This window comes from Consotaella aegiceratis (assembly GCF_036541425.1).
Lineage (GTDB): Bacteria > Pseudomonadota > Alphaproteobacteria > Rhizobiales > Rhizobiaceae > Consotaella > Consotaella aegiceratis.
This window is the reverse complement of record NZ_JAZHFT010000003.1, coordinates 1-230,077: the sequence shown is the minus strand read 5'-3', so window position 1 is coordinate 230,077 and position 230,077 is coordinate 1. Positions and strand designations below refer to the sequence as shown.

At 65.5% G+C, this 230,077-nt stretch carries 204 protein-coding genes, 1 tRNA gene, 1 other RNA gene and 4 pseudogenes; 95 read left to right on the top strand and 115 right to left on the bottom strand.

Annotation, left to right across the window (positions count from 1 at the left end; all coding sequences use genetic code 11):
• The first annotated feature begins 28 nt into the window (after positions 1–28).
• Positions 29–898: an aldo/keto reductase family oxidoreductase gene (locus SMD10_RS04180; RefSeq protein ID WP_331684391.1), complete on the top strand. Its 870-nt coding sequence runs from the start codon at positions 29–31 to the stop codon at positions 896–898.
• A 100-nt stretch (positions 899–998) separates the two neighbouring features.
• On the opposite strand, the gene SMD10_RS04175 is transcribed toward SMD10_RS04180, so the two are convergent.
• The 3 genes from SMD10_RS04175 to SMD10_RS04165 form a co-directional block, all read right to left on the bottom strand.
• Positions 999–2,522, bottom strand: coding sequence for an ABC-F family ATP-binding cassette domain-containing protein (locus SMD10_RS04175; protein WP_331684390.1), 1,524 nt, complete (start codon positions 2,520–2,522; stop codon positions 999–1,001).
• A 351-nt stretch (positions 2,523–2,873) separates the two neighbouring features.
• Positions 2,874–3,110, bottom strand: a complete 237-nt coding sequence (locus tag SMD10_RS04170; RefSeq protein ID WP_331684389.1) for a hypothetical protein — start codon at positions 3,108–3,110, stop codon at positions 2,874–2,876.
• Positions 3,111–3,390: 280 nt separating this feature from the next.
• Positions 3,391–3,603, bottom strand: coding sequence for a cold-shock protein (locus tag SMD10_RS04165; RefSeq protein WP_331684388.1), 213 nt, complete (start codon positions 3,601–3,603; stop codon positions 3,391–3,393).
• Between the two features lie 340 nt (positions 3,604–3,943).
• On the opposite strand from SMD10_RS04165, the gene SMD10_RS04160 reads away from it, so the two are divergent.
• Both SMD10_RS04160 and adhE read left to right on the top strand, forming a co-directional pair.
• Entirely contained in the window at positions 3,944–4,927 is a 984-nt protein-coding gene (locus tag SMD10_RS04160) for a threo-3-hydroxy-L-aspartate ammonia-lyase (RefSeq protein WP_331684387.1), read from the top strand.
• A gap of 258 nt (positions 4,928–5,185) precedes the next feature.
• Positions 5,186–7,873 carry a bifunctional acetaldehyde-CoA/alcohol dehydrogenase gene (gene adhE, locus SMD10_RS04155; protein ID WP_331684456.1) on the top strand — a complete coding sequence of 896 codons (2,688 nt, stop codon included), beginning with the start codon at positions 5,186–5,188 and terminating at the stop codon, positions 7,871–7,873.
• Between the two features lie 239 nt (positions 7,874–8,112).
• Here adhE and SMD10_RS04150 read toward each other — a convergent pair whose 3' ends face one another.
• The 3 genes from SMD10_RS04150 to SMD10_RS04140 form a co-directional block, all read right to left on the bottom strand.
• Complete coding sequence (locus SMD10_RS04150; RefSeq protein ID WP_331684386.1) at positions 8,113–10,062, bottom strand: methyl-accepting chemotaxis protein; 1,950 nt, start codon at positions 10,060–10,062, stop codon at positions 8,113–8,115.
• A 189-nt stretch (positions 10,063–10,251) separates the two neighbouring features.
• Positions 10,252–12,228, bottom strand: coding sequence for a methyl-accepting chemotaxis protein (locus tag SMD10_RS04145; protein WP_331684385.1), 1,977 nt, complete (start codon positions 12,226–12,228; stop codon positions 10,252–10,254).
• Positions 12,229–12,596: 368 nt separating this feature from the next.
• On the bottom strand, positions 12,597–12,815 hold the full coding sequence (locus tag SMD10_RS04140; protein WP_331684384.1) for a hypothetical protein: 219 nt from the start codon (positions 12,813–12,815) through the stop codon (positions 12,597–12,599).
• Between the two features lie 260 nt (positions 12,816–13,075).
• Between SMD10_RS04140 and SMD10_RS04135 the strand changes: the two genes are divergently transcribed.
• From SMD10_RS04135 to SMD10_RS04125, 3 genes are all read left to right on the top strand, one after another.
• Entirely contained in the window at positions 13,076–14,431 is a 1,356-nt protein-coding gene (locus tag SMD10_RS04135) for a pectate lyase family protein (protein WP_331684383.1), read from the top strand.
• Positions 14,432–14,577: 146 nt separating this feature from the next.
• On the top strand, positions 14,578–15,762 hold the full coding sequence (locus SMD10_RS04130) for a pectinesterase family protein (protein ID WP_331684382.1): 1,185 nt from the start codon (positions 14,578–14,580) through the stop codon (positions 15,760–15,762).
• 288 nt (positions 15,763–16,050) lie between these two features.
• Positions 16,051–16,950, top strand: coding sequence for a delta-class carbonic anhydrase (locus SMD10_RS04125; protein WP_331684381.1), 900 nt, complete (start codon positions 16,051–16,053; stop codon positions 16,948–16,950).
• A gap of 93 nt (positions 16,951–17,043) precedes the next feature.
• Here the strand turns inward: SMD10_RS04125 and SMD10_RS04120 are convergent, their stop codons facing one another.
• On the bottom strand, positions 17,044–17,862 hold the full coding sequence (locus SMD10_RS04120; RefSeq protein WP_331684380.1) for an alpha/beta fold hydrolase: 819 nt from the start codon (positions 17,860–17,862) through the stop codon (positions 17,044–17,046).
• Between the two features lie 193 nt (positions 17,863–18,055).
• Between SMD10_RS04120 and SMD10_RS04115 the strand changes: the two genes are divergently transcribed.
• Positions 18,056–19,723: an FAD-dependent monooxygenase gene (locus SMD10_RS04115; RefSeq protein WP_331684379.1), complete on the top strand. Its 1,668-nt coding sequence runs from the start codon at positions 18,056–18,058 to the stop codon at positions 19,721–19,723.
• 42 nt (positions 19,724–19,765) lie between these two features.
• On the opposite strand, the gene SMD10_RS04110 is transcribed toward SMD10_RS04115, so the two are convergent.
• Complete coding sequence (locus SMD10_RS04110; protein WP_432757175.1) at positions 19,766–20,554, bottom strand: SDR family oxidoreductase; 789 nt, start codon at positions 20,552–20,554, stop codon at positions 19,766–19,768.
• Between the two features lie 188 nt (positions 20,555–20,742).
• Here SMD10_RS04110 and SMD10_RS04105 point away from each other — a divergent pair, with 188 nt between their 5' ends.
• Positions 20,743–22,302, top strand: coding sequence for a putative bifunctional diguanylate cyclase/phosphodiesterase (locus SMD10_RS04105; protein WP_331684377.1), 1,560 nt, complete (start codon positions 20,743–20,745; stop codon positions 22,300–22,302).
• A gap of 327 nt (positions 22,303–22,629) precedes the next feature.
• Positions 22,630–24,396, top strand: a complete 1,767-nt coding sequence (locus SMD10_RS04100) for a glycoside hydrolase family 15 protein (protein ID WP_331684376.1) — start codon at positions 22,630–22,632, stop codon at positions 24,394–24,396.
• Between the two features lie 61 nt (positions 24,397–24,457).
• Here SMD10_RS04100 and SMD10_RS04095 read toward each other — a convergent pair whose 3' ends face one another.
• The 6 genes from SMD10_RS04095 to SMD10_RS04070 all read right to left on the bottom strand — a co-directional run bounded on the left by SMD10_RS04095 (position 24,458) and on the right by SMD10_RS04070 (position 38,699).
• Entirely contained in the window at positions 24,458–25,495 is a 1,038-nt protein-coding gene (locus SMD10_RS04095) for a zinc-dependent alcohol dehydrogenase family protein (RefSeq protein WP_331684375.1), read from the bottom strand.
• 301 nt (positions 25,496–25,796) lie between these two features.
• On the bottom strand, positions 25,797–27,866 hold the full coding sequence (gene pbpC, locus SMD10_RS04090) for a penicillin-binding protein 1C (protein WP_331684374.1): 2,070 nt from the start codon (positions 27,864–27,866) through the stop codon (positions 25,797–25,799).
• Positions 27,863–33,346, bottom strand: coding sequence for an MG2 domain-containing protein (locus tag SMD10_RS04085; RefSeq protein WP_331684373.1), 5,484 nt, complete (start codon positions 33,344–33,346; stop codon positions 27,863–27,865). The genes pbpC and SMD10_RS04085 overlap by 4 nt, the downstream gene beginning before the upstream one ends.
• A 91-nt stretch (positions 33,347–33,437) precedes the next feature.
• Positions 33,438–36,506 carry an efflux RND transporter permease subunit gene (locus tag SMD10_RS04080; protein ID WP_331684372.1) on the bottom strand — a complete coding sequence of 1,023 codons (3,069 nt, stop codon included), beginning with the start codon at positions 36,504–36,506 and terminating at the stop codon, positions 33,438–33,440.
• A gap of 4 nt (positions 36,507–36,510) precedes the next feature.
• The gene (locus tag SMD10_RS04075) at positions 36,511–37,590 is read right to left on the bottom strand and encodes an efflux RND transporter periplasmic adaptor subunit (protein ID WP_331684371.1); all 1,080 of its coding nucleotides are present in this window, start codon (positions 37,588–37,590) and stop codon (positions 36,511–36,513) included.
• Positions 37,590–38,699, bottom strand: coding sequence for an efflux RND transporter periplasmic adaptor subunit (locus SMD10_RS04070; RefSeq protein WP_331684370.1), 1,110 nt, complete (start codon positions 38,697–38,699; stop codon positions 37,590–37,592). The genes SMD10_RS04075 and SMD10_RS04070 overlap by 1 nt, the downstream gene beginning before the upstream one ends.
• Before the next feature lie 82 nt (positions 38,700–38,781).
• On the opposite strand from SMD10_RS04070, the gene SMD10_RS04065 reads away from it, so the two are divergent.
• Positions 38,782–39,234, top strand: a complete 453-nt coding sequence (locus SMD10_RS04065) for a MarR family winged helix-turn-helix transcriptional regulator (RefSeq protein ID WP_331684369.1) — start codon at positions 38,782–38,784, stop codon at positions 39,232–39,234.
• Between the two features lie 265 nt (positions 39,235–39,499).
• Positions 39,500–40,453: an ROK family protein gene (locus tag SMD10_RS04060; RefSeq protein ID WP_331684368.1), complete on the top strand. Its 954-nt coding sequence runs from the start codon at positions 39,500–39,502 to the stop codon at positions 40,451–40,453.
• Here the strand turns inward: SMD10_RS04060 and SMD10_RS04055 are convergent.
• Both SMD10_RS04055 and SMD10_RS04050 read right to left on the bottom strand, forming a co-directional pair.
• Entirely contained in the window at positions 40,450–41,865 is a 1,416-nt protein-coding gene (locus SMD10_RS04055; RefSeq protein ID WP_331684367.1) for a hypothetical protein, read from the bottom strand. The two genes, SMD10_RS04060 and SMD10_RS04055, sit on opposite strands and share 4 nt — an antisense overlap.
• A gap of 103 nt (positions 41,866–41,968) precedes the next feature.
• Complete coding sequence (locus tag SMD10_RS04050) at positions 41,969–42,256, bottom strand: helix-turn-helix domain-containing protein (RefSeq protein ID WP_331684455.1); 288 nt, start codon at positions 42,254–42,256, stop codon at positions 41,969–41,971.
• Here SMD10_RS04050 and SMD10_RS04045 point away from each other — a divergent pair.
• Positions 42,147–42,452 carry a hypothetical protein gene (locus SMD10_RS04045; RefSeq protein ID WP_331684465.1) on the top strand — a complete coding sequence of 102 codons (306 nt, stop codon included), beginning with the start codon at positions 42,147–42,149 and terminating at the stop codon, positions 42,450–42,452. The two genes, SMD10_RS04050 and SMD10_RS04045, sit on opposite strands and share 110 nt — an antisense overlap.
• 74 nt (positions 42,453–42,526) lie before the next feature.
• Here SMD10_RS04045 and SMD10_RS04040 read toward each other — a convergent pair whose 3' ends face one another.
• The 6 genes from SMD10_RS04040 to SMD10_RS04015 form a co-directional block, all read right to left on the bottom strand.
• Complete coding sequence (locus SMD10_RS04040) at positions 42,527–44,137, bottom strand: TRAP transporter large permease (protein ID WP_331684366.1); 1,611 nt, start codon at positions 44,135–44,137, stop codon at positions 42,527–42,529.
• 9 nt (positions 44,138–44,146) lie between these two features.
• The gene (locus SMD10_RS04035; protein WP_331684365.1) at positions 44,147–44,896 is read right to left on the bottom strand and encodes a TRAP transporter small permease; all 750 of its coding nucleotides are present in this window, start codon (positions 44,894–44,896) and stop codon (positions 44,147–44,149) included.
• A 161-nt stretch (positions 44,897–45,057) separates the two neighbouring features.
• Positions 45,058–46,065 (bottom strand): DctP family TRAP transporter solute-binding subunit, encoded by a 1,008-nt coding sequence (locus SMD10_RS04030; RefSeq protein ID WP_331684364.1) that lies wholly within the window; start codon positions 46,063–46,065, stop codon positions 45,058–45,060.
• 219 nt (positions 46,066–46,284) lie between these two features.
• Positions 46,285–47,643, bottom strand: coding sequence for a sigma-54-dependent transcriptional regulator (locus SMD10_RS04025; RefSeq protein ID WP_331684363.1), 1,359 nt, complete (start codon positions 47,641–47,643; stop codon positions 46,285–46,287).
• Complete coding sequence (locus SMD10_RS04020) at positions 47,640–49,388, bottom strand: sensor histidine kinase (protein WP_331684362.1); 1,749 nt, start codon at positions 49,386–49,388, stop codon at positions 47,640–47,642. Before SMD10_RS04020 ends, SMD10_RS04025 begins: the two co-directional genes overlap by 4 nt.
• Before the next feature lie 304 nt (positions 49,389–49,692).
• On the bottom strand, positions 49,693–50,247 hold the full coding sequence (locus SMD10_RS04015; protein ID WP_331684361.1) for a TlpA family protein disulfide reductase: 555 nt from the start codon (positions 50,245–50,247) through the stop codon (positions 49,693–49,695).
• 1 nt (position 50,248) lies between these two features.
• Here SMD10_RS04015 and SMD10_RS04010 point away from each other — a divergent pair, with 1 nt between their 5' ends.
• Positions 50,249–50,605, top strand: a complete 357-nt coding sequence (locus SMD10_RS04010) for a c-type cytochrome (RefSeq protein ID WP_331684360.1) — start codon at positions 50,249–50,251, stop codon at positions 50,603–50,605.
• Here the strand turns inward: SMD10_RS04010 and SMD10_RS04005 are convergent.
• The 7 genes from SMD10_RS04005 to SMD10_RS03975 all read right to left on the bottom strand — a co-directional run bounded on the left by SMD10_RS04005 (position 50,584) and on the right by SMD10_RS03975 (position 58,544).
• Positions 50,584–51,153, bottom strand: a complete 570-nt coding sequence (locus tag SMD10_RS04005) for a TlpA family protein disulfide reductase (protein WP_331684359.1) — start codon at positions 51,151–51,153, stop codon at positions 50,584–50,586. The genes SMD10_RS04010 and SMD10_RS04005 overlap by 22 nt on opposite strands.
• Entirely contained in the window at positions 51,150–51,875 is a 726-nt protein-coding gene (locus SMD10_RS04000; RefSeq protein WP_331684358.1) for an ABC transporter ATP-binding protein, read from the bottom strand. The genes SMD10_RS04005 and SMD10_RS04000 overlap by 4 nt, the downstream gene beginning before the upstream one ends.
• 2 nt (positions 51,876–51,877) lie before the next feature.
• Positions 51,878–53,068 carry an ABC transporter permease gene (locus SMD10_RS03995; RefSeq protein ID WP_331684357.1) on the bottom strand — a complete coding sequence of 397 codons (1,191 nt, stop codon included), beginning with the start codon at positions 53,066–53,068 and terminating at the stop codon, positions 51,878–51,880.
• Positions 53,058–54,377, bottom strand: coding sequence for an ABC transporter permease (locus tag SMD10_RS03990; protein ID WP_331684356.1), 1,320 nt, complete (start codon positions 54,375–54,377; stop codon positions 53,058–53,060). Before SMD10_RS03990 ends, SMD10_RS03995 begins: the two co-directional genes overlap by 11 nt.
• A gap of 3 nt (positions 54,378–54,380) precedes the next feature.
• Entirely contained in the window at positions 54,381–55,868 is a 1,488-nt protein-coding gene (locus tag SMD10_RS03985; RefSeq protein WP_331684355.1) for a Fe-S-containing protein, read from the bottom strand.
• 85 nt (positions 55,869–55,953) lie between these two features.
• Positions 55,954–56,478, bottom strand: a complete 525-nt coding sequence (locus SMD10_RS03980) for an iron transporter (protein WP_331684353.1) — start codon at positions 56,476–56,478, stop codon at positions 55,954–55,956.
• Between the two features lie 92 nt (positions 56,479–56,570).
• Positions 56,571–58,544 carry an FTR1 family iron permease gene (locus SMD10_RS03975; RefSeq protein ID WP_331684352.1) on the bottom strand — a complete coding sequence of 658 codons (1,974 nt, stop codon included), beginning with the start codon at positions 58,542–58,544 and terminating at the stop codon, positions 56,571–56,573.
• 405 nt (positions 58,545–58,949) lie between these two features.
• Between SMD10_RS03975 and hemG the strand changes: the two genes are divergently transcribed.
• Complete coding sequence (gene hemG / locus SMD10_RS03970; protein ID WP_331684351.1) at positions 58,950–59,498, top strand: menaquinone-dependent protoporphyrinogen IX dehydrogenase; 549 nt, start codon at positions 58,950–58,952, stop codon at positions 59,496–59,498.
• A 65-nt stretch (positions 59,499–59,563) separates the two neighbouring features.
• Here hemG and SMD10_RS03965 read toward each other — a convergent pair whose 3' ends face one another.
• The 14 genes from SMD10_RS03965 to SMD10_RS03900 form a co-directional block, all read right to left on the bottom strand.
• Entirely contained in the window at positions 59,564–60,475 is a 912-nt protein-coding gene (locus SMD10_RS03965) for a DUF7973 family transport facilitator (protein WP_331684350.1), read from the bottom strand.
• Between the two features lie 375 nt (positions 60,476–60,850).
• Complete coding sequence (gene glpK, locus SMD10_RS03960; RefSeq protein WP_331684349.1) at positions 60,851–62,341, bottom strand: glycerol kinase GlpK; 1,491 nt, start codon at positions 62,339–62,341, stop codon at positions 60,851–60,853.
• An 80-nt stretch (positions 62,342–62,421) separates the two neighbouring features.
• Positions 62,422–62,658, bottom strand: coding sequence for a DUF1413 domain-containing protein (locus tag SMD10_RS03955; RefSeq protein WP_331684348.1), 237 nt, complete (start codon positions 62,656–62,658; stop codon positions 62,422–62,424).
• 51 nt (positions 62,659–62,709) lie between these two features.
• Complete coding sequence (gene glpD / locus SMD10_RS03950; protein ID WP_331684347.1) at positions 62,710–64,218, bottom strand: glycerol-3-phosphate dehydrogenase; 1,509 nt, start codon at positions 64,216–64,218, stop codon at positions 62,710–62,712.
• A 77-nt stretch (positions 64,219–64,295) separates the two neighbouring features.
• The gene (locus SMD10_RS03945; protein ID WP_331684346.1) at positions 64,296–65,108 is read right to left on the bottom strand and encodes a DeoR/GlpR family DNA-binding transcription regulator; all 813 of its coding nucleotides are present in this window, start codon (positions 65,106–65,108) and stop codon (positions 64,296–64,298) included.
• A gap of 142 nt (positions 65,109–65,250) precedes the next feature.
• Positions 65,251–65,595, bottom strand: coding sequence for a hypothetical protein (locus SMD10_RS03940; protein ID WP_331684345.1), 345 nt, complete (start codon positions 65,593–65,595; stop codon positions 65,251–65,253).
• A gap of 146 nt (positions 65,596–65,741) precedes the next feature.
• Positions 65,742–65,990 (bottom strand): hypothetical protein, encoded by a 249-nt coding sequence (locus SMD10_RS03935; RefSeq protein ID WP_331684344.1) that lies wholly within the window; start codon positions 65,988–65,990, stop codon positions 65,742–65,744.
• 216 nt (positions 65,991–66,206) lie between these two features.
• A complete protein-coding gene (locus SMD10_RS03930) occupies positions 66,207–66,827 on the bottom strand; it encodes a 2,3-bisphosphoglycerate-dependent phosphoglycerate mutase (protein WP_331684343.1) in 621 nt (206 codons plus the stop codon).
• A gap of 67 nt (positions 66,828–66,894) precedes the next feature.
• Positions 66,895–67,710 carry a 4-hydroxy-tetrahydrodipicolinate reductase gene (gene dapB, locus SMD10_RS03925; protein ID WP_331684342.1) on the bottom strand — a complete coding sequence of 272 codons (816 nt, stop codon included), beginning with the start codon at positions 67,708–67,710 and terminating at the stop codon, positions 66,895–66,897.
• An 84-nt stretch (positions 67,711–67,794) separates the two neighbouring features.
• Complete coding sequence (locus SMD10_RS03920) at positions 67,795–69,609, bottom strand: ABC transporter ATP-binding protein (protein WP_331684341.1); 1,815 nt, start codon at positions 69,607–69,609, stop codon at positions 67,795–67,797.
• A gap of 75 nt (positions 69,610–69,684) precedes the next feature.
• On the bottom strand, positions 69,685–70,710 hold the full coding sequence (locus SMD10_RS03915) for a glucokinase (protein ID WP_331684340.1): 1,026 nt from the start codon (positions 70,708–70,710) through the stop codon (positions 69,685–69,687).
• A 79-nt stretch (positions 70,711–70,789) separates the two neighbouring features.
• Entirely contained in the window at positions 70,790–71,794 is a 1,005-nt protein-coding gene (mepA, locus tag SMD10_RS03910) for a penicillin-insensitive murein endopeptidase (RefSeq protein WP_331684339.1), read from the bottom strand.
• Positions 71,795–71,865: 71 nt separating this feature from the next.
• On the bottom strand, positions 71,866–72,360 hold the full coding sequence (locus tag SMD10_RS03905; protein ID WP_331684338.1) for a bacterioferritin: 495 nt from the start codon (positions 72,358–72,360) through the stop codon (positions 71,866–71,868).
• Positions 72,361–72,484: 124 nt separating this feature from the next.
• A complete protein-coding gene (locus SMD10_RS03900; protein WP_331684337.1) occupies positions 72,485–73,843 on the bottom strand; it encodes a cytochrome P450 in 1,359 nt (452 codons plus the stop codon).
• Positions 73,844–74,214: 371 nt separating this feature from the next.
• On the opposite strand from SMD10_RS03900, the gene SMD10_RS03895 reads away from it, so the two are divergent.
• Positions 74,215–75,045, top strand: coding sequence for an aldo/keto reductase (locus SMD10_RS03895; RefSeq protein WP_331684336.1), 831 nt, complete (start codon positions 74,215–74,217; stop codon positions 75,043–75,045).
• A gap of 39 nt (positions 75,046–75,084) precedes the next feature.
• Here the strand turns inward: SMD10_RS03895 and SMD10_RS03890 are convergent, their stop codons facing one another.
• Positions 75,085–76,587, bottom strand: a complete 1,503-nt coding sequence (locus SMD10_RS03890; RefSeq protein WP_331684335.1) for a UbiD family decarboxylase — start codon at positions 76,585–76,587, stop codon at positions 75,085–75,087.
• A 115-nt stretch (positions 76,588–76,702) separates the two neighbouring features.
• Between SMD10_RS03890 and ubiT the strand changes: the two genes are divergently transcribed.
• Genes ubiT through ubiV form a run of 3 tightly spaced genes read left to right on the top strand, consistent with a single transcriptional unit; the run spans position 76,703 to position 79,130 of the window.
• Complete coding sequence (ubiT, locus tag SMD10_RS03885; protein ID WP_331684334.1) at positions 76,703–77,242, top strand: ubiquinone anaerobic biosynthesis accessory factor UbiT; 540 nt, start codon at positions 76,703–76,705, stop codon at positions 77,240–77,242.
• Positions 77,239–78,228: a ubiquinone anaerobic biosynthesis protein UbiU gene (ubiU, locus tag SMD10_RS03880; protein ID WP_331684333.1), complete on the top strand. Its 990-nt coding sequence runs from the start codon at positions 77,239–77,241 to the stop codon at positions 78,226–78,228. Before ubiT ends, ubiU begins: the two co-directional genes overlap by 4 nt.
• 2 nt (positions 78,229–78,230) lie before the next feature.
• Positions 78,231–79,130, top strand: coding sequence for a ubiquinone anaerobic biosynthesis protein UbiV (gene ubiV / locus SMD10_RS03875; protein ID WP_331684332.1), 900 nt, complete (start codon positions 78,231–78,233; stop codon positions 79,128–79,130).
• Between the two features lie 142 nt (positions 79,131–79,272).
• On the opposite strand, the gene SMD10_RS03870 is transcribed toward ubiV, so the two are convergent.
• Positions 79,273–79,509: a hypothetical protein gene (locus tag SMD10_RS03870; RefSeq protein WP_331684331.1), complete on the bottom strand. Its 237-nt coding sequence runs from the start codon at positions 79,507–79,509 to the stop codon at positions 79,273–79,275.
• A gap of 86 nt (positions 79,510–79,595) precedes the next feature.
• Between SMD10_RS03870 and SMD10_RS03865 the strand changes: the two genes are divergently transcribed.
• The gene (locus SMD10_RS03865; RefSeq protein WP_331684330.1) at positions 79,596–79,910 is read left to right on the top strand and encodes a hypothetical protein; all 315 of its coding nucleotides are present in this window, start codon (positions 79,596–79,598) and stop codon (positions 79,908–79,910) included.
• On the opposite strand, the gene SMD10_RS03860 is transcribed toward SMD10_RS03865, so the two are convergent.
• The 3 genes from SMD10_RS03860 to SMD10_RS03850 form a co-directional block, all read right to left on the bottom strand.
• Positions 79,868–80,377, bottom strand: coding sequence for a GNAT family N-acetyltransferase (locus SMD10_RS03860; RefSeq protein ID WP_331684329.1), 510 nt, complete (start codon positions 80,375–80,377; stop codon positions 79,868–79,870). The two genes, SMD10_RS03865 and SMD10_RS03860, sit on opposite strands and share 43 nt — an antisense overlap.
• A gap of 109 nt (positions 80,378–80,486) precedes the next feature.
• Entirely contained in the window at positions 80,487–81,764 is a 1,278-nt protein-coding gene (locus SMD10_RS03855) for an ATP-binding protein (protein ID WP_331684328.1), read from the bottom strand.
• Complete coding sequence (locus SMD10_RS03850; RefSeq protein ID WP_331684327.1) at positions 81,764–82,495, bottom strand: response regulator transcription factor; 732 nt, start codon at positions 82,493–82,495, stop codon at positions 81,764–81,766. The genes SMD10_RS03855 and SMD10_RS03850 overlap by 1 nt, the downstream gene beginning before the upstream one ends.
• 231 nt (positions 82,496–82,726) lie before the next feature.
• On the opposite strand from SMD10_RS03850, the gene SMD10_RS03845 reads away from it, so the two are divergent.
• A complete protein-coding gene (locus tag SMD10_RS03845; protein WP_331684326.1) occupies positions 82,727–83,659 on the top strand; it encodes a hypothetical protein in 933 nt (310 codons plus the stop codon).
• A gap of 634 nt (positions 83,660–84,293) precedes the next feature.
• Here the strand turns inward: SMD10_RS03845 and SMD10_RS03840 are convergent.
• The 4 genes from SMD10_RS03840 to SMD10_RS03825 form a co-directional block, all read right to left on the bottom strand.
• Positions 84,294–84,509: a hypothetical protein gene (locus SMD10_RS03840; RefSeq protein WP_331684325.1), complete on the bottom strand. Its 216-nt coding sequence runs from the start codon at positions 84,507–84,509 to the stop codon at positions 84,294–84,296.
• A gap of 67 nt (positions 84,510–84,576) precedes the next feature.
• The gene (gene recR / locus SMD10_RS03835) at positions 84,577–85,182 is read right to left on the bottom strand and encodes a recombination mediator RecR (protein ID WP_331684324.1); all 606 of its coding nucleotides are present in this window, start codon (positions 85,180–85,182) and stop codon (positions 84,577–84,579) included.
• A 106-nt stretch (positions 85,183–85,288) separates the two neighbouring features.
• Positions 85,289–85,612, bottom strand: a complete 324-nt coding sequence (locus SMD10_RS03830; protein WP_331684323.1) for a YbaB/EbfC family nucleoid-associated protein — start codon at positions 85,610–85,612, stop codon at positions 85,289–85,291.
• A 218-nt stretch (positions 85,613–85,830) separates the two neighbouring features.
• Positions 85,831–87,711, bottom strand: a complete 1,881-nt coding sequence (locus SMD10_RS03825; protein ID WP_432757181.1) for a DNA polymerase III subunit gamma/tau — start codon at positions 87,709–87,711, stop codon at positions 85,831–85,833.
• A 253-nt stretch (positions 87,712–87,964) separates the two neighbouring features.
• Here SMD10_RS03825 and SMD10_RS03820 point away from each other — a divergent pair, with 253 nt between their 5' ends.
• Positions 87,965–88,567: a methyltransferase family protein gene (locus SMD10_RS03820; protein ID WP_331684321.1), complete on the top strand. Its 603-nt coding sequence runs from the start codon at positions 87,965–87,967 to the stop codon at positions 88,565–88,567.
• Positions 88,568–88,588: 21 nt separating this feature from the next.
• On the opposite strand, the gene SMD10_RS03815 is transcribed toward SMD10_RS03820, so the two are convergent.
• Together SMD10_RS03815 and ffs are read right to left on the bottom strand one after the other, a co-directional pair.
• Positions 88,589–89,104, bottom strand: coding sequence for a GNAT family N-acetyltransferase (locus SMD10_RS03815; protein WP_331684320.1), 516 nt, complete (start codon positions 89,102–89,104; stop codon positions 88,589–88,591).
• A 120-nt stretch (positions 89,105–89,224) separates the two neighbouring features.
• An RNA gene (ffs, locus tag SMD10_RS03810) (signal recognition particle sRNA small type) lies at positions 89,225–89,322 on the bottom strand.
• 139 nt (positions 89,323–89,461) lie between these two features.
• Between ffs and SMD10_RS03805 the strand changes: the two genes are divergently transcribed.
• Both SMD10_RS03805 and nudC read left to right on the top strand, forming a co-directional pair.
• Positions 89,462–89,875 carry an HIT family protein gene (locus SMD10_RS03805; protein ID WP_331684319.1) on the top strand — a complete coding sequence of 138 codons (414 nt, stop codon included), beginning with the start codon at positions 89,462–89,464 and terminating at the stop codon, positions 89,873–89,875.
• Positions 89,876–89,914: 39 nt separating this feature from the next.
• Positions 89,915–90,835, top strand: a complete 921-nt coding sequence (gene nudC, locus SMD10_RS03800; RefSeq protein WP_331684318.1) for an NAD(+) diphosphatase — start codon at positions 89,915–89,917, stop codon at positions 90,833–90,835.
• 293 nt (positions 90,836–91,128) lie between these two features.
• On the opposite strand, the gene SMD10_RS03795 is transcribed toward nudC, so the two are convergent.
• Positions 91,129–91,917 carry an alpha/beta fold hydrolase gene (locus tag SMD10_RS03795; protein WP_331684317.1) on the bottom strand — a complete coding sequence of 263 codons (789 nt, stop codon included), beginning with the start codon at positions 91,915–91,917 and terminating at the stop codon, positions 91,129–91,131.
• Positions 91,918–91,980: 63 nt separating this feature from the next.
• Here SMD10_RS03795 and SMD10_RS03790 point away from each other — a divergent pair, with 63 nt between their 5' ends.
• Positions 91,981–92,403, top strand: coding sequence for a MarR family winged helix-turn-helix transcriptional regulator (locus SMD10_RS03790; RefSeq protein WP_331684316.1), 423 nt, complete (start codon positions 91,981–91,983; stop codon positions 92,401–92,403).
• A gap of 324 nt (positions 92,404–92,727) precedes the next feature.
• On the opposite strand, the gene SMD10_RS03785 is transcribed toward SMD10_RS03790, so the two are convergent.
• Together SMD10_RS03785 and SMD10_RS03780 are read right to left on the bottom strand one after the other, a co-directional pair.
• Positions 92,728–93,714: a prephenate dehydratase gene (locus SMD10_RS03785; RefSeq protein ID WP_432757174.1), complete on the bottom strand. Its 987-nt coding sequence runs from the start codon at positions 93,712–93,714 to the stop codon at positions 92,728–92,730.
• On the bottom strand, positions 93,714–94,451 hold the full coding sequence (locus tag SMD10_RS03780; RefSeq protein ID WP_331684315.1) for a 3-deoxy-manno-octulosonate cytidylyltransferase: 738 nt from the start codon (positions 94,449–94,451) through the stop codon (positions 93,714–93,716). The genes SMD10_RS03785 and SMD10_RS03780 overlap by 1 nt, the downstream gene beginning before the upstream one ends.
• Positions 94,452–94,626: 175 nt before the next feature.
• Here SMD10_RS03780 and SMD10_RS03775 point away from each other — a divergent pair, with 175 nt between their 5' ends.
• The 10 genes from SMD10_RS03775 (at position 94,627) to gcvA (ending at position 107,582) form a co-directional block, all read left to right on the top strand.
• Positions 94,627–95,472, top strand: coding sequence for a c-type cytochrome (locus SMD10_RS03775; RefSeq protein WP_331684314.1), 846 nt, complete (start codon positions 94,627–94,629; stop codon positions 95,470–95,472).
• 280 nt (positions 95,473–95,752) lie between these two features.
• Entirely contained in the window at positions 95,753–97,666 is a 1,914-nt protein-coding gene (locus SMD10_RS03770) for an extracellular solute-binding protein (protein ID WP_331684313.1), read from the top strand.
• A complete protein-coding gene (locus tag SMD10_RS03765; RefSeq protein WP_331684312.1) occupies positions 97,663–99,525 on the top strand; it encodes an extracellular solute-binding protein in 1,863 nt (620 codons plus the stop codon). Before SMD10_RS03770 ends, SMD10_RS03765 begins: the two co-directional genes overlap by 4 nt.
• A 9-nt stretch (positions 99,526–99,534) precedes the next feature.
• Positions 99,535–100,680 (top strand): microcin C ABC transporter permease YejB, encoded by a 1,146-nt coding sequence (locus tag SMD10_RS03760; protein WP_331684311.1) that lies wholly within the window; start codon positions 99,535–99,537, stop codon positions 100,678–100,680.
• Positions 100,681–100,839: 159 nt separating this feature from the next.
• Positions 100,840–101,949: an ABC transporter permease gene (locus tag SMD10_RS03755; RefSeq protein ID WP_331684453.1), complete on the top strand. Its 1,110-nt coding sequence runs from the start codon at positions 100,840–100,842 to the stop codon at positions 101,947–101,949.
• A gap of 4 nt (positions 101,950–101,953) precedes the next feature.
• Positions 101,954–103,003 carry a cation diffusion facilitator family transporter gene (locus SMD10_RS03750; protein WP_331684310.1) on the top strand — a complete coding sequence of 350 codons (1,050 nt, stop codon included), beginning with the start codon at positions 101,954–101,956 and terminating at the stop codon, positions 103,001–103,003.
• Between the two features lie 11 nt (positions 103,004–103,014).
• Positions 103,015–104,667 (top strand): ABC transporter ATP-binding protein, encoded by a 1,653-nt coding sequence (locus tag SMD10_RS03745; RefSeq protein ID WP_331684309.1) that lies wholly within the window; start codon positions 103,015–103,017, stop codon positions 104,665–104,667.
• Positions 104,664–105,320, top strand: coding sequence for an NUDIX domain-containing protein (locus tag SMD10_RS03740; protein WP_331684308.1), 657 nt, complete (start codon positions 104,664–104,666; stop codon positions 105,318–105,320). Before SMD10_RS03745 ends, SMD10_RS03740 begins: the two co-directional genes overlap by 4 nt.
• On the top strand, positions 105,317–106,261 hold the full coding sequence (locus SMD10_RS03735; RefSeq protein ID WP_331684307.1) for a 2-hydroxyacid dehydrogenase: 945 nt from the start codon (positions 105,317–105,319) through the stop codon (positions 106,259–106,261). Before SMD10_RS03740 ends, SMD10_RS03735 begins: the two co-directional genes overlap by 4 nt.
• Positions 106,262–106,649: 388 nt before the next feature.
• Positions 106,650–107,582: a transcriptional regulator GcvA gene (gene gcvA, locus SMD10_RS03730; RefSeq protein WP_331684306.1), complete on the top strand. Its 933-nt coding sequence runs from the start codon at positions 106,650–106,652 to the stop codon at positions 107,580–107,582.
• On the opposite strand, the gene SMD10_RS03725 is transcribed toward gcvA, so the two are convergent.
• The 3 genes from SMD10_RS03725 to SMD10_RS03715 all read right to left on the bottom strand — a co-directional run bounded on the left by SMD10_RS03725 (position 107,563) and on the right by SMD10_RS03715 (position 110,312).
• Positions 107,563–108,426, bottom strand: coding sequence for a C40 family peptidase (locus SMD10_RS03725; RefSeq protein WP_331684305.1), 864 nt, complete (start codon positions 108,424–108,426; stop codon positions 107,563–107,565). The genes gcvA and SMD10_RS03725 overlap by 20 nt on opposite strands.
• Positions 108,423–108,773 carry a MarR family transcriptional regulator gene (locus SMD10_RS03720; protein WP_331684304.1) on the bottom strand — a complete coding sequence of 117 codons (351 nt, stop codon included), beginning with the start codon at positions 108,771–108,773 and terminating at the stop codon, positions 108,423–108,425. Before SMD10_RS03720 ends, SMD10_RS03725 begins: the two co-directional genes overlap by 4 nt.
• 141 nt (positions 108,774–108,914) lie before the next feature.
• The gene (locus SMD10_RS03715; protein WP_331684452.1) at positions 108,915–110,312 is read right to left on the bottom strand and encodes a leucyl aminopeptidase family protein; all 1,398 of its coding nucleotides are present in this window, start codon (positions 110,310–110,312) and stop codon (positions 108,915–108,917) included.
• Between the two features lie 127 nt (positions 110,313–110,439).
• On the opposite strand from SMD10_RS03715, the gene SMD10_RS03710 reads away from it, so the two are divergent.
• Entirely contained in the window at positions 110,440–111,255 is an 816-nt protein-coding gene (locus SMD10_RS03710; protein WP_331684303.1) for a tetratricopeptide repeat protein, read from the top strand.
• A gap of 40 nt (positions 111,256–111,295) precedes the next feature.
• Here SMD10_RS03710 and SMD10_RS03705 read toward each other — a convergent pair whose 3' ends face one another.
• Entirely contained in the window at positions 111,296–113,644 is a 2,349-nt protein-coding gene (locus SMD10_RS03705; protein WP_331684302.1) for a putative bifunctional diguanylate cyclase/phosphodiesterase, read from the bottom strand.
• Positions 113,645–113,778: 134 nt separating this feature from the next.
• Entirely contained in the window at positions 113,779–114,687 is a 909-nt protein-coding gene (locus tag SMD10_RS03700) for a crotonase/enoyl-CoA hydratase family protein (RefSeq protein ID WP_331684301.1), read from the bottom strand.
• 326 nt (positions 114,688–115,013) lie between these two features.
• Between SMD10_RS03700 and SMD10_RS03695 the strand changes: the two genes are divergently transcribed.
• The 3 genes from SMD10_RS03695 to SMD10_RS03685 are packed head-to-tail and all read left to right on the top strand — an operon-like array spanning position 115,014 to position 116,349.
• Complete coding sequence (locus tag SMD10_RS03695) at positions 115,014–115,346, top strand: ArsR/SmtB family transcription factor (protein ID WP_331684299.1); 333 nt, start codon at positions 115,014–115,016, stop codon at positions 115,344–115,346.
• The gene (locus tag SMD10_RS03690) at positions 115,343–115,702 is read left to right on the top strand and encodes an SRPBCC family protein (protein ID WP_331684298.1); all 360 of its coding nucleotides are present in this window, start codon (positions 115,343–115,345) and stop codon (positions 115,700–115,702) included. The genes SMD10_RS03695 and SMD10_RS03690 overlap by 4 nt, the downstream gene beginning before the upstream one ends.
• Before the next feature lie 41 nt (positions 115,703–115,743).
• Positions 115,744–116,349 (top strand): ATP-dependent Clp protease proteolytic subunit, encoded by a 606-nt coding sequence (locus SMD10_RS03685; protein WP_331684297.1) that lies wholly within the window; start codon positions 115,744–115,746, stop codon positions 116,347–116,349.
• Positions 116,350–116,388: 39 nt separating this feature from the next.
• Here the strand turns inward: SMD10_RS03685 and SMD10_RS03680 are convergent, their stop codons facing one another.
• From SMD10_RS03680 to SMD10_RS03645, 8 genes are all read right to left on the bottom strand, one after another.
• Positions 116,389–117,378, bottom strand: a complete 990-nt coding sequence (locus tag SMD10_RS03680; RefSeq protein WP_331684296.1) for a type II secretion system F family protein — start codon at positions 117,376–117,378, stop codon at positions 116,389–116,391.
• A gap of 30 nt (positions 117,379–117,408) precedes the next feature.
• Positions 117,409–118,422: a type II secretion system F family protein gene (locus SMD10_RS03675; RefSeq protein WP_331684295.1), complete on the bottom strand. Its 1,014-nt coding sequence runs from the start codon at positions 118,420–118,422 to the stop codon at positions 117,409–117,411.
• On the bottom strand, positions 118,419–119,906 hold the full coding sequence (locus SMD10_RS03670; RefSeq protein WP_432757180.1) for a TadA family conjugal transfer-associated ATPase: 1,488 nt from the start codon (positions 119,904–119,906) through the stop codon (positions 118,419–118,421). Before SMD10_RS03670 ends, SMD10_RS03675 begins: the two co-directional genes overlap by 4 nt.
• Before the next feature lie 6 nt (positions 119,907–119,912).
• The gene (locus SMD10_RS03665) at positions 119,913–121,223 is read right to left on the bottom strand and encodes a CpaE/TadZ family protein (RefSeq protein WP_331684294.1); all 1,311 of its coding nucleotides are present in this window, start codon (positions 121,221–121,223) and stop codon (positions 119,913–119,915) included.
• Positions 121,224–121,235: 12 nt separating this feature from the next.
• Positions 121,236–121,895: a CpaD family pilus assembly protein gene (locus tag SMD10_RS03660; RefSeq protein ID WP_432757179.1), complete on the bottom strand. Its 660-nt coding sequence runs from the start codon at positions 121,893–121,895 to the stop codon at positions 121,236–121,238.
• 89 nt (positions 121,896–121,984) lie between these two features.
• Complete coding sequence (locus tag SMD10_RS03655) at positions 121,985–123,547, bottom strand: type II and III secretion system protein family protein (RefSeq protein WP_331684292.1); 1,563 nt, start codon at positions 123,545–123,547, stop codon at positions 121,985–121,987.
• Positions 123,548–123,561: 14 nt separating this feature from the next.
• Positions 123,562–124,386, bottom strand: coding sequence for a Flp pilus assembly protein CpaB (gene cpaB / locus SMD10_RS03650; RefSeq protein ID WP_331684291.1), 825 nt, complete (start codon positions 124,384–124,386; stop codon positions 123,562–123,564).
• A 110-nt stretch (positions 124,387–124,496) separates the two neighbouring features.
• Complete coding sequence (locus SMD10_RS03645) at positions 124,497–125,009, bottom strand: A24 family peptidase (protein WP_331684290.1); 513 nt, start codon at positions 125,007–125,009, stop codon at positions 124,497–124,499.
• Between the two features lie 205 nt (positions 125,010–125,214).
• Here SMD10_RS03645 and SMD10_RS03640 point away from each other — a divergent pair, with 205 nt between their 5' ends.
• The 8 genes from SMD10_RS03640 to SMD10_RS03605 all read left to right on the top strand — a co-directional run bounded on the left by SMD10_RS03640 (position 125,215) and on the right by SMD10_RS03605 (position 131,283).
• Positions 125,215–125,694 (top strand): pilus assembly protein N-terminal domain-containing protein, encoded by a 480-nt coding sequence (locus SMD10_RS03640; RefSeq protein ID WP_331684289.1) that lies wholly within the window; start codon positions 125,215–125,217, stop codon positions 125,692–125,694.
• 93 nt (positions 125,695–125,787) lie between these two features.
• Positions 125,788–126,363 (top strand): TadE/TadG family type IV pilus assembly protein, encoded by a 576-nt coding sequence (locus tag SMD10_RS03635; RefSeq protein WP_331684288.1) that lies wholly within the window; start codon positions 125,788–125,790, stop codon positions 126,361–126,363.
• Positions 126,364–126,404: 41 nt separating this feature from the next.
• Complete coding sequence (locus SMD10_RS03630; protein WP_331684287.1) at positions 126,405–127,007, top strand: TadE/TadG family type IV pilus assembly protein; 603 nt, start codon at positions 126,405–126,407, stop codon at positions 127,005–127,007.
• 134 nt (positions 127,008–127,141) lie between these two features.
• On the top strand, positions 127,142–128,326 hold the full coding sequence (locus SMD10_RS03625; protein ID WP_331684286.1) for a phosphopentomutase: 1,185 nt from the start codon (positions 127,142–127,144) through the stop codon (positions 128,324–128,326).
• Between the two features lie 53 nt (positions 128,327–128,379).
• Positions 128,380–129,375, top strand: a complete 996-nt coding sequence (locus SMD10_RS03620; protein WP_432757178.1) for an adenosine deaminase — start codon at positions 128,380–128,382, stop codon at positions 129,373–129,375.
• Between the two features lie 135 nt (positions 129,376–129,510).
• Complete coding sequence (gene upp, locus SMD10_RS03615; RefSeq protein ID WP_331684285.1) at positions 129,511–130,140, top strand: uracil phosphoribosyltransferase; 630 nt, start codon at positions 129,511–129,513, stop codon at positions 130,138–130,140.
• A gap of 158 nt (positions 130,141–130,298) precedes the next feature.
• The gene (locus tag SMD10_RS03610) at positions 130,299–130,841 is read left to right on the top strand and encodes a retropepsin-like aspartic protease family protein (RefSeq protein ID WP_331684284.1); all 543 of its coding nucleotides are present in this window, start codon (positions 130,299–130,301) and stop codon (positions 130,839–130,841) included.
• 214 nt (positions 130,842–131,055) lie between these two features.
• Positions 131,056–131,283 carry a hypothetical protein gene (locus SMD10_RS03605; RefSeq protein ID WP_331684283.1) on the top strand — a complete coding sequence of 76 codons (228 nt, stop codon included), beginning with the start codon at positions 131,056–131,058 and terminating at the stop codon, positions 131,281–131,283.
• A gap of 155 nt (positions 131,284–131,438) precedes the next feature.
• Here SMD10_RS03605 and deoA read toward each other — a convergent pair whose 3' ends face one another.
• The 7 genes from deoA to SMD10_RS03570 all read right to left on the bottom strand — a co-directional run bounded on the left by deoA (position 131,439) and on the right by SMD10_RS03570 (position 138,122).
• Positions 131,439–132,755, bottom strand: a complete 1,317-nt coding sequence (gene deoA / locus SMD10_RS03600; RefSeq protein WP_331684282.1) for a thymidine phosphorylase — start codon at positions 132,753–132,755, stop codon at positions 131,439–131,441.
• A gap of 33 nt (positions 132,756–132,788) precedes the next feature.
• Entirely contained in the window at positions 132,789–133,583 is a 795-nt protein-coding gene (locus SMD10_RS03595; RefSeq protein ID WP_331684281.1) for a purine-nucleoside phosphorylase, read from the bottom strand.
• The gene (locus SMD10_RS03590) at positions 133,580–133,975 is read right to left on the bottom strand and encodes a cytidine deaminase (RefSeq protein WP_331684280.1); all 396 of its coding nucleotides are present in this window, start codon (positions 133,973–133,975) and stop codon (positions 133,580–133,582) included. The genes SMD10_RS03595 and SMD10_RS03590 overlap by 4 nt, the downstream gene beginning before the upstream one ends.
• 64 nt (positions 133,976–134,039) lie before the next feature.
• Positions 134,040–135,008 carry an ABC transporter permease gene (locus SMD10_RS03585; protein WP_331684279.1) on the bottom strand — a complete coding sequence of 323 codons (969 nt, stop codon included), beginning with the start codon at positions 135,006–135,008 and terminating at the stop codon, positions 134,040–134,042.
• Positions 135,008–136,144, bottom strand: coding sequence for an ABC transporter permease (locus tag SMD10_RS03580; protein WP_331684278.1), 1,137 nt, complete (start codon positions 136,142–136,144; stop codon positions 135,008–135,010). The genes SMD10_RS03585 and SMD10_RS03580 overlap by 1 nt, the downstream gene beginning before the upstream one ends.
• Positions 136,141–136,593, bottom strand: coding sequence for a VOC family protein (locus SMD10_RS03575; protein ID WP_331684277.1), 453 nt, complete (start codon positions 136,591–136,593; stop codon positions 136,141–136,143). Before SMD10_RS03575 ends, SMD10_RS03580 begins: the two co-directional genes overlap by 4 nt.
• The gene (locus SMD10_RS03570; protein WP_331684276.1) at positions 136,590–138,122 is read right to left on the bottom strand and encodes an ABC transporter ATP-binding protein; all 1,533 of its coding nucleotides are present in this window, start codon (positions 138,120–138,122) and stop codon (positions 136,590–136,592) included. The genes SMD10_RS03575 and SMD10_RS03570 overlap by 4 nt, the downstream gene beginning before the upstream one ends.
• 104 nt (positions 138,123–138,226) lie before the next feature.
• On the opposite strand from SMD10_RS03570, the gene SMD10_RS03565 reads away from it, so the two are divergent.
• Complete coding sequence (locus tag SMD10_RS03565) at positions 138,227–138,433, top strand: SlyX family protein (protein WP_331684275.1); 207 nt, start codon at positions 138,227–138,229, stop codon at positions 138,431–138,433.
• A gap of 62 nt (positions 138,434–138,495) precedes the next feature.
• Here the strand turns inward: SMD10_RS03565 and SMD10_RS03560 are convergent, their stop codons facing one another.
• From SMD10_RS03560 to SMD10_RS03550, 3 genes are all read right to left on the bottom strand, one after another.
• Positions 138,496–139,485: a BMP family lipoprotein gene (locus SMD10_RS03560; protein WP_331684274.1), complete on the bottom strand. Its 990-nt coding sequence runs from the start codon at positions 139,483–139,485 to the stop codon at positions 138,496–138,498.
• A gap of 141 nt (positions 139,486–139,626) precedes the next feature.
• Complete coding sequence (gene msrA, locus SMD10_RS03555; protein WP_331684449.1) at positions 139,627–140,292, bottom strand: peptide-methionine (S)-S-oxide reductase MsrA; 666 nt, start codon at positions 140,290–140,292, stop codon at positions 139,627–139,629.
• 129 nt (positions 140,293–140,421) lie between these two features.
• Positions 140,422–140,733 carry a hypothetical protein gene (locus SMD10_RS03550; protein WP_331684273.1) on the bottom strand — a complete coding sequence of 104 codons (312 nt, stop codon included), beginning with the start codon at positions 140,731–140,733 and terminating at the stop codon, positions 140,422–140,424.
• A gap of 439 nt (positions 140,734–141,172) precedes the next feature.
• On the opposite strand from SMD10_RS03550, the gene SMD10_RS03545 reads away from it, so the two are divergent.
• Positions 141,173–141,262: transfer RNA gene (locus SMD10_RS03545), tRNA-Ser, on the top strand.
• A gap of 45 nt (positions 141,263–141,307) precedes the next feature.
• Here SMD10_RS03545 and SMD10_RS03540 read toward each other — a convergent pair.
• Positions 141,308–142,002 (bottom strand): annotated as a pseudogene (locus SMD10_RS03540) (integrase core domain-containing protein); the annotation flags it as partial.
• A gap of 4 nt (positions 142,003–142,006) precedes the next feature.
• Here SMD10_RS03540 and SMD10_RS03535 point away from each other — a divergent pair.
• A pseudogene (locus SMD10_RS03535) lies at positions 142,007–142,231 on the top strand (carboxymuconolactone decarboxylase family protein); the annotation flags it as partial.
• Between the two features lie 85 nt (positions 142,232–142,316).
• On the opposite strand, the pseudogene SMD10_RS03530 reads toward SMD10_RS03535, so the two are convergent.
• Positions 142,317–142,736 (bottom strand): annotated as a pseudogene (locus SMD10_RS03530) (LysR substrate-binding domain-containing protein); the annotation flags it as partial.
• A gap of 258 nt (positions 142,737–142,994) precedes the next feature.
• Here SMD10_RS03530 and SMD10_RS03525 point away from each other — a divergent pair.
• A complete protein-coding gene (locus SMD10_RS03525; protein ID WP_331684272.1) occupies positions 142,995–143,363 on the top strand; it encodes a DUF1330 domain-containing protein in 369 nt (122 codons plus the stop codon).
• Positions 143,364–143,439: 76 nt separating this feature from the next.
• On the opposite strand, the gene recQ is transcribed toward SMD10_RS03525, so the two are convergent.
• Complete coding sequence (recQ, locus tag SMD10_RS03520) at positions 143,440–145,242, bottom strand: DNA helicase RecQ (protein ID WP_331684271.1); 1,803 nt, start codon at positions 145,240–145,242, stop codon at positions 143,440–143,442.
• 93 nt (positions 145,243–145,335) lie between these two features.
• Between recQ and SMD10_RS03515 the strand changes: the two genes are divergently transcribed.
• Positions 145,336–145,677: a hypothetical protein gene (locus SMD10_RS03515; RefSeq protein WP_331684270.1), complete on the top strand. Its 342-nt coding sequence runs from the start codon at positions 145,336–145,338 to the stop codon at positions 145,675–145,677.
• A 52-nt stretch (positions 145,678–145,729) separates the two neighbouring features.
• Here SMD10_RS03515 and SMD10_RS03510 read toward each other — a convergent pair whose 3' ends face one another.
• Both SMD10_RS03510 and SMD10_RS03505 read right to left on the bottom strand, forming a co-directional pair.
• On the bottom strand, positions 145,730–147,103 hold the full coding sequence (locus SMD10_RS03510) for an ATP-binding protein (RefSeq protein ID WP_331684269.1): 1,374 nt from the start codon (positions 147,101–147,103) through the stop codon (positions 145,730–145,732).
• Complete coding sequence (locus SMD10_RS03505; protein ID WP_331684268.1) at positions 147,103–147,822, bottom strand: response regulator; 720 nt, start codon at positions 147,820–147,822, stop codon at positions 147,103–147,105. Before SMD10_RS03505 ends, SMD10_RS03510 begins: the two co-directional genes overlap by 1 nt.
• Before the next feature lie 185 nt (positions 147,823–148,007).
• Between SMD10_RS03505 and SMD10_RS03500 the strand changes: the two genes are divergently transcribed.
• Positions 148,008–148,649 carry an EF-hand domain-containing protein gene (locus SMD10_RS03500; RefSeq protein WP_331684267.1) on the top strand — a complete coding sequence of 214 codons (642 nt, stop codon included), beginning with the start codon at positions 148,008–148,010 and terminating at the stop codon, positions 148,647–148,649.
• An 83-nt stretch (positions 148,650–148,732) separates the two neighbouring features.
• Positions 148,733–149,254 (top strand): DUF4405 domain-containing protein, encoded by a 522-nt coding sequence (locus SMD10_RS03495; RefSeq protein ID WP_331684266.1) that lies wholly within the window; start codon positions 148,733–148,735, stop codon positions 149,252–149,254.
• Between the two features lie 121 nt (positions 149,255–149,375).
• Here the strand turns inward: SMD10_RS03495 and SMD10_RS03490 are convergent, their stop codons facing one another.
• The 9 genes from SMD10_RS03490 to SMD10_RS03450 all read right to left on the bottom strand — a co-directional run bounded on the left by SMD10_RS03490 (position 149,376) and on the right by SMD10_RS03450 (position 157,138).
• The gene (locus SMD10_RS03490; RefSeq protein ID WP_331684265.1) at positions 149,376–150,677 is read right to left on the bottom strand and encodes a TRAP transporter large permease; all 1,302 of its coding nucleotides are present in this window, start codon (positions 150,675–150,677) and stop codon (positions 149,376–149,378) included.
• A complete protein-coding gene (locus SMD10_RS03485; protein WP_331684264.1) occupies positions 150,677–151,228 on the bottom strand; it encodes a TRAP transporter small permease in 552 nt (183 codons plus the stop codon). Before SMD10_RS03485 ends, SMD10_RS03490 begins: the two co-directional genes overlap by 1 nt.
• A gap of 64 nt (positions 151,229–151,292) precedes the next feature.
• Entirely contained in the window at positions 151,293–152,321 is a 1,029-nt protein-coding gene (gene dctP, locus SMD10_RS03480) for a TRAP transporter substrate-binding protein DctP (protein WP_331684263.1), read from the bottom strand.
• A gap of 173 nt (positions 152,322–152,494) precedes the next feature.
• Entirely contained in the window at positions 152,495–153,343 is an 849-nt protein-coding gene (locus SMD10_RS03475) for a fumarylacetoacetate hydrolase family protein (RefSeq protein ID WP_331684262.1), read from the bottom strand.
• A 67-nt stretch (positions 153,344–153,410) separates the two neighbouring features.
• Entirely contained in the window at positions 153,411–153,803 is a 393-nt protein-coding gene (locus SMD10_RS03470) for a nuclear transport factor 2 family protein (protein ID WP_331684261.1), read from the bottom strand.
• Between the two features lie 67 nt (positions 153,804–153,870).
• Positions 153,871–154,653, bottom strand: a complete 783-nt coding sequence (locus SMD10_RS03465) for an SDR family oxidoreductase (RefSeq protein WP_331684260.1) — start codon at positions 154,651–154,653, stop codon at positions 153,871–153,873.
• A gap of 60 nt (positions 154,654–154,713) precedes the next feature.
• On the bottom strand, positions 154,714–155,445 hold the full coding sequence (locus tag SMD10_RS03460) for a dienelactone hydrolase family protein (protein WP_331684258.1): 732 nt from the start codon (positions 155,443–155,445) through the stop codon (positions 154,714–154,716).
• A 146-nt stretch (positions 155,446–155,591) separates the two neighbouring features.
• On the bottom strand, positions 155,592–156,419 hold the full coding sequence (locus tag SMD10_RS03455; protein WP_331684257.1) for an IclR family transcriptional regulator: 828 nt from the start codon (positions 156,417–156,419) through the stop codon (positions 155,592–155,594).
• A complete protein-coding gene (locus tag SMD10_RS03450) occupies positions 156,416–157,138 on the bottom strand; it encodes a GntR family transcriptional regulator (RefSeq protein ID WP_331684256.1) in 723 nt (240 codons plus the stop codon). Before SMD10_RS03450 ends, SMD10_RS03455 begins: the two co-directional genes overlap by 4 nt.
• 184 nt (positions 157,139–157,322) lie before the next feature.
• Here SMD10_RS03450 and SMD10_RS03445 point away from each other — a divergent pair, with 184 nt between their 5' ends.
• Positions 157,323–158,555 (top strand): DUF3500 domain-containing protein, encoded by a 1,233-nt coding sequence (locus SMD10_RS03445; protein ID WP_331684255.1) that lies wholly within the window; start codon positions 157,323–157,325, stop codon positions 158,553–158,555.
• Positions 158,556–158,777: 222 nt separating this feature from the next.
• Here the strand turns inward: SMD10_RS03445 and hpaI are convergent, their stop codons facing one another.
• The 7 genes from hpaI to hpaD form a co-directional block, all read right to left on the bottom strand.
• Entirely contained in the window at positions 158,778–159,587 is an 810-nt protein-coding gene (gene hpaI, locus SMD10_RS03440) for a 4-hydroxy-2-oxoheptanedioate aldolase (protein ID WP_331684254.1), read from the bottom strand.
• A 7-nt stretch (positions 159,588–159,594) separates the two neighbouring features.
• Entirely contained in the window at positions 159,595–160,398 is an 804-nt protein-coding gene (gene hpaH / locus SMD10_RS03435; RefSeq protein ID WP_331684253.1) for a 2-oxo-hept-4-ene-1,7-dioate hydratase, read from the bottom strand.
• Positions 160,398–161,270, bottom strand: coding sequence for a fumarylacetoacetate hydrolase family protein (locus tag SMD10_RS03430; RefSeq protein ID WP_432757173.1), 873 nt, complete (start codon positions 161,268–161,270; stop codon positions 160,398–160,400). Before SMD10_RS03430 ends, hpaH begins: the two co-directional genes overlap by 1 nt.
• Positions 161,271–161,285: 15 nt before the next feature.
• Positions 161,286–162,740 (bottom strand): NADP-dependent succinate-semialdehyde dehydrogenase, encoded by a 1,455-nt coding sequence (gabD, locus tag SMD10_RS03425; protein WP_331684252.1) that lies wholly within the window; start codon positions 162,738–162,740, stop codon positions 161,286–161,288.
• A gap of 81 nt (positions 162,741–162,821) precedes the next feature.
• Complete coding sequence (locus SMD10_RS03420) at positions 162,822–163,865, bottom strand: amidohydrolase family protein (protein ID WP_331684251.1); 1,044 nt, start codon at positions 163,863–163,865, stop codon at positions 162,822–162,824.
• A gap of 105 nt (positions 163,866–163,970) precedes the next feature.
• Positions 163,971–165,272, bottom strand: a complete 1,302-nt coding sequence (locus SMD10_RS03415) for an FAD-dependent monooxygenase (protein ID WP_331684250.1) — start codon at positions 165,270–165,272, stop codon at positions 163,971–163,973.
• Positions 165,273–165,353: 81 nt separating this feature from the next.
• Positions 165,354–166,364, bottom strand: a complete 1,011-nt coding sequence (gene hpaD, locus SMD10_RS03410) for a 3,4-dihydroxyphenylacetate 2,3-dioxygenase (protein WP_331684249.1) — start codon at positions 166,362–166,364, stop codon at positions 165,354–165,356.
• 365 nt (positions 166,365–166,729) lie between these two features.
• Here hpaD and SMD10_RS03405 point away from each other — a divergent pair, with 365 nt between their 5' ends.
• Positions 166,730–167,116 (top strand): RidA family protein, encoded by a 387-nt coding sequence (locus SMD10_RS03405; protein WP_331684248.1) that lies wholly within the window; start codon positions 166,730–166,732, stop codon positions 167,114–167,116.
• Positions 167,117–167,196: 80 nt separating this feature from the next.
• Here the strand turns inward: SMD10_RS03405 and SMD10_RS03400 are convergent, their stop codons facing one another.
• Positions 167,197–167,676 (bottom strand): EF-hand domain-containing protein, encoded by a 480-nt coding sequence (locus tag SMD10_RS03400; protein WP_331684247.1) that lies wholly within the window; start codon positions 167,674–167,676, stop codon positions 167,197–167,199.
• Between the two features lie 392 nt (positions 167,677–168,068).
• Between SMD10_RS03400 and SMD10_RS03395 the strand changes: the two genes are divergently transcribed.
• Together SMD10_RS03395 and SMD10_RS03390 are read left to right on the top strand one after the other, a co-directional pair.
• Complete coding sequence (locus tag SMD10_RS03395; RefSeq protein ID WP_331684246.1) at positions 168,069–168,824, top strand: DUF2218 domain-containing protein; 756 nt, start codon at positions 168,069–168,071, stop codon at positions 168,822–168,824.
• A gap of 75 nt (positions 168,825–168,899) precedes the next feature.
• A complete protein-coding gene (locus tag SMD10_RS03390) occupies positions 168,900–169,466 on the top strand; it encodes an O-methyltransferase (protein WP_331684245.1) in 567 nt (188 codons plus the stop codon).
• A gap of 201 nt (positions 169,467–169,667) precedes the next feature.
• Here the strand turns inward: SMD10_RS03390 and SMD10_RS03385 are convergent, their stop codons facing one another.
• On the bottom strand, positions 169,668–170,291 hold the full coding sequence (locus SMD10_RS03385) for a GntR family transcriptional regulator (RefSeq protein WP_331684244.1): 624 nt from the start codon (positions 170,289–170,291) through the stop codon (positions 169,668–169,670).
• Between the two features lie 159 nt (positions 170,292–170,450).
• On the opposite strand from SMD10_RS03385, the gene SMD10_RS03380 reads away from it, so the two are divergent.
• From SMD10_RS03380 to SMD10_RS03315, 15 genes and pseudogenes are all read left to right on the top strand, one after another.
• Positions 170,451–171,308: an alpha/beta hydrolase gene (locus SMD10_RS03380; protein ID WP_432757172.1), complete on the top strand. Its 858-nt coding sequence runs from the start codon at positions 170,451–170,453 to the stop codon at positions 171,306–171,308.
• 15 nt (positions 171,309–171,323) lie between these two features.
• The gene (locus SMD10_RS03375) at positions 171,324–172,616 is read left to right on the top strand and encodes a M28 family peptidase (RefSeq protein ID WP_331684242.1); all 1,293 of its coding nucleotides are present in this window, start codon (positions 171,324–171,326) and stop codon (positions 172,614–172,616) included.
• Complete coding sequence (locus SMD10_RS03370; protein WP_331684241.1) at positions 172,613–173,068, top strand: hypothetical protein; 456 nt, start codon at positions 172,613–172,615, stop codon at positions 173,066–173,068. Before SMD10_RS03375 ends, SMD10_RS03370 begins: the two co-directional genes overlap by 4 nt.
• Before the next feature lie 38 nt (positions 173,069–173,106).
• A complete protein-coding gene (locus SMD10_RS03365) occupies positions 173,107–174,165 on the top strand; it encodes an oligopeptide/dipeptide ABC transporter ATP-binding protein (RefSeq protein ID WP_331684240.1) in 1,059 nt (352 codons plus the stop codon).
• The gene (locus SMD10_RS03360) at positions 174,162–175,187 is read left to right on the top strand and encodes an ABC transporter ATP-binding protein (RefSeq protein ID WP_331684238.1); all 1,026 of its coding nucleotides are present in this window, start codon (positions 174,162–174,164) and stop codon (positions 175,185–175,187) included. The genes SMD10_RS03365 and SMD10_RS03360 overlap by 4 nt, the downstream gene beginning before the upstream one ends.
• Positions 175,184–176,200: an ABC transporter permease gene (locus SMD10_RS03355; RefSeq protein WP_331684237.1), complete on the top strand. Its 1,017-nt coding sequence runs from the start codon at positions 175,184–175,186 to the stop codon at positions 176,198–176,200. The genes SMD10_RS03360 and SMD10_RS03355 overlap by 4 nt, the downstream gene beginning before the upstream one ends.
• Before the next feature lie 12 nt (positions 176,201–176,212).
• Entirely contained in the window at positions 176,213–177,118 is a 906-nt protein-coding gene (locus SMD10_RS03350; protein WP_331684236.1) for an ABC transporter permease, read from the top strand.
• A 358-nt stretch (positions 177,119–177,476) separates the two neighbouring features.
• Positions 177,477–178,787, top strand: coding sequence for a type 2 periplasmic-binding domain-containing protein (locus tag SMD10_RS03345; protein ID WP_331684235.1), 1,311 nt, complete (start codon positions 177,477–177,479; stop codon positions 178,785–178,787).
• A 93-nt stretch (positions 178,788–178,880) separates the two neighbouring features.
• Positions 178,881–180,191: a carbohydrate ABC transporter permease gene (locus SMD10_RS03340; protein ID WP_331684234.1), complete on the top strand. Its 1,311-nt coding sequence runs from the start codon at positions 178,881–178,883 to the stop codon at positions 180,189–180,191.
• 12 nt (positions 180,192–180,203) lie between these two features.
• A complete protein-coding gene (locus SMD10_RS03335; RefSeq protein WP_331684233.1) occupies positions 180,204–181,028 on the top strand; it encodes a carbohydrate ABC transporter permease in 825 nt (274 codons plus the stop codon).
• Positions 181,028–182,092 carry an ABC transporter ATP-binding protein gene (locus SMD10_RS03330; protein WP_331684232.1) on the top strand — a complete coding sequence of 355 codons (1,065 nt, stop codon included), beginning with the start codon at positions 181,028–181,030 and terminating at the stop codon, positions 182,090–182,092. The genes SMD10_RS03335 and SMD10_RS03330 overlap by 1 nt, the downstream gene beginning before the upstream one ends.
• Positions 182,089–182,805, top strand: a pseudogene (locus tag SMD10_RS25560) (glycerophosphodiester phosphodiesterase); the annotation flags it as partial. The gene SMD10_RS03330 and the pseudogene SMD10_RS25560, both read left to right, overlap by 4 nt.
• 21 nt (positions 182,806–182,826) lie before the next feature.
• On the top strand, positions 182,827–183,540 hold the full coding sequence (locus SMD10_RS25555; RefSeq protein WP_432757177.1) for a glycerophosphodiester phosphodiesterase: 714 nt from the start codon (positions 182,827–182,829) through the stop codon (positions 183,538–183,540).
• Positions 183,537–184,436 carry an inositol monophosphatase family protein gene (locus SMD10_RS03320; protein WP_331684230.1) on the top strand — a complete coding sequence of 300 codons (900 nt, stop codon included), beginning with the start codon at positions 183,537–183,539 and terminating at the stop codon, positions 184,434–184,436. The genes SMD10_RS25555 and SMD10_RS03320 overlap by 4 nt, the downstream gene beginning before the upstream one ends.
• Before the next feature lie 15 nt (positions 184,437–184,451).
• Positions 184,452–185,834 carry a sulfatase family protein gene (locus tag SMD10_RS03315; RefSeq protein WP_331684229.1) on the top strand — a complete coding sequence of 461 codons (1,383 nt, stop codon included), beginning with the start codon at positions 184,452–184,454 and terminating at the stop codon, positions 185,832–185,834.
• 43 nt (positions 185,835–185,877) lie between these two features.
• Here the strand turns inward: SMD10_RS03315 and SMD10_RS03310 are convergent, their stop codons facing one another.
• Positions 185,878–186,945 (bottom strand): LacI family DNA-binding transcriptional regulator, encoded by a 1,068-nt coding sequence (locus SMD10_RS03310; RefSeq protein WP_331684228.1) that lies wholly within the window; start codon positions 186,943–186,945, stop codon positions 185,878–185,880.
• 277 nt (positions 186,946–187,222) lie between these two features.
• On the opposite strand from SMD10_RS03310, the gene SMD10_RS03305 reads away from it, so the two are divergent.
• Positions 187,223–188,887 (top strand): Na/Pi cotransporter family protein, encoded by a 1,665-nt coding sequence (locus SMD10_RS03305; RefSeq protein ID WP_331684227.1) that lies wholly within the window; start codon positions 187,223–187,225, stop codon positions 188,885–188,887.
• Positions 188,888–189,025: 138 nt separating this feature from the next.
• On the opposite strand, the gene hemP is transcribed toward SMD10_RS03305, so the two are convergent.
• On the bottom strand, positions 189,026–189,226 hold the full coding sequence (gene hemP, locus SMD10_RS03300; RefSeq protein WP_331684226.1) for a hemin uptake protein HemP: 201 nt from the start codon (positions 189,224–189,226) through the stop codon (positions 189,026–189,028).
• Between the two features lie 293 nt (positions 189,227–189,519).
• Between hemP and SMD10_RS03295 the strand changes: the two genes are divergently transcribed.
• The 13 genes from SMD10_RS03295 (at position 189,520) to SMD10_RS03235 (ending at position 203,487) form a co-directional block, all read left to right on the top strand.
• Positions 189,520–191,703 (top strand): TonB-dependent hemoglobin/transferrin/lactoferrin family receptor, encoded by a 2,184-nt coding sequence (locus SMD10_RS03295; protein ID WP_331684225.1) that lies wholly within the window; start codon positions 189,520–189,522, stop codon positions 191,701–191,703.
• A gap of 113 nt (positions 191,704–191,816) precedes the next feature.
• Entirely contained in the window at positions 191,817–193,253 is a 1,437-nt protein-coding gene (gene hutW, locus SMD10_RS03290; RefSeq protein ID WP_331684224.1) for a heme anaerobic degradation radical SAM methyltransferase ChuW/HutW, read from the top strand.
• Positions 193,250–193,765: a heme utilization cystosolic carrier protein HutX gene (hutX, locus tag SMD10_RS03285; protein WP_331684223.1), complete on the top strand. Its 516-nt coding sequence runs from the start codon at positions 193,250–193,252 to the stop codon at positions 193,763–193,765. Before hutW ends, hutX begins: the two co-directional genes overlap by 4 nt.
• Before the next feature lie 41 nt (positions 193,766–193,806).
• Positions 193,807–194,739, top strand: coding sequence for a heme/hemin ABC transporter substrate-binding protein (locus tag SMD10_RS03280; protein WP_331684222.1), 933 nt, complete (start codon positions 193,807–193,809; stop codon positions 194,737–194,739).
• A gap of 2 nt (positions 194,740–194,741) precedes the next feature.
• Positions 194,742–195,851, top strand: a complete 1,110-nt coding sequence (locus SMD10_RS03275; protein WP_331684221.1) for a FecCD family ABC transporter permease — start codon at positions 194,742–194,744, stop codon at positions 195,849–195,851.
• A gap of 4 nt (positions 195,852–195,855) precedes the next feature.
• Positions 195,856–196,668, top strand: a complete 813-nt coding sequence (locus SMD10_RS03270) for a heme ABC transporter ATP-binding protein (protein WP_331684220.1) — start codon at positions 195,856–195,858, stop codon at positions 196,666–196,668.
• A gap of 119 nt (positions 196,669–196,787) precedes the next feature.
• Positions 196,788–197,333 (top strand): DsbA family protein, encoded by a 546-nt coding sequence (locus SMD10_RS03265; protein ID WP_331684219.1) that lies wholly within the window; start codon positions 196,788–196,790, stop codon positions 197,331–197,333.
• 52 nt (positions 197,334–197,385) lie between these two features.
• Positions 197,386–197,814, top strand: a complete 429-nt coding sequence (locus tag SMD10_RS03260; RefSeq protein WP_331684218.1) for a DUF5989 family protein — start codon at positions 197,386–197,388, stop codon at positions 197,812–197,814.
• Positions 197,815–197,829: 15 nt separating this feature from the next.
• Positions 197,830–198,765: an SGNH/GDSL hydrolase family protein gene (locus SMD10_RS03255; RefSeq protein WP_331684217.1), complete on the top strand. Its 936-nt coding sequence runs from the start codon at positions 197,830–197,832 to the stop codon at positions 198,763–198,765.
• The gene (locus SMD10_RS03250; protein WP_331684216.1) at positions 198,765–199,166 is read left to right on the top strand and encodes a hypothetical protein; all 402 of its coding nucleotides are present in this window, start codon (positions 198,765–198,767) and stop codon (positions 199,164–199,166) included. Before SMD10_RS03255 ends, SMD10_RS03250 begins: the two co-directional genes overlap by 1 nt.
• A 9-nt stretch (positions 199,167–199,175) precedes the next feature.
• Positions 199,176–200,945 (top strand): carbamoyltransferase family protein, encoded by a 1,770-nt coding sequence (locus SMD10_RS03245; protein ID WP_331684215.1) that lies wholly within the window; start codon positions 199,176–199,178, stop codon positions 200,943–200,945.
• A 57-nt stretch (positions 200,946–201,002) separates the two neighbouring features.
• On the top strand, positions 201,003–202,364 hold the full coding sequence (locus SMD10_RS03240) for an MBOAT family O-acyltransferase (protein ID WP_331684214.1): 1,362 nt from the start codon (positions 201,003–201,005) through the stop codon (positions 202,362–202,364).
• Positions 202,365–202,377: 13 nt separating this feature from the next.
• Positions 202,378–203,487 carry a hypothetical protein gene (locus SMD10_RS03235; protein ID WP_331684213.1) on the top strand — a complete coding sequence of 370 codons (1,110 nt, stop codon included), beginning with the start codon at positions 202,378–202,380 and terminating at the stop codon, positions 203,485–203,487.
• 55 nt (positions 203,488–203,542) lie between these two features.
• On the opposite strand, the gene SMD10_RS03230 is transcribed toward SMD10_RS03235, so the two are convergent.
• From SMD10_RS03230 to SMD10_RS03215, 4 genes are all read right to left on the bottom strand, one after another.
• Entirely contained in the window at positions 203,543–204,625 is a 1,083-nt protein-coding gene (locus tag SMD10_RS03230; RefSeq protein ID WP_331684212.1) for a quaternary amine ABC transporter ATP-binding protein, read from the bottom strand.
• A complete protein-coding gene (locus tag SMD10_RS03225) occupies positions 204,618–205,505 on the bottom strand; it encodes an ABC transporter permease (RefSeq protein WP_331684211.1) in 888 nt (295 codons plus the stop codon). The genes SMD10_RS03230 and SMD10_RS03225 overlap by 8 nt, the downstream gene beginning before the upstream one ends.
• Positions 205,506–205,690: 185 nt before the next feature.
• Positions 205,691–206,686 (bottom strand): ABC transporter substrate-binding protein, encoded by a 996-nt coding sequence (locus tag SMD10_RS03220; RefSeq protein ID WP_331684210.1) that lies wholly within the window; start codon positions 206,684–206,686, stop codon positions 205,691–205,693.
• 229 nt (positions 206,687–206,915) lie between these two features.
• The gene (locus tag SMD10_RS03215; protein ID WP_331684209.1) at positions 206,916–207,920 is read right to left on the bottom strand and encodes an ABC transporter substrate-binding protein; all 1,005 of its coding nucleotides are present in this window, start codon (positions 207,918–207,920) and stop codon (positions 206,916–206,918) included.
• A gap of 760 nt (positions 207,921–208,680) precedes the next feature.
• Here SMD10_RS03215 and SMD10_RS03210 point away from each other — a divergent pair.
• The 4 genes from SMD10_RS03210 to SMD10_RS03195 all read left to right on the top strand — a co-directional run bounded on the left by SMD10_RS03210 (position 208,681) and on the right by SMD10_RS03195 (position 215,544).
• A complete protein-coding gene (locus SMD10_RS03210; protein WP_331684208.1) occupies positions 208,681–210,621 on the top strand; it encodes a PrkA family serine protein kinase in 1,941 nt (646 codons plus the stop codon).
• Positions 210,622–210,963: 342 nt separating this feature from the next.
• Positions 210,964–212,265 carry a YeaH/YhbH family protein gene (locus SMD10_RS03205; protein WP_331684207.1) on the top strand — a complete coding sequence of 434 codons (1,302 nt, stop codon included), beginning with the start codon at positions 210,964–210,966 and terminating at the stop codon, positions 212,263–212,265.
• Positions 212,266–212,269: 4 nt separating this feature from the next.
• Positions 212,270–213,814 carry a SpoVR family protein gene (locus SMD10_RS03200; protein WP_331684206.1) on the top strand — a complete coding sequence of 515 codons (1,545 nt, stop codon included), beginning with the start codon at positions 212,270–212,272 and terminating at the stop codon, positions 213,812–213,814.
• A gap of 224 nt (positions 213,815–214,038) precedes the next feature.
• A complete protein-coding gene (locus SMD10_RS03195) occupies positions 214,039–215,544 on the top strand; it encodes a methyl-accepting chemotaxis protein (RefSeq protein WP_331684205.1) in 1,506 nt (501 codons plus the stop codon).
• Between the two features lie 9 nt (positions 215,545–215,553).
• On the opposite strand, the gene SMD10_RS03190 is transcribed toward SMD10_RS03195, so the two are convergent.
• From SMD10_RS03190 to SMD10_RS03180, 3 genes are all read right to left on the bottom strand, one after another.
• Positions 215,554–215,694 carry a hypothetical protein gene (locus SMD10_RS03190; RefSeq protein WP_331684204.1) on the bottom strand — a complete coding sequence of 47 codons (141 nt, stop codon included), beginning with the start codon at positions 215,692–215,694 and terminating at the stop codon, positions 215,554–215,556.
• Between the two features lie 56 nt (positions 215,695–215,750).
• On the bottom strand, positions 215,751–216,308 hold the full coding sequence (locus SMD10_RS03185; protein ID WP_331684203.1) for a DUF2585 family protein: 558 nt from the start codon (positions 216,306–216,308) through the stop codon (positions 215,751–215,753).
• 147 nt (positions 216,309–216,455) lie between these two features.
• Entirely contained in the window at positions 216,456–217,151 is a 696-nt protein-coding gene (locus tag SMD10_RS03180; protein WP_331684202.1) for a cation efflux transmembrane domain-containing protein, read from the bottom strand.
• Between the two features lie 71 nt (positions 217,152–217,222).
• Between SMD10_RS03180 and SMD10_RS03175 the strand changes: the two genes are divergently transcribed.
• Positions 217,223–217,660, top strand: a complete 438-nt coding sequence (locus SMD10_RS03175; protein WP_331684201.1) for a MerR family transcriptional regulator — start codon at positions 217,223–217,225, stop codon at positions 217,658–217,660.
• Between the two features lie 91 nt (positions 217,661–217,751).
• On the opposite strand, the gene SMD10_RS03170 is transcribed toward SMD10_RS03175, so the two are convergent.
• Together SMD10_RS03170 and SMD10_RS03165 are read right to left on the bottom strand one after the other, a co-directional pair.
• Complete coding sequence (locus tag SMD10_RS03170; protein WP_331684200.1) at positions 217,752–218,192, bottom strand: DUF805 domain-containing protein; 441 nt, start codon at positions 218,190–218,192, stop codon at positions 217,752–217,754.
• A 141-nt stretch (positions 218,193–218,333) separates the two neighbouring features.
• Complete coding sequence (locus SMD10_RS03165; protein WP_331684199.1) at positions 218,334–220,850, bottom strand: putative bifunctional diguanylate cyclase/phosphodiesterase; 2,517 nt, start codon at positions 220,848–220,850, stop codon at positions 218,334–218,336.
• 375 nt (positions 220,851–221,225) lie between these two features.
• Here SMD10_RS03165 and SMD10_RS03160 point away from each other — a divergent pair, with 375 nt between their 5' ends.
• From SMD10_RS03160 to SMD10_RS03145, 4 genes are all read left to right on the top strand, one after another.
• On the top strand, positions 221,226–221,705 hold the full coding sequence (locus tag SMD10_RS03160) for a CYTH domain-containing protein (protein WP_331684198.1): 480 nt from the start codon (positions 221,226–221,228) through the stop codon (positions 221,703–221,705).
• Between the two features lie 27 nt (positions 221,706–221,732).
• On the top strand, positions 221,733–222,644 hold the full coding sequence (locus SMD10_RS03155; RefSeq protein WP_331684197.1) for a CHAD domain-containing protein: 912 nt from the start codon (positions 221,733–221,735) through the stop codon (positions 222,642–222,644).
• A gap of 142 nt (positions 222,645–222,786) precedes the next feature.
• Positions 222,787–224,598 (top strand): translation elongation factor 4, encoded by a 1,812-nt coding sequence (gene lepA, locus SMD10_RS03150; RefSeq protein WP_331684447.1) that lies wholly within the window; start codon positions 222,787–222,789, stop codon positions 224,596–224,598.
• Positions 224,599–224,944: 346 nt separating this feature from the next.
• Positions 224,945–225,253, top strand: coding sequence for a GIY-YIG nuclease family protein (locus SMD10_RS03145; RefSeq protein ID WP_331684446.1), 309 nt, complete (start codon positions 224,945–224,947; stop codon positions 225,251–225,253).
• Between the two features lie 403 nt (positions 225,254–225,656).
• Here SMD10_RS03145 and SMD10_RS03140 read toward each other — a convergent pair whose 3' ends face one another.
• Positions 225,657–229,517, bottom strand: a complete 3,861-nt coding sequence (locus tag SMD10_RS03140) for a class I SAM-dependent DNA methyltransferase (RefSeq protein ID WP_331684196.1) — start codon at positions 229,515–229,517, stop codon at positions 225,657–225,659.
• Positions 229,518–230,077: the final 560 nt, after the last annotated feature.

Here is a 230,077-nt window from a genome sequence, read left to right as displayed (position 1 = left end):
GCCGCGCCATGACAGCCAGGAGACGATCATGAGCGATATCGAGAAAGCTGGAACCTTCAAACTCGGCGGCCGGACCGTGAAGCGTCTGGGCTACGGTGCCATGCAGCTGGCCGGCCCCGGCGTATTCGGCCCGCCGAAGGACCGCGATGCGGCCATCGCCGTTCTGCGGGAGGCAATCGAAAGCGGCGTCGACCACATCGACACCAGCGACTTCTATGGACCCCACGTCACCAATCAGCTGATCCAGGAAGCGCTGCACCCCTACCCCGACGATCTGAGCATCGTCACCAAGATCGGCGCACGGCGCGGCGAAGACGCGTCCTGGAACCTCGCGATGTCACGCGACGATCTGACCCAGGCGGTCCACGACAATCTGCGCAATCTCGGCCTCGACGCCATGGAGGTCGTCAATTTGCGCATCATGTTCAGCGTGCACGGACCGGCCGAGGGCTCGATCGAGGAGCCGCTCAGCGTTCTGGCCGAGTTGCAGCAGCAGGGGCTCGTCCGCCATATCGGCCTCAGCAACGTAACGCCGACGCAAGTCGCGGAGGGCCGCAAGATCACCGAGATCGTCTGCGTCCAGAACATGTACAATCTGGCCCACCGCACCGACGACCCGCTGATCGACGATCTGGCGCGCGACGGCATCGCCTATGTGCCCTTCTTCCCGCTGGGCGGCTTCAACCCGCTTCAATCCGAAACGCTCTCGGGCGTCGCGGCTAAGCTTGAAGCGACGCCGATGCAGGTCGCTCTCGCCTGGCTGCTGCGGCGATCGCCCAACATCCTGCTCATTCCCGGAACGTCGTCCGTCGCTCATTTCAAGGAGAATTTGGCAGCGGTTGATCTGGAACTGCCCGACGACGCCATGGCAGCACTGAACGGCATCGCTGGGCGCTGAGCGGCACATCCCGTGATGGATCGGCGCCATCGAGGCGCCGATCGTCTGCTCACGGCACTCGGCCTTGGCGGCCTCCAATCTATCCAACAAGCCGGCAATCTCAGGTCTCGCCACCCATGGCGGCTGCGAAGAACGCGGCGGGCGAATCGACCTCGGTCAGTCGCCTCCGCTCGATCTGCCAGAACCGGTTGCCGATGGTCTCGACGAAGCGGCGGTCATGCGAGACGACGAGGCAGGCCGCCTCGCCGCGCAACAGCTCGGCCTCCAGGTCTTCCTGTCCCTCGATGTCGAGATGGTTGGTCGGTTCGTCGAGCACGTAAAAGTTCGGAGCCTCCAGTCGAAGGATCAGCATGGCGAGCCGCGCCCGTTGGCCGCCCGATAGCCCCGCGATCGTCTGTCCCTGGCGCTCGACGGGAAAGCCGGCGCCGGCGAGCAGCGTTCGTATCCGCTGGTCGCCGAGTGCGAAGCGATCGCCGATCGCTCGGGCGAGCGTCTGTTCCGGCCGCAGATGGCTGAGCGACTGATCGCAGATGCCGGGCACCACCGACGGCCCGCAGCGCAGACCCTCGCAGGCTTCTCCGCGCACGGATCGCGCGACTTGATCGAGAAAGAGCGACTTTCCGCTGCCGTTCGCACCGAGCAACACGATACGGTCGCCCGGCTGGATCCATCGTTGGCCGGTTGCAAACAGCGCCCGGCCGTCCGGCGTCGCCACGCGCGCATCGTCCAGCGTCAACACCACCTTCGCCTCGCTGCCGCTATCGGCAAGCCGGATGCGGCCGGCCGTGGCCTCGCGATAGGCGGGCCGCGCCGCAGACTCGATCCGTTCGGCCCGATCCTTCAGCTGCCGGGTCTTCACCGTCAACAGGCCCGAACCCGAGTTGACGCCGATATTGTGGAGCTTCGCCGCCTGCCGGCGGAGCTGGGCCGCCCTCTGGATATCCGTCGCATGGCGCCGCGCCGTAGCGGCGTCCCACTCGTCGAGGCTGGCGCGGGCCGGCGAATAAGGCAGCGCGAAATCGACCGAGCGCTCGGTTCGCAAGAACAGCGTCCGGGTGCTCACCGCATCGAGGAAAGCCCGATCGTGGCTGGCCACCACCACCGCCATCTCCTTCGGCAATCCGCCGATCCAGCGCTGGACCTGACCGATGCGGGCCAAATCGAGATGGTTGGTCGGCTCGTCCATCAAGAGCACATCGGGCTCCCTCAGTGCGGCAGTAGCCAGCAGCGCCGTGCGCTGCCAGCCACCGCTGAGAGCGGCAAGCGGGCGGTCCCGAAGATCCTGTGGAACCGCCAACTCGTCGAGCAGGGCGTCGGCGCGCCAGGCCTCCCATTCGCGCGTCTCGGGCGGCAGTCCTTCAAGCACCGCCTGTTGCAGCGTCAGGCCCAGAAGGCGGGTATCAGGCTCCTGCTCCATCAGAGCGACGCGCGTGTTGCGTGCCGCGCGCAGCACGCCGTCGCTTGGCGCGATCTGGCCGGCAAGGCAGCGCAACAGGGTGGTCTTGCCGCGGCCATTGGCGGCGACCACGCCGAGGCGGTCTCCCTTCTGGATGGCAAGATTGAGATCGGAAAAAAGCGGGGTGCCCAGCGTGATGCCGAGCTTATCGAGGCTGATCAAAGACATGGAACCGTCTTCCGCGGTGCCGGCCGGACGCGCGGTCCTGACGCCGAACACATGCTTCGGGGTGAGCCGATCGGGAAGAAGGACCGTTAGTCCGTCATCTTGATCAGCCCTGCAAACGCATTTGCAGGGCGAAGACAGGGCCGCGCTGACGGTGATGCTGGAAATACGTCACACGGCCCTCCTCTGTCCGAATTGAAGACGAACAGGGATTAACCGAAAGCATCGAAGCAATCAAGCTACCGAGATACTTCGGCGTGCCGGGTCGCACGAGGATCAGAGAGACTGGAGACTGAAAGCCGAGCCAGCCGACGGGTCTGAGCGAATTGACGGTTTTGCCCGCGGGCGAAGGCTTTAGCCGTTGCGCCGCGCTTTCGCGCCGCGCGGCGAACGCGCCTTGGTCTTGACAGGCTCCTCACTCGGCGCCTGGGCCTCCTTGGCGAGCCGCAAGGCGCGAAGGCGCTCGGTCTTTTCGTGGGTCGCGGCGGAATCGGCCGCGATCAGCCCCATGGCGGAGCCCTTCTCGTGGCGATCGGATTCCGGCCGGAAGACATTTGCGGCTTGCTGTGCGGCGCGGGTGGAAATGGTCATGAGATTAGCTTTCAGTCGGCCGAGATCTTGATCGAGTCACGCGGAGGCGTGGAAAACTCGGCGGCGGGGGCCTCCCGCTCATCGCGGGCCGCAAATTCGAGCGGCACTCGAGCACACTCATCATAGACCCGCGTCTCCACAATGGAGAGGTGCCCGGACTGCGGGGCGAGGCGCCGAATGGCGCCAGTGCATCGCACCGAAGCGCGGATCGTCGGGACAATTCGTCGTCGATCCGGCCCCGGTGCGGAGCAGTTGCAGCCTCAGCGGCTGCAAGCGAAACTCAGGACGCCAGCGTGATGTTCTGGGCCGAAGCCTTGCCGGTACGCCGGTCGGCAACGAGTTCGTAGGAGACCTTCTGGCCGTCGCGCAGATCGCTGATGCCAGCGCGCTCCAGAGCGCTGATGTGGACGAAGGCGTCGGCGCCGCCATCATCGGGTGCAATAAAGCCGTAGCCCTTTTGCGAATTAAACCATTTTACGGTTCCCGTCGTCATGGGAAACCCTTTCTCGGATAACAAGGTGCGTTTCAACAGACCCTAGACTTTAGGGCCCATACAGATCGACTTTTCAGGAAAGATTTCTTGAACAGAGCGCCTACCGGCGCCAAGGCCCAACATCTGGCCATCCATCGACTTGCTATGTATAGTTTTATTCGGCGAGAAAAGCAAGACAGCCCGCGGTTTGCATTTCTGCGGATCGCGGCGTTGCCGGTCGCGGGACAGATGTTTTGCCTGTCTCGACGGCCGAAGCCGTCGGAACGAAGCATCGCCCTTGAACCACCACACCGGCGCGCTTAATGGCTAAATGTCCTCTCCTGCGCCGGATTCTTTCCTCATGACATTGTCCCCCGCCTCGCCCGACACATTGCCGAGCTATGCCGATGTCGCGGCCGCGCGAAAGCGCATCGAAGGGATCGCCCATAGGACACCGGTCTTGAGGTCGCGGACCGCCGACGAGCGCGCGGCGGCCACGCTGTTCTTCAAGGCGGAGACCATGCAGCGCGCCGGCGCCTTCAAGTTCCGCGGTGCCACCAACGCCATCGCCGCCCTGTCGGCGGAAGAGCGCAGCCGTGGTGTCGTCGCCTATTCGTCCGGCAACCATGCCCAGGCGATCGCGCTGGCCGCCAGGCTGCAAGGCGCGTCGGCAACCATTCTGATGCCGCTCGACGCACCGGCCATGAAGATCGCGGCTACTCGCGGTTACGGGGCCGAGGTAGTGACGTTCGACCGCTACAAGGAAGACCGCGAGGCGCTGGGTCGCGCGCTGGCCGAGGACCGCGGCCTGACGCTGATCCCGCCCTACGATCATCCTCATGTGATCGCCGGCCAGGGGACGGCCGCGGCGGAGCTGATCGAAGAAGCCGGACCGCTCGACGTTCTGGTTGTCCCGCTCGGCGGTGGCGGTCTGTTGGCGGGCAGCGCGCTGGCCGCCGCCGAACTGTCGCCCGGATGCCGCGTCGTCGGCGTCGAGCCGGAAGCCGGCGACGATGGCCGTCAATCCTTCCAGAAGGGCGAGATCGTCGATATTCCCGTGCCGCGTTCGATTGCCGACGGAGCGCTCACCACACATCTGGGCGCTTTCACCTTCCCGCTGATCCGCCGTCTGGTCACCGACGTCGTGACCGTCCCCGATTCGGCGCTTGTCGAGACGATGCGGTTTTTCGCGGAACGGATGAAGATCGTGGTCGAGCCCACGGGCTGCCTCGCCGCGGCGGCGGTCCTGTCGGGTGTCGTGTCCTGCCGAGGCCAGCGTGTCGGCGCGATTCTCTCCGGCGGCAACGTCGATACGGCGAGCCTTGCCAAATTCCTTTCGGAATAGCCGGCTATAGGCTGGATCGACGCGGCGACGGCGGCGGTGTGACGCACCGTCCCGTTTCGACGTTGACGCCTGGATTTCCGGCATTTAAATGGATTTAAGTGATGCGTCGACAGGCTTCGGTGCCTGTCTTGGTGCCAGCGTTTTCGTGATGGCCGGCGAAGCGTGTCTTGTCCTGGACGCGCCGTCTGATCATCGCACTCCGGCCGAGCGGGCTGGAGCTTTAGCGGCTGTGGCACGAGCCCTTGCCGACCACCATCCATCAACCCTTCCAAGGAGGGACATATGCCCGTCACCAATACTGCCGAACTGGACCAACTCGTCTCGCGGGTGAAAGCCGCGCAGCAGATCTTCGCCGATTTCCCGCAGGACAAGGTGGATCTGATCTTCCGCGAAGCGGCGCTGGCCGTCGCCAACGCCCGCATTCCCCTCGCCCGCATGGCGACGGAGGAAACCGGCATGGGCGTCATGGAGGACAAGGTCACCAAGAACCATTTCGCCTCCGAGTACATCTACAACAAGTACAAGGACGAGAAGACCTGCGGCATCCTCGAAGAGGAGCCGGAATACGGCACCATGACGCTGGCCGAGCCGGTCGGTCTCATCTGCGCCATCGTGCCGACCACCAACCCGACCTCGACGGCGATCTTCAAGGCGCTGATCGCGCTGAAGACCCGCAACGGCATCATCTTCTCGCCCCACCCGCGCGCCAAGAAGTCGACCTGCGAGGCCGCGCGCCTCGTCCTGAAGGCGGCGGTCAAGGCGGGCGCGCCCGAAGGCATCATCGGCTGGATCGACGAGCCGTCGGTGGAGCTCTCCAACGCCCTGATGCACCACAAGGACATCAACCTGATCCTGGCGACCGGCGGCCCCGGCATGGTGAAGGCGGCCTATTCCTCCGGCAAGCCCGCGATCGGCGTCGGCGCCGGCAACACGCCCGCGGTGATCGACGAGCACGCCGACATCAAGCGCGCCGTCGCCTCGATCCTGATGTCGAAGACCTTCGACAACGGCGTCATCTGCGCCTCCGAGCAGTCGGTGATCGTCGTCGATTCGGTCTATGACACGGTGCGCGAGCGGTTCCGCAACCATGGCGGCTACATCCTGTCGGACAACGAGGCCGGCGCGGTGCGCGACGTCATCATGCCGAACGGCGCGCTCAACGCCAAGATCGTCGGCCAGTCGGCGCCGACCATCGCCAAGGCAGCCGGCATCTCCGTTCCGGCGAACACCAAGGTGCTGATCGCCGAGGTCGAGGACACCGGCGAGGCGGAGGTCTTCGCCCACGAAAAGCTGTCGCCGACGCTCGGCATGTATCACGCCAAGGACTTCCGCGACGCCTGCGACAAGGCGGCGGATCTGGTGGCGCTCGGCGGCATCGGCCACACCTCGGTGCTCTATACCGACCAGGATCTCCAGCCGCAGCGCGTCAAGCTGTTCGGCGAGGCGATGAAGACGGCCCGCGTGCTAATCAACAGTCCCGCCTCGCAAGGCGGCATCGGCGATCTCTACAATTTCCGCCTGGCCCCCTCGCTGACGCTGGGCTGCGGCTCGTGGGGCGGCAACTCGATCTCGGAGAACGTCGGGCCGCAGCATCTGATCAACAAGAAGATGGTCGCCAAGCGCGCCGAGAACATGCTCTGGCACAAGCTGCCCAAGGAAATCTATTTCCGCCGCGGCTCGCTGCCCTTCGCACTCGAGGAGCTGAAGGGCAAGCGGCGCTGCCTGATCGTCACCGACCGCTTCCTGTTCGAGAACGGCCATGTGAACGAGTCGGTGCGCATCCTCAAGGAGCAGGGGCTCGAGGTCGAGGTCTTCTTCGAGGTCTCCGCCGATCCGACACTCGCCGTGGTGCGCAAGGGCCTGGCGATGTGCAATGCCTTCGAGCCCGACGTCATCCTCGCCCAGGGCGGCGGCTCGCCGATGGACGCAGCCAAGATCATGTGGGTGATGTACGAGCACCCGGACGTGGAGTTCGCCGACCTGGCGCTGCGTTTCATGGATATCCGCAAGCGCATCTACCGCTTCCCCAAGCTCGGCGCCAAGGCGATGTTCGTCGCCGTGCCCACCACCTCGGGCACCGGCTCGGAGGTCACGCCGTTTGCCGTCGTCACCGACGAGAAGACCGGCATCAAGTACCCGATCGCCGACTACGAGCTGACCCCGCACATGGCGATTATCGATCCCGATCTCGTCATGCACATGCCGAAGTCGCTGACCGCCCATGGCGGCATCGACGCGGTGACCCATGCGCTGGAATGCTACGTCTCGATCATGGCGAACGAGTATTCCGACGGCCAGGCATTGCAGGCGCTCAAGCTGCTCAAGGAGTATCTGCCGTCGGCCTATGCCAAGGGCGCGCAGGACCCCAAGGCACGCGAGCAGGTGCACAATGCGGCGACGCTTGCCGGCATCGCCTTCGCCAACGCCTTCCTCGGCGTCTGCCACTCGATGGCGCACAAGATCGGTGCCGAGTTCCACCTGCCGCACGGCCTCGCCAACGCGCTGCTCCTGTCCAACGTCGTCCGCTACAACGCGGTCGACAATCCGACCAAGCAGGCGACGTTCAGCCAGTACGACCGGCCGAAGGCGCTGTGCCGCTATGCCGAGATCGCCCGGCACCTGGGCTTCGGCGGGCGGACCGATCAGCAGTCGGTGGAGAAGCTGGTCGCCTGGGTGGACGAGTTGAAGGCGGCGCTCGACATCCCGCCGTCGATCCAGGCTGCGGGCGTGGCCGAGGCCGATTTCCTCGCCAAGGTCGATCAGATCGCCGAGAACGCCTTCGACGATCAGTGCACCGGCGCCAATCCGCGCTATCCGCTGATCGGCGAGATCCGCCAGGTGCTGTTGGACAGCTTCTATGGCCGTCCCTATGTCGAAGGCCGCGAGCCGGAGGTGCAGCCGGCCGCCGAGCACGAGGTGGTACCGCTCAAGAAGGCTCGTGCCTGAACGGCGACCGCACGACGCCGCATGGATCCGATCCGGGACCATGCGGCAAACCAACAGCCGGAGCCCGGTGACGGTCCAATCGCGTCACTTGGCGCTCCGTATCTCTCGTCCTCCCGGACGCATATCGACCCCGCCGGAGCCATCCGGGCCCGGCGGGGTCGGCGCGAGGAGACTTGAGCCCGATGGACGCTGGCTGAAGGCGCCCGCCGTCTTGTTCCGAGCCTATGGAGGCGTCAGGCTCAGAACTCTTCCCAGCCATCCTCGGCCGGCGCGGCCGCCGGCTTGAGAGCCGCGCCGCCGGTTCCCATCGTCTTCATCCGTGCCACCGGCCTGGCGACCGCTGGCTTGACCGGAACCGCGGGAGCAGCCGTCTGGCGCCGCACCGTACGGGCCGCCTGGGCCTGATGACCGGACACGGCCGCCGTTTTGAACTGCGAGATCAGTTGGGCGAGCTGATCGGTTTCGCGCGCCAGCGACTGCGCCGCCGCCGTCGTCTCCTCGACCATCGCCGCGTTCTGCTGCGTGACCTTGTCCATCTGGTCGGCGGCGGCCGAAACCTCCTTCAGGCTGACCGCCTGGTCATGCGCGCTCTTGGCGATCTGCGCGACGACGCCCGACATCCCCACCACCTGCGCCACGATCTCCTCCAGGCTCTTGCCCGAAGCCGTGACGAGACCGACGCCCTGCTCGACATGCTCGCTCGACGCTGCGATCAGATCCTTGATCTCCTTGGCGGCTTCGGCCGAGCGCTGGGCCAGCGCCCGCACTTCCTGGGCGACCACCGCGAAGCCCTTGCCGGCCTCGCCGGCCCGCGCGGCCTCGACGCCGGCATTCAGCGCCAAAAGGTTGGTCTGGAAGGCGATCTCGTCGATCACGCCGATGATCTTGCCGATCTCCTCCGAGCTCTGTTCGATCGCGGCCATGGCCGCGACCGCCTGATGGACGATCTCGCCGCCCTTCTCGGCGTTCTTCTGCGCGGTCTCTGCCGAAGCCTGAGCCTGGCTCGCGTTCGATGCCGTCTCGTTGATGGCGCGACTGACATCGGCGAGCGCCGCGGTGGTCTGCTCCAGGCCGGCGGCCTGCTGCTCGGTGCGCTGGGCGAGGTCGTTGGTGGCCGAGTTGATCTCGCCCAAGCCGTTGCGGATCGACCCGATCGAACTGACGACGGTGCCGAGCGTTCCGGCCAGCCGGTCCACCGAACCGTTGAACTGGTTCCGAATGACCTCGAACTGACTGGCCACCGGACGCTCCAGGCGGACGGTCAAATCGCCGTCGGACAGCCGCTCGAAGCCCTGCCCGATATCCGATACGAAGGCTTGCAGCTCTGCCGCCTTGGCACGATCGGCCTCGGCCTGGCGCGCTTGCTCTTCCTCCTGCACCTCGCGCAAACGCCGGGCCTCGCCCTCGAGCCGCTCCTGCTCGATCGCGGCGCGTTTGAACGTGGCCAGCGCCTCCGCCATTTCGCCGACCTCGTCGGTGTGATCCTCATAGGGAACCGCGATCGTCTTGTCGCCATGGGCGAGCCGCATCATGACCGCGGTCATATTGGCGATCGGCCGCGCCAGAAAACGCGACAGCATCCATCCCATGGCGGTGGAGATCAGGGTGGCGATGATACAGCTGACGATCAGCGTAAGCTTGGCGGAGAAGGCAACGGCGTGCTCGCGCTCGACGCGAAGGTCGATCATCGCCTCTTCCTTGTCCATCAGCTCGGCCAGGATCGCCTTCTCCTGGTCGAGGTTGAGGTCGCTGACGAGAGCGAGCAGGTCATGATCGTCGATCAGCGGTTTGCTGACCATCGCCATCTCATGCTCCGGTCCCTTCTTTTGCCAGGCGGCGACCGCTTCCTCCAGCCGTTCGACGATCGTCACACCTTCCGGTATATCGGTCCCGGACTTGAACTTTGCCGCATATTCGCTGAATTCGCTTTTGGCGTGTTCATAGTCCTGCCGGAACTGCTCTTCCGCCGTCAGCATGAAGGCGCGCGCCGCGCTTTGCTGCTCGACGAGTTCTTCGAGCATTTCCTCGAGGACGATGTCGAGTTCGAAGCTTTGGCGGTTGCTGCCCGCCGTCCGTTCGATACGATCGATGCCGAGATAGACGACGAGGTCGGCGATCGCGGCGACGATGATCACCGACATGAAGGCGATCATCAGCTTTTTCGAAGCACGCAAATTCTTGAAGCTCAAGGCAGCCTCCTACGGAACCGAACACTGCCTGAGGTTGTAATCAAATAATTCTAATCAATTATTGCCTATTACATAATCAAACCGATAATTTCAGCCGAAAAATATTCAGAATGACTTGCTTTATTGCTTCCGCGAAAACGGCCGACATCGCCTGCCGACCGATTCTCGATAGCGCTCTACCGCTGATCCCTAGAATTCCTTCCAATCGTCCTCGTCGGCAGCCGGTGCCGGGGCATGGACGGCGGCGGCCTTCATTTGAATTTTGGGACGCGGTGCCGACGGTGCCATGGGCTTGGCCGACGCATTGGCCGCGGGCAACATGCGGTTGGACGGCGCACGAGGCGACGCCCCGCGGCGCGCGGTCCGAGCTTCTTGCGCCGCATGCCCCGAGATCGCGGACGTCCGGAACTGGGCGATCAAGCGAGCGAGATTGTCGGTCTCGTTCGCCAAGGACTGGGCCGCCGCCGTGGTTTCCTCCACCATCGCCGCGTTCTGCTGCGTGACCTTGTCCATCTGGTCCGCGGCGGCCGAAACCTCCTTCAGATTGCCCGCCTGCTCGCGGGCGCTCGCGGCGATCTGGCCGACCACCGTCGACATGGCGGCGACCTCCGCCACGATCTCCTCGAGCGACTTGCCGGAGGCCGTCACCAGTTCGACGCCGCGTCCGACCTGTTCGGAAGACATCGAGATCAGATCCTTGATCTCTTTGGCGGCCTCGGCCGAGCGTTGCGCCAGCGCGCGAACCTCCTGGGCGACCACCGCGAATCCCTTGCCGGCCTCGCCGGCTCGCGCCGCCTCGACGCCGGCGTTCAGCGCCAGGAGGTTGGTCTGGAAGGCGATCTCGTCGATCACCCCGATGATCTTGCCGATCTCCTCCGACGACTTTTCGATTTCGGCCATGGCCTCGACGGCGCGGCCGACGACGGCCCCGCCTTTCTCGGCGCCACGCCGCGCCGCCTCGGCCGCTGTCTGGGCCTGACCGGCGTTGGCGGCCGTCTCGTTGATGCCGCGCGTCACCTGGCTGAGTGCAGCCGCCGTCTCCTCCAGGCTTGCCGCCTGCTGCTCGGTGCGCTGCGCAAGATCGCCGGTTGCCGTGTTGATCTCGTCGAGGCCGGAGCGGATCGAGGTGATGCCCCCCACTACCGCGCCGAGCGCCGTCTCCAGCTTCTCGACCGAGCCGTTGAAGCGGCCGCGGATCTCCTCGTATTCCGCCGCCACGGGACGCGTCATACGCACGGTCAGATCGCCCGCCGCCAGCCCTTCGAAGCCCTGCTCGATGTCGGCGACGAAAGCGCGCAGTTCTTCCGCCTTTTCGTGCTCCGCTGCGGCCTGCTCGGCGCGAAGGGCCTCCTCATGCTGCCGCAGGTCCCTTGCTTCGGCTTCAAGCCGATCCTGCTCGATGGCCGCCTGTTTGAAGGATTCGACGGCTCCGGCAATGGCGCCGACCTCGTCCCTTCGCCCCTTGTGCGGTACCTCGACGGATTTGTCGCCGGCCGCGAGGTGCCCCATCACGCCGGTGATCTGGTCCAGGGGCCGCGTCACGCTGCGGGCCACGATGAAGCCGCAGCCGCACAGCACCACCAGCAGCGCCAGCAGTCCTCCGCTGGCCTCGTAGACTTTGTTCCAGAACAACTCGTCGAGATCGTCCAGGTAGACGCCGGTGCCCACCTCCCACTGCCATTCCGGCACGGCGGCCGAATAGCCGAGCTTCGGCACGGGCGCCTCGTCCGGCACCCGCGCCCAGAGGAACGGTGTATAGCCGCCGCCTTGCTGCGCCGCCTTGATGAGCGCCTGGAACAGGAGCAGGCCGTTCGGGTCCTTGGCGTCCCAGAAATTCTTGCCGATCAGCGCCGCGTTGGCATTGGCCAGCATGACGCCCTGATAGGAATGAACGAAGATGTAGTCGTTGTTGCCGTAGCGGACCGCGCTCAGCGCGCGCAGGGCGCGGCGGCGGGCCTCGTCATCGGTGATGCTGCCATCGCGCGCCTGCTCCAGGAAGTCGTTGGCGATCGCCACGCCCGACTCCACCTGAGACCTGATCAGCTCCTTGCGCTGATCGAGGATACTTTGCTTCAAGCCGTAAAGCTGCAGACTGGAAATGGCGATGCAGATCAGCGCTGCGAAGCCGATGAGCAACGCCAGCTTTTGAGAAATGCCGAATTTCACGCTCCACCTCCGAAAGGCACCTGGTCCCAACAGTTCAGGGAGCGCACTAGACTTCGAGACTTACTATTTCCCTAGCGTTCCAATCTATTTTGCTTAGGCAGATGATCGAGATGCGGCTCTTTGGGGCCACCGCCGGCCGCGCAACGACAGGTTTATGCCCCTGCAATCGCCGATAATCAGGGATTCGGGAAAGGATCGCGCAAGGCCGCGCCGGCCGGCGCGGCATGCTGTCGCATCTAGGCGCGACCCTTGGCCGGATTGCCATCGAGCCTCCGGATCGACCATGCAGGCGATGCCGGCGATCGCCCGGTCCGGCACCGCATTCCGGGCCACGCCATATCCGGCTTCGCCCGCTCGTCGATATCCCCTTATCCCAGCCCATGAAGGTGCGGCCGGCGGCCCGGTTGAGCGTTGGTCTGCGCATAGCGCAGCGCCTGCCGCCGTTCGTAAAGCTCCCAATCGCCAAGCACCGACTGCGAAGCCTTCGAGACGTCGTAGTCACCGCAAGTCGAACAATGGACCGAGATGACGTCGGCCGACGCAGTGGGGATTTCTTCTGCCGGCGCACCGCAGATGATGCAATGCATAGTCTCCTCCTCCCTTCCTGCCCCCTGACGGGGGCTGCCGAGCGATGCTCCCGGCAACGCCCGATGGGCAGACAATGCGGCAAACTGCGCCGTTCCGACAAGACGCTTCGCAGAAGCCGATCCAGCCTGGGGGTGCGATCGACGCACGTGCCGGTTCAAAAGGGCACACGGCGCAATTGCCTCGATGCCTTTAGTATACTAGTATTATTTTGGCTGCCGTACAATGTTGCCGCAGCCGCCCGGAAAGGAGGCGGGCTCTCATGACAGCGATGCACACACACACGGTTCGGCGGGGATTGACCGGCGTTGCGCTGGCCGCGCTGCTTGGCGCTCCGGCCTTCGCGCAGTCGAACGGACCGCAGCTCGACGATGCGATGCTTCAACTGGCCCGGCAGACGCCCGACACCGGCTGGGCCACGCAGGGCGGGCAGACGACGACAGGCGGCGCGGAAGCGGCGACGGATGCCGTCAGCATCGTCACCTCGCGCGCCGAGCTCATCGCGGCGCTCGGCGGCGACAACGCCACCAACGCCGAGAACGAGACGCCCGCCATCATCTTCGTTTCCGGCACCATCGATCTTCTCGAAGACGAGGCCGGCAACCTGATGGATGCGTCCGATTTCGCCGACCCGGACTATGACCACGACGCTTATCTCAAGGCGTTCGATCCGGCGACTTACGGCATGGACAAGGAGCCGGAGGGTCCGCTCGAGGAGGCGCGCGACCGGTCACAGAAGGCGCAGGCCGCCCAGATCGTGATCAATGTCGGCTCCAACAAAACCATCGTCGGATTGGGCGACGACGCGGTCATTCGCCACGGAACACTCAATATCCGACGCGTTTCCAACGTCATCGTCCGCAACATCCGCTTCGAGGACAGCTACGACTTCTTCCCGGCCTGGGATGGCACGGACGGCAGTCAGGGCAACTGGAACTCCGAATACGACATGGTCGTCATCAGCGAGGCCGATCACGTCTGGGTCGACCATTGCACCTTGACCGACGGCGATCGTCCCGACGCCGACGAACCGGAGATCTTCGGCCGCCATGTCCAGCATCATGACGGGGCCATCGATGTGGTTCGCGCCTCCGATTACGTGACGCTCGGCTGGAACCATATCCAGGATCACGACAAGACCTTCCTGATCGGCAATTCCGACAGCCGCGAAACCGACCGGGATCACCTCAAGGTGACCATCCACCACAGCTGGTTCGAGAATTCCACGCAGCGCAGCCCACGCGTGCGCTACGGCCAGGTGCATGTCTTCAACAACCTCTTCACGGCGGACGAGGCCAGCCCCTACGGCTACGACTACAGCTTCGGTCTCGGCAAGGAATCAGCCATCCTGTCGGAGGCCAACGTCTTCGATCTTGGCTCGCTCGCCGAGCCGTCCGATGTGTTGCGGGCATACAAGGGTACGATGTTCCAAGACCAGGGCTCGACGTTCGGCGGCGAGCCGGTGGATCTGCTGGCGGCCTTCAACGAAGCCAATCCCGACACCCAGATCGCCCCGGATGTCGGCTGGACGCCGCCTTACGACTACGCCGCCGAGCCGGCGGCATCCGTTGCCGATGCCGTACGGGCGGGCGCCGGCGCCGGGCACCTCGAAGAGTAGGCGAAGACGATCGGCCGCGGTCTCCAGATGGTCGCGGCCACTCGTGCATCGGTGGGAGGACGACGAACTGCGGCTCGTCTGTGCCCCTCGCCGTTGGCCAGGAGCATCAGCAGGTCGGTCGGAGAGGTTGTGGCCGGCTCGAAAAGATGGAGGAGAATGACATGGCTGTGGCGCCCCTCTCCCGGCGGACCTTTGTCGAACTTTGTGCGGTGGTATCCATGATGGGAATGACAACGACGTCGGCATTCGGCGAGGGAGCGGAACGTTCCAAGCCCGGTTCGGCTGGTCGGCAGCCGGATGTCGTGGTCGACGCGAAAGCGCCGGAGACCGGAAGCCAGACAGATGGCGTTCCCATGGTCCGCACCATCCAGGCCGCCCTCGATCTGGCACCGGACAAAGCGGGCAAACCCTTCGTCGTCGCCATCCACGACGGCCGCTATTACGAAAAATTAGCGATCGACAAGCCCGGCATCGTGTTGGTGGGCCAAAGCCGCGACGGCACCGTCATCACCTACGACGCCTATTCGGGCCTGGAAAAGGGCGACGGCTCGACCTGGAAAACCAGCGGATGCGCCACCGTGATGGTTCAGGCACCCGACTTCCATGCCGAGTCTCTGACCATCGAGAACGGCTACGACTTCAACGCCAACGACGTCAAAGCCAAGGACGATCCCAGCCGCGAGAAGAACCCGCAGGCGGTGGCCCTGATGACGGCGGACGGGTCCGACAGGGCCGTCATCCGCAATGTGCGGCTGATGGGTTTCCAGGACACCCTGTTCGTCAATGCCGGCCGGTCCTACTTCGCCGACTGCGTGATCGCCGGGCATATCGACTTCATCTTCGGCGCCGGCGTCGCCCTGTTCGATCGTTGCGACATCCTCACGCGCACGCGCGCCAACCCGGACGCCATGCCGATCGGATACGTTGCCGCGCCGAGCACCGATATCGAGACGCCCTACGGTCTCGTCTTCCGCGACGGACGGCTGCTGAAAGAGCCTGGCGTGCCCGCCGGCTCCAGCCCCCTCGGTCGGCCCTGGCATCCGACCACCACGTTCGACGACGGTCGCTATGCCGATCCCGATGCGATCGGCAGCGCGGTCTTCCTGAACATGTGGATGGACGATCATATTCCCGAAACGGGATGGGACGGGATGAACGGGACCGGGCGCGAACCCGGCACCAAGGACTGGTTTCCGCCGGAGGGCGCGCGCTTTTTCGAATATGGCAGCACCGGGCCGGGAGCCGCCGTCAATCCGTCGCGGCGGCAGCTGAGCCAGGAAGAGGCGACCGGCATCACAACCGAAAAATTGTTCCGCGACTGGCAGCCCTGATCTCGATGGGTCGCTGGCGGCAACGCGGCAGCAGCGCGACGCCTCGTTTCGAAATTTGCCTTATCGTCGGCCCGCCAGCTCGCAGGCCGACGATGTCCGCCCCACGTCAGCCCGGCAATACATGCTAAACTTTAAATAACATCTACAGTACAAACTAATATTAATTCCATTAGAACTTGTATTACTAAAATTTATTTCATAGACCTTCGACATCACGGTTGGGTGAACTTGATTCGCAACAATCAAGCTTCGTCGCAACTGCTTCGGTTTTTCGAACTCGGAGACGACATGCGGAGGATTCTTCGGCTCGGCGCAGCCATTCCGTCAACTCGGTTCGGCCTGTCCGCGATCCTGGCGTCGACGGCGCTTTTGACCGCCTGCACCATGGACTCGACCTCGTCCGATCCGGCCCCTTCCAGCACGGCGGCGGCGGTCACATCCTTCGCCGCTGAGGAAGGTGCCGGCGGAATCTGCACCGGCTATGGTCCGCAGACGCCTCGCGACATCGCGATGAAGGCGGGCAAAAATCCGCGCGAGTTTCCGCTCGCGCCGCCGGCGAGCCATCTCAACCTCTGCAACATCCACACCCATACGAACGCCGAGCACAAAGGGCCGGGTTTCTCGATCTTCGCCGGGTCGGACGACCACGGCGGCTTCAAGTGCAACGAAACCTCCGCCCTCACCGCCGAGGAGCTGGAAGATCCGGCACATGGCCATGGCGGCTTTCACGGCGTCAAGCCGGGCGACACCATCGAAGTTCACTGGGTCTACAGTTCGTGCGATATCCGGCCGGGCGAAGGCCTGAGCGCCTGCCTCAGCGAGACCTGCACCAACCCGACGCTCAGAGTGGAATCGCAGGTGTTTTTGGTCGTCAACGATCCCAAAGCGCTCGATTTCGCCGATTTCGCCTATCGCGGGACGGTGGTCCATGGGCTGCATCAGCCCCAAGCCTTGCCGACCGGCACCGGCAAGCCGGTCGTCTTCGCCGGCTCCACCACGGGCCCGGACTACACCCAGGCGCAATGCTCGCCTCTCCAGGTCACCTGGAGCGTGCGTCCGCAATGCGCCAAGCTCGACATCAACTCGCTTTACAAGTGGGGCACCGACGGCAACGTCTTCAAGGAGGACCACTCCCACGGCGTACGCCAACTGGTGACGGCGCCGCAGCTTCTGTCGACGATCCAATAGGAGCGCGGCGCAGCCCGAGGCTGCCTTCCGCACAAGAAGACACGGCCGCCGCCGGATGACCCGGTGGCGGCCGCGCTGCTCGATCGACCGGTGTCAGGCGATGAAGCCGATCAGGTCTTCGTTCAGCCGGTCCGGCGCGGTGGCGAAAAGCCCGTGCGGCTCGCCCTCGTATTCGATCAGCGTGGCATGCGGAATGCCCTTGGCGGCCGCCCGTCCGGCGACGTCGATCGGCACCGTCTTGTCGTCGGTGCCGTGGACGATCAGCGTCGGAACCGTGAAGGCCTTCAGATCGGGCCGGAAATCGGTCTTGCCGAAAGCGTCGACGCAGCGGATCGTGGCGAGCGGGCTCGCCATGATGGCGAGCATGAAACTCCAGTCGAGCAACGATTTGCTCACCGGACTGGAGACGTAGCCCACACCGTAGAACTGTTGCGCGAACGTCGTCAGGAAGTCGAACCGATCCTTACGGATCTGCTGCTTGATGTCCTCGAAGACACTCTCTTCGACCCCGCCGGGATTATCCTCGCCCTTGAGCATATAAGGCACGACGGAGCTGATCAGCGCCACCTTGGCGACGCGCTGCGTCCCATGACGGGAGAGATAGCGCGCCACCTCGCCGCCACCCATCGAAAATCCGACCAGCGCGACGTCGCGAAGGTCGCCGGCTTCCAGAACGGCGGCCAGATCGCTGGCGAAGGTGTCGTAGTCATAGCCGTTCGCAGGATGGCCGGACTGGCCGAAGCCGCGCCGGTCGTAGGTGATGACGCGATAGCCCGCCTCGAGCAGCGCGAGGGTCTGGTACTCGAACATGTCTCCGGTGAGGGGCCAGCCATGGATCAGCACGACGGGGCGTCCCGAGCCCATATCCTTCACGTGCAGCGCAATATCGTCTTGGGTTTTGACAACCGGCATGATCGGTCTCCTGTGTTTGCCCGTAAACCCTGAGCGACAAAGCACGTTCCGAAGAGATTGCCGGGTCCGTACACCATCATCGACGATCGCTGGCGGCGCGTCGCCCCACCACGGATGGCCGCAACCCCTCGCCGGCCGGGAACGTTCCGACCTTATGGCGGCTGGGCGGCCGCGTCTTGGCGGGAGATCGGAGATGACCGACAGCGAAACCCAAAGTCTCGACTGCGAGGTGCTCGTCGTCGGTGCCGGACCGACAGGACTGATGGCTGCCAATCTCTTGCGGCGAAGCGGCGTCGACGTCCGCATCGTCGACCAGCGCCGACAGCCTTCGCAGGAGTCCAGGGCCTTCGCCGTGTCGGCGCGCTCGCTCGAACTGTTCGCGAGTCTCGGCTTGGCCGACCGCCTGTTCGAGCACGGCGTCGTCAACAGCCAGATTCAATTCTTCATTTCCGGTGACCATGTCGGCGGCCTGGACTTCGACCGGGCCTCCTCGGACGATACGCCGTTTCAATTCATCCTCATGATCCCGCAGTCGCGAACCGAAGCGGTTCTGCTCGATGCCCTGAGGGAGGACGGCATCGAGGTCGAACGCGGCGTCGACGTAACCGGCTTCGAACAGGATGAAGCCGGCGTGCGCGTCACCGCCAAACGCGGTGACGATGCGTCATTCGAGATCGCTGCAGGCTATGTCATTGGCGCTGACGGCGCCCACAGTATCGTGCGCAACGGCCTGAATCTGCGCTTCGAGGGCGCGAAATATCCGCAGAGTTTCCTGCTCGGCGACGTCGCGGTCGATTGGGAGCTGGATCATGCGCGATTCCGCGTCTTCATGCATGGCGAGCGGATCGGCCTATTCTTTCCCCTCCACGGCTCGAACCTGTCGCGCGTGATGACCACGGACATGAGCGGCCAGACCTCATCCGACGCGGACGAACAGGCCGAGCTTGCGCTCGAAGACCTGGAAGCCAGCTTCCAAAAGGCGGCCGGCCTGCCCGTGAGGCTCCGCGATCCGACATGGCTCACCCATTTCCGCACGCATCACCGCGTGGTGGACCGTTACCGCGTCGGCCGGGTGTTCGTCGCGGGCGACGCAGCGCATATCCACTCACCCGCCGGCGGCCAGGGCATGAACACCGGACTGCAGGACGCCGCCAACCTGGCCTGGAAACTTGCCGCGCTTCTACGCGGCGGCGCCGATGACGCGTTGCTCGACACCTATGAGAGCGAACGTCTTCCGGTCGCGCGCGAGGTCCTGCGTTTCACCGACCGCCTCTTTGAGGCCGCCGCCGGCCAGACAGGCTGGCGCGCCAGGATGCGTGACCTGCTGGCCCCCGTCATCGTCGGCCCGGGTTCCAATCTCGACTTCATTCAGGACAAGGCGTTCCGCAAATTCGCGCAGATCGACATCCTCTACGCGCCGGGCCGCTTCGTCGGCGGCGGAGCGGTCGAGGACCGGACCGGGCCGTCTCCTCGCCCCGGAGAGCGGGCGCCAAATGCCCGGCTGTCGCGCCATCGCGACGTGTTCGACTTGACCGTCGGCTACCGCTTCCATGCGCTCGCTTTGTCGCACAAGCCGCTCGTCGAGGACGAGGCGGCCGCCCTTTCCAGCCAGCTTGCAGCCCTGTCGCAGGCCGGAGCCGAATCCCACCTCATTGCGCGTCTCGCCCATGGCCAGCGAGCCGGCGTGGAACACGTGGAGAACGCCAGCGTGTTCGACCGCTACGGGCTCAAGGGAGACGACGCGCAGGCATTGGTCCTGGTGCGTCCCGACGGCTACATCGCCTGGCGGGCCGAGAGCCTCGACATTGAGGGCTGCCGGCGGTTTCTTGCCCGGCTCGGCGGCGGGGCGCCGCCGGTTTGAAGGTCGCCGCCAGACGATGCCTCTGAGCTTTCGGCAAACCGGTCAGACCCCGACGATGGCGCCCCCGTCGCAACGCACGAGCGAACCTGTGACGTAGCTCGCCGGCGCGCTGACCAGGAACGCGGCGACCGCGCCAAACTCCTCCACCGCGCCGTAGCGGCCGGCCGGGATCATCTTCCGGTTGGCCTCGCGCACCGCCTCGATCGTCTGTCCGGAGCGTTCGGCATTGGCCGAATCGAGCTGCTGCAGGCGATCCGTCGATATCCGCCCGGGCAACAGCACGTTGACGGTCACACCGTCCTCGGCGACCTCTCTCGCCAGCGTCTTCGAAAAACCCACCAGCGCCGAGCGCAGGGTGTTGGAGAGAGCCAGGTTGGGGATCGGCTGGACCACGCCCGACGAGGCGATGGTCAGCACCCGGCCCCAGCCGGACGCCCGCATCGCCGGCACGGCTCGTGTCGTCGTCTCGATGATGCGTGCGACCATCACCTGGAACTGTTGGTGCAGGAGTTCGGGCGACATCTCGGCGGCGGTTCCCGGAGGCGGTCCACCCGTGTTGTTGACGAGGATGTCGATCCCGCCGAGCTTGGCTTCGGCACTGGCCAGAAGGCGGCTCGCGAACCCCTCGTCGGAAAGGTCGGCCTCGACCCATTCGGCCCGGCCGCGTCCGGCCGCGTTGATCGCTTCGGTATTGGCCGCCAACGCATCGGCGCTGCGCCCACAGATCAGCACACGGGCGCCCTCGGCGGCGATCGCTTGCGCCACACCGAGGCCGAGACCGCGGGACGACGCCATGACGACCGCCCGCTGCCCGACCCGCCCCCGACCCACCCAACCCCCCGCCGTCCGCCCTGCGGGGGCCGGCGGCCGGCCGCCCACGTCAGGGCTTTCATAGCATAGGATCGGACGCATAACAGAATGGCACGCTGCCGCGCATTCCCTCGTGCGGCTTCCAGTACGGAAATCTTTTAGGAAATTGTGATTTGTTCTTGTCCGCCTCAGGATTTGGAGCCGTAGTCGTGAAAGCAGGATTTCTGCACAGTCGAGCCCGCCGCGATGCCGTCTTGGCCGTGGTGATCGCGCTTGGCCTCTATGCGCTTTTTCTCTATGTCGATCTTTACGACTCCTTTCACACGTTGATGGTCGAGCACGAGACTTGGGAACTGGACGAGATCGTCACGGCCTTCCTGGTAGCCGGCATCGGCGGCTTCCTCTACGCCTGGCGCCGCGTCGTCGACCTGCGAGCCGAGATGCAGCGGCGCACCGAGGCCGAGGATGAAGCGCTCTGGTTCGCCTATCACGACCCGCTGACGCGGCTGCCCGACCGGCATTACGTGGAAGCCAAGCTCTCCACCGACGATGAAATTCCCTACGGCGTCCAGACGCTGTTCGGCATCGACCTCGATGGTTTCAAGAAGGTCAACGATCTGGTCGGCCATCATGGCGGCGACGAACTGCTGATCGAGATGGCGGAGCGGCTGCGCCAGCTCTTTCCCGACGATACCGTGCTGCGGATGGGCGGCGACGAATTCTGCGTGCTGTCCGCCGTCGATGCCGGTGAAGAAGCGATCGAGATGGCCCAGCGGATCGTTCGGGTCCTGAGCCGCCCGGCGACGATTGACGGACTGCGGGTCGAGGTCGGCGCATCGGTCGGCGTCGCCTATTGCCCCGATCATGCCACCCAGCTGTCCCGCGGCATCGAATATGCCGACCTCGCCATGTATGCCGCCAAGCGCCGCAGCCGCAACGGCACCTGCGTCTATGAGCCGTCCATGCATGAGACGCTGAGCGAGCGCATCAAGCTGGAAGCCGAACTGCGGGAGGCGATCCGAGCCGATCTCATCGAGCCGCACTATCAGCCGCTGATCAGGCTCGCCGATGGCGAGGTCCACGGCTTCGAGGCGCTGGCCCGGTGGACCAACGCCAAGGGCATATCCGTCCCGCCGTCCATCTTCATCGAGGTGGCGGAAGAGGCCGGCCTCATCACCGACCTTTCGGCCCGCCTGCTGCGTCGCGCCTGCCTCGACGCCTTGTCGTGGCCCAAGCACGTCCGCCTCGCCTTCAACATTTCGCCGGCACAGTTGACTGACCGTCTGCTCGGCCTGCGCATCGTCCAGATCCTCGGCGAGACCGGCTTCCCGCCGCATCGCCTGGAGATCGAGGTGACCGAGAGCGCGATCGTGCGCGAGCTCGAAGCGGCGACCGAGATCATCAACGGGCTCAAGACGGCCGGCGTCCACATCGCCCTCGACGATTTCGGCACCGGCTACTCCAGCCTGTCGCAGCTCGCCAACCTGGCTTTCGACGAGATCAAGATCGATCGCAGCTTCATCGATGCGCTGAACCGCGGCGAGGAAAAGCGGGTCAACATCGTCAAGGCGATCGTCGGTCTGAGCCAACGTCTGGGCATTTCCACCACCGCCGAAGGCATTGAGCAGAAGGAGCAGCTCGAACAGCTCAAGGCGCTGGGCTGCGATATCGGCCAGGGTTACCTGTTTGCCAAGGCAATGCCCGCTGGCGAAGTGGCCGAATTCGTCGGACGTCATCGATCGCAGTCGGTCGCTGCCGCTGTCAGTTGATTGCCGCAGCCTGTTGAGCGCCTTCGCCCGCCCGATCCGAACCGCCATCGATGGCACGCCCTGAAACGGACCGTCCGAGGGCGCCGGGTCCGGACATCGCCCGACATCGCTTGCCGCGAAATTTCGCCGACACGATCGTCGATGCCGGTCGCGGGAACGCAATTCGTCGGCCGCATGAGCGGCCAAACCGTCGTTCCGCTCTAGGTTTCGTTCGGCTGCCGGGCGCACCACGCCCCGGCTCAACCGCCGACCGATTGACGGAGGACAGATGAAGGCCTTTCCGCGGCCAACCGTTTCCCCCGACCGCCCGAGGCGAGAAACTCGTCCATGACGATCCCGCTCGAAGACCTGGCGATGATCGGCGACGGCGAGACCGTCGCCCTCATTTCGCGCCAGGCATCGGTCGTTTGGCTGTGCCTGCCGCGTTTCGATTCCCAGGCTTGCTGTACGGAGCTCCTCGGCACATCGGAAAACGGCCATTGGTCCATCGCGCCCGAACGCCCGATCCGAAAGGCCGTACATCGCTACGAAGAAGGCACCTTTATCCTCGAAACCGATCTGACCTGCGACGACGGGACCATCCGGATCACCGACTTCATGCCGATCCGCGATACCAATCCGGTCTTGATGCGGATCGTCACCGGTCTCGAAGGTCGGGTGGCGACGCGATCCGTCGCGGCGCTCAGGTTCGATTACGGCAACATGCCGCCATGGGTATCGCAGTTCGACCATGGCGCCGCGCTCGATGTCGGCCCCGACAAGGTGATCCTGCGCGGCGACTGCAAGCTCGACATCGCCGATGCGACGGCGGCGGCCCGCTTCACCGTCAAGGAAGGTGACCGCTACGTCTTCTCGCTGACCCACGTGCCGGCACAGGACCCCGTTCCCGAACCTCTCGATGCCGACAAGGCGCTCCGCGCCACCCGACGCTACTGGCGCGACTGGATTGGCCGCTTCGACAAGCCCACCGAGCATCCCGCCGCCGTACGCCGTTCCTTGCTGACGCTGAAAGCGCTGATCCATCGGCCGACCGGCGGCTTGGTGGCCGCTCCCACCACGTCACTACCCGAACAGCCGGGCGGACCGATGAACTGGGACTACCGCTACTGCTGGCTGCGCGACGCCACCTTCACCCTGCTCGCGCTGGTCAAGTCGGGCTACATCGAGGAAGCATCCGCCTGGCGCGACTGGATCCTGCGCGCCGTGGCCGGGGCGCCCGAAAAAATGCAGATTCTCTATCGCGTCGACGGCTCACGTCGGCTCGACGAAGGCACCCTTCCCTGGCTGACCGGCTACCGCTTCGCCCAGCCGGTGCGCGTCGGCAATCAGGCAGCGGCGCAGTTCCAGCTCGATGTCTTCGGCGAATTGCTCAACACCATGCACGCTGCCGAAAATGCCGGCATGAAACGCACCGAGCAGACGGCGTTCCTGGAGCGCGCGATCATCGCGCACCTTGAAACGGTCTGGGACAGGCCGGATCACGGCATCTGGGAGTCGCGCGGCCAGCCGCGCCACTATGTCCATTCCAAGGTGATGGCCTGGGCGGCGCTGAACCGCTGCCTCGACGGCACTTTCGGCAAGTCGGTCGACAAGCGCGAGCGCCAGCGCCTCGAAGATCTTCGCCAAACTCTCCACGAGACGATCTGCTCGGAAGGCTATGACCCCGGGCTCGGCTCCTTCACGTCCTATTTCGGCGGCCAGGAGATCGACGCAGCGCTGCTGCTGTTGCCAAGGGTCGGTTTTCTGCCGATCGACGACGAGCGTATCGCCGGAACGATCGCCGCGGTCGAAGATCGCCTGATGATCGACGGGCTGGTGCGCCGCCATCTGCAGGACAGCCTCGTGCCGGAAGGTGCGTTTCTCGCCTGCTCCTTCTGGCTGGCCGAATGCCAATTGCTCCAGAAACGCCGCAGCGACGCGGTGAGGACCATCGACCGGGCCGTCTTCGTGGCCAACGATCTCGGCCTTCTGTCGGAAGAGTATGATGTTGTCAGCCGGCGCCTGACCGGCAATTTTCCGCAGGCGCTCAGCCATCTGGCACTGGTCAACGCCATGCTTGCGCTGGCCGAATTCGACGAGGCCGCTGGTAAATGAACCGGCTGGCCGGTTCAGACAGGCGAAGCGCATCGGCGCTCCGCCTGTCGCCCCTGGCGTTTCAGGCGGCGATGATGACCTTGAGCGCCCTGTTTTTGGCGGCGTTGCCGAAGGTGTCGTAGGCCTCCAGGATCTCGTCGAGCTTGAAGCGATGGGTGATCAGCCGGGTCGGATCGATCCGCTTCGCCTGAACGGTCTTCAGCAGCATCGGCGTCGTCACCGTGTCGACCAGCCGCGTGGTGATCGCGATGTTCTGCGCCCACAAGGTCTCGAGGTGGAGATCCGCCTTGACGCCGTGAACGCCGATATTGGCGATCACGCCGCCGGGTGCGACCAGTTCCTCGCAAAGTTCGAAGGTCGCCGGAATTCCCACCGCCTCGATCGCGGTGTCCACGCCCCGCCCTTCGGTCAGGGCTTTGACCTGGTCGACCGGATTGCCGCGGCCGCTGTTGATCGTATGCGTTGCGCCGAAGCGTTGGGCGACCTCCAGCCTGTTGTCGTCGAGGTCGATCATCATGATCTCGGCCGGCGAGTAGAACTGCGCCGTCAGCAACGCCGCCAGGCCGATCGGTCCGGCCCCGACGATCGCCACGATCGAGCCGGGTGCGACCTTGCCGTTCAGCACGCCGCATTCGAAGCCCGTCGGCAGGATATCGCTCAGCATGACCAACGCTTCCTCGTCCGCCCCTTCGGGAATCGGATAGAGGCTCGTGTCCGCATGGGGAATGCGGACATATTCGGCCTGGGTGCCGTCGATCGTGTTGCCGAGAATCCAGCCTCCGGTCGTGCAATGGGAATACATGCCGCGCCGACAATATTCGCACTTGCCGCACGAGGAGATGCACGAGATCAGCACCTTGTCGCCCGGCTTGAACATCGTCACGCCGGCGCCCACGGTCTCGACCACCCCGACCCCTTCATGGCCTAGGATCCGGCCGGGATCACACGTCGGCACGTCGCCTTTGAGGATGTGGAGATCCGTGCCGCAGACGGTCGTCTTGCTGAGCCTGACGACGGCATCGGTCGGGGCCTGGACCTCGGGCTTCGGGCGGTTCTCCACCGACTTGCGGCCGGGTCCCTGATAAACGAGCGCTTTCATGAGCCACCTCCCTTGGTTGGAGCACCGGGCACCGACTGATCAGGCTCTTGTCTGGCTCTTGCAGCAATTCTGCCGGCTCTTCGCGCGCATGGGTGGGCGCGACATCGATCGGGCGACAGTCCACTCCGGATTTGAGGCCCGGCACTCTCCTCCCGTCGACAGGCCATGGCCGCAGCGGCATCCGACGCTCTGGCTATCGGGGAGCATCGGCTTGGCGTGCCGCGGAGCGTTGATCCACATCAAGTTCGTGACAAGTTGATGGGACAGGCAGACGATCGATCGGTCCTTGAAAGCGCCGTCCTCAGCGCTTGTCCACGAAGACGCGGGACCGCGCGGCGGCACCGGAACGATCGACCACCGAGATGTCCACGAATCCCGGCTCGTCCGGCTGCCATTCGGCCTGGCGCTCCAGGCTGTTCATCGCAACCGGCCGGCCATCGACATACCAGGTGAACGGCGGGCGACCATTGCGCACCTTGAGGAAAAGATCGGCCGTGGCCGGATCTCCGGCCTCGACCTCGACCCGGGCGGCATCCGGCGGAAAGACGATCTCCGGCGCCAGCCCGTCGCCCCCCTTTGCCGCCGCCCGCCCAAACCGCTTCAACGGCGGCGGCAGGTTGCCACCCGCGGTGGCCAGAACGCCCGGCGGCGGTCCGGGAAGCCGTGTCACCGGCCCGATCCGCGCGAACACGTCGCGCATCACCGGCACCGCGCGGTCCTGCCCGATCAGGCCGGGCACCGGCGCCCCATCCGGCCGCCCCAGCCAGACGCCCACCACATGCTCGCCGTCATAGCCGATGGTCCAGGCATCGCGATAGCCGTAGGACGTGCCGGTCTTGTGCGCGATATCGCCAGGCGACCCCTTGGTGGTCGAGGTCGCACCGGCCAGGATCGAGGTGACGTACCATGCCGCCTGCGGCGACAGAATGCGACGCGCCGGGCTGGGCGCCGTCGTCTCCTCCACATGCAACGGCGCGGCCAGCCCGCCATTGGCGATGCCGCCATAGAGGCGCACCAGATCCTCCAGCGTCAGGCCCAAGCCGCCGAGGCCGATCGCCAGACCCGGCAGCGAACGGTCGCCCAATTCCGGCTGCGCACCGGTTCTGCGAATGCGCGAGACCAGCCGCGACGGCCCGACGGCGGACAAGAGCTCCACCGCCGGCAGGTTGCGTGACAATTGCACAGCGCGGCGCGCCGTGATCATGCCCTCGAACGCATGGTCGAAGTTCTGCGGCGTATAGCCGGCAAAACCGCCCGGCGAGTCGTCGACGAGGCTTTCCGGATGCGCGACGCCCCGTTCGAACGCCAGACCGTAGATCAACGGCTTCAAGGTCGAGCCCGGCGAGCGCAACGCCCGCGTCAGGTCGACATAGCCTTGCCGGTCGCCGTCGAAGAGGTCGGGCGACCCGACCGACGCCAGCACTTCGCCAGTAGAGTGGTCGGAGACCAAAAATGCTAGGCTCAACGGTTTCGGCAGGGTCGCCGCCTTCTGTCGCGCATAAGCCTCCAGCCGCGCCTGCAAGCCAGCGTCGATGGTCAGCTGAATCCGGTGCCGCTCGGGCTGTTCGCCGTGCAGCCGTGTCGCGGTATGGGCGGCGAGCATCGGCAGAGACTGCCGGCCCTGCGGCATCGCCTCGGCCCTCGCCCGCTCGGCTTCGCCGGCCGTCAGCAAGCCCAGTGCCTGCATCCGGTCGAGCACGCGGTCGCGCGCCGTCTTGGCCGCCTGCGGATGGCGATCGGGCCGCAAACGCTCCGGCGATTGCGGCAGGGCGACGAGAAGGGCAGCCTCCGCCGCCGTCAGCCGCCGCGGCTCTTTGCCGAAGAAGGCGAGGCTCGCCGCACGCACGCCCTCGATGTTGCCGCCATAGGGCGCGAGCTGCAGATAGAGCGCCAGGATATCCGCCTTGGACCGGCTGCGCTCCAGCGCCAACGCGCCGACGACCTGCTCGCCCTTGGCGAGAAAACTGCCGGTCGGCAGGCCCTCCAGCATACGGGCGACCTGCATGGTGAGCGTCGAGCCTCCCGAAACGACGCGGCCATGGCGCAGCGACTGCCAGGCAGCGCGCAGCGCCGCCCGGGGATCGACGCCGCCATGCTGGCGAAACCGCTTGTCCTCCCAGGCCAGCAGCATCTCGACATAGCGCGGATCGACGTCGCCGGCGCTGGCGGACAGCCGCCAGCGCCCATCGTCGAGCGCGAAGGCGCGCAACAGGATTCCGTGGCGGTCCACCACCTCGACGCCCGTCGCCGGCGCGCTGAACGCGGCTTCGCGCTCATCGATGGCGGCTTCCAGCGCCGCATAGCCGAGTGCGACGGCCAGCAGGCAGGTGGCGAGGCCAGCGCCGAGGACGAGCCTCGCGCGTCGCCTCATCGCAGCGGTCCGGCGACCGATATCTGATCCTCGCCGGTGCGGCCGCGGCGGCTCGGGTCGTACATGTTCTCTACGCTCGCCGCCGGCCGCACGAAACTGCCGGGAGAGACCGCGCGCACGATATAGGCGAAGCGCCGCGTCGCCGTGTCGTCCTCGCCCTGATCCACCGCAGCGAGGAACCGGTCGGCGCGAAACTCGGTGTGCGCCGCCTCGCTGGACAGCTCCAGCCAGTCGAGCGCGGCGACGTCGCCGCCCCGCAGGATCGCCGGATTGTCGATCTCGAGCCCCGCCGGCAACGGATCGTCGATCATCAGGCGCGCCGGCCCGGCGTCGATCGGCGTCATCTCGACGACCGCCACCAGACGTTCGCCCAGGCCGATGACCGAAGGATCGACGGGCTCGCCCTCCAGCGTGAACATCGAGCGCTCGATCGAATAGCCGCTGGTGTCGGCCGGCGGCGCCACCTGCGGCACCCCGCGCAGCGTCAAAGCGGCGGCAATCGGCGCCTCGCCGCGATTTTCCACGTCGATGCCGGCCGCCAGACCGTCGGCATCGAAGGATTCGACGAACGGTCCGTCATGCGGTTGCCCGGCAACCGTCAGCTTCGGCGGGTTGCTGGCAAGCAGCGCGTGCGCGGCGAGCAGCGACCAGGCATCCTCCTGCGTGCTGGTGTGGCTCTGCTCGCGTCGGCGCTGGTTCACCTGCTCGACGAGCCGATCGAAGGACACGCCGTCGACACCGGTCTCCAGGGCGAGCGTCAGGATCGCCGCCTCGTCGCGCAACAAGGTGCCGTAGTCTCCCAACGCGCCGTTTGGCAGTCGACGGCCATCGTCCGCCATGCTCGCCCGGAACACCGTCTCGGCGCGCAGCCGGTCGCCATAGAGCGCCAGTGCCGCGCCGATCTGCGCCTTGGACAACGGTGTCGGGAAGTCGGGCAACTGGTTGTCGGCGGTGTAGCGCAGGTCCCCGATCGCCGCCCGGCCATTGCGCGCCAGCACGTAATAGGCATAGGCGACCGGCCCCCAGTCCGGCGCGTCCGGCAGGTAGGAAAGGCTGTTCCTGAGATTGTCGACGGCGAGCGTCAGGCCCTCCTCCGGCACCGCGTAGCCCGCTTCCTTGGCGCGGGTCAGGAAGTCGGTCACATAGGCGTCGAGCCAGAGGTCGCCGTAGTCCGGCCGCCACAGGCCGAAGCTACCATTCGACGATTGATTGGCGAGCACCCCGGCGATGGCGTCCTCGACCCGCTTGTCCACGTCCGCCGTCTCGCCCAGGCCGGCTGCCAGGATTGTGCGGTCAAGATAGACCAGCGGCATCGCCCGGCTGGTGATCTGCTCGGTACAGCCATAGGGATAGCGGTCGAGCGCCCGCACCACGCCGGCCACGTCGAAGTCCGCCGCGCCGGTGATGCTGAGCGTCGCCGAGGCCGTGCCCGGCACGAAGTCGGCGAAGAGATCCGGATCGAGCGTCAGCGCGCCGCCGTTCGCCGCCAGCTCCAGCCGGCTCTTGTCGACCGTCACCGGCGCGTTGGAGCGCACCGGCAGGACGAAGTGCTTTTCCAGCCGCGCGCCACCCTCGATCTCGAGCGCGACGTCGAACCCGGCATCGCCGATCGCCTCAGCCGTCACCGGGAAAAGCAACCGCTCACGCCCGCCTTCGGCGACCTCGAAGCTCTTGGCAGGATCGCTGCCCGGGGAGACGAAGCCGTCGCCGCCGGACAGCGAGAGTTTCGCCGATCCGGACGGTCCCTCCACATGGGTGACGTCGATGGCGATGCGCGAAGCATCGCCCGGCGCCAGGAAGCGCGGCCGGCTGACGGAGATCACCAGCGGATCGCGCACGAGTAAATCGGCATTCGCCTCGCCCACGCCGGTCTTCGTCCAGGCGAGCGCCATCAGCTTCAGCGTGCCGTTGAAGTCGGGGATGTCGAGGGCGATCGTCGCACGGCCGTCGTCGCCGACGGTCACGAGGCCCGAGAACAGCGCCACGAGATCGTCCATCGGCGGGGGGCTTTCGTAGCTCGCACCGGCGTCGCCGCCGGAGCGCACCGTGCCCGGCGCCCCCTGCATGCGGTCGATCAGCTTGGAATAGAGATCGCGGATTTCGACGCCGAGTTGCCGCTGGCCGAAATAGTGATCCGACAGCGAGGGCGGATCGAAGTCGGTGATGTTGAGAATGCCGACATCGACCGCCGCCAGCGTCACATAGGCGGTCTCGCCGGCCTTGACCCCGTCGACAGCAACCGACACCTCGATCGTCTGGCGCGGCTCGACCTTGTCGGGCGCATCGATAGCCACCAACAGCGCGCGGTCGCCCGGATCGACGCTGGCGTGCGCCAGGCCGATGGCGCGCCCCGGCATGCGCTTGGCGTCGAGATCCATCGGCCGGTAGACCACCGCCGTCACATAGGCGCCGGGGCCCCAGTCGCGCGTAACCGGCAGGGACACATCGCCGCCCTCGGCGCCGATCTCGGCCGTCTTCGTCGCGATCACCCGCTCGTCCATCACCAGCACGTCCGCCGTGCCGGCAAAGCGCGGCTCGATATGAACCGTCGCCGTGTCGCCGATCCGGTAGCGATCTTTGTCGAGCGAGACTTTTGCCATCTCGGGCGTGTCGAGCGACGTGGCCGCGACCGACCAGCCAGCCTCGAAGGCGAGGCTGGCGGGAACCGCGTCGCCGGTAGCGTCGCGCAGGCCCAACTCGTAGTCGCCCCATTCGACGGGCAGCGACAGGCTTGCCGGCTGGTCCGCGCCGATCTCCACCGTGCCGCTGGCGACGCGCGCCGAGCTGCGGATCGGTTCGTAGTTCCAGCGCCCGGCCGTCGAATACCACTGGAAACGCGTGGTGACCTTGTTGAGGGTCCATTCGACGCGCGCGCCGATGCGCTTGCCGTCGGCATCGACCGCGATCAGGTCGAACCCGGCCTCGCTGCCCTCGTCGACGCGCTCGTCGAAGCGCGGCTTGATGCCCAGACGAGCGGCCTGAGCGGCCAGCGGCAGATCGATCGTGCGCTCGACCGGCCGCCCGCTCGCATCCATCACCCGCACGTTGACCGCCGCCCGAACCGGCCGCGTGGTCGCCGGTGGCTCGAAGGCCGGCAGCGTGACCGTGGCCTTGCCCTCGGCGTCTGTGGTACCCCCGTCCAGGGGCTGCCGCGTGGCCGTGGGCTCGTCGTCGGCCAGGCCGAAGCGATAACCGGTGAACCCTGCGACCTCGCGCGTCGGCGTCAGCACCGCCTCGCCCGCTACCTCCAGATTGCCGGCCGGGGCGCCGAACAGATAGCGGGCCTCCACGTCGATCGGAGACGGTGCCGTCGGATCGAGCGCGTCCACTTGTGCCGTGAGATCGAAATCGAGCTTTTCGGGCTCGAAATCCTCGACGATGACCGTCTGCTGGGTCAGCGCCGGGCGCTTGGGATCGGTGTAGAGGCGAACCGTCCAGACGCCGCGCATGGCATTGTCCGGCAGATCGAAGTCGAAGACGAAGCCGCCGGCGCCCTGATCGGCGACCTGCCAGCGCTTGTGCTCGACGCCGTCCGGGCGCGTCGCGATCGCCGTCAAGCTCAGATCTTCGACCGCCTCGCCTGCCGAATTGCGCACCAGGCCGGTAAACCAGGCCGTCTCGCCGGCGCGATAGATGCCGCGATCCGCCGTCAGGAAGACGTCCAGCGGGCCGGCCGGCGCACGTCCGCCGACACCCCGGTCGGTCAAGTCGAAGGGAGCGGCGGTCAGATCCAGGAAGACGAAATCGCCGCCGTCGTTCTTTGCGGTCAGCACCGCCGGGCGATCGCTGCCGGTGCCGCGCAACAGCCCGGCCGGCAGACGCGCATGACCGTCGACGTCGGTGGTCGCCCCGCCGAGCACGCGGTTATTCATGGCGAGCAGCGTCAGTTCGACGCCGGCCTTCGCCTCGGCGCTGCCGATCGATCGGGTGAAGACATGGAAGCCATCCTCGGCCGAGAAGGTCGTCAGCCCGATATCGCTGACCACGAACCATTGGGTGGCCGAAGCGTCCTGATATTGCGGGCCGTTCTCGGCCTTGGCGGTGAGCACATAGACGCCAGGCTCGATCTCCGGGACAATCGCGGCGACGGGGATCGCGGTGGTCACCTCCGCATTGGCCTCGCGCGCCACCGACACGGTGCCGGTCCAGACGTCGGTGCCCGTCGCTTCCGCCATCTCGTCGATCTGCCATTCGTTGAGCTGGCGCAGAAACTGCCCGTCGCCGATCACCCGCGTCAGAGCGCGATCGCCGACCCGCTGCAGGCGGGCTTCGATTTCGTCGGTGTTGATCGTGACCACGGGGATCGACGGGTCGCCGCCGGCCGGCAGCACATAGGCGTTGGTCGAAAACCGCACCATCGGATCGCGGTCACGGACATAGATGTCGAGATCGGCCTGCCGTTCCAGCCGCTCGCCGTCGGCCGAGGGGATGCCGCTTCGCGCCAGGATGCGATAGCGCCGACCGTGCTCGACGCCGTCGACGCAGATCTGGTTACCGCTGGCGGTCACCGGCAAGGTGTCCGCCTCCTCGACTTTCACATAGTCGCCGACAGTCTCGGAAGCGGTGAAGCCGGCAGCGAGCGGATCGGAGAAGACGAGACAGATGCGCGGATTGGCGGCGTTGTTGTCGACCGTATGCTCGACGATGCGAAAGCCGTGCGAGGCAACGGCGTCGTCCAGCTTCGTGCGCAGATCGGACCGGTCCGCGATTTCGACGCCCGCCCGGTAGGTCTTGATCGCGCGCTTCCAGTCCTCGTCCGCCGCGTAGCCGTCGCCGAGCGTGCGTAGCGCGTCCATGCGACCATCCTCGGTCTCGGCGACGAGGTAGGCGTTGACGGCGGCCTGCAGGCGCAGACGGGCATTCTCCAACTGCTCAGAATACTCTTCCGGCTGATAGGCAAGCGCCGCCTCGGCGAGGCCCTGCCAGGCGCGCGCATTCGTCGGCTCGCGCCGCAGCACCTCGCGCCAGTCCGCAATCGCGTCCGGATAGGTGAGGGAGCTCGATGCCCGGTCGGCGAGGAGATCGACGGAAAGGCCGCTGCGTCCCGCGTCCCGCGCTTCCTCGGCGATCGCCAGGCGCAGGCGCTTGGCGTCGTCCAGCGTGGCTCTCGGCACGAAGGGGGCAAGGTCGGCCCGATGCGCCTCGATCGAGGAGTCGTCGACGGCAGCCGTTTCGATCAGCCGGCCCGCCGTCGCGCCGCTGACCGCGCGCAGCTCGCCGACGCCCTCCTTCAGGAAACACCAGCCGTTCGTCTCGTTGAGGGTGAAGGCCTTGCAGCGCTGGTCGGAGAAACAGGCGGCCGTGCAGCCGTCGAGGTCGGTGCCCTTCACGATGTCGTAGTCGTTGCCGAAATAATCGGCTCCGGGCGTCGTGACGATGCGCATGGCGCCTTCCTGGGCGGCGACCGGCTGCGCCATGAGAGCGCATGCCGCCACCGGCAGCAGGGTCAGGAGTTTCCGAAACGCCAGATGCCGTACCATGCCGCCCTCCCCGCGTTGTGGTGGCGGCATCTTAAGGTCAACGAAGCGGATGCGCCAGATCGCCGCAGCCGCCAGCGCATCGTTTTCGCCGTCATCCGGCTGTGGCGGACGCCTCTTGCCCATCCTCGGGCTCGCGCAGACGGAACCAGGCGACATAGAGCGCCGGCACGAAGACGAGCGTGATCAGCGTGCCGGCGATGATGCCACCCATCATGGCGAAGGCCATCGGTCCCCAGAACACTTCGCGCGCGATCGGGATCAGCGCCAGCGAGGCGGCGGCGGCCGTCAGGAGGATCGGACGCGCCCGCATCTGGCTCGCCTCATAGACCGCGTTCCAGGGATGAAGCCCTGCGCCCCGCAGGATATTGATTTGATGGACGAGGATGATCGAGTTGCGGATCAGGATGCCGATCAGCGCCAAGACGCCCAGGATCGCCACGAAGCCGAGTGGCGCACCGCTCGGCAGCAGCGCGGCGACGACGCCAATGAGAGCCAGAGGTGCTGCCGACAAAACGATGAACATGGCCGAGAAGCTCTGCATCTGGATCATGACCAGCGTCAGCATGATGAAGATCATGGCCGGCACCACGGCCATGATCGGCGCCTGGCTTTCCGCACTCGATTCCAGCGTGCCACCGACTTCGATCGTGTAGCGGGGAGGCAGTTTGGCCGCGAAGGCATCGACCTTCGGCTGCAAATCGGTCGCGATCGTCGCCGGCTGTACGTCGCCCACGATCGCCGCCATCACGGTAATGGTGGGAACCCGCGAGCGCGAATAGATGATGGGATCTTCGTAGTCGTAGCCGTAATTGACGACGCTCGATAGCGGCACGGCGACGCCGCTCGAGCTCACGAGTTGCATGTTCTCGATGGCCTCGATCGAATCCCGGTCCGATTTCCGCCCGCGCGCCACCACGTCGACCAGATAAATGCTGTCGCGGATCTGGGTGACGGTGGTGCCGTCGAGGATCGAATAGAGCCCTTCAGCGATATCCTGCGAGCTGACGCCGAGTTGGCGCGCCTTGTCCTGCAGAATCTCGACCTTAAGCACGCGTGCCGGCTCGTTCCAGTCCATTATTATGCCGGTCAGGCGTGGATCTTCCGCCATCAAGGCAGCCAAGTTGCGCGCCTTGGCACGCACCGTTTCCAGGTTCGGCCCGCCAAGACGATATTGCACCGGATGACCGACCGGAGGCCCGAGAGACAGGGTCGTCACATAGATGTCGGTGCCGACAAGCTCCTTGCGCGCAAACGCTTCGATGCGGTTCCGCACGCGTTCGCGCTCCTCAAGCCCCTTGGTGACGACAACCACTTGCCCGAAAAACGAATTGTTGGGCTGGATGTCGTAGGCAAGGATGAAACGCTCGGCCGAGCGGCCCACATAGGAGCTCCAGTGGTCGATGTCGTCGTCGCCTGCGAAGGTCGCTTCGAGCTTGTCCATCTGCGCACGGGTGTCGGTGATCGTCGCGTTGTGGCGCAGCGTGAAGTCGACCACCAGTTCCGGACGATCCGAAGACGGGAAGAACTGCTGTTGGATGAACCGCATGCCGAACACCGAGGCGCCGAACAGCGCCAGGGTGATCAGGATCGTGGCGAAGCGCCAGCGCATGGCCGTCTTGAGCAACCAGCCGAACGCCCGCCGGATCCGGCTTGGCCGTTCATCATGCTTCTTCATGGTCTTCGGCAGCATGGTGACGCCGATCAGCGGCGAAAACAGCACGGCCACGCCCCAGGACAGAAGCAGCGACAAGGCCAAAACCTGGAACAGCGAGAAGGTATATTCGCCGGCCGCCGAACGATTGAACCCGATTGGAATGAAGCCGGCCACCGTCACCAGCGTCCCCGTCAGCATCGGGAAAGCGATAGAGGTCCAGGCGAAGCTCGCCGCTTTCTCAAGACTGTCTCCGACCTCCAGCCGCGACACCATGGTCTCGATCGCGATCATCGCATCGTCGACGAGCAGACCGAGTGCAATGATCAATGCGCCCAGCGAAACGCGCTGCAGCGTGATGCCGAGCATCTCCATGCCGATGAAAGTGAACGCCAGCACCAAAGGAATTGACAGAGTCACCACCAGGCCGGCGCGCAGCCCCAAGCTGACGAAGCTCACGAGGAGGACGATCACCACGGCCTCGAACAGCGAGCGCGTGAACCCTCCGACGGCTTCCTCGACCACGGTCGGTTGGTCCGCCACCTTGTGGACATCGACGCCAATCGGCAGTTCGGCAATGACCTGCTTCATCTCGGCAGCCATCTCTTCACCGAAATCGAGGATGTTGCTGCCGTCCTTCATGCCGATTGCCAGGCCGATCGCCGGCTTGCCGTCATAGCGGAAGAGTTCGCTCGGTGGATCTTCGTAACCGCGCGTGATCGTGGCGACGTCGCTCAGGCGAAAAAAGCGGTCGTTGATCCTGAGATTGACGCCCCGCAGGCTGTCCTCGGACGTGTACGGGCCGGTCACCCGCACCAGGATACGCTCCGCGCCCGCCTGGATCACGCCCGAGGGCGCGATCGCGTTCTGCTCCTGCAGGGTGTCGATGATGGACTGCTGGTCGAGGCCGAGCGCCGCGACCTTGCGTAGCGAGAATTCCAGATAGACGACTTCGTCCTGCGCGCCGACAAGTTCCACCTTACCGGCGTCCGGGAGATGAACGATGCGGGTCCTGACTTCTTCGACGTAGTCGCGAAGCTGCCGCTGACTGAGACCGTCAGACGTGAAGGCATAGATATTGCCGAATACGTCGCCGAAATCGTCGTTGAAGGCGAACCCCTGGAACTCGCTGGGAAAGTCGGCCTGGATGTCGGACATCATGTTGCGCACGCGCAACCAGATATCCTTGATTTTCGATGCCGGCGTCGTCTCCAGCAGGTTGACGTAGACGACGGTCTGGCCGGGGGTGGTGATCGAGCGGGTGTAGTCGAGGGAATCGAGTTCCTGCAACTTCTTCTCGATACGGTCCGTGACCTGGGCGGTCATCTCCTTGACCGTCGCCCCAGGCATCGCCGCTGAAACCACCATGGTCTTGATGGTGAAGCTCGGATCTTCCTCGCGGCCAAGATTGAGATAGGACAGCGCCCCGGCAATCATCGCCGCGATCATGAAGAACCAGATCATCGAGCGGTGGCGCAGCGCCCAATCCGAAAGGTTGAAGCTGTTCACGGTGCTATTCTCCGGACACGGAAACGCGCTGCGCCTCGTCGAGACTGTGGACGCCGGCTGTCACCACCCGTTCTCCCGCCGTCAGGCCCGACGTGACTTCGACTTGGCCGTCATGGCGCTGGCCGAGTCGGACGTCCCGCCGATGAACGACGCCCTCTTGCGGATCGACCACCCAGATGCTGGCGGCGCCATCCGCCTCGACGACCGCCGTCGCCGGAACTTCGATGGTCGGGAAAGTGCCGCTGACCGGCGTTGCGCGGATCAGCGAACCGAGCCGAAAGGCCGCCGGCGGCTGGTCGAGCAGGATGCGGACCCGGTTGGTGCGCGTCAGGGCGTCGGCTTCCGGCGCGATCTCGCGAACCCCGCCCTGCGCTTCGATCGACGGATCGACCTGCAGACGGACGCGAAACCGGCTGCCGGCCACGATAGTCCCGAGGGCTTCGTTGGGGATGTCGACCATGGCTTCGCGAACATCGGTGCGCGCCAGCGTCATCACCGTCTCGCCGGCGGAGACCACCTCGCCCATGTCGGCGTCGCGCTCGGTGATTACACCGTCGACGGGAGCGGTCAGCACGGCATAGGTCAGCGCATTCTGGGCCTTGTCGAGATCTGCCTGCGCCTGCTTCAACCCCGCTTCGGCAGCCGTCTCGTTCTGCTCGGCCGATTCCAGATCGGCCGATGAAACCGTTTTCTCCTCGAACAAGGCCTGGGCGCGCGCGGCGCTGGCGCGGGCCGTATCGGCCTGCGCCTGAGCGCTGGCGAGTTGCGCGCGGGCCGAACGGACGTCGGCCTGCAGCGTATCGGCATCGACCGCGGCGATCTGCTGGCCCGCCTCGACCTGATCGCCGACGTCCACATCGAGCGACACGATGCGGCCAAGGGTGCGGAAGGCGAGATCGGTCTCGAAACGCGGCTCGATCGTCCCGCTGAAACCGGCGATGACGGCGGCATTGGGATTGGCGACCGCCGTCAACACCGGACGCGGCGTCGCCGCAGCTGCGGTCTCCGGCTGTTCGTCCTCCTGGCACCCGATCAAGGCGACCAGAGCAGTGGCGAGGATCGCGCCAAGGATCGGCGATTTCATCAAGGCTGCTCCTCCATCGCCTCGATCGTTTCGCCCGGCAGAATGAGCTGCGAACCGGCCGTGACCACGCGATCTCCCGGCTTTAGCCCCGAGGCCACGACGATCTGATTGCTGTCGTAGCGGGCGATCTCGATGGGGGTCAGCGAGACGACATTGGTGTCGGGATCGACCCGCCAGACGGCGGGCTGTCCATCCTGCGCGGCCAAGGCCTGCCACGGCAGGAGGAAGGCTTCCTCGGCGGCGAGAAACGTCACCTCGCCAACCACGGCTGCGCCAAGGCTCATCTGCGGCGGGACGGCATCGAGACCCACCTTGACCTCGACCGTGCCGGTCTGCGGATCGATCAACGGCGATATCTCGCGGACATGGCCGGTCGTCGTTACTTGGGGGTCGGCCAGCAGCGCGATGGAGATCGTCGGCCCGCCGTCGTCGTCGTCCTTGGCGTGGATCAACACCTGCTCCTGGACGTCGAAAACGGCGTCACGCGCGCCGTCCTCGGCAAAGCCTAAAACGGCCTGGGCAGCGCTGACCACCTGCCCCGGCTCGACCGAGCGCGAGGTGATGACACCCGCCGCTTCCGCCTTCAACACCGTATCGTCCAGGCTGGTTCGGGCCGTCTGCAGGGTGGCCTGGGCGCTGTCGAGCGTACCCTGCGCGGTCGCCACGGCCTCTTTGGCTGAATCGTAGCTGCTGCGCGTGGTGTATCCGTCCTTCAACAGGGACTGCTGCCGCTCCAGCGTCGAACGCGCCTGTTTGAGTTTGGCTTCCGCCGAGGTCACCGCCGCTTCAGCCGATGCCACGCCGGCCTGCTGCTGGGCCGGATCGAGCTTGGCAAGGATATCGCCCGGCGCCACGTGATACCCCACATCCACCTCGACCGCGGTCACCCGCCCCCCGGTCTTGAACGACAGCGAGGTGCTGTTGCGCGCGGCGATCTCGCCGGTCAGCGCAATGGTCCGGCTGTAGGCCTGTGACGCGACATTCACCACCTTCACCGGCTGGACGGGGCGCTGCGGCGCCGCTTCCTCCTGCTGGCATCCCGCCAATAGGATCAGGCCCGTGACCAAAGCCGCCGCTTGACCGCGCCGAACGCGCCATTTCGCAGCCATGCAGAACTCCAGTTGGTAATTTTCGCGAATGCTCTATAATGAAGTTACTTCAAGATCAAGATACCGAAAGCGACAGGCGACGATGCGGCCCAAGAAGGCAGAGTTCGAACCCTTGGAACGTGCCGTCCATCAGATCATCCAGATGATCGTGTCACGCGACCGTGAACTGGCCGGCCGCTACGGCTTGGCTCTCACCGATCTCACCTGCCTGCACTATCTGCAAACCTGCGAGACGGCCGGCGTGCTGGTCAGCGCCAAGATGATCTCGGAGTATGTGGGGCTGTCGACGGGTGCGACCACCGCCTTGATCGATCGGCTCGAACATCAGTGCTACGTCGAGCGGCGGCCCAACCCGACCGACCGGCGCAGCGTTACCATTCACTTGATCGAAGCCAAGGCCGACGAGGTGCTCGAAGAAAATCGCTTCCTCCATTTGGCCTTGAAGGAAACCTGGGAGGAGGCCTCCGCGGAGGAAGCCGAGGCTGTGACGCGGTTTCTGTCGGAGACGCTAGCAAAGGCCAAGCGTCAGCAGTGACGCCGACACCGAAGCGTGCCGTTCGAATGCATCCATCTCCGGTAGCCCCGATATCCCCGCGTCTGTCGCGCTGGAGGGCTTTGCAGAAGGCGGCGAACAGGACATGGTGCGCCCCGACGTCCCAGCCGATGCGGCACACACCGCATCCATCGGACCGATTGCGCGAGGAAGCCTTGAACCCGCCCTTCTGCCGAACCGATCATTCCACAGCGGCCCTGCCGGCAAGGCCACCGATGACAAGACTGTCCTGCCGGAGGTCGAAGCGTTGAATTCTGCAATTGGAACTCCGCTCCTGTGCTTCGACATCGGCGGATCGTTCATCAAGTTCGGTCTCTGCGAACGGCCGGGCGTCGTTGCCCAGGCGGGCCGGCGGACGACCCCTGCCACCTCCTGGACCGGTTTCGTGGACGCGCTCTCGGCCACCGTCGCCGCCCACGTCGATCAAATCGCGCCCTCGACGCCGCTCTCCATCTCGACCGCCGGCATGATCGACGCCGAGACCGGGCTGGTGACCGCGGCTTCCAACGTGCCCTGCCTGGTCGGGCATCGTCCGGCGGCCGAACTGTCCGAGATCCTGGGACGTCCGGTCCTCGTCGCCAACGACGCCGACTGCTTCGCGCTGGCCGAAGCCGAAATCGGCGCCGGGCATGGCCGCCGGGTCGTCTTTGGCGTGATCCTCGGCACCGGGGTGGGCGGCGGATTGGTGATCGACGGCCGGCTCGTGGCGAGCGCCGGCGAATGGGGTCACGGACCGATCACCAAGACGCAGTTGGCGAACGGCACCGTCGATCTGCCGCGGCTTCCCTGCGCCTGCGGCCAGGTCGGCTGCCTCGACGTGCTCGGCGCGGCTCGCGGTCTCGAGCGCATCCATGCGCACCTGTTCGGCGGCGCCAAGGACAGCCGCGTCATCATCGAGGAATGGCTCGCCGGCGACGAGCAGGCGGCACGCGCGGTGGCCATCCAGATCGAGCTGATCAGCGAACCGCTCGCCGTCGTGGTCAACGCCACCAGCGCTTCGATCGTCCCCGTCGGCGGAGGTCTCGGCTCGGTCGCGCCTTTCGTTGCAGCGCTCGACGCGGCGGTCCGCCCGCTGATCCTGCGCCACACCGACCAGCCGCTCGTCGTGCCCGCGCAAACGTCGGCCGATGCCGGCCTGATCGGTGCCGGCGTCCTCGGCCATCAGGCCGCCGGCCGAACGACCCACCACGATAAAGTCTAAAAGAGCGAAGCGACCAGGATCACCCAGGCCGACAACGCCACTCCCGCCAGCGCGATGAAGGAGCCGTTCCAGCCCCAGCCGACGCGCAGCGGTGTCACGCCGCCAAGCCGCCCGATCAGGAGCACCGTCGCCGTGAACGGCGAGGTCACCGCGCTGAGCGACCAGCCGGCGGTGATCGCCACGATGGCGGCATTGGGCGGAATGCCCAGCCCCGTCATTTCGACCAGGAAGGGTGCCGCGAGCGAAACGGCGAGAATCGGGTTCATGCCGAGTTGTCCCGCGATCGGGATCAGCCAGACGATTGCGACCAGGAGCAGCATCGGCGGCATCGCTCCCAGCGACGCGCCGTCGGTTTGCACCAGCGGGGCGAGGAGGCTGCCGCCCACCGCGCCGATGAAACCCGCCATGATCAGCAGCACGGCCTCGGGCGCATAGGATGGCAGATCATCGAGAACGTAGCCGCCAAGCCGTTCGAAGACATAGCGGCCGCCCGGCTCCCGCCGCGCCTGTCCCTGCAGCGCCAGCCACGCCAGGCTGATCACCGGCACCACCAGCATGACGACGCTGGTCACCGCCAGCCTCGTCAGCACTTCGAGCCCGCCGACGAGAACCCCGAGAATGAGCAGCAGGATCAGCAACGGATAGAGATCGCGCCACGAACTGGCCGAGGTGGCCATGGCCGGAGCGGCCGGACGCGGCCCGCTGAGCCTGGGCTTAACCAACGTATCGAGCGCCCATCCGGTACCGGCCACGATGCACGAGGACACGACACCGAAGGCGACCGCGCCGCTCCAGCTCGATCCCGGGATGATCGATGTCGAGATCGCCATCGCGAAGGCCAGCGGCGACCAGCACAGGCTCGAAGCGAAGCCGCGCTGGATGGCCAGCAGCATGCGCCGATTGCGGATCGCCCGCACTGCCTCGTTCTTCTCCCGCTGCCCGATCGATTCCACCAGACCGCCGAGCAGCGTGATCGAGCCGTAGTTCAGCAGCAGTGCGAAAAGATGGCCGCCGATCGTCAGCGCCAGATAGCGCCGGCCCGGCGGCCGGCTCGCCAGATAGAGGCCGCACCGCTCGATCGCCGGCGAAAACATCGAAGGGATGCGCAGCATGGCGAGCGCCACGAAGAAGGCGGCGATGAAGCCGCCCCGCTCGAGTCCATGCATCAGGATCGCCGACCAGTCGGACCGCGAGAGGAAGGCGACCACCGCCAGCGCCACGGCGACGGTGACGAAGCCGAGGCGCGAGCGCGACAATCGCGGCAGCGCCGCGACCACCATAGCCACCAGCAATGCGTCCGCGATCCCCTCCGCAATCCGGCTTCCCAACCATTCGCTGACGATGACGCTGACCGTCAAGGCGCTCATGACGAGACCGAGCACGAGATTGGATACGACGCTGTTTTTCGTCATGTCGCGAGGCGCTACCCGGAGAAATCGACCAGTACCGATCCGCGAACGGGACGGCGTCGGCACCCTCCAACCAGCATATGGGTGAAGAGCCGAAGGTCCGGCTCTAGGCCATTCTCGGCCCGGACGCCAGTGCGACAGGCAGAACTTCAATTTCGCCGATGGCTCGGCGAGCTATGCGGGCACATCGCCCAGGACATCGCCGACGCCACGCGCAGGCCGGCCGGGGTTTCCTGTCTTCTCTCGGCGGCGCACCCGGGGCCGGCGCTTGTCCGAAATGCCGCTTGAAGCTGCGGGACAGGGCCGAGATGGAAGAAAATCCCGTACGCACCGCGACGGCGGCGATGGGAATGTCGGTATCGACGATGAGCCGCCGAGCGGCGCGCAGCCGCAGCGCGAGATGGAAGGCACCCGGTCCCTGCCCGGTCAGCCGGGCGAACGCCGCCTCGAACAACGCGGACCGGCTGGACGCGTGGCTGGACGGTGTCACGACCTTCGACGGCGAGCCCGGTCTCGAAACCGCCAAGGCCGAACTCGGGCCGTATGCCTGTGAACAGGGCTCACGCGGGCTGCGCGGCAACCCGTATTAGCCTCGGATGAGAAACGCCGTGCAAGGTCGGGTCGATCCCCCGGCCCTGCTGGCTTTGGTCTGGTAGACCGGCTCTTACCTTTGCACGATTTCCGGGCCGAACATCGCGTTCGGCAGCGCGGTGGAAAGCGCCGGCACGTAGGTGACCAGGATCAGGAAGACGAAGAGCACCGCTACGAACGGAGCCGCCGCCTTCACCACCTGGACGAGGTCCATGCCGGTGATCCCCGAGGTGACGAACAGGTTCAGCCCGATCGGCGGCGTGATCATGCCGATCTCCATGTTGACCACCATGATGATGCCGAGGTGGATCGGATCGACACCCAGCTCGACGGCGATCGGAAACACCACCGGCGCCACGATCAGAAGCAGCCCCGACGGCTCCATGAACTGACCGCCCAACAGAAGCAGCAGGTTGATCGCGATCAGGAAGGTGAACCAGTTGAGGCCGATGCCGATCATCCATTCGGTGATGATCTGCGGCACCCGTTCCGCCGTCAGCACGTGGGCGAACAGCAGCGCGTTGACGATGATGAACATCAGCATCACCGTCACCTTGGCGGCATCCACCAGCACCTTGCGGGTGTCGTCGTGGACCATGGCCGGAAGGGTGTTGCGCAGCGTGAGTCCGACGCTGCGCCAGAAGATGCCCGCCCCGGCAGCGAAGCAGCGCCCTATGGCGTACCCGGCCTCGCGGCTGCGCAGTCGCGCATAGAAGATCGCCGCCGCGAAACCGATCACCACGCCCGAGATCGTCCCCGGCCAGAAGCCAAAGATGTCGTGGAAGAAGAAGAACGTGACCGCCCACCACAACACCATCAAGCCGAGGCCGTAGAGTGCGCCGGAAAAGCCGATCTTGCCTTCCGGCGGGTCGGTGCGCTCGAACCAGGGAATCCCCTTCATCGGTCCCATGTCGCGATAGACGAAGAGCGCGTTCCAGAACGAATAGACCGCGGCCACGGCCGCCGCTTCCGTCGGCGTGAAGGCGCCGCCGTAGATGCCGCCCAGGATGATGACGATCAGAAACAGGCCGAAGCCCGCGTCCTTGCCCGCGTTGACGATCTCCTTCAGGCTCTTGCGCGGCTCCGCCGGCAAGTTTCTGCGCCGGGCGATGATATAGATCAGGCCCATCAGCATCAGTCCGGCGACGAGGCCGGGAATGACGCCCGCCATGAACATCCGCCCGACCGAGACGTTCACCGAGGCGGCGTAGACGACCATGACGATCGACGGCGGGATCAGGATGCCGAGCGTTCCGGCATTGGCGATCACGCCGGCCGCAAAGCTCTTCGAATAGCCGACCTGCACCATGCCGCCGATGGCGATCGTGCCGATCGCCACCACGGTCGCCGGCGAGGATCCCGACAGAGCAGCGAACAGCATGCAGGCCATGACCGCCGCGATCGCCAGCCCGCCCCGGATATGGCCGACGGCGGCCACGGCGAAGCGAATGATGCGCCGCGCCACGCCGCCTGTGGACATGAAGGAGGAGGCGAGAACGAAATAGGGAATGGCCAGCAGGGTATAGTTCTGTGAGGCGGTGAACAGCTGCTGGGCGACCGAGGAGACGGTGTCGTTCGAGAAATAGGCGATCAGCAGCGTCGAGGAGAGGCCGAGCGCCACGGCGATCGGAACACCGAGGAAGATCAGCGTAAGGACGAGGACGAGAAGGATGATCGGTTCCATCGTCGCACCTCAACGATTGCCGTCGCGGTCGCGCGGCGGCTGCGGCCGATCGAGCCGCGCGTCATGCTCCCGTTTCTGTTCCGGCGTCTCCGCCGCTTCCGCGAACACCGTGTCGAAGGCTTCGCCGCGCGCGAGATTGTCGTCGGACAGTACGCCGACGTTCTCGCTGACCAGGTCTTCGGCCTCATGCCCCGCGACCACGAGCATGCGCTGCCCGGTCGCGATCTGCCAGATCGCTTGCAGCGATCGGAAGGCGAGAAGTGCGAGCCCGATCGGCAGCATCAGATAGGCGATCCAGCGCTGCACCCGCTCCTGCATGCCGAAGGCATCCTGGACCCAGACGGGATAGCGGATGTCGTCGAGGCCGAAGGGCCGCTTGAACAGGAGATACCAATAGTCCCAGGCGCCGCCACGCGCGTTGGCGCCGAAATATTGCAGCCAGTCCGACTTGATCAGGATGATCGCATAGACCAGCGTGCATAACGCTCCGAACAGGCCGAAGGCGCGCGTGACCGGCGTCGGAAACAGGCGGATGAAGGCGTCTACCCCGAGATGGGCGCCGATCTTCAGCCCGTAGCTCATGCCGAACAGGATGAGCCAGGCGAACAGGATGCGCGTCAGCTCCAGCGCGCCGCCCCAGCCCGCGCTGAACCCGTAACGGGCGACCACCTGCGTGAACGAAATCACGGTGATCGCGGCCAGCAGAATCGCCAGGATATCCTGCTCGATGCGATCCACGATTTGACTGAAGCGCGCCATGGCCCCCTTGCTCCTCCCAAAGCACCGCTGATCGGCGGCGGACAACCAAGGGTCCGCCGCCCGATCCTGTCATCGATCTGCCAGGTTCTGCCGTCGGCCGTCATGCCGCCACCCCGGCCCATGAGCGCCGGAGTGGTGGCTACGGCCGGAGCCTCGGTCCGTTAGCCGGCGTCGTTCGAAGCCACTGCCGCGTCGATCAGGTCCTTGCCAATGTCGTCCTCGAACTGGCTCCAGACCGGCTTCATCGCGTCGACCCACTGCTGGCGCTGCTCGGGCGTCAGTTCGTGCACCTCGGCGCCGGCATCGATGACGTTCTGACGGTTCTTCATCTCGATGGCGGCAACGTCGGCATTCGCCTTCTCGGTCACCTCGTGAACGATCGACAGGAACTGGTCGCGCACCTCGGGATCGAGCCCGTCCAGCCAGTCGGTCGAGGTCACCAGGAGGTAGGCGAGCAGCTGATGATTGGTCTCGCTGATGCCGTCCTGCACCTCGAAGAATTTCTGGGTGTAGATGTTCGACCAGGTGTTTTCCTGGCCGTCGACGACGCCGGTCTGCAGGGCTCCGTAGACTTCGTTGAAGGCGAGCTTCTGGGCCGAGCCGCCCATCGCTTCGATCATCGCCTCGGCGACGTCGGAGGTCTGGATGCGGAACTTGAGTCCCTTGGCGTCGGTGGGCAAGAGCAGCGGCTTGTTGGCCGAGAACTGCTTCAGGCCGGACGACCAATAGCCGAGCCCCTGAAAACCGGAATCCTGCATGGTGTCCAGAAGTCCCGTTCCGGCATCGGAGTTGATGAACCGGTTCACCGCGTCGAGGTCGTTGAACAGGAACGGCAGGTCGAACAGCCGGTATTTCAGCGTGTAGGGCTCGAACTTCGACAGCGACGGCGCGGCAAGCTGCACGTCGCCGAGGAGCAACGCTTCCATCACCTTGTCGTCGTCGTAGAGCGTCGAGTTCGGGAAGACCTGCATGCACATCTTCCCGTTCATCTCGTCGTTGATGCGCTGTGCCAAGAGATTGGCCGCATCGCCCTTGGGATGGCCGCTGCCGGCCACCACGTGGCTGAACTTGACGACCGTCTCGCCATCGTCGCAGCCCTCCTGGGCCATCGCGGACGAAGCGGCCAAGGCGAGCGCGGCGACAGAGACGGATAGAGTCAGAAACTTCATGGATAGTCCTCCCATTGATCCTCCAAGACGGCGAACGCGTCCGCCTGCCTCAAGCAGCCATTTGCAAACCGTGTGCCAAATCGCCGCCATGATGATGAGATCAGCCGGAAAGACCGTCAGGCCGCCGCTGACGGTGCGGGCGCCGATGCGGGTCTCCGATCGCCGCGGCCATCGCGATGGGTAGCGTACGACACACCGCAACCCACGATGGGTGTCGCTCTACCCGTCGGCACCCTCGATGCCGAGACGGCGCATCTTGTCGTAGAGACCCTTGCGCGAGATCTGCAGCCGCTCGTAGACCGGCTTCAGCTTGCCGTCGCTACGCTTCAGTTCGGCCTTGATCTGGGCCCTTTCGAACTCGTCGACACGATCGGCGAGGCTGCGCTCGTCCGTCATCGCGCCGTCGCGCCCCCTGGAGCCGTCCTCGCCGATGCGATAGAGGCCGAGCACGAAGCGGTCGGCCACGTTGCGCAGCTCGCGCACGTTGCCCGGCCAGTCGTGCGCCAGGAGGCGCGCCTCCATGGCTGGCGTCATGTCTGGGATCTCGCGGCGATAGCGCGCGCGGGCCTCGCGCGCCAAGTGAAAGAACAGCAGAGGGATGTCGTCGCGGCGCTCGCGCAAAGGCGGGATCTTCAGGCTCGCCACGTCGAGCCGATAGTAGAGATCGGCGCGGAACCGCCCCGCCGCGCTCTCTTCGGCAAGGTCGGCCTTGGTGGCGGCGACGAACCGCACGTCCACCTCGATCGACTTGTTGGATCCGAGCCGCTCGATCCGGCGCCCGTCGATCGCCCGAAGCAATTTGACCTGCAGGTCGAGCGGCATCGATTCGATCTCGTCGAGGAAGACCGTGCCGCCGGCGGCGTGCTCGATCTTGCCGATGCGCTGGCGGCTCGCACCGGTGAAGGCCCCCGCCTCGTGGCCGAACAGCTCGGATTCGATGATCTCGGCCGGCAACGCGCCACAGTTGATGGCCACGAAGGGTTTGTCGGCCCGCTCTGAGAAGTCGTGCAGAGCCCGCGCCACCACCTCCTTGCCCGAGCCGGTCTCGCCGTGCACCAGGACGTTCGCGTCGGTGCCGGCCAGCGCCGAGATCTCGGAGCGCAATTGCTCCATCACCCAGGAGCGGCCGACCAGGCGCGCCGCCAGGGCCTTCTGCTGGTCGAGCACGTCGCGCAGCGCCCTCAGTTCCAGCACCAGCCGCCGCTTTTCCAGGGCGCGTCGGCAGGCGATGAGCAGCCGGTCCATGGCAAAGGGCTTTTCGATGAAGTCGTAGGCGCCCTCGCGCATGGTCTCCACCGCCATCGGCACGTCGCCATGGCCGGTGATGACGATCACCGGCAGCGCGGGATCGATCTCGAGCGCGTTGCGCAGAAGCGTCGCGCCGTCCATGCCCGGCATCCGCACATCGGTCACCACAACACCGTTGAAGGCGCGCGTGACGCGCTCCAACACGAGATCGGCGGTTTCGAACACCTCGATGGCGATGCCGGCGAGTTCGAAGCTCTGCTCGATGGCTTCACGCAGATCGGGATCGTCGTCGACGAAGAAGACCGTCGGTTCGGGTTCTGATAGGCTCATGCCGTCATTCTTGAACCTTGGTCGTCCGTCCGCAAGGTGGCATCGTCGGCCGCAACGAGGCGGACCTCGAACCGGGCACCGCCCAGCGCGCTACGGTCGACGAAGATGCTGCCGCCGAAATCCGCAGCGATCGTCTGGACGATCGACAGGCCGATACCGAAGCCCTTGCCCTGCCCCTTGGTGGTGAAGAACGGCTCGAAGATGCGCTGATTGAGGTCGTCCGGAATGCCCTCGCCATTGTCCTCGACGATCAGCACCGGACCATCCTCGTCGCAGCCCCAGGCGATCGCGACATGGCCGTCCGGCTGCCCTGCGACGGCATCGATAGCGTTCGACACCAGGTTGACGACGACCTGGGTCAGCCGGATCCGCCCGCCCAACACCTTGATCGGCTGTGCCGGACGCCTGATCTCCAGCGCCACCTCCGCCTTGCCGGCCTTGGGACGCATCATGATCAAGGCCTCGTCGACGACCACCGACAGCGGCACCGCGCCGATGGCCTGTTCGGGCGGGCGGGCGAAACTCAGCAGCGTCTGCGAGAGTTCGCCCATGCGGCGGATCAGTTCCTCGATCTTGCCGAGATTGCGGGTGGCCGCGTCGGCATTGCCGCGCTCGAGAAACCGGCGCGCATTCTCCGCATAGGCCTGGATGGCCGTCAGAGGCTGGTTGAACTCGTGGCTCAGCGTCGTCGCCATCTGGCCGATGGCGGCGAGCTTGGCGGTCTGCACCAGCTTTTCCTGCGCGGTGCGCAGGTGCCCCTCGGTCGCGGCCCGCTCCTCCACTTCCCGGGCCAGTTCGGCATTGGTGCGGGCGAGTTCGCGGGTGCGATCGCGCACCCGGCGCTCCAGGCGCAACGTCGCCGCCCGTTCGCTGCGCATCCGGCGCAAAAGCGTCTCGCGGCGCATATCGACGAACAGCGCGATCAGCCCGAGAATGACCAACGTCGCCAAGGCGGCGCCGCCGCCGGTCCAGAACGCGTTCCGCGCCGGCTGGGCGTCGAGCAGAACGGTCACCGTCCAATCGAGCAAAGGCAGCATGTGGGAAGCTTCGACGAAGCTGTGCGGAGAGCCGCCGACGACGGCCGTGGCCAGTTCGTCCTCGCGATGCATCGGCACCACGGCACCCTCCGCGCCGACGGTCTGCAGCCGCCAGGTGGCGACGTTCGACAGGAGAATGCGCCCCTGCTCGTTGGTGACGAAGATCGGATCGCGCGACAGCGACCACGCCGCTTCCAGATTGTCCAACGGCACGGCCACGGCGACGATGCCAAGCAATTGGGCGTCCCGCCAGACGCCGCTGGCAAACAGATAGGCGCGCCCTCCCTGGGAATCGGTCGCCGAGGCGCGGCCGAGCCGATGCTGGCGCACCGCGGTAAACAGACCGGCCGGCAGAGGCGGCATCGGTGAATAGGGCACGGCCTTGCCAAAGACTGCGCCGGCAGCATCGGCGAACACCACCTGCGGCGCTCCCGAAAGACCCTGCACCTCGCGCGCCACCTGAGCGGCTTCGAGCCGTCTGGGATCGCCCTCCGGGGCGGCAAACAGCTCGACGACATCGCGCCTTGCCGCCAGCATGGCCGGCACCAGACGGTACTTGTCGAACAGGCTGGTGAGGATTTCGGTCTGGATCGCCAGCTTTTCCTGCGCCTCCCGACGCAGGATGTCGAGCGCACGGCCCTGCCACGCCTGTGCGGCGCCGAACGCCAGCAACAGCACCGCGACCGCCGCCATCGCGGCGACGCTCAATCGCGGACGAAGCCCTCGGGCGCGTGGTGCAGTCGATCCTCCCATTGCCATGCATCAAAGGCGCAATGCGGGCGGGACGCAAGTGCCGGCGTCAAACGGCGACAGCGCGCCGCCGCGAGCCGTCGGCGCGCTTGATGCAGATCATTCGTTCGGACGCGAAGTGGACTATGGATCTCAGATTATGTCTTTGGCGGATCCAAGTCTCCCGGCCGACGAGCGCCTTCGTGTCGGCCGCCCACCCCATCCATGGTCCATCGAAACAGCGAGCGGGACGGCACCGGAGCCGGCCCGGGCGCAGCGAGGCCTAAAGCAGCGAAGCCGCTGTCTCGGTGATCACGCCGGGGCGCTGTTCGCCCGCCATACGGGCCTTGATGACACCATCGCGACCGATGACGAAAATGGTCGGAAAGACGCCGACCTCGTATCGTTTGGTGCTGAGCGAGATCGCGTCCAGGGTCATGCCGAAATCGATCCCGTAGTCGCGAATGGCGTTGGTCACCGCCTGCTTGTTGCCGCCGGTGTTGACCATCAGCACGTCGAGCCCGCGCTGATTGAAGCTGCGGTGCAGGTCCACGAGTTCCGGCATCTCGTTCAGGCAGGAAATGCAGCCGCCCAGCCAGAAGCCGAGAACCAGCACCTTGCCGTCATAGGCGTCGAGCCCGGCCGATGCCGCGTCCGCCGGATCCTGCACCGCTTCGAGCGCGAGCGAGGGCGGCTTGTCGCCGACCTCTGCCCCGACAGCACTTCTGTCCGAAGAGCCGTTGCATCCGCCCAGGATCGCGAGACAGACGGGCAAGGCCCGGATGCCGCGACGCCAAGGGTTCATGGCCCATTTGCCCTTGTCTGCTGAGGAAGCCATCGTGACTTCACCCCTCTTCTTTCCGTCGGCATCCGCCGCCGTCATCCACCGCGCCGCGCGGGCCGCCCTCATCGCCGTGGTCGTCGCCGCGCCTATCGCGCCCGCCGCCGCCCAGGACATCTCCGCCGGCGAACAGCTCTACCGGTCGAACTGCGCCGACTGCCATGGCCGGAGCGGCGAGCAGCGGTCCCTCGGCAAGTCGCGGCCGATCCGCGAGCTCGACGCCGAAGAGATCCGCAAGGCGCTCATCGAGCGGCGATCCCTGCAAGGGCAACTGTCGATGCAGGATCGCGTCAAGGCCGCGCTTACCAATCCCGAAGTCGACGCGCTCGCCGACTACGTCTCCAGCTTGGAGTGACCGAGCAGCGGTCCGAACTTCTTCGCCAAATCCTGTTCGTTGAGCGGGCCGTTGATCCGCTCGACCAGCTTGCCGTCCGCATCGATCAGGAAGGAGGTCGGGACGGCGAGAACGTTGTAGCGGGCACTGGTGATGTCGAGCCGATCGACCAGCAGCGGCAGGGAAAGCCCCATGCGCCGGGCCGTCGCCTCGATGACCTCGTCCGATTCGCCCATATTGACGGCGACGATGACGGCACCCTTGTCCTGGTTGGCGCGATAGAAGGCGTCGAAACCCGGCAGTTCGCCGAGACACGGGCCGCAGCTCGCCTGCCAGAAGTTGACCAGCACCACCTTGCCGCGCAGATCGGCGAGACGGACCACGTCGCCAGCCAGATCGGTGGCGACCAGTTCCGGTGCGAGATCCTCCCCGCCCGGCTGGTGCAGGGCCGCGTCCTTGTTATCCGTGCAGCCGGCGACGAGCAAAAACGCGCCCAACACCCCGACAAGGGCGGACGGGGCGGCTCTGCGTCCGGCGAGCCGAAATGCCGATTGCAGGCCGCCCGTCACACCTGCCTCCCGTGATCGAGCTTGAGGATCCGGTCGGCTTGCCTCCCCAAAGCTGGGTTGTGCGTCACCAGGACGATGGTGCGTCCTTCGGCGCGCAGGCTTTCGAATAACGCCATAACGCGCTTTTCGTTGTCGGCATCGAGATTTCCCGTCGGCTCGTCCGCCAGAATCAGCGCCGGCGCATTGATCAGGGCGCGCGCGATGCAGACGCGCTGCTGCTCGCCGCCCGAGAGCTGCGAGGGCAGATGGCTGGCGCGGTCGGCCAGCCCGACACGCTCCAGCGCCTCCAGCGCCTCGCTCCGGTCGGCGACCGAATGGTAGTGCTGGGCCAGCATGACGTTCTCGACGGCCGAGAGATACGGGATGAGGTGAAACTGCTGAAAGACCAGGCCGATCTTCTCGCGGCGGATCACCACCTGATCCTTTTCGGTCAGCGTCGCCGTCTCGATGCCGTCGAGCCGGTAGGAGCCCGATGTCGGGCTGTCGAGCAGCGACAAAAGGTTGAGGAGCGTCGTCTTGCCGGAGCCCGACGGTCCCATGATCGCCAGGAAGTCGCCCTCGTGCACCGAGAAGGTGACGTCGTCGAGGGCGGCGACCGATCCGAACCGGCGGCTGAGCCCGTCGCAGCCGATCACTTCGCGACGCGACCGCGCGGCGGACGAGGCCGATGTCTCGCTGGCCGACGCGGCGCTGAAGCCCGCTGTTCCATCCATCGGAGCCATGACTATTCTCCTCTCAGGACCCTGGCCGGGACGACGCGAACGGCACCGCGGATCGGCAACATCGCGGCCACCAGCGCAGCCACGAGGCTCAAGCCGAGCGTCACCGGCACCATACCGGGTCGAAACGTTACCCAGGCGCTGAACACCGCCTGTCCCAAGACCTGGGCCAGCAAAAAGCCGATTGCGATCCCGATCGCAACGGCCACCAAACAGACCACGCCGGTTTCGGCCAGGAATTGCCCGACGATGCTGCCGTTGCTGGCGCCGATCGCCTTCTGCAGGCCGATCTGCGGCGTGCGCTCGGCCACCATCGCGGTCAGCGTGGCGTTGACGCAGAGCGTGGTGATGACGAGGATGATGGCGGCGACCAGCGCCATCAGCCCGTCGATCTTGTCCAGGATCTGGCCATCGGCCTCCGACACCTTGCGGATCGGATGCGCCTCGATGCCAGGAAAACGGGTCATCAGGTCGGCGGTCAGCCGATCGGCCTCCGGACCGTCCGCGACGATGCTGGCCATGGCGAAATTGGCCTCGCCCGGCTGCTCCAGAAGCGTCTGCGCCAGCGACAGGTTGACGAAGATCTGGTCGTCCTCCGCCTCGCCGGTGTCCATGATTCCCTTGACCGTAACCTCGGTCTGCCGGCTGCGGTCGCGGTTGCGGATCATCACCGTGTCGCCGAGTTCCAGCTCCATGCTGTCGGCGAGACGTCGCCCGACCATGGCGTTGCGCTCGTCGAAATCGGCGGTAATCCAGCTCCCTTCCACCTGCCAGTAGGGCGCGATCGCCTTCAGGCTGCGGAAATCGACGCCGACCAGCACCGCGTTGCCGAGATCCAGCCGAACGACGCCGTAGAGATAGGGCGTCATGCCGACCATCCGATCGGCCGGCAGGGCCGCTGCCGCGGTCTCCAGCGCGGCGACGTCGATGGTCCGCGTCCCGCTGCCGTCGCCGTTGCGATGCGGCGAGATGATGACGTTCGGACCGAAGGCGCGCAGTTCCTCGCTCATCTTGATGGAAATGTCGAAATAGAGATTGGTCAGCGCGAAGACCACGGCCGCGCCGACCGCGATGGCCGAGAGCGCGATGGTCAGCCGGCTGCCGCGATTGGTCAGCGCCCGTATCACCAGAAGCATGAACATGCGCGCGCGGCCCAGCCGTTGGCCGGACGGCCGGTTCTTCGTCTCAGTGGCCATGCAGCACCTTCGAGGGAGACAGCGACGCGATGCTGCGTGCCGGCAGGATGGAGCCGAGCATGACGGTCGCCACCGACACCACGAGAACGATCGGGATGGTGATCGGCGTCAGCTCCACGCCGCTGCCGAACACGCTGAGGCCCACGAACTGCGCCACGCCGTAGCCGACGACCAGGCCGATCGCGCCGCCGATCAGGCCGACGATCGCCGCCTCGCCGATAAACAGGGCATGGATCTCCCACGGCGCGGCGCCCAGCGCCTTCATCAAGCCGATCTCGCGCGAGCGCTCCATCACCGTGGTGTTCATCAGCGAGGAGACGGCCATGGCCGCGGCGATGATCGCGGCGAGGCTGACGGTGAGCAACAGCATCTGGATCCGGCCGATCACCGCGCCTTCGCTCGCCGCCACCTGCCAGATCGGCCGGGCGGCGGCGTTGGCGACCGCCTCCTCGATCTGGTGCGCGATCGAGCTGACATAGGCCGTACAGTACCAGACGTCGTATTCCTCGGCCGACAAGGCGCCCGTGTCGCGCCGCGCCTTGTTGGAGAGCTCGTTTTCCGGGATCGTCAGGGCGCTGACGTCGACCGACTGCACCTGGCCCTCCAGGCCGGTCAGTGCCTGCACCAGCGCCAGCGGAGCCACGATCGCATCGTCCTCCGGGCCGCCGGTGGTCAGAATGCCGGTCACCGTCACCGCCTGCGGGGCAGCGCCCTCCTCGCCCTGCGGCCGAAGCTCCAGGCGGTCCCCCTCGGCAAGACCGGTGCGGGCCGCGAGACCGGCGCCGACCAGCACCTGGTCGGCCGGCCGATCGAGCGTGCTGTCGTCGGGCCAGGCGCCGGCGACCGCCCAGAACGGATTGATCGCCTTGACGCCCGTGCGGTACTCCGGATCGTCCGGCAGCGGCACCGGATGCTCGAAATAGGTACCGATCAGGTTGACCTCGCGTCCGTCCGCCAGGCCGGCGCCCTCGGCGCGAACCTGCACGCCGAGCCAAGGCGCCAGACCGACGATGTTGTTGCGCCAGAAGATGTCCTTGATCTTCGGCAGCTCGCTTTCGGCGAGCGTATCCTGATCCTTCAGCGGATTGTAGTCGACGCCGTCGATGATCAGCGGCATCGCCTCGCTCTTCGGCGACACCTTGATGTTGGAGCCGTAGGACTTCATCTCGCGGGCCATCTTGTCGCCGACGTCGACCGACAGCGCGAAGAGCGTGGTGATCAGCGCCGCAGACAAGGCGACGGTCACCGCCGCCAGGAGCTTGCGGCGCCGCCCTTCGAACAGCGAGCGCCAGAGCATGCGCGACAGCATCGCCTAACTCCCCTGCTCCTCGTGGCCCTGGACCCGCCAGCGGCGGGCTTGTACGTCGCCGACATACTTTTCCGGATCGGCCTTGAACTCCTCGTAGGACTTTTCGCCGGAGAAGAAGTAGGTCCGCCCGCCATAGTCGTAGCGGTAGGGCGCCCTGAGATTGATCACCGTATCGCCGTTGACCGGATCGGTCGCCTCGACCTCGACCACTTCCGAGAAGTAGTTCGCGCCCTTCTCCAGATCGGCCTGGGTGATCACGATGGTGTCGTCCTCGACCGTATGGTTGAGCGGGATCGGATTGCAGCCCCCCGGCTTGCCGATCGATGGCTTGAAGATGCGCACGTTGCAGGCGATGCAGATGATTTCCGGGCCGCGCTGCACATAGCCGTCGTCGCCGCAGATCATGCACGCGTCGAAGACCACGCCGATATGGACGTGTTGTTGGTCGTACCGGTTGATCAGAAAGAAGCGCACCCGGTGACCGTCGCCGGCGATATAGGCAAAGCGGTGCAGGTCGCCGTCCTTGACCTCGTCGATCGGAATACGGACCTCGCCCTGGGTATCGGGCTCCACGGGAGCCGCCTCCGACAGGCGCGGCGGCAGCGAGGCGTAGAGGTCCTGGTAGGCGAGCGCGGCGAACAGGAAGACGGCGATGCCGGCAAGACGCGTGCGCCAGCGGCGCTGGCGTTGCGATCGCGCCAATTGCCGGCGATGCTCGACCCGCGCTTGGGCCTTCGCGCCATCCTCCAACGCCGGCACCCTGTGGCGACGGGCAAACGCGACGACGCCCAGAAGCAGGACGACGCCAAGCTCGACATAGACGACCCAAGGCTCGAACAGCGAGATCTTCGCCACATAGGAGATGCGGCCCGAGGTCACACCGATGGCGTCGAGCCGCAGCAGCCCGAGCATGACGGAGGCGGACCCGGCCACCAGTTCCAGCACCAGCACGATGGCGAGCGCCAGCACTGTCGAGAACCGGCCGGCCAATGCGGCGATCCGGCCAGCCACCACGGCAAGCGCGAAGAGCAGCGCCGCGCCCAGGACGATCGCGGCGCAATTGACGATCAATTCGGTGTTGACGACGCTGGTCACCGTCAGGCTACGGTCGGCCGACAGCGCCCAGGCGTCATAGAGGCCTCGCGCCGCATAGACGGCGATGACCAGCAGTGCGCCCCCGGCGAAAAACACGCGTCCCGCCGGCGCCGCCAGCCCGCTCCGCAAGATGAGCGCGCAGACCAGAACCAGCAGGGCCAAGATGCAGGCCGCCAAAGCGACGCCATGGATCGCCGTGGCGACGACGATCTCGCTCGCTTGTACCGCGGCGAGAAGCGCCGCGCCAAGCCCCGCCAGAAATCCGGCCGCCACGGCAGGACCGAGGCCGCGGAGACGCGCATCCTCGCGCGGGCCACGCACGGCCGTTGGAAGAAGGCCGATCAGGACAGCTAGGGGCAGCAGGGCGTGTGCCAGAGATGCGATGTAGAAACCCATGTGGGTTCCCTCTCAAATCCGGGCCGGTGCGGCCTTGACCCTGCTCAAGGGATGGGCCGCACCGGCGTTTTATGCCGAATGTCCTTTAATCCAGCGGCACGAACTGGAAGTCGTAATCGACGTCGAAGGGCTGGAACCACTGGCCGACGCCGCTCGCCTCGTCGGTGTGACGGCCAAAGCCCTGACGCGACGGCGGATCGATATGGTAGGTCAGCTTGTAGTTGCCGGCCCCCTGCATCTTGATGTTCGAGCCGTAATGCGGCCCGTCGACGGCGACCATCGGCATCAGATTGCCGGTCATCACCTTGCCGGTATCCATGTTCTCCAGGCGGTACGAAACGGTCAGGTACGGCACCCACTCGCCCGCGCCGAAGCCGTTCGGATTGCCTTGGTCGGCATGGATGTCGGCCTCTAGGTGGATGTCGGCCTGAGACGACGGCAGGTCGATGCCGCGCGGTTCCATGTCGATGGGCTTCAGATAGACGGCGGCGACTTCGAGGGTGTTCAGCGTCTGCCCCTCGCCGATCGGATATTCCTTGAACTCTTCCTGAGCGAAGCTGCTGCCTGCGGTCAGCGCCAGCACCGACGCGGCAAGAACCAGGTGTTTCATGTTACTCTCCTTCCTGGGTTTGGGACGCATTTTCCTGGGTTTTGGGCACACTTCGCCCGTCGACAGGGAGCCGGCAAGCCGTCCGGTCCGCCCTATCCGTGTTGTGCTTCGGGTTGTCTCTGTCCGGCCGCGGCGCCCGGTCCGCCCGTCGGGCGCCGTTGCGCGAGGATGGCGAAGGCGGCGATCGCGGCCACCACGAGTGCGGCCTGAGGGATCAGGCTCTCCCAATAGGGATAGATGCCGAGGGGCGTGAACTCGGGCACCCACGGGATGAGGGTCGGGGTCAGCACCTTGCCTTCGACGAGTTCCATGACGCCCTTGCCGACGAAGATGAAGGCCATCAGGTAGAGCAGCGCGCCGGTGCCCTGGAAGAAGGCCCGAATCGGCAGCTTGAGCGCCCCCGTCCGCATCACCCAGTAGATGATGCCGAGAGCCAGACAGCCGACGACGAAGCCGCCGGCGATCGCGCCGAGCCCGGTCGTATCGGTATCGATGGTCAGGGCCTGGTAAAACAGCACCGTTTCGGCGCCCTCGCGATAGACGGCGAGGAAACTGGTCAGCCACAGCGCCCGCATCGAGCCGGACGAGAGCGAGGTGTCCACCTTCTCCTTGATATAGGCCGACCAATGGGCGGCTTCCGCCTTGGAAATCAGCCAGTAGCTCATGAAGAACAGGATGACGGCCGCCAGCAGCATGGTCGCGCCTTCCAGGATCTCCCGCCCGACGGCGGCGTTTTCCAGGATCAGGGTCAGGACGACGGCGGTCACCACGCTGGCCAGAAGCGCCACCACCACGCTGTTGACGATCACCCGCTGCTTGTCGCCGTGCCCCGACTTGACGAGATAGGTCAGGATCGCCGTGACGATCAGCATCGCCTCGAAGCCTTCGCGCAGGATAATCAGGAGAGCGTAGCTGAACAGCGCCCAAGGGCTGCCGCCGGACCCGCCGGGATCAAGCATGGCCACGGCCTCGTCCAGATCGGCGGCCATCGCGTCGGCCTCGGTCGAGAACTCGTCGGCGGACGCCTTGGCGCCGACCAGCGCCATCAGCTTGCTGAAGTGCGCCTCGAGCGCCAGCTTGAGATTGGAATCGCGTGCGCCGACGCGGTTTTCCATGCCGCTCGCTTCGAAGATGTCGAAATAGGCGTTCGACAGCATCGAGACGGCATGGTCGCCATCGCCGCTCTCTGCGGTATCGATTGCCGCGGCGATCGCCTGATTGACCTGGGTCGCGACCGCAGCCCAATCGACCGCCGGCTCGGGCATGGATTCGGCCCGTTCCTTGGCGACGCCGACCAGAGGCAGACCCGGCAGATAGTCCGCCATGTCGTCGGCCATCGCCCGCGCCGACCCCCGGATCAGCCGCGGCTCCCGTCCATCGTCGACGAGGCCCAGAATGCGCTCGAATTCGCTGTTGTATTCGATATCCTGGCGCTGCGACACGTGCCGGCGGATCGCTGTTTCCAGCAGGCTGTTCTTGTAGCCGTCGAATTGCGCCTGCTGGATCAGCCGCTTGGCCTCGTCCGGATTGCCGGCCTCCAGCGCATCGGCGGCGGCATCGAGATCGGACTTGATCGTCGCGACGGCCTGTTCCCAATAAGGCTCCACCGTCTGCGGCGTCGCCAGGTCGGCAGCAGCCTCCTCCACTGGCGCTGCCTCGTCGTGCGCCGCCGTCGACTCGGCCTTGATGACGAAGCCCTTCTCCAGCGTCGGAACGACCGCGTTCAGGTTGGCGATCTGCGTCTCGATCCTGCCGGCGACCTCGTTGACCGGCTTGCCGTCGACGATCAACTGGCGGATGTCGCCGAACTCGGCTTCGAGCGCATAGCTGGCCTTGGCCGAGACGTTGACCCGGATCGGCCCCTCCAGGTTCTCGAACAGCTCGAAATAGGACCGCTGCACCAGGGTCTTGGCCGAGTCCGCATCGCCTTGACGGTAGGCGTCCTCGGCCTGGGCGAGCATCGTATCGATGCGATCCACCAGGCTTCGGTAGTCCGGCGCGTTCTGGGCGTAGCCCGGAACCGCCAGATGCGCCAACATCAAAAGCGCCAAGAGCAGGAGTCTCATTGCCGAACCCGTCGCCTGCGATCCTGGGGAGACGGACCATGATGGCCGCCCCGTCTTCACATCGCTGCTTTCGGAGCGACACTCCTAATCATGAAAGTCGATGTCAAGAAAAAATACCGGACAGATTGTCTCAAGATAGTTTAGAACGTCTATGATGACGGAGCATGCAAGCTGTCGCTTCATGAGTCTCCTTGAATCGCAAGAGCTTATTGTTGCCTGCGACAAATTGTCATCTATAGCGCCCGTCGCATGGTGATGATCAACGGTGCAGCGGGCGTTGGTGGAGGGAAAATCCGGCTCTTTCCGCGCGATAGGGACAAGACGCGGAAGGAGGAAGCCGCTAGACGAAGCCTTGATGCCGTGGCCGTCGAGAAGGTGCGGCGCAGTTTCGGATCGAGAAACCCGATGCATCTTTGCTACGCGACGCGCGACGGTCAGTCGCGCCGGATCGCGCATCACGTAAGCGAGTTTCTCGCGCGGCGCGGCCTCATGGCACCGTTGGTCGACCTTGCGCGCGACACTCCTCCGCCGGAAGTCCTGGCGCGCGAGGCGCCCTTGGTGGTGATCCTGTCGGTTCGCTACGGCCGCCATCTGCCCGAGGGCGTACGGTTCCTGCAGACCATTGCGGCGCTCCCCTCCCCGCCGCCGCTGTTCCTGGCCTCCGTCAACCTGACCGCCCGCAAACCGGCCAAGCAAACCGCCGAGACGAACGTCTATCTGCGCAAGCTGATCCAGCGCACGGGCGTGGAGCCCGCCCTGGCTACCGCTCTGGCCGGTCGGCTCGACTATCCGCGCTATACGACCTTCGACCGGTTCATGATCCGGCTGATCATGCGCATGACCGGCGGCCCCACCGATCCCGGCGCCGTGGTGGAATACACCGATTGGGACAAGGTCGATGCGTTTGGTGCGGCGATCGCCGAGCATTGCGACCGCTTGCACCGCTCATTCTGAGCCCGCCGGCGGATCGAGCCAAACGGCATGGATCGGGATCGTCGGTTCATGCGAAGGACGGACGATCAATACGGAATGGCGGCCATCGAGAAGAATCCGGCGGCCGTGAGCCCGTTGAGGATCAAGGTCAGGATCGCGATGGTTGTCCCGGGAGGATCGAAGTGCGTATCCCCGTGATCATGGAAGGTCCGAGCGATGAACTCGCCCAGCAGCGCCCCGGCCATCCCCACGATTCCTCCCCAGATCACGCTGTGTGACGCAGCGGCGGCAATCGCGGCGGGCAAGGCGATATGATGCGTCACCGGGATATTCAGGCCCATCTGGAGAAAAATCAGGCTGGCCGCGGCAATGCCGAAGGCAAGATAGGCGCCTGACCCTTCGAAGATGACGCCGAGATTGCCGGCGAGCAGCCCGACGCCGAGACCGATCGTGGCAAGCTGGAGCGGATGGCTCTGGAACGGCAGCCACATGACGGAAGGGTCGGGATGATAGCGCGTCGTGCCCGGCAGGGGCTCGCCCAACAGGCCGGACTTGCCGAACAGAATGCGCGTCACGATGGCGCTGATGAGGACCGTCATGGCAACGGTGTCGGTCCATGGAAGGCCCTCGCCGAATCCGGGAATCAGGGCCAGACCCCTCTCCAGCATGAAACCGAAGACGCCATAAAGGCCTCCTACCAGGAGGACGTCGGGACAGTCGATGCCCATCAGGCCGACGGCGATGCTGCGGCCCGAATCGAGCTTGCCGCGCCAAGCCGCATAACCGGCGGCGCCGACGCCCGCGGCGAAGCCGCCGACATGGGGTCCGAAGACGCCGAAGGGCAGGGCGAAGAAATCCGTGCTTTCGGGGGCGACGCCGAGCTGGACGGCGACGCCGATCATGACCAGCACCCCGACGAAGGAGAAGGCGGCGAGCGCTCCCAGAGAGGCGCCGAAGACGCCGCCCCCGAAAGCCGCAAGGATGGCAATGAGTGTCATGGGTGACCCCCAATATTTTGAAGATGGAGAAATCGGTTGCAAGTGACGGCTGTCCGGCGAGTGGAAATGCCTCCCTGACCGGCCACCCTGGCATGGCGGGTTGGCCGGTCGGTCGCCTGTCGATGGTCGCAAGGGCAGAACATTACAGTGTCGCTGCGAGCCGGAAGCCGAGGAAACTGAGACGCCGGGAGGGGCCGCCGCGTGGCTTCTGCGAGGGGAGTGGGGGGCCTTCCGGGAAGCGTCGTGGTCGAAACGACCCCGCCCACCCGTTTCGCCGAGACGCACGAAGTCGCTGAGATGGAGACGTTGCGATCTCCATCCCATTCTCAGATCGTCAAACCTGTTGTCGGAGACGATTCTCGTTGTGGCTGAGGATCAGCCCTGGTGCGTCAGCGTCCGCTGCACCGCGTCACGCCAGCCCGCAAGACATCGCTGGCGCGTCTCCGCATCGAGCGAGGGGGTGAACTGACGCTCCAGCCGCCATTCCTTCGAAAAGCCTTCGGCGTCGGGCCAGACGCCGGCCTGCTGTCCCGCCAGCCAGGCCGCGCCGAGGGCCGTCGTCTCCAGCACGAGAGGGCGATCGACCGGCGCATCGAGCATGTCGGCGAGGCGTTGCATCGTCCAATCCGAGGCGACCATTCCGCCGTCCACGCGCAAGACCGTCTTCGTCTCGCTCGGCCAGTCACGATGCATGGCATTGAGAAGATCGGCGGTCTGGTAGCAGACGGCTTCGAGGGCGGCGCGGGCGAAGTCGTCCGGGCCGGTGTTTCGCGTCAGGCCGAAGATCGCGCCGCGCGCCTCGGCATCCCACCAGGGAGCACCGAGACCGGTGAAGGCCGGAACCAGATAGAGGCCGCTGTCTCCGGTCCGCGCCGCCATGGCGCCGGTCTGGTCCGCGCGGTCGATGATCCGCAATCCGTCCCGCAGCCATTGAACGGCGGCACCGGCGATAAAGATCGACCCTTCGAGGGCGAAGGTGGTCTTGCCCTTCAGCCGATAGGCGATGGTCGACAGCAGCCGGTTCTTCGAGGACACCCGTTCGCCACCCGTATTGAGCACGGCAAAACAGCCGGTGCCGTAGGTGGATTTCAGCATTCCCGGCTCGAAACACGCCTGCCCCACCACCGCCGCGTGCTGGTCGCCCGCCATGCCGCGAATGGCGATCGGCGCTCCGAAGAGGGAGGGATCGGTTTCGCCGAAATCGTCGGCGCAATCGCGCACCTCCGGCAGCAGCGCGCGCGGCACGCCGAAGAGACGCAGCAGATCGTCGTCCCAGTCGTTCGACTCGATATTGAAGAGCAGGGTGCGCGCCGCGTTCGTCGCATCGGTCGCGTGGACCTTGCCGCCGGTGAGCTTCCAGAGCAGGTAGCAATCGACCGTCCCGAAGGCGAGCTTGCCGCTTTCGGCCTTCTGCCGTGCGCCCTCGACCTGGTCCAGCATCCACGCGATCTTGGTCGCGGAAAAATAGGGATCGATGATAAGGCCGGACTTTTCCGTGACCATCGGCTCGGCGCCCTCGGAGACCAGGCGCCGGCACAGCGGCGCCGTGCGGCGATCCTGCCAGACGATCGCCCGATGCACCGGCGTTCCGGTCTCGCGATCCCACAGGATCGCCGTCTCACGCTGATTGGTGATCCCGAGACAGGACAGATCGCGGGCAGACAAGGCGGAATCGCTCAGGGCACGGCGAACCGTCGCCACCACGGATTGCCAGATGTCCTCGGGCTCGTGTTCCACCCAGCCCGATTGGGGAAAATATTGAGGAAATTCCTGCTGGCCGACGCCGCGCGCCCGGAAGTGGCCGTCGAAGACGATCGCGCGACTGGAGGTCGTGCCCTGGTCGATCGCGAGAACATAATCCGACATAGTGTTGTTCCTCCCTTACAGCTGCTTCGTCCGCAGCATCCCGACGCCAAACCGATCGCGCACTCCTTGCGCTGCCGGCATCAGGTTCTTCGCTTGATATAGATGCGTCCTTGTTTGGCTTTCCTGCCCGTGTCCTCGACGCCTTCGAATTCGAACTGGCCGTCGGAGACGGCGCGCTGAAAGGCATTGCCGAGCTTGACCTTGTCGCCGATCCAGATCCTCTGCCAGTCCGCGCCGTAAAGATCGGAGAGATGGAACGGCCCGGGCATCCGGCTGGCCAGCGCTTTGCGAATCCTGGCAACCTCAGCATCGTCCATTCGAGCCTTCCCCGCCCCCTAGGCTACAGCACCAGATGACCTCTCGCGGCCTCAAATCGCTGCGACATCGACCTTTCTCGTTCGCTGGTCGACATAACTTGCCAGCGCCATCGTCTCGTCCTTTGAGAAATGCAGACCGAGCTTGGAGCGGCGCCACAGGATGTCGTCAGCCGTTCGCGCCCACTCCTTGTCGATCAGCCAATCCACCTCCGCCTCCGAAAGGCCGTGACCGAGGAAGCGATCGAAATTCGATGCCTTGACGATGTCGAATGCATCGGTGCCGTAGGCCTTGGTCAGGCGACGAGCGGTCTTTGCATCGCAGGCGGGCGCGCTGTCGGCGATACGAGCAGCCAGATCATCAAGGCCGAGATGGGGAAAATCGCCGCCGGGCAGAGATACCTTCGCCGTCCAGCGCGCGCCCTTGGGACCGATCACCGCGCCGATCTTCTCGATCACCTCTTCGGCCAATTTGCGATAGGTGGTGATCTTGCCGCCGAAGTCATTGAGAAGCGGCGCCCGGCCACCCTCGTGGTCGACCTTGAGGACATAATCACGCGTCGCTTCCTGCGCCTTCGACGCGCCGTCGTCGAAAAGCGGCCGCACGCCGGAAAACGCCCAGACGATCTCGGAGCGCCGCACTGGCTCGGCTAAATATTCGCTCGCCGCAGCGCAGAGATAGTCGATTTCCGCGTCCGAGATGGCGACGGCGGCGGGATCGCCGTCATAATCCTGGTCCGTGGTGCCGATCAGCGTGAATTCGTCCTGATAGGGAATTGCGAAAATGATGCGTCCGTCGGCATTCTGGAAGATGTAGGCCCGGTCGTGGCGATAAAGCCGCGGAACGACGATATGCGATCCCTGGACCAGACGGACGTGCCGCGCCTCGTGGCGTCCCAGCGCCTTTCGCAGGACCTTGTCCACCCAGGGACCGGCAAGATTGACGAGGCACCGAGCCGAAACCCGCCGGGTTTCGTTTGTTTCGCAATCCAGGAGCTCGACATCCCAAGACGTGTCGTGGCGATGGGCCGACACGACTTTGGTTCTCACCATGATGTCGGCCCCTCGCTGGGCCGCGTCCCGCGCATTCAGGACGACCAGCCGAGCGTCGTCGACCTGCGCATCCGAATATTCGAAGCCTTTCGCGAACCCGGACTTCAGCGGCCGCCCGTACTCCGATTGCCTGAGATCGAGCGTGCGCGTGCCCGGCAGATCCTTGCGCCCGCCAAGGTGATCGTAGAGAAACAGTCCGATCCGCAGAAACCAGGCCGGCCTCAGATCCTTGGCGTGCGGCAGGATGAAACGCAGCGGCTGGATGATGTGCGGCGCGATGCGCCACAGCACCTCTCGCTCCTTCAGCGCTTCCCGCACCAAACGAAACTCGTAATATTCGAGATAGCGCAGACCGCCGTGGATCAGTTTGGTGGACCAGGACGATGTGCCGCTGGCGAGATCGTTCATCTCCGCCAGGCCCACCTTATAGCCCCGTCCGGCGGCATCTCGCGCCACCCCGCAGCCGTTGATCCCGCCGCCGATGATGAAGATGTCGTAGCTGTCCGGCATGTTGGTCGCCTTTGCGCAATTCTATCCTAGCGCGCAAAAGGAAAGTAGCATGACTCAAAACGAAAACAAAACGAAATCTACTCGCGCGCCTCGGTCGCCGTTTCCGGATCGTCGAAGTCGCTGCCGCTGGCCATGGCCGCCTCGATCAACCGAATGCTCCCCTCGCGGCAGATCCGGCCGATCGCCGGTGGCGCGGAGCGGTCCGTGACGAAGGTCCCGACCTGCGACAGATGCCCGACGCGCACCGGCGCGGTGCGTTCGAACTTGCTCGCGTCGGCGGCCAGGATCACGTGCCGGGCGTTGGAGATGATGGCCTGGGCGACCCGCACCTCCCGGTAGTCGTAGTCGAGCAGCGAACCGTCGGCGTCGATCGCCGAAATGCCGATCACCGCGAAATCGACCCGAAACTGCCGGATGAAGTCGATCGTCGCCTCGCCGATGATGCCGCCGTCGGACCGGCGTACGATGCCGCCGGCAATCACCACCTCCATCTCGGGATAGGGCCGCATCAGCGTCGCGACGTTGATGTTGTTGGTGATGACCATCAGGCCCTTGTGATGCAGCAGCGCGTGCGCGGCCGCCTCCGTCGTGGTGCCGATGTTGATGAACAGCGATGCCCGGTCCGGAATGAGGCCGGCCACCGCCCGCCCGATCGCTGCCTTGGCATGCGGTGCGATCATCCGCCGCGCCTCGTAGCCGACGTTTTCGACGCCCGAACCGATGACCGCGCCACCATGAATGCGCGACAACAGGCGCTGGCCGCACAGCTCGTTGAGGTCCTTGCGGATCGTCTGGACACTGACCTGATAGCGCGCGGCCAGCTGATCGACGAGAACGCGGCCGTCCTTCTTGGCAATTTCGAGGATTTCGCTCCGACGCGCCGACAACATGGCAGATCACTCCTTAGGGCGCGATCATGACCAAAGCGAAAGAAAGCGCAACCGGTCTTCAAACGACCTGGAAAACGGGGGGCTGAGCCTGCGGCTCAGGCGTCGGCATCCGTTGCTCGACGAGCGTAGTTCCCGAGCGGATTTACGCGACCGAGCTTAGGGCGAGCCGTCCCCATTCGAGCAGGACGAGGCCAGCGAGGAAACCGACCTGCAGGCAGGAGACGAGCAGATATCCCGTGGCGAGCGCCGCGATCAACGACGCACCGGAGGCCGTAGCGACGAGCGTCACCGCGACGAGGAACGGCAGCGAAAAGGCGACGAGATGGAAAAGGTTACCGCGAAGCGGCAGCAACAATCCTGCGATCGAGGCAATCACGGCAGCCGACAGCATCTCGCTCTCTCCCAATGCGCGATGATGCCAGTGTGGCTTAAGGAACTTGCCCGAAGGTGAACGCGGATCGGCTTGCGGAAAAAGGGGCGGTCTCATGTCCGGAGCCAATCCCCGGTATCGGAATGCCGAAGGCATAGGCCCCGCGTGCGACTGCGCGGAGGGGGTAGCGAGCGTGGCTATGCAAGCCGGAAGCCCGAGACGGGGCGCCAGGATGTCATGATCACGGGCAAGGTGCTGCAGTTTCACGGGTCTGCGCGAAATCCGCTTTCGAGCGTCCCGATCGTCTGATCGATCAGCTGCATCTGCGCCGACAACCGCACCGTCCGGCGCACGGCCGCCTTGCATTCGTCGCTCGTATCGACCTCGCCCGTCACGTTGCCGGCCAGATAGGACGAGGTTCCTTCGATCTCCCGAAGCCGGCGTGTCAGACCATCATATTCCGACTGGACCGCATCCTTGATCGCGTCCAGCGCCGTCCTGATTTCGGCCAAACGCCGCTCGTCGGTCTCACTGTCGCGCGCCGGGGAGCGAAAAACGGGTCGTCGTTTCTTCCTGAAGCTCAGCATCGTCGTGGCCCTCGACGTTCCGGAAAACGGAGAATGCGCTGAACGTGTTACGATAAGTCAAACGACGGCGGCCGTCCTTGATCGGGCCGCAGCAGCTCTTACGAGCGAACCGCGGCGGCCCGGCCACGAGGGAAAGAGCGATCAGCCTTCCAGGACGGTCTTTTCCGCCACGGTCGAATCGGCGTTGAGGCGGTAGACGATCGGCACGCCGGTCGCCAGTTCGCGGCTGACGATTTCTTCGCCGGTCAGGCCGTCCAGCGCCATGATCAGGGCGCGCAGCGAGTTGCCGTGCGCCGCCACGATCACCGTGCCGCCGCGCAGCACATGCGGCTGGATCTTGTTGATGTAGTACGGCCAGACGCGGGCGCCGGTGTCCTTGAGGCTCTCGCCGCCCGGCGGCGGGACGTCGTAGGAGCGACGCCAGACGTGGACCTGCTCCTCGCCCCACTTGGCGCGGGCATCGTCCTTGTTGAGGCCCGACAGATCGCCGTAGTCGCGCTCGTTCAGCGCCTGGTCGCGAATGGTTTCGAGGCCCGTCTGCCCCTGCTCTTCGAGGATCAGCTGCAGCGTGTGCTGGGCACGCGTCAACGCACTGGTGAAGGCGATATCATAGCTCAGGCCCGCCTCCTTCAGCTTCCGGCCGGCGGCGCGGGCTTCTTCGACGCCCTTTTCCGACAGGTCCGGATCGCGCCAGCCGGTGAACAGGTTCTTCAGGTTCCATTCGCTCTGTCCGTGGCGGACGAGGACGAGAGTGCGTTCCATGAACAGTCTCCATCGTGTGGCAATCAAAATGCGTGGCCGCCGGGGCGGCCCCGTCCGGGACCGCGTTCTAGCCGGTCAGGCCGAGCACGTCCCGCATGGAATAAAGCCCGGGCATTTTGCCGCGCGCCCACAACGCCGCGGCCACGGCGCCGCGGGCAAAGATCGAGCGGTCGCCGGCGCGGTGGACGAGTTCGATTCGCTCGCCCTCCCCCGCCAGCACCACGTGATGATCGCCGACGACCGAGCCGCCGCGCAAGGTCGCAAAGCCGATCGTGCCGGGCTGGCGCGGGCCGGTATGGCCGTCGCGAACCCTGACGCTGTGCGTGCCGAGCTCGACCGCGCGCCCCTTGGCTGCCGCCTCGCCCAAGAGCAACGCGGTGCCCGAGGGGGCGTCGACCTTGTGGCGGTGGTGCATTTCGAGGATCTCGACGTCGAAGGCATCCGGTCCCAGCGCGCGCGTCGCCTGCTCCACCAGCCCGGCCAGCAGATTGACGCCGAGGCTCATATTGCCCGACTTGACGATCGTCGTGCGCTTCGCAGCCTCTGCGATCGCGGCGTTGTCGTCCGCTGAAAGCCCGGTCGTGCCGATGATATGGACGATTCCCGCGGCAGCGGTCTGCTGCGCCAAGGCCACGCTCGCCGAGGGCGCGGTGAAATCGACGATGCCGTCGACCGTCGCCAGGGCCGCCGCGACATCGCTGGAAATCGGCACGCCGAGCTTGCCGACGCCGGCCTGTTCGCCCGCGTCCGTTCCCAAGACGGACGAGCCCTCGCGCTCCAGCGCGGCCGCCACGACGACGCCGTCGGCGGCATGGATGGTCTCGATCAGCGTGCGCCCCATCCGACCGGTCGCTCCGATCACGGCCAGCTTCATGTCGCTCATCGCGGCCCTCCTTTCCGTCGTGGTGCCATCCGGCACCTCATACCTGTCGGCAGACAACGCGGCCGAGGTTCCAGCGGTTCGCCCTCAGCCATTCACGGTCTCGGCCAGCGCCTCGACCCGCTCGCCGTCGGCCCGCGTCTGCAAGCTGTAGAACCGTGCATAGAGGCCACCCGGCTGATTCACCAAATCGCCGTGGTTGCCCCGTTCGACGATCGCGCCGTCGTCGATGACGAGGATCTGGTCGGCACCAACGATCGTCGACAGGCGATGGGCCACGACAATCACCGTCCGGTTCTTCGCCGCCTCTTCCAGCGCCGCTTGCACCAGCGTTTCCGACCGGGTGTCGAGCGCCGAGGTCGCCTCGTCGAGCAGCAGGATCGGAGCGTTGCGCACCAATGCGCGGGCGATCGACAGGCGCTGCCGCTGGCCGCCCGACAGCGTCGCGCCGTTCTCGCCCACCGGCGTCTCGTAACCCATCGGCTGGGTCAAAATGAACTCCTCGGCCTGGGCGAGCCGCGCCGCCTCTTCCACCTCGGCGTCGGTGGCATCGGGGCGTCCATAGCGGATATTGTCGCGGATCGAGCCTTCGAACAGATAGGGGTGCTGCGGCACATAGGCGATCTGCGAGCGCAGCGACCGCTTCGTCACCGTGGCGATGTCCTGGCCGTCGATCAGAATGCGGCCGCCCTTGACGCTGTAGAAACGCTGGATGAGCGAGATCACCGTCGACTTGCCGCCGCCCGACGCGCCGATCAGGGCCGTGGTGCGGCCGGCCGGCGCCACGAAGCCCATCGCGCGCAGCACGGGCTCGCCGTCGTAATAGGAAAAGTCGACCGCCTCGAAGCAGATTTCGCCGCCGTCGACGGCCAGCGCCGGAGCGCCCGGTGCGTCCGGCTGACGCGGCTTGAGATCGAGGATCTCGTAGATCATCTGCGCATTGACCAGCGCCTTTTCGAGCTGCACCTGGAGATTGGCCAGCCGCCGTGCCGGGTCGTAGGCGAGCAGCAGCGCGGTGATGAAGGCGAACAGCGCCCCCGGCGAATAGCCGTAGACCACGGCGCGATAGCCGGCATAGGCGATCACCGCCGCGATGGCGAAACCGGCGATCACCTCGGTGACCGGCGCAGATCGTTCGGTGATCCGCGCAATCTTGTTGGAGCGGTTTTCCGCCGCCAGGATCAGCTGCTCGATGCGCTGGCGCAGCACCTCCTCCATGGTGAAGGCCTTGACCACGGCGATGCCCTGCACGGCCTCCTGGATGGAGCCGAGCACCCGCGCGTTGAGGTCGATGGACTGGCGGGTGGCGACGCGCAGCTTGCGCGCGAGCTTGGCGATCATGAAGGCGATCAGCGGCCCGGCCAGCAGCGCGATCGCCGCCAGCAGGGGATCCTGCAGGATCATGACGCCGACCAGGAAGATCAGAGTCAGGAGATCGCGGGCCAGCGACGTGACCGTCAGGTTCAGCGTGTTGCGGATGCCAGAGACGTTCTGGTTGATGCGCGCGGCGAGCTGGGCGGAGCGGTTGTCGCTGTAGAAGTCGATCGACAGTTCGGTCAGTTGCGCGAACAGCCGCCGCTGATAGCGAGCCACCACGTTGTTGCCGATCTTGGCCAGGATGACGCCCTGGCCGTAGCTGGCGAAGCCGCGAACCACGAAGGCCAGGAACACCGCGCCCGACAGGACGGCGATCATCGGACGGTTCTGCGCCACGAAGATCTGGTCGATGACGTCGCGCATGATCCAGGCGAGAAAGGCCGTGGCGCCGGACATCAGCACGAGGCAGACGACGGCGACCAGATAGAGCCTCCAGTATTCGCGCCCGTTCTCGGCGACGATCCGCTTCAACAGACGGATCACCAGCCCGCGCTCGTCGCGGATCAAGGTCGGCTTCTTGGTCATACGCTCGTTCGGCCTATCATGAGAATGATACGCCTCCGTTACGGGCGTCGGTCCCACGTCTGGGGTTTCTCCGTCTCAAACCGTCCACCGCCGCTCGGTCGTCTCCATCCCGTAGCGCTGAGGCTCGCGGGCGAAGGCGGCCAGACCGGTGAGCGCGGCAAGCGGCGCGGTGACCACGAACAGCGGGATCTCCCGCAGCAAGTCGGTGTGCGGCGCCTTGTTCTCGAACGCCTCGCGGATCTGGTCGACCTTGAGGATCGAGATCAGACGCTGGAAGATGCCGCCGGCGATATAGACGCCGCCTCGCGCCATGAAGACCAGCGCCATGTCGCCGGCCACACGGGCCAGGTAGATGGCGAAGAGGTCGACCGCTTCGCTGGCCTTGGCGTTGCCGCCGACGATCGCAGCCTCGGTGATGGCAGCCGGCGCGTCGAGAACCGGCTCCACGCCGTCGGCGCGGCAGAGCGCCCGGTAGAGATTGACGAGCCCGCGGCCACACAACACCTGCTCCGCGGACACCCGCCCCTCGATCGGCTCCAGATGCGGCCAGATCTGATAATCACGCGCCGTGCGCGGCCCGAGATCGATATGGCCGCCCTCGCCTGCGACCGGCACCCAGAGGTCGCGCGCCCGCACCAGTCCGGCGACCCCCAGCCCGGTGCCCGGGCCGAGTACGGCGCGCGACGCGCCGTCGTGAAGCGTGCCGCCACCGATACGATGGTGGTCGTCGACCGGCAGCGTCGAGATTGCCAGCGCCTGCGCCTCGAAGTCGTTGAGGACGATGACCTCATCCAGCTCCAGCGAAGAGAGCATCGAACGCGGCCGTACCACCCAGGGCGCATTGGTGAGGTCGATCTCGTCGCCGTCGACCGGGCCGGCCACGGCGAGCAGGGTCGACTTCGGGCGCACCAGCGAGGTTTCGAGCACGGTGGCGCGGATGGCGGCCTCGATGGTCTCGAAGTCGGCGGTCCGCACGACCGGAAACCGCTGCATTTCGGCTCCGGCATCCTCGATCAAGGCAAAGCGCGCGTTCGTCCCGCCGATATCGCCGATCAAAACTGGAAACGCCAACGATGGGCCGTTGTCGAGAGGGTCACTCATGCGGGGTCCGGTATGCTCGCCTTTGATACGCGCCCGCATAAGCCATCGCGGGGCCGGACGCAAAGGCTTCGATCATCGCTCAGTTAAGCGGTCGTTCCCGCGGCAACGGGCCGGCAACGGGCAGTTGTGGGAAAGCGGCTCTCTCCTGCGAAACGAGCGCCGAGGCGGCTGGCACGGCGGCCACAAGGCTACCGCCACCCGAACCATTGGCCGGCGCGGCCAGCACCGACCGGCAGGCGCCCGGAAGATCGGCCACCGTCAAGGGAGGCTTCGGCTTCGCCGGCGGCGTGCCCGGCTTCGGCGGTTGCAGCGCGACATCGAACCACCAGTCGAGATCGCCGCAACCATCGCCGCTGCCCGTCGACTGCTGGGCCGTGCAGCCGGGCGATCCCGGCTGGCAGAACAGACGCACGTGAAAATGCTCGTTGTGCCCGTAATAGGGACGGACCTTGTTGAGCCAAGCCCGGTCACGACCCGCGGTCTCGCACAGCTTCTTCTTGATGCCGGGATGGACGAAGATGCGCTGCACCTTGGCGTCCTCGGCCGCCAGCTTGATCAGACCGGCATAGCGGGCATCCCAGATCCGGTCGTCGACCTGGAATGTCCCCTTCTTCAGAACGGAGCGGAACGGATAATCCTCGCGCTGCTGCGGCGTCAGCCGCGGCGACGGCATCGGGCGGAACCAGATGTCGGCGTCGAGCCCGATCTGATGCGAGGCGTGGCCGAACGGCAGTGGCCCCCCGCGCGGCTGCGAGATGTCGCCGACGAGCAGGCCCGGCCAGCCGATCGCAGCCGCCTTCTCCGATAGGCGCTGCAGAAACGCGATCATCGCGGGATGCCCGTAGTGCCGGTTGCGCGACAAGCGCATGGCCTGCCAATGCGGCCCGTCGATCGGCAGCGTGGCGGCACCGGCAAGGCACCCTTTGGAATAGAAGCCTAGGCTCTGCGGCGCCAACGCGGCCGGGGCCTTGACGGCGCTGAAGACCTCCTTGGCCACCTGCGCCGAAGCGCCGGATGACGCCGCGGTCAGAGCCGCAGCCGCCAAAGCGAGGCCGGCGGTGAGCCGACGGAGTCTCGAGGTCATGCACACCTCTGTTTGATTTCGTGCAACGGGCTCTCGAACGAACCGCCGGCTAGTAATGGCCTCGATCCGACCTATTCGTCTTCGTCGTCGTGGGCCACGGAGGATACCTGGCGGGCGGTATAGAGCTGGTCGCCCATCAGCTCCATCAGATCCAGCTGCTCCTCGACGAAGTCGATGTGCTCTTCCTCGTCGCCGAGGATCGTCATGAACAAGTTGAAGCTGCCGACGTCACCCGCTTCCTGACATTCGCGGGCCGCCTTGTTGTAATAGTCCTTCGCCTCGTTCTCCATCTCGAGCTGGGTGTCGAAGATATGCTTGATCGACTTAGGCTGTTCGATCTTGTCGAGAGTATGGACGTCCGGCTTGCCCTCGAGGAACAGCAGGCGCGTCAGGAACAGGTTGGCGTGCTCGCGCTCCTCGTCGATTTCTTCGCGCATGCGCTTGGCCAGCCGATCGATGCCCCAATCGTCGAGCTTGCGCTCCTGGAGCAGATAGGTATTGACGGTCGTCAGCTCCATCGTCAGCGCGCGCTGCAGATGCTTGAGGGAAACCTCCGGGCCTTTCATGGTCTTTTCCTTGTTTTGCTGGGTAATGGGGTCGTCGAATGCGACGCATCCCCAAGGTAGGGCGCTGGACGGCACCCTCCAACCACAACCCGATGCCGCGACAATTTTCCGCGTCGATCGACGCTCACGCCCGCTCCACCGACAGTCGCACGCCCGGCTCGGGGCGCACCGTCATCGCCATCACCGGATGCGGCAGCTTGGCGGCGCCCAGAGTGAAGCGGAAGCGGGCGAGCAGCGTCGACAGAATGATCTGCGCCTGCATCATGGCGAAATTCGCCCCCACGCAGACGCGCGGGCCGGCGCCGAACGGCAGATACTGGTATTTGTCGATCGCCTCCGACGCTTCCGCACCGAACCGGCCAGGATCGAAGGTCTCCGGCGCGTCCCACCACATGCGATGGCGATGCAGCGCGTAGATCGGCAGGAACAGGACATCGCCCGGCCGCATCTCGCGATCGCGCAGCATGTCCGGTTCGCGCACGTCCCGGGCCAGCATTCCGACCGGCGGATAGAGGCGCATCGCCTCCTCGATCACCTGGCGCCCGTAGGGCATGGCGGCGAGATCGTCGGCGCCGGCCGCCCGATCGCCCAACACCGATCTCGCCTCGTCGCGCGCCCGGTCCTGGGCTTGCGGATACATCGCCAGCAGCAACAGCGACCACGACAGTGCCAGAGCCGTGGTCTCGTGACCGGCGACGATGAAGAACTGCATGTTGTGCAGGAGATCGGTCGAAGACATGCGGCGGCCCGTTTCCGGATCCTCGGCCTTGAGCATCCGGTCGAGCAGGTCATCGGCCTCGCCGCGGGCCTCCTTGCGCCTCGCCTCGATGGCCTGGGCGACCATGCGATGCATGGTCTTCACCGCGCCGAGGCCGAGCAAGGCGCCGGGCCGCGGCACCCAGTCGGGCACCTGCAGGAAATCCAGCAGCGAGGCCCGGCCTGCCGTCTCGAAATAGCGCAGGATCGCCTGTCCATAGACGGCCGCATCGAAATGCTCGCGGCCCGACAGCGCCACCTCGCAGATCACGTCGAAGGTCGCCGACAGCATCTCGGAGACCATCTCGGCCGCGCCGCCGGCCGCCTCCAGCCGTTGCGCCGCCCGCTCCGCCGTCGCCGTCATCATCGGCGCCAGCGCCACCACGTTGCGTTGAGCAAACACGGGCGCCACGGCCCGGCGCTGCCAGCGCCACGCTTCGCCCTCGGAGGTAAAAAGGCTGTCGCCCACCGCCGGGCGCAGCATCCGCACCATCACCACCGACTTCGGGTAGTTCTCGACGTTGTCGAGAAAGATGCGCTTCAACGACACCGGGTCCTGCACCATGTGCCAGCGCGCGCCCATGCGGCCCGTGACGATGGGCTGCCGATAGGCGATCTCGGGGATCAGTTCCAGCACGTTGCGTTTCGCTGCCCGGATCGATTGCGGGATCGACAAGGGCCGGTTGGGCGGCGCGACGGTGGGCGGCAGCGCGGGCCGATCGAGCATGGAGACCTTCTTTCCTGGTTGCGCCTGCCGCGCCGTCCGGCGATGCCGGCCTCCATCCGCTGCGGCGGCCTTATCCCGAATGAGGTGGGTTCCGACGGCTCGTCTGCAAGGGCGGATGGCGGGAACGGTCAGGGGAAATCGGCTTCGAAGCCGATCGCTTGCGGCCCACTGCGGCGGCATGGCCGCCCGCCTTGAAGCACAGCTCCAAGCACTTATTATTGTCCGAGTAATTCCGCTCTCCGGGCCGCTGGCCCGGACATCTTTTCAGCCGTTCGCCGTCTCGCCGCCAAGCATCCTTCACAAGGTCGGATGCGTCCGTTTCGACGTGGCGAGGAGCCTTGGCGAACCGCACTCGACCGGAGGACCAGATCATGGCCGCTCAACAACCAATCGTGACGCTGAACGACGGCAACACCATGCCGCAATTGGGCTTCGGCGTCTTTCAGATTCCCGACGACGCGGTGACCGAGGCCGTGAAGTCCGCGCTCTCGGCCGGCTATCGCTCGATCGACACCGCCCAGGGCTATCATAACGAAGAGGGCGTCGGCCGCGCCATCCAGGACGGCGGCGTGCCGCGCGACGAGCTTTTCATCACCACCAAGCTGACGAATGGCGAGCAGGGCTACGATTCAACCCTGCGCGCCTTCGACGCCAGTATGGACAAGCTCGGCATCGACGTCCTTGATCTCTTCCTGATCCACTGGCCGGTGCCGTCGAAAGACCTCTATGTCGAGACCTGGAAGGCCTTCGTCCGGCTGAAGGAGGAAGGCCGCGTTCGCTCGCTCGGCGTCTCCAACTTCCTGGAGGATCACCTCGCCCGGATCATCGGCGAGACCGGAGTGACGCCGGTGCTGAACCAGATCGAGCTGCATCCGAAGTTCCAGCAGAAGGCGTTGCGCGCCGTGGACGAACGCCTCGGCATCAAGACCGAGGCCTGGAGCCCGATCGGCCGGGGCCGTCTGCTCGACGAGCCGGTTCTGACGGAGATCGCCCGCAAGCACGGCAAGACCAGCGCCCAGGTGATCCTGCGCTGGCATCTCGACATCGGCAATGTCGTCATCCCGAAGTCGAAGACGCCGAGCCGCATCGCGGAGAACTTTCAGGTCTTCGATTTCGCGCTCGATGCCGACGACCTGGCGCGCATCGAAGCGCTCGACGCCGCCGACGGACGGATCGGCCCCGACCCGGCGAATTTCGGCTGACGAACCGCGTGCCGGCCCGCCGGCGCCAGCGCGGCTCGGTCAGACCCGCACCGGCAGCTTCCCTGGAAAAAGCTCGGCCCAGCGTTTCGTCACCTGGGCCGAGACGGCTTCGTCGGGGCGCATGACGACGCCCCATTCGCGGCTCGTCTCGGCGCCGATCTTGTTGGTGGCGTCGATCCCAAGCTTGCCGCCGAGCCCCTCCAGCGGCGAAGCGAAATCGAGATGGTCGATCGGCGTGCGGTCCATCGTCACCACGTCGCGCGAGGGGTCCATCCGCGTCGCCACCGCCCACATCACGTCGCTCCAGGATCGGATGTCGATGTCGTCGTCGACGACGATCAGCACCTTGGTCATGGTGAACTGCGCGAGCAGCGACCAGAAGCCCATCATCACCCGGCGCGCCTGGCCCGGATAGCGCTTGTCGATCGCGATCACCGCGATCCGGTAGGAGCAGGCTTCCGGCGGCAGCCACACGTCGAGCACCTCCGGCATCTGCTGTTTCAGAAGCGGCTTGAACACCTCGACCAGCGTGTCGGCAATCACCGCCGGCTCGTCCGGCGCGCGGCCGGTGAAGGTCGAGAGATAGACGGCGTCCTGGCGCACCCGGATGTGCTTCAGGCGGAAGACCGGAAACACCTCAGGCGGATTGTAATAGCCGGTATGGTCGCCAAACGGCCCCTCCAGCGCCGTTTCCGTGGCCGAGACCGTCCCCTCGATAACGATCTCGGCGCTCGCCGGAACATGCAGCGGGATCGTGCGGCAGGGCACCAGTTCGGGCCGCCGATCGCCGATCACGCCGGACAGCGCCAGCTCCGTCGTTCCTTCTGGTGCCGGCATGACGGCCGCCATCATGGTCGCCGGATCGGCGCCGATGACGATCGCGACCGGCATCTCCCTGCCCGTCTTCACCCATTGACGGTGATGCTGGGCTCCACCGCGCATCGACAGCCAGCGCGCGATCGCCCGGGTCCCGTCGAGCACCTGCATCCGGTAGATGCCGAGATTGTAGGTGGCGAAATCGTCGACGCCCGGCGCCCGCGTGACCACCAGCGGCCAGGTGATCAACGGCCCGGCGTCGCCCGGCCAGCAGGTCTGCACCGGCAGGTGGCCGAAATCGGCGGAGAGTTCGTGCCAGGGCGTGGTGTCGCGCACCGCGCGCGGCCGCGCGTGCAGCGCCGCCTGGGCGGCCGGCAGAAGGTCGCGCGCGTCGCGGGCCGAGGCCGGCGGAGTGGGCGAGCGCAACCACGCCATCAGTTCGCCGAGCGCCTCCAGTCCCTCGAGATTCGTGCCGAGGGCCTTGGCGACCCGTCGGCGCGTGCCGAACAGATTCGTGACGACCGGCAAGTGATGTCGGCGGCTGCCCGAGACGGCATGCTCGAAGCGCAGCACGGGACCTTCGGCGGAAATCACGCGCCGATGCACCTCCGTCATCTCCAGATGGACGTCGACCGGTGCGATGACGCGCTGGACCTCCTTCTCCCGCTCCAGATGGGCCAGAAAAGCCCGGAGATCCGGGAAGGCGGGAAGGCTGCGATGATGCATGGTCGGCTCCGATTCGGACGCCTCCCTGCCACCCCAAATCGGGGTCAACTTTGCGATGGATCAAATTCCGTGCGGCGCTGGCCGCCTATGGCGGAGTCCCAACCGAAGGAGCCCCATGGTCGACCAACCGCGCGGCGAACTCCCGCCCCTCATTCGTTTTTTGGCCAGGCCAGCCGGGCTGCTGCCGCTTGGCTTCGTCCTCACCCAGGCCGTGCGCGGCCTCGCTCGACGCCGTCCCGGCCTGTTCGAGCGGCTGGACGAATACCGGCATGCCTCGTTCCTGGTCGAGCCCACCGATCTCGACTTCGCCTTCCTGCTGGTGCCGGACGGGGAACAGGCTTCGGTCCGCTCGCTCTCCAAGCGCCGCCTGCCGGAGGCCGACGTTCATGTGCGCGGGCCGATCCTCATGCTGCTCGGCCTGCTCGACGGCACGTTCGACGGCGACGCGCTGTTCTTCAACCGGGTGCTGACCGTCTCCGGCAAGACCGACGCGCTGGTGGCGCTGCGAAACACCATCGAGGACGCCGAACTGAAACCTTCCGATCTCCTAGCCGTGCCAGGACGCGCTGGCGAACTGGTCGACGAGGCCGTGTTGAAGGCACTGGCTTCGGCTCGGCGCCTGGTCGGCGCCCCGCAAATGGGAGCCATGTCATGAGCCTCGAGCTGGTCTGCCCGGCGGGGACGCCCTCCGCTCTGCGCGCCGCGGTCGATGCCGGCGCCCATGCCGTCTATTGCGGCTTCCGCGACGAGACGAACGCGCGCAACTTCCCCGGACTCAACTTCTCGCCCGCCGAACTGCGCGAGGGCGTGCGCTATGCCCACAGCCATGGCGCCAAGGTGCTCGTCACCGTCAACACCTTCGCGCGCGCCGGCGCGATGGAGCCCTGGAAGAGGGCTCTGGCCAATGTCGAGGACGCCGGAGCCGACGCTGCGATCGTCGCCGACATCGCGATGCTCGACCACGCCTCGCGCAACCATCCGAATCTGAGGCTGCATCTCTCGGTGCAGGCCGCAGCGGCCACGCCCGAGGCGATCGGCTTCTACGCCGAGACCTTCGGGGTGAAGCGGGTGGTGCTGCCACGCGTTCTCTCCGTCGAGGAAATCGCCAAGCTCAACGCCGCGATCGACGTGGAGACCGAGGTCTTTGTGTTCGGCGGCCTCTGCCCGATGGCCGAGGGCCGTTGTGCGCTGTCGTCCTATGCCACCGGCAAGTCGCCCAACCTGACCGGCGTCTGCTCGCCGCCCGATTTCGTCGAATACGCCGAAGAGGCTGACGGCACGGTCACCCGTCTCGGCGGCTTCGCCATCGACCGCTTCGGCGCGGGCGAACCGGCTGGGTATCCGACGCTGTGCAAGGGCAGCTTCTGCGCCGACGGCAAGGTCTCGCATCTGTTCGAAGACCCGGTCAGCCTGAACGCGGCCAGCCTTCTGCCGCGACTGCACGCAGCCGGCATCACGGCCTTGAAGATCGAAGGCCGCCAGCGCGGCAAGGGCTATATCGCCGAGGTCGTGCGCACCTTCCGCAAGGCGGTGGATGCGCTGGAGGCCGGGCGGCCGCCGGTCGAGGCCGAGCGGCTGCTCGCCGGCCTGGTCGAGGGCGGCCGCCAGACCTCCGGTGCCTATCAGAAGACGTGGAGATAGCGATGACGCGGATCGGCCTGACGCTCGGCCCCGTCCTGTTCAACTGGTCGGCCGAGCGGCTCCTCACCTTCTATCGTGGCATCGCCGAAGGCTCGGCCTACGACCGTGTGCATGTGGGCGAAGTGGTCTGCGGCAAGCGCGCGCCCTTCTCGGACCCGGTCTGGCCGGAGGTGATCGAGATGCTGGAGGCGGCCGGCAAGGACGTCGTGGTTTCGACGCTGGCCATGCCGTCGACGCCGCGCGAGCGCAAGCTGCTCATCGCCAACGCGGCCGGCGACCAGACGATCGAGATCAACGACATCACGGCGCTGTCGTCGCTCGGCGGCCACCCCTTCGTCGTCGGTCCGTTCGTCAACGTCTACAACGAGGCGGCGGCCAGCTTCCTGGCGGGGCGCGGCGCGCGTTCGATCTGTCTGCCGGTCGAACTGCCGTTCGGCGCGATCGAAGCGATTGCGACGACCTGCCCGGCCCTCGATGTCGAGGTCTTCGCCTTCGGCCGTCTTCCTTTGGCTCTGTCCAGCCGTTGCTATCACGCCCGCCATCACGGATTGCACAAGGATTCCTGCCAGTTCATCTGCGATCGCGATCCCGACGGGCTTGCCGTCGATACGATCGACGGACAGCGCTTCCTGGCGATCAACGGCATTCAGACCATGTCGCACGACGTTCAGGTCATTTGCCCGACGGCTGAGGAAGCGGCCTCGCATGGCATCGCGCGGCTGAGGATTTCGCCGCACACGCTCGACATGGTCGCGGTCGGCGGCATCTACCGCCGACTTCTCGACGACACGATCGAACCGGCCCAGGCCCGCGCCGAACTCGCGGCGCTGGACCTGCCCGGCCGCGCCGTCGACGGCTATGTTCGCGGTAAGGCGGGCTGCGCCGCCGTTGAGACGGCCTGAGCGGCTGCAGATTCCGAAGCGGCGCGCGGGAACATCGAGCGCCGGGCGAAAAAGCGGGTTCCGGTTTTCGCGAAACCGGCGCGATCCATACAAAAGGACCTATGGCATCGGGACTGAGGATTTGTCACTCGATGCGATGGCGTCAGGCCGTCGCGAAGCACTCGTCGTAATAGCGCAAGATGCCCGGAGCCCGCATCAGATCACCCACCTTGGCGAAGAACTGCCGGTCGTCCACGTCGCTCTCATTTCGACGGCTGCCCGCGCCGGTGGCGACGGCGAGGTCCATCATCGCACGCAATTCGGGCTTGTAGTGGATGCGCAGATTGGACCAGACGAGTTCGAAATTCTCCGCCGCGCCCAATTCGAGAAACCACGCCACCCAGGTGACGAAGACGCCGTCTTCGAAAATCCTCTTGCGATAGAAGGAGATCGCGATTTCGAAGAGATTGAGAACCTGGGGGATAATTGGTTGAGCTCGGCCAGAATGCGCTGTCGCTCGGCATCGCCCGCTGGCGTATGATGGCCGCCGAGGAATCCCATCATTCGCGGCGACGTGCGAGCGATTTCAAAAAGGCGAGACGCCTCCATCTCCAGTTTCATGTAGGTGTCGGCACGCTGAACCGCGATGTGCTTGCGTTGGTTCAGCCAATAGACCACGATGCCGAACAGGAAGCCAAAAAACGTAATGAAGATATCGATATAGTGCAGAATATACTCGTGGGACGCCATATATCCAGTCACGGTATCTCCTTGAAAAACATCTTGGATATCGTCTTGTAGCCGTGCCTTTCAAAAAATCGGTGGGCTGCTTCGTTGTGAATTCCACTTTCGAAGAAGATCCGAGGGACTCCAATATCCCTACAGTAGTTCTCGATCCAGGAAAATAGAGTCGCGCCGATTCCGTCCCTGCGCCGGGACCGTTCGACGACGATGTCGTCGATGACGCAGTACGGCTTCGGCCGGGCGCACAGGAACGACAAATTTGCGATCGCCACGATCGTTCCATCCAGCCTTGCGACGATCGTACGGTGCGAATCCTTTGGAGAATCTGGCTCTAACGAGGCGCGGCTTCGCGCGGACAGCTCCGACGCCATGATGCGGAGCAGATCGGGAGACCAACGGTCTGGGTCGAGGGCCAAGCCCCACTGGACCTCGGAATGCGAGATGTAGTTCGCGTCCACATTGTCGGCGAAGAATCGGGCGAGGCCATCGATGTCGTCGGCGGGAGCCAGCCAGGAAATATTCATTGAAGCCTCGAAGCGATCGAATTGGCGTCGATATAGCCGCCCAACCGAACGCCGTCGAGAAACGCGCTCCGCGCCCATCGCCCGCCCAAGAGCGGTTCGCCTTGTCGACTTATATCGAAGAGGCCCTGGCGCGCGCCTTTTCCGATTGATCCGCCTCGATCGGCAACCGGAGTTCCTGGTGCAAGCCGCCCTTGGGCCGATTGGCGATGCGGATCGAGCCGCCAGCCTGGGTGACGATCTCGTTGGCGATTGCCAGGCCCAGCCCCGCGCCGGGATGAAACTGCCGGCGGGCCGGATCGGTACGGAAAAACGGCTCGAACACGCGATCGAGCAGATCGGCGGGAATGCCCGGCCCGTCGTCGTCGATCGTCACCAGGGCCGAGTCCGGGGAGGCCTGCAGCGCCACGACGGCACCGCCGCCGTGCGTCGCGGCGTTCTCCACCAGGTTTCGGATCGCCCGCTTCACCGCCAGCGGCCGCCCCGAGATTTCCACCGGTTGGATCCGGTCGAGCGTCACCGTCCGGCCGATCTCGTTCAGTTCGTCCACGATCTCTTCGACCACCCGATCGAGCCGGATCGTCTTGATGCCGGCGTCCTCGACCTCCTCGCGCACCAGGCGAATGGCGCTGTCGGCGATGCGCTCCAGCTCGCCAAGATCCTTGAGCCAGGTCTCGCGGTCTTCCTCCGGCAGAAACTCGGCGCGCAGCCGCATCCGGGTCATCGGCGTGCGCAGGTCGTGCCCCGCGGACGCGACCAGCCGCATGCGGCTTTCCATGGCGCTCTTCAGCCGCGACGACAGCAGATTGATCGCCCGTGCCGTGGCCTGCACCTCGGGCGGTCCCCTTTCGTCGAGATGCTCGATCCGGCCGTCAGGCCCGACGGAGGCGGCCGCTTCCTCCAGCATGCGCATCGGCCGAGTGATCTTGCTCGCCGCCAACAGCGCCACCGCGATCGTGCCGATCACGATAAGCAGCAGATAGGCGGAGAGGATCCGCCACGGCGACGGCGGCGGACCGGGAACCGGAAGAAAGGCCCAGGTGCCGTCTTCCAGGGGGAAGCCCAAGCTCCGCCTGCCGTCGGCCATCCTCACCACGCTGCCGGCGGTCTCGCGTCCGGCCCGCGCCAGGCCCCGATCGATGCGGCGCGTGTCCCTCGGATCGATGGCGTCGGCCGATGGCCTGGGACCGACCGTAAGACCTGCCGCCCGGGCGCGCTGCGGCGAGCGATCCACCAGTTCCGCGATGATCGCGGACTGTTGCTCGAAGATGTGGCCGAAACTGTCGTCTCGACGCCGGTCGGCGATCTGAAAGGTGACGATCGCGGCGACGATCACCACACCGACGATGGCAACGGTGATCAGCAACGCCAGCCGGGCCCGGAGGGACATCAAGGCGCGCACTCCTCACGCTCCACCTCGGCGGCGAACTGATAGCCGCCGTTGCGCACGGTCTTGAACAGCCGGAACACGCCGTTGTCGCCGAATTTGCGTCTGAGACGGCTCATCGTCACGTCGATCGTCCGGTCGAACGGATCGGCCAGCCGGCCATGCAGAAGGTCGAGGAGCACGTCGCGCGACAGCACGCGGCCCGGCCGGTCGAGGAAGATCAGGAGCAGGTCGAATTCGGCGCCGGTGAGATCGATTTCCTGTCCCGCGCCATCGCTCACGCTGCGCGCATTGGGCAGGACCGTAAAGCCTTCGAACCGATAGCGCATCGGCGCGCCGTTGGCGGCATCGCCGCCCGGGCCGCCGCCGCGGCGCAGCACCGCCTTGATCCTGGCCGCCAGCTCGCGCGGATTGAAGGGTTTGCCGAGATAGTCGTCGGCGCCGAGCTCGAGCCCGACGATCCGGTCGACGTCCTCCTTCAGCGCGGTCAAAAGGATGATCGCCAACTGCGGCCGCCGATCCTTCAACTGTCGGCAGAGGTCGAGACCGGAGCCGTCCGGCAACATGACGTCCAGCACGACGATATCGACGTTGCGATCCACCAGGACCTGCTCGCATTCGCGGCAGGTCCCGGCAAGCGAGGTCAAAAAGCCCTGCCCATCGAGGTAGCGACCGAGCAACTTGCGGATCTCGGGGTCGTCATCGACCACGAGAACTCTCGTTTTGACATCCATTTCGTCTTCCATCGCAGCGAACGTAATCGCCTTCCAGCGAGAACAGTGAAGGGAATTTTGTTGCGAAAGATGTCAACCCCCGGCCGTCTTTGTCGCGTCTGGGCGTCGATCGCCATCTCCGAAGGCAACAAAACGAAACACATCGACATCCGACCGCCATGGTGTCGCACCACCTGTTGCTTATGTTCCAGCATCGAAGGTGACACGAAACTCGCACCGAGGGAGAAAACGATGCGTATTCCGACCAAGACACTTGCCGCCCTTCTGGCACTCGGCGTCAGCGTTCCGGCACTGGCCCTGGGGCCGGCGGCCGCGCAAAGCAACGACACGACGACCGCGGCCCCTGCGGCGGCCGAGCAGCAGACGCCGCCGCCGATGCCGGGCCAGGGCTTCGGCAAAGGCGGCCCCGGCCAGCCGCAGATGGGTTCGAATGGCCAGCGCATGGGCATGGGCATGGGCCCAGGGCCGATGGGTCCTCGCGGCCACCATATGGGCCGTGACGGAGGTCCGAGGGTCGACGCCCGCGGGCCGATGAACTTCGGCGGCGGAATGGGCGGCGGATTCCCCGGCATGCAGGGCGGGCCGAACCCGCTGATGCTGGCCGGTGGCCTGAACGCCGCCGAAACCGCGCTCGGCATCACCACCGACCAGCAGGACGCCTGGAACGGCTTTACCACGGCCTTTCTCGACTTCGCCGACACCATGCATCCCGGCCCCTTCGACGGTCCCGACGGTCCGGCTCAGGGCGACCAGCCCGACGGTCCGATGGGCGGTCCCGGCGGACCCGGCGCCCCCGATGGCGCTATGACCCCGCCGCCGGCCGGTGCGCCTCAGGCGCAGGATCAGGCCCAGGCACCGGCGACTGCCTCCGAAGAGCGCACGCTGACCGATCTGCCGGCCGTCAAGATGCTCGATTTCATGATCGACCGTCAGGCCGAGCGCGCCGAAGCCGCGCAGAACCTGCGCTCGGCCATCGACGACCTGTCGGCGGTGCTGACCCCCGACCAGGTCGAAAAGGCCGACCAGCTTCTGAGCCAGCTGCGGCCCGGTGGCCGAGGCATGGGCATGCATCATCGCGACGGCCGTTTCCAGGATGGCCAACGCGGCCATCATGGACCGCGCTTCGGTCCCGACTCGTCGCGCGACACCCCCCGCGCGCGATGAGTATCGGCCGGGACGCCGTGCCCTCAAGGCGTCCCGGCCCGCTTCTTCGAACCCAAGACGGGTCGCGGTCCTCGCCGCGGCCCGTCTTTCGTTTCACAGCGGCATCGAGCCGACTGGCAGTCTTTCAAAACGTCGGCTTTCATCGGCGAGGAATCGCCGTCGTCGACGTGAGAGCTCAAAGCGCGCTATCGGCGATGGCGTCAACGATCAGCAGGACCGAGCCGGATCGAATCCGCTTCCAACTCGCCTGGCAAGCGGATTGTTTCGCCCTTTCGGCCATGTCGGCGGCCGCGCGACCGCAAGGTCCGCTCCAATACCGGGATTCGTTGTTTGTTCCCCACAAGACGAAGCCGGGCCGGCATCCTGTCCATTTCGCCCTTGCTGCCAGGCATGCCGATCGGCGATACAGGACCTCGCCTGATTCTGGACGCAGCGGCGGACGGACGGGAAAGAAAAGGAGCGCGGCGAGTTCGAGGGGTGTGCTGCCGCGCCCTATAGAGTGTCTTGATGCGCTCGCAATCAAACATGGCGATCTTGTGTCGACCTTACGAATTGCATCGGGCCCGCCGCCTCATCGCGAAGCGGGCCCGATGCGGCCAAGTCTCACGCAAGCAAAGCCGTCTCGCCTGACGCTTCAGGACCCGCTCTCTGCGGCCTTCTCCGGATCGACGGCGCCGGCCGACGGCGAGACCGGCACGCCCTCGGCTTGCGCCTTCCCCTGATCATCCGGCGTCACGCTGCCCTTTTCGGTGTCGTATTCGCGCGTCGACAGATCGGCGCTGTCCATGGCGTCCGGCTTCGTTGCCACGTCCTGCCGCGCTCGTTCGCAATTGTCCGTCTGGCCTGTCATCGTCGCTTCTCCTCCGTTCGGGAAGATGGCGCGAGACCTCACAGGAACAAGCGGAAGTGGCAGCGCCCTACATCGCCGTGCGCGAGCGCATCGCCGCCGCCAACGTGCCCTCGTCCAGATAGTCGAGTTCGCCGCCAACGGGCACGCCGTGCGCGAGCCGCGTGATCTTGACGTCGAGGCCGGCGAGCTGATCGATCAGGTAGTGGGCGGTCGTCTGGCCCTCGACCGTCGCGTTGACGGCGAGGATGACCTCGGCCACGCCTCCACCCGAGACGCGTTCCACCAGTTGCCGGATGGTCAGGTCGTCGGGGCCGATGCCGTCGAGCGGCGACAGCACCCCGCCGAGCACGTGATAGGCCGCATTGAGAGCCTTGGCCCGCTCCAGGGCCCAGAGATCCGACACATCCTCCACGACGATCACCACCGACTGGTCGCGCGTCGCGTCCGAGCAGATCGTGCAGGGATCGCGCGTATCGATGTTACCGCAGGTGGAGCATATCTTCACGTGCTCGACCGCCGCTGCCATGGCGTCGGCCAGCGGCGCCAACAGCTGCTCCTTGCGCTTGACCAGTTGCAGCGTCGCCCGGCGCGCGGAACGCGGCCCGAGGCCCGGCAGCTTGGCCAGCAGTTGGATCAGCCGTTCGATTTCGGGTCCGGCGATGGATTTTGCCATGAACGAGAACTCACCGCGCTCCACACGCGTCTAGCCCGGCGGCGAGAGGCCCCACCCCGGCTTTTGGTTGCGCCGCGAGCAAACGCACGCTTGGCGCCGTTCGTGCCTAGAACGGAAACTTCATGCCAGCAGGCAGTTGCAGTCCGGCGGTCAATTCCTGGGTCTTTTCCTGGATGGCGAGTTCCAGCTTGCTTTTGGCGTCATTGTGGGCCGCGATGATCAGGTCCTCGAGAATATCCTTCTCCTCTGCCTTGATCAGCGACGGATCGAGCGCCAGCGTCGTCATCTCGCCCTTGCCGTTAAGCGTGATCTGAACCAGGCCGCCGCCGGACTGGCCGGAGGCCTCCAGGTCGGCCACGTCGGCCTGCAGGGTCTGCATCTTCTCCTGCATGGCCTTGGCCTGCTTCATCATGCCCATCAGGTCTTTCATCGGGTTTCTCCCAATCGGTTACGCACTCGAGCGAGCCCACGTTCGGATTGAAGCGCAGTGTCGCTCTCGCCTCTTGCTTTGCCGCATGATGAGGGTCCGAAAAGTCTGCAACTTTTCGGCATCATGCTCTGGCGGGTCGGCGGGACAACCCGCCGGATCGAAAAACGATGCGCCCGGCCGCCGAAATCGATCGGCGGCGACGCATCGTGGTAAAGGGCTCAATCGTCGTCGTCTTCGCTCGGATCGATGCCGCCGTCGAGGTCGTCCGCAACCTCGGAGGGCTCCAGCGCCCCGTCGAGATCCTCGGCCACCTCGGCAGCCGTGCCGCGCAGCCTGACGTCGACGATCTTCGCGCCGGGAAAGGCGTCCAGAACGGCCGACACCTCGGGGTCGGCCCTGGCGTCGGAAACCAGCGCCTCGCGCTCCGCCTGCTCCTGCTCCTCGAGGGTCGGTGCGCCGTCCTCGCGGCTGATCGTCACCACCCAGCGCCGACCGGTCCAATCCATCAGCCTGCGCGCCAGATCGCCCGGAAGGGTCTTCGGCGCCTGCGGCATCAGCGCGATCTCGATGCGTCCCGATTCGAGCTTCACCGGCCGGATGTAGCGGTGGATCCAGATGTGCATCAGGGAATCGCGCCGCTCTTTGGCCAAGGCCGCGAGATCGGCGATGGTCTTGAGCACCGGCTCCTCGGGCTGCGGCGCAGCGGCGACGACAGGGCGCGCCCGAGGCGGCGGCCCGCCGGCCGAGGCATGGGAAACGGTCACGAACTCCGGCTTGGCGCTGGCGACCGGCTGGCTGGCCGCCGCAGCGACGCCCCCCCGAGCATCGCCGGCGGCTCCCGTCGCGGGTGCGACCGCTGCCGTTTCGCCGCGCGGCGCCGTGGACGCCGCGGCAGGGCCACCGCCCGGAGCGCCGCCCTCGAGCCGGGGCACCTCGCCGCTCTGGATCATTCGCACGATCTCGTCCGGCGACGGCAGGTCCGCGGCATAGGCGATGCGGATCAGCGCCATTTCCGCCGCCTGGCGCGAATCGACGGCGCGCTGTGCCTCCTCGATCGCCTTCATGAGCATCTGCCAGACCTGCGACAGGGTGCGCACCGACAGCGATTGGGCAAAGCTCCGGCCACGGTCGAGTTCGGCCGGCGACAGCGCCATTTCGGCGTCCGTCTCCGGTACGAACCGCAAGGTGGTGACGAGATGGGTGAAATTGGCGAGGTCGGTGAGAACCACCACCGGATCGGCACCGCCGGCATATTGCTCGCGCAGTTCGGACAGGGCGGCGGTCGCGTCGCCCTTCATCAGATACTCGAACAGGTCGATGACCCGCACCCGGTCGGCGAGCCCCAGCATGTCGCGGACCGCCGTGGCGACAATGCGTCCCGCGCCGTGGGCGATCGCCTGGTCCATGATCGACAGGGCGTCCCGCGCCGAGCCCTCGGCCGAGCGCGCGATCAGCCGCAGCGCTTCTTCATCGGTCTCGACCTGTTCGGAGCCGGCGATCTTCTTCAGATGCGCCATCAGTTCGGCCGAGTCGATACGTCTCAGGTCGAAGCGCTGGCAGCGCGACAGGACGGTGATCGGGACCTTGCGGATCTCGGTCGTGGCGAAGACGAACTTCACATGCTCCGGCGGTTCTTCCAGCGTCTTCAACAGGCCGTTGAAGGCCTGGTTGGAGAGCATGTGCACTTCGTCGATGATGTAGACCTTGTAGCGCGCCGACACGGGGCGATAGCGCACTTGCGCGATGATCTCGCGAATGTCGTCGATGCCGGTGTGGGAGGCCGCGTCCATTTCCACGACGTCGACGTGGCGGCCTTCCATGATCGCCTGGCAGTGCACGCCGAAGCCGCGCATGTGGATGGTCGGCTGGTCGATCTCGTCGGTCTGGTAGTTCAGCGCGCGCGCCAGAATTCGCGCCGTCGTGGTCTTGCCGACGCCGCGTACCCCGGTCAGCATCCAGGCCTGGGCGATGCGCCCCGTCTCGAACGCGTTGGTCAGCGTGCGCACCATCGGCGCCTGGCCGATCAGGTCGTCGAAGCTCTCGGGGCGATATTTGCGCGCCAGTACCCTGTAGGGCGCAGCCGGCGGCGTCGGCTCCATGTCGTCCATCGTCATGCGTCCCGATATAGTGCCGGACGTCGGCAGACGCGACCGGGCCGGAAAGGTTGATCGGGCATGCTCGGTCCTGCGCGGCGGTTCGGATCGTCAGGACGGTTGTGCGGCGGATACCGCCAAGACGCAAGCCATGCCATGATCGCCGAGCCGGAGGCAGCGCCCGACAAATGCCGCTTTCGGCCGGTCCAAGGCCGCGCTACCAACGAATCGAGTCCCCTGCCCCCGCCAAGAGTCCCCCATGACGCTCCAACGTTATCAACAGCTTCGCCGGCTCGTCCTGGCCGGTGTGCTGCTTCTCGCCTTGATCCTGCTGCTCTTCGTTCGCTCCAGCGCGTCCGAAGAAACGCATGAGATGATCGAAATGATCGGCCTCGGCATGATCGTCGTCGGTATCGTCGGACGGATCTGGTGCACGCTCTATATCGGCGGCCGAAAGTCAGCCGAGATCGTCGACGCCGGCCCCTATTCGATCAGCCGCAATCCGCTCTACGTGTTTTCCAGCGTCGCCGCCGCCGGCCTGGGCGCACAAAGCGGCAGCCTCATCGTCGCATTCGTCACCATGGTGGTCTGCATCGCGGCGTTCCACGTGGTGATCCGCCGCGAGGAACGGTTTCTCGGGCAACGGTTCGGGACGGTTTATGCGGACTATGTCGAGCGGGTGCCTCGCTTCTGGCCCAATCCAGCCCTGTTCCGCGACCAGCCGGAACTGATGGTGAAGACCGACCGGATCTACGCGACGCTGTTCGACGGGTTGGTGTTTTTCGTCGCCATGCCTCTGCTGGAAATCGTCGAATGGCTGCAGGACGGCGGCGTCCTGCCGGTGCTGCTGCGGCTGCCGTAACCGACACCGCCGGCGCCTCGTTCAACCCAGCCGAAAGACCTTCGAGATGCGATCGACCGGCGTTCCGTCGGCAAGGGGCACCGCTCGGTCGGTCTTGTAGTCGACAAAGCCCATCTTCGAATAGTAGGCGAGTCCGCCGGTGTTGTCGGCCCTGATCGTCGCGTTGATGGCTTCGAGCCCCAAGCCATGGGCTCGCTCTCTCGTTTCCGAAAAAAGCGCGGCGCCGACACCCGGGATCTTCTTGTCCTGATCGGCGAATGTGGCGATGTCACCCCATCCCGCCGGCAGCTCGGGATGCCGACAGACGGCCTGGAATCCGACGAGACGTCCGTCCTGGATCGAGACTGCGACCACACAGCAAGCGAGGTCGGGGCCGTCGATGAAATGCTCGCGGAAGCCCGCCGGCGAGAACGCCTCCTCCATCGCGGTCGTACCGCCCCGACGAATGACGGCATTGAGGAGTTCGGTCAGTTCGGCGGCGTCCGCCGCGCGGCCAGGGCGTGTGGCGATGGAAGGCGGGGAGGACATCGGGGGCATACTGCGCTCCTTTAACGCCAGGGCGACCGCGCCGGAGGCAGCCCCGGATCGGCGAGATGCGCCGAGCCCGGAAGCAGCAAGGGAGATTGCCGCCATTTTTTGGAAAAGTCGAAAAAAGGGGTGGGAGGCTGGCACGGCGACCCGTGCCGGAGCTCGTTGGGGCTGCTTCCTTCCGGACCTGACCCGGTTGGCGAGTGGCGCGTCCACCACCAACCTCCCAACACCCATATCGACAATCACGACGGCAAATGCAAGGGTTCAAGGGAGCGCAGCAACGATAATACCGATGCACCGTTCGTCCCGGCCTTTGGCAGCGGGGCCTGCCAGCGCTCTGAGGAGGAAGCAGGACCAGACGCCATGCACGCTTTCCGTCTCGACCCTCGCCTCGAGGGTGACACCCTGCCCGTCGCGATCATGGGCCTCTGCGAGCTGCGCCTGATGGATGACAGCCGCTGGCCATGGCTGATCCTGGTGCCGCGCCGCGACGGCATCGCCGAATTTCATGACCTCACGCCGTTGGACCAGACCATGCTCACCTTCGAGGCGTCGCTGGTGAGCAAGGCGCTCAAGCAGTTGATGCGGGCCGACAAGATCAACACGGCGATGATCGGCAATGTCGTCGCCATGCTGCATCTGCATGTGGTCGCCCGCTTCACGGGGGATCACAACTGGCCAAAACCGGTCTGGGGCCTCGACGGCCGCATCCCTTACGATGACGAGGCGGGCGAGAACCTTGCCCGCGCCCTGCGTGAGGCGATACTGGTGGCGTGACGCACCGTCCGGTGCCCCAGATCAGCGACGACCCACATCATGTTCGACGAAATCAGTGCCCGAACCGGCTTTGCCGGCAACCGCCTCGTGCGCGGTTCCGAACACCGCAGCGAGGAGACCCTGCGGGCGGCGCTGGATCACCCCGACGCACGCGTCCTGCTTGGTTTCGACGGCGGCTGGATGATGCGCTCCAACGAGATCTGCCATGAGGCGCACTTTTCCGTATCCGATGCCCGACGCTTCGGCGCCCGGTTCGAGGATGCCGTCCTGCTCGGCACCGATGACGAGGGTCGTCCGCGGTTGGCGATGCCTTTGGCCGAGATTCCCACGGAGAAGGATCTGGTCCCGCTCGATCTGCGGTCGATCGCCGAAGGCGCGCTGCTCGATACGGACGCCGAAGGGCAGCTCGCCCAGGCCGCCCACCTTCTTTCCTGGCACCGGTCGCACCGCTTCTGCGGCCGTTGCGGCGGGCCGACGGTCGCCGAGGCCGCCGGCATGCGCCGTCGCTGCACGGCCTGTGACACGATCGTCTTCCCGCGCACCGACCCGGTGACGATCATGCTGGTGCACGATGGGCGCGGCAACGCCATCCTCGGGCGTCAGCCGCGCTTCCGCCATCTGGCCTGGTCCTGCCTGGCGGGTTTCGTCGAGCCGGGAGAGACCGTCGAGGACGCGGTGCGTCGCGAGACCAAGGAGGAAGCCGGCGTCACCGTCGGACGCGTCTCCTATCTCGCCTCCCAGCCCTGGCCGTTTCCCGGCTCCCTGATGATCGGCTGCCTGGCGGAAGCGGCGACCGTCGACATCGATTTCGACGGCGACGAACTGGAGGATTGCCGCTGGTTCTCGCGCCAGGAGGTGCGTCTGGCGCTGGCGCGCGAACATCCCGATGGCATCACCCTGCCCGGCCGCTTCGCCATCGCCCATCATCTGATCAAGGCCTTCGCCGACGGAGAGGTATGAGACCGCGCCGGATGGAAGATCCCGGCCTTGTGGGGCAAAGCCTCTTACCTCGGGGGTCCTACCGACCGGCTATGAAGGCGCCGAACCACCGCATGATGAAGGGAGCAACCACCCGCGAGATGCTGGCGACGATCAGAGGTGTGAAGATCAGCGACCTCTCCCAAACGAACGTCCCGGTGGTGAACGGCATCAAGATATACTGAACGCCGTGACGATGGGATAGACGCCCAGGGACATGGAGAAGACGAGACGAAGCTGGCGCATCGGAGGCTCCTTGGTCGATCGCGCGGCGGTCAGCGCGGCGGCAGTTCGTGGACGAAGCTCGTCAGCAGCGATCTGAGCGCGGCGGGCTGCTCGATCTGGGGAAGATGGCCGCTTTCGGCGATCGTTTCGAACCGGCAGCCCGGGATCGCTTCGGCGAAGGCGCGGCCATAGGCTGGCGTTGCAACGCGATCGCTTTCCCCCCAGACAACAAGCGCCGGCATCGCCACCGCACCGAGCCGTGATGCCAGATCGGGGTCCTGCATGGCGTGGCCCTGGTCGTAGGCGGCCAGCGCCTCGAAATTCGCCCGCATCATCGCCTGGCGCTCCGGGCTCAACGCGGTGGGATCGATACGGAATGCGTCGGGACGGTGAAAGCTGAAATTTGGCAGATCGCCGGGCGGTGTCGTGAAGACGTCAAGAACGGTCTCGCCCGGCACAGTGAGGCCCACGGCATCGACCAGTACCAACCCGGCAATGTCCTGCGGGAACGAGGCAGCCATTTCTGCGGCAATCCAACCGCCCATTGAGAAGGCGATGACGATCACCTCGCGCAACCCCGCCTCGGCGATGATGTCGGCATAGCCCCCTGCAAGCTCCTTGACGCCATTGATGCCGGCCGGTCGGTCGGTACCATCGAAGCCGGGGTGGGTCGGCAGGATGACTTCAAAGGCGTCCCCGAGACCACGCGCAAAGGTCTCGACCGTGGCGAGGCCGCCGCCGCCATGCAGCACAAGAAGCGGCCGTCCCGCCCCGAACTGCTCGATTTGCATTCCCTTCGTGCGGGCGATCGCCGGCACCGACCGAGTTTGATAGGCCATGTTGACATCTCCGGATGAAAAAAGCGATATTTATAAGCTTGCTTATATAAGGATATTTATATAGTGTCAACGAGTCTCGACGCTCTCGGCCGCGCCGTGAAACAGCTGCAGACGAAGCACCACCGCATGCTGGACATCCGCTTGACGGAGATCGGATCGTCTCTGGCCCAATGGGATGCATTGCGGGCGGTTCACCGCAATCCGGGCGCCTCCTCGCATGCCTTGGCGGAATACACCTTCCAGACCGACCAGTCCTTCGGGGCGCTGGCGGCGCGACTGGTCGACAAGGGTCTGGTGTCGCGCTCTGCCGGCAAGGGACGCGCGATCTGCTACGTCTTGACGGCGAGCGGCGAAGACATCCGGCGGCGCGGAGCATCAATTGCCGCGGAGGTGTTCTCCGCCTCCTTCGCCCCCCTCGACGAGGACGAACGGGCGGTATTGCTCTCGCTCCTCGAGCGCCTGATGATCCCGGCCTCGAACCGATGACCCCCGGAAGGCGTCGATCCCAGTAGGTGCGAGAGCGATTCGCGAACCGTAAGCAGCCACGCTGCCGTCATGACCTACGGCCTGGCCGGCGAGCGCTTGATCGTCATAGACCAGACGGACAGCCTCGCGGCGCCAGCCCATCGGCGAGTGGCTCGTGTGCCGGGCAGTGGAGGACGCCCGGCCCGCCCGAAAGTCGATTCTGCCGCCCTATCCGTTCGAAGGCGCAGATCGAGCGCCACCCGAAATGGCAGGACGTGCGGGCGCGATGATGGCATGCCCCCACGCCCCGGCCTTTGGCCGGCGTTGGCGGCGGCCGGCTCGCTGCTACTCCGCCGGCGACAGCAGCGCCTGACGGTTGTCGGCCGCCGGATAGACGCCGAGATTGCGGTACTCGGCGGAGAAGAACCGAAGCTCCTGCAGCGCCCGATCGAGCGCCGGATCGTGCGGATGGCCCTCGACGTCCGCGTAGAACAGCGTCGCGGCGAAGCTGCCGCCGAGTTGGTAGCTCTCCAGCTTCGTCATGTTGATGCCGTTGGTGGCAAAGCCGCCCAGCGCCTTGTAGAGCGCCGCCGGAATGTTCCTTACGCGGAAGACGAAGGTTGTGACCACGTTGCGGCTGGTGTAGGTGCGACCCGTCTCGTTGAGCGAGGCGTCGCGCGGCGCCCAGAGGCTCAGCCGCCGCTCGTCCGGGTCGGCCAACGGGCGATGCTCCGGATTGGCCAGGATGACGAAGCGGGTGACGTTGTTGGCGCCGTCCTCCACGTCCTCTTCCAGGATGTCGAGGCCATAGACCTCGGCCGCCAGACGCGGGGCCAGGGCAGCGCGGGTGCGATCGCCGGTGCGCGCCACCTCCTGGGCGGCGCCCGCCGTGTCGCCCGCCACCACCGGCTTCCAACCGTTCGAGCGGATGTATTTGCGGCACTGGCCGAGCGCGTGGATATGGCTGTGTACGGAGCGGATCTCGCTCCGTTTCACGCCGGGCAGCGCCATCAGCTGGAAATGGATCGGCATGAAGTGTTCGCCGACGATCTGCAGCCCCGAATCGGGCATCAGCAGATGGATGTCGGCAACCCGGCCGGCCAGCGTGTTCTCGATCGGGATCATCGCCAACCGAACCGGGACCTCCTGGCCGTCGACGACGGCGTGGCCCGACTTCAGAACCTCGAAAGCATCGTCGAACGAGGGGCTCGGCAGCCGGTTCAGGCGATGGCCGAACACCGTTTCACACGCCATGTCGGAATTCGCGCCGGGCTCGCCCTGATAGGCGATCCACGAACCGGCGACGTCCGGCATCATGTCCAGAACGTCCATCACAGCCTCTCCCCGGCGATCATGGCCCGCGCCTGATCCAGATCGGCCTGCGTATCCACCCCCAACGGCACGGTGTCGACGATCTCGGCATCGATCCGCATGCCGGCTTCCAGCGCCCGGAGCTGCTCCAGCTTCTCGCGGCTTTCCAGAACCGACGGCGGCAGCGATACGAACCGCTCCAGCGCGGCGCGCCGATAGGCATAGATGCCGACATGATGATAGAGTGGCCCCTCGCCGTAAGGGGCGGTCGTCCGGGTAAAATAAAGCGCCCGCAGCCGCGTCGGCCCGATCGGCGTGCCGACGATCTTGACCACCGCCGGCCGCGTCTTGTCCTCTTCGTTGTCGATCTCGACGCAGAGCGTGGCGATATCGCAGTTCGGATCTTCGAGCGGTCGCAGCACCGCGCGCACGGCCTCCGGCTCGATCGTCGGCAGGTCGCCCTGCAGGTTCACGACGATCTCGGCTTCGCCCGCCGGATCGATGGCGGCCAGCGCCTCGAAGATCCGGTCCGATCCGCTCTGGTGATGGCTGCCGGTCATCGCCGCCTCGAAGCCCGCCGAGCGGACGGCCGCCGCGATCTCGTCATTGTCGGTGGCGACGATCACCCGGCCGAGGCCGGCGTCGCGTGCGCGCTCGGCGACATGGACGATCATCGGCCGGCCGGCGATATCGGCAAGCGGCTTGCCGGGAAGGCGGGTGGATGCCAGACGGGAGGGGATAGCGACGATGATGGACATGGGACCTGACAGGCGACGCAAAAGCCGCCGCGAGCGACGCGGTCGGCCTAAAGGGTTCATGAGAAGCCCCTTATAGGTGTTGCCTTCAAATCGCAAAAGACCTAGGGTCCGCCCGCTTTTCTAGGAGATTATGCCGGTTCTAAAGTACCGGCTTGGCGAGGGAGCCGCCTTTTCGATGGATTCGTTCGAGGTCAACAAGATTCTCGGCGCCGTTCTGGGAACGGTGTTCGTTCTTTTTGGCGGAAGCCTCGTAGCAGAGGCGATCTTTCATTCCGAAGTGCCGGAAACCTTCGGCTATGCCGTCGAGGTCTCTGAAGAATCTGGCGGTGCGGCTCCGGCCGCGGAGGAAGCCGCGGCGCCGATCGCCGTCCTGCTGGCCGATGCGGACGCCGACGCCGGCGCCTCGCAGTTCAAGAAGTGCCAGGCCTGCCACGACGGCACCAAGGGCGGCGCCAACAAGGTCGGCCCCCATCTCTGGGATGTGGTGATGAGGCCCGTTGCCAGCATTGAGGACTTCAACTACTCGGCCGCCATGAAGGACTTTTCCAATGGCGGGCAGGAGCAGTGGACCTATGACCATCTCAACCACTTCCTGACCAGTCCGAAGGACTTCATTCCTGGCACCGCCATGGGCTTCGCCGGCATCAAGAAGGACCAGGACCGGGCCAACCTGATCGCCTATCTGCGGACCTTGAACGACAATCCGCCGCCGCTGCCCGAGCCTGAGGCGGCCGAGGAGCAGACCGCCCAGGACGCGGCCGCAACGGAAGAGACCAACCCGGCCACGACAACGGAGCCGGCTGCAGAGGCAGGCACCCAGCCGCAGGGCGGCGGCACCGCGCCGGCCGCGAGCGACGCCGAGGGCGAAGCGGCTTCGCCCGCCGAAGAGGCCACCCCCGCGGACCAGAACGACGCCGGCAATGCGACGGCGACGGAGCAGCCGGCACAAGCGGAGCAGCCTGTGATCCCGGCGGAAAACCAGGAGGAAGCCGCTCCCGCCGAGTCCGGGACCGCTCAATAGCCCGGCAATCCGCGGCATATCAGGATGATGTGATCGACAGGCCGGGCTCCGACGCCCGGCCTGTTTGTGTTTGGCGCCAGTCTGCATCGCCAGCGATTTGGACTTGCCGGCGCAAAAGGTTAAACTTTCGTCAGAACCGTGGCCTGGTCCCAGAGCGGCCATAGATTGTTCGGATGTTGGCCCGAATCAGCGCGTTTCCCTCGTTTCGACACCCTGGAGGCCCCTTTTGAGGTTGCCCTTGCGATCCGCCCCGAAGTTGCTCCTCTGCCTCGGCTGGCTCATGGCCGCCGCTCCCCTGGCCGCAGCGCAGCAGTCGCCCGCCCCGGCCGACCAGCCTTCGGAGACTCCCGCGGCCGCATCGACCGACGAAAGCGCGAAGCAAGGCTCATCGGCCGCCGCAGACAGCGGCTGGGTCACCTGGGATTCGCTCGTCGCACCATCGAAATACGCGGACGGATTCCAGCATTACGACTACGTCAATCCGGATGCGCCGAAGGGCGGAACGCTGAACCAGGTGGCGATCGGCAGTTTCGACAGCTTCAATCCCTTCATCGTGCGCGGAACGGCGGCGGCCGGCTTTGCCAATATCGGCGGTGGTCTGCTCTATGAAACCCTGACCGAGCAATCGACCGACGAGCCCGGCGTTTCGTATGGACTGATCGCGGAAGCGCTCAAGTTTCCGGACGACGACTCCTGGGTGAGTTTCCGGCTCAATCCGAAGGCCCGCTGGCATGACGGCGAGCCGATCACGGTCGACGACGTCATCTGGAGCTTCAACACGCTCAAGGAGCTTCATCCCCAGTGGGCGGCCTACTACCGCAACGTCGTCAAGGCCGAGCAGACGGGCGAGCGCGAGGTGACCTTTACCTTCGACCAGAAAGGCAACCGCGAACTTCCTCACATCATGGGCGATCTCGTGGTCCTGCCCCGGCATTGGTGGGAAGGCACAGACGCCAACGGCAAGACGCGCGACATCACCCAGCCGACCCTGGAGCCGCCGCTCGGCTCAGGCCTCTACAAGATCGCCGATTTCAGCACCGGCTCCTCGATCACCTGGGAGCGTGTGCCTGATGCCTGGTCGGCCGACCTTCCGGCCCATGTCGGCCGCTATAATTTCGATCGAATGCATTTCGTCTATCTGCGCGATTCCAATGCGTCGTGGGAAGCCTTCAAGAAGGGTGGCCTCGACGACTGGCGGCTGGAGAACATCTCGCGGCGCTGGGCCGAGGATTACGACTTTCCGGCCGTTCAGAACGGGCAGGTGATCCGCAAGACGCTCGACGATCCCGGCGTCGATTCAATGCAGGCTTACGTGCTCAACAACCGCCTACCCAAGTTCCAGGATCGCCGGGTGCGCAAGGCGCTGACGCTCGCCTTCAATTTCGAGGAGATGAACCGGACGCTGTTTTTCGGTCTGTACGAACGCATTTCCAGTTATTTCTCCAATAGCGAGTTGGCGGCCACCGGCCTGCCGAGCGAGGCCGAACTCGGCTATCTGAAACCGTTGAAGGACCAGATTCCCGACGAAGTCTTTACCGAGGAGTTCAAGCTGCCGGTCTATGGCGATACCCAGTCGGCGCGGGATCACCTGCGCAAGGCGCTTCAGCTTTTCAAGGAAGCCGGTTACGAACTTAAGGGCACCTCACTGGTGAACGCCAAGACCGGTGAACCCTTCACCATCGAGTTTCTCGGGGATGATCCGAGCGACAGCCGCACGCTGGAGCCGTTCGCCCGACAGCTTCAGCGCCTCGGGATCAAGACCAATATCCGCATCGTCGACACCAACCAGTATATCGAGCGAATGACCGACTTCGACTTCGAGGTTGTCGCCATGAAATACTACCCGCAGTCGCTCTCGCCCGGCAACGAGCAGCGCGATTTCTGGGGCTCGGCCGCCGCCGATGCGTCCGGCAGCCGCAACTATGCGGGCATCAAGAATCCCGCGATCGACGAACTCGTCAACGATATCGTCTACGCTGAAGACCGCGAGCATCTGGTCGCAGCCACGCGGGCGCTCGATCGCGTCATGCTCTGGGAATACTACGTCGTGCCGCAATGGCATCTGACGTCCTTCTGGCTCGCCTACTGGAACAAGTTCGGCATGCCCGACGATCAGCCGGACTCCGCCGGCCTCGACCCCTACTCCTGGTGGATCACCGATGCCCAGAAGGACGCCGCGGCGGGGACGCCATGAGCATCCTGTTCACCCGCCGCCGCTTCGGCCAGCTCGCGTTCGGGCTCGGCGCGGCGGCGCTCCGACCGAAGCTTTCCCTTGCCGCCAACCCGGTCGAGACGCCGCTGCACGGCCTTTCGGCCTTCGGCGAGCTGAAATACGGGCCGGGCTACGACGCTTTCGACTATGCGGCGCCCGACGCGCCGACCGGCGGCAGCTTCCGGATGGCGCCGTCCTACTACTACTTCAACCAGTCGCTCCTGACCTTCGACACCTTCAACACCTTCGTGCTCAAGGGCAACGCCCCGCCGCGCATGGAAAAGTGCTACGATGCGCTGATGACGAGCGCGCTCGACGAGCCGGATTCGATCTATGGCGCGCTGGCCGAAAGCGTCACGATCTCCGCCGACCGCAACACCTACACCTTCAAGCTCAGGCCCGAGGCGCGCTTTTCCGACGACAGCCCGGTGACGGCCGAGGACGTCGCCTTCAGCTATCTGAGCCTCAAGGAGAAGGGCCATCCCGACCTGGCGCTGGACCTGCGCGAGTTGACCGACGCGATCGCCGACGACGAGCAAACGGTGCGGCTGGTGTTCTCCGGCCGCCAGAGCGAGCAGACCGTGCTGGGCGTTCTGACCGACCCGATCGTGCCGAAGAGCTTTTTTGCCGACCGCGATTTCGAGACCACCGACCTGACGCCGATCCCCGGCAGTGGTCGCTATCGCGTCGGCGCCTACGAGCCCGGCCGTTTCATCGAATACGAACGGCGCGGCGATTACTGGGCCGAGGATCTCCCCTTCGCGCGAGGCCTCGACCATTTCCAGACGATCCGCATCGAGTTCTTCCGGGATCGCCAAGTCGCCTTCGAGGCCTTCAAGAAGGGTCAGGTGCACTGGCGCGAGGAGTTCACGTCGAAGAACTGGGCGACCGAATACGACTTTCCAGCGATCGTCGATGGCCGCGTCGTGCGCCGCACCTTTCCGCGCGAGCGGCGTCCGGGCTTCCAATGCTGGGCGCTCAACCAGCGCCGCAAGCGCTTCGCCGACCAGCGCGTGCGGCAGGCGATCAATCTCTGCTTCGACTTCGAGTGGACGAACGCCAACATGTTCTATGGCCTCTACGTCCATTCCGATTCCTGCTTCGAAACCTCCGAGTTCAAGGCGATCGACGCGCCCGACCAGGCGGAGCTGGTCTTGCTGGAGCCGCTGCGCGAGCAGGTGCCGGACGCCGTCTTCGGCAAGCCTTGGATACAACCGGTCTCCGACGGCTCGGGCAACGACCGCCGGCTCCTGAAACAGGCGCTCGACCTCTTCGCCGAGGCCGGCTGGACCAACCAGGGCGGCGCCCTGAAGAATGCGGCGGGCGAAACCTTCACGCTGGAATATCTGATCGACGATCAGGGCTTCGAACGGGTCTACGGCAAGTTCGTCGAGACGCTGCGTCGTCTCGGCATCGACGCGGGGTTTCGCCTCGTGGATGCCGCCCAGTACCAGGATCGGCGGAACAATTTCGATTACGATCTGATTCAAGGCGCCTGGAGCCTGTCGGCAACACCCACCCGTGACAGCCTGCGGACCTTTTTCGGCAGCGACACGCGCGACCATCAGGGTTCCAACAATCTGCCGGGCATGGCCGACCCGGCCGTCGATGCCCTGATCGATAAGGCCGCGAGCGCACAGAGCCGCGAGGACCTGGTCACCGCCATGCGCGCGCTGGACCGCGTGTTGCGGGCGCGGCTCGACTGGATTCCCAACATCCATTCGGCCGAGCATCGCGTCGCCTATTGGGACCATTTCGGCTTCAAGGAGACCAAGCCCGACTACGGCTGGCCAGTCGAGGCGCTGTGGTGGAGCACCAAAAAGCCGAGCACCGAAAACTAACGAGGATTCATGGGCGCCTACATCATTCGCCGCCTGCTTTTGATGATTCCGACCCTGCTCGGCATCATGGCGGTCTCATTCCTGGTGATCCAGTTCGCGCCGGGCGGCCCGGTCGAGCAGGTAATCGCCCAGCTCCAGGGCCAAGGTGGCGGCGCCACCGAACGCGTCTCCGGCGGCGGCGGCGATTTCGGCTCGTCGGGCGGCGGCATGGAAACCTCCGGCGAATCCTCCTCCGGCTATCGCGGCGCCCAGGGGCTCGACCCGGAGTTCATCGCCCGGTTGGAAAAGCAGTTCGGCTTCGACAAGCCACCGCTGCAGCGCTTCGGCATGATGCTGTGGAACTATGCCCGCTTCGATTTCGGCGAGAGCTATTTCCGCTCCATCTCGGTGATCGACCTGATCCTCGAGAAGATGCCGGTTTCCATCTCGCTCGGGCTTTGGATCACCCTGCTTTCCTACGCCATCTCGATTCCACTCGGCATCCGCAAGGCGCTAAAGGATGGCTCCGCCTTCGACGTGTGGACCAGCGGCGTCATCATCATCGCCTATGCGATTCCCGGCTTCCTCTTTGCGGTGCTGTTGATCGTGCTTTTCGCCGGCGGCTCGTTCTGGGACATTTTTCCGCTCCGCGGCCTCTTGTCCGACGGTGTGCGCGGCGCATGGTGCACCCCCTGGGATGGACAGTTCGATATTCCCAACTGCGTTACTCGCACGATTCCGGACTATTTCTGGCACCTGACGCTGCCCTTGATCGCCCTGGCGCTATCGGCCTTCGCCACCACCACGCTGCTCACCAAGAACTCGTTTCTCGACGAAATCCGCAAACAGTACGTCACCACGGCGCGCGCCAAGGGCCTGACAGAGAACCGCGTGCTCTACGGCCACGTCTTCCGCAACGCCATGCTGATCATCATCGCCGGCTTCCCGGGCGCCTTCATCTCCGCCTTCTTCTCGGGCTCGCTGCTGATCGAGACGATCTTCTCTCTCGACGGGCTCGGGCTGCTCGGCTTCGAATCCATCTACAAGCGCGATTATCCGGTGGTGTTCGCCACGCTCTACATCTTTTCGCTCATGGGCCTGATCACCACGCTGATCTCCGACCTCACCTACACCTGGATCGATCCCCGCATCGATTTCGAGAAGCGGGAGGTTTGAGGATGGCGCGCAACGGACCGAGCGTTCGAACGATCGCAGCCAGACGGCGAAAGGGAGGTCTCGATGGATAGGCTCGAAGACACCGACTTCCCTCGCGAAATCGATGCCGCCGACACCGCGCGCGAGCAGACCGAGGGGATCGCCCAGCAGGCGCCGGAAATGCGCTTCCAGCGCCGGCGCTTGTCACCGCTCAACGAACGGCGCTGGAAGAACTTCAAGGCCCACAGGCGCGGCTACTGGTCGCTCTGGATCTTCGCGATCCTGTTCGTCGTCACGCTCTGCGCCGAGTTCGTCGCCAACGACAAGCCGCTGCTCGTCGAATACAAGGGTGAGTTCTATTATCCGGTCTTCGTCGACTATCCGGAGGAGGTGTTCGGCGGTTTTCTGCCCGTCACCAACTACCGGGATCCGTTCGTGCAAGACGAGATCCAGTCCAACGGCTGGATGATCTGGCCGCCGATCCGCTATTCCTACCGCACCGTCAACAACGAGATTCCGACGCCGGCCCCTTCCGCCCCTTCCTGGACCTTCACCAAGGAGGAGCTTTGCCAGCAGTATCCTCAGGGGGTCGACGATCCGAACTGTACGCTCGGCAACTGGAACTGGCTCGGCACCGACGATCAGGCGCGCGACGTGCTGGCCCGGCTGATCTACGGCTTCCGCATCTCGGTGCTGTTCGGCTTGGTCCTGACGGTCGCCTCCGCCGTCATCGGCGTCGGCGCCGGCGCGATCCAGGGCTATTTCGGCGGCTGGGTCGACCTTCTGTTCCAGCGCTTCATCGAGATCTGGTCGTCGATTCCGGTGCTCTATTTGCTGTTGATCATCGCAGCGATCCTGCCGCCGGGCTTCTGGATTCTGCTCGGCATCATGCTGCTGTTCTCCTGGGTCGCCTTCGTCGGCGTGGTGCGGGCGGAATTCCTGCGCGCCCGCAACTTCGAATACGTCAATGCCGCCCGCTCGCTGGGCGTCGGCGACTGGACGATCATGTTCCGCCATCTTCTGCCCAACGCCATGGTGGCGACGCTGACCTTCCTGCCCTTCATCCTGAACGGTTCGATCACCACGCTGACCTCGCTCGACTTCCTCGGCTTTGGCCTGCCGCCCGGCTCGCCCTCGCTGGGCGAGCTTCTGGCCCAGGGCAAGAACAATCTTCAGGCGCCGTGGCTCGGCTTTTCCGGCTTCATCACCATATCGATCATGCTGTCGCTCTTGATCTTCATCGGCGAAGCCGTGCGCGACGCCTTCGATCCGCGCAAGAGCTTTGAGTGACGTCATGAGCGATCACCATCATCATCATCGCGATCATCATGGCCACAGCCATGGTCACGATCATTCGCACCACGGCCACTCCCACGCCCTTGGTGGCCATGCCCATGGCGCCAATCAGAGCCGGATGGCGATCGCCGCGCTGTTGACCGGCCTCTTCATGGCGGCCGAAGTGGTCGGCGGGCTGATCTCCGGCTCGCTGGCGCTGCTCGCCGACGCCGGCCATATGCTGACCGACTTCGCGTCGCTGGCGCTGGGTTATTTCGCCTTCCGCCTATCGGCCCGGCCGAGCGACGCGAAACGCACCTATGGCTACGACCGCTTCGAGGTCCTGGTCGCCTTCGTCAACGGTCTGGCGCTCTTTCTCATCGCCGGCGTCATCGTCTTCGAGGCCTATGAGCGCCTGCGCTCGCCGGTCGAAATCCTCGGCGGCACGATGCTGGCGATCGCCGTCGGCGGCCTTCTCGTCAACGTCGCCGTCTTCTTCGTCCTGCATGGCGCCGATCGCGACAACCTCAACATCCGCGGCGCGGTGCTGCACGTGATCGGCGATCTGCTTGGCTCCGTCGCGGCGCTCGCCGCGGCGCTCGTCATCATGGCGACCGGCTGGACGCCGATCGATCCGATCCTGTCGGTCGTGGTCGCCCTGATCCTGCTCGTCTCCGCCTGGCGGCTGGTGCGAGACGCCGGCCATGTACTGCTGGAAGGCGCGCCGACCGACCTCGACGTGTCGGACATCGGGCCTCACCTGGCCAAGGCGATCCCGGAGGTGCGCGAAATCCACCATCTCCACGCCTGGACCATTACGCCGGAGCGCAAGATGGTGACGCTGCATGCCTGCGTCATCGAGAGCGCCGATCCGCCCGCCGTGACCCAGGCAATCAAGGCCGAGCTGCAAAGGACCTTCTCGATCAATCACGCCACGGTGGAAATCGAGCGCCATGTTTGCGCCGACACCGGTATGGCGATGGCCTGCCACGAGCACGATACCGCGGCCGGCCAGCAGCCGGCGAACGATCATCACCCCTCTCATGGCATCGCCGCCGAGCACGCCTGATCGGAGCCCGAATGTCCCAGACCGCCGCCATCGCTCCTCGGGAGACCCTGCTTTCGGTGAACGACCTGTCGGTCGCCTTCCGCCAGGGCGAGCGGGTGACGCTCGCCGTCGACGCCATCTCGTTCGAGATCCGCAAGGGCGAGATCCTGGCTCTCGTCGGCGAATCCGGTTCCGGCAAGTCGGTCTCGGCCTTGTCGATCCTGAAGCTCCTGCCCTACCCGGCGGCCAGCCATCCGGGCGGTTCGATCCAGTTTTCCGGCAAGGATTTGCTCACCGGCACCGAGCGCGATCTGCGTTCGGTGCGCGGCGACCGCATCTCGATGATTTTCCAGGAACCGATGTCCTCGCTCAATCCGCTGCACACGATCGAGCGGCAGGTCGGCGAGGTGCTGAAGGTCCACCGCGGGCTCTCCGACAAGGCGGCGCGCGCGCGCACCCTGGAACTTCTGAACCAGGTCGGCATCCGCGAGCCGGAAAAACGCCTGGGTGCCTTTCCGCACCAGCTCTCCGGCGGCCAGCGACAGCGCGTGATGATCGCGATGGCGCTCGCCAACGAACCGGACCTTCTGATCGCCGACGAACCCACCACGGCACTCGACGTCACGGTGCAGGCCCAGATCCTGGAACTCCTGAAAAAGCTTCAGGCCGAGCGCCACATGGCGATGCTGTTCATCACCCACGATCTCGGCATCGTGCGCAAGATCGCCGACCGGGTCTGCGTCATGCATCGCGGCAAGATCGTCGAGGAAGGCCCAACGGCGCGCATCTTTGCCGACCCCCAGCATGCCTACACCAGGCATCTTCTCGCCGCCGAGCCCAAGGGCGCGCCGCCGGCCGCCAACGCCAACGCCCCGGCGGTGATGGAGGCCAAGGATCTGAAGGTGTGGTTTCCCATCAAGACCGGGCTGATGCGCCGCACCACCGACTATGTGAAGGCGGTGGACGGCATCGATATCACCGTACGCGCCGGCCAGACCGTGGGTGTGGTCGGCGAGTCCGGGTCCGGCAAGACGACGCTCGGCCTGGCGCTCACCCGCATGATTTCCTCCAATGGCGAGATCGTCTTCGAGGGCGACCGCATCGACAATCGCTCCTTCAAGGCGATGCGCCCCTTGCGCGAGCGGATGCAGATCGTCTTCCAGGATCCTTACGGCTCGCTCAGCCCGCGCATGTCGGTGGCGGAGATCATCGCCGAGGGACTGCTCGTCCACCAGCCGGGCCTCACGGCGTCCGACCGCGACGCTCGCGTGGTCGCCGCGCTCCAGGAGGTCGGGCTCGATCCCGCGACGCGCTTCCGCTATCCGCACGAATTTTCCGGCGGCCAGCGCCAGCGCATCGCGATCGCGCGCGCGATGGTGCTCAATCCGCGTTTCGTCATGCTGGACGAGCCGACCTCGGCACTCGACATGAGCGTCCAGGCGCAGGTGGTCGATCTCCTGCGCGATCTGCAGAAGCGCCATGAACTCGCCTATCTCTTCATCAGCCACGATCTGAAGGTGGTCCGAGCGCTTGCCAACGAGGTCATCGTCATGCGCAACGGCAAGGTGGTCGAGCGCGGCCCATCGGAGGAAATCTTCGAGCGTCCGAAGAGCGACTACACCCGCGCGCTGATGGCGGCCGCGTTCGATATCGCGGCGACATCGGGAGACGTCGTCTCGCAATGACCGACTTCAATCGCGATGATCTCTCCGACCAGTCGCTGGACTGGGAGGAAGAAGGGCGGAAGCGCGTCTATGACGGCTTTCGGCCTGTCGAGGAGGTAATCCTATCGCATCGGGCTCTCGCCAACGGCGAAATGCTCGGCCCGATGCATCGGCAGGTGCTGTTAACCAGCCTTGTCACCCTGGTGATTCCCTACGACCCGGTGCTCGATGCGATCGTCGTCATTCGCCAGTTTCGCCTGGGCGCAGCCATGCGCCTCGGACACGCGGCCATGCTGGAACTGCCTGGCGGCATGGTGGACGAAGGAGAGTTTCCGCAAGAGGCCGCGCGTCGCGAGTTGGAAGAGGAGACGGGCCTGAGGGCAAAAACGCTAGCCCCAGGTTACGAGATCATGGCCGCGCCAGCGCTGACAGACGAGTTGGCTATGGTCTTTCTCGCCATTGTCGATGCCTCGACCCTTGCCGAATCCGCCGGCAACCATCATGAACACGAGGACATCCGGCCGATCGCCGCCAGGGTAGACGATCTGATCCGGGCCGCGGATGACGGACGCATCGTGAACGGCTATCTGGTCGGAGGTCTCAACTGGTTCGCTCGCAAGGGACGGGCCATGGCGGCGACGCTGATCAGCATGCCCGAGGGAAACGAGCCTTGACGATTCTTCTGTCCATCACCGGCTTCGAGCCGACGCGCTGGCTTAAGGCGCTGTCCGACCACGCGCCGCAGCGCTCGATTCTGCTTCACCCCGAAAACGTGCACGATCCCTTGATCGAATACGCCGTGGTGTGGAACCAGCCGCCCGGTCTGCTCACCGGCCTGCCCAACCTCAAGGCGATCTTCTCGATCGGCGCCGGCGTCGACCACGTCCTGAAGGACAAGACGTTGCCGGACGTGCCGATCGTGCGCATCGTCGCCGAGGACCTGACCACCCGCATGAGCGAGTATGTGGTCTGGCGGGTGCTCGATCACATGCGCCGGGGCCTCCCCTATCGCGCCCAGCAGGACGCCGTGCATTGGCGGGCCCGGCGCCGCCAGCCCAAAGCCAGCGAGGTAACGGTCGGCATCATGGGCTTCGGCGAGATGGGCCGAGATGCGGCCAGGAAGCTTCAGGGTCTGGGCTTCTCGGTCGCCGGTTGGGGCCGCTCGCCGAAGACCGCGTCGGGCATCCAGACATTCGCCGGCGAGGCGGAGCTGGACGGTTTTCTGGCGGTGAGCGACATCGTCGTCTGTCTCCTGCCGCTTACCGATGAAACGCGCGGCATCCTCAATTACGGCCTGTTTGCCCGGATGAAGAAGCAGACGCCGATGGGCGGCCCGGTCCTTATCAATGCGGGGCGCGGACGGCTTCAGGTCGAGGCCGACATCCTTCGCGCCCTCGACGAAAAGATCTTGTCGGAAGTCTCGCTCGACGTCTTCGAGCGTGAGCCGCTGCCGCCGGCGAGCCCGCTGTGGAAGCATCCGCGCGTCTTCATCACGCCGCACGTCGCCGCCGTCTCCGAGCCGGAGGCTCTGGCGCCCCTCATCATCGGTCAGATCGACGCCTTCGAGCGCGGCGAACCCCTACGACACACCGTGGATCGACAGACCGGCTACTGACGGGAGTCCGTACCGAGGGCAAAGAGCGCTTATCGATAAGGCTCGAAACGCTCGGTCCAAGGCTCGAAGCGCTCAGTCCGATGCAGGGACGGCCCACGACCGTCCGCGAGGCCCAGATCGCGCAATCTGGCCTCCGGCAGGACCGCCGGGTCGATGATCCGATAGCGAGGCCCGGAGCGGCGTAGGCCGGCGATGCAGCTGAGAACAAAGAGGGTAGCGAGCCCGGCCGCGAGGCGGCCGGACTGAAGTCCGGTGCTCAAGATCATGTTCGATGCCGCGTCGGGCGGCTCCCTGTTCCTGCCGTCGAATGTCGGTCGGCAGGCCTTGCAATTCCAACTGAAATGCGAGCACTATGCATAAGGTGAGCTTATGCATTAGGCGTTGACGCTTGGAACACCGAGACCTTCCGCCTCTGGCCGCCGTCCGCGTCTTCGAAGCAGCCGCCCGGCATCTCAGCTTCACCAAGGCCGCGGCCGAACTGGGCATGACGCAGGCTGCGGTGAGCTATCAGATCAAACTGCTCGAGGAACGGGTCGGCGCGCCGCTGTTTCTGCGGAAGCCGCGCTCGGTGAGCCTCACGCCGAGCGGCCAAATGCTGGCGCCGGCGACGACCGATGCGCTCGATCTGATTGCCTCGTCCTATGCCGCGGTGCGTGGCAGCATCGCCACGGTTCTCTCCATCACCGTTCTGGCGACCTTTGCGGCAAACTGGCTTGCGCCCCGCATCGGGTCGTTCCAGATGAAGCACCCGGACATCGCGGTGCGCTTCGACACCACCAACGAAATGCTGGACTTTGCGCGTCATGACGTGGATGTCGCCCTGCGCTCCGGCAGTGGCGGCTGGCCGGGCCTGGTCGGGCATCGCCTGCTGCCGGTCGATTTCGCGCCCATGCTCAGCCCGCGGCTCCTGGAGCGCTTCGGCCCGCTTCGAGAACCGGCCGATCTCCTCAGGTTCCCGCTGATCGCGCCGCGGGATCCATGGTGGGCCGTCTGGTTCGAGCGGGCCGGCGTGACGAACTACGACCCGGAGAAGCATCCGAACTCCTTCCTGGGAACGCAGTATCTCGAATCCCGCGCCGCCATCGGCGGGCTCGGCGTCGCGATCCTGTCGTCGGTCTTCTATCAACAGGAGGTCGCGGATGGCCTCCTGCAACAGCCCTTCGATCTCGTCGCCGACGAAGGTCGCTCCTATTGGCTCTGCTACGCGGAGAATCGGCGCAACGTCCCGAAAATCCGCGCTTTCCGCGACTGGATTCTGGCCGAGATGGAGCAGAGCCGGAGCGGCGCGGGGCTGCTCGCGCCTACGCCCGGAGCCGCCTGACGCTGGTGACGAACACGCCTTTGGCTTCGAGGCGCGCGACCATCTCGGCGAGCGGCTCGATGGCCGTCATCATATGATGCGCGTTGGCGTGGACGACGCGCTCGCCATCGATCATGATCCCCACATGGCCTTTCCAGAACACGAGATCGCCGCGCTGCAGCGCCTCGATGCCGGCCAGCCGGGTGCCGAGCTCCCTCTCCTGCATGTCGGTATCGCGCGGCGCCCAAATGCCGGCCATCTGGCAGGCGACCTGGACCAGTCCCGAGCAGTCGATACCGAGCACCGTCTTGCCACCCCAGAGATAGGGCACCCCGAGAAAGCGTTCGGCCACCGCGACGAAATCGGCCTCCACCTCGCCGGGCGTACGCAGATGCTGGCCGACGACGGCCCCGAACGGCCGGATCAGGCCGTAGCGCGCATTGTGATCCTCGGCCTGCCCCGTCACCGTTACCAGGGCGCCCATCGGCAGCGCGTCGAGCGGCGGCCGTTTGATGTCGGGACCGGGAAACACCAGCGTGCGCGGCGCACAAACCCGGTGTGTGGGGGCCGCCTCGGGTTCGCCCAGCGCGCCCTCCGCCAGCCAGCCAACATAGCCGTCGGCGAGGAGCTGCGCCCAGACCCAACCCTCGTCCGTCGACTCGAAGACGAGCACGTCCTCGCCGCGGAGCGCCTCGGTGTCGACCGGCGCATCGGACCGCGGTGCCCGGCGCAGCGGCGCGGTCGCCGCCGTGACGCGCGCCGGCCGACCCTCGACGAAACGCGTCGCCTCGACCCGCCCCTCCAGGCGGCTGTCGGCGAGATCGGCACGAAAGGCGTTGACGCGCTTGTCCAAATCCTCGCTCATGGTGCCAATTCCCCTGCCAGTTCGACGAACCGGTCCGCAAGCTGAGACACGTAGAGACTCCCCTTGACCGTCCGGCGCACCAACACGTTGCGACGGTCGTCGGGATCGCGCCGCCGCTCGACGAGCTCCATCCGGCTCATCGTGTCGAGCGCTCGGGTGATGACCGGCTTGGTCACGCTCAGCTTGGCCGCAAGCCCGCGCACCGTATGCGGCGGCAGTTCCAGATAGATAGTGAGTAGAATCGCGGTCTGCCGCAATGTCAAATCGGGGCTGGCGGCTCTCGCCTGCCGCAACGAACTCTGGTGTAGAAGCCGCAAGGCCTGCGCCGGGCGAAGCTCGATCCCCATGGCTCGTTTCGTTTCGGTTCCGTTCCAAGCACCATAGAGCGGGATCGGGCCTTGGCGCAAGCGGCCTTCGCGCGGCGGCGAGCCTGGTATGCCGACGCCGCCGGCCCGAACCGCCATCGTCCGGGCCGGCGCTAGCGTGCCTTATCCGTAACGCCGGCTCAGCGCCTCGGCCAAGGCCCGAATGCCCTGGGCCTCGCCGCCCACCGGGCCGATCGGCGACGGCTTCGGGCGCCAGCCGTAAATGTCGAAATGCGACCAGACCTTGGCCTTCTCGACGAAGCCTTGCAGAAAGAGCGCGGCGGTGATCGAGCCGGCGAAGCCGTCGCCCGTCACGTTGTTGATGTCGGCGACCTTGGAGGCGAGATTGCCCACATAAGGCTGCCACAGCGGCATTCGCCACAGCGGATCGACGACCGCCTGCGATGCCTTGGCCAGAGCCTCGGCGAAATCGTCGTCGTTCGTATAGAACGGCGCGAGATCCGGACCGACGGCCACGCGCGCGGCACCGGTCAGCGTCGCCATGTCCACCAGAACCTCGGGCGCCTCCTCGTCGGCCAGCGCCAGTGCATCGGCGAGCACCAGCCGGCCTTCAGCGTCGGTGTTGCCGATCTCCACCGTCTTGCCCTTGCGGCTCGTCAGGATGTCGCTCGGCCGGAACGCCGCCCCGGCGATCGAATTCTCGACGGCCGGAATCAGCACCCGCAGCCGAATGTCGAGCTTGGCCGCCATCAGGATGCGGGCGAGACCGAGCACGTTGGCCGCCCCGCCCATGTCCTTCTTCATCAAGAGCATCGACGAAGGCGGCTTGATATCGAGCCCGCCGGTATCGAAGCAGACGCCCTTGCCGACCAGGGTGACCTTCGGGGCCCCGGCGCGCCCCCAGGTGAGGTCGATCAGCCGCGGCGCCACGGCGCCGGCGCGACCGACCGCGTGGATCATCGGAAAGTTCTGGGCGATCAGGTCGTCGCCGACGATCGAGACCGCGTCGGCTCCGAACTCCGCCGCCAGCCCGCGCGCTGCCTCCTCCAGCGCGTCCGGCTGCATGTCGTTGGTCGGCGTATTGATGAGGTCGCGCGCCAGCGCCGTCGCCGCGGCGAGACTGTCCACCTTGGCGGCATCGACGCTGGAACCGGCGACCAGGCGCGGGCCCGCGCCGTCCGCCGCCTTCGCCTTGTAGCGCTCGAAGCGATACCCGCCGAGCAGGAAGGCCAGCGCCGCGAGTTCGGGATCGAGCGGCGACCCGTCAGCCAGCGCCCATGCGCCTTCCGGCAAGTCCTTGGCCAGCGCGCCGGCAAGCAGCGTCAGGCGGCGCGGATCGTCCGCTTGCGAGCCGGTCCTGCCGCCGAGGCCGAGGATCGCGCCGGCCAAACCCTCTCCACCACTGTGCGGGACCAGCAGCACCTTCCCGGCCCCGGCCTTGAAGCCGGCGAGCTTCGCCCAACGCCTGGCGGAATCGGGAAGCGTGTCGAGGCCAGCTGCGTCGACCGCCCAGACGGGCAAGGCGTCCGCGGTATCGGCGGGAAGAAGGCGTTCATTCATCATGTCTGTCCTTTGCGGCCAACGCCGCGTTAACGCTCGGTTAGGGTTAACGAAATATTCTTCCGGGCGACCTTCCCCTCGCCCGGCACCAGGAGCGTCCGGCGGCATCGGGATCTGGAGATTCGCCTTGCACACGCACCATAGTCGTCTCACTCGGACCCTGCGACAGGGAATTCTCTGCGGCGCGGCAATCGCCGCCCTGACGCTCGCCGGATGCGCCTCGGTTTCGCACGAGACCACCGGTTCGATCGGAGCCCCGCAAACGAACAAGCCGCTGGCCGAGATGACCTCGACGGAGCTCGACCAGGTGGTCCGCAGTTATGGCGCCGCCTACAAGAAGAGCCCGAAGGACAAGCGCGTCGGACTGATCTATGCGACGACGCTGCAGATGACGGGCCGCAACGACCAGTCGCTGGCGGTCATGCAGCAGGTGGCGATCGCCCACCCCCAGGATCGCGACGTGCTGTCGGCCTACGGCAAGGCGCTGGCGGCGGCCGGCGAGCTGGAAAAGGCGCTGGAAACCGTGCGGCGCGCCCAGACGCCGGATGCGCCCGACTGGCGGCTGTTCTCGGCCGAAGGCGCGATCCTCGATCAACTCGGCCAGCCGGACCATGCGCGCACGCTCTATCGCAAGGCTCTCGACATCCAGCCGAACGAACCGTCGATCCTGTCCAACATCGGCATGTCGTATCTTCTTACCAACGATCTGAAGACGGCCGAAACCTATCTGCGCCAGGCGGTGCGTCAGCCGGGCGCCGACAGCCGCGTGCGCCAGAATCTGGCGCTGGTCGTCGGGCTGCAAGGGCGGTTCGAGGAAGCGCAGCAGATCGCGGCCGCCGAACTGGCCCCGGACGACGCAGCCGCCAACGTCGCCTATCTCAAGCAGATGCTCTCCCAGCAAAACACCTGGTCGATGCTGAAGGACGAGGATAAGCAGGGCTGAGGTCGCCTACGGCGCACGCTGTGCCGCGCCGTCCTTCGCATCATCCATTGACGACATCGCTCACGGCCGCGAGGTGCGGCCCCGGCGCGATCCGTGCCCGCAATTCTTCGACCGGCAGAGCGCGGCCGAACAGGAAGCCCTGCCCCTGCACAATGCCGATCTCGTTGATGGCCGTGAGCTGATAGGGGCTCTCGATCCCTTCCGCCACGACCACGAAGCCCAGCCGGTTGGCCAGGTGCTGCACCATCTCCATCACCGACCGGCACGCCATGTCGGAATCGATGTTTTCGGCAAAGGAGCGGTCGATCTTCACCTTGTCGAACGGGTAGGACGCCAGGTAGCCGATCGAGGAATAGCCGGTGCCGAAATCGTCCAGCCCGAAGCGCAGACCGAGATTGCGCAGGCGCTGCATGGTCCGGCGCGTCTTGTCGCGGTCCTCCACCAGCACCGTCTCGGTGAGCTCCATCTCCAGCCGGTTGCCGTCCGCGCCGGCGTCGCGCAACGCTTCCTCGACCACTCGGACCAGTCGATCCGGATCGTGGAACTGGACCGACGACACGTTGACCGCGACCGAGATGTCGGCCGGCAGCAGGACGAGGTCGCGGCAGGCCCGCCTGATCACCCAATCGCCGATCTCCGAGATGAAGCCGCTGCGCTCGGCCAAAGGGATGAACTCGGCGGGCGGAACGGAGCCCTTGTCGGGATGGTTCCACCGGATCAGCGCCTCGACGGACACGATGTGACCGCTCTCGATTTCGATGATCGGCTGGTAGTGCAGCTTGAACTGATCGCTGGCGAGTGCGGCACGCATTTCCGTGCTCAGTTCCATCCGCCGGCGGAAGCCCGCGGCCATCGTGCTGTTGTAGACGGCAACCTTGCCCCGCCCGGCGCTCTTGGCTTCGTAGAGGGCGAGGTCGGCCGCCGACAGCAGCTGTGTCCCATCCAGTCCGTGCTGGGGACCGGTTGCGATGCCGAAGCTCGCGCAAACGGTGAGTTCGTGGCCCGCCGCGTCGATCGGCTCGTCGAGCGCCGCCAGGATCCGGGATGCGCTTTCGAGGGCGTCGTCCGGAGCGACGCCTTCCATGACGACGACGAATTCGTCGCCGCCAAACCGTGCGACCAGGTCGGAAGCCCGGATCACGCTGCGAATTCGCGACGCCACGGCGATCAGAACGATGTCGCCGATGCTGTGGCCCAGCGAATCGTTGATGTCCTTGAAGTTGTCGACATCCATGTAGAGGACGGCCACCGACGTCCCGTCGGCAAGATCTCCTGCCATGCCTTCGAGGCGCCGGTCGAGTTCATACCGGTTCGCCAGCCCGGTCAGTCCGTCCTTGCGGGCGAGCGTTTCGATCTGGTCCAGGACCTGCTTGTCGGCCGTCGCGTCCTCGGTGAGGAGCAGCACGCCGCCATCCTCGGTCGGCTCTATGTGCAAGGCGAAGGTGCGGCCGTCCGGATTGGCGGTTTCGAAGCTCGTCGCACATCGGGTGCGCATCGTCTTGGCGACGAGCAGGCCGATCTTCTGCGCATCGGGAGCCGACAGGTTTCCGTTGGCGGACGCGGCCGACAAGAGATCGTCGAGCCCCGGACCCGAGGTCCCGGTTCCGATGCCGAACATCTCCAGATGGCGGTCGTTCTCCAATTCCAGCTGGAGCGCCCGGTCGTAGAGCGCCAGGCCATGCGTCATGGCATGGAGCGCAATCGCGGCCTGATCCGCGTTCTTCTTCGCGGCTGCGGCATTGCTGCGCGCCTTGAGGGTGGCCTCGGCAAGCGCCCGGATGTTCTTGTTCAGCGATTGGGTGATGACCAGGTTGGTCATCATATAGAGGACGATGAACAGTGCGATCCCGTCGTAGTAGACGTGATCGGACCACAGCAACCCCAGCATCATCGGGACGCACATGACGAGCAGCTGAAGGAACACGAAACCCGGAGTCCCGGCATTTCGTGCCACGTAGCCGGACGAGAAAGCCGTCACCGCGATGACGTTCACGAGCTGGGCGGCGAAGTCGTCGGCATAGGCAAGCGAAGCGAAGCAGCAGAGCCCCTGCACGAGGGCGAAGAGGGTCGCTCCGGCTTGAAACTCCAGGTTCCAGCGTCGGTTGCGCGCCACCGTGTCGGCCGAATGATCGGCCCTGTGATACCGCAACAGGGTGACCATCCGCCCGAGGAGAACGGTCAGGCCGAGGGCGGCCAGAACCGCGAAGTGCCGCCGCCCCGTGATCGTCCAGGTAAAATAGACGACGAGGATGCCGATCGTATTCGAGATGACGATCGAGAGCGGCGAAGCGAACAGCGAGCCGACGAGCACCCGGTGACGCTCCTCGGTAGCTCCGAAAGAGCGCTCTATCGCATGGTCGACCCCGATAGTCTCCGCTTCACGGTTCATATTCCGGCCGTTTGACGCCATCCAGCCACCACAAGCGGGTTCGCAAAGGCGCCAAGATAGGCAGTCGGAGTTAACAACTCGCTTCGCTGGCTAGCAATCTCCCGGCCAAAAAGCTTCCCGAGCCGGCCTGAAGGTCAAAGACGCGCCAACATCCTTTCCTGGGCAGTAACGATGCGCTTCAACTTCGAAACTTCTGGTATTTCCAGCGACAGCATGTGTTCGACCCACAAGGCGGAAGACGCCGCCAGCTGGCTTTCCAGATCCGCGCTCATGGCGTTGAACGCCAGCGAGATGGAAATTCGGGCACGCCGACTCGCCGCCGTGTCCTTGGCGTATTTGCGCACCCAGGCCGCGCTGCCGCCGTCGGGCACCACCTCGTCCACCACCCCGCGCTGACGAAACTCCTCGGCCGAGAAGGTCGCGCCGGACAAGAGAATGCGTTCGGCTTCCAGCCTGCCGGCGCGCCGGGCGAGCACCGGCACGGCGGCGATCGGAAAATGATTGTAGTTGACTTCCGGGTAACAGAACGAAGCCGACTCCTCGGCGATCATGATGTGACAGGCCCGAGCAGGATCGATGCCGCCGCCCAACGCCCGCGCATGCACGGCGGCGATGGTGGTAACGCGGCCGCCCAGCCCCGTGTAGTTGCCCACGATCACGTCGGACGCCACCTGGGCATATTCTTCCAGTCCGGCGCGGTCGTTGTTGGCGAGGCATTCCAGATAGAAGTCAAGATCGCCGCCCAGCGAGAACACCGGACCGGCCGTCCGGAAGGCCAGAAAGGAGAGGGGCGGGCAATCGTCGCCATCCAGGAGCTGCGCCAACGCCCGTTGCACCTTGCGAACGCTATCGACCAGCGGCAGCGTGAAGACCGGTTTCGGCTCGGGCCGCATGACGATCCACAGCAGCGCGAAATTCTCTTCGTACATCAACTGGATCTGGGGCAGCGCCCCGGTCATGTCATGAATGCGGTCGACCAGGTTGATGCTGTCGGCTCGGCCCGGCTCCACTGCCTCGGCAACATTCCACTGCGCGTTCAGCATGTGCAGAGACTCCTTTATTGCACTGCAAAACCGTATGCCGCATTTAACAATCAGTAAACGTCGATTTAAATTTTAGGTTAATGGTAACGTGAACGTTTTGCGACGCCATTTGACCCGCCGCAAACGCGCTGCGTCACAAGCGCACGGCGCTTGGCCAGCCTTACCGCTCGAATGGCCCGCAGGCCGTCTCAGCAGAAGGCCACAGGTCGCAATCGCCCGCGACCGCCATCTGCCGATTTCCATCCCTGATCCCTCAGCCAGCCTCACGAGCGCGATCAAGGCGCTTAGCGCTCGGAAAGAGCAGGAGGCTTGCGAATCAAATAAGCGTGTGCTTATGTGTTAGCGCGATGGAAAACGACATCTTCAGAGCCCTGGCCGACCCGACACGGCGGTCGATCTTCGAAAAGCTGGCCGCGCGCAGCATGAATGCCAGCGAGCTGCGCGACGGTATCGCCATCAGCCAGCCGGCAATGTCGCAGCATCTGGCGGTTTTGCGTTCGGCCGGTCTGGTGCGTGAGGAACGGCAGGGCCGCTTCGTGAACTACGAGGTCGACCCTCAGGGACTGATGTGCATCGGCCGGTGGCTTGCGAAATATCGCAACTGGTGGCCGGCCCGCGTCGAAGACCTGGTCTCCCTGCTGAAAGAGATGGATCAATGACGGACCACCACGAGACCACACAAGACGGCGGGAGCCTCGTTCTCGAATACGAGCTCGATGCGACGCCGGAGAAAGTCCGGCGCGCGCTCACGGTGCCCGAGCTTCGCGAGAGATGGCTGCCGTCGCGGGTCCTGGTCGATCAGCAGCCGGTCGTGTCGGCCGACGGCGAGGAGGTGTCCTACCGGATGCGCGATGCCGAGCCGCCGTTCATCGAGAGCACGGTGACGTTCCAGATCCGACCGCACCCGGCCGGCGGCACGCGCTTCACCATCGTGCAGCAAGCCCTCGACGCGCGCCAGATGCGCCAGACGGATGCCGCCAACGTCAATCGGCCGCCTCTCATGCGCGCCGCCTGACGCCCTCGTCCTGATTGCGAAAAGAAGAAAGGATCTCGCGCATGCGCGACACGATGCAACTCGTCCCCATGGTCGTAGAACAATCGAGCCGCGGGGAGCGGTCGTTCGACATCTATTCGCGCCTCCTGCGGGAGCGCATCATCTTCGCCAACGGCGAGGTGAACGATCAGATGTCGTCACTCGTCTGCGCCCAATTGCTGTTTCTCGAAGCCGAGAACCCGGGCCGGCCCATCCACCTCTACATCAACTCCTATGGCGGCGTGGTCACCAGCGGCTTCGCCATGTACGACACGATGCGCTTCATCAAGTCGCCGGTGCACACGCTGTGCATGGGCACGGCCCGCTCCATGGGCTCGTTCCTGCTGATGGCGGGCGAGCCGGGCGAGCGGGCGGCCCTGCCCAACGCCAGCCTGCACGTTCACCAGCCGCTCGGCGGCTACCAAGGTCAGGCCTCCGATATCGCCATCCATGCCGAGGACATGCTGCAGACCAAGCGTCGCATCATTCGCCTCTATGCCGAGCATTGCGGCCGATCGGAAGCCGAGGTCGAACGCACGCTCGATCGCGATCATTTCATGACGCCGGAACAGGCTCTCGATTGGGGCCTGATCGATCGGATTCTCGGCAAGCGCGCCGTTGCCGCCTGACCGGGTGGGGCCGATGGCCGACGCATCCTCGGGCCTCGGCTAATTGTAGCCGAGAACCTGGATCAGGGCCGGGCCGATGATCACGGCGAACAGCACCGGCAGAAAGAAGACGATCATCGGCACGGTGAGTTTCGGCGGCAGCGCCGCCGCCTTCTTTTCCGCGGCATTCAGCCGGAGGTCGCGGTTCTCCTGCGCCAGTACGCGGATCGCGTTGCCGAGCGGCGTGCCGTACTTTTCCGCCTGGATCAGCGACGTACAGACAGCCCGCACGCCTTCCAGGTCGGTGCGGCTCGCCAGATTCTCATAGGCCTGCCGACGATCCGACAGGAACGACAGCTCGGCGCACAAAAGCGCCAGTTCCTCGGCAAGCGGGACCGACTGGATGACGATCTCGTCGGCAACACGCCGAAATGCCGCTTCGATCGATACGCCGGATTCCACGCAGATCAGCAGAAGGTCGAGGGCGTCCGGCCAGGCCCGCGAGATCGACTGGCGCCGTTTCTGGGCTCGGTTCGAGATGTAGAGATTGGGGAGATAGAAGCCGAGATAGGCCGCGCCGAGGCAGATGAGCAGCCGTATCCCTGTCGGCTGACCCGCCAGGAGATGAAGACCGAACAGGTAGATGACGGCCAGGACCAGCATTCCCAGGGCCAGCGAGACGCGCGCAAACAGGAAGATCGTCAACGGCCGCTGTCCGCGCAGTCCCGCCACTTTGAGCCGCTGGACCGTCTGATCGTCGGCAAGCGCATTGCGCAGATTGAGCCTCTGGACGACGGCGGCCGCGATGCCGTTGTCGTCATGCTGCCGCAGTCCGGCGCGGCTCCGTTCCCGCTCGATCTGCAATCGGGCTCTCTCGCGCGCCCGCACCTGGTCGCGCTCGAGGGCCACCGCCTTCATGCGCGACTTGAATTCGTTGCCCGAAAGGATCGGCAGCGCCACTGTGAGGATGGTCGTGAACACGGCCACAGCCACGAAAACGCTGAGCAGCAGCGTTTCCGACAGTCCCATCCATTCCAGAAAACCGCTCATGCGAATCTCGCTCGGCCCGCCCGTGTCGTCCTAGAAATCGAAATTGATCATCTTGCGCATGACCATCACGCCGGCGAACATCCACACGACGGAGACGCCCATGATCAATTTGCCGACGTTGGTGTCGAACAGCACCAGGATGTAGTCGGGCGTCGTCATGTAGACGAGCAAGCCTACGATCACCGGCAGGGAGCCGATGATGCCGCCGGATGCCTTCGCCTCCATCGACATCGCCTGGATCTTGCCCTTCATCTTCTTGCGGTCGCGCAGGACGCGGGAAAGATTGCTGAGAGCCTCAGACAGATTGCCGCCGGCCTGCGCCTGAATCGACAGGACGATGGCGAAGAAGTTCGTCTCGGCCAGCGGCATGTCATGGTAGAGCCGCTCGACCGCCTCCGGCGTCGACATGCCCATCTGCTGCGTCTCGACGATCTTGCGGAATTCGGACCGCACCGGCTCCGGCGCGTCGCTGGCGACGATCCGCAGGCAGTCGCTCAGCGGCAGGCCGGCGCGGATGCCGCGCACCATGAGATCGACCGAGTTGGCGAATTCGTTGAGAAACTGCTTCTGGCGCCGCTTGCGCAGATAGCCCAGGCTCCAGCGCGGCAGTCCGACCCCGCCGGTGATCGCCATGCCGAGCGCCACCAGCAGCGATCCTGAAAGCACGAAGGCGACGAGACAGAAGGCCACGCCGACGGCGATGCTCGTCAGCACGAAGCCGCGCACCGACATCTTCAGGCCGGCCTGGTCCAGAAGGCGCCGGGTCGACAATCGGGTCGTATGCTTGTCCCGTTCCTTCTGCTTGGCCTCGATCTCCTTGAGCGAGCTCTGGATCGTCCGCCGCCGCTTCGCCGCCTCCTGCAGGCGCTCCCGCGCGACCCGCTTGGAGTCCGTGTCGGTTTCGGCACGCTTCAGCTGCTTCAGCCGGCTCTCGGTCTTGCGTTCCGAGGCGATCAAAGGCTGGAGGAAAGCATAGGCCAAGCCGCCCGCGGCGATCGCCGCAAGCAGGACGAAGAGGAAGACGCTGAGCGGAGAGCCGTTCACAGCCGTGTATCCGGTTCGTTCGCTTCGGACGCGTCGAGGGCTGCGGCGAGACGCTTCTCCTCGCCATAGTAACGTGCGCGGTCCCAGAAGCCGGGGCGGCCGATGCCGGTCGAGCGGTGCTGGCCGATGATCTTGCCGGCCGTGTCCTCGCCCAGGATGTCGTAGACGAAGAGGTCCTGCGTGGTGATCACGTCGCCTTCCATGCCCAGCACTTCGGTGATGTGCGTGATGCGGCGCGAGCCGTCGCGCAGGCGCGCCGCCTGGATGATCACGTCCACCGAGCCGACGATGATCTCGCGCACGGTGCGTGGCGGCAGCGAAAACCCGCCCATGGCGATCATCGACTCCATGCGGCTCAGACACTCGCGCGGGCTGTTGGAATGGATCGTGCCCATCGATCCGTCATGGCCGGTGTTCATCGCCTGGAGGAGATCGAACACTTCCGGTCCGCGCACCTCGCCGACGATGATCCGCTCGGGCCGCATGCGCAGACAGTTCTTCACGAGCTGGCGCATGGTGATCTCACCCTCGCCCTCGATGTTGGGCGGCCGGGTCTCCAGGCGCACGACGTGAGGCTGCTGCAGCTGCAGTTCGGCGGAGTCCTCGCAGGTGATGATGCGCTCGTCGGTGTCGATGTAGCGCGTGAGGCAATTCAACAGCGTCGTCTTGCCCGAACCGGTGCCGCCGGAGATCACGATGTTGCAGCGCACCCGCCCGATGATCTCGAGGATCGTGGCCCCCTCCGGAGAGATCGAGCCGTACTTCACCAACTGGTCGAGGGTGAGCTTGTCCTTCTTGAACTTTCGGATGGTCAGGCTGGGCCCGTCGAGCGACAGCGGCGGCGCGATGACGTTGACGCGGGACCCGTCCGGCAATCGCGCGTCGCAGATCGGCGAGGATTCGTCGACGCGCCGGCCCACCTGGCTGACGATGCGCTGACAGATGTTGAGAAGCTGCTGGTTGTCACGGAAACGAATGTTCGATTCCTCGACCTTGCCGTTCACTTCGATAAAGGTCTGCTGCGCGCCGTTGACCATGATGTCGGCGATGTCGTCGCGGGCGAGCAGCGGCTCCAGCGGCCCATAGCCGAGCACGTCGTTGCAGATGTCGGCGAGCAGTTGCTCCTGCTCGGAGATCGCCATCGCGAAGTTCTTGATCGCGATGATGTCGTTGACGATGTCGCGGATCTCCTCGCGCGCGCTTTCGCCGTCGAGCCGGGCCAGTTGCGACAGATCGATGGTATCGATCAGCGCGGCGAACACCTGGGCCTTGGTGTCATAATAGGATTCGGAGCGCTCGCGCTCCTTTTCGGGCGGACGCGACGAGACGGGAATGGGCTCCGGCTGAACCGCGGCCTTCGCGGCCTGCGGCTTAGGCGGGGCGTAGACGGGCTCCGGCGGAAGAGAGGGCCGCACGCTTTTCGCGGGCTCCATGGTTGCCGTGCCGCCCATCTGAGGGCCGTCGCCCCCGCGTTTGCCGAACATCCCCATTTATCCGCTCCTGGCCGAATCGAGGGTCGACTGCCGGCGCCGGAAGCTGGCGAACAGATCCAGAGGCGAGCGCTTCTTGGCGCGCTTCGGCTGCCCGCGCCCGGTCAGGGCGTGAGCGATCTTGTGGAACGCATCGACGGAAGGATGCTTGGGATCGGTCTCGGCGATCATCCGACCGTTGTTCGCTGCCGTCCCGAAAACGCTCGGATCGAAGCTGATCCGTGCGATCGGCTCGACCTCCAGCGGTTCGGCGAACTCGTCAGGCGAAATCTCCGGCCGCTTGGGCATCTCCAACTGATTGAGGATCAGGCGCGGCAGACGGTCGTTGGGGCGCGCCCGCTTCAGCATCTCGACCAGATTCTTGGCGTTGCGCAGATTCGGCAGATCCGGCGTCGCGGTGATCACGATCTCGTCGGCCAGCGAGAGCACCGTCTTCGTCCATTCCGTCCACGCATGCGGGACGTCGAGCACGACGATCGGCGCGCCGCGTTGCGCGGTTTCGATCAACGAGTTGAAGGCGTCGGCCGGGAAATCGTAGGTGCGATCCAGGATCGACGGGGCTGCCAGCAGCGACAGATGATCGGCGCATTTGGCCAGCAGCCGATCGAGGAAGACGTCGTCCATCCGATCGGCCGAGTAGACGGCCTCCGCGATTCCCTGCGCCGGATCCTGGTCGAAGTTGATGTTGGCGGTCCCGAACGGCAAGTCGAGATCGGCCAGCACGACGTCGGTCGAGAACAGCCGCGAGATCGACCAGGCCACATTGTGGGCGATGGTGGAAGAGCCGACGCCGCCCTTGGCGCCGACGAAGGCAAGCGTGCGACCCAGCGGCGCGGCGTCCGGCGCCACGAACAGCGCCGAGATGACGTTCAGCACGTCGCCGAGCGTGATCGGCGCGACGAGATACTCCGAGATGCCGCGGCGGATCAGTTCGCGATAGAGCGCCACGTCGTTGGTATGGCCGACGATGACGACCTTGGAGCCCGGATCGCAGACATCCGCCAGCGCTTCGAGCTCGTGCAGCAGCTGATCGGGAGCATAGCGCGATTCCAGGATGACGAGATTGGGCGTCGGCGCGCCGGCGTAATGGTCGGCCGCCGCCCTGATGCCCCCCATGTGGACGCGCACATGCGCCTTCACCATGCGCCGGTCGCCCGCCGCTTCCTCCAGAGGGGCCGCCACCGCCTCGGTTTCGCAAAACGCCTGGATCGAGATGCGTGGAATCGGACGCACCAGCTCCAGATCGTCCGATGCGCCCTCGTGGCGGAGATCGGATGCGCTCGTCGGCGCGGGGACATTGTCCTCGATCATCGGTTTCTCCGCCTAGAAGTCGTAGTCGATTTCGGTGCTCGGCGCATCGGAACTGGTAAGCTCGCCGTTGCGGTAGTTGTCGAGCACCGCGGTTCGCCGTCCCGCATCGATCTCGCTCATGCCGCGCGGCCCGAGCAGATCGCGCGGATCTGCGATTTGCGCTGCGAGGTTCTGCTGGCTGGCGCAGCCGAAATTGAAGTAGTTCTTGTTCTCCGAGGTCTCCGACAGGTCCTCCGGCCAGCGGCCGCACGGGGCGGTCTGGGCGGAAAGAGCCACGTAGGCGAGATGGATCGGAGCCGCTCCGCCGAGATCGGCGGCCGGATAGGGCTGCACCAGGATACGGCCCGCGCCGACGCCCGAGGCCTTCAACGTGCCGACGATATCTTTGGTCACCATGTCGGCCGCGAACACGTTGTTCGAGCCGCTCGGCTGCAGGATCCGGATGGTGGTGGAGCCCGACCGGTTGAACCGTTCGGCGAATGCGCGAACGCGCTCATGGTCGGCTTCGGTCAACCGTCCCTCGGTCGAGACCACCGGGATATCCATCGCCTGCTCGGCCTCGGCCACGACGATCGGATGGCGCGTGCGATAGTCGTCGGGAATGGCGCCCACTTCGACATGGTGCATGTTGGCGCAACCGCCGAGCGCCACCGCACCGAGCAGCAGCGTCAGGGAAGCGGCGGCGAGCGGGCGGGTGCGGGCTCGGGGGGCGGCACGGAGGCCGAAAGGGTGCGTCGACACAGGTCCTCTCCTCAAGCCGATCATTTGTAGATGTAGCCGACGATGCCGTGATACCGGCCGGGAGGAAGGTCGGTTTGCATGGCACCGTAGATGCGGTTGATCTTGCCCAGGAAGTTCGCCGAACCATCACTCGAGAAGGCGAGGCCGTCATCCGGCCGGGCAAGCTGCTGGCGGGCGACAGGCCGCACCAGATAGGGCGTCACGATGACCACGAGTTCGGTCTCGTAACGCTGGAAGTCGCGGCTGCGGAACAGGGTGCCGAGCACCGGCACCTTGGACAGACCGGGATAGCCGGAGATCACCTGCCGCATCTCGTCGCGTACCAGACCGGCGATCACCAGCGAGCCGCCCGAGGGCAGTTCCACCGTGGTATCGGCCAGACGCTTGCGCAGGCCGATCAATCCGACGCCCGGGCCGTACTCGTCGCCGTTGACGTTGAAGGGGGTCTCGAACGTCGGCTCCGACACCGAGGTGCGGATCTTCAGGCTGATGCGCCCGGGCGCCAGAACGACCGGCGTGAAGTCGAGGCCGATGCCGTATTCGATCTCCTTGGTGTCGATCGTGGCATAGCCTTCGGTCTCCACATTGCCATCGTCGTCATAGGTGGGTGCCGTGAAGCTGCGCCCGCTGGGCACGGTGAACTCGCCGCCCACCTTGAACTGCGCCGTCTCGCCGGAAACCGCCGTCAGGCTCGGCTCGGCCAGCGTGCGCATCACGCCGGCTTGCTCCATGGCGCTGATCTCGCCGGATATATCGACCGAGCCGACGGTTCCGGCCAGCGCCGCGCCGCTGTTGGAGATGGCCTTGCCCAAGCCGAACGGATTGTCGCTAACCGTGCCGAAGGCGATGCCGTCGATGACGCTCGACACCGTGCTGTTGAAGCCGAGTTGCTTGACGACGGAGCGCTGCACCTCGGCCACGGTCACCTTGAGCGTGACCTGGTCCTCGCCCTCGATCTTCAGCAGATTGACGATCTGGCTGGTCTGCCGGGTTTCACTGGCCTGCGACACGTCTCCGCTGTCGCCGCCGGCCGCCTTGATGTACTGGCTGGTGGTCGCCTCGCCGCCGGTGACGTAGATCTGGGCAAGCTGGACCGCCTTGGCGGCCTGCTGCGGCGTCTCCACCGTGCCCGTGAGCACGACGTTGTCGTTCAGCATTTCGGCCTGGACGTCGGCGCCGGGGATATACTTGCGGATGGTCGCCTCGAGACCGGCGATGTCGCGCTCGATGCGCAGATCGAGGACGGCGATCTCCTGACCGGCGCTGTCGAAGACGAAGACGTTGGTCTGGCCGACCTGCTTGCCGAAGATGTAGATCCGGCGCGCCGTGCGGGTGACGGCATCGGCGACCTGTGGATTGGCGACCAGGATGTCGTGGGCGTCGCGCGGCAGGTCGATGACCTTCGACTTGTCGAGGCCGAGCGCAATCGTCTGATGCGGCTGGCGCACGGTGACGATCGACGTTTCCGCCGCTGCCGGTCCTGCCTCCAGGACGGGCGTCAGGATCGTGGCGAGACCCAGGCCGGCCAGCACCAGTCGGCGGAGGGCGGTGATGGAAAGACGTTTGGCGTAGACCCTGTTCATGGTGCGTTCGCTCGTCACTTCTTGGTCGTTATGTCGGTCGACTGCCCGTAGCGGACGATACGGATACGGTTCGGCTGGTTCGCATCCTGGGCGAGCAAGAAGGCGGCATATCCCGGCGTCCCCGGGATCGAATCGGCCAGCGAGCGCAGCGAAAGCACGAGGCGCTCCGCCACCTGCTGGGCGACGGTCAACGCCTCCGCCTGCTCTGGCGTCACCTCCAGCGTCGCGGTCGATCCGACCACCACCTTGGTGCCGTTCTGCTCTTCGATCGTCTGGTCGATGGCCAGCACTCGCAGGTTCTGGATGATCGTTTCGGTGTCGTATTGATTGCCGCCGGTGTTGCTGCTGCCGTCCTTGCGGCGCGTCATGATCACGTCGACATGGTCGTTCGGCAGGATGAAGCCGCCGGCCGAGGTCTCGGCCGAGATCTGCACCGCGACGGCGCGCTTGCCAGTAGGGAGGATCGCCGACATGAAGCCCCGGTCGGTCTTGATCAGCTTGCCTTCCAGGATCGGCTCGCCAGCGAAGAACGACTGGCGGGCCACCGATCCTTTCATCTCGTTGATCGCATCAGGCCGCTGACTGCGCAAAATGAAGTCCGGCCCGACCCCGTCTTCCGGCCATTTCTGCCAGCCCAGCGATCCCTCGACGCCGGTGCCCATCGGAATGTCCTTCTCGGTGACGAGGACTTCCGTCAGCTTGATCGGCGGCTCCGCCGGTTCGGCGGTGATGATCACGGGCTCACTCGGCTCGGGGGCCGACATGTTGAGCGCGACCAAGGCCGCGCCTCCTGCCGCCAGGAGCGCGATCCCCATCACTGCTATCCGCGCAAGCTTCATGTCGGACTCCTGCGAGACGCCCAACAAGCGGGCGGGCCTGAGTCGTTATCGCGCGGAAACAGTCAATGTATGGTTAACGAACCACTACGAAGGCGCTACGGCGCCTGATATTAAGCGAAGAAACCGAATGCCGTCGGTCCCCAATGGCTGTCCGGAAAGACCATCAGACCCGCTGCTCCGAGGGCGACGCCATAGGGAACACCGCCCCCCCGAATCAGCAACCGGTCGAGGAAGGCGACCCCGGTCGTCGGCGAGACCAGGGCGCGAGCCCCCAGAAGGCCGAGCGCCAGCAGACCGCCGAACAGCGCGGCCGCGACGACGTAATCGGCCAGCGCCTGCGTCGGTCCGAGCCAGAGCGCGGTCGCCGCGATGAGCTTGGCATCGCCGCCGCCCATCCAGCCAAGGATGAAGCAAGCGAAGGTGATCGCCAGGCAGATCAGCCCCGTGGCCGCATGCAGGCCGACGGCCATCGGCGCCATGCCTTGTGCGAGCGCCGCTGCAAAGAAGACGACAGCCAACAGCCCGGTCAACCAGTTGGGAATCGTCATCGACAGAATATCCGTACCCGCCGAGGCGATCATCGCCAGCGGGAACAGGAGAATCAGCACTACGGCCATCGTCATCCGGTCGTCTCGTCTTCTGGAGGGCGCGACCGATTGCGGTCGTGTCCGGCGACGCGGCAGATTAAGCCCGAACCCTTGTGCGGTTGTTAAGACGGCGACGATCGCGGGATCTCTCGGCCGGCCGATCGAAAGCCGCTCTTAAAGCTTCATTCACCAAGAGGATGATAGCTAATGGTAAGCCACCCGAGTGGAGTTCCGTAGAGTCATGACCGCAACCCGCCACTCCCGCCCTGCCCTGACCGTCTTCGCCGCTCTCGTTCTGGCGATCACGGCTGGCATTGGAGCGGCGGCCGCCGCGTCCGACGACATGCTTCAGGTCACCGTCGATCATGCACGCGTGCTCAAGATCGAGCGTCCCGCGGCCACCGTCATCATCGGCAACCCGGCGATCGTCGACGTCACGGTCCACGATTCCGAGACGCTGGTTCTGACCGGCCGGTCCTACGGCATCACCAATCTCATCATCCTCGACGACGGCGGAACGCCGATCATGGACGAGTCCGTGGTGGTGCGCAGTTTCGAGGACAAGACCGTCCGCGTCTATCGGCAGGCCTCGCGCATCACTTACGCCTGCGCGCCGGAATGCGAGCCGACCGTGACGATCGGCGACGACGAGACGGCCTTCACGAAAGCGTCCGGCCAGTTCCAGACGCGCCAGCAAATGGCTCTGGGTTCCGCACAATAAGTCGCCCGAAAATTCGATTGCCCTTGCGTTACCTCTTGGTAACGCATCTTCAGCTAGCCTGTCGGCTGAAGTTACGACGTGAAAGGGCGGCTGATGGGCAGCGGGGCGGCGAGCGCACGCACGCGCCTGTTTCGCGCGGCACTCGCCTGGGTGACACGCGGGATTAGGACGCGCTTTGCCCGGGATCGGCAAGGCACGACGGCGGTGGAGTTCGCGTTGCTGGCGGCGCCGTTCTTCGCGATCGTCTTTGCGCTGCTGGAAACCTCCATCGTCTTTCTGGCGGAACTGACCCTCGATCACGCCGTCGACCGCGTCGGCCGGCAGGTCCGCACCGGCGAGATACAGGACGACATGTCCGCCGAGGATTTCCAGGATCGGATCTGCGACGATATCGACTTCCTGATGGATTGCGACAACCTCGTCATCGATCTCAGGAGCTACGCCGACTATGCCGATATTCCCGCGACGGCGCCGGTGACCGAGGGCGATCTCGATTCGAGCGGCCTGGGCTATGCCCCCGGTTCCTCCGAAACCATCATGGCCCTGCGGGCCTATTACAAATGGCCGCTCTATACCGACGTGATGCATAAATACCTGTCGAACATGTCGGACGGATCGTTTCTGATCGCAAGCATGGCGGCCTTCAAGACCGAGCCCTACGGAGATTGACGGACGTGCTTGGCTTAATCGGGAGCAGTGCCGAAAGGGCGATGGCAGCGCGGCGCGCGCTCGTCGAGCGCCTGCGCGTCGCCCTGGTGGACCGGCGGTTTGCCGCCGACATCGCGGCCGTGGGGGCGGTGGAGTTCGCCCTGGTCGCCCCGCTCCTTTTGATCCTCTACATGGGTGGCTCCGAGGCCGCCGTCGCCGTGACGATCAACCGAAAGGTCCAGCACACCGCGAACACCGTCAACGACCTGATTGCCCAGACCACATCGCTGACGCCGGATCAGGTCGAAGGCATTTTCAATATCTCGAGCGCCGTGATGCAGCCCTATGACACCGATGAGCTCCGCATCAAGGTCACCTCGGTCTATATCGACGCAACCGGCAAGGCATCCGCCGTCTGGTCCTGCTCGCGCGGCATGACGAAGGACCATCAGGGCGACACCATCACGCTTCCCTCACAGTTCGCGACATCCACGGACAGCTATCTGATGGTCGCCGAGACCCGTTACGGCTATACGCCGCTCGGCGGCTATGGCCTTCAGACGCCCTTCGACATGGGCGAAACCTCCTATCTCCACCCGAGAATCGGCACCAGTGTCAGCTGCACAGATTGCGCGCCGCCGCAGAGCTGCACCGACGCCAGCTAGACCGCCCGACATTTACGGTGGGTTTCCGCTTTCACCCACTCCGCAGAACCAAAAGCTTGCTAATGTCGTTTTCGCTCCAACGCAGCCACATGGTTGGGTGAGCGAGAGTGCGTAAGACATAGCAAGGAGACCGGATGGGCCGCGCTTTTCTGATGGTGCTCGATTCATTCGGCATCGGCGATGCCCCTGACGCCGCGCGTTTCGGCGACGAGGGGGCGGATACGCTCGGCCACATCCGCCAGGCGCTGCTGGCCGGCCGCCACGGCCCGTCACGCGACCTCGACGTGCCGAACATGCGCCGCCTCGGATTGTTCCACGCCGCAGGCTACGATCAGGCCGGCCCCGACCCCGAAGGCCTGTGGGGTTCGGCCGAGGAGGTCTCCAACGGCAAGGACACGCCCTCCGGCCACTGGGAGATCGCCGGCGTGCCGGTCGCGTTCGACTGGGGTTATTTTCCGCAAACCGTTCCCTGCTTTCCGCCGGAGCTGATCCAGGAGATCGTCGACGATACAGGCATCGCCGGCGTCCTCGGCCAGAAACATGCCTCCGGCACCCAGATCATCGAGGAACTCGGCGAGGAGAGCATCGCGACCGGCAAACCGATCTTCTACACCTCTGCCGACTCCGTGTTGCAGATCGCCGCCCATGAACAGCATTTCGGGCTCGAGCGGCTCTATGCGCTGTGCGAGGCGGGCCGTGTCCACGTCGACCCTTTGAACATCGGCCGAGTGATCGCCCGTCCCTTCGTAGGCAATGACAAGGCCAGTTTCCAGCGCACGGCCAACCGTCGCGACTATTCGGTGCCGCCACCCGAGCCGACCATTCTGGACCGAACGGTCCAGGCCGGGCGCCGGATGATCGCCATCGGCAAGATCGGTGACATCTTCGCCCATCAAGGTGTCAGCGAGGTGCGCAAGGGCGCCGGCAACATGGCGCTGTTCGATGCCATGATGACGGCCGTCGACGATGCCGCCGACGGCGACCTGGTCTTCGCCAACTTCGTCGATTTCGACATGGTCTACGGGCATCGCCGCGACGTCGCCGGCTATGCCGAAGCGCTCGAGGCCTTCGACCGTCGCCTGCCGGAGCTGACGGCGCGCCTCAAGCCGGGCGATCTTGCAATCATCACCGCCGACCACGGCTGCGATCCCACCTGGAGAGGCACCGACCACACCCGCGAGGCCGTGCCGGTGCTGGCCTTCGGACCCGGCATCGAAAGCCGGTCGATCGGCCGGCGCCAGACCTTCGCCGACATCGGTGAATCGGTGGCAGCGCATCTCGGCCTCGCTCCTGGCCCGCACGGAAAAAGCTTCCTGTGATCGGGCTCGGGCGCTCCGTTCTCGCCGCATCCGGCGCCGGCATTCGGCGCCCCATGCCCAAGGCCGAACTGCACTGCCATATCGAGGGCGCGGCACCGCCTGACCTCGTCGTCGCCCAGGCGGCGCGCTACGGCGTCGACGTTTCGGGCATCATCAACGGCGACACTTACGTCTGGTACGACTTCACCAGCTTTCTGGCCGCCTACGATCTGGCCTCCAGCGTCTTCCGCAGCGCGGAGGACTACGCGCTGCTCGCCTCCGACCACCTGACCCGGCTCGCCGCCGACGAAACGCTCTACGCCGAGTTCTTCATCTCGCCCGACCATGCCCGTTCGGCCGGCCTCGATCCGCTCGCCTATGTCGAGGGGCTGGCGGACGGCATCCGGCAGGCGGAGGCGGCGACCGGCATCGTCGCGCGGATGATCGTCATCGGCGTGCGCCATCTCGGAGCCGAGGCGGTCGAGGCGGCGGCCGAATGGACGGCGACGCTCGCCCATCCCCTGATCACCGGCTTCGGGCTGGCCGGCGAGGAGCGCGTGGGGCGCCCGGCGGATTTCGCCCGCGCCTTCGACATCGCGCGCAATGCCGGCCTGGGGCTCACCGCCCATGCCGGCGAGCTTGCCGGCGCCGACAGCGTGCGCGACGCTCTCGACGCCTTCCGACCGAGCCGCATCGGCCATGGCGTGCGCGCCATCGAGGATCCCGACCTCGTCCGCCGTCTGGCCGACGAGGGCATCGTGCTCGAAGTCTGCCCCGGCTCCAATCTGGCGCTGGGCATCTACGAAAGCCTTGCAGCCCATCCCTTGCGGGCCATTCGCCAGGCCGGGGTCGCCGTCACGGTCAACGCCGATGACCCGCCGTTCTTTTCCACGACGCTCGCCGGCGAATACGAGCTGGCGCGCGCCGCCGGGCTGACGGCGCCGGAGCTGATGGACCTCACGCGGACCGCGATCGAGGCGGCCTTTGTCGACGAGGAAACCCGTGGACGGCTCAAGGATCGTCTGATTCTCGATGCCATTTCCCTTGGCGCGCCGGCCGCCGCACCCTAGAGTGCGCGCCAATGATTTCGGGCGACGGGCGATGAGCTGCGCTCCTTCCGACGCTCCCAACCCACGAACTGCATGACCGGGCCGAACGGCGCCGCGACGGCTCGCCCGGCATGACCTGAAGGAGGCTCGCGCATCATGGACGGCATCACCGTCATCGACCATCCGCTCGTCCAGCACAAGCTGACCATCATGCGCGACAAGGAGACGTCGACGGCGAGCTTCCGCCGTCTGCTGCGCGAGATCTCCACGCTGCTCTGCTACGAGGTGACGCGCGGGCTGGAGCTGACCACGCGACCGATCGAAACGCCGCTCACCCGCATGGACGCGCCGGTCCTGGAAGGCAAGAAGCTGGTCTTCGCCTCGATCCTGAGGGCCGGCAACGGCCTGCTCGAAGGCATGCTCGACCTCGTGCCGGCCGCCCGCGTTGCCCATATCGGCGTCTACCGCGACCACGAGACCCTGCAGCCGGTCGAATACTATTTCAAGGCCCCCGAGGACATGGACGCCCGCCTCGTCATCGTGGTCGACCCGATGCTGGCGACCGGCAACTCGGCGATCGCCGCCGTTCAGCAATTGAAGGCCCGCGGGGCCCAGAACATCCGCTTCCTCTGCCTGCTGGCGGCGCCGGAAGGCATCAAGAACTTCGCCGAGCACCATCCCGACGTGCCCATGTACACCGCGGCCATCGACAGCCATCTCAACGAAAAGGGCTACATCGTCCCCGGCCTGGGCGACGCCGGCGACCGCATGTACGGCACCAAGTAACCTCCGTTGCCCGCCGATTCAGAACATGAACGGTGCATGGCGAGAGCATTCTATTCTCGAATGCGCGTCATTGCCTTGGCACGATATTAAGCTTCGCCTTCTAGACTTTCGCCCGAACGGCCGGCTCGTACCGGCCTCCCGTGACAAGGACGGACGCGATGGGCAAGCTGATGGTCGTTCTGGTCGGCGCCTCGCTGTTCGCACTGGCGACGCCGTCCCTGTTCGAGCGCTACAGGCACTCCCTGCTCCAACCGGAAAACCAGAGCGTCGAGCAGCTCGCTCCGCCTCCCCCCATCGTCGAGGCTTCTGCCAGGCCCGCGCCGCGCGGCGGCCGCGTCGAGCGCATCCGGGCGGATGCGAGCGGCCATTTCCGCGCGCAAGCGCGGCTCAACGGGCGACCCGTCGACGTGCTCGTCGACACCGGCGCCACGGCCATCGCGATCGATGAGGACACCGCGCGGCGCATCGGCATCTTCGTTCGCCCCGACGAGTTTCGTTATACGGTGCAGACCGCCAATGGCGAGCGCAAGGTGGCGCGCGCCCTCATCGACCGGGTCGAGATCGGACAGGTTCAGGCGCGCAACGTCGAGGCTGCCGTGCTGCGCGGCGGCGGCCTGTCGGAAACCCTCCTCGGCATGAGCTTCCTCGGAAAGCTCGACCGCTACTCCGTCGAGGGCGACACGCTCGATCTGGTGGAGTGATTGGGGTAGCGCCGGCATTGAAGCAGCCAAGGAAAATCGCGGCGTGGTGATGGCGGCCAACACTCACCCCACCCTTGGCCGAGGTGGGGTGAAACGGAATACCATGAAAGTGCTTCAGAATGCCCAACTTCGACCACTCACATTTATAATTGATGCCGCTTCAGAAACTAGGTAAAGTTGCGTCGGTGCATGATGCACCCAAAGGGAGGCAACTATGGTTGATAGCGTATCTCAAGAAGAAATCGATCGTTTTGCAGCGACGTTAAGTAAACGATTGCAATCTTTAATCGAAGAATCCGGATTAAGCGGCTACGAAATTGAGTCAATCACTCTAAAAGAAAAACCAGATGTCCAAGTTATGGGTCTATTGCCCGGGTGTGAGTTAAAGTGTTCCGTGGGGGGCTTTCCACCTAAGGTAGATTGCAGAGTTGTGTGTGGCTGAACAATTACTGCCGAGACATCCATCTCGGCAGTTTTCTTATGCAGGGTGCAGTTACTATAGAACGTCACTTCTGAAACAGAATTATGAATCCTATTTCACCCTCCCATGTCGCGGCCGGGTTGGTCGTGCATCGCCCTTGCCAACACCAAGAGTGCTCACCCGTACCGGTCGATCACCGCCGGCCCCGCCGCAGCCGCCTTCTCGCCCAGCCGATAGGCCGCGATCACCTGTGCCGCCGCCGCTTCGGCTGCCGTCTCGCTGCGGGCGTGGACGAAGCCGAGCGGATCGCCAGCGACGAGCGTCGTGCCGAGGCCGACGAGATCGGTCAGGCCGACGGCGTGGTCCACCGGGTCCTGCGGCCGCGTGCGTCCGCCGCCGAGCGCCACCACGGCGAGGCCCAGGCCGCGCGTGTCGACGCCGACGATCGTGCCGGTTCGTGGCGCCTTGATCGGCCGCATCACCGGCGCCTTGGGCAGGTGGTCGTCCATGCGCTCGACGAAATCCGCCGGCCCGCCCAGCGCCGTCACCATGCGGGAAAACACCTCCGTCGCCCGCCCGCCCGATAGCGCGGCGGCTGCCGCCTCGCGCCCAGCCGTGGGATCGGCGGCAAGGCCGGCCAGAACCAGCATCTCGCCGGACAGCGCGAGCGTCACGTCGAGCAGACGCGGGTCCTGGTGCTTGCCGGTCAGGAAGTCGACGGCGTTTCGCACTTCCACCGCATTGCCGGCAGCACTCGCCAGCGCCTCGTCCATGCCGGTCAACAGCGCCGTGGTCTTCAACCCCGCGCCGTTCGCCACCGCGACGAGGCTTTTCGCCAGCGCCCGCGCGTCCTCGTCCGTCGCCATGAAGGCGCCGGAGCCGGTCTTGACGTCGAGCACCAGGCCCTGGAGGCCGGCCGCGAGCTTCTTCGACAGGATCGAGGCGGTGATCAGCGGGATCGACTCCACCGTCGCCGTCACGTCGCGGATGCCGTAGAAGCGCTTGTCGGCCGGCGCCAGGCGCCCGGTCTGGCCGATCACCGCGCAGCCGATCTCGGCCACCGTCTTGCGGAAGGTGGCGTTGTCGGGCGTGACGGAATAGCCGGGGATCGACTCCATCTTGTCGAGCGTGCCGCCGGTGTGCCCCAGGCCCCGGCCCGAAATCATCGGCACCGCCGCGCCGCAGGCCGCGACGATCGGCGCGAGCATCAAGGAGACGTTGTCGCCGACGCCGCCGGTCGAATGCTTGTCGACCACCGGACGGTCGAGGTCGGACCAGTCGAGGACGTCGCCGGAATCGCGCATCGCCTCGGTGAGCGCCACCGTCTCGGCAGCCTCCATGCCGTTGAAGAACACCGCCATGGCGAACGCCGCCACCTGCCCCTCGGTCACGCGCTCGCCCTCGAAGCCGGCGATGAAATCCTTGATCTCGCGGCGATCGAGCGCCTTGCCGTCGCGCTTCTTGCGGATCGTTTCCTGCGGCAGGCCCGCCATGCTCCGTCCCCTTTGTTGGGCGTTCGTACTATCTCAGAAAGTCGGGATCGCCGCCTTGAGGATGCGCGCCAGCCGCTCGCCGCCGAGCGGCGCCATGGTCTTCGTCTCCTCGTGCGACAGCTCGCCGCCGGTCATGCCGGCGCCGAAATTAGTAACGACCGAGGCGCCGACCACGCGCAGCCCGCAGAACCGCGCCAGGATCGTCTCCGGCACCGTCGACATGCCGACGGCATCGGCGCCGAAGGTGCGCGCCATGCGGATCTCCGCCGGCGTCTCGAAGGACGGGCCCGAGAACCACATGTAGACGCCCTCGGCGAGCGTCTCGCCGATCGAGCCCGCCGCCTTCTTCATGGCGATGCGCAGGTCCACGTCATAGGCCATGGTCATGCCGACGAAGCGGCGGTCGGAGGGCTCGCCGATCAGCGGATTCTGGCCCGAAAAGGCGATATGGTCGGAAATCAGCATCACCGAGCCGGGCGCGATCTGCGGATTGACCGAGCCGGCCGAATTGGTGAGCACCAGCGTCTCGATGCCGAGTTCGGCGAGCGCCTCGATCGCCGGGCGCATCACCGCCGCATTGCCCTCCTCGTAATAGTGGACGCGTCCGGAGAGCACGAGAACCGGCACCCCCGACAGCGTACCGGACACGAATTCGCCGGCATGACCCGAGACGCCGCTCTGCGGCATACCCTCGATGTCGCCATAGGGGACACGGACCGTGTCTTCGAGACCGTCGACCAGCGATCCCAGCCCCGAGCCGAGGATCATCGCGATCTTCGGCGCGCGATCATCGAGGCGCTGGCGCAGTGTGTCGGCAATGGCGCTCATCCCAGATTCTCCGTCTTGAAGCCGCGCGGGAAAAGGTCTTCGAGCAGCAGCGTCTCGACCACCCCCTCCTCCGCGTCGCACAGATGCACCCGCGTCTCGGGCGTGCCGAATTCGGCGATGCGCTGGCGGCAGCCGCCGCAGGGCGGGCAGGCGCGCATCCGCTCCGCCACCACGGCAATCTCCGCGATCTCCCCTCCCCCGTCCATGACGAGGTGCGAGATGGCGCAGGTCTCCGCGCACCAGCCTTCGGGGAAGCTCACCACCTCGACGTTGCATCCCGCATAGATGCGGCCGTCGCGGGTTCTGAGCGCCGCCCCCACCGGAAACTTGGAATAGGCCGCGTGCGCCCGCCGCATCGCCGACTTGGCGCGGGCGAAAAGATCTTCTGCCATGGCGATAGGCTCCCGGTTGCTGCGGTCGCGATCCTTGACCAAAAGTCTGGCGACTTTTGGCGGCTCACCGCTCCTTGACGTAGGGCACACCGCCCGCCTTGGGCGGCGTCGGCCGGCCGACGAAGCCGGCGAGCAGGATCACCGTCAGGATATAGGGCAGCGCCTGGATGAACTGCACCGAGACGACACCCACCACCGGCAGGCTCACGCCCTGGAGCCGGATCGCCAGGGCATCGAGCACGCCGAACAACAGGCAGGCGAACATCACCCGCACCGGCCGCCAATTGGCGAAGATCAGCGCCGCCAGGGCGATGAACCCCTGTCCCGCCGACATGTCGCGGTTGAAGGCAGAGGCCTGGGCGACCGACAGATAGGTGCCGGAAAAGCCGGTGAGCACGCCACAGATGATGACGGCCCGGTAGCGCAGCCAGGTGACGGAGACGCCTGCCGTGTCGACGGCGGCCGGGTTTTCGCCGACCGCACGCAGCCGCAGTCCGAAACGGGTGCGAAACAGCATCCACCAGACCAGCGGGATCGCCAGGAAGGCGACGTAGACCAGCAGGTTCTGTCCGGAGATCACATCGGCGTAGATCGGTCCGAGGACTGGCACGCCGGACAGCGCATCGGCGCCGGGCAGCTCGACATTTCCGAACCGGGCGTTGCCGGTGAGAAACGGCGTGCGCCCGCCCTGCCCGTACCAGGCCTGGCCGAGCACCACCGTAATGCCGGCGGCGATGAAGTTGAGCGCGGTTCCCGACACGATCTGGTTGCCGCGATAGGTGATCGAGGCGAGACCGTGGATCAGCGCGAAGAGAACCGAGCTCACGACGCCGGCGAGAAGTCCGAGCCAGGCGGACCCCGTATAGGCCGCCGCCACCGCGGAGAAGAAGGCGCCGATCAGCATCTTGCCTTCCAGGCTGATGTCGAAGATGCCGGAGCGCTCGGAGCAGAGCCCGGCCAGCGCCGCGAAGATCAGCGGGGTCGACAGCCTCAGCGTCGAATCGACGATGGCGAGGAGAGTGCCGCCGTCCATCACCTCGCCTCCTCGGCCTGCACGTCCTTGGACGGGCGGAAGCGCACCCATTGGAACGCTGCCCCGACGCCCGGCCGAAGCATGTTCTCCATGGCGCCGGCGAACAGGATCACCAGGCCCTGGATGATGACGATCATGTCACGCGAGATGGCGGGCATGTCGAAGGCGAGCTCGGCGCCGCCCTGATAGAGCATGCCGAACAGGAACGCCGCCGGAATGATGCCCGCCGGATGGCCGCGCCCCATCAACGCCACGGCGATGCCGACGAACCCGGCACCGGCCGGAAAGTCGACCTGCAGGCGCGCCTGGTCGCCCATCACCGGGTTCAATGCCATCAGGCCGGCGAGCCCGCCCGAGATCAGCATGGTCACCACCACGAGGCGCACCTGCGACATGCCGGCATAGCGCGCCGCCGAGGGCGAAAAGCCCAGCGTGCGGATCTCGTAGCCGAGCCGCGTGTGCCAGATCAGAACCCAGACGAAGAAGGCGGCGGCGAGCGCCAGGAACAGGGACACGTTGAGCGGCGCACCGCCGAGACGCGAGCCGAACATCTCGAACAGAAAGTCGAGCTTGGGCAGTTCGCCGCCGGCGGCGAAAGTCCGCGTCTCCGGCGCCATGGCGCCCAGCGGCTTCAGCGGGCCGACCAGCAGATAGACCATCAGCGCCGCGCCGATGAAGTTGAACATGATGGTGGTGATGACGACGTGGCTGCCGCGCTTGGCCTGCAGCCAGCCGGGAATGAAGGCCCAGGCAGCGCCGAAAACGAAGGTCGCCACGATCGCCAGCGGGAAATTGATCCACCACGGAAAGGTCGTGTCGAAATTGAGCGCGATCAGCGCCGCTCCGAGCCCGCCCACATAGGCTTGGCCTTCGCTGCCGATATTGAACAGCCCGCCATGAAAGGCGACCGCGACCGAGAGCCCCGTCAGGATGAAGTTGGTCGTGTAGTAGAGCGTGAAGCCGACGCCGCCGCCGTAGCCGAGCGCGCCGTAGATCATCAGCTTGGCCGCCTCGATCGGACTTTCGCCGACGATGAGCACCACGAGCCCGGCGACGATGAAGGCGACGACGACGTTGAGGACCGGGATCAGCCCAAAATCGATCCAGGGGGGCAATTTGGTATAAGGACGGCTCATGCGCTCGGTTCGTCCTGGTTGCCGACGAGGTCGAGATGACCGTTTTCGTCGAGAGCGAAGAAGGGGTTGTGGGCGAGTTCCCAAAGGTGCCCGTCGGGATCGCTGAAATAGCCCGAATAGCCGCCCCAAAACACCTTTTCCGGTGGCTTCGTGGCGGTCGCGCCGGCGGCGAGCGCGGCAGCGTAGAGCCGGTCGACCTCGGCCTCGCTCGGCATGTTGATGGCAAGCGTGATCGGCGCCGGCGGGCTGTCGGCCGGAAAGGCCACATGGGCGTCCTCGGCCAGATCGTCACGGCCGAACAGGCCCAGCACCAGCCCTTCGCCCTGCAGGAAGGCGACGGACTCGTTGCCCGCGCCCGTCCGCTGCCACCCCAGCGCCGCATAGAACGCCGCCGATCGCGCGATATCGGCGATCCCCAGCGTGACGAGACAGACCCGCGCGTCCTTCATTCGGCCGCCTCCCGTCCGTCGATGCCGGCCATCAGAAGGCCCAGCTCGTTTTCGCCGGCTTCCGGCGAGCGCTCGCCGACGACACGGCCGGCGAACATCACCAGGATGCGGTCCGACAGCGAGCGGATCTCATCGAGCTCCACCGAGACGAGCAGGATCGCCTTGCCGGCGTCCCGCATCTCGATGATGCGGCGGTGGATGAACTCGATCGCGCCCACGTCGACACCGCGCGTCGGCTGGCCGATCAAGAGCACTTCGGGATCCCGCTCCATCTCGCGCGCCAGCACGATTTTCTGCTGATTGCCGCCCGAGAAGTTCGAGGTCTTCAGCCGGCAGTCGGGCGGACGGATGTCGTAGGCCTCGATCGTCTCGCGGGCATGCGTTCGCACCGCCGCCCGATCGAGCAGCCCTCCCTTGGCCAGTGCCGGATCGCGATGATAGCCGAGGATGGCGTTTTCGTTTTCCTCGAACGGCAGGACCAAGCCCATGTGATGGCGATCTTCCGGCACATGGCCGAGCCCCATGGCGCGCAGCGCCGCCGGGTCCGCCTCCCGGGTCGGGTCGAGGGTGCGGTCGAGCAGCGTCACGCGACCGCTTTCGGCCGCGCGGATCCCGGAAAGCGCCTGCAACAGCTCGGACTGGCCGTTGCCGGCGACGCCCGCGATACCGACGATCTCACCGGCGCGCACCGAAAACGACACGTCATCCACCATCTTGACGCCGCGGCTGTCGCGCACAGAGAGGTTGTCGACCTTGAGCTTCACCGCACCGGGGCTGGCCGGCGCCTTGTCGACGTGCAGGAGCACGCGGCGGCCGACCATCAGCTCGGCCAGTTCGCCGACATTGGTCTCGGCCGTCTTCAGGGTGGAGACGATCTCACCGCGCCGCATCACCGACACCGCGTCGGTGATCGCCATGATCTCGCGCAGCTTGTGGGTGATCAGGATGATCGTCTTGCCCTCGGCGCGCAGCTGCTTCAGCACGCCGAACAGATGATCGGCCTCCGCCGGCGTCAGCACGCCGGTGGGTTCGTCGAGGATCAGAATGTCGGCTCCGCGATAGAGCGCCTTCAGAATTTCCACGCGCTGTTGAAGGCCGACCGGCAGGTCCTCCACCACGGCATCCGGATCGACCTCCAGGCTGTGTTCGCGCTCCAGACGCTTCAGCTCGGAGCGCACGCGCTGAATGCCGGGGCCGAGCAACGGCGACTGCTCGGCCCCGAGCATCACGTTCTCGACCACGGTGAAGTTGTCGACCAGCATGAAGTGCTGATGCACCATACCGATACCGGCCGCGATGGCCACGTTGGAATCGCTGATCTGGACGGTCTTGCCATCGACCCGGATCTCGCCCCGATCCGCCTGATAGAAGCCGTAGATGATCGACATCAAGGTGGACTTGCCGGCGCCGTTTTCGCCGACGATGCCGTGGATCGTGCCCTTCTCCACCGTCAAGTTGATATTCTTGTTGGCTCGGACCGCGCCGAAGCTCTTGTCGATGTTGATCAGCTCGATCGCCGGGTTGGCCATGGCACGCCCTGGACGTAATGAAGTCGAAAGAAGTTTAGTGGTTGTGGCCGCGATTCCTAGAGACGACAGGCTTCGCTCCACACCAACCGCAGAGGTCGACCCACATGGCAGACACCGCCCGGACCGAGGATCTGGAAATCCAGCTCGCCCACCAGGCGAAGACGATCGACGAGCTGTCCGAGCAGGTCGCGCGGCAGTGGGCGGAAATCGATCAATTGAAGAAGACGTTGACGGAAGTGGCGCGACGCCTTGTCGCACTGGAAGACACGACCGCGCCACGCCCCGGAACCGCCAAGCCGCCACATTGGTAGAGGCCGCGATGAGCGAACGGGCATCCCGCCGGCCAGGGCCGGCGGGATGCCCTGTCGATGCCCTAGTACGGGCAGGCTTCGTCGGTGAGGTAGTCGTGAACGTCCACCTTGCCGTCGATAATGTCCTGCTTGGCCTGCTCGACCGCCGCCTTCATATCCTCAGTGACGAGGTCGGCATTGTTCTCGTCCATGGCGTAGTCGACGCCGTTCTCGGCAAGACCGAGCACCTGCGTGCCGGCCGTGAAGTTGCCGTCGGCGGCGTCCTTGAAGGTCTGGTAGACAGCCACGTCGACGCGCTTGACCATCGAGGTCAGGACGCTGCCCGGAAACAGGCCGTTCTGATTGGAATCGACGCCGATGCCGAACTTGCCGGCATCCGCCGCCGCCTGCAGCACGCCGATGCCGGTGCCGCCGGCGGCGTGGAAGATCACGTCCGCGCCCTGGTCGATCTGCGACTTGGCGAGTTCGCCGCCGCGCACCGGATTGTTCCAGGCCGCGCCGGTGGTGCCGGTCATGTTCTCGAGCACGTTGATGTCGGCGCTCACCGACTTGGCGCCGCCCTTGTAGCCGCAGGAGAACTTCTTGATCAGCGGAATGTCCATGCCGCCGACGAAGCCGACCGTGCCGGTTTCGGACTTCATCGCCGCCAGGACGCCGACCAGGTAGGAGCCTTCCTGCTCCTTGAACACGATCGAGCGGACGTTCGGCGCGTCGACGACCGAGTCGATGATGGCGAACTGGATATCGGGAAATTCCTTGGCGACCTTCTCCATCGCGGCCGCCGCCGTGAAGCCGGTCGCCACGATCGGGCTGTTGCCGCGCTCGGCGAAGCGGCGGATGGCCTGCTCGCGCTGCGCCTCGTTCTGGATCTCGAACTCGCGGTAGGTTCCGCCGGTCTCCTCCTTGAACCGCTCGGCGCCGTTGTAGGCCGCCTCGTTGAACGACTTGTCGAACTTGCCGCCCAGATCGAAGATCAGCGCGGGCTCAGCCGCAGAGGCCGTACCGACGGAAAGAAGCGTTGCGGTGGCGAGACCCGCCAGGAATCGTTTCATGTCTACTCGTTCCCTGTTGACCATGGTCGCGCGGCGTCCGCTCTCGCAAAACGGGCGCGGCGCCGCTTGAGCGCGGCCGTGTCCGCCTTGCCGGACGTTGGGGCCGCTCCAAGCCAAGACTGGCACGTCCGCAACAGGAAATCACCTTGATTCTTCGGCCGCCGATACGGAAAGACCAACGGGACAGGACACCCCGGTCCCGCCAAGGCCACAATAGCCTCGCGGATTCTTCGCGAGATACTGCTGGTGATAGTCCTCGGCGAAGTAGAACTCGGGTGCCGGCGCGATCTCCGTGGTGATCGCGGCGCGATGTCCCGCCTTGTCGAGCGCTGCCTGATAGGCCGTCTTCGAGGCTTCCGCCGCCCGGCGCTGCCCCTCGTCATAGACATAGATCGCGGAGCGATACTGGGTGCCCACGTCGTTGCCCTGGCGCATGCCCTGCGTCGGATCGTGGCCTTCCCAGAAACGCTTCAGAAGCTCTTCGTAGGTGACGACTGCAGGATCGAAGACCACGAGCACCATTTCGGCATGCCCGGTACGGCCCGAACAGACCTCCTCGTAGGTCGGATTGGGCGAGGTGCCGCCGGCATAGCCGACCGCCGTCACATAGACGCCGTCGGTCTGCCAGAACAGCCGTTCGGCGCCCCAGAAGCATCCCAGGCCAAAGGCCGCCGTCTGCAGTCCCGCGGGGTAAGGCCCCTTGAGCGGCCGGCCGGAAATGAAGTGCGTTTCGGCCGTGGGGATCGCCTGGGTGCGGCCGGGCAAGGCTTCGTCCGCCGAAGGCAGCCGGCTCTTGGAGGAAAACATGTCGAGAAGGTTCATGGCGAGCATCCTTTTCGAAAATGAACAACGAGAAGTCGAGCGGGGCCGATATCGCCGCTGGTCCGACGCCGATTTCAAACGGCGTCCAGGGCAGCAGACCGACGTATTGCGGCCTCAGCGGACCAGACGGCTCTGCGGTGCGCGGCCGACCGAGCCGAGCGCCAGAAACAGAAACGCCAGGACCAGGAAGAGTATGGACACCGGCCATGGCCCGATCAGGGCCCAGGCTGCGGCAATCACCTCACCGAATCCATCGCCCCCCTGCGACGAGGCGGCAGGCGCCAGACCGAGAGACGTCAGCGCGTCGGCGGCCGGCTGCAGCACCATCGTCTCGCTCGCGAGCGACCGCGCGACATCGCCGACCGCAAAGACGACCGCGACGGCGAGCAGAACCGCCCCGACGAGGCGAGCCAGAAAGCGCAGCATTCGCAGTCTCCGACGGGACCCAGATCATTCGGCGGCGCCTCGCCCCTCCGAAAACCCGGCAGGGCTTGGCGAGGACGGCCGAACGCGAAACGTGCCCCTTATGTGGGCGGCCCGACCGGGCCGGCAATGCCGCATCCGCCCGGAGGCAGCGCAAATTATCGTGTGGCCGCGGCCCAAGAGGGTGCGAGACCCGCAAACGCTTCGTATGAGCGTCCATCGACATCTCTCAGCCCGGCACGACGGCTTCCCTCTTTCGGCTGGCGAGAGGCCATCAACCGAAAAACCCGCCGAAAGCCGACCCTTCGGTTCATTTCGGCGCTTGAACGCGCCGACGATCTGGCCTAAGTCGGCGCCGTCCGGTTCGCACGTCAAGTCGATGAGCGAATCCGTTGGACCGCACAGCCGGACGGCTGTCGCCAGCGGCAGTCCGGACCGGCAAGGAGAGATGGCCGAGCGGTCGAAGGCGCACGCCTGGAACGCGTGTATACGGGAAACCGTATCGAGGGTTCGAATCCCTCTCTCTCCGCCATACCTAAGTTGTGTCCGGCCCGGAGACATAGGTAACAGAACGTCCCTAAGACATGGGTGACAACCTCGTGCTAGACGAGGGTTGTCGATGGTCTGCAGGGTTCTCTGTTCCAGGTCGATATATCCCAGATCATAGGTCATGAAGCTGACGAGCCAAATTCCCTCGTCGACTTCCTTGATGCCGAGCCGCTGTCCCGCCATGACGGTGGAGATGTTGATCTTCTTGCGGTGCATGCAGATGCGGCCGCGGGCGGTGACCAGCAGGTCCTTGTCATGGAACGGGTATTTGACCTCCGGCAGGCCATTGTAGGGCTGTGAGGAAGGCAAATAGGCTTCGGCCGACGTCTTCATTCCGAGCGCCTCGTGCGGGCGCTCGGTGTTGAATTCGCTCTGGAAAGCATCGAAGCGCGCCTGTTGCTGCAGGATGTTCATGCCCGGTGGCCGTGTCGCCTCCTTCTTCAGCGTCAGATGCATGCGCTCATGCCGGCCGTTCTGCTGCGGATGGCCCGGCTTGATGCGCTCGATCGCGATCCCCAGCCTCAGCCACCAGACCGACAGGCGCGAGAGGTTGTAGAGCCCGTTGGGACTGGCAAACGGCAGGCCGTTATCGCTCCTGATGCCTACGGGCAAGCCGCGCTCGGCGAAGAGGCGCTGGAAGCCGGAGACCACGCCGGCCTCCTTCGTCGATTCAAGCGCTTCGCACCACAAGAGATAGCGCGCCGCCTGGTCGGAGACCGTCAGGGCGCTCGCGCCGCGCGATCGAATCCCCGTCACTGTCACTGTGGTGGCATTGATCGCGGCGGGTCACGTCGAACAGATCACCTTCCATCGGGGCCGCGCCATGGACAATGGGCTGAGCAAGGACGAAGCGTCGGCGATGCGGTCCCATCTGGCGTTCTATGCGGGCTGGCCGAACGTCGTTTCCGCCATACCGGTGGCCAAAGAGGCGTTCGAAGGTCGCGAAGGCTGACGCAGGCCGTGGCCGTAGCCTGGGAAGCGCGTCCCGCTCACTGCGGCGAACCATCGGGCTCGCAGTCTGCTGAGCCAATCGGCCGTCAGCCCTTGTGCCTAAGCGCCTCGACGATGACGGAGAACGCCGGCGAGGTCTGCCGCCGATGCGGATAGTAGAGGAAATATCCGGGAAATGGCGGGCTCCAGTCTTCCAGCACCGCGACCAGCCGGCCCGCCTCGATGTGATGCTGCACCAGGCTCTCGGGAACGTAGCCCAATCCATAGCCTTGCAGCGCGCCCTCGACCACCGGATCAATAGTGTTGAAGGTCAGTTGCCCATCGACCCGCACCCGAAGTTCCCGTCCATCCTTCTCGAACTCCCAGGCATAGAGGCCGCCATGGGTGGCGAGGCGCAGATTGATACAGAGGTGATCGGTAAGGTCCTGCGGCACCTGCGGGATGCTCCGCCCCGCGAAATAGGCGGGCGCGCCGACGGCAAGCATGCGGAAATCCGGGCCGACGCGGTATCGAGCCGACGATGATTACCCGGCTCAAACGGCTTGCACTCATGAGTCAAGCACATGAATGAGCCGAGTGTCCTGCCGGGCCCAGACAGCGGGCCTGTCTCCTGCCACCGCCGCAGCGTTCACGGGCGGAATTCTCACCACGCGATGACGGCGGCAGGATCGTGACCGGCGTTCGATCCTGACAGTTTCTGACCCGTCGACACCTTACCGTCGGCGGACGCACCCGCTCGCGGTGCCCTGTCAGAGGAAAGATAAATGGTTTCATTCTCGCCCGGCGCGTTCGACGCCTTCCTGGCCGGAGACGATTCAGCCGTCGTCATGTTGAATCTGATTCGATTCCAACCCGATGGCGGCCGGGAAAAATATTTGGACTACCTGCGAATGGCCAAGCCCATTCTGGCCCGATTTGGTGCGAAGATCCTGTTCGGCGGCGATGGCCTGCCGGTGCTCACGACAGGGGACGCCCAGGGATGGGATGCCGCGGTGCTGGTTCAGTATCCGCGCCGATCTGCATTCAAGAACATGGTGGACGATCCGGAATACCAGATCGCGTTCATGGTCGGAGCCGCAGCCATTGCCGATATCGTGCTGCAACCGCTAGAGAGTATCGACGGTCTTATGTAACGCGACGCGTTCGATCGTCCGGCGCCCCGGAACAGACTGCCCCGATGCCGTCGTTCGAGTGGCAACCGCCGCGCGCTCACCGCGTTTGCTCGGCGATCACCGACAGGAAAGCGGGACCGTAGCGGTCGAGCTTGGCTTCGCCGACGCCCGGGACTTTGGCCATCTCGGCCCGCGAGGCAGGGCGCGCCGCCGCCAGCTCGACCAGCGTCTTGTCGTGGAAGATGACGTAGGGCGGCACGTTCTGCGTCCGCGCGATTTCCAGCCTCTTTTGCCGCAGCATCTGGAACAGGTCCCGGTCCGCCTCGGGGATGGAGGCCTGCGCCGCGCTGCGCTCGACCTTGCCGCGCCGGGCCTTGCGGGCGGGCGGCACGCGCAGCATCAGCGCCGGCTTGTCGCGTAGAAAATCGCGGCCGGCCGGCGCGATCGACAAGCCGCCATGGCCGGCAAGATCGACGTCGACCAGACGCTGCGCGATCAGCTGACGAAGGATCGCCCGCCACATCCGGCTGTCGTGCTCGGTGCCGATGCCGAAGGTGGAGATCTGGTCGTGACCGAACTGGGCAATGCGATCGTTGTCCACGCCGAGCAGCACGTCGACGATATAGGCCTGCCCGAAGCGCTCGCCGGTGCGGTAGATGCAGGAGAGCGCCTTCTGCGCCGCAATCGTCCCGTCGAAAAGCTGCGGCGGCTCGGCACAGGTGTCGCAATTGCCGCACGGCTCGCAATGGTCGCCGAAATAGGAGAGCAGAGCCTGGCGGCGGCAGCCGGCCGTTTCGGCCAGACCCAGCAGCGCATCGAGCTTCTGGCGCTCGGTCCGCTTGCGCTCCACCGGCGCCTCCGACTCCTCGATGAAGCGGCTGCGCAGCGCGATGTCCTCGTGGCCGTAGAGCATCAGGGCGTCCGCCGGCAGGCCGTCGCGCCCGGCCCGCCCAGTCTCCTGATAATAGGCCTCGATGCTCGCCGGCAGATCGAGGTGGGCGACGAAGCGCACGTCGGGCTTGTCGATGCCCATGCCGAAGGCGATGGTGGCGACCATGATCACCGCCTCGCCGTGCTGGAAGCGCTGCTGGTTGGCCTCCCGCGCGGCCTTGTCCATGCCGGCGTGATAGGCAAGCGCGTCATACCCCTCCCCACGCAGCCAGGAGGCGGTTTCCTCGGTCTTGCGCTTGGACAGGCAGTAGACGATGCCGCTCTCGTCCTCGTGGCGCCTGAGAAACTCCTTCAATTGAGCGCGCGGATTATCCTTTTCCGCAATGGCGTAGCGGATGTTCGGGCGGTCGAAGCCGGCGATGAACGCGTCGGCCTCGGCAATGTCCAGATGCGCCAGGATTTCCGCACGCGTCGGCTCGTCGGCCGTCGCCGTCAGCGCCATGCGCGGCGTGTCGGGAAACTGCCGCACCAGTTCGTCGAGCTGGCGATAGGAGGGGCGGAAGTCATGGCCCCATTGCGACAGACAATGGGCCTCGTCGATGGCGATCAGCGACAGCCGCGCGCGGGCCAGCCGCTCCAGAACCCCGCCGCGCAGCAGCGTCTCGGGCGCGACGTAGAGGAGATCGAGAGCGTCGGTGCCGATATCGCGCCACAAGGCGCGCCGCTCTTCCGGCGGCAGGTCGGAATTGAGTGCGGCCGCCCTAACCCCCGCCTGCCGCAGGGCCGCCACCTGGTCAGCCATCAGCGCCAGGAGCGGCGAGACGACCAGTCCCATGCCGGGCCGGGCGATAGCGGGGATCTGGTAGCACAGCGACTTGCCGCCGCCCGTCGGCATCAGCACGAAGGCGTTGTGGCCGGCGATCACATGCTCGACGATGCGCGCTTGCGGCCCCCGAAAGGCGTCGTAGCCGTAGACGGATTTGAGGATTTCGAGGGCGTTGGCGGGCATCGAACGGTCGTAGGAAGAATCGCGAGGCCCCCTCCATAGCAGCTTTGCCCCGCCACCGATCAAGGGCGCGGTATTCTCACGCGAGTTTCCACGATGGGTCGAGCGCGCAAGAACGGCTCGACAATCGCTGCCGCGCGAGCAGCCGTCGCCATCTGGGCCGACCTCGCGACCGGCCAGCTTCGCTTGACCGACCCCGGGGCCTTTTTCTTCCGGACCGGCATTGACGATCCGGCCACCTGGTCCGACGAGCAGTTCCAGTTCGCCTTCGACGATCTCGACGCGGAGAAAAGCCCGATCAACTATGTCAGCTTCGCCAAGGGGACGGTGATCCCGGACGGCGCGTCCACCGCCGGCGCCAGCGGCCATCGCAACACCTGGCGCATCGCCTATACGATCGAGCCCGTCCGCGACTGGGTGCTCCGATGGAGCCGGTAACCGACAGGAAGCCCAGGCCTGCCTGACGGCGGGGGTGCGTCCGCGAACCAAGTCAGGGCAGACTGAGCGTCGCGGCCAGTCCGCCATCCCGTCGATTGGCCAATTTCAGATCGCCGCCATGCGCCCGCGCGATCGAGCGCGCGATGGACAATCCCAGGCCGACGCCTCCCGTGCTGCGGTTCCGGGAGGCCTCCAGACGTACGAACGGCTCGAACACGTCGTCCAACTGCGCCTCCGGAATGCCGGGTCCGTCGTCCTCCACGACGATGCGCGCCTCTCCGCCGTCGTCGGAGAGGTCGATGCAAACCGAACCGGCGTAACGGATGGCATTTTCGACGAGATTGGTGATCGCCCGTTTCAGGCTGACGGGCCGGCAGCGCCACGGCAGTCGTTCCGGCCCTCGATACGATGCGTCGCGACCGAGGGTCTGCTGATCCTCAACGATCCCCTCGATCAGCGCGGCGAGATCGACGGTACGGGTCTCCTCGCCGCTGCTTTCGTCGCGAACGAAGGCCAGCGTCGCCTCGGCCATCGCCTGCAACTCGTCGAGAATCCGGATGACATCGGTCTTCAGTTCATCGTCGTCGATGAATTCCGCCCGGATCCGAAGCGACGTGACGGGCGTTCGCAGATCATGGCTGATCGCGGCCACCATGCGGGTGCGGTCGCGCACGAAGCGCGTCAGGCGCTCCTCCATGGCGTTGAAGGCCTCCACCGTCGTGCGGATCTCGGCGGGGCCGCGTGGCGGGATCGGTTCGACGGTTTCGCCGCGGCCGACCTTTTCGGCTGCCGTTGCTAGCGCACGGATCGGCCGGGTGATCCGCCCCACGACCAGCGCAACGATCGTGAGGATCACAAGCGCGCTCACTGCGAGCGTAAAGATCCACGACCAGGACCATTCGGGGCTGGGCGCACGCAAGGAGGCCGTGGCGTTGAGCCAGCGGCCGTCCTGCAAGGGAACGGAAACCGCGATATTCGTAAGCGAGCGCCATTCGCGCCAATGGTGGCCGTCTTGCCGTTTCGGCCCGCTTCTTCGCAGAGCATCGCCATCGGGCTCGGCCTCTTCGACCCGCACGCGGAGCAGGTTGGGACCCAGCGACAGGATGGAGGCAAGCTGGCGGGCGAAGCCGGTTTCGACGGTGCCCATGGCGCCCGAGGGAAGCGCACTGTCCGGGTCGATCGAAAACCGCGTGCGTCGATTGCTCAGCGCACCGGCCAATCGGGCGGCCGTCTCGGGCGTGGTGCCGTCGATGATCTCCACCAGGGCGGCGATGCGCTCCACCACGTCGTAGCGAACGGTCGCCGCCACCGCGCGGTCGCGTTCGCCGGAAAAGACGTATGCACTGACGAGATGCGCGGCCAGCAGGCCGCAGATCAACAGCACCGCCAATTGGCCGCCAAGGCTGCGGGGAAGCAGTCGATGCATCACGCCGGCTTCACGTCGGTGGAAAACACGTAGCCGCCGCCCCAGACGGTCTTGATGATGCCCGGCGCCTTGGGATCGGCTTCCAGCTTTTTGCGCAGGCGGCTGACCTGATTGTCGATCGAGCGATCGAATGGCTGGGCGTCGCGACCGCTGGTGAGGTCGACGAGCTGGTCGCGCGTCAGCACCATCCGCGGTCGCTGCACAAAGGCCGAAAGCAGGCGGAACTCCGCCGTCGAGAGCGGGATGGAGACGCCATCCGCCCCCACGACCTCACGGCGGCCGACGTCGAAGATCCAGCGGTCGAAGGCAAGGCGTTCGTTGGCGTTTGCCTCCCTCGATCGCGGCAGCGTCGTGGCGCGCCGGAGCACCGCCTTGATGCGCGCCAGCAGCTCCCGCGGATTGAAGGGTTTGACGACGTAGTCGTCGGCGCCGACCTCCAGGCCGGCGATGCGATCGGCGTCATCGGCCATGGCCGTCAGCAGGATGATCGGCATGTTGGCGGCCTCGCGCAAATGCCGGCACAGCGACAGCCCGTCCTCCCCCGGCATCATGATGTCGAGGATGACGAGGTCGATGGCGCTGCACCGCAAGATGTCGCGTGCTTCGGTGGCACTGCTGGCCAGCGACGTTCGCAGGCCGTGCTTGTCGAGATAGCGGCCGAGCGGCTCACGAATATCTCGCTGGTCGTCAACGACGAGAATGTGCGGCATCGGGTCCATGGGACGTGTCTTTTCTGTGGCGCTGCAGGATAGCGGTCCATCGCATCCGTGCAGCACGAAATTGTATCCGTTTGTCGCGAAGCCGGGGGCTGCGACAATCGATGACGTATTCGCTTCCTGCGGGGACATTTCTGCGACCGAAGCCGCCTATCTCCTTGGCATACGAAAACGCCATGGAGAGACCCATGAGGAAGACCATCATCTGGACCAGCCTGGCTCTGACATTTGCCCTCGGGGGCGTGGCCGCGGGTCAAGGGCAGGCCCCAGCCGCCCCCACCGCCGGCCCGGCCGCACGGCCGATCGGATGGCATCACGATTATCGCGTCCGGGATCGGGACCAGCGCGGGCGGTTCGAGCGCGACGGGCGGTTCGGCCGGCACGGCGGCCGGGGCGGCCACGGCAGACACGGCCCAGGCATGGCCAATCAGCTTCAGACCTTCGACCGCAACGGTGACGGCACCATCACCCAGGCCGAAATCGATCAGGCCCGCCAAGACCAGATCGGCCAATACGACGCGGACAAGAACGGCGCGCTGTCGCTCGACGAGTACCAGACCCTTTGGTCCGCCCAGCGCCGCGAACGCATGGTGGATGCGTTCCAGGCCTACGACGCCGATGGCGACGGTCAGGTCACCCCCGACGAATTCAACGGGCGCTTTGCCGGAATGATCGCCCGTTTTGATCGCAACGGCGACGGCCAGTTGAGCCAGGACGACTTCTCCTGGCCCGGGGTCCTGCCCGCCAAACCGGCGCCGAGCCAGCCCGGCGGAAACGCCGCCCCGCAAACGACGCCGGGCACGCCACCAACTTCCGGATCGAACCTTTAGGCTCTGCGAGACAAGACATCCGCCCGCGCTTTGGTGCGGGCGGCCACGGCGTCCGGGCGCCGGAGGCCCCTAGGAGAAAAGACTTGAGCACCTTGATCAACCGTTTCGCGACACCGCTGACCACCGGCATGTTTGCCGTGTCCACCATCTCCGGTGTCGCGCTGTTTTTCGGCTGGATGCCGAGCGCATTCCATTCCATGCATGTCTGGCTCAGCATGGTTCTGCTTGTGCCCTTCGCCCTCCACGTCTGGAAGAATTGGCGTCCGCTCGTCGGCTACGCGAAGAAGAAGACCCTGTACATTCCGCTGATCCTGTCGCTGGTCGTGGCGGCGCCCTTCGCGCTGGCCAACATGTCGAACAGCCGCGGCGGCAACCCGGCGTTCCAGGCGATCCCGCTGATGACGCAGGCCCGCCTCGCCGATCTGGCGCCGGTCCTGAAGACCACGCCCGATGCGCTGGTCGCCAACCTGGAGCAGCGCGGTTACGCCGTCGCCTCGACCGACGAAACCCTGGCCTCCGTCGCCAATGCATCCGGCGCATCGGCCAATGAGTTGCTCTTCGCACTCATGCCGAAAGGCGGCGAACCGTCAGACCGCCGCGGATAGAAGCAAACCTCGCCGAGCCGCGGCCGCTCCGTTCATTCCGCCCGCTCAAGGCACACCTTCGCAGGATCGGCACCCGAGCCTTCGTGCCGGCCTGCAAGCGAGACGGCGCCGCGCACGGACGTCAATGCTGGACCAAGCTCGGCAGCCATAGGGTCAGCGCCGGCACCAGGACGAGAAGCGCGAGCCGCAGCACGTCGGCGATGAGATACGGCATGATCCCCTTGAAGATCTGCACGATCGGCAGCTTCGGCAGCAGCGCCTTCAGGATGAAGACGTTGAGGCCGACGGGCGGCGTGATCAGGCTGATCTCCACCACGCTCACCGTGACGATACCCCACCAGACCAAGTCGTAGCCGAAGCCGTGAATGATCGGGGCGACGACCGGCACCGTCAGGAAGATCATCGCGTAGCCGTCCATCAGACACCCCAGGCCCATGTAGAACACGATCAGGCAGAGGACGACCAGGCCGGGGCTGAGGTTCAGCGACTCGATGAAGCGCACGGCGTCGCCCGGCACGCCCGAGAGGTTGATGAACTGGTTGAGCACCATCGCACCCGCCGCCACGATGAAGATCATCGTCGATATGCGGGCCGCTTCGAGAAGGCTGGCGACGAAAACCGGCCATGTCAGCTTGCCGCGCAGGAGGACGAACAGAAAGGCGCCGCCCGCCCCGATGCCGCCGGCCTCCGTTGCGGTGAACCAACCGCGCACCAGCCCGACCATGATCAGGCCGAAGAGGAAGAGCACACCCCAGACCTTGCGCAACGACCGCCAGCGCTCCGACCGGCTCGACGGCTCGCCGACCGGCGCCCAATGCGGCACGGTCGCGGCGATCACGGCCATGACCCCGACATAGAAGACCACCTGCAGCACGCCGGGCAGAATGCCGGCGACGAAGAGTTCGCCGACGCTTTCCTGCGTCAGCAGAGCATAGATGATGAGTGCGCTCGACGGCGGGATGAGAATGCCCATGGTCCCGCCAGCCGCCACGGAGCCCGCGGAGAAGCCCGGATCGTAGCCGGCCTTGTCCATTTCCGGGATGGCGATCTGCGCCATCGTCGCAGCGGCGGCGGAGGACGAGGCCGACATGGCCGAGAAGCCGCCGCAGGCCGCGATCGTGGCCATGCCGAGACCGCCGTTGAACCGTCCGAGCCACCGGCGCGCGGCCTCGAACAGCTCGTTGGCCAGACCGGCCTGGACGACGAACACGCCCATCAGAATGAACAGCGGCAGGACCGAGAACTGGTAGTTCAGCGCCAGATCCATGATCTGCTGCTCGGAGATCGCCAGCGCCGCGCTCAGTCCACGCGGGTGGAGCGCGGCGATGCCCCCGACGCCGCAGAACATCATCACCAGACCCAGCGGCAAGCGCGTAAAAGCCACCAGCCCGAGCACGCTGCCAAAAACGAGAATCTCGAGCATCACTGATCCTCGTAATCGGGAATCGCATGCGGCCTCGGGATCGGCCCGACATGGGTCATCCACAGATCCCGAAAGGCAAACCAGGTGGCGACGAGGCTCAGCACCGAACCCAGAAACACCCACGGCGCCACCGGCATCTGGAAGAACACCGTCAACGTTCCGAAGCGATTCAGCCGACTGGCCTGGTCGAACAGCATCCAGGTGAAGACGCACAGAGCCAGCGCTTCGACAACGCCCGTGAAGACGCGTTCCATCGTCGCCAGCCGGCGCTTGTAGAGCTCAGCAAAAAGCCCCACCCGAATGTGGGCGTCGTCACGCACCACCAGCGGCAGCGAGGCGAAGAAAAAGACCAGCAGCGCGAACGAGACGTATTCGTCGCCGCCTTGCAGCGGGTGATTCAGTTCGCGGCCGATCGAGTCGACGAAGGCCACGGACGCCATGAACACGATGGCGACCCCGGATATGATGGCGCAGACAACGCCGAACACCCGGTCGATCGCCGCGAACAGGCGATAGAGACAAGCGATGAAGCGGATGAATGTCTCGAGCAAGGGGAACTCCGAACAGGATGCCCCTGCGCTGGTCCGCGCAGGGGAACGGAACACGCCGCCGCGATCAGTCGGCGGCGGTCTGCGTTTCGCGGTCGAGCTCCTGACGGTAGAAGTCCAGAACCTCGTCGGGGTTTTCCAGCCCCTTGGCGGCGGCCTTTTCCTTCCACGCCTCGACGCGCTGATTCAGGACGTCCTTGAACGCCTGCAGATCATCGCCGTCCGGGACGATGGCGGTGATCTTCGCGACGATGTCGTCCACCTTTGCTTCATTGGCGTCGGACGAGGCTCCGCTGCGTTCCGGCTGGCCGTCCACGGCGCGCTGGATCGCTTGCTGATCCTCCTTGCTGAGCTCGTCCCAGCGTTCCTGCGAGATGAAGACCGCGAAGGACAACGACCCGAGGCCGCCCGGGATCTCGGTATAGCTGGTGACGTTCTCCAAGACACGTGCGCCGTTGGCCGAGCCCGGGGTCATGATGATGGCGTCGACATTGCCCTTGGTCACATATTCCTGGAGATCGGTGAACTCGGTGTTGATCGGCACCGCGCCCATCTGCTCGGCCGTTTCGAAAAGGGCGCCCGGCGGCGACCAGAGCTTGACCCCTTCGAGTTCGCTCGGGTTGTGCACCTGGACGCCGCTGACGGAAAGGATCTGGCGGCCAGGCAGGACGTGCATCGACAGCACCTTCACGCCTTTCAGTTCGTCGAATTCCTTGAAATACTTGTTATAGGTTTCCCAGAGTGCGATGGAGGCGGCCCGCGCGCTCGGCGAATTGAACGGCAGATCGGCGATCCGGTTCAGCGTCACCAGTTGCGGCACGGCCCCCGACGACACCAATGCCATATCGGCGATACCGTCGCGCACCATCTCGTACTGGCGGTCGGAGGGTGCCAGCGTGCTGTCGGGTATGGTGACCGTGATGTCGCCGCCGGATTCCTTCTCGATCGCCGCTGCCAAGCCCTTGATCGTCGACTGGTACATTTCGTCGAAGGGCGGCAGATAGGCATTGAAGATCAACTCGGTTTGCGCGGATGCCACCGTGGGTGCAGCGACCGCCAGCGATGCCGCGGCGACGACCGTTCGAAGCAGGTTCATTCCTTCCTCCCTTGTTGAATTCAGCCATGGATACCGGCCGAGTCAAACATCGGTGCACCCTCGGCTACCGTCCGGACGGAAACAAGCCGCCTCTCGCCAAACTTTCACAATGCGGACTGACGAGCCGTCTGACCAGGCCTGCGCAAAGAGACATCCCGGTGCCAGGCGGCGGTTCATGGCTCCACGACGACCGGGTTCTCGATCGCGCCGAGCCCTTCGATCTCGAGCCGCATGACGTCGCCGGGCTTCAGGAAGCGCCCGGTCGGCGCGCCGATGCCCGACGGCGTGCCGGTGGCGAGAACATCACCCGGCTCCAGCGTCATCACCGTCGTCAGATACTCGATCTGGGCATAGATGTCGTAGATCATGTCGTTGGTGCGCGCATGCTGGCGCTCCTCGCCGTTGACCGTGAGAATCATGTCGAGGTCGAGCGGATCGCCGATCTCGTCGTCCGTCGTCAGCCAGGGGCCGATCGGTCCGTGCGTATCGAAGGACTTGCCCAGCGTGAAGGTCGGCGACTTGGGCAGCCAGTCGCGGGCAGAGACGTCGTTGACGATGAGATAGCCGGCGATGACCGAGCGTGCCTCGGCCGCCTTCACGTGGCGGCAGCGCGTGCCGATGACGACCCCGAGTTCGATCTCGTAGTCGACCTTTTCGGAGGCCTCGGGCTTCACCACCGGATCGAACGGGCCGGTGAGGCAGGAAACCTGCTTGTTGAACCACATCTGGCTGGTCGGGATCGGAATGCCGGCGGCGCGCGCCTCCTCGGCGTGCTTGGCGTAGTTCATACCGATGGCAAGAACCTTCTGCGGATCGGCGATCGGCAGTTCGAGCCGCACGGCGTCCAGCGGATAGGCCGGCCCGTTGGCGGCTTCCAGCGCCGGGCGCAGGGTGGGCAGATCGGCGATCAGACGACGCATCGATTGGCCGACTCCCTCCACGCCGGACAGGTCGATCATCTGGTCTCCGACGACCTTTCCGATGCGCGTGCGGCAGTCTTCCGTGAAGCGGGCGAGTTTCATTGCTTTCGAGGTCCTTGCTGAAGCGGGGGCGGGCGTCCGGTCTTCGGCACCCGGGAAGCGAAGACGGTCAGTGCCGGGGGCGGGACAGGGTCATCTGCGAAAGCATGATCTGCCAGCGCCCCTCGCCGCGGCGGAAGATCACGGTCGAAAAGCCGTCGAGCGCCACCTCCTCGCCGGTCTGGGGCGAACGCACGCGGTGGATCGCCGGACCGGTGACGACGGCGAAATCGCCTTCGATGCGGATGTCGACGGGACCGCGCTCGATGGCGATGAATCCTCCCATCCGCTCGACATGCGCCAGGAATTCCACCTTCGTGTGGACCATCGCCGTCGAATGCACGTGGATCAGGTTGTCGGCGAGAAGCCGGTCGAGGGCGGGAATGTCCGCCGCGATCAGCGCGCGCTGCCGTTCCGCTTCCGCCGCTTCGACCTCGCTCCTGAGATCGCTTGCCTCAGCCATGGAGCCTCCCGTTCACACGCGTTCGATCGACGCGCTTTGCTCTTCTTTCGTGCCGTCTTTCGTGCCGTCAGATCAGCCCGTCATAGGAGCCGCCGTCCAGTTGCAGGTTCTGGCCCGAGATGAACGAGGCCTGGGCGCTGCACAGGTAGGCGCAGGCGTCGCCGAACTCTTCCGGGCGTCCCATGCGCTTGGCGGCGATACTCTCGGCGGTGATGCGCCGGGCTTCCTCGCGGCTGATGCCCATCTCATCCATCTTCCGCTTGACCATGAATTCCTGGCGCGGCGTGTCGATGCGTTCGGGCAGAAGGTTGTTGATGGTGACGTTGTCGGCCACGACCTCGCGACTGATCGCCTTGGAGATGGCCGTAAGGGCGGCGCGCGCAGAGGTCGACAGGCCCATCATGTAATGCGGCGACTTCACCATGGCCGAGGTGATATTGACGATGCGCCCGAAGCCGCGCTGGCGCATGCCGGGGATATAGGCGCGCATCAGTTGCACGGCGGGCAGCATGTTGGCGTTGATCGCGCCGATCAGCGCCGCCTCGTCCCAGTCGTCGAGGGCGCCCGGGGGTGGGCCGGCGTTGTTGGTGACGAGAATGTCGATATCGGGCTTCGCCTCGAGGATCGCCGCGCGGCCTTCGCGGCTCGTCAAATCGGCCGCCACGCAATCGACCGCCGCGCCGGGAACGTCCTTTCGCAAGCTCTCCGCGATCGCCGCGAGCTTCTCCGCGTCGCGGCCGTTGAGCGTGACCGAAACTCCTTCCCGCGCCAGGGAGCGAGCACAAGCCAGGCCCAGCCCTTGCGAGGACGCGCAGACGAAGGCGCTGCGGTCGGCAATCCCGAGTTCCATCCATGTCTCCCGTCTCTACGGCGAAGGCCGAGCGCGGGCGCCCGGCCGCGCGGCTCGATCTCAATCGGCGAAAACGTCTTCGAAAAAGCCGCGCGTGGCCTGCCATGAGCGGCGGTCGGCCCGTTCGTTGTAGGCGGTGAACGGCGGCGCATTCGGCCGATCCGGCTCGGTAAAGGCGTGCTTGGTGTGGCTGTAGAGGTCGACTTCCCAGTCGATGCCGGCCTCGGTCATCACCGGTTGCAGCCGGGCGAGGTCGCCGGGCTTCGCCATGGGATCGTCGGCCCCGCTCAGGATCAGCGCCTTCCCGCCGGCCTTGGCGGCCGACCAGTCGTCGGCCACCATGTCGAGGCCGCCGTGGAAGCTGACGGCTCCGGCAAGCCTGTGGCCGGTGCGGATGAACTCCAGAACCGAGGTGCCGCCGAAGCAATAGCCGACGGCACCGATCCGACCGGCATCGACCTCCGGCTGGGCCGCCAGAGCGGCGTGGGCGGCGTTCAGCCGTCCCATCCACATCGCCCGGTCGTCGACGAAGCGGCAGAGCGTCGGCCCGATCTCGGAGGGATCGGTCAGCAGGCGGCGATCGCCCCACAGATCGACCGCCAGAACGGCATAGCCGAGCGCCGCGATCCGCTCGGCGCAGGACAGCGTATGCGTCCCGAGCCCATGCGCCCCATGCACGACGAAAACGCCCGGTCGCTTGTCCGGCGCGCCGCCTGCCGATGAACAGAACACCCCGAGCATACGGATGCCCTCATGGGTGTATTCGACATCACGGCGTTCGACTTGCGGCATCGTTCCTCTCCGCTTCCGGCCTGGCTGATCGGCCTGATGCGATGAGCAAGACCATTCCGGCGGGGCCGGGTTGGCGCAAGCAAGGAGAGGCGTTTTGTTCACATGGCGAAAAGTGGCGGATCCCGGCGACCTCGGTATGGGCCGGTTCAGGCCGCCTTCGCCCTTTCGGTCAGGCTCTGTGAAATCTCGCGAGCGGCCGACCGCAACAGCGGAAGCAGCCGCGACAGGCGCTCCTCCGGCAGGCGATTGTGCGAGGCGATCACGCTGATCGCTGCCACCGGCGCGCCGACCATGTCGAGCACGGGAACGGAAACGACGCGCTTGTGGGGCGCGGTGACGCTTGCCGCATAGAGATATCCGCTGCTGCGGGCCTGCCGGGCTCCATCCAGGATCATCTCGGCAGTGCAGCCGTAACTCTCGTAGCGCTGCCGGTTGTCGCCGAGCACGGCATCCCTTTTGCGCTCGGGCAGAAAGGCCATCATGGTCCGGCCCGCCACGCTGATCCCCATGGGCCGGCGAGCCCCAACGGGCAGCGTGGTCGTCTGCACCGGATAGGACCCGAAGCGCCGATCCGCGTAGATGGAATCGTTGCGGCTCTGCACCGCCAGAAAGACGGAATCGCCCACGACCTCCGACAGCCGTTCGAGGGCCGGTGCGGCAACCGCATTGATCGGAAACCGGTTGGCCGCCGCAAGGCCGAGCCAGGCCACCTCGGCGCCGACCGTATAGCGGCGCGAGCCGCGAACGCGTTCGACCACGCCCTCTTCCTCCAACGCTTTCAGGATGCGGTGGGCGGTGGGATGCGAGAGTTCGAGCGAGGCGGCGATGTCGACGAGCTTGACACCGTCCGGCGAGCTGCCGGCGAGCAATCGCATCACGCCCAGCGAACGGTGGATGCACTGCGCGCCGGTTTCCTGGTGGCTGCGCGAGCGGCAACCGATCGCCGACTGTTCGATCGAAACTGTACCGGTCATTGCTTTTCCTCCACAAGTTTCCGTATCGCCGAGCCCGGTCCGAGCATCTCCTGCGGCGCCGAGGCCGGCCCCAGCACGCCCGAATTCAGCAGGATCTCGGTCGTCAGTTGCATGTGATCGCTCAGCGCGCGGGCGGCGCGCTCGACCTCGTGCGCGAGGGCGAAATCGAGAATGGCGCGGTGCTCGGCATCGATATCGCGTTCGACCCGGGCCTGCGGCAGGATCATCCGGCGGTAGCGCTCGGCCTGCGTGTAGAGCTGCTCGCGCAGGCGCAGCCACCAGACGCTGTCGCACGCCGCGACGAGATTGTCGTGAAAGCCCGCATGAAGACGCGCCCACTCGGGATCCGGTTTGCCGTCGTAGGCCGGGCGCGTGCGCGACAGCTGATGCCAGGCCCCCAGCAGTTGGGCCTCCCACTCGAGCGTGCCCAGCTCGATCGATCGTCTGAGGCACCGGATCTCGATCTCGACGCGCACTGCGGTGATATCGATGAGATCCCGAGCCGATATCGGAGCCACCACGAATCCGCGCTGCGGCTGGGCAATCACCAGCCAATCCGACGTCAGTCGCGACAACGCTTCACGCACCGCCCCGGCGCTGACCTTGAACCGCTCGGCCAGTTGATCGATGCCGAGCTTGCTTCCGGGCGCATGAACGCTGTCGAGAAGCTCCTGCTTCAGCGCGCCGTAGACTTCGGCTGTTCTGCTGGCTGCCGCCATGCGACCTCTCCTCCAATGCCTCCCATTATAAAACAGATAAAGCATCGGAAAAGATATTTACTAGAAAAAATATATTTTCTATGGTGCCTGCGAATTTTGCGCTCGGCCGACAAAGCCACCCTGCGGCTTTCGCCGATGCGGGCCGCTTCCACCATTCGGCGGAGCGTTGAGGAGGAGGAACCCCATGAGCAATGACGATTTTCGCGATTTCATCTTCCCGCCCGAAACACCGCGGATCGCATTGGCGCGGCAAGCCGACCGGTATGCCTATTCCAAGGAGCTGCGTGAGACGTCGCATGCCAAGGCGCTCGTCGCCGAATGGCAGCGTCGGCTGGCCGAGCCGTTCCGTGGCATCACGCCGGACGGCAAGTTCCAGGAAGGGCTGTTTGAGCTTGGCGACGAAGGTTTCGATGTCGAGCCCGCGGTGCGCGCCGCGCAGGCGATGCTGGAGACCCTGGACGACGCCCAGCGCGCCAGGATGAGCTACGCGATCGATGCCGAGGAATGGCGCGCCTGGTACAATCCCGAGATCGTCTTCAACGACAACGGAATACGGCTGGAGGACACGTCCGAGCCCACGCGCGATGCCTTCCTGGCATTGCTGCGCAGCTGTGCCAGCTCAAGAGGCTACGAAAAGGTTCTCCGGCTTCTGTCGGCCAACCTCTATCTCGGCGAGATCTACGACTGCCGCCACATCATGAACCAGTGGAGCTACCACGTCCTGATGTTCGGCGAGCCCTCCGCGACCGAACCGTGGGGCTGGAGCCTGTACGGCCACCACGCGGCGTTCAACTGCTTCGTCCTCGGGCGCCAGATGGTGATCTCGCCGACCTTCATGGGGGTCGAGCCCAACGTCATCGATCGCGGCGACGGCAATGCATTCACTCTCTTCACCGAGGAAGAACGGCTTGGGCTTGAGCTGATGCAGTCCCTGCCCGAGGAGATGCGGGAGCGCGCCACCGTCTACAAGCGGATGGAGGATCCGGCGATGCCGCCGGAGCGTTTCAATTTCGCCGACCAGCGCCACTTCGGCGGCGCCTTCCAGGACAATCGGATTGTACCGCTCGAAGGCGTTCGTGCGTCCGAATTCAGCGCCGAGCAGCGCGACAAACTGCTCGAATGCATCGAGACCTTCCTGGAGCATTGGCCCGACGCGCCGCGCGCGGCGCGAATGGAGCAGATCGAGAGCCATCTCGACGAGACGTGGTGGAGTTGGATCGGCGGCTGCAGCGACGACGATCCGTTCTATTTTCGGATCCAGAGCCCGGTGATCATGATCGAATTCGACCATCACAGCGGCATGTGGCTATCGAACAAGGAACCGGCGAAGTTCCATATCCACACGATCACCCGCATTCCGAACGGTAACGACTACGGCAAAGCGCTGCTGCGGCTGCATGAGAAGCGGGGGCGGTGAAGCGGGGCAGGCAAGGTTTCCCGATGCATCGAGGACAATATCGATGTGAAGCCTCCCGCTTTATCGATGTGAAGCCTCCCGCTTTGTCGGCAATCGCCTGCAGGACGTCCCCTGGACTGGATTGGAGCCACGTTAAGCCCACGCGGCGACCGGGCGTCTTCGAAACCGATATCCGGAAGGAATTGACCGAATTTCGGATGAAATTACGTTGGGCAAGTCCCTTCAATAGACCTGACCGCCCTCCTCCGTCGTCTCCCGTCGGCTATCGGCGCGAAAATCGGCCGCCAGACGCGAGCTCGCCCCGACAAGCAGACCGACGTCGCTGCCCACCGCCACGAAGGTCGCGCCAAGATCGAGATAGCGCCGTGCGAGCTCCGGGTCTGCGGTCAGAATGCCGGCGGCTTTGCCGTGGGACTGGATGCGCGCGATCGCGCTCTCGACCGCCTCCTGCACCGCCGACGCGCCGGGCTGGCCGAGAAAGCCCATGTCGGCGGCCAGATCGGCCGGTCCGATGAAGACGCCGTCGACACCCTCGGTCGCCGCGATGACATCGAGTGCCGCCACGCCGGCCCGGCTCTCGACCTGCAGCAGCAGGCAGATCTCGTCGTTGGCCGTCGTTAGATAATCGGCCGTGCGGTTGAACGCGGAGGCTCGCGCCAGTGCCGCGCCAACGCCACGCACCCCTTGCGGCGGATAGCGCGTGGCGCGCACCAGTTCGTGCGCCTGCTCGCCCGATTCCACCATCGGCACGAGCAGGGTCTCGGCGCCGATGTCGAGCACCTGCTTGACCAGCCACGTTTCGCCGATCGGCAGGCGGACGACCACATGGGACGGCGACGCGGCGAGAGCCTGCAATTGCGCGGTCAGCAACGGGATGTCGTTGGGCGCATGCTCGCCGTCGATCAGCAGCCAATCGAAGCCCGCTCCGCCGCAAATTTCGGCGGTATAGGCATTGGCCAGTGCCACCCAAAGGCCGATCTGCGGACGCTTGGCTGCGAGGACCTGCTTGAAGATGTTCCTCTTGGCGGGCATGGACGGCCTATTCGAAGTGGCTGCTGACGGTGCCGTAAGGCCCGAAATCGCCGACGATGGTGTCGCCGTGCCGAGCCTCGATCGGGCGGATGAAGGAGCCGGCGAGCACGATCTGCCCGGCTTCGATGCCGTCGCCGTAAGCAGCCAGGCGATTGGCGAGCCAGGCAATGCCGCGTGCCGGATCGTTGAGGACACCGGCTCCCAGTCCGGTTTCCTCGACCTCGGCGTTGCGCGAAACGATCGCGCCCACCCAGCGCATATCAACGTCGTGCGGCCGCATGGCCCGGCCGCCGACGACGATGCCCGCATTGGCCGCATTGTCGGCGATGGTGTCGACGACCGTGCGCGCCGTCCTCGTGGCGGGATCGACACGCAGGATGCGAGTATCGAGAATCTCCAGCGCCGGCGTGACGTAGTCGGTGGCGTTCAGCACGTCGAAGACGCTGGTATTCGGCCCCTCAAGCGGCGCCTTCATGACGAAGGCGATCTCGGCTTCGATACGCGGCTGGATGAAGCGGTCCTTCGGTATCGTCGTGCCGTTCTCAAACCCCATGTCGTCGAACAGCACGCCGGAGTCGGGTGTATCGATGTTCAGCGCATATTGCATCGCCTTGGAGGTCAGCCCGATCTTCCAGCCGATGATCTTGCGGCCCGCGGCGATCTTCCGCTTCACCCACGCGCCTTGAACCGCATAGGCGTCGTCCATCGTCATGTCGGGGTGCTTGAGCGACAACAGACCCGTTTGCACGCGCGTCTGCTCGGCCTCATCGAGCGCCTCGACCGCTGCGGCGACCGCCGTTTCGCTCAGCATCACGCGGGCTCGTCGGCGACGGTGTTGCGCAGGGTGCCGATGCCTTGCGCCTCCACCTCGACCACATCGCCGGGCGTCAGCCAGATCGGCGGATCGAAGCGGGCCCCGGCACCGGTCGGCGTGCCGGTGACGATCACGTCGCCGGGGGCAAGCGCGGTAAAGGTCGAGATGTAGGCGATGATCCTGCGGATCGAGAACACCATGCGGCTGGTGCGATCCCGCTGGCGCACCTCGCCGTTGACCCGCGTTTCCAACGCGATGTCGGCGATCTGCGCCTCCTCGGTAAATGGCACCAGCCACGGCCCCATGGCGCCGCTCTTTTCGAAATTCTTGCCCTGGGTGACGTTGAACTTGGCGTGCCGGGTCCAGTCGCGGATCGTGCCTTCGTTGCAGAGCGTCAAGGCCGCGACATGGTCGAGGGCGTCCGCCTCGCGGATGCGGCGGCCAGCCTTGCCGACGATGATGGCGATCTCGCCTTCATAGTCGAGCTGTGTGCTTTCGGGCGGCCGCATCAACGGCTGCTCGTGGCCGGTAAAGGACCCCGGAAAGCGAACGAACAGCGACGGGTTGGCGGGCGCCCCCTGGCCGTCCTTGTATTCGGCGTTGCGGTCGGGAAAGTTGACGCCGACACAGATGATCTTTTCCGGTGCCGGCACGGGGATTTGGTAGCGCATCTCGTCGGGGGAAACGTCCGGATCGAGAGCCCCGGCTTCGGTGAACAGGTGCATCAGGGCACCGTCCGCGACGACCTCGCGCAGCGTCGGCCATCGCGCGCCGTAGCGTGCCGCCAGGTCGATGAGGCCGCGATCCGTGACGAGGCCGTATTTGCGGACATCGCCAACGGAAAACGAGGCGAACTTCGGCAATTCCATCATAGGCTCCACCGCTCAGCCGATGCCGCCGAGGCAGACATATTTCAGCTCCAGAAATTCATCGATGCCGTATTTCGAGCCTTCCCGGCCGAGTCCGGAGGATTTGACCCCGCCGAACGGTGCCTCGGCCGTCGAGATCAGCCCCGTGTTGACCCCGACCATGCCGTATTCCAACGCCTCGGCAACGCGAAACACCCGCGACAATTCCTTGGCGTAGAAATAGGAGGCAAGACCGAACTCGGTGTCGTTGGCCTGGGCGATGACATCCGCCTCGTCGGTGAAGCGGAACAACGGCGCCACCGGCCCGAAGGTCTCTTCACGCGCGACCGCCATCTCGCCGGTCACATCGGTCAGCACGGTCGCCTCGTAGAAATTGCCGCCGAGCGCATGCCGCTTGCCTCCGAGCGCGACACTTGCCCCCTTGGCGAGCGCGTCCGCCACGTGCTCCTCCACCTTGTCCACCGCGGCCCCGTCGATCAAGGGGCCGAGCGTGACGCCTTCGTCGAAGCCGTTGCCGGTCTTCAGATCGCCCACCGCCCTCGCCAGCTTTTCGGCAAACGCCTGATAGACGCCGTCCTGGACATAGAGCCGATTGGCACAGACGCAGGTCTGGCCGTTGTTGCGGAACTTGGCGATCAGCGCGCCTTCCACCGCCGCGTCCAGATCGGCGTCGTCGAAGACGATGAACGGCGCGTTGCCGCCCAGTTCCAACCCCAGCTTCTTGATCGTCGGCGCGCACTGCCGATAGAGTTCGGCACCGATCTCGGTGGAGCCCGTGAAGGTCAGCTTCTTGACCAGCGGGTTTTTCGTCATCTCGCCGCCGATCGCACGCGCCGAGCCGGTGACGACGCTGAACAGTCCCTTCGGCAGTCCCGCCTTCTCGGCCAGCACCGCCAGCGCGATGGCCGAAAACGGAGTCTGCGAGGCGGGTTTGAGCACCATGGCGCAGCCGGCGGCGAGTGCCGGGCCGGCCTTGCGGGTGATCATCGCATTCGGGAAATTCCACGGCGTGATCGCCGCCACGACGCCGATCGGCTGCTTCGTCACCAGGATGCGCTTGTCCGGCTGGTGACCGGGAACGAGGTCGCCGTAGACGCGGCGCGCTTCTTCGGCAAACCACTCGATGAAGCTCGCGCCATAGACGATCTCACCGATCGCCTCGGAAAGCGGCTTGCCCTGTTCCAGCGTCAGGATGCGGCCGAGATCCTGCTTGTGCTCGATCATCAGATCGAACCATCGCCGCAGGATCGTCGACCGATCTTTCGCCGTGCGCTGGGCCCAGCATTTCTGCGCTTCGCCGGCCGCGACGATCGCGGACCGCGTTTCGGACGCGCCGAGCTTCGGCACGCGGCCGATCAGTTCGCCCGTGGCGGGATTGCGGACGTCGACGGCCTCCGTCGAGCCGGCGTCGATCCAATTGCCGCCGACAAGCGCCGCCTGTCGTAGCAGCCAGGGCGCGTCGAGGTCCACCGAATGCTCCTTCGTGTCTTGCACGCAGCGATGGCCGGCCCGCCGTTGGGGGAGCCGTCCCAAGAATGTCGCTCCGCCGGATCAGGCGATATCGAACAGCTTCAGCGCGTTGCCGCCCAGGATCTTCTCCTTCGCGACATCCGAGATATCGAGCCCCTGGATCGTCGGCACGCCGTCGAAGAACCAGTCCTTGCGGATCGGGTAGGACGCGCCATAGAGGATGTTGTCCTCGCCGATCACCTCGACCGCGCATTCGAGCTGCTTCTTGCCCCACTGCGGCGGACCGGAAATGTCGAAGAAGATGTTCTTGCGCAGCTGCTCGCGCAGATTGCTCTTGCCGGTGTCGAAACGGTCGACCGCATCGCCGTAGGTATGCTTGGGCGCCGGCACCAGCATGTCGGCGAAGGCGAAGAAGCCGCCGCCCAGCATCGAATGGCTGAGGCGCAGGTTCGGGAAGCGGTCGAACAGGCCCGAGAACAGCTCGCGCCCGACGGCCGTGGCCTGCACGATGCAGCGGCCGTACTGGCGGCGCTGGTTGTTGAAGTCGAGGATCGAACCATAGTCGACCGGCAGCGGCGTGTGGTGGACGACCACCGGCACGTTCATGTCGTTGAGGAATTCGAAATACGGAAAGAACGCCTCGTTATCGAGGTAGATGTCGCCATATTTGCAGGCCATCTGGACGCCCTTGAAGCCGAGCTCATTGAGGCAGCGTTCGACCTCGCGCAGCGTGGCCTTGTCGCCCCAGGGCGGCGCCACGGCCAGCGCGGTGAAGCGGTCGGATCGCGCGCAATACTCGGCCAATCCGTCGTTGACGCGCTTGGACGCCTCCAGATCCAGCCATTCCTGCCAGACGGGGATGCGGAACACGGCCTTGTCGACTCCGGCCTTGTCCATGTCCTCGAGCTGGCTGTCGATGTTGTACTGGCCCTCGGCGTAGTTGATGTTCACATAGCCCTTGGGCTCCTCGATGATGATCTGGCGCAGGTTCTTGCCCTGGATCTGCTCCATCCGCACGTGAATGCCGTTCTGGCGCGGGATGCAGCCCATCATCTTCTCACGCAGGTCCTCGTCCGTGAACAGCGTGTCCGGAAGCCAGTGCATGTTGGCGTCGACGATTGTCATTCGGTTTTCCTATCGTTCCAAATCATCTCAATCGGGGCGAAGCGCCCTGCGTCGGCGCGGTCATCGCCGGCGTCTCGCGTCCCGGAGAGGCCCGGCGCGCCGTTCTCAGGACTTCACGACCGTCTTGGCGGCACGATCTTCGTTGAAGAACGCCGCGTCGCGGAAGCCGACCGGGCCGGCGTCGTCGGGACGCTGCATGCCCGCCATGCGGTGGTATTCGAGGAAGATCGCCTCGCACTCTTCGAGCGGAAAGATGTCCTCGATGTTGTCGAAGGGCTGTCCCCCCGAACGTTCCTCGACGATCCGGCGCACAACCTCGGGGCCCTCGCCGCGGTTGGCGACGACGATGCGGTTGACGAACTCGCGCCGTTCCGCCTCGTAGGCCTTGAAGGCCTCGACCGGGTCGTCGATCTCGGCGAGCTTTTCGGACAGCACGCGGGTATCGACCAAGGCCTGGCAGACGCCGTTGCCGCCGCGGGGGTACATCGCGTGTGCCGCGTCGCCGGCCAGCGTCACGCGTCCGAACGACCACCGATCGAGGGGATCGCGGTCGACCAGCGGATAGATGTAGACCTCGCGGGCATTGCGGATCAGCTCGCCGACATCGAGGAAGTCGAGCTTGCACTCGTCGAACTTGTGCGCGATCTCGTCCGGCTCGATCCGCACGTTCCAGTCTTCCGCCGACTTCGGCTTGCCGTTCTGTTCGACGACCCAATTGACCAGCGTGTTGCCCTGGCCGTCGACGTCGTCGCGGATCGGATAGACGATCATCGAGCCCTGCGCGACCGGATCGCCGATATGAAGGATTGTGCCGCCGTCGCGATAGGGCGGGCGCACGGTGACGCCACGCCACATGGCGATGCCCGAATAGTGGCTGCTCTTCGATTCCGGCACGAGCTGGTTGCGCACCGCCGAATGGATGCCGTCGACGCCGATCATCACGTCGGCGCGCACCGTCTCGGGCACGCCCTCCTCGGCCTCGAACCGCATGGTGACGCCGCTCTCATTCTGCTCGAAGCTTTTCAGCCGCGCGCCGTGCACCACGGCTTCGGGCCCGAGTCTCTCCTTCACCGCATCGTAGAGCATCATCTGGAAGGTGCCGCGATGCACGAAACGCTGCTCGTGCTCGTAGCCCATGTGCTTGCCGCACTTCTCGCCGTAGATCATCTGACCGTAGCGGGTGAAGAACAGCGATTCCTTGGCTTCGACCGAGATGGCGCGGAATTCGTCCAGGAGCCCCAACTCGGTGACTTCCCTGGTCCCGTAGACCTTGACGTCGATGCCGACGCCGAGCGGCTTCAGCTCCTTCACGGCCTCGTAGAGCTTCGGCCGGAAGCCCTTCTGATGCAGGCGCAGAGCGAGCGCCAATCCGCCGGGCCCTGCACCGATGATCGCGATATCCAGCATCTCGTTTTTCCTTCTGAAGGGTGGTCGCGCCACAGGCGAGACCGCGGATCGGACCCCGCTCGCGGCGGAAAAACTGATCGCTCAGGCGACGGCGAGCTTCAGGAAGCGTTCGAGCGTCGGCAGATCCACCTGCAGCTCGGGCTGATGCGGCTCAAGCCCGGCAAACTGCGTGGCCTCCATGAACCATTTTTCCTGGGCGGGGAGGCCCCACTGATCCGCCCGCTTCGGATCGGCCAGGTCCCAGGCCATCGGCGGCTCGATGTCGATGGCCTGATAGTGGGTGTTGAACAGCTCGATCCGATGGCCGTCCGGATCGCGGAAATAGATGAACATCGCGCCGCTGATGCCGTGCCGGCCCGGACCGCGCTCCAGCGTCGGAGCGAAACCGAGTGCCCCGGCGACGTCGCAGGCATGCACCATATCGTGCGCGTCGCGCAGCAGGTAGGCGAAGTGGTGCAGGCGCGGCCCGGGGCCGTGCGTGAAGACGATATCGTGCGGATTGCCCTTGCGCTGCAGCCAGACACCCCAGAGATGCTCACCGCCCTCCGGCTTCTTGGAGAAGGTGTATTCGCTGAGCCGGAAGCCGAGCGGTCTGTAGAATTCGTACGACCGTCCGACATCGTAGGACTGGAGCTGCCAATGGTCATGGCGCTGTGCGCTGGCGCCGCGATACTTGTCGTAGGCCGTCATCATGCGCGGCCGGCGTTCCATTTCGGCGCAGAACTCGAGAGGCACGCCGAGACTGTCCGACACGTGAAGCGTCAGCCCCTGATAGGGAACGTCGACGAGGCTCGCCGCAACGCCGCGTTCGTCGAAATAGTCTTTGGCGGCCTTGATGTCGTCGTCGGTCCGCATTCGGAACCCGACGCGCTCGCAGCGCGGGGTATCGCCCTTGCGCAAAACCAGGCTGTGATGGCAGCTCTCCTCCCGGCCACGCAGGTAGAGCGCGTCGGAGTCCTCGTCGCTGACCACCAGCCCGACCAGTTCGGTGTAGAAGTGCTTGCTCGCAGCAAGGTCCCGGGCCGTGAGAACCGTATGGCTCGCCCGCGTGACGTCGAACGGCGGATGCAGAACAAAATCGTCCATGCTCATCGGCGTTTTCCTCCCTGCCCTGCATAGGCGACACCATCGTCGACGGCCGAATGCTCTCGATGGCCCCGCAGAGCTATCGGCGGAGGGGCGGCGCAGAACAAGCCGACTTGCGGCATTTGTTCATATTGCGAAATTTCGGCCGATCCAGCGAATCGCCACGGATCGTGAGACGGAGGGTCCGCTGACAATGTCCGCAATGTGAAAGAACGGGCCGGCTCACGTTGCGACGGTTCCCGGCGATTTCCAGTATGGCGCGGATTGTTGGGGGCAAGGCCCATGCGTCGCCAGGCGATGTCGTCCGACGACGCGGCAAGGCGCCAGCCGCTCGCCTCTTTCGGAAATTGCAGAGATCCAGGGATCAGGCCATGGCCAGCAGACAGAGCATCTATGCCGAGGGTTTCGCGCACAGGAATCCGGTGCCCGCGGCATGCCGCATCGGCCATATGGTCTATTCCGGCGGCATCCACGGCCTCGACCCCGAAACGGGCAAGACAGCGGAAGGGCTGGATCGCCAATGCGCGCTGATGTTCGCCCATGTGCGCGAGATCGTCGAGGCGGCCGGCGCCACCACCGACGACATCATCAAGGTGACACTGTGGATGAAGGACCGTTCGCAGCGGGCCGTGGTGAACCCGCATTGGGAGGCGATGTTTCCCGACCCGGCGAACCGACCGGCGCGACATGCCATGCAAGGTGATCTCCAGGGCGGCATGCTGATCCAGTGCGATTTCATCGCGGTGCTGGCCGACTGAGATTTCGCACCGACCGGCAAAACCGTCGGAACCGGCCGTCCCTCCCTTCGGGAGACGGGCGCGGCCTGGCAGGCACGGCGTCAGCCGGCCGAACTCACGACGCCGTCGCCATTGGTGTCGAGACGCGCAACGAGGTTGGAGAAAAGCGCGTTGAACTCCTCTTTCGTCACCTGGCCATTGCCATCGGCATCGCTCGCCTGGAAGGCGTCGACCATTTCGCCACTCATTCTGTCGAGCCAGAGGGTCCTGTATTCGTCGAGCGACAGCGTGCCGTCGCCGTCGCTGTCGAAGGACGCCATCTTCTTCGTGCGCGCTTGATCGACTTCGGACTGGGTGATGGAGCCATTGTCGTCCTGATCCAGTTCGAGCACCCAGTCGAGCGGCTCGGTTCGACCCCACAGACCGTGCTGCCCGCTCACCACAACGCCGGGCCGGGCATACGGATTCGCGCTGTCCTTGCTGCTCCCCGAGAGATGACCGTATGGGTTCTCGGCTTCGTTGTTCGTCAGCGGAAAAGGCGTGGCAATTTTTTCACTGAAGAACCCGGCATGCGCGGCCATGGTCCCGCCAAGCGAAAGTGCCAGCGCTACGGCCGTCAGGGTGGATGTCTTCCTCATCGGTATCGCTCCAGATTGGGTTTCCGACGGTCGACGAATAGCCGGCAGATGTCGCAGAACGATCCCGGCAAAACGGCGAAAGTGTCGCCGACCGTCGCAGTCGGGCGCGCCGCGACACGTTACGACAAAGTTCTTCGATAAATGGCGAACCGGACTGGTCCGGGGCGATCGAAAATTCGTTATATCTTGACTGCCGATATATCGGAATTAAGATTCCGGCCATGAGACACCGACATTCGGATAGGCCGGAGCCTGACTCTTCCCTTCCCGACGACCGCGATCATCGTGGCCACGGACATCGTCGATTTGGCCGGAGCGGTCGGTCCGGTTCCCGGTTGTTCGACTACGGTGACCTTCGACTGGTCATTCTGGCGATGATCGCCGAGCGGCCCCGTCACGGCTACGAGCTCATCAAGGCGATCGCCGATCATTCCGGCGGCCGTTACACGCCGAGCCCCGGCGTCATCTACCCGACGCTGGCATGGCTAGACGACGTCGGTTACGCCGCAATCGACACCCGGGAAGCCGGCCGCAAGACCTATCGCATCACCGCAGAAGGCGAGGCCTTTCTCTCCGCCAACCGCGCGGCCGTGGAATACCTGATGTCCCGCCGCCAAACGACGGAGACCCACGAAGCCCCTTTTCGGCTCATTCGCTCGATGAAGAACCTGAAGCGCGCGCTGCACCGTCGGCTCGAACATGGGCCGATCGACGAAGCCGCAGCCGAAACCATTGCCGCAGCGATCGACGCGGCGGCCCAGACCCTGGAGATTGTCCCCATGAACGATCAACCCCCGAGCGATCTTCCCGCCAAGAGCGTTGCCGAGGTGGCGACGCCGAGCGCCTCGAAATACCTGCAGCAGCTGTGCAAGCACTTCCAGAACAAGCGGCCCGTCACTTTCGATCCGAGCCAGGGCCAGATCGCCTTTTCGATCGGCGAGTGTCGGCTGGAGGCCGGGAACGACGTGCTGACCATGAAGCTCGCGGCGCCCGACGAAACGCAGTTGGCACAGCTCCAGGACGTCGTCGAGCGCCATCTCGTCCGCTTCGCATTCCGCGAGGAGATGCAGATCGATTGGCGCCCCGCATGACACCGCTGATGGACGACAAGGTTGCCGCCGTATTCGACGCCTATGGCGATCTCATCCGCCAGGAGCGAGCCTAGCGTGTCGGCCGTCCATCGGCCGTTCCGGAGGGCGAGCCGGATCGCCGCCTGCGCGCCATCGCGCCATCGCGCCATCGCGCCCGATGCGGCCCAAATGATCGCCTTGATCGTCAAGAGCCTCGAGCATCCGACGATCCTGGAGATCGGCACGTCCTACGGCTATTCCGGGATCTGGCTGGCCGAGGCGGCAAGGGCCACCGGCGGGCGCCTGATCACGATGGAGCAGCACGACTACAAGTCGGCGTTCGCACACGACATGGCGGTCAAGGCGGGCCTTGCCGACTGGGTCGAGTTCAAGGTGGGCGATGCCGTCCAGATGATCGCCGAGATGGAGGACGGGGTCGACTTCGTGCTGCTCGATCTCTGGAAGGACCTTTATGTCCCTTGCCTCCATGCATTCTATCCGAAGCTCAAGTCCGGCGCGATCGTCGCGGCCGACAACATGCTGCGGCCGGGTGGCGAGAATCTGAGGCGCTATAGCGAAGCCGTGCGCGCCAAGCCGGGCATGACCAGCGTGCTGCTGCCGGTCGGGACCGGGCTGGAGATCAGCCGGCTCGAACCGAACTGAGATCCGATCTCGCCCGATTGGTCGACAGCCGCTCGTGGCGTGCGGGGTCGCCGTAAGTTGCCGGCGACCGCTGACCCCTGCGCTGCCGCCTTGAGGCGCGGTCGAAGGCGCGGGCATCGTCGCCGGCACTGCTGCCGAGCGCCCCCGCTCGGCTCGCTTCCATAGCCGTCGACCGTGGCTTGCCGATGATCTCCGACCGGCTCAGGTCTGCCGGAGGTGCTTTTCGATGCAATCCTTCAGCCCCGCCACGTCACGACGACGAACCGCTTCGATCATTTCGAAATGCTCGTCGGACGACTTTTGCAGCCGGGCGAAGGATTTCCACTGCGTCAGCGGCGCGGCGGGTCCACGGCTGCGATATTCGGCGATCAGATTGGCGAGTTCGGCATTGCCGCATAAGGCATACATGGCGCCGTGAAAGGCCATGTTGGCCTCGAACTGGGTCAGCACCGTCCCGTGTTTGACCGCGTCTGCGAACGCCGCGGCCGCGGCCTCCAGGCGTTCAATGTCCTCGGTCCCGGCCCGCGCGGTGACGCCTTCGGCGGCCGCGCTTTCCAGGATCAGCCGGATCTCCCGGTTTTCGGTGACGCGCGGCTCTTCCAGCCGGAACACGTAATAGCCGCGATGCGGCTCGCGCTGCACGAACCGCTTGATCACCAGATTGTCGAGGGCGCGCCGCACCTCCAGCCGGCTACACCCGTACCGCTCCTGTAGATCGACCTGCTTCAGCCAGGTGCCGGGCGGCAGCTGACCGGTCTGGATATCGAGTGCAATCGCCTGTGTCACTTCGTCGGACGTTGCCACACCCGGCATGTCGACAGTCATCGCTTCTCCCAGCGCTCCGAGGTCGTCGGTCCTAGATACAGCGCCCCATGCGCTGCGCCAACTCCTGAGCGGAAAATCATCACCCAAAAAGTTTGCCTATTGCCGGATCACAAAAAGGATGCATAGATTGGCGCCAAAATAGAAAACATTTGGTGCGACATGAGTGAGGCGGTGTCTGAAACCCTCGACGAAAAGCAGGTGCGCGGGAAGCGTCTCTACGACACCGGAGCGACGACGATCCGCGCCTGCGAGGCTGATCCGCGCTTTTCCTACTGCCTTTATGTGCCGCCCGAGATCGACGACACGACCGAGATGGTCGTCGTCATGCACGGCACCGGACGCAGCTTCGTCGCCTATCGCGATGCCTTCGCCGAGTTCGGGCGCTGGAACAACTGCATCGTCCTGGCGCCCCTGTTCCCGGTCGGAGTCCTGGGGGACGGCAATCGCGACGGCTTCAAATACATGGTCGAGGGCGACATCCGCTACGACGAGATCCTGCTGGCGATGGTCGGTGAGATCGGCGACCGCTACAAGCGCGCCTTCGATCGTTTCGCATTGTTCGGCTATTCCGGCGGCGGGCACTTCTGCCACCGCTTCCTCATCCTGCACCCGGATCGGCTTTGGGCGGCTTCGATCGGCGCGCCGGGATCGGTGACGCGGCTCGACGCGGACCGTAGCTGGTGGACCGGCGTCGGCGATCTGGAGAGCCGGTTCGGCGTGGAGTTCCGGCCGAGCGCCATGGCCGCGGTGCCGGTGCAGATGGTGGTCGGGGCGGCCGACACCGAAACCTGGGAAATCACCCACAAGCCCGGCGGCCGCCACTGGATGGAGGGCGCCAACGATGCCGGCGCGACGCGGCCGGAGCGTCTGCGCGCCCTGCAAGCCTCCTTCGAGGCGGTCGGAATTGCGGTGCGGTTCGATCTCATCCCGAACATGGCGCATGACGGCATGCGCTGTCTCGATGCCGTAAAGACGTTCTTCGGCGACGTTCTCGCCGATCGCCGCAACGCCCGCTAGGCAAGGACACGAGCCATGGAGCATTCCGATCTGCCGTGCGCCGACGCCGACGAACTGATGCGGACGGCCGCGGCCCTGTGCGCCCTCGGCGAGAAGCGCTCGGGCTCGGACGAAGAGGCCAAGGCCGCCGAGATCATCTGCGATCGCCTGCGGTCCTATGGCTTGCAGCCCATCGTCGAGGAACACGACAACTATGTCGGCTATCCCACCCGCACCGAATTGCGGTTCGGCGGGCCGGATGGTGAGCCGGTCGAGGCGGTCGGCGTCGCCTTCGGCGGAGCGACCTCCGCCGAAGGCCTGACGGCCGAACTGATCGGTGCCGGCACAGGCAAGGCCGCCGACTACGCCTCGATCGATGTCGAGGGAAAGGCAGCCCTGGTGCGCGGCCTGCCCACCTATGGCGTGGTAAAGCTCGCGCTGCAGCACGGGGCTGCCGCCGTCATCTGCATGTCCGACGGTCCGCAGCGCCACAAGATGACGCTTTCGCCGGTGTGGGGCTCGCCGGCCTCCGAGGCGGAACTGGCACGGATGCCCCGTCTGCCCGTCGCCTCGATCAACAAGCCGGACGGAGAACGCTTGGCCGAAGCCGCGGTCGATGGCGGCCGCATCCATCTCGTCGCCGAGCATTTCGAGGGCTGGCGGAAAGTTCGCCTGCCGGTGCTGGACATCCCGGGACGCGAACCGGAGTTCCTGCTCCTGGGGTCGCACTATTGCACCTGGTTCGACGGCTCCACCGACAACATCACCGCCAATGCCCTCTTGGTCGAGGTGGCGCGGCTGATGGCGCAAAAGTCGGAGCCCCGCCGCTATGGCCTGCGCCTGGCCTGGTGGCCCGGCCATACGCACGGTCGATATTCGGGTTCCGGCATCTATGCCGACACCCATTGGCGGGACCTGCGCGACAAGGCGATCCTCTATTTCAACGTCGACAGTGTCGGCACCCGCGAGGCAACGCTCTGCCTTGCCCGCAATCAGATGGCCGAAATCGGCGATTTCTCGGCCCGGATGCTGGAGGAGATGGTCGAGCCGCTATCGCCGCAAGATCAGGCGCGCTTCGAGCGACAGTGGAAGCGGCCGGAGCCGTCGGGCGACATCACCCGGCCGAGCCGGTCCTCCGACCAGTCGTTCTGGGGCGTCGGGCTCACCTCGTTGCAGATCGTCTCCATGCTGCCCGCGACGGCCACTCCGACCGCTCGCCGACGATCAGCGGCTCCGGCGGCGCCTGGTGGTGGCACACGGAACATGAGACGCTCGACAAGATCGGCCCCGACATCCTGGCGCGCGACACCGACGTGCATTTCCGCATGATCGACGCCGTCACCGACGGCCCCGTGCTGCCGTTCGATCTGCGCGCGGTGGCAAACGAGATCGAGGGCGTGCTGAACGAATACGAGACGGCTGCGGCAGGCCGCATCGACCTGACGACGCTTTGGCAGGCTTGGCGTGGTTTCCGCGACGGCGCCGAGGCCTTGGCGGAGGGGGCTGAGGCGGCTGCGAAAAATCCGATTTCGGCTCTGTCCTACGACCGCACGCTGATGGCCGTCACGCGCCTCATCAACCCGGTGCTCTATCAGGCCGGGTCGGAATTCGCCCAGGATCCGGCGACCGGGACCCGGCTGCTGCCCGGCCTGGCGGGGCTTCTCGATCTGGCACCGGCCGACTCCGACGCCCTGAAGATGCAGACAATCGGACTGCGGCGACAGATCACCCGAACCGCCGATGCGCTCGTCCGCGCCACCCGGCATATCCAGCGAACCTGAGACCCGACAGATTACGGCCAGCAGAGAGGTATCTTGGCATGAGACTCATACGATCCCTGGCGACCGCCGGATTGCTCGCGTCCTCCGTCTTGGTGGCAGCCCTGCCGGCAAGCGCCCAGACGATGGTCATCGCCCGTCCCGCCGACTCGCAGTCGCTTGATCCGGGAGAGGCGCAGTCCATCGAGGACCAGAAGATCGGCGATTGGGTCTTCGACGGTCTGGTGAAGTTCGACGGCGAGAGCGTCGATGTCGTGCCGGCGCTCGCCAAGTCCTGGGACATTTCCGAGGACGGCCTGACCTGGACCTTCCATCTGCGCGACGACGTGAAATTCCACGACGGCACGCCGTTCGACGCCGATGCAGTGGTGTTCTCCTTCAAGCGCCAGTTCGACAAGTCCAGCGAATATTATTCGCCGCATTTCGTTCGCTGGCCGTCGAAATTCCCCGACATGACGGACGTCGTCGCGGTCGATCCGCAGACGGTGGAGATCAAGCTCAGCGCTCCGGCCCCGGCAATGCTGCCGAATCTGGCGATCTACATGAGCTATATCGTCAGCCCGACCGCGGTGAAGAAGGACCCCGAGGGGTTCCGCGAGCATCCGGTCGGCACCGGTCCGTTCAAGTTCGTCTCCTGGCAGAAGGACAACTTCATCGAACTCGAGCGCAACGACGACTACTGGGATGGCCCCGCCAAGCTGGACAAGGTGGTGGTCCGCGTCGTTCCCGACAGCGAGGTCGGAGTGGCGGTCATGCTGATCACCCATGATCTCGGCGTGGCCGCCGAGAACTGCGATCGCGTGGCGGTGATGTACGCCGGCCGCGTCGTGGAAGAGGGGCCGACGCGGGAGGTCTTCGCCAATCCCGCCCATCCCTATACGCGAAGGCTGCTGGCCGCCTATCCGGCTCCCGATGCGGTCGATCTCGAACCGATCCCCGGCAGTCTGCCGGACCTGATCGTGCCGCCCCCCGGGTGCCGCTTCGCCAACCGCTGCGAGCGGCGAACCGAGATCTGCAACGTCCGGCCCACCGACACCAGCCCGCTGCCGGGGCGACGCGTCGCCTGCTTTCACCCCCATGTCGACGAGAAGATCCATTGAACGCGGCGAGTGAGACAAGGCTCAGCGTCGACGACGTGACGCTCGACTTCCGGCTGTCCGGCGGCCTGCCCGGTTTTCTCGGCGGACAGCCGAAGGTGGTGCGGGCGGTCGACGGCGTGTCGCTGAGCGTCGAGCGGGGCGAGATCGTCGGGCTGGCGGGCGAGTCCGGCTGCGGCAAGAGCTCGCTCGCGAGGCTTTTGATGAACATGGAGGCGCCGAGCGCCGGCACCATCCGCATCGCCGGCCGCGACCTTTCGGAGATCGCCCGCGCGCATCTGCCTGCGCACATCCAGATGGTCTTCCAGGATCCGTTCACCTCGCTCAATCCGCGGCGGCGCGTCGGCGCGATCCTCGACGATCCCTTGGCCATCCACACCCGAATGAGCTCGACCGAACGGCGCGCCAAGGTGGTCGAGATGCTGGAGCGCGTCGGGCTGGGCGCCCAGCATGTCGACCGCTTTCCCCATGAGTTCTCCGGCGGTCAGCGCCAGCGCATCGCGATCGGCCGGGCGCTGATGCTGCAGCCGGATTTCCTGATCCTCGACGAGCCGACATCGGCGCTCGACGTCTCGGTGCAGGCGGTGGTGCTGAACTTCGTGCGCGAATTGCAGCGCGAGTTCGGCATCGGCTGCCTGTTCATCACCCACGACCTCAATCTGATGCGCTTCATGACCTCGCGCCTGGCGATCATGTATCTGGGGCGGATCGTCGAATACGGCCGCACCGAGGACATTTTCGCCGAGCCGAAGCATCCCTATACGCGCGCGCTGCTCGCCTCGACGCCGCAGTTGCGGCCCGGCCGCGACCCGAAACAGGGCAAGCTGGAGGGCGAGATTCCGTCCAATACGGCGCGTCCGCGCGGCTGCCCGTTTCACACCCGCTGCGCCTTCAAGATCGGGCCGATCTGCGAAGACGTCGCGCCGGCTCCGCGCCCCGTCGCCGGGCGCGACGTGCGCTGCCATCTGTTCGAGGAGACGCCGCTGCCGGCCGCCGAATCCGCCAGGGCGGAGGCCGTGCGATGACTTCAGCCGTGCTCATGATGATCGCGCGCCGGCTTGCGAACAGCCTGTTCGTGCTGTTCGCCCTGTCGATCATGATCTTCCTGTTCGTGCGGGCGATGCCCGGCGATCCGGTCGCCCAGATGCTCGGCGACGAGATGGTGACGCAGGATCAGTATGACGAATTGCAGGCCGAACTCGGCCTCGATCTCAGCCTGCCGGCCCAGTATCTCCGATGGGCCGGCAACGCCTTGCACGGCGATCTCGGTCGCTCGCTGCAATCGCAGGATCCGGTGCTGCCGACGGTCCGGACCAAGCTCAAGGCGACGGCCGAACTGGCCCTGGTGGCCGTGCTGATCGGCACCGCGGCCGGCCTGTTCCTCGGCTTCTGCGCGGCGGTCTGGCGTGGCAGCTGGATCGACGGCGGAAGCATGCTGCTCAGCCTGGCGGGCGTTTCCATGCCGGTTTTCTGGGTCGGCATCATCCTGATCGAGCTGCTGGCGGTCGAGTTCGATTTCTTCCCCACCGGCGGCATGGCCGACTACAGCACCATCATCCAGGCGGTCACCGGCTTCACCCTCATCGACGCGATACTGACCGGCAATTGGTCGGGCCTCGCCGACGTGCTCCATCATATCGTTCTGCCGGCCGTGACCCTGGCGACGGCGCCGGCCGCCCTGATCGCCCGCACCACACGGGCCAGCGTTCTGGAGGTGATCAACGAGGATTATGTGCGCGCCGGGCTGGCGCGCGGCCTCGGCTTCGGCGGCGTTTTGCTACGTCATGTGCTGCGCAATGCGATGATCCCGGTGATCACCGTCATCGGCCTGGAGATCGGCGTCTATCTCGGCGGTTCGATCGTCACCGAGAAACTGTTCTCCTGGCCGGGTCTCGGCAGCTACATGATGAACGCGATCTATTCCAACGACTACGCCGCCGTGCAGGGCGCCGTCATCGTCTACGCGATCATCGTCGTGCTGGTGAATCTGATCGTCGACGTCTCCTACGGACTGATCGACCCGCGTGTGCGAAACTGAGGAGACGGGGCGATGTCCTTGAACACCGATGCCCGCACATGGGCCCGCATGCGCGCCAGGGCCGAGCGCGGGCCACGCCGGCCGCTGCTGCCGGGGCGTCTCGGCCGGTTCGTCCAGCGCCGACCTCTGGCGGCGCTCGGCGCCGCCTTTCTGCTCGCGCTGCTGCTGATCGCGATCTTCGCGCCGTGGATCGCGCCCTACGCGCCCGATGATTATGCCGACGGCGTGCTGGTGCCGCCGAGTTGGGCGCATCCCTTCGGCATCGACCATCTCGGCCGTGACGTTTTCAGCCGGGTCATCTGGGGCAGCCGCATCTCGCTCTGGATGGGCTTTCTGGCGGTCATCATCGCAGTGACGGTGGGCACGGCTCTCGGCGTGGTCGCCGGCTATTTCGGCGGCATCGCCGAAGCGCTCACCATGCGCGCCGCCGATATCATGATGGCCTTGCCCTACGTGCTTCTGGCGGTGCTGATCGCCGGCGTCCTGGGGCCTTCGCTGCAGACCGGGATCATCGCCATCGGCATCGTGCGCATCCCGCGCTTCGCCCGGCTGGCGCGCGCCTCGACCCTCGCGGTCCGCGGGCTGACCTATATCGAGGCCGCCCACACGATCGGCGCCCCCCACAGCCGCATCATCCTGCGCGAGATCATGCCCAACATTCTGGGTCCGATCGCGGTCTACGCGACCTTGAGCCTCGGCGACGCCATCCTCGCGGCGGCGGTGCTGAGCTTTCTCGGGCTGGGCGCCCAACCGCCGACCCCGGAATGGGGCGCGATGCTGAACGATGCGCAGCAATATCTGTTTTCGGCGCCCTATCTGTCGATCCTGCCCGGTGTGGCGATCTTCCTGACGGTGCTGTCGTTCAACCTGATCGGCGACGGCATGCGCGACGCTCTCGACCCCAAGTCGAAGGCCTGAGTCTCGATCATCAGGCCACCGTCGTCTGCACAGACTGGTCGCGCGCCTTTCTTAAGCGTGTCCCGCCATGGGCTCCGCCCTGCCATGGGGGCTCCGACGGTGCTGGAGCGAAAGACCACGCCGCTCCTTCTCCTGGGCCAGCCACCGAGACGAAATTCGGTAAACGATCCTCGTGGCGCACGTCGCGAATGGCACCGGAAGCGCCACTCTTTGCGCTGGATCAAAAATTCCATTGACATACGAGTTTCGTACAAGTGATGCTAAGCCCTGTTTGCACACGAGTGCAAGCCACTAAACTAAACGGGGGCCTTCATGTCCATTTCGAACCTCAAGACGTCCATTTTCCTATCCAGCCCTGATGTTCGGGCTCGCATCCGGCGCTGCGGCCGAGACCTACACCATCAAGGTCTGGGCTGGTGGAACGAACGAAAATTCCATGTACCGCGTCGACGCGATCGAAATGGCCGCCGATATGCTGCAGCGCCAGGCCGCTGCGCAAGGCGAGGACCTGCAGATCACGGCCGAGAAGCAGAACTGGACCGGCTGGGACGATTTCAAGCAGGCGCTGACCCTGGCCGCCGAGTCCGGTAACGCCCCCAACATCATCGTCTCGGGTCACGAGGACATCGGCCCGTGGTCGGCTTCCAGCCTGTTGCGGCCGATCGAGGACTACGTCGACTTCGATTCCTGGCCGCTGAACCAGATCTATCCGAACCTCATCGAGATCGCCCAGTACAACGGCCAGATCTGGGGCATTCCGCAGGATGCCGAGGCGCGCGTCTTTTTCTATTCCAAGCCGGCCTTGAAGGCGATTGGCTGGACCGACGACCAGATCGATTCTCTGCCGGACCGCGTGCAGAAGGGCGAGTACACGCTCTACGACATGCTCGACGACGTGAAGAAGATGCAGGACGAAGGCGCGATCGAGCCCGGCAACGGCTTTGCGCCGCGCGTCAACAACGGCCCCGACTACTGGCAGTTCTACCAGAGCTTCGGCGGCGAGATGCTCGATGAAGAGAGCGGCAAGCTCATCTTCGACGAGCAGGCGATGCACGACATGTACCAGTTCTTCGTCGACGCCACCGAAAAGGGCGTGGTCTCCAAGACCTGGCTCGGCGGCGACTGGGACGAGTGGCACCGCGCGGTTTCGGCCGGCAAGTACGGCGCCTGGGACGGCGGCACCTGGCATTACGCCCAGTGGACCAAACAGTTCGGCCTGACCGACTTCTTCGATACCGTGCAGTTCTCGCTGATCCCGCAGGGCACGAAGGACAAGGGTCGGCCCAACTCGATCACCCATCCGCTCGTCTATCTGCTGTCGAGCGCAGGCACCGATGACGATGCGGCGATCGCCGCCCAGCTCGTCACCATCGCCTCCGATCCGCGCATCAACGCGCTGCATGCGGTGCAGTCGGCCCATCTCGCCATCGGCGAGAACGAGACCGAGATCCCGATGTACCAGAACGATCGCTGGCTCTCGGCGGCGAGCGAATATCTGCTGCCCCATACCAACGCGATTCCCAACACCGCCGACTTCGGCGCCTACTGGACCGCGATGTACAAGGGCCTGGAGTCGGCATGGACCGGCACCAGCAGCGTCGATCAGGCGGTCGCCAACGCCAAGGCGGAAGTGGAATCGAGCCTGGGAGACAAGATCATCATCCGCTGACAGGCCGGGACCGGGAGCCCTCCTCCCGCCGACCCTTCTGTCCGGGCAGGGCCCCATGCCCTGCCCTCTCCTCCCGTGGCGGACATTGAAACGATGAAACCCAAGACAAGCGCGCTGGGACTGGCGTTCCTGAGCCCGGCATTGGTGCTGCTGATCGCCCTGTTCTTCGCCCCCGTGGCGCTGACCGCGATCTTCGCCTTCACCAACATGAGCACCTCGACCGGCATCGGCCGCGGCGAATACGTGATCACCGACAATCTCCTGCGCTCGCTCTCCAACCAGGGCGTGCCGGCCGACGCGATCGAGGCGATCGGGCAAGGCGAATACGTCGTCGACGAGACAGGCATCGCCCAGGCCCGCGCTGCCGGCGTCGACGAGGATTTCGTTGACGAGATCGAGGACAGGCTCTCCGGCAAGACCTTCGAGACCGACACCGAGTTCGTTCGCGCGCTGAAGCAGCTTCGCTCCAAACCCCGCAGCATCCGCAAGCTGGAGCTCGCCGCGGAAGCCTTCACCCAGTCGGCGATGAACACGCGCTTCGACACCCGCCAGGACGTGGCCGAAGCGCTCGCGGCTTCGGCGCCCGGAGTGTCCGAAGAGACGCGCGAGCAGATCGTCGATGCCGCCTATACCGGCCCGGTCTTCACCGCCGACAACTTCCAGACGCTGCTGGAGCGCCCCGACACCTGGCGCATCATTCTCAACACCGTCTTCTATGTCGCCGTCACGCTCGCCTTCAACGTGCTCGTCGGCCTGTTCCTGGCGATCACCACCTTCTATCTGCCGCGGCGCACCGCCAGCATCTTCAGCGCGCTCTGGCTGCTGCCGCGCATCACGCCGGTCGTGCTCTACGCGATCATGTGGAAGTGGTTCACCTGGGACAATGGCTTCCTGCCGATCGTGGCGGAGCATCTGGGCCTGCCTTCCTTCAACTACATGAAAGGGTCGGTGCCCACCGCCTGGACCGTCATCATCCTGATCAACGGCTTCATCGGCGCCTCGTTCGGGCTGATCCTGTTCTCGGGCGCGCTCAGGACAATCCCGATGCAGCAGCTCTGGGCGAGCGAGGTGGACGGCGCCAACCGCTGGCAGCAGGTGACGCGCATCATCCTGCCGCAGATGCGCTGGCCGATCCTGTTCGTCACCAGCTACCAGACCCTGTCGCTGCTTTCCTCCTACGAGCAGATCTGGCTGACCACCAATGGCGGGCCGGGCAGCACCACCACGGTCTGGGCGCTGGAGGCCTTCCACACCGCGCTCTTCAACTACTCGGGCAACCTGCAATACGGGCTCGGCGCGGCCATGGCGCTGATCCTCGTGGTCATCGGGCTGAGCCTGTCGATCCTCTACCTGATCCTGTTCAAGTTCGATGATCTGGTCTCCACCCCGCGGATCGAGTTCTGAGGAGGCCCCCAGATGACACGCAACTTCGCCGTCCTGCCGATCATCGCGATCCTCGTGCTGATCAGCCTGCCGCTGTTCATCATGTATGGCTTCCTGATCCTCGACACCGTCACCGACGCGCCGCCGGGATCGCTCATCCCGACGTCGTTCACCCTGCGCCACTGGGACTTCCTGTTCCACGGCACGGCCATCGGCAGCGTCTGGCCTGCCACGCGAAACAGCCTCATCCTGGCGTTCTCGATGGTGGCGATCGTCCTGTCGATCTCGTCCACCGCCGGCTACGCCATCTCGCGGCTGAACCTGCCGTTCCGGCGCTTCTTTCTCGCCGGCATCCTGGTCATGCATGCCTTTCCGGCAGTGACGCTCATCATCGGCACCTTCCTGGTGCTGAACTTCACCGGCCTCTACGACAGCATGATCGGCGTGATCCTGGTCAAGGGCACGCTGTTCCTGCCGTTCGGCATCTGGGTGATGAAGGGGTTTTACGACGCCGTACCGTGGGAGATCGAGATGGCCGGCGTCCAGGACGGGGCCAGCCGCTTCACGGTCTGGCGCCGGCTCATCCTGCCGCAGATCAAGCCTGGCCTGGTGGCGCTCGGCGTCTTCGCCTTCATCGACGGCTGGAGCGAATACCTGCTGCCCCGGATCCTGTCGCCCTCCTCCGACTTCCGCGTGCTTTCGGTGTTCCTGAACGAGCTCTCGAACGCCGACGCGCTCACCTTCGACTTCAATCTCTTCAAGTCGGTCGGCCTGTTCTACACCCTGCCGATCATCCTTCTCTTCATCATCTTCCAGAACAAGCTCATGAACATCTTCGGCGGAGGCACGAAAGGCTGATGCAGGTCGTCCTCGACAATTTCACCAAGACCTTTGGCGACTACGTCGTCATCAAGGACATGAATCTCACCGTCAACGACGGCGAGATGATCGCGCTGCTCGGTCCCTCGGGCTGCGGCAAGTCGACGACGCTGTTCGCCATCTGCGGCATCCACCGGGTCAATGGCGGGCGCATCCTGTTCGGCGATCGCGACGTCAGCAACCTGCCGAGCCAGAAGCGCAATGTCGGCGTCGTGTTCCAGAACTACGCGCTCTACCCACACATGCGGGTGCGCGATAACATCGCCTTTCCGCTGTCGATCCAGAAGCAGAGGATGAAACCGGCCGACATCGAGCGCGAGGTCCACGACATCGCCCGGCTGATCCACATCGAGGAACTGCTCGACCGTCGTCCGGCCGAGCTGTCGGGCGGCCAGCAGCAGCGCGTCGCCCTCGCCCGCGCCCTGGTGCGCAAGCCCGACGTTCTGCTGCTCGACGAGCCGCTCGCCAATCTCGACGCCAAGCTCCGGCTGGAGATGCGCTCCGAGATCCGCCGCATCCAGCTGGAAACGGGCATCACCGCTATTCTGGTGACCCATGACCAGGTAGAAGCGATGTCGATGTGCGACCGCATCGCCATCATGCGCAAGGGCGAGATTCAGCAGATGGCGAAGCCCGCGGACATGTACCGCAACCCGGTCAACCAGTTCGTCGCCGGCTTCCTCGGCAATCCGCCGATCGTCTTCCTGGAGGGCAAGGTGGTGGCAGAAGGTCGCTTCGAGACGGCGCAGGGCCTGACCCTGCCGCTGCCTTCGCGGCTCGGCGGGCTCGGCCTCGGCCAGCCGGTGACGGTCGGGGTGCGGCCGGAACATTTCGGCACGGTGGGCAGCACGACCATCGCCGGTCGTGTCACCTTCGTCGAGCCGCAGGGGCGCGAGTCGCTGTTCGACGTGGAGGTGGCGCCGGGCGCGGTGCTGCGCTCGGTCCAGCCGGCGCGCGACGACGTCGCCATCGGCGACGCCGTGACCTGGCCGCTCGACGTCGAGCGTCTGCTGGTGTTCGACGCGAACGGGGCGACGCTGTGAGCCGAGACGTTCGGTATCCGTGGCCGGCGCGGAGAGACGGACGTCCCCTCGGCATCGGCCATCGCGGCGCCTCGGCGCACGCGCGGGAGAACACCCTTGCCTCCTTCCGTGCCGCCGCCGAACTCGGCGCCGAGATGTGGGAACTCGACGTTCGCCTCACCGCCGACGGCGTCGCCGTCGTCTCTCACGACGCCGCGCTGGCCCGCGTCCACGGCGTCGAGGGCGAGATCGCGGCGCTGCCGCTGGCGACGCTGCGCGAACGGGCGCCGGCCCTGCCGACGCTGGCCGAAGTCGTGGATCTCGCCGCAACGCTCGATCAGAGCCTCTATGTCGAGATGAAGGCGGAGGGTGCCGGCGCGGCGGCGATGGAAGTTCTCGCCGCCAAGGGATTTCGCCGTGCCGCGCTCGGCAGCTTCGACACCGGCCACGTTCGCGACCTCGTCGCCGCCGACTGCCCCTGGCCCGTGGCTGTACTGGTCCGCCTCGGCGAGGATCCGTTCGCCCGCGCCGAGGACAGCGGCGCCGACATCATCCATCTGTGCTGGGAGCGCGGCGGGCCGACGCCGCAGACCCTGGTGACGCCGGAGCTGATCGCCGAGGCTGAGCGACGCGGGCTTGGCATCGTGCTCTGGCACGAGGAACGCCCCACCGTGCTCGACGCACTCCTCGCGCTGCCCGTCCTCGGCATCTGCTCCGACCAGCCGGAGCTCATCGGCGGCTTCCGCAGCCTCGGCGTGACCGGCATCGAGGTGGTCTGCCATCGCGGTGTCAACCATCTGGCGCCCGAAAACACGGCCGCCGCCGCCAAGCTCGCCTACGACATGGGCTGCGACTGGCTGGAACTCGACGTGCGCGAAAGCGCCGACGGCGAGATCATCGTCATCCACGACGCGACGCTCGACCGGACGACCGATGGCCAAGGGCCGGTCGGCGAACGGACGCTCGCGGACCTGAAGGCGCTCGATGCCGGCAGCTGGTTTTCGCCGTTCTATCGGGACGAGCGGCTGCAGACGCTGCGCGAGGCGATCGCCCTCTGCCAGGCCTACGGCCGGCGCATGTACATCGAGAACAAGTCGGTGCCCGCCGCCAAGCTCGTCGCCCTGGTCGAGGAGATGGGCTTCCTCGGCGACTGCTTCTTCTGGTCGGAGAACCGCGGACTGCTCGCCGAGATCAACGCGCTCTGCCCGGCCGCGACCATCAAGTCGAACATCGGCCATCACGCCTCGTTCGAGGCGATGCAGGACGCATTGGCCCCGGCGATCTGCGAGATTCAGCTCGACCGCTGGGAGGTCGAATCCGACCTCTGCCGCAAAGCCGGCATCCGTCCGATGCTGCATTATTTCGGCGATGATCCCGCCATCTTCGACCGGATCGCCGCGCTCCGCCCGGAGATGATCAATCTCAACCGCGCCGACCTGCTGCTCGCCGCCCTGAAGAGGCGGTCGTGAGCGACCCCGGCCCGCCGCCGGCGTCGCGGCAGACGCCGGCGGACACCGCGCGGCCGCATCCTCTTGCCTCGTCCCGAACCGAGATTCCGAACGTCATGCCCCTGCCTTCCATGTCCTCCGACCGCGAGGCCCGATTCGCCCTGGCGCGCCAGCTGATCCGCGACGCCGGCGCCATCGCCCTCGATCACTTCCGCCGCTACCGCACTCTCGACGTCGCCACCAAGACCGGCCCGCAGGACACGGTGAGCGCCGCCGACAGAGAGGTGGAAGAGACCATCCGCGACGCCATCTGCTCCCGGTTCCCCGACGACGGCCTCGTCGGCGAGGAATACGGTCATCAATCCGGAGCCTCCCGTTGGACCTGGATCGTCGATCCGATCGACGGCACCGGCAGCTTCCTGCACGGACTGCGCTCCTGGTCGGTGGTGATCGCCGTGCTGGAGGCCGGTCGCCCGGTCATCGGCCTCGTTCTCGAGCCGTGCACAGACCGGCTCTATTGGGCGGTCGAAGGCGGCGGGGCCTTCTGCGACGACCATCCGATCGCCGTCGACGCCGCCGGCTGCGTCGGCAACGGACTGACCGTGATCAGCGCCGGACGGGCGGCCCAGGCGCGGCAGGTGGGCGGCATCATCGAGCGGCTGCTAGCCGCTGGCGGCGTCTACATGCGCAGCGGCTCGGCGGCGCTCAGCCTCGCCCACGTCGCCGCCGGCCACTATGTCGGCTTCTTCGAACCGCACCTCAGCCCCTGGGACTGCGTCGCTGGCCTGCTGATCGTCAAGGAGGCGGGCGGCGTCGCCGACGACTTCCGCCTCGGCGCCGACTGGACCGAGCGCCGTCCCGTCTTCGCCGCCGCGCCCGGCGCCGAGCGCGACCTGCGCGACATCATCGCCGTCTGACCTTCGAGACATCCCATGCGCCAGCCCAACGTCATCGTCTTCTTCACCGACCAGCAGCGCCACGACACCACCGGACTGCACGGCAACCCGATGGGGCTGACGCCGAACTTCGACCGGCTGGCGCGCGCCGGAACGCATATCTACCACTCCTTCGCCGCCCAGCCGCTGTGCGGGCCGTCGCGCGCCTGCGTGCAGACCGGCCGCTACGCCACCCAGACCGGCGTCTTCCGCAACGAGATCCCGCTGCCGGACGAGCACGCCACACTGGCGGGCACCTTCGCGCGCGCCAGCTACACCACCGGCTATATCGGCAAGTGGCATCTGGCCGAGACCGACCCGGTGCCGCCGCATCAGCGCGGCGGCTATCGGAGCTGGCTCGCCGCGAACCATCTCGAATTCGTCTCCGATGCCTACGACTGCGTGCTCTTCGACGAGAACGGCGCCGAGAAGACGCTTCCCGGCTACCGGGTCGACGCCATCACCGACGCCGCCATCCGCTATTGCGACGCCCATCGCGAGGAGCCGTTCCTGCTGTTCGTCTCCTTCCTCGAACCGCACCACCAGAACCACACCGACGATTATCCGCCGCCGGACGGCTATCGCGAGGCGATGACGGCACAGCAATGGACGCCGCCCGATCTCGCCGCGCTGCAGGGCACCAGCGCCTGGCACCTCGGCGGCTACTACGGCATGGTCAAGCGCCTGGACGAGGCGTTCGGACGGCTGATGGACGCTCTGAAGAGCCTCGGCATGGCCGACGACACCATCGTCATGTTCACCTCCGACCACGCCTGCCACTTCAAGACCCGCAATTCGGAGTACAAGCGCTCCTGCCACGAGAGCGCGGTGCGCGTGCCCACGATGATCACCGGCCCCGGCTTCATGGGCGGCGGCCAGGTCCGCGCGCTGTTCCAGACACCGGACATCGCCCCGACCCTGATCGACGCGGCCGGCCTAAAGGTACCAGCCTCGATGACCGGCCAGTCGATCATGCCCGTCGTCCGCGACGCCCGCGCGCCGTGGCGGCAGGAAGCGTTCTTCCAGATCAGCGAGACGGAGACCGGTCGGGCGCTGCGCACCCACCGTTGGAAGTATGGCGTCACTGCCGAGTACGACGCGGACCAGCCGCGCGCCGACGTCTATCGCGAAGTCTATCTCTACGATCTCGACGCCGATCCCTACGAGATGGTCAACCTCGCCGGCATGCCGGTCTTCCGCGGTGTCGCGGACGATTTGAAGGCGCGGCTGCTCGCCTGGATCGCCGAGATCGAAGAAGGCCATGCGCCGAAGATCCTGCCGGCGCCCGAGCGCTTTTCGCGCCAGTACCGGCTGAAGCCGCGCGACCTGCTCGCCGACTTCGAGCGCGATCCGAGCTTCGGCATGGGTCCGGGCGACTGAACAGGTGCCCTGTCCGCAGCCCTCAGGTGCAGGCTCGCCTCGTTCAGGTCGGCTGTTCCTCGTTCGACGGCGCGGTGTGATTCCGGGGTCGGCTAACGAACTTCGGCATCGTCTCGCGCCAGATCATCGGTGCCTTGAAGAGGGTCGGTCCCGACCGCTCGCCGGTGGCTGGTCCGCCAACCAGCGAAACGATGTGACCGGCGATCTGGGCGATCGGCTGGGCAAAGGTGGTGAGCGCGTAGGAGGGCCATCTGGCCTGTTCGATGTCGTCGAAGCCGATGACGCAGACATCCTCCGGAATAGCCAGGCCGAACTCGTAGCGCGCCGCATCCATGAAACCACAGGCGAGCAGGTCCGTGACGCAGAAGACGGCATCCGGCGGATTGTCCAGCCCGAGCAGGAACCGCCCTCCGGCCCGGCCGCTGGCATGGGCGGTCGGCCCGTCGTGCCAGACGGCGACCTCGAGCCCGGCTGCATGGGCCGCCTCGATGAAGCTGCGCTCGCGGCCGACCAGGCTCGGCGTTCCCGCCCCGGAGGACAGGACGGCGGGCCGCCGCCGCCCGGCCTTGAGAAACGTCTGGAGGGCCTCGCGGGCCGCAGCCTCGTTGTCGATGGCGATATTGATGGGGCCGCCGGCGGCCTCCTGGCGATTGAGGAGGATCAGCCGTTGACCGCTCTCCACACAGGTCCCGATGATCGACTCGTCCGGCGTGCCCGACAGAACGACCGTCGCCTCAGCCCGGTAGTTGAGCGTCTGGCGGACGGCATCCTCGATCTTCTCCAGTCGGCCCGAGGCGTTGATCACCATCGCCACCTTGTCGGCTTCCTGGAGCCGCCAGGTGAGCTCGTCCACGATCTGCGACAGATGCGGTGTCGAGATGTCGGAGACCACGAGACAGACGATGCCGGTCTTCTGGCGGATCAGGCCGCGGGCCAGATGATTGACAGTGTAGCCGAGCCGGTCGGCGGCTTCCATGACGCGCGACCGCGTCTCCTTCGAGACGCTGGCGCCCGGCGTGAAGGTGCGCGACACCGCCGAGCGCGATACGCCGGCCAGTCGGGCGACCTCCTGGGCGCTGACGAATCCCGGTCCAGAGCGATTCTTCGGCATTGGCGCTCCCAGCTCTCACACTCAGCCATCCGCATGGCGGGACGGGCGACGCCCGTGATCGCGCGATGCGATGTTGACAGCCGCCAGCACTTAAGCCAGTCTTGCACACGTGTGCAACGGATTTATGACAGGAAATCGAAGGCGATGGCGTGCTTGGTGGATCACGCCCGACCCGTTGGCCGCCGGGCCTTTTACCATGTCCGGGTCGATCTCCGGAAGGATCCCTGGCACGCAACATCGCGACGGACGCCATGACCATTGAACTCGGGGGACGGCCATGAGCATCTACGCCGTCATCCTTCATCTCACCGGCGCGATCGCGCTGCTGCTGTGGGCCGTGCGCATGGTCCGCACCGGCGTCGAGCGCGCCCACGAGCCGCGTCTGCGCCGCATCCTCGCAGGCAGCCAGCGCAGCAGCGTCAAGGCGGCCGGGATCGGCGCGGTGGTGGCGATCGTGCTGCAGAGCTCGACGGCGGTTGCCCTGTTGGCGGCGGGGTTCGCCGGACGCGGTGTGCTGACGCTCGCCACCGGCCTCGCCATCATGCTCGGCGCCGACTTCGGCTCGGCCGTGGTCGTCCAGATCCTGGCGATCAAGCTCGACTGGCTGGTGCCGATCCTGCTGATCGTCGGCGTCTTCTGCTTCTTCCGCGGGACCCGGCGCGAGACGCGCCAGCTTGGCCGCATCCTCGTGGGCATCGCGCTCATCCTGGTGTCGCTCGGATTGATCGGCGACGCGACGGCGCCGTTGCGCGAGGCCGAGGTTCTGCCCCTGGTCGTCGCCTATCTCCGCCACGACTTCCTCACCGCCTTCCTGCTGGGCACGGCGTTCACCTGGCTCGTCCATTCCAGCATCGCCTCGATCCTGCTCATCGTGTCGTTCGCAGCGCAGGGTCTGGTACCGTTGGAGTTGGGCGTCTCGCTCATGCTGGGCGCCAATCTGGGCGGTGCGCTGATTGCGATCGGCCTGACACGGCAGGGTTCGGCCGCCGCGCGCCGCATCGCCGCCGGCAACGTCCTCTTCCGCGGTGCCGGCGCCGTCGTGACGCTGCCCGCGCTGCAGCTCTTCGGCCCCGAGCTGAGCCTGCTCGATCCGGACTTCTCGCGCCACATCGCCACGGCCCACCTCGCCTTCAACGCGGCGCTCCTGATCGTCTGCCTGCCGTTGATCGGTCCGGTGGCGCGCCTGCTCGAGCGAACGATCCGCGAGACGAGCGGTCCCGAGGAGGAGAACGCCCTCGATCTGTCGCCGAGCTGCCTGGACCAGTCGGTGCTGCCCTCGCCCAACCTCGCGCTCGCCAGCGCGACGCGGGAGCTGCTGCGCATGGCCGAGATCGTCGAGCGCATGCTGAGCCCGATGATGGACATCTACGAGACCGCCGATCCGGTGAAGATCCGCCAGGCCAAGCTGCTGGAGGACGCCGTCAACCAGGCGCAGCGCGAGATCAAGCTCTACCTCGCCCGCATCAAGTATGCCGACGACGAGCAGGCGCTGCGCGGACAGCAACTCTCCAACTTCGCCATCAACCTCGAGCATGTCGGCGACGCCATCACCAAGACGATGCTGAAGCTGGCGAAGAACCGGCACGAACAGGGCCTCGCCTTCTCGGCCGAAGGCTGGGGCGAGCTGACCGACCTGCATCACCGTGTGATGACCAACATGCATCTCGCCTTGAACGTGCTGGTATCGAAAGACCGGGATTCGGCGCGCCAGCTGCTGAACGAAAAGGATGCCATGCGCGCGGCCGAACGGGCGAGCTTCGGCGAGCATATCAACAGGCTGCGCTCGGGCAAGGTCGCCAGCATCGAGACGAGCGATATCCATCTGGAGACCGTCCGGGCCTTGAAGACCATCAACTCGCTGCTTGCGAGCGTGGCCTATCCGATCCTGAGCGAGAGCGGCGAGCTTCTGGACAGCCGCCTGACGGTGCGGGCGCAGAACTGAGACGCAGGCCGGCGGCGCTCTACCGTAAGAGCAGCCAGCGCCATCCCGTTGCGGCCGAACCGGAACGGGGTGGCGCACTCCATGCCGGCCGAGGCGGCCTCGGATAGCGAACCGGGCTCCCGACGTCGGCGGGCGGGATCATTTCGTCAGAATGAGCTTGTTGTTGGCAGTCAGGCGAAGACGATAGAGTTCCGTATCGTGCCGGATCAGGACCTCTCGCCGCGTCGCGAACAGCGCGCTCGCATCGAGACAAAGGGTCTCGCCGTCCTGATGCCGCGGTTGCCGCTTCGATTCCTCAACGCCGCTCGTCACTCCGGGTTCGGTCGTCGTCTTCGTCATCGAATTTCGCTCTTACGGATCGCGAGGCTCGCTCGGATGCGTCCTTAAAACATGATAATGACTATCATGTTTTTCCTAACAACAACTGTTGCTGATTTAACACAGCCTGTCTCTTTCGCGCACTGGCCGTCGACGCCGCGAAGACAGATATTTGACAAAAAAACTCAACTTTCATACCGCTGATCCGCGACGGCGCTTCGACGTCGTCGACAGCCAGCCACCTTTGGCCCTCCGGCCATCGGCAGCCAGCCAACATTCCCATCCGCCAACATTGGAATGATTGGATCGGCTCCATGCGTATCGATCGCGGTCGCGTTTTGCGCCACGCCATCTCGCTTCTTCTCGTCACCGTCGCGGCCGTGCCCGCGTTCGCGCAGCAAGCCACGGACGACAGCGCGTCGGACGACGACGTCGCACTGCCCAAGGTTCTCATCGAAGCCAAGGGCGAGGCCAAGCTGGAAGGCGCCGAGGTCGCGACCGTCGACAAGGCGACCTTGCAGGAGAAGCAGGTCGACAGTCTGGAAGAGCTGTCGCGCAGGGTCGATCCGAGCATCGACTTCAATCCGGACAACGGGAGCGTCAATATCCGCGGCCTCGATTCGTCGCGCGTCCTGACGACGATCGACGGCATCCCCATTCCGTGGCTGAACGAGCCGATCTACGAGGCCTCGGGCGGCAGCAACACCTTCGACTTCGACACGCTGTCGCAGATCGACATTCTCAAGGGCACGGATTCCAGCCGGTATGGCTCTGGGTCGCTCGGCGGCATTCTCGGCCTGCGAACGCTCGACCCCGACGATCTGATCGAAGACGGCCGCCATTGGGGCGGTCTGTCGAAGCTGAGCTACGATTCCAAGGATGACGGCTTCGATGCGTCCCAGGCCGTCGCCGCGCGCTTCGGCGGAACCTCCGCGCTGTTCCAGGGCAGCTATCGCAGGGGCCATGAAACCGACAACAACGGCGATGTCGGCGGGACCGGCGAAACCCGCACCGAACCGAACCCGCTGGACTCCGACCAGTACAATGTCTTGGGCAAGATCTATCAGGACATCGAAGGCGGCCACCGCTTCGGGCTCACTGCCGAGCACTTTACGCGCAAGGAGGACATCGAGACGCTGACCTCCATCGACAGCACCTATTCCGACTTCGACACGATCGAGAAGAAGGAACGCACGCGGCTCTCCCTGTCCTACGACTATGTCCCGGAAACCAGCGGCCCCTGGTTCGACGAATTGCACGCTCTGGCCTACTGGCAGGACCTCGAGGTTCATCACGACGAGAATACCTATCGCGAGACGTCGCCGGTCGGCGAATACGATCGCGACGACGAGATCGAGAAAAAAGGGTTCGGATCGCACGTCGACGGCAGGAAGACCATCGAGATCCTCGGCCAGCAGAACGAGTTCGTCGCCGGCACGGACTTTTATGTCGGCAAGACCGAGCAGTACACGTCGGGCAAGGACAGTTGCGGCGAAGTCTACTATTTCGGCTGTAGCTTCTTCCACGTCAACCAGTCCTACCAGCCCGACATCGACAGCACGACGTTCGGCGTCTTCGTCGATGACACCATCAGGCTCGGCGACAGCGGCTTCACGATAACGCCCGGCGTGCGCTTCGACTGGTACGAGCACGATCCGCAGGACACTCCGAGCTACGACGACAACGACGCGGCCCAGGACCTTGCGAAAAACAGCGACTCGGCCGTTTCGGGCAAGCTGCGCGCCGCCTACCAAGGGCAGAACCTCCGGGTCTACGGGCAGTGGGCTCAAGGTTTCCGCGCGCCCACGACGGACGAATTGTTCACCACCTACGGCTCCTCGGCGACCTATCTTTCCATCGGCAATCCCGAGCTCGAACCCGAAACCAGCAACGGCTTCCAGGCCGGGCTGGATATCGGCGACGATGCTCTCGGCGGCGGCGTCACCGGCTTCCTGAACTACTACCGGAACTTCATCGACACCGAGACGACCACGGCGGAAGCGCTCGGTCTCACCGGCTATCCCTATGGCGTGTTCCAGTACATCAACCGCGCCCATGTCCGGATCCAGGGCGTGGAAGCCAACGCCCATTGGCGCTTTCTTCCCGGCTGGAAGGCTTCCGTGTCTCTGGCTTTGATCGACGGCGAGGATACCGACGAGGACGAGACGCTCGATTCCATCCCGCCGTACCGCGGCATCTTCGACCTGGCCTACGACGCCACCCAGTGGGGCGCCGGCCTCACCTGGACCGTGGCGGGCAAACGGGACGACGTGGACGGCCTGGAAGGGGGCTCGGCGCCCGGCTACGGCGTGCTCGACCTGAGAGCGAACTGGAAGCCGGAACAGATCGACGGTTTCGAGCTGACGGCCGGCGTCTACAATCTGTTCGATCAGACCTACTACAACGCGTTGCACATTCCCTCTTCGGTGTCCCAGCCCGACGAGTTCTATTCGGAGCCCGGTCGGAGCTTCAAGGTCACCGCGACCTACAAGTTCTGAGGGGTCGGATGCGCCGCCAACACCTCATCCGGCCCGAGCGTTGGCGGCGCAGCATGTCTCGGAGCACGCCTGTCGCAGCCCGCACGCGTGCTCCTGTCGGAGCGAAGTGATCGATGAGCAAGGTGGCCGATGGATCCCGTTCGATGCCGCGCGGGCCGATGCATGGCGACAGGCCCTCGCCTCCCGGTCGCCGGTCGATCGAGAGCCTGTTTGCGGCCGAAGGCATCGATCCGCTGACGGGGGCCTTCGCCGGCGAGCATTCTGCGCATCCGATGATGGGCATGCGCATGGTCGCCCCCGGCGATGTTCCCCGCCTCTGGGAAGAGGTCGCCGCCACGCCGCGGACGGGAACCGGCGTCGCCTACGTCCACATTCCCTTCTGCGAGAACCACTGTCTGTTCTGCGGCTTCTACCAGAACCCCTGGCGGCCCGAGTTGGGACCGGCCTATGTCGATGCCGTCCTGGCACAGCTGCGGGCCGGCGCCGACACGCCGGCGCAGAACAGTCACCCGCTGCGCGCCGTCTATCTCGGCGGCGGCACGCCGACCGCCCTGGCCACCGGGGATCTGGTCAGGCTGATCGAGGGTCTGCGCCGATATCTGCCGCTCGCGGCAGACTGCGAGATCACCCTGGAAGGCCGCGTGATGTCCTTCGGCCTGGACAAGGCCCGTGCCGCCTTCGATGCCGGCGTCAATCGTGTCTCGCTCGGCATCCAGACCTTCGAGGAGACGATCCGCCGCCGCCTCGGCCGCAAGACCGGACGCCGCGAGGTGATCGCATTTCTGGACGCTCTGGTCCGAGAGGATCAGGGTGCCGTGGTGATCGATCTCATCTACGGCCTGCCCGGACAGACGTTGGACATCTTCCTCGACGACGTTCGCGCTGCCGTGGCCGCCGGCGTCGACGGTCTGGACTTCTATTCGCTCAAGCTCGTTCCGGGCACACCGCTGCTCACGGCCATGGACAAGGGCAAGCACCAGCCGGCCGACCGCAAGACCCTGGGCCGATATTTCGCCGCCGGCTGGGATCTGGCAGGGGACCTCGGGCTGGAGCCGATTTCCACCACCCACTGGCGCCGCACTTACCGCGAGCGCAACGTCTACAATGCGACGGTCAAGACCGGTGCCGACTGCCTGGCCTTTGGTGCCGGGGCCGGCGCCTCGCTGGCGGGGACCAGCTTTCGCCTCGCCGCCGGTCTCGACGACTACGCCGGACGGGTCCGGGCAGGCGAATGCCTGACGTCGGCCATGGTGCGGCAGTCCTCGCTGGCGCCCGTCCTCGACACGGTCCGCTCCGGCATGGAGCACGGCCGTCTCGACGCGGACGCCGTCGACAAGACCCTGTCGTCCCTGACCGGCGACAGGTTCGAACCCCTGGCCGGCCCGTTGCTGTGCCAATGGGCGGCGGCCGGTCTGATGACGCGGCAACGAAACGTTTGGCTCCTGACGCTTCCGGGACGCTTCTGGCAGGTGGCCATGACCTCGCGCCTGATCGCCTGGATCGAGCAGGAAGCAGCCCCGATCACGAGACCCGGAGACCACCGATCATGACCCTTACCTCGTCCGAGCGCGAAGCAGTGCGCAAGGCGGTCGCGGAGCACCCCGGCGCCGCGCTGGAGGATATCGCCCGTCGACAGGGCTGCACGACCGCCGACGTCCTGACCTGTCTTCCCGAGGGCGAAGCGGTTCTCGTGCCGGGCTCGCTGTTCGCCAGGGTCTGGGAGGCAATCACCGGCTGGGGCGAGATCACCTTCATCGTCAATACCGGAGACGTCATCGTCGAGGTCAAGGCGGACCTGCCGGAGGGATCGGAAGCCAGAGGCTATTTCAACCTGCACGGCAAGCCCCTCGGCGGGCACATCAGGGCCTCGGAATGCGACCGGATCGCCTTCGTCAGCCGCAAGCTCTTTGCCAGCGACACGAAATCGGTCCAGTTCTACGGCAAGGCTGGCGACTGCATGTTCAAGATCTATCTCGGACGGGACGAGAACCGACAGATGCGGCCCGAGCAGATCCGGGCGTTCGAGGAATTGTGCGCCGAACTGGCGACGCTATCCGCTTGATCGGCGATGACCGCCCAGCCCCTGCGAAACAGGATAAAGCCATGCACCGCACGACATCGACCATCCTGCCCCTGATCGCGAGCCTTGCGCTTGCCCTGTCGATCGCCTCGCCGGTTAGGGCCGAGACGATCACCGATGCCGCGGGACGCACGGTCGAGATCGCCGATCGCTCGCGCATCGTCTCGATCGGCAGTCCTGTGACCGAAATCCTCTGGGCGTTGGGATTGCAGTCGAAGATCGTCGGCGTCGACACCACAAGCATCTATCCGCCCGCGGCGGAGGACATGCCGGACGTCGGCTATATGCGCCAGCTCACCGCCGAAGGCGTTCTGTCGCTGAAGCCGACTTTGGTGCTGGCCGTCGATGGATCGGGCCCGCAGGACGTCATCGACGTTCTCGAACAGGCGGCCGTGCCGTTCGTGATCATTCCCAACGAGCCCACCGGCCAGGGCGTGCTCGCCAAGATCCGCGCCGTGGCGGACGCGGCGGGCGAGATCGACAAGGGCGAGGACCTCGCTCGGTCGGTCGAGGCCGATCTCGCGACCGTGGAAGCGGCAGTCTCGAAAATCCAAGACCGGCGCAAGGTGGCCTTCGTCATGTCGATGCAGAGCGGTGCGCCGCTGGTCGCCGGTTCCCACACATCGGCCGAGGGCATGTTCGAGCTGGCGGGAGCCGTCAATGCGTTTTCGGACATCGAGGGCTTCAAGCCGGCTACGCCCGAGGCGGTCGTGACGGCCGCTCCCGAGGCGATCGTCACCATGACCACCGGCCCGCACGAGACCACCAAAGCCGCCCTGGCCGCCTCCGCCTTCGCCACCACTCCGGCGGTCGCGAGCGGCCGTATCAGCAATTTCGACGGCGTTTATCTGCTCGGGTTCGGCCCGCGCGTCGCCAACGCGGCTCGCGACCTCGCCAAGGCGATTTATCCGGATACCGATTGGCCGGACCTGCCACCGCATCCCTGGACGAAGTGACGATGACCCAAACCGGCGCCAGCGAGACCCTGCCGGCGAGGCCCGGCCAATCCCGCATCGTCGGCGACCGGGCCGTCCTGGCCCGGCTGGCGGTGCTGGCCTGTCTGGTGCTGATGCTGACGATCAGCGTCGCGTCGCTGACGGTCGGAGCGGCAGGACTTCCCCTCGGCGAGACCGCGCGGGCCCTGCTCGCCGGCATCAGCGGCCACCGCGCCGATCTCGATCTGCAACTCGCGACCATCGTTCTCGACATCCGCCTGCCGCGCGTTCTGCTGGGTCTGCTCGTCGGCGCCTCGCTCGCTTTGTCGGGCGCGATGATGCAGGGGCTGTTCCGCAATCCGCTCGCCGATCCCGGCCTGGTCGGCGTCTCGTCGGGCGCGGCGCTCGCGGCGGTCATCGCCATCGTCCTGGGCGGGCAGATCGCCCCCTTCCTGCCGGCCGCCGTCGGCCGCTATCTGCTGCCCCTCGCGGCCTTCGTCGGCGGTCTCGGCACCACCGCGTTGCTCTATCGGCTCGCCACCGTCGATGGCCGCACCTCGATCGCCGCCATGCTGCTGGTCGGCATCGCTTTGGCGGCGATCGGCGGCGCGCTCACCGGCATCCTGGTCTTCATCAGCAACGACCAGCAGCTGCGCGAACTGACGTTCTGGACCATGGGCGGGCTGGGCGGCGCCACCTGGCCCAAGATCCTGGCGGCCGCCCCGCTGATGCTGCCCGCCTTCGCCGCCGCGCCGTTCCTGGCGCGCGGGTTGAACGCGATGACGCTCGGCGAGGCGGAGGCCTTCCATCTCGGCGTCGACGTGCAGACGGTGACGCGGATCTCCGTCTTCGTCATCGCCGCCGCGGTGGGCGCCGCGGTCGCCGTTTCCGGCATCATCGGCTTCATCGGCCTGGTCGCGCCGCATCTTCTCAGGATCACGATCGGCCCGGACCATCGCACCCTGCTTCCCGCCTCGGCGCTGTTCGGCGCCACGCTTCTGGTCGCCGCCGACGTCGGCGCGCGCACCCTTGTCGCACCGGCCGAGCTGCCGATCGGCATCCTGACGGCGCTGATCGGGGCGCCCTTCTTCCTGTGGCTCCTGCTGCGGCGCCGCAGCAGCCTGGTCGTCTGAGACGATGCTGGAGGCATCGGCCATCAGCGTCGTCCGGGGAGGCCGGCGGATCCTGTCGGACGTGTCCATGGCGGTCCGTCCCGGCGAGGTTGTGGCGGTGCTGGGCGCCAACGGAGCCGGCAAGTCGACCCTGCTCAAGACACTGAGCGGCGAATTGCAGCCGCAGACCGGCGCGGTTCGTCTCGACGGCGCCCCCCTCGTCGGCTTCTCCGCCGGCCAGTTGGCGCGGCGGCGCGCGGTGCTGGCGCAGGCCAACGACCTGCTCTTCTCCTTCACCTGCCTCGAAGTGGTGCGGTTCGGCGCCGAGGCGGGCGGCGCCCCCGCACACGACCAGACGGCGATCGCCCAATCCGCGCTGGCCGAGGTCGGCATGGCGAGCTTCGCCGGCCGATCCATGCCCAGCCTTTCGGGCGGCGAGGCACAGCGCGTCCACTTCGCGCGAACGTTGGCGCAGATCATCGCCATGCGCTCGCGCGCCGACGACCAGCCCGCATCGTGCTACCTTCTGCTGGACGAGCCGACGTCGAGCCTGGATCTGCGCCATCAGATCGAGACGCTTCAGCTCGCGCGGACCGTTGCCGGGCGCGGCGTCGGGGTCCTGGCGATCCTGCACGACCTCAATCTCGCGGTGATGGCCGCCGACCGCATTCTCGCCCTTCGCGACGGCACCATCATCGCCGATGGCGAAGCCTCCGCCGTCATCGACGACGAGTTGATCTGGCGGCTCTACGGCGTGCGCGTCGGCGTCCGGCAGCTGCCGGCTTCCGACAGCCCGTTCATCCTGCCGCAGTCCGTCCAGCCCATCGCGCCGGACTGAGCCCGTCCGGCTGGATCGAAGCGAAGAAGGGCTTGGATCGAAGGAGAAGGCCGCTACGTGTCGCCTCGAGCGGGCGCCGTCGCACGCCCAAAGACGATGTGAAACGCGAGACCAAGCCGATGAGCGAATGGCGCGCCGACCCCCTTGTCTGGGGCCATGGACCGAAATCCTTCGAGGTGTTCCTGGAACCGACCTGCCCGTTCTCGGTCAAGGCCTTCGGCAAGCTCGACGAGCTCTTGGCCCAGGCCGGTGAAGAGAAGATCGCCATCCGCATCTGGCTGCAATCGCAGCCCTGGCACATGTTTTCCGGCGTTGTGACACGCTGTGTCATCGCCGCCTCGACGCTTCCCGAGGGCAAGCGGGCCGCCAAGGCCGTGCTGGCGGCGGTCGCCGCGCGTCGCGAGGAATTCGAGTTCGAACATCATTGCGGCGGCCCGAACCTCGACGCCACGCCCAACGACATCATCGCCCGCCTCGAATCTCATAGTGGCGTGGCGCTGGCGAGCGCCTTCGCGATTCCCGACCTCGACAAGGAGATCAAGCGCCATTGTCGCTACGCCCGCCAAAACGGCATTCACGTTTCGCCGACCTTCATGATCGACGGCCTGGTGCAGGCCGACATGAGCAGCGGCGACGCCGTGTCGGACTGGATCACCCGCCTGTAGATCAGAGGCCGAAACCGCACCGACGCCTCGTCGATCGGCCGGGAGCCACGCCATGATCGTCGTCGGCCGATATCCTCGCGCTGATCGCCTCCATGCGTCCGGCGTCAGGTTTGGCTCGCGTCCGAAACGGCGCGGCAGGCCGACATTTCTGTTGGAAGGGGGCGCAAATGCTTCGAACTGGCCATCTGAATACTGGCGGCCCGTTTGTTTAGCTGGCATAGGAATGCAGGTCAGCGTAGGCGGTCGTGACATCGACCACGCGCTTGCTTTTGGTCTCGCGATCACCGGACGAATGGTCGCGAGAATCTGGAGATACGCCGCCATGAAGCTATCTGTTTTCCATGAATTGTCGCGTTTTCTCATGTCGAAGCGCTCGCGCATGGTGATGATCCCCTTCGTCATCGTCTTGGTGCTTCTGGCAGGCCTCTTCATCATCGCGGAAAGCGCTGCCTGGGCGCCGTTCGTCTACGCGATCTTCTGACGCAGCGGTCGAGGCATGAAAGATTTTCTGCGATCCGCCCTTTGGGCGCTCGTCGGGATTGTCGCGGCCCTGGCCGTTGGCGAAATCGTTCTGCGGGTCGCCACCGCCGACCAAAAGAGCTACGTCATCGAGATGTGGCGCTACGCCCGCACGTTGAAGCGGGTCAGCGACGATCCCGCGATCGGGCACGAGCACATACCGGGCAAGGAAGCCCGGCTTGAGGGCGTCGACGTCCGGATCAACAGCCTGGGTCTGCGGGGCCCGGAACCGTCATCGGATCCTCAAGAACGAATTGCCCTGATCGGCGATTCGATCACGTTCGGTTGGGGCGTACCGGAAGAGCGGACGCTCAGCAGCCAGTTGGCCGCGCTGCTTCCGCCGGGAACCGACGTCCTGAATGGCGGCGTCGGCAATATGAATTTGTCGCAGATCGTCGCCCATTGGGCGAAGCTGAGCCAAAAGATCAAGGCCGACACGGTCGTCCTTTTTCTGACCCCGCGCGCCGCGGAGATCGCGCAGCCGCCCGAAACAAACTGGCTCGTCGAACACAGCGAGCTGGCGGCGCTTGCGGTCACCTTCGTCCGCCAGATCGCCAGCGGCGCGATGGGCGAAACGAGCCTGACGGATGCCTATCGTGAGCTGTGGACAGGCGGCGAGGGGCGGGCCGGAATGGATGCCGCCTTCGATCGCCTGGCCGCGCTTCAGGCCGAAGACGGCTATCGCGTCATCGTCGTCATGATCCCCGAGCCGCATGACCTTCAGGACTATCGTTTCGGCTTCATGACGGACATCGCCGAGAAGGAGGCCGAGCACCGGGGCTGGGCCTTCCTCGATGCCCGCCCGTTGCTGCTCGACAGGCCCTCCGCCGACTGGTGGGTGTCCTCCGACGACGTTCACCCGAATGGCGAGGCGTTCAGCCGCATCGTCCACCGCCTGGCGGACATGCTGTGATGGAGCACCGTGTCTGGTACAAGGATCGCGATCGAGTGTCGGGGCTGGCGCTGGCCCTCGCCTTTGCGATGTCCTCGCTGTGGATCTGGCTCGCCACCGGCCGGGTGGCTCGTATTCCACTTGTCATCGCCGTTCTCTTCGGCCTCGTGGCGCTGATCCAGCCAAAGCTTCTGGCTCCGGCCAACCGGCTGTTGAAGGCCGTCACCACCGTGCTGCACCGCGTGCTCAACCGATTGCTCCTCACGGTGATCTTCTTCGGGTGCTTCCTTCCCGTCGGCCTCGTCCTCAAGACGGTCCGCCCGTCCATGTTCCCGCTCCGGCCCGATCCGGCACTGCCCAGCTATTGGCGCCGGCCGGATTGTGCCAAGCGAGGCCCGGGCGGCTTCGACGACCAGTTCTGAGAGGATCGGATGCGGCGGATACTCGGCATTTCGGCCTTCTACCACGACAGCGCGGCGGCATTGCTGGAGGATGGACGGCTCACCGCGGCCGCGCAGGAAGAGCGCTTCACCCGGCAGAAGCACGACGCGGGCTTTCCGATCCATGCGGTGGGCTGGATTCTGGAAGACCGCGGCCTGACGATGGGCGAGATCGACGCGGTGGTCTTCTATGAAAAGCCCTTCGTGAAGTTCGAACGGCTGCTCGAAACGTTTCTCGCCATGGCACCGCAAGGATTTCCCCTGTTCCACGAGGCGATGCCGCGCTGGACACGGGAAAAACTGTTCCAGAAGGGGCAGATCGCCGACGAGTTGAAGTCGCTGCCGGGCGGCGATCGGTGGAACGAACGCCTCGGCTTCTGCGACCATCACCTGTCCCACGCCGCCTCGACCTTCTACACGTCGCCCTTCGAGAATGCCGCCATCCTGACGGTCGACGGCGTTGGAGAATGGGCCACGACGACCGTCGCGCACGGTCGCGGCCGAACCATAGAGACCCTTGCCGAACAGCGCCTGCCCCACTCTCTCGGCCTGTTCTATTCGGCAATCTCGACCTTCCTCGGATTCAAGGTGAATTCCGGCGAGTACAAGGTGATGGGACTGGCCCCCTACGGCCGGCCACGCTTCGCGGAACTGATGGCGGACCGCCTCATCGACTTGCGCAACGACGGCTCTTTCCGTCTCGACATGGATTGGTTCGATTTCGCGACACAGCTGCGTATGTACTCGCCTCGGATGGCCGATCTCTTCGGTTGCGCGCCGCGCGAGCCCGAAGGACCGCTAGAGCAGATCCACATGGACATCGCCGCGTCGCTGCAGGTAGTGACGAACCGGGCGATGGTGGGCCTGGCGCGCCACGCGGCCGAGTTGACGGGCGAGGATTGCCTTTGCCTGGCCGGCGGCGTCGCGTTGAACTGCGTCGCCAACCGGGCGATCCTGGCGGACGGTCGCATTCGCCGGATCTGGCTGCCCTCCGCGCCTGGCGACGCCGGTGGCGCCGCGGGGGCGGCGATGGCCTTCTGGCACATGGGAGAGGAATCTCCCCGGCCGCAGCTTCCGGGTGAACAGGTCTTTCTCGGTCCGGTATTCTCGCAGCAGGACGTCATCCGGCGTCTCGACGCCCTCGGCGCCGTCTACGAAGTGGAGACCGCCGAGCGCACGACGGCCCGCACGGCCCAAGATCTGGGGAGGGGGCTGATCGTCGGCTGGATGCAGGGACGCGCGGAATTCGGACCGCGTGCGCTCGGCAATCGCTCGATCCTGGCCGATCCGCGCATTCCCGACCTGCAGAAGACGCTCAACCTAAAGATCAAGTTTCGCGAGTCGTTCCGCCCGTTTGCCCCATCGGTCCTCGCGGAAGCCGCTGACGAATGGTTCGCGGACGTCCACCCCTCGCCCTTCATGAGCGTCGTCGCCCATGCCTCGCCCGGCCGGGGCCGGGCTGTGGTGCCGGCGGTCACGCATCTCGACGAGACGGCGCGGTTGCAGACCGTCGAAGCCGAAGCCAATCCGCGCTTCCATGAGCTTCTGTCCGCCTTCGCGGCGGAAACCGGATGTCCGATGTTGGTGAATACCAGTTTCAACGTGCGCGGCGAGCCCATCGTCCTGACGCCCGAGGACGCGTTCAACTGCTTCATGGAAACCGGAATCGACCGGCTGGTGATCGGCGACGTCTTTCTTCACAAGGAGGACCAGCCGGACAATGTGCGGGCCCTTCCCCGACGCCAGTTCGCACCGGATTGAACACCGCATGTTCCAGCTTCCCGCCACGATCGTGGATCGATCGGAAGACGTCGCCTGATGCTGTTCCAACTTCCGATCTTCTTCGCTTTCCTTGCGGTGCTGATCGTCGCCATGATGATCTGCCCCCGACGCCACGTCCTGCCGTTGGTGCTGGTCGCGAGCCTGTTCTTCTATGCCTGGTGGTACCCGCCCTATGTGCTCCTGCTCGTCGGCCTGATCGCCATGAGCTGGGCGTTGACACGGATCGTGCGGGCACGGCGGCGCCTCTTGCCGCTGGCGGTCGGCATCGCTCTGTCGCCGCTTCTTCTGTTCAAGTACGGCGACTTCGTGCTGGCCAATATCGAAGCCACGACCGGTTTCGATCCCGGTCGCCTCGGCTGGCTCCTGCCGCTCGGAATATCGTTCGTCACCTTCACCATCATCAGTTTGATCGTCGACGCGGTCCGGCGCACCGATCCCTTGCCCTCGGCTCTCGACATCGCCGTCTATGTCAGCTTCTTTCCGCACCTGATCGCCGGACCGATCCTGCGTTCTCATCAGCTCATTCCGCAGCTCCCGGACCTGCGTCTCCGCTGGGACCGCGCCGCTCCGGCGCTGACGCTGTTCGCCGCCGGAATGCTGAAAAAGGTGCTGATCGCCGACCCCGTGGGCGCAACGGTGGACCAGCTGTTCGCGGCCAGCGCCGTTTTGAGCCCGGCGGAGGCAGCCCTGGCCATGCTTGGGTTCGCCGTCCAGATCTATTGCGATTTCAGCGCCTATTCCGACATGGCGATCGCGCTCGCAGCCTTCTTCGGAATCCAGTTCCCGGAGAACTTTCGCTCTCCCTATCTGTCGACCTGCATGTCGGAAATCTGGCGTCGCTGGCACATCACGCTGTCCACCTGGCTAAGGGACTACGTCATGGTCCCGCTGCATCGGCGGTTGCGCCATGCGGCGCCCCACGCGGCCATTTTCCTGACCATGGTGGTCTCGGGCCTCTGGCACGGCGCCGCCTGGACCTTCGTCGTGTGGGGCGCCGTACAGGGCGTCATCCTCACGATCGAAGCCAAGACCGACTTCAACAAGACGGCGATGCGGCAGACAGGTCTGCACCGAGTCGCGCTGATCGCCTCGACATTCATCCTCTGGGCGATGACCACGACGATCTTTCGCGCCAGCAGCTTCACCGAGGCACTTCAAGTCTATCGAGGCCTGCTGGCCTTCGATCGTCCCTTCAGCTTCCCTGACAGCGGGCTTCTGACGCTTGCCTTGTGCGGGGCACTGCTGGTCCTGCATCCCTGGGATCAGGTCGACCGGATACAGGGCTTCGGCGCGCGTCTGCCTGCGCCCCTGGTGATCCCTCTGGGGCTGACGGTGGTATTGGCCTGCAGCCTGATCGCGGCGGGCCGGCCGCAGGCCTTCTATTACTTCGATTTCTGAGGAGCACGTCTCCATGAAAAAACTCCTCGGCATCATTTCAGGCGCGCTGCAGGGATTCCTGGTTCTGCTGATCTTGCTGATGCTGGTCGACGCGACGCTCGACGCCATCCTCTACGCGGGTTCGCTCGACTTCTCCGATCCGGCGGAAAGCTACCAGCGCGTGCTCGCCAAGGCCAATCCGGAATACGAACCCGGCGGCCCGCGCGACCGGAGCATGCAGGACTTTTATTCCGTCGAAAGAGTGCCCACGGTCGCCGACGGCACACAACACGCGCCCCTCCGATCCGAAACGGTCAACATCACGCCCGACGGCATTCGGCTGAACGGCCACCTGCCCGTCGCCGATCCCGTGCTGGATGTCGCCCTACTGGGCGGTTCGCAGACTTTCGGTCCCTTCATCAACGACGATGAGACGCTGTCGGCCCGGCTGGAGGATGAGTGGCCAGGGCTCTCAGTCGCCAATTTTGCGGTGCCAAGGATGGTCATCGACGAGAGCGTGGCTTCTTGGCTGAGCAGCCCCCTGGCGGATCGGACCGACCTAGTCCTCCATCTCGCCGGACCGCTCGAACTGCTGTTCCTGTGCAGCAACTTCGTGCCAGAGGACGCCGAGGTCCTCGATCCGCACGAACTCCGGCTGTTGTATGGCGCCCGGCGCATCATCCACTATCTGACGAAACCGAAACCGCCACAGCGCTGCGACGGCAGCCCGAAGGAAATCGACTCGATGGTGAACCGCGTCATGGCCGACTTCGCCGGCGGCCAAGCCATGGCCGAGGCCCGCGGCGTGCCGTATGTAGCCGTCCTGCCCCCGATGATGTTCACGGGCTCTGCCAACGCCGTCAATCTCGGCATTGGTCCCAAGGGCTTGTCGATCATGCGCAAGAGGCGTCCCGATGCAATCGCCTATCAGCATCTGATCGAGCGGATGGCGGCACAGCAGCGGATCCCGGTCATCGATCTGACGCATGCTCTCGACGGGGTGGACCACGCCTATCTCGACATGGGACAGCACTACACCGCCAAGGGCACCTTGGTGCTGGCCAAGGCACTGGCGATGGAACTGCGCAAACTTCTGGCCAGTGGAAAGATCGCCTCCTTGGCGTCGCGGGTATCGGCACAGTAGCCGCCGCCCCGTCGGAGATCTTCGCGCAGGCAAAGGTCCGACACGGCATTTTCCGTCAGGCCAGCGCTTCGAGCTGTTCCTCGCTCAGCGCGTCGGACGGCAGCGGCATCACCATCGCCGCCATGATCGAGCGCATGGTGAGCAAGCCGACCGGCTGCCTGGTCTCGCGGTCGACCACATGGGCGCGCGTCGTCTCCGCGTCGCTCATCCGCTTGGCTGCTTCCTCGATCACCGTTCCGCGCTTGACCGGAACGCTGTTCGGCTCCGGCACCACCGGACCGTCCGGCACGTCCATGATGGTTTCCACCTGGATCACCCGGCCCCGGTTCACTTCCTTCACGAAGGCCGAGATGTAGTCGTCGGCCGGTGTCAAGACGATCTGCTGGCCGGTGCCTTGCTGCACGATCTCGCCATCGCGCAGGATCGCGATCTTGTCGCCCAGCCGCAGCGCTTCGTCGAGATCGTGGGTGATGAACACGATGGTCTTGTGAAGCTCCTTCTGGAGGTCGAGCAGCACCGACTGCATGTCCATGCGGATCAGCGGGTCGAGCGCCGAGAACGCCTCGTCCATCAGCAGGATCTCGGCGTCGGTGGCGAGCGCCCGGGCCAAGCCTACGCGCTGCTGCATGCCGCCGGAAAGCTGGGCCGGATAGTTGTCCTCGTAGCCCGCCAGGCCGACCCGCTCGATCCAGTACATCGACGTCTCGCGCTGCTTGGCCTTCGGCACGCCGGTGATCGACAGGCCGTAAGAGACGTTGTCGATCACCGTCTTGTGGGGCAGCAGCGCGAACCGCTGAAACACCATCGAGACACGATGCCGGCGGAAGTCGCGCAACCGCTTCTGCGACATCTGCAGGACGTTCTCCTCGCCGATCAGGATTTCGCCGGCGGTCGGCTCGATCAGCCGGTTGATATGGCGGATCAGCGTCGACTTGCCCGAACCCGACAAGCCCATGACCACCTGGATGGCGCCCTTGGGCATGTCGATGTTGATGTCCTTCAGACCCAGCACGTGCTGATGCTGCGCCAGCAGCTCCGACTTGCTCATGCCCTGCTGCACGGGCTCGACATAGGCTTTGTCGTTGGGTCCGAAGATCTTGTAGAGGTTCGAGACCTTGATTGCGATGTCGTCAGCCATGTCCCGCCTCCCGGTGACGCTGGAGGCGCTTGCCGTAGGCTTGGCTCGCGCGGTCGAAGATGATGGCGATGGCGACGATCGCCAGGCCGTTGAGCAGGCCTTGCGTGAAGTACTGGTTGGTGATCGCCTGCAGCACCGGCTGGCCGAGGCCGCGCACGCCGATCAGCGAGGCGACGACGACCATGGCGAGCGCCATCATGATGGTCTGGTTGATGCCCGCCATGATGGTCGGCAGGGCGAGCGGCATCTGCACCTGGAAGAGCTTCTGCCGGCCGCTGGCGCCAAAGGCGTTGGCCGCTTCCAGCACTTCCTTGTCGACCAGCCGGATACCGAGATTGGTCAGCCGGATGATCGGCGGCATGGCATAGATGACGACGACGATCAGCCCGGGGATCAGGCCGATGCCGAGCAGCATGACGATCGGGATGAGATAGACGAAGGAGGGCATCGTCTGCATCACGTCGAGGATCGGGTTGATGGCCGCCTGTACCTTGTTCGATCGCGACATGAGGATGCCGATCGGCATGCCGATGACGATCGACAGGATGGTGCACACCACGATGATCGACAGCGTGCGCATCGTATCTTCCCACATGCCGAACACGCCGATCAGGACCAGCGCGATGACCGTGCCGGCGGTGATCTTCTTGGATCGGCTGCCGAACCAGACGATGGCGGCGATCACCATGATCACCAGCCACCAGGGCGTTGCGATCAACAGCCGTTCGAACCACAGCAGGAAATCGAGAAGAGGACGGAAGAAGGCTTCAATATTGTCGCCATAGGCGCGCGAGAAGGCGCGATACTGTCCGTCGATTGTGCGGGACATCAAACGCAGATCGCGTCCTGCGATCTGCGGAAATTCAGTGAGCCAGTCCAAAGGCCTCTCCAACTAGGGGTCGTACGCCCGCAAGGTCTGCCAGGCGACGAAGCTCCGGCGGAGCATGCTCGCGCCGGTCGATCGAGGCGTGCGGACGCGGCCGAGCTTGCCGGCTCCACGTCTACACGCTTAGGCTGAAACCGAGAGGACCCGAGCTTTCGCCCGGGCCCTCTTCTCGTTCGATTCTACAAGGCGTCCTTGATCTTTTTCGCGACGTCCTCGGGCACCCATTTCGTCCAGACGTCCGGCTGGTTCTCCAGGAAGTAGTACGCCGTGTCTTCGCCGGTGGCCTGATTGTCGTCTTTCCAGGCCAGCAGCTTGTTGACGATGTCGTTGCCCCAGGAGCGATTGTTCAGATACTCCTGCACCCCAGCCGACGCCTTCTCCACCGAAGGCGTCACGATGGTGAACACCTCGGACTTGGTCCAGGCGTTGATCTTCGGATCGGCGCAGTCGGCCACCGTCGTGCAGTTCTGCCATTCGTCGGCGTCGTGCTCGGCGTCGAAATCGAGCTTCTTCATCGGATACTTGCCGAGAATGGCGGTCGGCGCCCAGTAGTAGCCGAGCCAGCCCTTTTTGCCCCCGTAGGCCTTGGCGATCGAGCCGTCGAGGCCGGCCGCCGAACCCGTGTCGACCAGCACGAAGCCCTTGTCGGAGGCGTCATAGGCCTTGAACAGATTCGCCGTGGTGATCTGGCATCCCCATCCGGCGGGGCAATTGTAAATCGCGCCCTTGGAGGGATCCTCCGGCGAGGGGAACAGCTCCGGATGCTTCAGCGCGTCGGAGACCTTCTGGATGTCGGGGTGCTCGTCGGCGAGATACTGGGGAATCCACCAGCCTTCCTCGCCGCCGTCCGACAGCGCTTCGGCCGCGAAGGTCACCCGGCCTTCCTTGGCTGCGGCGTCGATCTGCTCGCGGAACTGGTTGACCCACATCTCCGGCGCGATGTCCGGCTGGCCCTTCTCGGTCATCGAGGCGAAGGTCGGCATCGTGTCGCCGGGCACGAGTTCGGCCTGGCAATCGTACCCCTCTTCCAGGATGAGCTTGTCGATGGACGCCAGCACTTCGGCCGACGCCCAGTTCATGTTGGAGATGGTGAGATCGCAGCTCTCCTGCGCCTGCGCGGGGGCGACGAAACCCAAGGCAGCTGCGGCAAGAAACGTTGTCGTCAGGAACTTCATGGGCTTTCCCTTGCTCTGTTGTTGTATGCCGAAGCCACCGTCCGGTGGGGCGATGGCCACGGTTTTTGGGACGGGCGCAATGGGCGCGCACGGTCCAGTCATTCGCAACTCGTGATCGCGGCATGGTAAACACCGCGCCCCGAGAAGCCAATCCCGCGGCCCCGCCGCCTGTTCCGGCGCCCGATCGCGCCCTGGCGGGGGAGCCCACGGAAGACGAGGTTACCCGGCGCTAGAGGGCACCCTTGATCTTCTCGGCGACGTCGTCGGAGACCCACTCGCCCCAGACGTCCGGATAATTCTCCAGGAAGTAATAGGCGGTGTCCTCGCCGGTGGCCTGGTTGTCGTCCTTCCAGGCCAGCAGCTCGTTGACCTGATCGTTGCCCCAGGCGCGGGTGTCCAGATAGTCCTGCACGCCCTGCGGCGCGTCGGCCAGCTCCGGCGTCATGATGGTGTAGACCGGCGACGCCGGCCACGGCATGACCTTGGGATCCGGGCAGTCGACCACCGAGTTGCAGGTGTCCCAGGTCTCCTGGTCGAACTCGCCGTTGATCGCCAGCTTCTTCATCGGGTACTTGCCGAGGATCGCCGTCGGCGACCAGTAGTAGCCGAGCCAGGGCTGCTTGTTCTCGTAGGCCTTGGTGATCGAGCCGTCGAGACCCGCCGCCGAGCCCGGGTCGACCAGCACGAAGCCCTTGTCGTCGGCGTCGTAGGCCTTGTACAGCTGCGCCGTCGTGATCTGGCAGGCCCAACCCGACGGACAGCCGTAGACGGCGCCCTTGGACGGATCCTCGCTCGACGGAAACAACTCGGGATGAGCCAGCGCGTCGGCGACGGATTCGATCTCGGGGTGCTCGTCGGCGAAATACTGCGGAATCCACCAACCCTCCTCGCCGCCGTCCGACAGCGACTTGATGCCGACCACGATCCGGCCTTCCTCGACCGCCTGATCAAGCTGGTCGCGGAACTGGCTGGCCCAGAATTCCGGGGCGATGTCCGGCTGCCCCTTCTCCGACATCGACGCGAAGGTCGGCATCGTGTCGCCCGGCACCAGTCGCGCCTGGCAGTCGAAGCCTTCCTGCAGAATGATCTTGTCGATGGAGGCCAGGACCTCCGCCGACGCCCAATTCATGTTGGAAATGGTGAGATCGCAGCTCTCCTGCGCCTGCGCGGTCCCGGGGGCAATGAGCGCCAAAGCAGACGCACTGAGAAAAGTCGATATCGTCAGGAACTTCATCAGTTTCCTCGTTTTTCTTGCAAGTTCATATGACAGCCATAGCATCCATCGATGCCAATAGCCGATGTATTGGGCACGCGGCAAAGAACACACATGTTCGGGAATTCGCAGCCCGGAATGTGGCGGCATCGTAGACATCCTGGCCTGAGAATCCAACCCCACCCGGACCATTCGTCGCGGCTGACAACAACTTGACAGCTACAATGGATATCATTGTCATGACGATCCGACGCCGGAGGAGAAGTGATGCTGACCGTCACCAAACCGAAATTTCCAACCGTTCACGATGATTGGCCATCACCTCGGTTTTAACTTGCAAGTTGGCGGCGGGGCTGAGAACCTGCCCGTTGATGCGCGCGATAGCCGATTCGGCGCAGGACCCGGCGCCGGAGCTTTGATAAGGCTGGCGCATCGGTCGTGTCGGGAACCGAGAGAAGTCCGGACTACGGACTCGACGACCCGCATCCTCCGGCCGTTCGCCGTGAGGAAATGGCATTTCGGACATCGGTCGCGGCATCCGACCTGGTTCTGCGTCCGTACAATATGTCCGGTAGTCGCATCTGTGAGGCACAAGGGGCGGGTGCCCGCACTAGAAATCGGCAGGTGGGCCAAGCCCACGGAGCCAGGGCGCAAGGAGTCGCCGTGAAGGGTGGCGAACGTCTGAGCATTTAACCGCAGACGGCCCGTTAACGGGGCCGGGCCGCTATGTCAGGCGATCCGGCGTCGGCATCCCAGATGAACGGGCTGGAATGGAGGCGCAATGTCGAGCGTTTTATTCGATTCCTATTCGCAGGCCTATGAGGCGCGTCGCGAGACCGTCATGAGCGTCCAGGATTATCTGGAAGCGTGTAAATACGATCCCCTGATGTATGCCGGCCCGCACGAGCGGCTGCTGGCGGCCATCGGCGAGCCTGAAATGGTCGATACCTCCCAGGACTCCCGCCTGGGCCGCATCTTCCAGAACCGCACCGTCCGCCTGTACCCGGCCTTTGCAGAATTCTACGGCATGGAGGAGACGGTCGAGCGCATCGTCGCCTTCTTCCGCCAGGCCGCGCAGGGCCTGGAGGAGCGTAAGCAGATCCTCTACTTGCTCGGCCCGGTGGGCGGCGGCAAATCCTCCCTTGCCGAACGCATCAAGGCGTTGATGGAGGTGCAACCGATCTACGTGCTCAAGGCAGGAAACGAGATCAGTCCGGTCTTCGAAAGCCCGCTCGGCCTGTTCGATCCCGAAACTTCAGGGCCGATCCTGGAAGAGGAATACGGCATTCCACGCCGCCGCCTCACCGGCCTGATGAGCCCCTGGTGCGTCAAGCGCCTGGACGAGTTCGGCGGCGACATCAAGAAGTTCAAGGTCGCCAAGCTGATGCCCTCGCGGCTGCGCCAGATCGGCATCGCCAAGACCGAGCCCGGCGACGAGAACAACCAGGACATCTCCTCCCTCGTCGGCAAGGTCGATATCCGGCGGCTGGAGATGCACGCCCAGCACGATCCCGATGCCTACTCCTACTCCGGCGGGCTCAACCGCGCCAATCAGGGCGTGCTCGAATTCGTCGAGATGTTCAAGGCGCCGATCAAGATGCTGCATCCGCTCCTGACGGCGACGCAGGAAGGCTCCTATGTCGGCTCCGAGAATATCGGCGCGATCCCGTTCACCGGCATGATCATGGCCCACTCGAACGAGTCCGAATGGCGCTCGTTCAAGAACAACAAGAACAACGAGGCCTTCATCGACCGCATCTATGTGATCAAGGTGCCCTACTGCCTGCGCGTCGACGAGGAGACCCATATCTACGAGAAGCTCCTGCGCAACTCCGAGCTTTCGAGCGCTCCGTGCGCGCCCGACACGCTGGAGATGCTGGCGCGCTTCGCCGTGCTGTCGCGCCTCAAGGCCCACGAGAACTCCAACCTGTTCTCCAAGATGCGTGTCTATAACGGCGAGAGCCTCAAGGAGGTCGATCCCAAGGCCCGGACCATGCAGGAGTATCGCGACGCCGCCGGCGTCGACGAGGGCATGAACGGCATCTCGACGCGCTTCGCCTTCAAGGCCCTGTCGGCGACCTTCAACCACGACACCGAGGAGGTCGCGGCCGATCCGGTCCACCTCATGTACGTGCTCGAACAGTCGGTTCGTCGCGAGCAGTTCCCCGAGGACACGGAGCGGAGCTATCTGGAGTTCGTCAAGGCCGAGCTCGCGCCGCGCTATGCGGAGTTCATCGGCAACGAGATTCAGAAGGCCTATCTCGAATCCTACCACGACTACGGCCAGAACCTGTTCGACCGCTACGTCGCCTACGCCGACGCCTGGGTCGAGGACCAGGACTTCAAGGATCCGGACACCGGCCAGCTTCTCGACCGCGAGTTGCTCAACCAGGAGCTCTCCAAGATCGAGAAGCCGGCGGGCATCGCCAACCCGAAGGACTTCCGCAACGAGGTGGTGAAGTTCTCGCTGCGCTCGCGCGCCTCCAACTCTGGCAAGAACCCGTCCTGGACGAGCTACGAAAAGATCCGCGACGTCGTGGAAAAGCGCATGTTCAGCCAGGTGGAGGATCTGCTTCCGGTGATCAGCTTCGGCTCCAAGCGCGACAGCGAGACGGAGAAGAAGCACAACGAGTTCGTCGAACGGATGATGAAGCGCGGCTTCACCGAGCGCCAGGTTCGTCGTCTCGTCGAATGGTACATGCGTGTCCGGCAGGCAAGTTGAGCCGCAGCGGCGCATGACCTGGGAGACGGTGCAGCGTCGCTGTGCTGCAGCCGGCAACGGTCGGTCTTTCGGGCGGGGCTTTGCCCTGCCCGGCGGCCGCGCCCGGCTGTGCCGCGCCGCTCCGGCGAGCCGCGTCGGATGTCGTCTCGCTTTTTTGACAGCCTCCCCCCTGTCCGGACAAAGGGTCGCCGACCATCTTTCCTTGTGTTCGCGAAGATGCGGCTTGGGCAGGCCCACGAAAATACCTCGTGGCATTGTGCTGAAAACCTGCGAACATATGGATGGTCTAGGCAGCCCATGTCGTTCGACTTGTGCGCCGCCGAGACCGGAAGTGAGTGTCTGATGCACATCATCGATCGCCGTGTCGATCCGGGGGGCAAGAGCCTCGCCAATCGCCAGCGCTTCATCCGCCGCGCTCGGGCGTTGGTGCGCCAGGCGGTGCGTGATGCGTCCGCCGCGCGCAAGATCAAGGAAGTCGGCGAAGGCGGCGCGGTGACGATCCCAGCCGACGGCGTGCACGAGCCGGTCTTCCGCTCCAGTTCGCATGGCGGCGTGCGCGAGCACGTGCTGCCGGGCAACAAGAAATACCTCGCCGGCGACCAGATCGCGCGCCCCCAGCAGGGCGGCGGTTCGGGATCCGAGGGCAGCCCGGACGGCGACGGCGAAGACTCGTTCCGCTTCGTCCTGTCCAAGGAGGAGTTTCTCGATCTCTTCCTGGAGGATCTGGAGCTTCCCAACCTCGCCAAGCGCCAGATCATGGGCGAGGCGGTGGCGCGCCGCCTGCCCGCCGGTTTCCGAACCGCCGGGCCGCCGGCCTCGCTGTCGGTGTCGCGCACCATGCGCCGGTCGCTGTCGCGCCGTATCGCGCTGAAACGCCCCTCCCCAGCCGAGTTGGAGGCCTTGGAGCGGGAGATCGAGGAGATGGAGGAAAGCGGCGCTGCGCCGGAGCGGATCGCGGAGATGCGGGCCACGCTGGAACGACAGCAGCGGCGCACCCTCAACGTCCCGTTCATCGATCCGCTCGATCTGCGCTTCCGGCGCATCGATACCCAGCCCGAGCCGATCGCGCGAGCCGCCATGTTCTGTCTGATGGACGTTTCGGCATCCATGGACGAGGACATGAAGGACCTCGCCAAGCGGTTCTTCAGCCTGCTCTATCTGTTTTTGACGCGGCGTTACGACCGGGTCGAGATCGTCTTCATCCGCCACACCCACGAGGCCAAGGAGGTGGACGAGGACACCTTCTTCCATTCCAGGGAGAGCGGCGGCACGGTGATTTCCTCGGCGCTCGAGGAGATGGCGAAGATCGCCAAGGAGCGCTTCCCGGCCGACCAATGGAACATCTATGCCGCCCAGGCGTCCGACGGCGACAACCTGTCGTCCGACAATCCGAGGGCGGTGGCGCTGTTGCGCGAGGTCATCCTGCCGATGTCGCAATATTACGCCTATCTGCAGGTCGGCAGCGGCGACGCCGAGCGCGGCGGCATCTTCCCCCGCCAGGAGACGACGCTGTGGCGCGCCTATTCGGAGGTCATGCGGCCGAGCCTGCCCATGGCCATGCGCAAGGTTTCGAACCGCCGCGACATCTATCCGGTGTTTCGCGAGCTGTTTGAGAAGAAGTCGGAGAGCGAGCCTGCGGAGTAAGCCCATGCCGCGCAAAGCCAAGGTCAAGGACACGCTTCTGTTCCAAGCACAGGAGTGGGATTTCGATACCCTGTCGCGCATCTACGGCGCCGTGGAAACCATCGCGGTGGACGAGCTCGGTCTCGACACCTATCCGAACCAGGTGGAGGTGATCACCTCCGAACAGATGCTCGACGCCTATGCCTCGGTCGGCATGCCGCAGCTCTACAAGCACTGGTCGTTCGGCAAGCAGTTCCTGCGCAACGAGACGCTCTACCGCAAGGGCTGGCAGGGGCTGGCCTACGAGATCGTCATCAACTCCAGCCCGTGCATCGTCTACATCATGGAGGAAAACAGCGCCGCCATGCAGGCGATCGTACTGGCGCACGCGGCCTTCGGCCACAACCACTTCTTCAAGAACAACTACGTCTTCAGGCAGTGGACGGACGCCGGCAGCATCCTCGACTATCTGGCCTTCGCCAAGAACTACATCTCCACCTGCGAGGAGCGCTACGGCAACGAGACGGTGGAGCGCTTCCTCGATGCGGCGCACGCGCTCCAGCACAATGGTGTCCATCGCTATCCCGGCAAACGTGCGCCCAATCTGCGCGACGAACAGCGCCGCGAACTGGAGCGGCGCGAGCACGCCGAGCGGATCTACAACGACCTCTGGCGCACCCTGCCGCGCAGCCGGGCGGCCGCGCGCCAGCGTACCGACGAGGAACGCCGCCGCGCCTTTATGCGCCTGCCGGAGGAAAACATCCTCTACTTCCTGGAAAAGACGGCGCCGCGCCTTGCCCCGTGGCAGCGCGAAATCCTCAGGATCGTGCGCCAGATCGCCCAGTACTTCTACCCGCAGCGCCAGACCAAGGTGATGAACGAGGGCTGCGCCACCTTCACCCATCACCGCATCATGAACCGCCTGCACGAGACCGGACAGATCTCCGACGGCGCCTTCCTCGAATTCCTGCAGTCGCACACCAACGTGGTCATGCAGCCCGAGTTCGACGACCGGCGCTACGGCGGCATCAACCCCTATGCGCTGGGCTTCGCCATGATGCAGGACATCGAGCGCATCGCCGTGGCGCCGACCGACGAGGATCGGACGCTTTTCCCCGATTTCGCCGGCTGCGGCGATGCCTATGGCGTGCTTCGGGATGCGTGGGCGAACTATCGCGACGAGAGCTTCATCCTGCAGTATCTGAGCCCGGAAGTGATCCGCAAGCTGCGGCTGTTCCGGCTGGTGGACGACCATGCCGACGACGACCTTCTGGTCGCGGCGATCCACGACGAGCGTGGCTACAAGGAGGTGCGCCGCAGCTTGGCGCGCCAGTTCGACGTCTCGCGCCAGGACCCCGACATCCAGGTCGTGGACGTGGACCTCGCCGGCGACCGCCGACTGATCCTCAGGCACAACGTGGTGGACGGCGTGGCTCTGGACCCCGGCGATGCCGGTCGCGTTCTCCAGCATCTGGCCGATTTGTGGGGCTACGGCGTGCGGCTGAGCGAGGCCGACGATCATCGCACCTATGCCACCCACGAGGCCGAGCCGAGCCATCCGTTCCAATAGAGCGATCGGCCGATCGAGCCGAACCGGGTCGGTCGACCGGCGCGCTTTAATTGCTCAGTCGCCCGCTGAAAGTCCTGCCGTGCAGGGCTTTCAGCGCCGAAACAAGAATTTCGCTAAACTTTTTTTATTGTTTGCGCGGCTAAATAGTGGGGTTTTCCGCCGCGCTCGCTGACACCCCGTGCCGAGGGCGGCGCCCCTTTCGTCTTTCGCAGGATGCCGCTCGCATGACCGCCGAAGCCTCGCCCCGCTCCGCCGCCGCAAGCCGTGTGGTCAGCCCCCTCACCACTGAGGAGAAGGCGGCGTTGAAGCGGGTGGGAGCGCAGCTCGAAAGCTCGATCGGCCCGGCTCTCGACCACTTCTATCGCGTCGTCGCCGACCATCCCGAGATGAGCCGCTTCTTTGCCGACCGGAAGCATATGGATGGCGCGAAGGCTGCCCAGAAGGCCCATTGGGGCCATGTGGCAACCGGCGAGCTGGCACCCGCCTATCTTGCACGCACCGACATGATCGGCCGCACCCACGCGCGCGTCGGCCTCGATCCACGCTACTTCATCTCCGGCTACGGACACCTGCTCGGCTATCTGGTCAAGGACATCGTTCAAAAGGCGTGGCCGAAGGTGCCGTTCGCCGCCCGTGGCGGCCGCGAGATCGCCGAAAGCCTCGATGCCGTCGTCAAAGTGGCCGTTACCGATATGGAGCTGTCGATCACCTCCTATCTCGACGTTCTGACCCAGCAGGCCGCCGACGACCGGCTGAAGCAAGAGCGCGAGCGCACGGCGGACCGCACGATCGTCCTCGACGAGCTCACCGCCGCCTTGCGCCGGCTGGCGGACGGCAATCTCGCCGAGCCGATCGGCTCCGGCTTTCCGGGCGAATACGCGGCGCTCAAGGACGACTTCAATCAGGCACTGACCACCTTCGGCGGCCTCGTCGACCAGGCCAAGGCCTCGACCGAGGGCTTTGTCGGCAATGCCGCCGAAATCGCCCAGGCCTCCGACGATCTGGCCCGGCGCACCGAGCGCCAGGCCGCAAGCCTCGAACAGACGGCCGCCGCCCTGCAGGAGCTGACCGATCGCGTCCGCCATGCCTCCGAGCGCGCCCGCCAGGCCGCGGCGACCGTCGACCTGTCGCGAAACGAGGCGGAGAAGGCGGCCGAAGTGGTGCAGACGGCCGTCGCCGCGATGCACAACATCGAGACGTCCTCGCACGAGGTCGGCCAGATCGTCTCGATCATCGACGAGATCGCCTTCCAGACCAATTTGCTGGCTTTGAATGCGGGCGTCGAAGCGGCCAGAGCCGGCGAAGCCGGCAAGGGCTTCGCCGTCGTCGCCCAGGAGGTGCGCAGCCTCGCCCAGCGCTCGGCCGAGGCGGCCCGAAAGATCAAGGACCTGATCGCCGTCTCGTCGTCCGAAGTGCGAAACGGCTCGCAGATCATCGCCGGCACGCACGAGGCGCTCGGCGCGATCGTCGCGCGCGCGGCGCAGCTCGACGAGACCATCCGCGCCATGGCCGCCTCGGCCAACGACGAGGCGGTCGCGGTGCGTGAGATCAATACGGCCGTGGCCGAGATGGATCAGACGACGCAACAGAACGCCGCCATGGTCGAGCAATCGACGGCCGTCGCCGCGACGCTGGAGCTTCAGGCCAACGAGCTTCTGGAGCTGATCTCGAGCATCCGCACCAAGCCCAGCCGATCGGGCCCTCGCCGCCCGGCGCGGCGTGCGGCATGACCGCCACAGCTATTCCACAGGCCGCTTCAGGCCGCGCATGAGGAGCGACACGACCCCGTCGAGACCGGCCAACTGTTCGTCGGGCGGTCTGCCGATCACGACAAGGCCGGGGTGATGGTAGCGGAAGGTCGCGTTGAGAATCGCGCGCACCGTCGATTGTGGATCGCCGACGGAGGGCAGTGCGGGCCGGTGCGGGCGGGGACCGGTCAGGCGCCGGCCTGCCAGTCGCGCACGGCCTGGAGCGGCCACAAGAGCATCAGCACGTTGAGGGTGAGGTTGTCGCGGATCGTCAGCCCCACCCAGATTTCCAGCGCGACGGCGATCACCACCGTCGCCCAGGCCGGCAGCCGCGACGCCAGCCAGAAGCCCAGCGCCATGAAGCCGATATCGCACATCGAGTTGAGGATGGAATCGCCCGTGTAGTCGAGCGAGACCGTGGTTTCGCGATAGCGATCGATGATCCAGGGCGTGTTCTCGACGATCTCCCAGGCGCATTCGACGGCGAGCGAGATCGCCAGCCGGGCGCCGATGGACAGCCGGCGGCGCAGCAGCCACAGCAGGCCGAAGAAGATGAAGCCATGGATGAGGTGGGAGAACGAATACCAATCGCTGATATGCTGCGAATTGCCCGGCCCGGACGCGTTGCCGTACCAGAGCTCGACCGTGCCGCATTGGCAGATCGCGATCCGTCCCATCAGGTGCAGGACGAGCGCGGTCGCCGCGACCATCACCACCGACAGGACGTACGGCACCCGTGCTGACATTCGATCGGACCCTTCTGAGAATCGCCCGGCCAGCGTCGTCCGGGCGGCGCTGCATCCAGCGCTGGGCATCGCCATAGCAGGTTGCCGCCGGCAGATCATGGGGACGCCATAGATTTGCGAGGTCATTTCCGACATCGCCGCAGGCGGTTACTCGGCCGGGAGGGTCGGTCTGGACGCACCCTCGTATTCGCTCCAGGCCTGGCGCAGGATCTGCACCGAGGAGGAGAGAAAAATCCCCGCCATGATCGCCGCGACGGCGAGGTCCGGCCACGGGGTGGCCGTCGCCCAAACCGCGCTCGCCGCCGCCATGACCGCCACGTTGCCGAGGGCGTCGTTGCGCGAGCAGAGCCAGACCGAGCGAACGTTGGCGTCGCCGTCCTTGTAGCGCATGAGCAGAAGCACGCTGCCGAGATTGGCCGCCAAGGCCAGGACACCGACGCCGCCCATCAGTTCGGCGCTCGGCATGCCCAGGACCAGAGCCCGGTAGACGGTCGAGCCGAACACCCAGACCGCCATCAGGCTGAGAGACACGCCTTTGAACAACGCTGCCGTCGCCCGCGTCCGAAGCGTCGCTCCGATTACGGCGAGGCTCAGACCATAGGTCACCGTATCGCCCAGAAAATCCAGCGCGTCGGCCTGCAAGGCCTGCGATCCGGCGAGCCGACCGGCGATCATCTCGACCGCGAACATGCCCGCGTTGAGAGCGATCACGCTCCACAGCACGCGCTTGTAGCGCGGGTCCACGCCGTCGAAGACCGGAACGCCGTCATGGCAGCCGCAACCGCTCCGGTGGGCATCGCGGGCGGTCGAGACTTGCTTCAAGCCGCAGCAGGAATCGGCCATGTTCTGCTCCTTCACACGATCCGACACGAAGGCTACAATCTCTAGCGACTAGAGGTTCAAGGCCAAAATCGATGGATCTATCGATCGGAGAGTTGTCGCGACGCACCGGCGTGAAAGTGCCGACAATCCGCTACTACGAGCAGGCAGGGCTGATGCCGCCGCCGCTGCGCACCGAAGGCCGGCAGCGACGTTATGGCGCAGCAGAGGCGAGCCGGCTCGAATTCATCCGCCACGCACGCGAACTCGGGTTCCAGGTCGAGGCGATCCGCGAGCTTCTCGCCCTGAGCGCCCAGCCGGACCAGTCATGCACCGATGTCGATCGGATCGCGCGACGCCATCTGTCGGAGGTCGAGCGCCGGATCTCGCAACTCGTCGCTCTGCGCGACGAACTGCAACGCATGCTGTCCGAATGCGGCCACGGGCGCATTTCGGAGTGCCGGGTCATTGATAGCTTGGCCGGCCATGCTCATTGCACAGCCGATCATGAGAGGCCGGACAGGGGTTTTTGACCGATCCAGCGGCCAAGGGCCGCGCCGCCGAACCGACGAAGGGCCTGCCCTTTCAGACAGCCCACTCGGTCGCGGGCCTTCGCCGTCTCCGCTACTCGAACACCTCTTCCATCCGGCGGCCGAGCCGGCCCTTCGGGTCGGGGCCGAAGCGGTTGTCGCCGGCCGTGCCGTCGAGACACATCAGCACGAACAGCCAGATACCGCCAATGAGCGGGACGAGGCCGATGAACACCCATAGACCGGTTCGGTTGGTGTCGTGCAGGCGGCGGACCGTGACGGCGATGGCAGGGATGATGATCGCAACGATCCAGATGAGCGACAGGATCCCGCCCTCCGCTTCGGCGCTGGCGTTCAGACCATTGGTCGTGTCGACGCTCGACGTGGACGATCCTCCCGCACCAAGGAAGCCATCGAGAAAGATGAAGACGAAAACGCCGGCATAGATGACGATCTGAAACAGCCAGTACTCCAGGCGCCGCGACCGACCAGAAAACTCGAAATATCGCTTGAAAGGCAAAAGCAGAATCGACACGCCAAAGCTCCGCACCGGGATTGATATGCCTGGCTTTATAGTGCGGCAGCCGGCATTTCCAATTCGACGAGACTCGAAAGCGCGCGACACGATCCTTTGCAGGCCGGGGATCCGGCCGACGCCCGGTCTGTCGCGCCGGCCTCACACCACAGGCGTTTCGTCTGCCTCGGTTCGAGCCGGCGCCATGGTACGGGCGGCCAGCAGGACAGTCAGCTCGGACGCCGGCACGGGGCGACTGAACAGAAAACCCTGCGCCTCGTTGCAGCCTTCCCCTTTCAGACGCTCGAACTGCTCGAAGGTTTCGACACCCTCGGCGGTGGTCAACATCTGCAGGCTGCGCCCGAGCCCCGTGACCGCCCGGATGATGGCGATCGCTTCCGGGCGCTCCGACAGATCGCGCACGAACGACTGGTCGATCTTGATCTTGTCGAACGGAAACTTCTGCAGATAGCTGAGCGAGGAATAGCCGGTGCCGAAGTCGTCCATCGAGATTCGGATGCCGAGGTCCTTGAGCTGTCTCAGCACCGCCACGTTCTGCTCGTTGCCGTGCAGCAGCACCGACTCGGTGATCTCCAGTTCCAAACGCGACGGCGGCAGCCCCGACTCGGCCAGCGCGTCGATCACCGCCTCCACCAGCCGCGGGCTCTTGAACTGCGCCGGCGACAGGTTGACCGCGATCTTGATGGATTCGGGCCACGCCGCCGCTTCGGTGCAAGCCTCCTTGAGCACCCATTCCCCGAGTGGAACGATCAGGCCGACCTCCTCGGCCAGTGGGATGAAATCGGCCGGGGAAACCATGCCGCGCTCGGCGTGCCGCCAGCGCAGCAGAGCCTCGCAGCCGGTGATGCGCTGCGTCGAGACGTCGATCAGCGGCTGGTAGTGGAGCTCGAAGCCGCCGGCCGCCAGCGTGTGGCGCATGTCGATCTCCAGCAGGCGCCGGGCCTGCAACTTGGCGTCCATGCCGGGCTCGAAAAAGCGATAGGTGTTGCGGCCGTCGGATTTGGCCCGATAGAGCGCCATATCGGCGTTCTTCAGAAGGATGTCCGTATCCCGCGCTTCGGCCGGCCCGAGCGCGATGCCGATGCTGGCACCGATCACCATCTGGTGCCCGTCGATCTCGTAAGGGCGGCCGATCGTCTCGATGACGCGGCGGGCGAGTTCGGCCGCCTCCACCGGGCCCTTGATGGGGGCCTGGATGATGGCGAACTCGTCGCCGCCGACCCGTGCGACGAAATCCCTCTCGCGCAAGGTGGCGCGGAAGCGCTCGGCGACCGATCGCAACAGCTTGTCGCCCACCGGGTGGCCCAGCGTGTCGTTGACCTGCTTGAAGTGATCGAGATCGAGGCAGAGCACCGCCAGGTTCTCGCCCTCGCGCCGAGCGCGGGCGGCCGCGGCGTCGAGCCGGACATGGAACAGCGACCGGTTGGGCAGATCGGTGAGCGAATCGTGATGCGCCAAGTGCTCGACGCGCGCCTCCGCCCGGCGGCGCTCGGTGACGTCGACGATCGATACCAGGATCGCCGGACGGCGTTCGATCTCGATCTCCCGGAGATAGGGGACGACCTCGATCACGCCGCCGTCGGCCCTCACATGGTGCCAGAAGTCGTGGGCATGCCGGGCACGGGTCGGGCTGGTGAAGAAGGTTCGGGTTTCGTCGCGGCGGGGCTCGGGCACGAGGTCCAGCACCGTCATCCGGAGGAACGCCTTGCGCTCGTAGCCGTAGTGCTGCACCGCCGCGTCGTTGACCCGCAGGACGCGCAGGCTCGACTTGTCCAGTAGCCACATGGGCACCGGATTGTCGTCGAAGAGCGACCGCAACACCTCCTCGCGGGCCTTGATGTCGGCGATATCGGTGAGGGTCAGCGAAACGAGCTCGTCGGTCGGGGCCACGCCGAGGCGCAGATGACGCTCGGCGCCGTCCACGGCAACGGTCGCCTCGAAATGAGCCTGCCGCTTCGAGCGGACCGACTGCGCGATCGTCTCGATCAGGCCGACATCCTTGAACCGTTCGCTCAGGTCGGACAGCCTGTGCCACAGCAGGCGATCCTGCGACAGGCCGAGCAGCCGCGCCGCGCCGCCGTTGAGCGCGATCACCTGGAAATCGAGCGGGCGACCTTCGAGATCGCGGATCGCCTCCAGCGCCAGCATCCCTTCGTCGGTGGCGCCGACCATCGTCTCGAGCAGATCGTGATGGTTCTCGTGCTCGTCGAGCAGCAGCACGAACCCCATCTTGTCCCACCGGCTGGACACCGGAAAGGCCCACAGATCGTCCGTGATGATGGTGCCGCCGACCACCCGGTGCGTCTGGACGCGTTCCGGCTTGCCGGTCGCGCGGCTGCGCTCGACGACATCCTCGACGCTGCGGGCGCGATCGCGCCGCAGGGCGCCAAGATCCGTCCCCCCCGCCGCCACGGCACCCCATTGCATGAAGGACCGGCCGACCCGTTGCAGCGTCAGATGGCCTTCCCGGTGCTCGTTGACGAGCGCCGTGCGGTCCGCGAGGCGGCCGAGATTGCCGAGCGCGAAGTTTTCGTAGGGCGGCAATGACTCGCCCGGCTTCATTTCCGAGCGCCAGCGGCCGAGCAGGTGGCGAAGCGGACCGGGCCTCGATGGCGGGTCGGCGCTGTGAACGGCGGTTTCGGAGGCTATCTGCTTCATTGCCGCAGTCATGGGAAGCCGTCGATCTCGTCTCGAGGTGACCGTTGACCGGTGGGTCGCCCCGCGATGTACCATACCACCAATGACCAAATGGTAAGCCGGACATTCTTTTTCGCGACGGGCCTCGTGGCACGGTAGATGGATCGAAAAGCTTTAGGAATCAGTCGAATCCCGGCCGGCCGTCGATCCATCGCGGGCGGAGCGGCGAGCCTCGGGGAAGGTCAGGCCGCCTTGCGACGCCCGGTGAAATGGCCTATGCGGCAATTGATCCGCTGGATTTGCGGCGACCCTATCCTTGCGTAGACCCTGGTCCCGTCGGCCATCAGCCCGGCGGCAGACACCCAATCCGGCTGCAAACCCAACGTTGCACATGTCATGGCCATCGAGATCGAGCGCCGTTTTCTGATCAAGGACGAGAGCTGGCGCGCCGAGGCCGACGGCGGCGTCGCGATCCGCCAGTTCTACCTCGCGGCCCGGCCCGGCTTTTCGACGCGCGTCCGCGTGCGCGACGAAGCGGAGGCGCTTCTCACGCTCAAGGCGGGATCGGGCCTGACGCGCCACGAGTTCGAATATCCGGTGCCGCTGGAGGATGCCCGCGGCCTGGAAGCGTCCTGCATGGGCGCGGTCATCGAGAAGCGCCGCCACAAGCTCGCCTTCGGCCGCCACACGGTGGAGATCGACGTCTTCGCCGGAGCTCTCGCGCCGCTGGTCCTCGCAGAGATCGAGTATGCGACGGAAGAGGAATCCGACGCGGAGCTGCCCGCCTTTCTCGGCCGCGAAGTGACGCACGATGGCGCCTACAACAACGCGGCGCTGGCTCTGAACGGCCTGCCGGCCGACTTCCGGCCGCGCTGACGGCGGACTGATCTTGGGATCCCCCGCATGAGTTCGTCGATCCGTCCCGCCAAGCGCCTGGACACGGAGATCCGCCGCATCGCGGCCGCACAGCTCGACAAGGCGATCGCGGATCTTGCCGCCCCCGCCGGGCCGGCGCGCGAGGAAGGCATCCACGAGGCGCGCAAGCGGCTGAAGAAGCTGCGCGGCCTCATCCGCCTGGTGCGCGCCGGCCACGAAGCGTTCTACGCCGCCGAAAACGCGCGCTATCGCGACGCCGCGCGCCGGCTGTCGGGCGTGCGCGACCGCACCGCTCTCATCGAGGCGCTGGACGCCCTGGACCGGCGCTTTCCGAAGGCCGACGCCGCGGCGGCCTTCGCCGCGGTCCGCACCGAGCTGGAACGGCGGCGCGATCGAGCGGCGGACGACGACATGGCGGACGCCATCGAGGCGACCGTGCGCGAGCTGAAGATCGCGCGCCGACAGTTCGACGGCTTCGTACTGGAGCATCCGCGCGGCGAGGCCGGTGCGCTGCTTGCAGCCGGTTTCGCCGACACCCACGCGCGCGGGCGCAAGGCGCTGGCTGCGGCGCGCCGCAGCCTGGGCGTCGACGACCTGCACGATTTGCGCAAGCAGGCCAAGTACCAGTCGATGCACTACCGCTTCCTGCGCGATTTGTGGCCGGAGCTGTTGCAGCCCCTGCAGAAGATCGCCTTCACCCTTGCCGACGAGCTCGGCTCCGACCACGACTACGCGGTGCTGCGCGGCGAGATCGAGGCCGAACCGGACCGCTTCGGCGCCAGGCGCGAGCGCGAGGCGATCCTGGTGCTCATGGACCGGCGTCAGGCGGAGTTGCGCGCCTCGGCGCTCGCCGCCGCCGATCGGCTGTTCGCCGAAAAGCCGGGCGCCATGAAGCGCCGCATCCGGCATCTGTGGGACCTGGCGAATGACGGCGGCTGAGCCGCCGAGCACGCCGCCCGCGGCCAAGAATCCCGCCGCAGGCCGCGCGAAACGGCGCCGGCCGCTAAAATGCGCGTCAATTGCCGGACGAAGCGCTTCCCCTTAGCCCGCCTCATGACCTATATGCGCGGCCATGAGCACCATGCCCGCGAACACGCCGCTGAGCCGCATCCGCAACTTCTCGATCGTCGCCCACATCGACCACGGGAAGTCGACGCTGGCCGACCGCCTGATCCAGAACACCGGCGGCCTCGACACCCGCGAGATGAAGGAGCAGGTGCTCGACTCGATGGACATCGAGCGCGAGCGCGGCATCACCATCAAGGCGCAGACCGTGCGCCTGCACTACACCGCCAAGGACGGCGAGACCTACGTCCTGAACCTCATCGACACGCCGGGCCACGTCGACTTCGCCTACGAGGTGTCGCGCTCTCTGTCGGCCTGCGAGGGCGCGCTGCTGGTGGTCGACGCCGCGCAAGGGGTGGAGGCGCAGACGCTCGCCAACGTCTATCTGGCGCTCGACAACGACCTGGAGATCGTCCCGGTCCTCAACAAGATCGACCTGCCGGCGGCCGAGCCCGACAAGGTCAAGGAGCAGATCGAGGAGGTGATCGGCCTCGACGCCTCCGACGCCGTGATGATCTCCGCCAAGAACGGCCTCGGCATCGAGGACGTGCTGGAGGCGGTCGTCCACCGCCTGCCCGCGCCCAAGGAGGGCGACCGCGCCGCGCCGTTGAAGGCGATGCTGGTCGATAGCTGGTACGACGCCTATCTCGGCGTCATCGTCCTGGTGCGCATCATCGACGGCGAGCTCAAGAAGGGCCAGCAGATCCGTATGATGGGCACCGGCGCCAAGTACCCGGTGGACCGCGTCGGCGTGTTCACGCCCAAGATGGTGCAGGTCGATGCGCTCGGTCCCGGCGAACTCGGCTTCATCACCGCCTCGATCAAGGAGGTGGCCGACACCCGCGTCGGCGATACCATCACCGAGGATCGCCGGCCGACCGACACCATGCTGCCCGGCTTCAAGCCGGCGCAGCCGGTGGTCTTCTGCGGCCTCTTCCCCGTCGACGCCGCCGATTTCGAGGATCTGCGCGCCGCCATGGGCAAGCTGCGCCTCAACGACGCCTCGTTTTCCTTCGAGATGGAGACGTCGGCCGCGCTCGGCTTCGGCTTCCGCTGCGGCTTTTTGGGCCTCCTCCACCTCGAAATCATCCAGGAGCGCCTCAGCCGAGAGTTCGACCTCGACCTCATCGCCACCGCGCCGTCGGTGGTCTACAAGATCCACCTGACGGACGGCACCTCGATCGAGTTGCACAACCCCGCCGACATGCCGGACGTGGTGCGCATCACCCATATCGAGGAGCCGTGGATCACCGCGACGATCCTCACCCCCGACGAGTATCTCGGCAACATCCTGACGCTCTGCCAGGAGCGGCGCGGCATCCAGACCCAGCTCACCTATGTGGGCAAACGCGCGCTCGTCTCCTACGAGTTGCCCTTGAACGAGGTCGTCTTCGATTTCTACGATCGGCTGAAGTCGATCTCCAAGGGCTATGCCTCCTTCGACTACCATTTGGCGAACTACCGCGAGGGCGATCTGGTCAAGATGCAGATCCTGGTCAACGCCGAGCCGGTCGACGCGCTCTCCATGCTGGTCCATCGCGCCCAGGCCGACCGGCGCGGCCGCGCCATGTGCGAGAAGCTGAAGGAGCTGATCCCCCAGCACCTCTTCAAGATCCCGATCCAGGCGGCGATCGGCGGCAAGGTCATCGCCCGCGAGACGATCTCGGCGCTGCGCAAGGACGTCACCGCCAAATGCTACGGCGGCGACGCCACCCGCAAGCGCAAGCTTCTGGAAAAGCAGAAGGAAGGCAAGAAGCGCATGCGCCAGTTCGGCAAGGTGGAGATTCCCCAGGAGGCATTTATCGCCGCGCTGAAGATGGAGAGTTGAGGCTCCGTCAGCCGCGAAATCTGCGCCGTCCGCTTCCCCCTCATGGTGAGCCGGTCGAACCATGAGCCGGTCGAACCATGAGCCGGTCGAACCATGAGCCGGTCGAACCACGGGTAAAGGCTCCAGCCTGACACTGGCCGAGGCCCGGTGCCAGGCGCCCCTCGCCCTTCGACAGGCTCAGGATGAGGGGCTCCTGCGACGGTTCGCACCCGACGACCCACGACAGAAGAAAGCTGCGATCTCGCGCGGTAATCGCTCAACGGCCAAACAGCCGGCTTGCCGCAAGCATCCTCTTCCCTCATCCTGAGCTTGTCGAAGGGCGAGGGAAGAGGATGCGTCCATGCCTCTGGAAGCCACGGTCTATATTCTGCGGTGCGCCGATGGCTCCTACTACACCGGCCTGACCAAGCAGCCGGTCGAGGCGCGTGTCTGGGAGCACAACGAAGGCATTTGCGACGGCTACACCAAGCCACGTCGTCCCGTAACGCTGGTCTTCACTGAAACCTACGACCGGATGCTCGACGCCATCGCCCGCGAGCGCCAAATCAAGGGCTGGTCCCGCGCCAAGAAGGAAGCGTTGATCGCACTGCGCTACGACCGACTTCCGGCATTGTCGCGCAACCGGCAAAGCGATCCGCCGCGCCCCTCGTCCTGAACGCCATCCCTCCCCCCTCATGGTGAGCCTGTCGAACCATGAGCCTGTTGAGTCCAAAGCCCGTCGAACCCACTGAGTCGAAGAAGGACGCCATCCCTTCACCCTCATCCTGAGCGTGTCGAAGGGGGTGAAGGCTCCAGCCTGCCGCGGCGACAAAGCTTGGCGCCAAGCGCCCCTCGCCCTTCGACAAGCTCAGGATGAGGGGCTGGTGAACCGCCGCGCCTCCGATCCCTCATGGTGTGCGCCGACCGCTTTGCCCTCATAGCGAGCGCGGCCCCTTTACCCTCATGGTGGGCCCGCCCTTCCCCTTATAGCGAGCGCCGCCTCCTTCACCCTCATAGTGAGCCTGTCGAACCATGAGGGTGAAGGCTCCAGCCTGACACCGCCCGAAGACAGGTGTCCCCTATGCCGCCCGCCGCGCGGCGTAGCGTCCGTCCGGCAGCGCCGTCACGTGGCCGTAGCGGGCGAGCACGGTCAGCGCCTGGACGACGCGCGGCTCGATGCGTTTTCCCCCGCGCTTGAAGGCGCGGGCGATCTCGGGCGCCGCCATCGGCTGGCCGGCCGCGATCAGGATTGCATCGATCGCCAGCGGCTGCTCGGTGCGCTCGCTCGGGAAGGCGGGCTTGTCCTTGTCGATCGCCACCACTTGCGTCGGCAACGCCAGTTCGTCGGTCTTTTCCACCGTCTCCTTGGCGAAGCGCGGAATCTGGTAGTCGGGCCGCAGCCAGCGCACGATCCCGCGCTTTTCCTCCGCCGCCCGCTCGGCGTTGAGCGCCACGAGCCGTTCGAGAATCGCCTCGTCCGACAAATCCGCCGGCCAGCCATAGGCTTCCACCGTCAGCTTATCGATGGTCTCGTGCAGTTCTTTCAGGATCAGCACCAGCCCGCGCTGCTTGACGTCCTCGTCCTTCTCGGACAGCGCAGCGCCCGCCTTCAGCTTTTCCAGCACGTTGTAGAGCCCGGTCAGCGTCAGGTCGGGATGGTCGGCCAGCACTTTTTTGCGCGTGGCATCCAGTTCCTCGCCCACCGCCCGGAGCTTGTCCTTCAGGGCCTCGGAGGGATCGGGAAAGGGGAAGGGATCGAAACAGCGGGACGTGGTATATCGCGGATCGTTACCGACTCCCATCCAACCGCCCGAGCGAAGTGACCAAAGAGTATGTAAACTTGAGCTGAGAGCGGCAAAAATCCATGATGCGTCTGAACCAATGACAATAAGAGTTTGGTCGGCCAAAACACTTGCATCAACGAACATGAAAATTCTATGTTTTGATGTTTGAACCGTAGCGATATATCTATCTATATTTTCTATAGAATCGCGCATGTCTGTATTTTTTCTACCGAATAGCCACCAATTTTCTCTCCTATAACGTTCAGTATTTCTATCTCTTATGGGCTTTACCGTCTCGAGGAGGTGTTGATACGTTTTCGGATATTTTCTCCGAACAGTCTCCTGATCATATCCATCGAGATCGATGGCGCGAAATCCTCTGTCGTGCGAAACAAGATCACGGCCGTTCATATATGGCCTAACAATAGACGTTCCAGCTTCCGATACAAATGCATCGGCAATAGATTTGTTCAAAATAAACCCGTCTCCCAAAAAAATAATTCCCCTGGAACACAAGCCTTCGTTAGCAAGCAAAGAATCAATCTTTGTGATATCTACTCCTACTGATAGATCGGGATGTATTCGTCCTTCAGAGCCTTTGAGCAGCACGACCGGCTCGTCGGTGTCGAGCTCTCGTTCCACCACCGTCTCCAACAGCACCCCTTCCCGCTTGCCCGCCTCGCCAACCGTCATGGCGATCCGCACCGCCGCGCTGTCCTTCGTCGCCTTGGTCCAGGGATGGTCGGGAATGGCGAAGACGAGACTGACAGGCGTCTTGGCATTCAGGTGCCGCTCGACGGTGCGGCGCTGAAACACCTGGCTGATGGAGTTGGTCGTCACGAAGCCGAAGCGGCGCAGCGGCGTCTTTTTACGCGTCAGCAGCTCCGCCGCCCGGTCCCACCAATACATGACGAAATCGGCGCTCTCGTTCATCTGTTTGTGGGCCGCCCAAAGCGCCTCGGCATAGAGCGAGCCGAGCCGCGAGCGGATATCCTTGCCACCGATGAACGGCGGGTTGCCGACGATGAACTCGGCCTCCGGCCACACCGGCCGGCGCGGGTTAGGATACGTCTCGACGCGCGCCGCACCCGCCGTCTCGCCCCCTCCACCCCCATCCTGAGCCTGACCGTCTCCACCCTCATCCTGAGCTTGTCGAAGGGCGGGGGTGGAGGCTCCAGTGGACTCTGCCTTGGCGTCACGCCCCTCGTGGTTCGACAGGCTCACCATGAGGGGCTTCTTCCGAGCGTGCAGCTCACCGGCGGCTGTACCAGAAGCGTCCCCTCCGCCCTCATTCTGCGACAGATCACCTCCGCCTTCATCCTGCGGCAGACCGCCACCACCCTCATCCTGCGGCAGATCACCTCCGCCCTCATCCTGCGGCACGCCCCCTCCACCCTCATCCTGAGCTTGTCGAAGGGCGGGGGTGGAGGTTCCAGTGGACTCTGCCTTGGCGTCACGTCCCTCGTGGTTCGACGGGCTCACCATGAGGGGCTTCTTCCGAGCGTGCGGCTCACCGACAGCAATCCCGGGCGCGTCCCCTCCACCCTCGCGAAGGGCCGGCAGCGGGTAGCCGTCCCAGGTCAGCACCGCGTCAAAACCCTGGTGGCGGCCGAAATTGATGTTGTTGAACGCCTTGAGAATCGGCTCGGCCGGATGGCCGTCCCGCGTGCGGTAATGCTGCTGGAGGTAGCCGATCCACACCACCAGCTCGGCGATTGCCGCGGCGCGCGGGTTCAGCTCCAAGCCGAGGAACTGGTGCGGGTCGACGGTCTCGCGCTCCAGCCCCAGGCTTTCGGTGGCACCGAGGCGGGCGAGCGTTTCCAGCACCTCGCCCTCCAGCTTCTTCATCAGCTCCAGGCTGACATAGAGGAAGTTGCCGGTGCCGCAGGCGGGGTCGAGCACACGGGTGGCGCAAAGCTGGTGGTGGAAGGCGCGCACCATCTGCGCCGCCTTCTCCTCATCGCCCGCCTCCTTGGCGGCCTCGGCGCGGGTCAGCGCCTTGCGCCAGTCGTCGCGCAGCGGCTCCATGACGGTCGCCTCGACCAGGCGCTGCACATAGGCGCGCGGCGTATAGTGCGCGCCGAGCCGCTTGCGCTCGGCCTTGTCCAGCGCCTGTTCCAGCAGCGTGCCGAAGATCGCCGGGTCCACCTCCGTCCACTTGGCGCGGGCGGCGGCGAGCAACTCGCCGATCTCCTCCCGGCCGAGCGGGAAGGCGCGGGCGTCCTTGAACAGATTGCCGTTGAAATGGCGCAGATGGGTGCGGAAGGCCGAGAAGAACCGGTCCTTGCGCTGCGGCGCGTCCATCTTCGCCCACATCTCCTCGATCAGCGGCACGAAGGCGTCGGGGCCGTCGACACAGTCGGCCAGAAGCTGGGTGAACTCGCCCTTGGGGATCAGGTCGACGTCCTCGGCGAACATGGTGAAGATGCAACGCATCAGGAAGTGCGCCACGTCCTCGGCCGGGTGCTTGGCCTCCAGCGCTTTCGACACCTCGGCCAGGCGGCGGGCGATCTCGCGCGTCACGCGGGCGGATTCGCGCGCCGGGTCGAGGCTCTTCGGGTCGGTCCAGATCGCCGCCAGGAGCGCCCGCACCTCCGGCTTGCGCAGATCCTCCAGATAGATCCGGAACCCCTTGCGGTCGGGAAACTGGCTGTAGGCGCGCCCCGTGCCGGTGAAGTCGGCAAACAGCTCCAGCGCGTTGCCCACGTCGCAGATGATCAGGAAGGGCGGCGCCGGATGGTCGGCGTCGAGCAGAAAGACATAGGTTTCGGCTTGGCGCCGCGCGTTCTGCATCATCACGTCCCAGCCGCGCGCCACGCTGCGCCGGCCGAGCGTTTCCGGTTCGGCCTCCAGCATGGAGAGCTGGCCGGGGATGGCGTTCTTGGCGCCCGGCAGGCGCGACTGCTTCGCCTCCAGGATGAAGCAGCCCTTCTTGTAGAGGTCGATGCGCTTGGGCGCGGTCGACCCTTCGCTCTCGCGCGGGGTGACGGCCCGCTCGAACACGTAGTCGTTCGAGCCGCGCTCCGCGCCGGCGGGATCGGGCCGCGCCACGCCGACGAGGTCGCACAGTTCGGACAGGAACATCTGGTAGTTGGCACGCTCCGCCCCGCCCTCGCGGGCGGTCCAGCGCTCGATGAATGCGTCGACGTCCGGCATGATCCCCTTTGCGTCGCCCGCGGCCCACTCGACAACCGCGCGCTCTCCCCTCTGCGATCCACCATGGCGAGAAAACCGCCCGATCACAAGCGCCGGCGCAGGCCGGTGCGACCGACAGCGCCCGTTTCCCCCGCCATTCCGCCCCTCGCCTGGGCGGCCGCCCGATCATGACCACGAGCGCGATCCACCCGTCTCGGGTGCCGCCGTCAAGCGTTGTGCCGTCCTCTCTTAAAGGGCGTCATCCTTGCCCTCTCCGCTGCGTCATCCCGGCCTTTAAGCCGGGATCCATGCCAAAAACGTCTGAACCGCCAATCCGTCGACGGACGATCATCGGCACCATCGCGGCATGGATCCTTGGGAGGGAGCCCAAGGATGACGCGGCGGAGGCGATAGCGGTTCTATGGCACAAATTGCGCCAGCGTCCTTGATCCCCCATCCTGAGCCTGTCGAAGGGCGAGGGATCAAGGCTCCAGCCTGCGCTGGCTGGGGGGGCGCCGGGCGCCCCTCGTGGTTCGACAGGCTCACCATGAGGGGCTGGTGCCACCGTCGCCCGCAACAAA

Bases quoted from the DNA above. Each gene is read 5' to 3' on its own strand.
- SMD10_RS04180 (WP_331684391.1), top strand. From the start codon at position 29: ATGAGCGATATCGAGAAAGCTGGAACCTTCAAACTCGGCGGCCGGACC.
- SMD10_RS04175 (WP_331684390.1), bottom strand. From the start codon at position 2,522: ATGTCTTTGATCAGCCTCGATAAGCTCGGCATCACGCTGGGCACCCCG.
- SMD10_RS04170 (WP_331684389.1), bottom strand. From the start codon at position 3,110: ATGACCATTTCCACCCGCGCCGCACAGCAAGCCGCAAATGTCTTCCGG.
- SMD10_RS04165 (WP_331684388.1), bottom strand. From the start codon at position 3,603: ATGACGACGGGAACCGTAAAATGGTTTAATTCGCAAAAGGGCTACGGC.
- SMD10_RS04160 (WP_331684387.1), top strand. From the start codon at position 3,944: ATGACATTGTCCCCCGCCTCGCCCGACACATTGCCGAGCTATGCCGAT.
- SMD10_RS04140 (WP_331684384.1), bottom strand. From the start codon at position 12,815: ATGCATTGCATCATCTGCGGTGCGCCGGCAGAAGAAATCCCCACTGCG.
- SMD10_RS04135 (WP_331684383.1), top strand. From the start codon at position 13,076: ATGACAGCGATGCACACACACACGGTTCGGCGGGGATTGACCGGCGTT.
- SMD10_RS04130 (WP_331684382.1), top strand. From the start codon at position 14,578: ATGGAGGAGAATGACATGGCTGTGGCGCCCCTCTCCCGGCGGACCTTT.
- SMD10_RS04125 (WP_331684381.1), top strand. From the start codon at position 16,051: ATGCGGAGGATTCTTCGGCTCGGCGCAGCCATTCCGTCAACTCGGTTC.
- SMD10_RS04120 (WP_331684380.1), bottom strand. From the start codon at position 17,862: ATGCCGGTTGTCAAAACCCAAGACGATATTGCGCTGCACGTGAAGGAT.
- SMD10_RS04115 (WP_331684379.1), top strand. From the start codon at position 18,056: ATGACCGACAGCGAAACCCAAAGTCTCGACTGCGAGGTGCTCGTCGTC.
- SMD10_RS04100 (WP_331684376.1), top strand. From the start codon at position 22,630: ATGACGATCCCGCTCGAAGACCTGGCGATGATCGGCGACGGCGAGACC.
- SMD10_RS04095 (WP_331684375.1), bottom strand. From the start codon at position 25,495: ATGAAAGCGCTCGTTTATCAGGGACCCGGCCGCAAGTCGGTGGAGAAC.
- pbpC (WP_331684374.1), bottom strand. From the start codon at position 27,866: ATGAGGCGACGCGCGAGGCTCGTCCTCGGCGCTGGCCTCGCCACCTGC.
- SMD10_RS04085 (WP_331684373.1), bottom strand. From the start codon at position 33,346: ATGGTACGGCATCTGGCGTTTCGGAAACTCCTGACCCTGCTGCCGGTG.
- SMD10_RS04075 (WP_331684371.1), bottom strand. From the start codon at position 37,590: ATGAAATCGCCGATCCTTGGCGCGATCCTCGCCACTGCTCTGGTCGCC.
- SMD10_RS04070 (WP_331684370.1), bottom strand. From the start codon at position 38,699: ATGGCTGCGAAATGGCGCGTTCGGCGCGGTCAAGCGGCGGCTTTGGTC.
- SMD10_RS04065 (WP_331684369.1), top strand. From the start codon at position 38,782: ATGCGGCCCAAGAAGGCAGAGTTCGAACCCTTGGAACGTGCCGTCCAT.
- SMD10_RS04055 (WP_331684367.1), bottom strand. From the start codon at position 41,865: ATGACGAAAAACAGCGTCGTATCCAATCTCGTGCTCGGTCTCGTCATG.
- SMD10_RS04040 (WP_331684366.1), bottom strand. From the start codon at position 44,137: ATGGAACCGATCATCCTTCTCGTCCTCGTCCTTACGCTGATCTTCCTC.
- SMD10_RS04035 (WP_331684365.1), bottom strand. From the start codon at position 44,896: ATGGCGCGCTTCAGTCAAATCGTGGATCGCATCGAGCAGGATATCCTG.
- SMD10_RS04030 (WP_331684364.1), bottom strand. From the start codon at position 46,065: ATGAAGTTTCTGACTCTATCCGTCTCTGTCGCCGCGCTCGCCTTGGCC.
- SMD10_RS04025 (WP_331684363.1), bottom strand. From the start codon at position 47,643: ATGAGCCTATCAGAACCCGAACCGACGGTCTTCTTCGTCGACGACGAT.
- SMD10_RS04015 (WP_331684361.1), bottom strand. From the start codon at position 50,247: ATGGCTTCCTCAGCAGACAAGGGCAAATGGGCCATGAACCCTTGGCGT.
- SMD10_RS04000 (WP_331684358.1), bottom strand. From the start codon at position 51,875: ATGGCTCCGATGGATGGAACAGCGGGCTTCAGCGCCGCGTCGGCCAGC.
- SMD10_RS03995 (WP_331684357.1), bottom strand. From the start codon at position 53,068: ATGGCCACTGAGACGAAGAACCGGCCGTCCGGCCAACGGCTGGGCCGC.
- SMD10_RS03990 (WP_331684356.1), bottom strand. From the start codon at position 54,377: ATGCTGTCGCGCATGCTCTGGCGCTCGCTGTTCGAAGGGCGGCGCCGC.
- SMD10_RS03985 (WP_331684355.1), bottom strand. From the start codon at position 55,868: ATGGGTTTCTACATCGCATCTCTGGCACACGCCCTGCTGCCCCTAGCT.
- SMD10_RS03980 (WP_331684353.1), bottom strand. From the start codon at position 56,478: ATGAAACACCTGGTTCTTGCCGCGTCGGTGCTGGCGCTGACCGCAGGC.
- SMD10_RS03975 (WP_331684352.1), bottom strand. From the start codon at position 58,544: ATGAGACTCCTGCTCTTGGCGCTTTTGATGTTGGCGCATCTGGCGGTT.
- hemG (WP_331684351.1), top strand. From the start codon at position 58,950: ATGCATCTTTGCTACGCGACGCGCGACGGTCAGTCGCGCCGGATCGCG.
- SMD10_RS03965 (WP_331684350.1), bottom strand. From the start codon at position 60,475: ATGACACTCATTGCCATCCTTGCGGCTTTCGGGGGCGGCGTCTTCGGC.
- glpK (WP_331684349.1), bottom strand. From the start codon at position 62,341: ATGTCGGATTATGTTCTCGCGATCGACCAGGGCACGACCTCCAGTCGC.
- SMD10_RS03955 (WP_331684348.1), bottom strand. From the start codon at position 62,658: ATGGACGATGCTGAGGTTGCCAGGATTCGCAAAGCGCTGGCCAGCCGG.
- glpD (WP_331684347.1), bottom strand. From the start codon at position 64,218: ATGCCGGACAGCTACGACATCTTCATCATCGGCGGCGGGATCAACGGC.
- SMD10_RS03945 (WP_331684346.1), bottom strand. From the start codon at position 65,108: ATGTTGTCGGCGCGTCGGAGCGAAATCCTCGAAATTGCCAAGAAGGAC.
- SMD10_RS03940 (WP_331684345.1), bottom strand. From the start codon at position 65,595: ATGAGACCGCCCCTTTTTCCGCAAGCCGATCCGCGTTCACCTTCGGGC.
- SMD10_RS03930 (WP_331684343.1), bottom strand. From the start codon at position 66,827: ATGGAACGCACTCTCGTCCTCGTCCGCCACGGACAGAGCGAATGGAAC.
- dapB (WP_331684342.1), bottom strand. From the start codon at position 67,710: ATGAGCGACATGAAGCTGGCCGTGATCGGAGCGACCGGTCGGATGGGG.
- SMD10_RS03920 (WP_331684341.1), bottom strand. From the start codon at position 69,609: ATGACCAAGAAGCCGACCTTGATCCGCGACGAGCGCGGGCTGGTGATC.
- SMD10_RS03915 (WP_331684340.1), bottom strand. From the start codon at position 70,710: ATGAGTGACCCTCTCGACAACGGCCCATCGTTGGCGTTTCCAGTTTTG.
- mepA (WP_331684339.1), bottom strand. From the start codon at position 71,794: ATGACCTCGAGACTCCGTCGGCTCACCGCCGGCCTCGCTTTGGCGGCT.
- SMD10_RS03905 (WP_331684338.1), bottom strand. From the start codon at position 72,360: ATGAAAGGCCCGGAGGTTTCCCTCAAGCATCTGCAGCGCGCGCTGACG.
- SMD10_RS03900 (WP_331684337.1), bottom strand. From the start codon at position 73,843: ATGCTCGATCGGCCCGCGCTGCCGCCCACCGTCGCGCCGCCCAACCGG.
- SMD10_RS03895 (WP_331684336.1), top strand. From the start codon at position 74,215: ATGGCCGCTCAACAACCAATCGTGACGCTGAACGACGGCAACACCATG.
- SMD10_RS03890 (WP_331684335.1), bottom strand. From the start codon at position 76,587: ATGCATCATCGCAGCCTTCCCGCCTTCCCGGATCTCCGGGCTTTTCTG.
- ubiT (WP_331684334.1), top strand. From the start codon at position 76,703: ATGGTCGACCAACCGCGCGGCGAACTCCCGCCCCTCATTCGTTTTTTG.
- ubiU (WP_331684333.1), top strand. From the start codon at position 77,239: ATGAGCCTCGAGCTGGTCTGCCCGGCGGGGACGCCCTCCGCTCTGCGC.
- ubiV (WP_331684332.1), top strand. From the start codon at position 78,231: ATGACGCGGATCGGCCTGACGCTCGGCCCCGTCCTGTTCAACTGGTCG.
- SMD10_RS03860 (WP_331684329.1), bottom strand. From the start codon at position 80,377: ATGAATATTTCCTGGCTGGCTCCCGCCGACGACATCGATGGCCTCGCC.
- SMD10_RS03855 (WP_331684328.1), bottom strand. From the start codon at position 81,764: ATGTCCCTCCGGGCCCGGCTGGCGTTGCTGATCACCGTTGCCATCGTC.
- SMD10_RS03850 (WP_331684327.1), bottom strand. From the start codon at position 82,495: ATGGATGTCAAAACGAGAGTTCTCGTGGTCGATGACGACCCCGAGATC.
- SMD10_RS03845 (WP_331684326.1), top strand. From the start codon at position 82,727: ATGCGTATTCCGACCAAGACACTTGCCGCCCTTCTGGCACTCGGCGTC.
- SMD10_RS03840 (WP_331684325.1), bottom strand. From the start codon at position 84,509: ATGACAGGCCAGACGGACAATTGCGAACGAGCGCGGCAGGACGTGGCA.
- recR (WP_331684324.1), bottom strand. From the start codon at position 85,182: ATGGCAAAATCCATCGCCGGACCCGAAATCGAACGGCTGATCCAACTG.
- SMD10_RS03830 (WP_331684323.1), bottom strand. From the start codon at position 85,612: ATGAAAGACCTGATGGGCATGATGAAGCAGGCCAAGGCCATGCAGGAG.
- SMD10_RS03825 (WP_432757181.1), bottom strand. From the start codon at position 87,711: ATGGAGCCGACGCCGCCGGCTGCGCCCTACAGGGTACTGGCGCGCAAA.
- SMD10_RS03820 (WP_331684321.1), top strand. From the start codon at position 87,965: ATGACGCTCCAACGTTATCAACAGCTTCGCCGGCTCGTCCTGGCCGGT.
- SMD10_RS03815 (WP_331684320.1), bottom strand. From the start codon at position 89,104: ATGCCCCCGATGTCCTCCCCGCCTTCCATCGCCACACGCCCTGGCCGC.
- SMD10_RS03805 (WP_331684319.1), top strand. From the start codon at position 89,462: ATGCACGCTTTCCGTCTCGACCCTCGCCTCGAGGGTGACACCCTGCCC.
- nudC (WP_331684318.1), top strand. From the start codon at position 89,915: ATGTTCGACGAAATCAGTGCCCGAACCGGCTTTGCCGGCAACCGCCTC.
- SMD10_RS03795 (WP_331684317.1), bottom strand. From the start codon at position 91,917: ATGGCCTATCAAACTCGGTCGGTGCCGGCGATCGCCCGCACGAAGGGA.
- SMD10_RS03785 (WP_432757174.1), bottom strand. From the start codon at position 93,714: ATGGACGTTCTGGACATGATGCCGGACGTCGCCGGTTCGTGGATCGCC.
- SMD10_RS03780 (WP_331684315.1), bottom strand. From the start codon at position 94,451: ATGTCCATCATCGTCGCTATCCCCTCCCGTCTGGCATCCACCCGCCTT.
- SMD10_RS03775 (WP_331684314.1), top strand. From the start codon at position 94,627: ATGGATTCGTTCGAGGTCAACAAGATTCTCGGCGCCGTTCTGGGAACG.
- SMD10_RS03770 (WP_331684313.1), top strand. From the start codon at position 95,753: ATGGCCGCCGCTCCCCTGGCCGCAGCGCAGCAGTCGCCCGCCCCGGCC.
- SMD10_RS03765 (WP_331684312.1), top strand. From the start codon at position 97,663: ATGAGCATCCTGTTCACCCGCCGCCGCTTCGGCCAGCTCGCGTTCGGG.
- SMD10_RS03760 (WP_331684311.1), top strand. From the start codon at position 99,535: ATGGGCGCCTACATCATTCGCCGCCTGCTTTTGATGATTCCGACCCTG.
- SMD10_RS03755 (WP_331684453.1), top strand. From the start codon at position 100,840: ATGCGCTTCCAGCGCCGGCGCTTGTCACCGCTCAACGAACGGCGCTGG.
- SMD10_RS03750 (WP_331684310.1), top strand. From the start codon at position 101,954: ATGAGCGATCACCATCATCATCATCGCGATCATCATGGCCACAGCCAT.
- SMD10_RS03745 (WP_331684309.1), top strand. From the start codon at position 103,015: ATGTCCCAGACCGCCGCCATCGCTCCTCGGGAGACCCTGCTTTCGGTG.
- SMD10_RS03740 (WP_331684308.1), top strand. From the start codon at position 104,664: ATGACCGACTTCAATCGCGATGATCTCTCCGACCAGTCGCTGGACTGG.
- SMD10_RS03725 (WP_331684305.1), bottom strand. From the start codon at position 108,426: ATGAGCGAGGATTTGGACAAGCGCGTCAACGCCTTTCGTGCCGATCTC.
- SMD10_RS03720 (WP_331684304.1), bottom strand. From the start codon at position 108,773: ATGGGGATCGAGCTTCGCCCGGCGCAGGCCTTGCGGCTTCTACACCAG.
- SMD10_RS03715 (WP_331684452.1), bottom strand. From the start codon at position 110,312: ATGAATGAACGCCTTCTTCCCGCCGATACCGCGGACGCCTTGCCCGTC.
- SMD10_RS03705 (WP_331684302.1), bottom strand. From the start codon at position 113,644: ATGAACCGTGAAGCGGAGACTATCGGGGTCGACCATGCGATAGAGCGC.
- SMD10_RS03700 (WP_331684301.1), bottom strand. From the start codon at position 114,687: ATGCTGAACGCGCAGTGGAATGTTGCCGAGGCAGTGGAGCCGGGCCGA.
- SMD10_RS03690 (WP_331684298.1), top strand. From the start codon at position 115,343: ATGACGGACCACCACGAGACCACACAAGACGGCGGGAGCCTCGTTCTC.
- SMD10_RS03685 (WP_331684297.1), top strand. From the start codon at position 115,744: ATGCGCGACACGATGCAACTCGTCCCCATGGTCGTAGAACAATCGAGC.
- SMD10_RS03680 (WP_331684296.1), bottom strand. From the start codon at position 117,378: ATGAGCGGTTTTCTGGAATGGATGGGACTGTCGGAAACGCTGCTGCTC.
- SMD10_RS03670 (WP_432757180.1), bottom strand. From the start codon at position 119,906: ATGTTCGGCAAACGCGGGGGCGACGGCCCTCAGATGGGCGGCACGGCA.
- SMD10_RS03665 (WP_331684294.1), bottom strand. From the start codon at position 121,223: ATGATCGAGGACAATGTCCCCGCGCCGACGAGCGCATCCGATCTCCGC.
- SMD10_RS03655 (WP_331684292.1), bottom strand. From the start codon at position 123,547: ATGAACAGGGTCTACGCCAAACGTCTTTCCATCACCGCCCTCCGCCGA.
- cpaB (WP_331684291.1), bottom strand. From the start codon at position 124,386: ATGAAGCTTGCGCGGATAGCAGTGATGGGGATCGCGCTCCTGGCGGCA.
- SMD10_RS03645 (WP_331684290.1), bottom strand. From the start codon at position 125,009: ATGACGATGGCCGTAGTGCTGATTCTCCTGTTCCCGCTGGCGATGATC.
- SMD10_RS03640 (WP_331684289.1), top strand. From the start codon at position 125,215: ATGACCGCAACCCGCCACTCCCGCCCTGCCCTGACCGTCTTCGCCGCT.
- SMD10_RS03635 (WP_331684288.1), top strand. From the start codon at position 125,788: ATGGGCAGCGGGGCGGCGAGCGCACGCACGCGCCTGTTTCGCGCGGCA.
- SMD10_RS03630 (WP_331684287.1), top strand. From the start codon at position 126,405: ATGGCAGCGCGGCGCGCGCTCGTCGAGCGCCTGCGCGTCGCCCTGGTG.
- SMD10_RS03625 (WP_331684286.1), top strand. From the start codon at position 127,142: ATGGGCCGCGCTTTTCTGATGGTGCTCGATTCATTCGGCATCGGCGAT.
- SMD10_RS03620 (WP_432757178.1), top strand. From the start codon at position 128,380: ATGCCCAAGGCCGAACTGCACTGCCATATCGAGGGCGCGGCACCGCCT.
- upp (WP_331684285.1), top strand. From the start codon at position 129,511: ATGGACGGCATCACCGTCATCGACCATCCGCTCGTCCAGCACAAGCTG.
- SMD10_RS03610 (WP_331684284.1), top strand. From the start codon at position 130,299: ATGGGCAAGCTGATGGTCGTTCTGGTCGGCGCCTCGCTGTTCGCACTG.
- SMD10_RS03605 (WP_331684283.1), top strand. From the start codon at position 131,056: ATGGTTGATAGCGTATCTCAAGAAGAAATCGATCGTTTTGCAGCGACG.
- deoA (WP_331684282.1), bottom strand. From the start codon at position 132,755: ATGGCGGGCCTGCCGCAGGAAACGATCCGCAAGAAGCGCGACGGCAAG.
- SMD10_RS03595 (WP_331684281.1), bottom strand. From the start codon at position 133,583: ATGAGCGCCATTGCCGACACACTGCGCCAGCGCCTCGATGATCGCGCG.
- SMD10_RS03590 (WP_331684280.1), bottom strand. From the start codon at position 133,975: ATGGCAGAAGATCTTTTCGCCCGCGCCAAGTCGGCGATGCGGCGGGCG.
- SMD10_RS03585 (WP_331684279.1), bottom strand. From the start codon at position 135,008: ATGGACGGCGGCACTCTCCTCGCCATCGTCGATTCGACGCTGAGGCTG.
- SMD10_RS03580 (WP_331684278.1), bottom strand. From the start codon at position 136,144: ATGAGCCGTCCTTATACCAAATTGCCCCCCTGGATCGATTTTGGGCTG.
- SMD10_RS03575 (WP_331684277.1), bottom strand. From the start codon at position 136,593: ATGAAGGACGCGCGGGTCTGTCTCGTCACGCTGGGGATCGCCGATATC.
- SMD10_RS03570 (WP_331684276.1), bottom strand. From the start codon at position 138,122: ATGGCCAACCCGGCGATCGAGCTGATCAACATCGACAAGAGCTTCGGC.
- SMD10_RS03565 (WP_331684275.1), top strand. From the start codon at position 138,227: ATGGCAGACACCGCCCGGACCGAGGATCTGGAAATCCAGCTCGCCCAC.
- SMD10_RS03560 (WP_331684274.1), bottom strand. From the start codon at position 139,485: ATGAAACGATTCCTGGCGGGTCTCGCCACCGCAACGCTTCTTTCCGTC.
- msrA (WP_331684449.1), bottom strand. From the start codon at position 140,292: ATGTTTTCCTCCAAGAGCCGGCTGCCTTCGGCGGACGAAGCCTTGCCC.
- SMD10_RS03550 (WP_331684273.1), bottom strand. From the start codon at position 140,733: ATGCTGCGCTTTCTGGCTCGCCTCGTCGGGGCGGTTCTGCTCGCCGTC.
- SMD10_RS03525 (WP_331684272.1), top strand. From the start codon at position 142,995: ATGGTTTCATTCTCGCCCGGCGCGTTCGACGCCTTCCTGGCCGGAGAC.
- recQ (WP_331684271.1), bottom strand. From the start codon at position 145,242: ATGCCCGCCAACGCCCTCGAAATCCTCAAATCCGTCTACGGCTACGAC.
- SMD10_RS03515 (WP_331684270.1), top strand. From the start codon at position 145,336: ATGGGTCGAGCGCGCAAGAACGGCTCGACAATCGCTGCCGCGCGAGCA.
- SMD10_RS03510 (WP_331684269.1), bottom strand. From the start codon at position 147,103: ATGCATCGACTGCTTCCCCGCAGCCTTGGCGGCCAATTGGCGGTGCTG.
- SMD10_RS03505 (WP_331684268.1), bottom strand. From the start codon at position 147,822: ATGGACCCGATGCCGCACATTCTCGTCGTTGACGACCAGCGAGATATT.
- SMD10_RS03500 (WP_331684267.1), top strand. From the start codon at position 148,008: ATGAGGAAGACCATCATCTGGACCAGCCTGGCTCTGACATTTGCCCTC.
- SMD10_RS03490 (WP_331684265.1), bottom strand. From the start codon at position 150,677: ATGCTCGAGATTCTCGTTTTTGGCAGCGTGCTCGGGCTGGTGGCTTTT.
- dctP (WP_331684263.1), bottom strand. From the start codon at position 152,321: ATGAACCTGCTTCGAACGGTCGTCGCCGCGGCATCGCTGGCGGTCGCT.
- SMD10_RS03475 (WP_331684262.1), bottom strand. From the start codon at position 153,343: ATGAAACTCGCCCGCTTCACGGAAGACTGCCGCACGCGCATCGGAAAG.
- SMD10_RS03470 (WP_331684261.1), bottom strand. From the start codon at position 153,803: ATGGCTGAGGCAAGCGATCTCAGGAGCGAGGTCGAAGCGGCGGAAGCG.
- SMD10_RS03465 (WP_331684260.1), bottom strand. From the start codon at position 154,653: ATGGAACTCGGGATTGCCGACCGCAGCGCCTTCGTCTGCGCGTCCTCG.
- SMD10_RS03460 (WP_331684258.1), bottom strand. From the start codon at position 155,445: ATGCCGCAAGTCGAACGCCGTGATGTCGAATACACCCATGAGGGCATC.
- SMD10_RS03455 (WP_331684257.1), bottom strand. From the start codon at position 156,419: ATGACCGGTACAGTTTCGATCGAACAGTCGGCGATCGGTTGCCGCTCG.
- SMD10_RS03450 (WP_331684256.1), bottom strand. From the start codon at position 157,138: ATGGCGGCAGCCAGCAGAACAGCCGAAGTCTACGGCGCGCTGAAGCAG.
- SMD10_RS03445 (WP_331684255.1), top strand. From the start codon at position 157,323: ATGAGCAATGACGATTTTCGCGATTTCATCTTCCCGCCCGAAACACCG.
- hpaI (WP_331684254.1), bottom strand. From the start codon at position 159,587: ATGCCCGCCAAGAGGAACATCTTCAAGCAGGTCCTCGCAGCCAAGCGT.
- hpaH (WP_331684253.1), bottom strand. From the start codon at position 160,398: ATGCTGAGCGAAACGGCGGTCGCCGCAGCGGTCGAGGCGCTCGATGAG.
- SMD10_RS03430 (WP_432757173.1), bottom strand. From the start codon at position 161,270: ATGGAATTGCCGAAGTTCGCCTCGTTTTCCGTTGGCGATGTCCGCAAA.
- SMD10_RS03420 (WP_331684251.1), bottom strand. From the start codon at position 163,865: ATGACAATCGTCGACGCCAACATGCACTGGCTTCCGGACACGCTGTTC.
- SMD10_RS03415 (WP_331684250.1), bottom strand. From the start codon at position 165,272: ATGCTGGATATCGCGATCATCGGTGCAGGGCCCGGCGGATTGGCGCTC.
- hpaD (WP_331684249.1), bottom strand. From the start codon at position 166,364: ATGAGCATGGACGATTTTGTTCTGCATCCGCCGTTCGACGTCACGCGG.
- SMD10_RS03405 (WP_331684248.1), top strand. From the start codon at position 166,730: ATGGCCAGCAGACAGAGCATCTATGCCGAGGGTTTCGCGCACAGGAAT.
- SMD10_RS03400 (WP_331684247.1), bottom strand. From the start codon at position 167,676: ATGGCCGCGCATGCCGGGTTCTTCAGTGAAAAAATTGCCACGCCTTTT.
- SMD10_RS03385 (WP_331684244.1), bottom strand. From the start codon at position 170,291: ATGACTGTCGACATGCCGGGTGTGGCAACGTCCGACGAAGTGACACAG.
- SMD10_RS03380 (WP_432757172.1), top strand. From the start codon at position 170,451: ATGAGTGAGGCGGTGTCTGAAACCCTCGACGAAAAGCAGGTGCGCGGG.
- SMD10_RS03375 (WP_331684242.1), top strand. From the start codon at position 171,324: ATGGAGCATTCCGATCTGCCGTGCGCCGACGCCGACGAACTGATGCGG.
- SMD10_RS03370 (WP_331684241.1), top strand. From the start codon at position 172,613: ATGATCGACGCCGTCACCGACGGCCCCGTGCTGCCGTTCGATCTGCGC.
- SMD10_RS03365 (WP_331684240.1), top strand. From the start codon at position 173,107: ATGAGACTCATACGATCCCTGGCGACCGCCGGATTGCTCGCGTCCTCC.
- SMD10_RS03355 (WP_331684237.1), top strand. From the start codon at position 175,184: ATGACTTCAGCCGTGCTCATGATGATCGCGCGCCGGCTTGCGAACAGC.
- SMD10_RS03350 (WP_331684236.1), top strand. From the start codon at position 176,213: ATGTCCTTGAACACCGATGCCCGCACATGGGCCCGCATGCGCGCCAGG.
- SMD10_RS03345 (WP_331684235.1), top strand. From the start codon at position 177,477: ATGTTCGGGCTCGCATCCGGCGCTGCGGCCGAGACCTACACCATCAAG.
- SMD10_RS03340 (WP_331684234.1), top strand. From the start codon at position 178,881: ATGAAACCCAAGACAAGCGCGCTGGGACTGGCGTTCCTGAGCCCGGCA.
- SMD10_RS03335 (WP_331684233.1), top strand. From the start codon at position 180,204: ATGACACGCAACTTCGCCGTCCTGCCGATCATCGCGATCCTCGTGCTG.
- SMD10_RS03330 (WP_331684232.1), top strand. From the start codon at position 181,028: ATGCAGGTCGTCCTCGACAATTTCACCAAGACCTTTGGCGACTACGTC.
- SMD10_RS03315 (WP_331684229.1), top strand. From the start codon at position 184,452: ATGCGCCAGCCCAACGTCATCGTCTTCTTCACCGACCAGCAGCGCCAC.
- SMD10_RS03310 (WP_331684228.1), bottom strand. From the start codon at position 186,945: ATGCCGAAGAATCGCTCTGGACCGGGATTCGTCAGCGCCCAGGAGGTC.
- SMD10_RS03305 (WP_331684227.1), top strand. From the start codon at position 187,223: ATGAGCATCTACGCCGTCATCCTTCATCTCACCGGCGCGATCGCGCTG.
- hemP (WP_331684226.1), bottom strand. From the start codon at position 189,226: ATGACGAAGACGACGACCGAACCCGGAGTGACGAGCGGCGTTGAGGAA.
- SMD10_RS03295 (WP_331684225.1), top strand. From the start codon at position 189,520: ATGCGTATCGATCGCGGTCGCGTTTTGCGCCACGCCATCTCGCTTCTT.
- hutW (WP_331684224.1), top strand. From the start codon at position 191,817: ATGAGCAAGGTGGCCGATGGATCCCGTTCGATGCCGCGCGGGCCGATG.
- hutX (WP_331684223.1), top strand. From the start codon at position 193,250: ATGACCCTTACCTCGTCCGAGCGCGAAGCAGTGCGCAAGGCGGTCGCG.
- SMD10_RS03280 (WP_331684222.1), top strand. From the start codon at position 193,807: ATGCACCGCACGACATCGACCATCCTGCCCCTGATCGCGAGCCTTGCG.
- SMD10_RS03275 (WP_331684221.1), top strand. From the start codon at position 194,742: ATGACCCAAACCGGCGCCAGCGAGACCCTGCCGGCGAGGCCCGGCCAA.
- SMD10_RS03270 (WP_331684220.1), top strand. From the start codon at position 195,856: ATGCTGGAGGCATCGGCCATCAGCGTCGTCCGGGGAGGCCGGCGGATC.
- SMD10_RS03265 (WP_331684219.1), top strand. From the start codon at position 196,788: ATGAGCGAATGGCGCGCCGACCCCCTTGTCTGGGGCCATGGACCGAAA.
- SMD10_RS03260 (WP_331684218.1), top strand. From the start codon at position 197,386: ATGATCGTCGTCGGCCGATATCCTCGCGCTGATCGCCTCCATGCGTCC.
- SMD10_RS03255 (WP_331684217.1), top strand. From the start codon at position 197,830: ATGAAAGATTTTCTGCGATCCGCCCTTTGGGCGCTCGTCGGGATTGTC.
- SMD10_RS03250 (WP_331684216.1), top strand. From the start codon at position 198,765: ATGGAGCACCGTGTCTGGTACAAGGATCGCGATCGAGTGTCGGGGCTG.
- SMD10_RS03245 (WP_331684215.1), top strand. From the start codon at position 199,176: ATGCGGCGGATACTCGGCATTTCGGCCTTCTACCACGACAGCGCGGCG.
- SMD10_RS03240 (WP_331684214.1), top strand. From the start codon at position 201,003: ATGCTGTTCCAACTTCCGATCTTCTTCGCTTTCCTTGCGGTGCTGATC.
- SMD10_RS03235 (WP_331684213.1), top strand. From the start codon at position 202,378: ATGAAAAAACTCCTCGGCATCATTTCAGGCGCGCTGCAGGGATTCCTG.
- SMD10_RS03230 (WP_331684212.1), bottom strand. From the start codon at position 204,625: ATGGCTGACGACATCGCAATCAAGGTCTCGAACCTCTACAAGATCTTC.
- SMD10_RS03220 (WP_331684210.1), bottom strand. From the start codon at position 206,686: ATGAAGTTCCTGACGACAACGTTTCTTGCCGCAGCTGCCTTGGGTTTC.
- SMD10_RS03215 (WP_331684209.1), bottom strand. From the start codon at position 207,920: ATGAAGTTCCTGACGATATCGACTTTTCTCAGTGCGTCTGCTTTGGCG.
- SMD10_RS03210 (WP_331684208.1), top strand. From the start codon at position 208,681: ATGTCGAGCGTTTTATTCGATTCCTATTCGCAGGCCTATGAGGCGCGT.
- SMD10_RS03205 (WP_331684207.1), top strand. From the start codon at position 210,964: ATGCACATCATCGATCGCCGTGTCGATCCGGGGGGCAAGAGCCTCGCC.
- SMD10_RS03200 (WP_331684206.1), top strand. From the start codon at position 212,270: ATGCCGCGCAAAGCCAAGGTCAAGGACACGCTTCTGTTCCAAGCACAG.
- SMD10_RS03195 (WP_331684205.1), top strand. From the start codon at position 214,039: ATGACCGCCGAAGCCTCGCCCCGCTCCGCCGCCGCAAGCCGTGTGGTC.
- SMD10_RS03185 (WP_331684203.1), bottom strand. From the start codon at position 216,308: ATGTCAGCACGGGTGCCGTACGTCCTGTCGGTGGTGATGGTCGCGGCG.
- SMD10_RS03180 (WP_331684202.1), bottom strand. From the start codon at position 217,151: ATGGCCGATTCCTGCTGCGGCTTGAAGCAAGTCTCGACCGCCCGCGAT.
- SMD10_RS03175 (WP_331684201.1), top strand. From the start codon at position 217,223: ATGGATCTATCGATCGGAGAGTTGTCGCGACGCACCGGCGTGAAAGTG.
- SMD10_RS03165 (WP_331684199.1), bottom strand. From the start codon at position 220,850: ATGAAGCAGATAGCCTCCGAAACCGCCGTTCACAGCGCCGACCCGCCA.
- SMD10_RS03160 (WP_331684198.1), top strand. From the start codon at position 221,226: ATGGCCATCGAGATCGAGCGCCGTTTTCTGATCAAGGACGAGAGCTGG.
- SMD10_RS03155 (WP_331684197.1), top strand. From the start codon at position 221,733: ATGAGTTCGTCGATCCGTCCCGCCAAGCGCCTGGACACGGAGATCCGC.
- lepA (WP_331684447.1), top strand. From the start codon at position 222,787: ATGCCCGCGAACACGCCGCTGAGCCGCATCCGCAACTTCTCGATCGTC.
- SMD10_RS03140 (WP_331684196.1), bottom strand. From the start codon at position 229,517: ATGCCGGACGTCGACGCATTCATCGAGCGCTGGACCGCCCGCGAGGGC.